Here is a 230,686-nt window from a genome sequence, read left to right on the forward strand (position 1 = left end):
AATTGCTACTTTAGCTCCATACTTATGAAAATATCTAGCAATTTCTCTTCCTATACCTTTTGAAGATCCTGTAACTAATACTACTTTATCTTTTATGTCTTCGAACATAGTAGATAGATATCAAAGATACCTAATAAGATTTTCTCTTTTATAAAAATTAAAAATGTATTAAGAGTATTAATCAAGATCAGATTTTTAATTAACGTTTCTAGCTAAGTAGTGTGAAATTAGGAATAGTATATAACAATTTTCTTGCGCCAAAATTTGCAGGCGGAGGATATGTTCATGCTTATGAAGTAGTAACTAGACTAAAGAAAGATTTTGATATCATTTACTATCCATCAAGTCCAGTATTTAATTGGGATAAAGACAAATTAGAAAATAAAGCAAAAGAATTAGAAAAACAAGGAATAAAAATAGTACCAGAATTTTATACACTATTAGAAGATATAAGCAAATATAGAGTTACTGGAATCAAAAAATTTTTATCTTCTGAAAAAATTGCAAAAGAAGTTTCAGAAAAATATAAAGTGAACGTAGATTTTTTGTACGAGCCAGATCATACTTCATTTGATATCTTTTATTTAGGTAAAAATATTAAATTCGGACTTACCATTCATTTACCATTATTTTATGCCAATTCCTCCAGATATTTAAGAAGATTAATAAGATTTTATGGTATAAATTTATCATCTGGCAAAGGATTTTACACTAGATTCCTATATAATGAACTTTATTCTAAACCTAGATATTCCAGATTATTGAAAGAACGTAAACCAACATTTATTGCTAGCGTAAGTAAGGGACCATTAGAAGAAAGTGGATTACAAGGAGAAGTAATTGTACCAGGTAACGCGTTTGATCCGGAACTTCTAAAATTTAGGAATAGAGGAAAAGAAGACTACATAGTTTTTTGGAGTAGGCTTAATCAAGACAAAGGTATTCATGAAATTCCAGATATAGTGAAAATGATTTATCCAAAACTCAATAGAAAAATTAAGCTCGTAGTAATGGGTAGATTTTTTGATAAATTCAATGAAAAAAGATTTTGGAAAAAGGTAAGAAAATATAATATAGATGTCGAATATTTGGGATTTGTTGAGAGAGAAAAATTATATGAAACTGTTTCCAAGGCTAAATTATTCATATATCCTACTCATGTTGATGGATTTTCGCTAGTAGTTTTAGAAGCTTTGGCTTTAGGTACTCCAGTTGTAGCATATGGAATACCTGCAATAAAGAGCATTTACAATAATTTAAATGCTGTAAAAATAGTAAATGAATTCGATAAAATAAGTATGGCAATAGAATCTACTAAAATTCTTTCAATGAAAGAAAAGGAAATAGAAGATCTTATGAATGAAGAGAACTTGTTATCATTCCTTAAATTGCACTCAAACTGGGATAATGTTGCAGAGTCAGTGAAGAAAATCATATTAAAATATATCTAAGAGAATCGCGTTGGATTCTTGTTAACTAATGAAGTTTATATGCTTTAAGCTATTATTTAACTCATATGAAATAAATGAGAAAATATATTATAGGAAATATATACCAATACTATGAAATTGGATTAATAATACAATTTATATATATACTGCTGAAGGAAATGAAGTATTTCAAGTAGATAACTTTAGTTAGGAAAGTATATATTACTAATTAAATGAATTAATACTCACTAACTAAAAGTTAAAATTTTGATTGTACATTTAATCACTATGGTTTTAGATCGAGAAGGGAAAAATTATATTTTAAAAGAATATATATTAAATTATCCTAAAAATTATACTTTTAAAATAAATCATTGCATATACGTACTTGAAGTTAGTGAAAACGGAATAAAAGGAAAAGCTGAAATACAATGTAACGGAAGTAATATAGAATTAGACGCTGTTCATTTTAATATTTACAATGTTAAGGTGGATGGAAATAAATCTGATTATTATTACGATGGTAAAAAATTAATAATAAAAAATGAGGTAAAAAGTAAAATTGAAATAGAATATGAGGTTAAGCCTACTCAAGGTATAAGAGTCATTAACTTAGGAGATCATTATGAAATCGCTACAACTGGAGAAGTGGATCAGGCTGGATACTGGATTCCAAGTGTAAATTATCCTGGCGTTAAATATACTACAGAATTCTTTGTTAAGGTTAAAAAACCATATATTGTGATATCTAACGGCGAATTAAAAGAAGTTAAAGATGAAGGAGAATATTCAGTATATCATTGGATTATGAATATTCCTCATTCCTCATATTTAAATAGTATAGCAGTTGGACTATTTTCTCAGTTTAAAGAGGACATTAATGGAATTTCTTTAGAATACTATTTACCTAAAGGATTTGATGACTATGTATGGAATCTTTCTGCAACTAAGGAAGCCATGAAATTCTTCACGTCATATATAGGAGAATATCCTTACAATAAGTATGCTCAAATAGTATTATTTTCAATGAATGGCGGAATGGAATACATTTCTTCAACGCATCTAACTTGGAGAATTATGCATGATAAAATTGCAGACGAAAACTATTCTGCAGATAGTCTAATAGCTCATGAGCTTGCTCATCAATGGTTCGGTGATTTAATAACGACAAAAGATTGGAGTAATATATGGCTTAATGAAGGATTTGCAAGTTATTTTGAAGCAATGTTTATAGAGTATTATAAGGGAAAAGAAGAGTTTATCTATAATTTATATTCTAAATTCAAAGGTTATTTAGAGGAAACAGAAAAATACACTAGACCGATAGTAACTAGATACTATAAGTGGGGAGACGAAGTTTTTGATAGACATACGTATAATAAGGGTGCATTAGTCCTTAATATGTTAAGAAACTACTTAGGTGATGAAATTTTTAAACAAGGAATAAGAGAATACATTGAAAGATTTAAGTTTAAGAACGCTGATACTGAAGATTTCAAAAAAGTTATGGAAGAAATATCAGGTAAAGACTTAACATGGCTATTTGACCAATTTATATATTCTGCAGGGCATCCAGTAGTTGAAGTAAATCAAGAAGGAGAAAAAATAAACGTAAATTTACAGGAATTTAAACTAAGTATAGAAATAAAGCAAAAAGTAAAAGAAAAAGAAGAAAATTTAACTATAATAGATTCTTCGACCTCTTTCGAAGGAGACTATATTTGTGTAGATCCCAAATTTAAGGTTTTAGTAGAGGTTAAAGATAATCAAAGTGAAGAAAATTTAATTTCAGAAAGTACGGACAAAGATATTATCTGTAGAATTAGAGCAGTAAATTCACTTTCTAAGTTTTCAGATATAAAAGCTATACAAGCGTTAAGAGAAAGGCTTAAGGATTTCTGGGGAGTAGCTTATGAGTCTGCTTTATCATTAGGAAAGATTCAAAATGATGATGCACTAAATGCGTTAATAGAAGAAAAGGTAGATAATCCTAAAGTTAGAGTAGGCATAATGAAAGCTTTAGGTAATTTCAAATTTAATCAAAAAGCTAAAGATTATTTAATTTCTTCACTTAGTGATAAGAATTATCATATTAAAGCCGAAGCTATTGTTAGTCTAGGAAAAATAGGTTTTATTGAAACTAAAGATGAAATAATAAAGCATTTCGAAGAAAAAAGTTATATTGATTTAATACCTTCAGCAGTTATTGAAGCACTATCATATTTTGGAGACGATGATTCATATAAATTCGTTTTAGAAAGAGGGGTAAGAAGTAAGAGTGAACCAATAAGAGCTTCTGCTGCTAGACATTTATGGAGATTTGGGAATAAGAGCTTAGAAATATTAAAATTCTTACTTAAGGATCCATCTCCTATAGTAAGAGGAAATGCGATAAGATCTATTGGAGATCTCAAGGCTTATTCTTATTTAAGAGAAGTTGTGGATAATGAGGACGAAACGTATATGAATAGATCATTAGCATTAAGGCTTTTAGGTAAGCTGAATCAATCATAAGTTAAATATTTCAATGTTTTTAATTATCTTATTTTATTTTTCCTTTTAATTAATGTTAAAGTGAGTAAAAGGAAGTTATTTATCATTATTGTAATTAAGGTTTATTAATTATATTAACAATATGTATACCATGGAAGAAAATATATTATTTCCAGATGGCAGAAGTGTAGATATTCATAAGGTTATTGGTTTTATGTATGGATTAACTGAAAGTGAGTTAAATATTTTACATTTATTAATGGAAACCAACGATAAACTTACAGTAGAAGAAATAGCTAAAAAACTAAATATAGCTCAGACTTCAATAAGTAAACCAATTAATATTCTTATAGATAAAGGATTAGTATATAAAGAGAAAAAAGTATATAACAAGATGAAGAAAGCAAGACTAGTTTATTACGTAGATAAAAATAAGTTGTATTCTAAATTAACTAAAGACTTAGAATACATTAAGAATTCCTTTGCTACTGAATATCATTCTCATTTATTAAATAAAGGTATAGAAGTATATAATAATTTTAAATAGAGAAAATAATAAATATTTTTTATTTATCTATAATTTAGAATTAACTTTCTCTTAAACTTTTTAAGCCTATTATACACTAATTCACTCATGGATTTCGAGAAATTGCCTGGAAGATTAAGAGCCTTCTTCCTTTCTTCCGGTGGATTTTTGTTAGATGGATACGATTTATCAGTAATATCTTTTGCAGTACCATTTATATCAAAGGGATTCAATTTAAATGCTTCTCAGACAGGATTAATAACTTCTTCCTCTTTAATCGGAATGCTTATAGGATCATTAATTTTTGGTTTCCTATCAGATAAAATAGGGAGAAAAAAACTTATGAGTATAGACTTAATTTTCTTTTCTGTCTTTGCTTTAACCTCTGGAATATCTTCTAATTTTTATGAATTATTTATTTCTAGACTTTTATTGGGAATTGGAATAGGAGGAGATTATCCAATAAGCAGTACATTAACTTCGGAGTATTCTCCATCTAATGATAGAGGAAAATATCTAGTAGGAACAGTTTCAATGTATTGGATTGGGACATTAGTATCAGCACTAGCTAATTTGTCATTTCTCCCATTAGGTGACGAATTTTGGAGATATTCTTTCATACTTGGTTCAATATTGTCATTACCAATAATTATAGGAAGAATTAGACTATCTGAGTCTCCAAGATGGTTAATATCTAAAGGATTACTTTCTGGAAATAAAATTCCTAGTAAAGAAGAAGAAAATAGAGACGTGAGAGGAATATTAGATTTATTTGAAAAGAAAAACCTACTTTATCTAGTAATTTCAACTTCGTTAGTGTGGTTCTTATTCGATGTTGCTTCTTATGGGATAGGTCTTTATTATCCATATATATTGCATGAATTCGCTTTTCCATCAAATTATGAAGTAATCTATGGAACAATAGCGATATCCATTGGAGCTATTATAGGTTATGCCATAGCTATTTCTATTATAGATTCTGCTGGAAGAAGAACAGTATTATTACTAGGATTAGCTTCGATGGGCATTATATTACTTTTAGGCGGATTAATAAAAATTTCAGGGTTTTCGTTAGTACCTTATTTTATGATATTCGTAGCTATGGAACAATGGGCAGGAGCAGTCACATTATTTTATCCTACAGAAATATTTCCGACTCCAGTAAGATCTACTGCCCAAGGGTTTGCTACAGCAGTGAGCAGAATAGGAGCAATATTAGGTGTATATTTCTTCCCAACATTAGTAGATATTCTAGGATTTTCATCATCACTTATATTCTTTAGTATTTCATCATTCATAGCATTAGGTATATCTTTTGTAATTGTGAAAGAAACTAAAAGAAAAAGCCTTGAGGAAATATCAGCTTCACAAAAAGTATAATATCAATCCTATCATTACATATGCTATTGCAACTGCTAGTAAGAATTTAAGATAAGGAAACTTTACGTCCTTTTTTGCTTCTTGTTGATTTATCTGTTGAGGATACGTTTGTTGATATTGTTGATACGGAGCATTTGCTGGAACAGGATTTACAAACTGTAATGGATATCCACAAGATGCGCAGTAATTAGCATTAGCATTATTAACAAAATGGCATCTTGGACATATCTTAACATATTGAATTTGCGGAGTATTTGGAATGTTTTGATTAGAACTTGGTTGCACAATAGGTTGTGAATTTTGCGGAAATGATTGAGTAGGATAATCGAAATTTAGTCTTACAGTATTTTGAGATTGATAAGTTGGAGGAAAATAGTATCTACATTTTTCGCAGAATTCAGCATTATCTGGATTATTGTATCCACATCTAGGACAAACTTTCATATTGGTCTATCTTAATTTAGGATAATAAAAATTTTTCATAACAGTACAAACGTTAGCTAAGATAAAAATATTTGTTTTAGTTTTTAGACTAAGGAAAATAATAAATGTTTTTATAGTGTTATTTTTACTTTCTTTTATACATGAGAAGTAGATTATATTCTATCTATAATGAGAAATCAGATGATACTATGCTTATCTCTTGGGATATTTTGGATGAATATTCTATTTATTCTGGATTTCTTATAGATGGATATCCAAATATTAGTGTAAGAAACGATTTTTACGATTTACCTGCATTTCGTAATGCTTTTTTCATAGCTAGCAATTCAACTAAAGTTTATACTCTTTCTATGAAACATTATTTTGAAGGAATAGTGCCAATTTACCAAATAACAAGAATAACTAATGAAAAAGATCTTTATGAATATATTTCGGAAATATTTAATGAAGATTTAAAAATCATGGGATTTGGGTTAATTTTTTCCTTACCAAGTTATTTTGAGTTATTGTCCGCAAATTTCGTTAAATTATTAGGTAGATGGGAATGAGAGAAGGATTTCTTATTCTAGATAATTATAAGATCCTTAAATTATCTTGCTATTCTGGAGAATGTGATTGGTTTGTATTAGATCAAAATACTTATCTATATGAAGAAAAAATTCTGAATTCTGGCAAGTTCAATATAGTAGGAAATGCTGAAGATCATAGAGTAATGAAACTTATTTTTAGCTTTATATTGGCTGGTATAAATCCAAATAATATTGTATGTAAAGAAAGAAACGGAAGAATTGATTGCATAAAAGATAATATAGGATTTGGCCTTGCGGAAGGTAAATGGTCGGGAAAAGTATTTTTTGATAGAGACGAAGTTAGAAAATTTTTAGCAACATTATCAACAAAATAATTAAAAAATAATCAATTAATATTAAGGATACTCTTACTCTAGTTAGGTAATACTTTTTTTGTCTAAAGATAAGTACTACTCGTGAAGATAGTAGAATCGTTATTTGATCCATCACTTAGTGAGCATGGAGTATACGCAAAGGACGTTATAGACGAAATAATACCTAAATTAATAAATAATTCACACTATTTCAAGACTAAAGGATCAATATTTTCTATAGCTCCAAGCAATAAATATATATGGACAATGAAAATTAATGTAAAACCATTCTATGTGATCCTTTGTAAATATAAATATAGTTATTGGATGCTACCTGACCTAGAAATGAAATTAATAGACTGTTTTAGACTCAAAGGAGAAGCTGAAAAGTATATGTATAATAAAATGTATTCTCACATAATGAAGCTAATAGTATAATCATATGTAAGAACTAACTACTTCTTTAAATAAGTTAAATAGTCCAATTACTCCTCTAAAATTTTTCTTCAATAAATATGTACCTTTTGTCTCTTTAGTTTTTAGAAGAATTTTATCTATAACTCTAGAAAATGGAATTTTTATTATCTTTTTATCATTTAACCATGCTTCGTATAATATATCATAATAGTTTTTATCATTTCCAGGAAGTGGAATTATTATCGCCTTATATTTAAATAATTCTTTAGCCTTCTCAGAATTTATATATATAGTAGGATAAATGAAGTTTTTATTTAATTCTTTTAATATTTCTACCTCAAAGTCTAAAGTACAAATTCCAGGCTTTCCACTTAAGACTGGTGATATCCAATTATTTTCGTTTAATCTAAGTATTTCTCTCATTTTAGAAAAATTAAAATTAAAAGACGAAATAACACTTATTTGCGATATTTTAACTTTACCAAAAGATGAACTAAGTCTTAGAAGATCTAATATCTCCTCTTCATTGCCGTAAGACAAAAAATCATTAGAAATTAAATTTACGTAACCATGAATAGACTGGATTTCTAGCTCTTTTTCAATTACATCTCTAGGTATTTTTCTATTACGTCTTTTGATTTCTACTTCTGCAAATGCTGATGGAGATTTTATAGGAAAGAACTTATCAGTGGGCTCTCCATATACTATTTTATCTGAATTACCTTCATAGAGAATTCTTGGTAAAGTTTTTTCTGCTTCTCCTATAAGTAAAACATCAATCCAATCTTCTTCTCTCAATTCCCAAGCTCCAGGCCCACCAACAATAATCTTTATTTTTTGTTCTTCTTTTATCCTCTTTATTTTTTCTCTGAAGTTTAGGAAAGAATAATAAAAGTATGGCTTATCAAAGAATATCTTTGAAATTCCCTTAGATACATCAGTTAATGCAAATGGATCATTAACGTAGATTCCTAGAATCTTATCATACTTGGTGTATTTAGCTACTTCATGAGGTTTGATAATCTTAGCACTAATTAATGCTTCAATTTTCCTTAAACCGTAGGGAGGATACTTATTTTTACGTAGTATAATAGGCATTAAGTTTGGAGGTAAGCTAGGTAAAGAGTAGAAAGTCGCCTCGTCAGAAGTTAGTAACATTTTATTTTACTATATCCTAAAAGATACTTATATTTTACTATATTTTATAATTGAGAAAAATCTTCTAATAGAAAATACAAATATGAAAGTATGATTAATAGCAAAAAGACTAATTTATTACTATTTTTCTATGACTTTTCTTATATTTTTATCATATGGAGGATATATTATACCTTTTTCAGTAATTATTCCAGAAACATATTTAGGAGGAGTCACATCAAATACAGGATTATAAACTTTTACACCTGGCGGAGCTATTGGAACACCTCTTACTGTTCTAACTTCATCTGGATCTCTTTCCTCAATAACAATATCATTTACTGTATTCTTCAAATCAAAAGTCGACATAGGAGCTAAGGCATAAAAAGGAATACCTAATTCATGAGCAATCACAGCTTCCTTGAATGTCCCTATTTTATTATATACATGACCGTCCGAAAGAATTCTATCTGCTCCTACCATTACGCTATTTACCATATTTTTATACATAACTAATCCTACTGTAGTATCTGAAATTAACGTGACTGGTATACCTTCTGTCATAAGTTCATATACTGTAAGCCTACTACCTTGTAACCAAGGCCTAGTTTCAGGAGCAATAACAGAAACTTTAATTCCTAAAGCTTGAGCAACCTTTACTGGAGCTAATGCAGTGCCTAATCCAGTACCTGTAGCTAATCCTCCAGCATTACATTGCGTTAAAACTGTATCTCCATCATTAATTTTTTCTAAACCATAAATTCCCATTTGCAACTCAGCATCTAATTCCTCATCAAATATTTTCTTTGCTTCAGACTTAAGTAAATCTATTAATTCCTTCACGTTCTTAACTTCACCATTATTTATTGCCTCATTGGCTTTAGTTAACATATTTGATGTTGCCCAAGATAGATTTACTGCCGTGGGTCTAGCTTTATCTAACACTTTCTTTGCATTATTTAAAGACTTTATTGCTTCGTCTAAGGTAGAAATAGAAGAAGAAGTTAATGCGGTAACCATACCGTAAGCGGCTGTAATTCCTATAGCAGGGGCTCCTCTTACTTTCATAAGTTTTATGGAAGAAGCAATTTCTTCAGGTGTTTTCAAGTTAACGTAAGTAGTTTCAAAAGGTAAAGCTGACTGATCAAGTAACGTTAAAACATTATTATCATTATCCCAGATAATTGGTTTTAATTTAGGCTTGTACATTTGCTTTAGCTCGGCAAGAGAAACTTTCATAGCATTTATTACTTAAAATAAAAATAAAAATCCTTTTGAACCTTACATACCTATATACAACTCTCATTAGATAACAAATGAAGTTAGCCTAGGAATATTTTAGATAATAATTGAGTACATTACTTTCTAATTAGATATTATAGGGAATTACAATTTTATAACATAATCAAAATTTTATATAAATAGTAACTCTTCCCTTAAGGCAAAGTTGATAAAGGACTTTTTCAGATTCTATTTAGTGCTAGTGATTTTTCTAAGAAAGAATAAATTCCAGTTATACAGGAATTTGTATAAACTATTTTAAAAAGTTAATATCATTTAAAACTTTTATTTAATATAATATCTGTTTTTTACTTTTGTCTTATTAAGCTCATAAGAAGTTAAATCTCTCCAAAATTGTTAAGGCTAATCCTAAAATTAATAATATAGCACCAATAATTTGTGTTATAGTTTTGTTTTCTACTATATTCATTTTATAAATGGTTAAATGAACATATACTGGATATGTTAAATTATGCGTAGTAATGTATGTAGTCTGATTTATAACTTTTTGAACAGTTACATTACCGCAGGGCAAAGTTTCTGTTTCATTCACAATTTTTCTAGTTTTTATAAAATATCCTTCTTCGTAAGTTTTAAACTTGTAACTTCCATGAGAAAGAATTAGTGTATATGGAGCTTTTACGATGTAATTATTTCCATCATGAGATATAATAACATATGCTGAAACATTAGTGGCGTTTTCGATTATATTAATGTATGCTCTTGCTGTAGTAGGTACATTAATTTCTAATGGTTTACTAGTTAAAGTGAAAGTATTGTCAACATGCGTATTAATACTAAGTATTCCTAAGGATAATATTGCTATGCCTATGGCTAAAATAAATCCTCCAATTTTCATACTTCTATCACCTTAAACCTTATATAGCTAATTATAACGAATATTAAACTTAAAATTCCATCTATTATGATTCCAGATAATATTTCTGGTGTAAAATTCTTTCCTAAAGAGTCCTCAATCCATAGTACATATGGATTAGCGAATGATGTAAAATAAGTCATAAAGTAATTATGGTATAGGATATCATAGTAACTTAATATTCCTCCAAATAAGAAAATTATACCTGAAGAAAATAATGATACTAGCGTAGCTATTCCTGAACTTTTTAGGATTAAGGTTAATAGCATAATGAAATTTTCGATGAAGAAGAATCCTGATACAAATGTTAGTATCAAAAGTGATGGTATTTTAATTCCAGAAAGAAATATATATATTTCTAGTGTAATTAACCAAAAAAGCAAAGGAAATATAATGTCTGAAATATAAATATAAATGAATAGTTTTTCTCTCTTTATAGGCATAGTTAAAAACGATATAATACTTCCTCTAGAAATATGATCGCCAGTTACAAAAATTATATTTCTTAATGATAATGCGAAAGCAAGAGTTTCAGATACGCTTATTATTGGTATAAAAGACAATACTAATCCTAATAATTGGAAATATCCTCTTTCATAAAATGCAGAAATGAATATATTTGAAATTAGCATTGTAGGTATAACTAGTTCTAATGTAGGTTCTCTATATCTTTCTTTAAATATCACATTAAAAATTTGAAAGTCTCTTGAACGCATCATCTAACGATGACCTCCTGATATTAAGTATTTCAATACCTTTATCATCTAGTTTGTCTACTATTTCTCTTAAATCTCCTATAGTTTTTATGTATCCTCCTTCTATCTTCCCATTACCTAGAATTTTTAGCGCTAATTCTGGCTTATCTACAAGAATATAAATTTCTTCATTTTTTGTCTCTAACGCTTCATTAATTCTCCCACTAAATGTTATTCTTCCATCATTGATAAAGACTACATGAGATATTATCTTTTCTAACTCAGAAAGTATATGAGAAGAAATAAAAAATGTTACTCCTCTTTTATTCAGTCTTTTTACTTCCTCATAAAATTCTAATCTAGCATTAGGGTCTAAATTTGCAGTAGGTTCGTCTGCTATTATTAACTCTGGCTCTTTAATTAACGCTGATATTAACTGTACTCTTTGCATTAATCCAGATGATAGCTGAGACAGTTTCTTTTTTAAATGGGGAGTAAGTTTAAATTCTTCTATCAAATCTCTAATATCTTTACCGTAAATTCTGGCTATATCATTCAAATACTCTTCAACAGTATTCTCTTGAGGATATGTTAATGTAGTAAATATTATTGACATTTTTTCATATACTTTCGGATTATTCCATGGATCTTCTCCGAATACTTTGACGTTTCCCGACGTTTTTCTTAATAAGCCAGAAATTATTTTTATTGTAGTAGTCTTTCCTGCACCGTTAGGTCCTATAAATCCAGTTATCGATTTATCAATTACCTCAAAGCTTACTCCTTTTAAGACTTGCTTTTTATTGAATTCTTTCGTCAAGTTTTCTATAAGAATCATTATTAATAAGAGATGTATAACTATTATTTTATCTTTTTTCATTACATATATTCTCATTAGTTTGAAAATATATTAGTTTTTATTCTTATATATAGAGAAAATGATGGCAAATTTTAAAGCTTATTTAATCGATTTTCCTTAATAATTATAATGGGTCTAATAGATCTAGAGAAAGAAAAGATAAATAATATTGCCTTCTTTTTAAAAGGCTTTATGACTGACCATGAAAGATTTGAAACAATAGAAGATATTTTTACATTTATAGATAGGATAAACAAAAAGAAAATAGAATCTATTGAAAATATAAAAAAATGGGAAAAATGGAAATTAAAACTCTTATTAAAGAGATTAAAATTTATTTCCAACTCATTTAGAAAAGAGAAAAAGTTGAAAAATAGCTTAGAATCTAAATTTAAGATAAAAATAACTCGTATTTTGGAATATGAGCAAGATAAGTACGTAATATTCTATGAACTTAATAACAAAAATCTAGTAGTTTCTGGTTCAGCTAGGCAAATAAAGGAGAAATTAAATGAAGAATTAAAGCGAAAAAGGAAAGAAAAGAATCTTATTAATAGCTAAAAGATAATATATAATAATGTCGTGGAATTTTAAGTCGAATAAAATAAACAAAAATTATAATAATATAATGTGCAGTATAGACGAGATAGTTTCATCCAATTCTGTTCAGAATATTAGGCAAAAATATAATATTTCACAGCAGAGTATACATAAATTTGTTACAGAATATTTAATAAAAATATATGTAGAAAAGAAACTAACTGAAGAAGAAGTTTTAACTAAATTTGAATTTCCAGAAGAAGCAAAAAGGGAACTTGCTAACGAAGTAAAAATGCAAATAAAAGAGAGAAATATTCAGAGCTAAACAAAATATTTTAGTAGATTTTATTTTGAAATTCTAAAATTTATGTCAGAGCTTTTAAATCTTAGTTTAACTATTTATTTATGAAAATAGCTAAGGATATCGAAGTTCTACCGGGTAGTCCTAATACACTAGTATACGATAATAGAGTAGTTATAGATCAAGGTGGGAAAAACAGTAGTGTCAATATAAACGCAGAAACGCAATTAGCTACTCATGGTCACATGGATCATATTGCAGGTTTATTTAAGCAGGCTAAAATAAAGTATTTACCAAAAGAAGACTATTGGAGTTTAAACATTATTGGGAGAAGAATGATGACATATGGCTTTAGTTCCAAGAATTCCAATTTATTTACTTATGATTTAATAAAAGATAATCTTACAGACTCGTTTAATGATTCAGAAATTGAAAAAATATCTTTACCTGGCCATACTCCAGGTCATACAGTGTATATTATTCAAGGAACAATATATTGTGGAGATGCATTTTTTGGTCAAAAAGTCTTAGAGCATTTTGTTTTTCCATTTTATGTAGATTTTTGGAATGCGATGGATAGTTTAGAAAAATTGAAAGAAATAGCTAAAGGTTTAGATAATATAATCATTTCACATGGTCCAGTTTTTCCAAAAAAGAAGATGCTTGAATTAATAGATTATAACTTATCATATGCACAAAAACTAGTCTCAGAAATAAAGGACTTAATAAAGGAAAAAGAGATGACTGCAGAAGAAATTGTCATTAGAATCATGGAAAATAGAGGCAAAGACGAAATAGATCCTACATCTGTTTTACTTAATGAAATAACTGCTAAATCAATATTATCTCAAATAGCAGAAGCTAAAATAAATAAAGAAAAAGGAATTGTGTTTACGACTTAGCTGGAATACCAGGTTTTACTAATCTTTCCAAGTTAAGTATTTTATCAATTTCTTCATCTTTAAATCCTAGCTCCTTTAAGGCATCTCGTATCGACATTCCTTTAACTAGCATCTTACCAATTTGAGAAGCTTTATCGTAGCCAACTATAGGTGAGATTACAGTAATTAATGAAGGACTACTTTCAGCGTACCTTTTCATCTTTTCTACATTTGGTTTCATTCCATTTATTACTAGTGCACTAAATTTATTTAATGCCTCAGATAATAATGATATTTGTGTAACTATATTATATCCTACTAAAGGAACTCCCATTGCTAATTCAAATTCTCCTAACATTGAAGCGAACTGATTAGCATGATCCAGCCCTACTACTTGAGCTGATATTAGTAAAGAAGATTCAACAGTTACAGGATTAGTTTTTCCAGGCATTATACTGCTTCCTGCAATTTCTTCCTGAGTAGGAATATCAATTTCGCCTATTGAAGTAAATGGACCAGAAAACATAAGTCTGAAATCTTGCCCAACTCTATATAATTCTACTGCAATGTTTCTTAAAACTCCACTTAGAAGTAATAAATCTGTTAAAAATCTCATTGATCTAAATTTATTTGAAGTTTTAAAACCTAGACCAGTTATTTCATTGATTTCAGTTATTACAGTATCAGAAAATCTAGGATCAGCATTCAATCCAGTGCCAACTGCAGTACCTCCTAATGGCAATTCCTTAACATACTCAATAACGTTATTAATCTCTTCACGTTCATGATAAAACGCATCGTAATATGCTGAAAGTTCTTGGCCTAAAGTAATGGGTAATGCGTCACGTAAATGGGTTCTTCCAGATTTTATTATATTCATATACTCATTAGATTTTGAATTAAGAGAAGATAAAATAGTGTCAATTGATGGGATTAATGATTCAAAAGTAGAGGACACGGCTGCGATTCTTATTGCTGTAGGAACAGTATCGTTAGAGGATTGTGACATATTTACGTGATCATTAGGATGTACTGTTTTTCCTAAAATTTGTGTAGCTCTTTCAGCTATTATTTCGTTAATATTCATGTTAAGACCAGTACCTGAACCTGTCTGGAATACATCTAGAACTACTTTATCATCATGATTCCCTAAAATGACTTCGTTTGCAGCTTGTTCTATTGCATTTTCTATATCTTTATCCAAAAGTCCTAGTTTCATATTTGCTCTTGCACATGCTAGTTTTACTACACCCATAGCCCAGATTAATTTCCTTGGAAATCTAGTTCCAGTATTCATAAACAGTTTTGGAGCAGTTTCTGTGTATTTCATAAAGATATTCTATAATGGAGATTTAAAAATCTACAAACTATCTCTATGGAGGGTATCAAATCGTATTAACTCTAGCATAGTTAGCAAAATGTATTAACTAATTCAAATTATCCTTTATGAAATTTATAAAAGTTCTTATTAACTTGAGATTTTTCACCAGAACGTACTTGATTATAAATGTATAAGAAGATTACTACACCTATGATGCTAGAAGATAAAACAAATAAGTTAGCTAACCTTTCGCCGTATAAGAATAGAATACTATACATGACACTACCTAAGAATCCAGATACTGCTTTTCCAGTATATAAAATTCCATTATTTACAGTTGAATATTTTGTTCCAAATACTATTCCAGAAACATTAAAATAGAGTGTTATTATAGATCCTCCTAATAAGCCTATCATAACTACAGATGGTATAATTAAATTCATAAAAAGAAGGAAAGAACTAAACGACAACAAAATATTTACAAGAAGAGTAGTTTTTATCACTCCTAACCTATCTGCTATATAACCGAAAAATGGTCTACCAGATCCGCTTAGAACAGGAAAGATAGAAATTAATGCGTATAATTCAGTAGTAGGTATTTCAGATTTTTTACCAATAACAAAAAGTGAAGATGAGATAACCAATAAAGGAAGAACTACTGTAACATAAGATGCATATATTAGCCAAAATTTTAATGAAATTATAGCTTCTTTGGGAGATTTTCCACTTTCCTGCATAGGATATTTAGCAAAACTCAAAAGAATAGGAAGAAGAATAAATTCCATTATTCCAATAATAAGAGTTATATCTCTAAAATTTCTAGACATAAGAATAAAAGGGTCAGCTACTGCAGAACCTAATCCAAAACCTAATGATACAAGCCCAGTAGCTAAAGCTGTTCCGCGTTTGAACCATTTTACAGCTAGATTTACTGCAATACCATAAAGTATGCCCTCTCCAATACTACCTAAAGACCAAAACACATAAAAGAATAATATGGATGGAGAAAAAGAAGTTCCTAAAAAACCTATTGCAGACAGAAAAGATGCTATAATTCCAATATTTCTAGGACCTAATTTGTCAGCAAAATTACCTCCTATTGGTTGAAAAGTTGATGAAAATATGTTAAATAATGTAAAGCCTATAGCAATTTCCACCAAACCTACTTTAAATCCTTCTTCAAAAAGTGGCTCAAAAGCGTTCCATGAGTATTGATAAAGAGAATTAAAGCACATCACTATAAAGCCTATAGCAACATAGCTCTCTTTTCGCATAATATAGAATAGCCTAATATATCATTTATTAATATTACTTTCAACTAAGTCATTCTTTATTTAAATCTCTTGCAAAAAATATGTATGCTTATCCAATAATGGAAACACATAAAGAAAAATTTGATAAATATCTATTTGCAATTGATAGTCAAGAAAATCCCTTAAATACTTATATAGTAATTGTAACAATAAGTGAAAAAAGAACAATAGCCACATGCAGCTGTAAAGGTTATGCGATTAGAGGATATTGTAAACACATAGACCTAGCGTTAAGAAAAATCAAACAATATAGACTAAGTAGAATACCTTCTCCAAATTGTAATATTACCCTTCTTAATTCTTAAAACTCTATGTAAAGGTATTATTGTCTCATTATATAAATAAATATAATTATTATCAACTCTCTGGATATCTTTAAATGGTATTTCAACCTCATTCACAAATCTATCCCTAATCACAAGTTGAAAATCTTCTTTCCTGTCCTTATACTTCCAAATAATCATATTAATCGCTTCCTTTATCTTCATTAGCACACCTTTTATATTCTGTTATTTTTATGAATTAGAATCATCTTAAAAAAAGTATTTAGATAATTATCTATGTCTGAATTTTTTCGTATATACAATAAACCCTATTATAATAAGGAATATAGCTAGAAGTAAATAGTCTAAAGGACTAATGGTTTCCTCTGATCTGATATCTATAGGCTTATTCACAGTTACAGTTTCGCCATTGAATACATGAACATTGCCTATCCATCTTACTAAGAAAAATGGTGTAGTAAATATTTCTATAGTAATTTTCTCACCTTTATCTACCCATTCAGTGTTACCATTTATTTTAACTAAATATTGAGTAATATATAGAGGTTTGATAATTTCACTAGAATTTACCAATATATTAGCAGTAGAATTTAAAATATACCTCTCATTATTTGATATCTGAATAATTGAAGGCAAAGTAATATATTCGCCATCTCTTACATATTTCTCAATTGAACCATTTGGAAGTATAATTTTTTCAAGATACTTTAATGAATATATTGGAGTATAATTAATAGATTTATCAACAATCAACATTAAAGGAGACTTTAAAGTAAATAATTCTTTTGTCAAATTAATTATTCTAGGCAATATTATCTTTGTGCCATTATTAAACCAACCAACAATAGTACCATTAGGCAAACTAAGAGAAACATAATACTGCAAAACATAAGGAACAACAAAACTAACCGATTTATGAATTATATAAATATTAGATATATTAATTAAATATCTATCAGTAGGGGAAATATTGATAATAGTAGGCAATATTATCTTTGTGCCATTATTAAACCAACCAACAATAGTACCATTAGGCAAACTAAGAGAAACATAATACTGCAAAACATAAGGAACAACAAAACTAACCGGACCTTTTATAATCAATTCCGATGAACCATTCAACACATACCTTTCAGCAGAAGAGACATTGATAAATTTAGGAAATGAAACTACAGAACCATTATTAAACCAATCTTGTATATGCTTATTTGGATAATATATACTTACAAGATACTGCAAAACATATCTAGGAGAAATTATCATTGGAGAAACTACCGCGACTAAAGAAGAACTATTCAACACATACCTTTCAGCAGAAGAAATATTGATAAATTTTGGTAAAACAATGCTAGTACTATTCCTAATCCATCCAGAAAATGTGCAATTAGGATAGTTAATAGTAACAAAATCATAAACTGAATAGTAAGGAACGATAGAAATAGTTTCAAACCAGAAATTATTTGGCTGAATTGTATAGCCATTATTAATTACCTTTGATATTCCATCCTCATTAAGTATTATATCATCAAGAGTATAATTTAATGTATTATTCTCTTTCATAATATATTTTGATATATTAACTGTGAAAGATGAAGTTGTATAAAATACCTTACCACTTTCGTTAACAAATGTAAATCCTGGTATAATTGGATTAAACTTATTTGTCAAGAATCCTTGAAGAGAATTGCCAGACTTAACAATAGCCTGGCCATTTTTAATTTCAGTATGAATATTTCCTGCAGTTTCTAGAGAATTTAACCCATATGACATTATACTTGGAAAAGCAACCCACTTATCGTTACTATCATACATCAAACTAAGTTTAGCATTAAGTGAAGTGAAAATTGCCTCACTATTAGGATAATATCCTCCAAAAACCAATTCAACATCATAAGGATTTAAACTGCCAGTAAAATTAGGCCTTACAACTATGTTAGCTGATTCAACTTCAGGACATTTCACAAACACAGTATCATAGTAATTTACTGTTGGAGGAACCAAATTACTTGATTGAATTATGATATAGCCAAACCTAATATAGACTCCTTTTCCGTGTACTATAGAAATGTTATCTACTAAATAACCAGCTAATGGAACAGAATACGGAGTATCGGAATAATAGGAAGGTTCATATGAATAATACGTTCTAGAGTTATAGGTATTAATATTTCCATTACCCGAAATACTAATGTTAGCTAAATATGAAGAAAAATTCCATATTTCATCAGTAGGAGAGTAATAATGCAAACCAGTGTTAAAAAGGATTACATTTTGAAGCCATAATTCCTCCTTTTCATATCCATTTATCTGCAAAACTGCATTCATCTGAAGTGACGCTAGATCACCCTTAACTTGCAAAGAAGATATATTAAAATATCCTAAAATTGCAGATGTCTTTATACTATAAGTAGAAAGATGATCAGAATAATTGTAAAATCCATATGATGCTATACCAGTAGAAACAGAACTTCTATCAGAATAGAAAAGTGAATAAAAATCTAAACTACCTATATATAATTTGATTTCACTTGAATTTATATTAACTGCGTGATTAATTGCAATTACATATTCACCTTTTGGTAAAGGAATATAATAAGTTCCAGTAGAAACAGGTATAACATATTCGGCATCGCACGAGCCACCTAACACCCAATAGTCAAACTGCGTAGGGGTAAATACTGAAAGAATATATGTAGAAGAAAAATTACTTTCTACAATTAACTGTTGGCTAGCGCCAATATTCACATATCTATAAAGAATAGGAAACCAAATGTAAGGAGCTTTAGTATAAGGATACGGAGCTAATGGTAATTGTCGTTGTAAAACATGATTTGAATTGAACCCATTATTAATAAATGCAATAGAAGGAAGAATGAGCAAAGTTATGAGCACTAGAATTCCTACTAACTTTAACATGAAAATATTAATATGTATAATAGTTAATTAGTTTTCATGCTGAAAAAACAATGGATTAATATAAGGTCTCAGTGATAAGTATATATTAATAAGCGTTAAAAAATAAAAAGATATCACTAGAAAGCAATAAATAGATAAATAGAAAATATAATATTTAGATGATATGACAAAAGAAATTAGTAATTCTGATTAAAATATAAATAATAAAATATTACTTCTAACAAGTAAAATATTAAATATAACATTTTCCGCTAATGCAAATTATTGATACATATAAAATTTTGATATAAATTACGTTAGATTTGATACTGATTCATAGGAAGAAATTTTTTAAGCAATTTCCGCTTAAAGAAGAGATAGTTGGGCCCGTAGCTCAGCCAGGTAGAGCGGCGGGCTTTTAACGCATACGGGTAGCGGAAGCCACCCGTAGGTCCCGGGTTCGAATCCCGGCGGGCCCGCCACACCCAAAATGATTTCTCTTGAAAAATATATTTTAAAACTGGTTTTTTGATTATATATTGCACTTGCTATTATTCTTAAACTTATACTATCTAACTATCAAAGACTAATACTAAACATTATAACATAATGCAGTCTTCCTAAGCCTATCCAATTTAGAAATATAGGAACTTTAGAGCTAAACATATTTTTGATACTATTCTATTATTTTTTACTTACCTATATTTAACCAGTAAGTCTAACAATATAATTCAGTAATATCTGATACAAAAATTAACATTATATGCGTATATATTGATAAGTTACTAGATTTACATTTTATGATACTTTTTCTAGAATTCTCAACAAAATAAAGCTTATACTAAAGTTTAAAAACTTTAAATCATATAGTCAGTTATGGGTTTAAGAACTGGTCAAGAATATCTAGACGCGATAAAAGTAAGGAATAAGGCTGAAATTTATGTGTTAGGAAAAGAAGTAAAAGATGTTACTACTAATCCTTTCCTAAAACCTTCTGTTTTAGCTTTTAAGGCAACTTTCGATGCTCCTTGGGAAGAAGATACTAAAGATTTAGCCAGAGCATGGAGTCCTTTCATAAATGAAGAAGTAAATAGGTTTAATCATATTCATAGATCTAGAGAAGATTTAGCAGCAAAGGTAAAATTATTAAGAAAGATAAGCCACAAAGTAGGAGCATGTTTTCAACGTTGTGTAGGATTTGATGCACTGAACACATTATACATAACTACTGAATTAATGGCACAACATGGTAAAACGGAACCAAAGGAAAAATTTGTAGAATATCTAAAGACTGTACAAAAGAAGGATTTAGCATTAGCAGGCGCTATGACTGACGCTAAAGGAGTTAGAACTTTAAAACCAAGCCAACAACCAAATAAGGATGCTTATGTTAGAATTACAGAAGTTACTAAAGATGGAATCTATGTTTCTGGAGCTAAGGCAAATATTACTGGAGTTGCAGCTAGCGAAGAAATAGTTGTTTTACCTACCAGAGCAATGGGACCTGAAGATCAAGATTATGCAGTAGCTTTTGCTGTACCCACAGATACTGAAGGAATAAAGATTGTAGTAGGAAGACAATTAAATGATGCTAGAAGACTAGAAGGAGGAGATATAGACTCGATACCGTACTTCTATAATCATGAGGGATTAGTAATTTTTGATAATGTTTTCATCCCAATGGAAAGAGTATTCCTGATGAGAGATTGGGAATATACTAATCAATTAGTTGAAATATTTGCAGCTTATCACAGACAAGGATATGGAGGATGTAAGGCAGGATTAGGAGATGTAATAATAGGTGCTTCTTACAATTTAGCTAAACAAATGGGTGTAGAAAAAGCTTCACATATTCAAGATAAAATTACTGAGGAAATATTCTTAACTGAAACTATGTATTCCGCAGGAATTGCAGCTAGTTTAAACGGTATAGAAGTATGCCCAGGATGTTTCTGGGTTAATCCTATGCATGCTAATGTTACAAAACATCTAGTTACTAGATTTCCATCTCAAATATCTCAATTAGCTATTGACATTGCAGGAGGTATTGTTGGGACAGCTCCGAGCGAATGGGATTTAAAGAATCCTAAACTGAAAGAGTATATAGCAAAGTATTTACAAGGAGTAGAAGGATATACAGCAGAAGATCGTATAAGAATGACTAGGCTTATAGAAAACGTAGCATTAGGCGTTGCATTTCAAATTGAATCAGTCCATGGAGCAGGAAGCCCAGCAGCCCAAAGAATTATGTTTAGTAGGCTGTATGATTTAAGTTATTCAGAAGAAGTAGCCAAAAGATTAGCAGGAATGAAGTCTGATGTTCATTTTAAGAATTCAGCTGAACCATGGAGGCTAAGTGAAACTGAAAAATTAGCTTCAAAAACGCAAAAAACAAAAGATAATAAGTAATTTTTACCTTCTTTCTTTTTAACTTTAGAATAAATACTTTCTACTTTCTTTATTAATTTATGGATATGGAAAGAGAAATAGCTTATTATAGGTGTCAAAATAAGCCTGTAATATTTATAGCTAAGACTTTGAATATTGATTGCAAAACAGTAAGATATATTATTAATAAGTGGAAGAAGGAGACGCATGATTATGTATTTGCATTAAAAAGCAATTCAATTTCTTTTTTCAATCCTGATATTACAGGATTATTGAAAAGATCGGATCTCTCTTTTTCTTATGCACAAAAATTGCTTTCAAATACGTACGTTATAAATTACATTATTCTAAATAGAAACGAAGCACATAATCGTTACATGGATTGCATAAGATATCATATTCATCTCTTATTAACTCATAACTTAATCTAGTCTTCTTAGTCTTTCGAAAAGTAACCATGAAGCATGAGATGCAGAATATAATGAATTTAGTGTAGGGTAAAGCTTCCATTCTACTTCTCCATGAGCTAATAGATTTCTTACATTTATAGATAACCTAAATGCTAGACTGGTTCTCTTGTCCATATACTTTTCTGCCCATGCAAGTAATGAACCTTGAGAGTAAGGAAATATTTGTCCATTTATTTTAACTTTATATTTGCTCCAGCCTTTTTTCTTAAGTAGAAGTTTTAGTTTTCTATAGTCTAATTCTTTTCCTTTAATTTTCACTTTTTTCTTCTTATATTCTATATAATCAGCTTTATTTAGCCATTCACTATATAATGATCTTAAAGCCATTTCCATAACTAAATAAATCTCTAGTGTGGCTATTTCGTTAAAGCCTCCAATTTCTAATAGTTTTAGAGCATCATTCTGAACCTTAGATACCTTATCAGGTAAGTCTGTATGAAGTTCGCCTTCTCCTAAAATAAGGTAAGGTATATTTGCTAAAAATACTCCTAAAGCGTCTTTCTTATTATCTACCTTAATTTTCTCAGTTTCATTAATTATAATGTACTTATCTTTATATTTTATTTTATCAATTGCTTCATTAAGTATTTCTTCATCTCCTTTTTTATCATACTGAAAGAAATCGTTTACTGCTTTTATGATTTTCTTGTTAAACACATAATGTCTTAAATTAATAAGTTATTAATTTTTACCTTATATTTTAGAATGAAAAATTCAGATAAGTGTAAAATATACTAACTTCTAATTCGACTCACAGATAGTCAATCCAAAAAACGTTTTTATCAAGCTTATCTAAACTCCAACATAACAATAGATTAAATTATTTTTTATGTTTTTAATAAGATACTATGCCAGGTGGTAGAGCTAGAATTGGTGTAATACTTCCTTCAAATAATGCTGCTATGGAATATGATTTATGGAAGATGGCGCCAGAAGGAGTAACAATACATGCGACTAGAATGAAACCAACTAAAGGATGCGAACCACAAAATGTAGAGGAATTTAGAAAGGAAATATATGATGCGTATTATTTGCTTCATGAAGTTTCTGATATAATTATTTACGGTAGAACTTATGGAACACATAAACATGGAAATATAATTAAAGAAATTATAAAGGACGTAGTTATACCAGAAGAAGCTGTTATTGAAATCTTAAGAAAATTGAAAGTTAAAAAGGTATGGGTAGGCACTCCATATATAAAAGAACGAACATTAGAGGAAGTCCAATGGATTAAAAATGAAGGCTTTGAAGTTACTGGTTATGATGGTTTAGGTAAAATAAGAGGAGTAGATATTTCTAATACTCCAATATTTACAATCTATAGACTAGTGAAAAGAAATCTGGAAGATGTTATGAAAGCTGATGCTGTTTATATAGCTTGTACTGCACTATCTACTTTTGAAGCTTCCAAATATCTTTACGAAGATCTTAATATTCCAGTAATTACTGAAAATACTGCAGCTATGTGGATGACACTTCAGAGACTAAAGATATCAAGCAATAATATCTTTGGATTCAAGTTATAACGTATTAGCCTATTATAAGAATAGAAAGATTTTATAATTATGAATAATGCATTTTAAAACGTGAAACGAATAATAGTTGGAATTTTTGTGCTGATATTAGCTATAGGAATTGCATTTTACGCTAGTGCCTCTAATTTTCATAATATATCTCTTTCTCCATATGACTCTAAAGAAATCAACTTAAACTCTCCAATTGATTTAATTTCTATTAAAAATGTGTCTGCTAGTATTAGTTTATCTGTAATAAATGGCAGTATAGACAAAATAATTAATGAATCTAATCAAGAAATCATAATAGTATCCTTAAATGCAAGTAGGGGCGAACTAATATTAATTAACAATTCTTCTAGCTTATTAAATATTAAATACAATATAGAAACATTAAATAGTACCAGAGTACTGCTATTCTTTGGATCAATAATTATTTTCATTAGCGGATCAGTACTAGTACTAACTGAAATAAAAAGAAAGAAATAAGATATGTTTTAACTATTAACTGATAATAAAAAATTTTATCTAGAGCAACTTTAATAATTTTAATGAAAGATTTAGGTAGGATAATAGGTATTATAGTTTTTATCGCTATTGTATTAATCTATTTGTTTGTATTTGATTATTATTCGTTTTTATCTTTAGGAATAAACCAGTTTCATAATATTATTAGTTATCAACCTAGCTTCAAATATTATATTTCAAGTAATAATCTGATATTATGCATTATAAATAATCAGAATTTTTCCATTATTATATATAATATATCTGGAAAATATATTTATTTGCCTAAATCACAGATTATATCTCCAATGTCTATAGATAATATCTCACTTATTATAACTAATACAACGAATTTTAATTCAAGTATAAATAATGCTAACTGTGTAATACACATTAAACTTGGATTTTTAAGTTCTAATATATCTATTAGTCAGGTGATATAAATTGAGAGTAAAAATCAATTATCCTTTAACATTAATATCTCTTGTTTTTAATATTCTTATATCTACTTTACCTGGTTATTGGTGGTATTATTCCATAGGAAAATTAGCAGTTATTCAAGATTCTCCTTTTCAAATTTATATTTCATTATTCAATCAAAGTTTAGTTATTACAAACTTTATTAATGTTTTTCTTTTTGCATTCAGATTTTATATCATTGGCATCTCTATTTATTATATTTTTTTATTGCTAAAAGGTAAAAAGAATACAATGCTGACAATTACATGGATAAGCTATCTCTATATTCTTGATCCAGTAATAATTTTTATTATATTTAATTTTATACTTAAATATTTTATTCCTATACATTATAATTTTTTTATTGTAGGTGAAGAAAACATATCTATTCATTCAGGAAATTATATTATAAATACGTACATACAAAGCTATCCAACTGAGGAATTTATTCTTGCAATAATTGTAGGATCAGTTAACTTAGCATCAAGAATAATAAAAAATTTATAATTCACTGAATCTAAAAAATTTTCAGCGTATTATCAGGAAATTTTAGATAGTCTAAATTTTCAGAAATTAGTGAAGACTGAATTTTGAGGTTAAAGTATACAGAAAATTTTTAATAAGAAACTATAGTGATGAGATTTGTGAGTTTGATATTAATTATTACTAATTATATAGGAATTGTGGCTTTTTCAGTTTCTGGATCTATAAAGGCTATAGAAAAAAGAATGGATCTTCTAGGAATTATCACACTTGGATTCTCTACATCTTTAGCAGGAGGTATTTTAGCTGATTTATTGCTTGGAATAACTCCACCTACTAACTTAATCTATTTACCTTATCCTACAGCTTCCTTTTTAACTAGTATAATGACATTTCTTTACTTTAGAAAATTTAACATTATTAATAAGATCTTGATTTATGCAGATGCGTTAGGATTAGGCGCTTTTACTGCTTCCGGCGCTTCTTTAGCTTATCATCTATCTCCATCACCTTTACTAGTTATAATGGTCGGAACTATAACTGCAGTTGGAGGGGGAGTATTAAGAGATATTCTAGCAAATGACATACCTCTAGTTCTTACAAAGGAATTTTATGCTACCTCAGCTATAATTGGATCGTCAGCGTATTATATTTTAGCTTACCTTAATATTCCAGCTTATACTAACTCTAGTATTGTTTTACTTTTGACGTTCTTTTTAAGGGTAATAGCTATAATGAAAAAATGGAAATTACCTTCTATTAATTAAACAAATCCATTTTCTACCATCTTTTCTTCTACTTTTTTCCAAAAACTTGAGGATATTAGGAATGGCAAACTAAGAACAAACATAACTAGACTTGATATTATTCCAGACATTAAGCCTATAATTATTGCAGGAATATATATTAAGATTAGTACTGGAAATGATAAGAATGTTATTAAGTATTGGATAGCTGTGTACCTATAATTTGGCATTGTATCTTCTTTTACTTGAAACGGATTTAGTCTAGCTTGTATAGACGCTAAATAAATATAAGAAAATGGTAACGTAATTATTGTAGATATTCCAAGGCCTAAAGTCACAGGATTTAACATAAAGACAATACCGATAGGCAAGAAAATTAGCATTATACTAAGAGCTTTACTTAGAAGATAATATCTGGCATACTTAATAGGTGGTAAAAGACCCATGCTTATCCAAAGAGGCTCAAATGAAAATGCTGAGAATGCAGTATAATATAAGAACATTATTTCTATAATGGGAATAAACGTAATAAATTGAAATAAAGGTATAATTTTGTTTATTATATAATATATTATAGATAGGATTATTGTTACGGCTAATATGTAAAAGACATTAATTCTAACTGATTTAAATGATGTATTACCCATATAGTTAAACCTAGCAAATATCTCAAAAAACGAGAAAGATCTAGTTACGATTGCCATAAAAGGAGATTTACCTGAGAAATTAATTGTTCTTTTCACTATTGGTTGATTTCCTTGTGTAAATACTTTAAATCTTATATTATCTAAATTTTGTAATGCAAAAAATACTGATAAACCAAGTAATAAAATAAGAAATATGTAATTATAATCTAGACCTAGAAATATAGCGGTAGGAGAATAGTAGAAATGAAAGAAAGGAGATATGTACCAGAGCGCTAATAAACCTCCTATAAGAGCTTTGTAAGTTATTTTAGCATTGGCTAATGCTACGGATAATCCTACTGCAATTAATGCGAAGATAAAAGTAATTAAAATACCTAGTAAACCCAATAGTTTTAAAGTAAAAATGCCGAAAAATAACGAAAAATATCCTGTTACTATAAAATTTCCAATAAATAATGCTAATGAAATTTGTTTCTGATCTATAGGTAATGTAAGAAGATAATATGCATCAGATTTCGTTAAAAGAACGCCAGAAGTGATCACATAAACTAAAAGCGTAAAAGCAAAAGTTGTAGTAACATAATAAAAGGAAAATGTAAAAGGAATAACATATACATATAAGCCTTCTAGAAATAATAAGAACAGATTTATGCCTAATACAGATCTATTTACTCTAGTTAAAATTATGAATTTAATTAATTTACCTAACATTAGCCATCATCCTGGCTACTATACTCTCTATTGGTTCATTTTCAGAGCCTAAATTTCTTAAATCTTGAATTGTACCAAACCATACTAATGTACCTCTGGCTATCATTATTACATGATCTGTTAATCTTTGAGCTATACTCATAATATGTGTTGAAACTAGAAAGGTTGATTGCATAGAATTCAATAAAGAAATAACCTTTTCTTGTGTAGGTATATCTAAATAGTTTAAAGGCTCATCTAAGAGAATAATTCTAGGCTCATGAATAATTGATAAAGCTAAGGCTAATTTTTGTAAGTTTCCTCTAGATAGCCTTCCAGCTTGTATTCGCTCATATTGCCTTAAATCTAAGAGATCCATTAACTTTTCTGCTCTCTCTTTAGCATCAACCAAACCTCTTAATGAAGCTACATATTCTAGGTTTTCTCTAACACTTAGAGTTCTATACGGTAGAGGATCTTCTGGTAAGTACCCCATAATATTTCTTGCTTCTTTACTATCTGGTGGATAACCTCCAATGTATACTTCTCCATAATCAGGTTTAAGTAATCCAGCGAGAATTTTCATCGTTGTTGACTTTCCTGCTCCATTAGGACCTAAAAGAGAATATCTACCACCACATGGTATAGTAAATGATAAATTTTTTAATGCAATAACGTTATTGTAAGACTTCGAAACATTATTAACAACTATACAATCCATAGGTTTCTAATTGTTGGACTTCAATATTAATCTTTATCATATACACATTTATATTGAGGATTTATTATATATAAGTAATAAAATAATAATTATATATATATATTAATATACTATAAATTTTCTAGATATTTTTAAGTTACTTTTTAGATAAACGGAAATTGATTTTAAATCATTGTTATTTATATCGCTATTTTACAGCAAAAATATGATAAAATCTTGAATTAAGAATAGAGTCCTAATTGACAATAACGAAATATTTTAAAGCAAAAGTATATATAATAATATTTAAAATGTCATTAGACCAGATTTTTAAGGATTACCAAAATGGTAATCTTAACTATGCATTAAAGCAATTAGAAGCTATTATAGCGTCTAATCCTTCTAAAGAAGCATACGAGTTAATGGGTAAGATACTTTTAGAGATGGGAAACGAAGATGAAGCACTACAGTTTTTCGATAAAGCAGGAGATGTAATTTCTAAAGCAAAAATACTCATTTTAAAAGGAAATTATACAGAAGCTTTAGAAGAATTAAGAAATGAAAGTTCAATAGAAGCTAAATTATTGAGGGGAATTATTTACGTGCGATTAGAAAAGTATTCTGAAGCTTTAGAAGAATTAAGGAACCTAGAGGATAAAGTAGAAGATAATCCAATATATTTTAAAATTAGGGGAATAGCAGAATATTATACTGGAAATTACTATGAATCAATAAGAAATTTAACTAGAGCTATGCAAAATTATCCTTTAGATGCAGAATTATTCTACTATAGAGCTTTAGCTAAATTAGCTTTAGAAAAAGATAAAGAAGCAGAAAAAGATATTGATATTGCAATAAATCTTAATCCATACTATGCTGAAGCTTATTTCAATAAAGGATTAATTAGGGAAAAGAAAGGAAAAATTGAAGAGGCAATCTCGTATTATAGTAGAAGTATAGAAATTAATCCAGAAATGATTAATGCGTATGTAAGAAGAGCTAAAGCCTACATGAAATCTGGAATGGAAGATGAAGCTATAAAAGATATAAAAGTAGTAAAAAAATTAGAAAAAGAAAAGAATAATACTGATAAAAATTACTGATTATTATTCAATTAAAATAAATTAATTCAAATGTATATATTAGCTTACACTTTTTATTATTGTGTTTAATTGTAAAATTACAGAATCTATATTTGGTCTTTTTAGCGGGTCAGGATTTGTCATAGATTTTATTAGATTTTCGAAAATAGAATCTGAAATTCTTAGACCTTGATAATATTTTAAATATTCTGTCTCTGCAGTTTGTAAGTACATTTTATAGCTTGAATTTCCAGATAAATAATACTCAACTGATTTATCTAAATAAGATATTAAAGAAGGCGAATTATATGGTTCTCTAGTTAATAATTTATAAATAGTCGCACCAAAGGCATATATATCCATATTCTTTGACGCACCTTTTCCTTCAAGCATATATTTTACTTGATCAACTCCACAATACTGAGGAGTATATTCCATAAATCTTTCTCCAACTTGTCTGGCAGAACCTAAATCTCCTAACTTAGCTACTACATTAAGGCTTAAGTTCTTCAAAACCTCTTCTCCAAATCTCCCTGGAGAGCTAGAAAAGAATATATTGCTAGGCTTAATATCCAGATGAACGTAATTTTGGTCGTGGATTGTTTTTATTGCTCTAGCTATTTGTAAGGAAATTATTGCTACTATCTTTTTCCAAGAAGAGGAAAGATATAATGCGTCATTTTGTAGTAAATCCTCTGCTGTTCCACCTGACATATATTCCATAACAATAGCAGGAGGATTCTGATAGTATAGTTGAACGTTCTTACTCATTGTTATTGACTTTATTAAATTCACATCAATAAATATTCCATATAGTTTTACAATATTTACTGATTTTTCTGATATTTCTTGTAACTTAGATGATTCCTTAGAGATATCAACAAATGTTGTAAAGCTTTCCTTACTATCTCTAGAAGAAGATAACTTAGGAATTTTTATGGCATATTTTTCACCATCCCTTTCTCCCAAAAGAACATATGACGTTCCTCCTATTCCTAAAACTTGTGTAATTTTATATCCATAAATCTCAGTATTAACCCATAATTCTGGTTTCCAACTTTCTAACGATGGAAGGGATATGTTTAGTTGCTGAGTATTCATTTGTAAACCTAAAATACTAGGTAATATTGCTTTAACTCTTTCTTTTAAATTCTTATCTTGTGTTTTACTAATTACGAATCCAGACAACCTCTCAGCTGACTCTTTGTCTCTCTGAGCTAAAGCTTTTATTAAGCCTATAACATCTTCTGGTATTTTTTCCTTAGAAATGATACAATCTGCTGCATTTTTTAAATTAGCACAATATAAATAATCTATTTTTCCCTTTGATGGCAACCATATTATTGCATCACATTCTTTTTTATTTATAGCATCGCAATAAATTCTTGATGTTGAATATCCTAACTTATTTAAACTCTTTAAATAGAGATTAGCCCTATTAATTCTTCCATCAGATATAGCCTCAAATAAACTTTTTTCTATTTTACTTGGATCTTCTATACTTTTTGGTATTACTGAACTTCCTGACATAAGAAATTCCAAAGATATTATTGGATTAATAAATATAAATGGTATAGAAATTATAGCTGAAATAATAGAAGCTATTAAAGATGCTAGTAAATCTTTCTTAAGATTAAATAATATACTAATGATTAGTACTAATAAATCAATAGCTATAACTGTAAGGAATATTAGAGTAAAATTCAAACCATTCAAAATAGATGAGATACTTAGTGCTGTGGATTTGTAAAATAACAAATAAAATAATCCTGGTATAAAGCTAACTAGAATATAAGGAAGGCCAACGTTCCTTATAGAACTAAAAACTGTAATATCCTTTTTGCTCCAACTTAATAACACATATCCTATGGTTGCCATAATTATAGAATATATAGCAAAAGTATTACCAAAATGTAATGTAATGTATGGAATATCATTAATTAATTGGCTAAAAGATGATATTTGAGATATTGAATATTGAAATAATACTCCAACTATTAACAATGAAAAGGCTACACCAGATATTTGTGATTTTATTCCATTTCCAAAATATGCGAACAGAGGAATACTAATAATTGTTATTGCAATAAGAATTATGTAAAAAAGTAGAGAAACAGAATATGGGAATATTTGATTATATAATACAGGAGGAAATAGTGTAGGCAATACTATAGACGACAATATAAATCCTATTCCTAATGATTTAGGAGTAGGTCTTATAGAAAGAACTAAGGAGAATATAATTAAACTTTCAATTATTATAAATTCAGCTGTTTTACCAAAAGAGTAAGTAGAAGTAAAATTGTTTGTAGTAAATAATGTAATATAATTATATTCTTTTATTAAAAGATAACTTACAAACAAAGTCAATACTATGTATAATATCCTTATACCAGTAAAAATTCCACTTTTGATTCTCATACATAAACTACAAATAGTAATGAATTAAAAATTTTCACTTAGTTTTATCTTGTAAATGACTATAATTAAAAAATAGTTATAAGTTAATTCAAAATACTACTCTAACGTCCACTGCAAATGCTCCTTTATCATTCACTATTAAAGGGTTTATATCCATTTCCTTTACATTAAGATCTACAATTAACCTAGATATTGTAATTATAGTTCTTATTAACGAACCTTCATCATAACCTCTTTTCCTTGCAGTAAGCATATCGTGAATCTTACTTTCTTTTAACATCTCTAATGCTTCGTCTTCATAAATTGGAGAAAGACCATAACTAACATTTTTTAGAACTTCGACATAAATCCCTCCACTTCCTACTAAAACTGTATGACCAAATACAGGATCTTTTAGACCTCCAACAAATACTTCTAAACCTGGTAACTGTTGTTGAATCATCACTCTTTTTGTGATTTGATATAACTCTTTAAATACACTTTTCACCATATCCTTCTCTACATTCATTACAACACCTTTCATATCCGTTTTATGTAATGGCTGATCAGATGAAATTTTCATAACTACTGGATATCCTATGTTATCAGCTATTCTTTCAGCTTCTTCTTCCGATTGAGCGATACCCCATGCTGGCGTTTTAATACCGTATATTTCCATTAGTTTTAGTGCTTCGTAGTCAGCTAAGTTTTGTTTTCCTTTAGCTAGTTCAACTGCTGACGAAATTGGTTGAGCAATTCTTATTTTCTTCCTAGGATTAGGCTTAGAAGTAAAATATCTTATAGCCCTAACAGCTGCCTCAGGGAAGTTAAAGGCTGGAATAGAAGCTGATTCTAAAATTCTAAGAGCTGATTCTTCATCAACCCCCATCATTACTCCTACCACGCCTTTTCCCTTAAAGTTAAGAAGAACCTTAGCCACTTCACTACAGCTTACTACTGGCAAAGATTGAACTATAACAAGCTTAGTACAATCTAAATCTTGAACAATCTTTAACGCATCTAAATACCTATCTCTTCCTGCATCACCTGATAAATCAAGAGGATTTTTAGGTAAACTAGTAGGTGGCAAAATTTTAGTTAGATCTCCTTTTATTCTTTCTGGGATCTCTATCATATTTAAATTATTCCTAGATATAGCGTCTGAAGTTAATACTCCATGCCCACCGGAATTTGTAACTACTAAGATATCGCTTTTTATTGGTTCTGGTGATGTTACAAATCTAGTTAAATTAAGAAAATCACTTAGATCCTCTACAAATATCCCACCTACAGTATTAATTGCGGCTTTAAATACCTCATAAGACCCTGCTAGACTCCCTGTGTGAGTTTTTACTGCTTCAGCTCCTCTAGCTGTAGCTCCTCCTTTGATAAAAACTACGGGTTTTCTAGCTGTATCATCTGGAATAGTTTCTAAGAATTTTTCTCCATCTGCAACTCCTTCTAGATAAACAAAGATACCCCTTGTTTCTGGATCTTTGGACAGATAATCAATCACCTCATATTCTTTTACATCTGCTTGATTACCCATACTAACTAGATAACTTATTCCAGTTCTAGTTCTCTGAGCCCAATCTAACATATAAGCTCCTATTCCACCACTTTGGACTACTAATGCTATTTCCCCTCTTTGAATATTTGCATAAGCAAAGGTTCCATTAAAATCGGGCGAAATTAAACCCATAGTGTTAGGCCCTAAAACTCTTATTCCTCCTTTTCTGGCTGTAGAAATTAAGTCTTCCTCAAGTTTAACTCCATCTCCTCCGATTTCTTTAAACCCAGAAGTGATTACTATAGCTGATTTCACACCTTTTTCTACTGCATCTTCCATTACTTGGACAGAAAATTGCCTAGGTACTGAAATTATAGCTAAATCAACGTCACCAGGTATATCTTTTAATGTCTTGTAAGATTTCATTCCTTCTATATCTTCTGCTTTATTGTTTACTGCATAAATTTTTCCTCTGTATGTAGAAAGTAAATTTCTAAGAATGATATTACCTATTTTTTCTCTATTTCTAGAAGCACCTACTACTGCAATAGATTTTGGTCTAAATAATGAATCTAACGACATAAAATATTGATCTTAACCATTATTAATATAAGCAGTTTTTGAAAACTATCTAATAATTAGATAACTATGTTAAAGAGAATTTACACTATTTTTAATATAATTTCTAAAAGTAGAATCTTTAAAAGCAGATAACTCTAAAAAGACTAAAAAATAATTATAGCAAATGCCTTGTACTGGAATTCACGCATTACCTTCTGGTCCAATAGAATTCCCAGAAGCAGTATATTCTTTCATAATTTGCGATGAGAAAGTAGTAATGATTGATGGAGGAGTAACAAATAGTATAATGGATGTAAATTTTTTAGATAAAATAGATTATTTAGTTATATCACATTTACACATAGATCATATAGGATTAGTCCCAGATATAGTAAACACGTACAAACCTAAAATACTAGTTTACCAAGGATACAAGAAATATTTAGAAGATCCTACAAAAATAAACGAAACTGCTAGAAAAGTACTAGGTGATTTAGTAGATATTTATGGGGAAGTCAAACCAATAAAAGGAGAAATCATAGAAGTATCGGGCGGAGAAGAGATAAACCTTGGAAAGAATATTATGAAGATATACTATACACCAGGTCATGCAAAACATCATATTTCAGTAATGATTGGAGATATACTATATACTGGCGACTCTGCCGGCGGTAGATATAACGGAATACCTTTCCCCACTACTCCTCCTCCATTAGATCTTAAACAATACTTGAAAAGCTTAGAATTTCAAATAAGTTTAGAACCTAGACTAGTTGGCTTGTCTCATGGGGGATTAGTTAATTCTATTCACCTTAAAGAGCATTACAAACAACTCACTGAAGGAACCTACAAAATAAATATAGAGTTAGGAGGAACAAAAGACGATATCTTAAAAAGACACTTAGAAATAAATTATAAAGGAATAGAATTAGCGAAAAATAAATAAAAAAGATCAATTAAGATTATGGCTCTTTTGTTTGTTCAATTATTTCCTCTATTGCATCAGTTCTAAATCCAGATTTTACCGCTGCATAATGGAATATAAGGAATATTACAGCAGCTATTATTACATCGTATGGAAATGCTATTATTGTATCTGGACCTAATGAACCAAAATATGATAAAATGAATATTGCAAATATTAAAGCTAATAGCCATAGACTAGATTTAATTTCTTTCTTTACATCAGCAGAAGTAAAATTCCATAGCATCGTTACATTAAATATAATTAGAGCAAGAATAATTAAAATATAAATTGCAAATGCAGTTAGATTATTAGTAAATGCCTTAGCAGAAATATTATATGCTGCAAAATAATACATGAAGGAAGATGCTAATACAACAGCAATATCAATTACACCTAGAATATATGAATATAATTTTGGCATTCCTAGTCTAGTAGCGTAATATCCAAAGAATATTGGAAGACCTATAAATATTGCTACTACTAAGTAAAATAGGGTCTCATAAGAAGACCAGTATACTATTAATCCAGCAGCTGCAGTGGCTATTGGTGCTATTATTTTTGCACCTGGAACTACAAATTTCCTCTTCAAATCGGGCGCAGTTTTTCTTAACGTCTCTAAACCAATTCCACCCATAACATAAGTAAAGACAGTAGCAGACGAGATAAAGCCCACTAAAGATTCCCAAGATGGAAAAGGTAACATGAATATAGCAGCTATAATTGTAGCAGCAATCAAGGAAAATACTGGTACCTTAGTTTTACCAACTTTCAAGAATAAACCAGGTAAATAGCCATTGCTTGCAAATCCATAAATTGTTCTTCCTGCTGTTCCAGTATATATCCAACCAGTACCACTTGGAGATATTACTGCGTCTATCAGCAAAATAATACTCCATACTGCAAATAAAGATAAGATTGCTCCAACTATAGGAGCAGATTTAAATATTTCGTAGAATGGACCTGACGTTAATGGAACTCCAGTTACACTTGAATTAGAATATTGTAAAGCAGTCCAATTACCTGGAACTACAGGTTTTCCATTATAAACTATATTAGACCAATCAATTCCTCCAGTATAGGCAACTTGTAATAATGTGTAAAGAGCAATTCCTATTAATAATGAACCTAATACTGCAAATGGAATATCTTTTTGTGGATTCTTTCCTTCTCCTCCATATTCTACTGCTTGTCTAAATCCTAGATATGAGAATATTACACCAGTTGTAGGTATAGCAAATAATACCGGACCAAATCCAGATAAACCAGAAGCATTCATAGAGGCCGCAGGGAAAAATCCACCTCCTAAAGTAAAATTACTAGGATGAAAGTAAAATGCTAATAATATTACGACAGTCAATGAAGGTATTATTAATTTCCACCAACCTACGAAGTGAGTAACTTTACCTGTCCAATTTACTCCAGCATATTGTAAAAGGAAGAATAACACTAATAAAATATAAGCAGAAATTATTCCTAAAGGTGTTAAAACACCATCTGGATATGCTAGAGCAGGAACTAAAGCAGACAAATAAGTTATTGCTGCAGTAGCTTCAATAGCAGGAACTGAAGCAGCAGAAAGAAAATATGTCCACGTTACAATATAACCTGTAACACCACCGTGAGTATAGTGAGGATATCTTACAATTCCGCCAGATTTAGGTATTGCTGCACCTATTTCAGCATACGCTAAGCCTATAAAAATTATAAGTATACCAGCTACTATCCATGATAATACTCCCGCACCTCCAGCATAAGCTGCTGTATATAATGATCCAAATAACCATCCGGAACCAATAACTCCACCTAGTGATAAAAATAATAATTCCCATTTGTTTAGTGCTCTTCTTAATTGTCTATCAGAAACTGTTCCATAATCTTTAATTCCTTTTACTCCTCCTTCTCCTTCTTTTGCCATAATTTTAATAGGTTGTTAAATAGTTTAAAAACTTATCTAATATTTGCATGCTAATTAATTCTAGATTCTATACAATAAGTATACATACTTTAACATAAGATGATGAGTAGTTATAAATATGATATAAACTTTAATTATTTAAATGAATTAAATACTTTAAATAGTACATTTAATAGAAGTAAAGATTATATAATTTGCAAATTATGAATCAGACAAGTCTATGTAATTATCTAAAATATTAGATTTAAAAATGGCAAAATTTTAAAATACTTTATAAATAATAAATATCTTCATTTATTATAAAATATTACTGTTTTGAAATTTCCTTCTTAAATTCTTCTGCTGCTTTCTTAATATCTTCCATAGATGCTTCGTCTTCCATTGTTGATATATCTCCAGTAGTAGAACCTTGCATTACTGCCTTTATTACTCTTCTCATTACTTTTCCAGATCTAGTCTTTGGTAATTTTTCAACAAAATGTATCTTAGGTGTAACTATTGGTCCCATAACTTTTCTTACATGCTCTTGAATGTCCTTAGCTAACTGATCTGAAGGAGAAACTCCTTCTTTCAGTACTATAAAAGCATGGACTTCTTCTCCTTTTACTGGATCTGGAAGACCTATTACCGCAGCTTCGGCAACTGATGGATGAGATGTAATAGCTGATTCTACTTCTCCTGCTCCTATCCTATGAGCTGCAACCTTTAATGTTTCATCTGCTCTACCTAATACCCATACATACCCATCCCCATCTATCATAGCGTAGTCTCCAGGATAATATAAGGAAGCAAACTTAGAGAAGTAAGTCTTCTTTAATCTTTCGTTTCCTGCATCATTCCACATACCTATCATCATATATGGCGGGAATGGTGGCCTCATAACTAGATATCCTCTTTCTCTAGCCTTTGTCTTATTTCCTTGATCATCTAATACTTCAATTATATTTCCAGGTAAAGGATATCCAGATGCTGGACCAGACTTCATTGGCATATAAACTAAACCTGGTAAATATCCTAAATTTGGAGCACCTGTTTCTGTTTGCCACCATTGATGTGACATAAATACTTTTCCGCTTCCTACTACTTCTAATCCCCATTTCCATGGAGAATAATTTAATACTTCGCCGTTAGTAACTATTATTCTTAAAGAAGATAAATCATGACTTTTTACGTAATCATCTCCATATTTCATAAATGACCTTAGGGCTGTGGCAGATGTACCAAAAGTCGTTGCTTTATATCTTTCAATCATTTCAGCCCATTTATCCGGATAAGGATAATATGGTGCACTTTCATAAATTATTACTGTTCTGCCCATAACTAATGGTGCATAAGTTATGTAAGAATGCCCAACAATCCATCCTATATCTGACGTATTAAATAGAACATCGTTTTCTTGACTTAAACCATAGCTCCATAGTAACATAGTAGAAGTCCCTACTAGATATCCGCCAGTTGAATGCACTATACCTTTTGGTTTTCCTGTTGTTCCAGAAGTATAAAGAATGAATAGAGGATCAGTAGCATCCATTGGTTCTGGCTCTATGTATTTATATTTACCAATCTGGTCAAAGTACACATCTCTCGTTTCTTTGAAAGAAATTTCAGTACCTAATCTTTTATATACTAAAACATGAGATACTGGTGATTTATCACCTAATTTATCCAGAGCCTCATCAACGATTTTTTTCAATTCTACTATCTTTCCAGTTCTAGGATAAGCATCTGCTGTTACTACTACTTTAGCTGATGAATCAGCTATTCTGTCAGCTAATGCCTGGGATCCAAAACCAGCAAATACTACGCTATGTATAGCACCTATTCTAGCACAAGCTAATTTTGCAAATATGCCTTCTGGCGTCAAAGGCATATAAATAACTACTCTATCTCCTTTCTGTACTCCTAATTGTTTTAATGCATTTGCCCATCTATTTACTTCATAGAATAAGTCTTGATATGTTATTATTTTTCTTTCTCCTCTTTCACTTTCCCATATTATTGCTGCCTTGAATTTCCTGCTAGAGTTTAAGTGCCTATCTGCAGCATTATAGGAGGCATTTAATTTTCCTCCTATAAACCATTTTGTTAATGGATCTTCTTGTTTGAACGTTTCTTTCCAAGGCTCAAACCATGTTATTAAATCTTGAGCTAGATCTCCCCAGAATTTAGCTGGGTCTTCTACACTCCTCTTGAAAAGATAATTGTAATATCTCATGTTATAATCTGCTTTTTCTTCTAAATTTTGTTCCTGCACTTCTTTAGCTTCAACCATAATATATCATATAAGTATGCTTATACATTATTAAAAAATATTATCTTATATTAATCGCTCCATTTTATTACTGATTTTATTTCTCCTTTTGGCTTCTTTTCAAGAATTGTATTCGCCTCCTCTGGAGAAACTACAGTAGTTATCATTCTGTTTAATAATTCTCCATATTTTTCTTTCCACATTGTTAAATAATTAACTGATTCTTTAAAATTCATTTTATTAGCATTTACGCTTCCTATTACTGCTATGTTATTTTCTACCATAAAACTAACTAAATCTGCATCAATAGGAGTTTTGTCTCCAGTTTCAGTTCCAAAAAGTACTAGTATTCCATTTTTGTTTATTTTACTGAGTAAGGGTATAAACGCTGATGGAAATCCGCTAGAGTCTACAATTATATCGGCTTTAGGTAATTTATTCATTTCTTCAGATTTTGTAGTATTAACGAATTGTGCATTTATCCTTTTTGATACGTACTCTTCTGCTGGTGAAGGATCTCTCCTATTTAGCATAAATACATTAAAACCGTATGTTCTTAATAAAATGGAATAAAATGTTCCTATAGGTCCAGTTCCTACAACGTAAGCATTTCTGCAATCGTATGCCCCATCTGGACAATTCCAAACCATTCTTCTTTGTACTTGCATTACCTCATCAATAGCTTTAACAACATTAGACAATGGTTCAGTTAATACTGCAATATCTTTTATGCTTTCTGGAACTCTAACTAAATACATTTCATCGTCAACGAATTCTTCTCTCATGAATCCATGCTTACCTCTTATTCCTGCTTCTACAAAATTTCCAGTTTCACAGAAGTCTTGTCTACCTATTTTACAGTTTAGACAAACGCCACAGCCTCTTCTAACAACTGGAACTACATAATCGCCTTTCTTAAACTCTGTAACATCCTCTCCTACTTCTTCAATTATGCCAAAGGCTTCATGACCTAAAATTAGTTCATCCCACCCTTCAGGAGCTCTTACAAATGATAATTTATTGTTAACTAATCCTCTATCAGTCCCGCATACTCCAGTATATAAAGTCTTTATTCTAACTTGGTTTTTACCTAATTTTTCCTCTAAATCAATATTTTTAACTTCCATTCCTATTACATGAGGTTTAATTACTATTGCTTTCATATTCATATTTTAGCTGTAAAGTTTAAAAACATTCCAGATTTTTCTAATATCAAATGCAGTAAATACAGATAATAAAAAAGAAATTACTGTAGAAATGAATTATTTATTATTTTCTCCTTAATATTATTAAGACTATAGCCAATATTATTATAACAATTATCGCAATATAATAATAATTTGATATTGGAGTAGATGAGGTAGACGATATTGAAGATGTGACGCTTTGAGGAGTAGATGAACTAGATGAAGATGAACTAGGAGATGTATATCCATATACTACTAGATACGTATTAGAAGGATCATCAAATACTACTATTTTACCATTAATTTCGAAATAGTTAGTAGAATTCAACTTAATATACGTATTATTAATAATTTTAAATACTGTAAATGCATTTCCTAATGCAGTAACATTAAATACAACATATCCAGATTGATTTATTTCTATTTTTTGTGCTAAATATGCCTTCCCAGAAATGTTTATATTGGTTTCTTTCACTATTGCATGAACTAATGCCACATTATGTACTTGATTATTAATAATTACAATATAGAATGAAGTTGAATTTATCCTAAGGTTAATAAGATTTGCATGCTCATTATTTACAATAACTTTATGGAATATTGTAATATTGGCAGACGATTCTACTGAGTTATTAAATTGCATAACTAATATTGGAACTCCATTATAGGTAAAATATACTTGGTTGTAAGGATGAGAAGTTACATAATCTGAAGAGACATAGACTATTATTGTCTCTCCACTCTCATAATTAACAATAAATCTTGAAAATAAGGAGATATTTGGGCTACTAAAATAAGAGTATACGTTATGAACATATCCTACTACACTACCATTTATTCCATAAAATTCTAGTGTAGTAAAATTAAAGTCTAAAGATCCTCTCATTTCCATTATATCTAAGTTATTTCCTATTCCTAATCCCTTCCATTCTATAGCTGGCAATATAGATCCATTAAAGTACGCCTTAGTAACTATATAGCCATTAGACTGCGAGGAAATATTAGTACCATTTACGTAAAAAGATTGTACTAATGGAGTGTATCTTCTAGGTAATTGAACATTTAAGTATTCAGTAGTTGAATAAATGATCTCATTACTTATTTTTACTTTGGCTAAATTAACCGATATCTGCTTTGTAAAAGTACCATATTTGCTAATATTAATGGATATATTGGTAAATGATGTTCCATTTAAAAATTGTAATATAATTTGACTTGAACTATTAGTATATGCAAAGGTATTTATTGTAGATGAGGATGTTGTTAATCCTGACCATGCTAATTCTGTTATTCCACTTGATTCAACAATAACTCTAGATAAATATGGTAATGAAGAGTAAATAGAAATGCTATTATTTCTTGAAATAGTTATATTTACTGTTCCAGAAATTTGTTCAACTCCAGTACTAGTAAGATAATATACTGTAGTGTATTTTTTGATTTCGACATGAGAAGAATTACCTATATAAGTCTCGTTACTTACTTTATACATTTCTGAATTAAATATACCCATTGAAGATTCACGTAAAAAGCTTGAATATTTATGATAATACACTAAAAAGGAATTATCAGTAGCATGTGCATAACTTTGTGGAACATATACAAAAACCATAGGTAAAAGCAAAACAAATAATAATATTGGTTTCCAATTCATTTGGATTAACTCTTTCTCAGAAATATTTAAATCTTGCTTTTAGTCTAATGAAAGTGTATTTGGTTAGATATGGTTAAATATATTAAATATCTATTATTTAAATAAATTGTTATCTAGATGCAAAATATTAATACCAAGCGATTATTTTAAAAATATAATTAATTAGTATGAAGTTATGAACGTAGTAACTGGAGGAGCTGGATATATAGGAGGACATTTGATTGATTCTCTGGTCTCAAATAATGAAGAAGTCATAAGTATAGATGACTTTTCTTATGGTAATTATATTAATCCTAAATCTAAAGTAGTTAAATTTGATTTAAGAAAAGGGTATCCAGAAATTCCTAAAGATAGTATAATATTCCACTTAGCAGCAAATCCTGACGTTAGAACTTCAATGATTGATATTAATGAACATTTTGAAAGAGATGTTAAAATTACCTTGAATGTATTAGAAATGGCTAGAAAGTATGATGCTAAAGAAGTAGTATTCTTCTCTTCATCAACAGTGTATGGAGAGAGCGATAAGTTTCCTACTAATGAGACAAGCGAAATAAAGCCTATTTCTAATTATGGATTATTTAAACAGTTAGGAGAAAATATGGTAGAGTTTTATGCTAAGAATTATGGAATTAGGGGAATTTCATTAAGACTTGCTAACATAACTGGAGGTAGAGTATCTCATGGAGTTGTAATAGATTTTATTAATAAGCTTAAGAAAAATAGTAATACGTTAGAAATTTTAGGAAACGGAAAACAAAGAAAAAGCTATATCTATATTACAGATTTAATAAATGCAACCTTACTCCTAGTAAATAACTTCAAAGGAATATATGATTATTTTAATGTTGGTAATGATGATTGGATAACAGTAGATGAAATAGCTAACATTGTGGAAGAGGAAATGAACTTAAAGCCTAAACATATTTATGCTGACGAAGGAGAAGGTAGAGGATGGAAAGGAGATGTAAGATTTATGCTATTAGATACGTCAAAGATTAAAGTTTTAGGATGGTTACCTAAATATTCTTCAAAGGACGCAATAAGATTAGCAGTGAGGGATATACTTGCTAAAGTATAAAATAATTGGTTTTTTACTTATCTTGTTAGCTATAGGAGTTATAGGAATTTCTTTTGGAATATTCTTTCTTGGTTTTCATATTTATTTAGGAAACTCAGATATATCCCCAATAATTATCAAAGTAATTAATTTCGCTATAATAACAATCTTTTTTGTTTATATAGCATATATGGGATATATAATGATATTTAGTTCAAGAGAAAAGTAGGGAAAATTTCTTTAATTCTTAACGTAAAAATTAACTTATGTCTAAACAACCAAGAATTAGTAGAAGAGAAGTAATTTATGCAGCAATATTTGCTGTTGCTTCTTATGCTGTAGCTGCAGGCTTAGCGTTAGGTATAGGGGCTTATGCAATTAGCGTATTTACTGACCCAATTGTAACTCTTACAATTCCACTTATAATAGCATCTATTGGATTACAAGCAATAAATCTGAAATATGGCCCATTACTTATTTTAGGTATAAGTGCGGTGTTATATGGGATTTCAGGACTGATTTTCCTTCTTCCAACATTTCTTGTTGCTGGAGTAGTTGTAGAAGGAGTATCTAGAATTATAGGATATAGAGGATTTAAAGCAGTTCTCATTAATACCACATTAGCTGGAGGGTTAGCTGGAGTTTTTAGTGTAGTATTTGGAGTTCTAATGGTGCCTGCTAATTTGTCTACATTTACTTATCCCTTATTAGGAGTATTTACTGTAATATATTTCGTAGAATCTGCAATAATGGGTGTTATTTCCTATTATATCGGATCATATTTAATAAAATCGGGGATATTAAAGTGAAGACTAGTTTTTTGTATTCTTTGATTTTTTCTAGTTTAATTTTATTATCTACTTATTTATCTTCTGGATTAATACCAATGGTTGTAAGTATTATTATGATAGCTAAAAGAAAGCTTATTTTTCTTGTAGAAATATTAATTTCTATTATATCATATTTCATCCTTTTTTATACGCATAGATTAGATTTATACATTTTTACAATTAGGGCTTTAGTTTTCATTAACTTATATTTTATTTTATCTGGAATTGTTGATAAATCTACTATACTTGATCTTTTTGGAGAAAAAGGAGTACCAATAGTAGTAGCATTAGCATATTATCCTTATTTTTATCAGCTTTCTACTGAAGTTGCTTTTTATGCAAGAGCAAGAAAAATTGGATTTAACATTATAAAGTTATCAAAACCGATTATTGTAGAACTAATAAGAGTAGCGGAAAACCTGTATATAGCGTATTCTGTAAAACTCTTTGGAAAGTATTCTGGAAAGAAAAATTATAGACCTAACAAAGAAGATTTATTTCTTGTTGGAATAGGTGTGATTACTCTATGCTTATCATTAACTCTTCATTTCCCATGGGTAATTTAGAGATAGAAAAAGATGAAATAGTGGGTTTACTTGGAAAAAACGGTAGTGGAAAAACTACTTTAATAAATTCAGTTTTATGCCAAAACTCCACTAAAATTTATATAGATAATCAAGATTTTTGCGAAGAAAAAGATTATAGTCTTTTATCAGTTGTTCTTCAAGATCCATATTCCCAAATTTTAGCTGAATCCGCTAAAGAAGAAGTTGAATTAATGAGAAAATTTCATAATATAAATGAGGAAACAGTTAAAAAAATAATGGGAAATTATTATACAACTGAATTCTTAAAATTATCTGATGGATATAAAAGAAGATTTGTTATTTCCACAATTTTAGCCTCTAATCCTAGATATATTTTATTGGATGAGCCTTTTGCTAATTTAGATTATCAGGCTATCAATGATGTAAAAGAAATTTTACCCAAAGGTTCACTAATAGCTGAACATAGGACTAAAGAAATAAGAGACATAATAGATAGAGCCTATTTAATTGACGAGGGAAAAATTAGAGAAATAGATAAAGACAAATTATATGACGAACATTTCTTAATTTCAAAAGGATTAAGGGGATTTAAGCTAGAAAAAGAACAAATTGAACTTGGAAATATTATATTTGAAGCTGAAACCAGTAAAGTTAGTATAAGAGTTAGGGAAAAGGAAATATTATGCCTAGTAGGGAAAAATGGATCAGGAAAAACGACCACTTTAAAACAATTAGTTGGAAAAATTTACGTAATATTTCAAAATCCTGATTTACAATTTTTCCATAATACAGTAGCAGAAGAAATAAAAGATGATAATGTTCTAGAGCTTTTTAAACTAAAAGATAAGGCAGATAAGAGCCCTTATGTATTAAGTTATGGTCAAAAGATGAGAGTATTAATAGCATCAGCTTTTGCATCAAAATATAAAGTAATTGCATTAGATGAACCTAGTGTAGGAATGGATGGAGAATCTTTAATCTCGTTCTACGAAATGATTAAATTGTTAAGACAAGAGAAGAGAGGGATAATAATTGCTACACATGATGAAGATCTGATTGGAATTTGCGATAAAATAATAAAATTAAATTGATTAGTCAATACTCTTATTTATACTACTCATTAAATAGGATTTATTGTGAATAAAAACATAGGTAGGAATGCAGAAAGAGAACTAGTTAAGATCCTAAAAAGTAAAGGATTTAACGCTGTAAGAATTCCAACTTCTAATACTTCACCTAATCCTTTACCAGACGTGTTCGCTACACAAAACAATATTCTTCTGTCTATTGAAGTTAAATCTACTTGGAATAGTAAAGTTAAAATAGAAAAAATTCAAATTTGTAAAATTATAGATTTTCTATTGATGTTTCCAATGAAAGGCATACCAATAATTGCTGTAAAATTTAAAGGAAAAGAAGGAGGTTGGATGGTGTACGAAGTAAATCCAGATAATAGAGAATCTATAGAAGTCAGAAAGGATAATTGCATACCATTAGATATGTTTATTGAAAAAATATTCCATAATAGATTAGTTTTTGAAACTCAAGCTACTTCATAGTTAGTAGCGATCATCAAATCCGCGTCTTCGTCGAATTCCCTAAATTTGTTATACATAGTTTTTACTTCTTCTAAATTATTTGCTACGTTAACAAATATTCCTGCGCTTTCATCACTTATTTCTCTAAACATAGTGGAGGAGAAGAATTTCTTTCCTATCTCAACTTTATTAGTAAATATAGCATACACAAATAATTCAGCTTTATTTAGATCAATTTCTGGAATTAGCCTTACATAATTTTTGTTAAATAAATACCTTAAATGCCTTCTAATCGTTTTAGTTGATACTTTCATTTTATCAGCTATGTCCATAACTTCTAGCATTGGATCTTCTTTTAAAATTGATACTAACTTATAGTCAAAATTAGACGGAGAATATAGTGTCTGCTTTGGTATGTACAACATTCTTGGAGTACCTAAAATTTTAGTCATTACATCAATTTTATTCTGTAAATCTTCAATATTATCTCCTTCTATTTCATAAATATTTGTATGCTCTAAGCAATTTATCTTAAAAATATATTCTCCATTCCAGTCCTTTAAATTCTTAAAAGCTACGTAAGCGTGATATTTCTGATAAAAATTAGGATTTATATAAAGAGAAACTTTCTTTATTACTTTATCAGTAAGCAATTTATCTACCCTATAGTTTATAGCTGGAGAAGATAATCCAAGATTCTTGGCTATAGTTCTTTGGGATATTCTATAATCTTTTAGCATGTAAAATAATATTTTTTTGTTTATTTCATCCATAGTTAATACTTATGATAATAAGTATATACACTTTAGTTAGAAAGTTTTTTAGCAACTTTCCTCAATTTTCCTCTAAAATTCAAATACTTAATGTATATGTTTTGACCATAAATGAATATATAATTACTTTTTAATTGCCTTTTTCGAAATTGATCTTGATAAAAAGTGACTTAGAGATATCTAAAGTAAATGCTTACTACTAACTAGTAATACTATGGATAATTACTTAATAGCATTTTCTTAGAAGTAGATAGATATGGCTAGGCATCATTGTCCTGTATGCAATAAAGTTGTAGAAGAGAAATTAACTAAAGAGGGAAATAAAGTAACAAAGAGTTGTCCTAATTGTGGTTATATTTTCGTATCTTATGAAATAGGAAAAGGTTATCTCGTAGTTAATAATGTTAAAAAATCCGAAAATCGAACCTTATAAAAATTAAAGTTTATTTTCTTCTACCTCTATGTAGAACTATGCCTCAAACACTTACCGAAAAAATCTTAAGCAGAGCAGCTGGTAAAGACGTATCGGCTGGAGATGTTGTAGAAATAAAAACCGATATCGTAGCATTTCATGACCTAACAGGATACCACGTAATAGAAGTAATGGAAAAAGCAGGAATGGAAAAAGTTTTTGATAAAAATAAAATAGTTATAGCATTTGATCATTTAGCTCCTCCACCAGATATAAGAAGCGCAGAAATACAAGGATATATAAGAAAATTTGTAAATAAACTAAATCTACCAAATTTCCATGATATAAATTTCGGAATATTACATGAAGTTCTAGTAGAAAAATATGCCTTACCTGGGCAAGTAATAGTAGCAGCAGATAGTCATACTACTACATCAGGTGCAGTAGGAGCATTTGCTCAAGGCATGGGAGCCTCAGATATTGCAGCAGCTGCAATAACTGGAAAAACTTGGATAGTAGTACCTTCATCATTTAAAGTAGAATTGAAAGGAACTCCAGCAAAATGGATTACAGGAAAAGATGTGGCATTAAAATTACTAGGAGACTTCAAAGCAGATTACTTTAATGGAATGTCTATAGAAGTTCACGTAGAAAATCCATCAGCATATCCTATGGATTATAGAGCAACTACGTCAAATATGGGAATAGAAATGAATGCTGATGCTCTAATGTTTGTTCCAGATTCAGAAACTAAAAATTATATAAAAACAATGAGAGGATACGAGCCACAACTAGTTACACCAGATCAAGGAGCAAAATACTCTGACGAATATACCATAGAATTAAATAAATTAGAACCATTAGTTGCAGCTCCATACAGTGTAGATAACGTAAAAGTCGTAAACGAAGTTGAAGGAACTCCAGTAGATCAAGTTTACATAGGTTCATGCACAAATGGAAGAATAAGTGATTTTGAAATTGCAGCAAAAATCTTGAAAGGAAAGAAAGTTAAAGCTAGATGCATAGCAATTCCAGCATCTTATGAAATGTTCAAAAAAGCTATGGACTTAGGTTATATAGAAACGTTAGTTAATGCTGGATGTATAGTTACATATGGTACATGCGGACCTTGTTTAGGAGGTCATTTTGGCGTAGCTGGCCCAGGAGAAACTATAGTATCTACTAGCTCAAGAAACTTTAGAGGTAGAATGGGAAGTAATGAATCTAAAGTATACTTGTCCGGTCCCGCAGTTGCTGCAGCATCAGCTTTAAATGGTAAAATAACAGACCCAAGAGGTGTTGAGCAATGATAGTAGAAGGCCCAGTAATGAAATTTGGAGATAAAATAGATACAGATATTATAATTCCAGCTAGATATTTAAAATACACTGACCCTCAATATTTAGCACAGCATGCTATGGAACCATTAGATCCTGAATTTTATAAGAAAGCGTCAAAAGGAATAGTGATTGTTGCAGGAAAAGTTTTTGGAATGGGATCATCTAGAGAGCAAGCAGCTATTGCGCTAAAAGCAGCTGGAGTAAAAGCAGTAATAGCAGAAAGTTTTGCCAGAATATTCTATAGAAACTGTATAAATAATGGTTTACCATTAATTACCTTACCCAAAGCTCCTGAAGAAATTAATGAAGGAGATACAGTAAAAATAAATGTAGAGACAGGAGAAATTGAAGTAAATGGTAAAAAGAAATTGCAAGGAAAAGGAATAAGTGGAATGGCTTTAGATATACTTAAAGCTGGAGGAATAATGGAATACTTAAATCAAATTAAATCTTAACTTCATCTAATTCTTTTTTCAGTTTATCATTAGGTTTGTTTCCCCATCTATTTTCAAATATAACTGATGATAACGGAAGTCTTTTATTCCATCCTCTTTCTTCTAATTCTGGTTTCTCTGGAAACGAAGTCACATAACCGAGAGCTAAATAAGCAATAAATTCTATATTGTCAGGAATAGATAATAAGTTCTTTACTACATTTTTATCTAAAAAACTTATCCAACCCACTCCGATATTTTCAGCTCTAGCTGCCAGCCATAAGTTTTCAATTGCAAGAACTGTACTGTATTGGCAAGTTTCTGGCATTGTTATTCTTCCTAAAACATGAGGACCGAATCTATTTGGATCACAAGTAACAACTATATTTACTGAAGATTCCATAATTCCTTCTATTTTTATTGTATCAAATAGTTTTCTTCTTTCTTCATCTAATAATTGTCTATATCTTTCTCTCTGTTTTTCAACTTCTTCTTTTATTTTCTTCTTTATTTCTATATCTTTAATAATAATAAAATTCCATGGTTGTGAATACCCTACTGATGGGCCTAAATGAGCAGCTAGCAAGATTTTAGCTAATACATTGTCTGGAATAGGATCTGGTCTAAAATAGCTTCTTATATCTCTTCTACCTTTTATTGCTTCATATAAGTCCATATGGATAGAGTGTCCAAAAGATAAAAAGACTAACTTGCTTTTTTCTGCAAATCAAAAAACGCTCTCCAGAATGGATCTTCGCTAGGTTTTTCTATCCTTTTTTCTCCTGTAGAAGTTTTTAATATTGCTTCTCCTTCTGAGCTTTCTTTTTCTACTTTTCCTATAATTTCTGCTTCAATACCAGCTTTATTTAACTCGTCTTTTACTGTTGGATTATCAGTTATAATAATCATCGTACCTTCGCTTATTGAAATAAACGGATCTATATTTACTAATGATGTAACTTCTTTTACTGCCTTGTTAATAAATAGTTTATCTTCAAAGATTACTAACCTTTTTCTACTAGCCTCAGCTACTTCTACTAACGCATTCCATAATCCTCCTTCTGTTGCATCGTGCATCATATGAATTCCTATATTACTTGCTATTAATCCATCTTTCCAACAAGACATTTTCCAATATGTATTATACGCTTCTTGGAATACTTCAGACGAAAGTTTTTGTTTAAAATATTCTGGATACAGATTTGTTAAAAGACCAGTAGCCTCTATTGCTGGACCTTTTGTTACTATCACTAAATCTCCTTCTTTTACCTTTTTTGGTGAACCTAATTTATTAAGATCTCCAATTCCTATCATAGAAAATCCTCCTAACATTGGATAGGATATTCCTTCATATCTTCCAGTATGACCTGCAGTAACCATTACGTCTATTTCTTTTAATGCTTTATCTATACCTATCCACATTTGACTAAATTCTTCATCAGTCATTTCTGGAGGCAAATTCAAATCAATCATAGCGTACTTTGGAGGTATTCCAGAAGTCATTACATCGCTAGCTAAAATATGTACTGCAAACCATGATGCTTTCTCAAAACCAAATTGAGGAACTATAAATACTGGATCTGTTTTAACTACCATAACTCTATTTTGATCTATTTGAATAGCTCCTGTATCTACTCCATTCATTGGAGGTATTATAACTTCTGAATGAATTTTCCCTAAATGAGGATATATTATTTCATCAAAAGTTTTCTTTCCTATCTTACCTAACATGTGTTTTATAGTTCTTTACTTCTTAATAATTTTATTATATCATTTATTTCTACATTAAATAAATGAGTATATACTGATTTATCATCTGTATTACCAAAGTTTTTTACACCAGGAAAACTAGCAAGTTGTTTAGCTATTTCTTTTTCTCCTTTAGGAAGTACAATAACAGATAAAGGTTGACACACTGTAGATAAGTAATCAATATGCCAATGTAATCTCTCTTTCTTATTAGAAAGATGCCTAGATACTCTTTTAGAACAATTCTTACTACAAGAACCTACATACGCATAATATCCCTTTTTTATAACAAATTTTTTTGATCTCATCATTATACTGTGGTCTTCGCAAAAAAAGAAGACCAGATAGCCTTTATATTTATTCACACTAAACATTTAAACATGAAAAGAATATTAAGAGTTCCTAGATTTCAGAAGAATGGTAAACCGAAAGCTCTAGAATTACTTATTGATGATGCTAGTATAAATGACAAGGGATTTCCTCAAGAAGCTAAATTCCTTTTAGTAATTGATGATGGAAACAATAGAGTAGGATTCCAACTATCGCAAGCTGAAGCTGCATTACTATATAATAGATTAGGTTATGCGTTAAACGAAGCGTCAAAAGAATATATAAGTATGGAAGAAAAATCAAGAAAAAGCTATGAAAGAAAAGCCTCCTCTTCTCCCTCATCTAGTGATAAAGGTGAAGAAGAACTTTCAGATGAATTATCAGATTTAGGTGAAGACGAAGAAGATAACAATATTTAAATAATATTCAATTTAAAAACTAATCATTTATCAATATATCTTGTAAATTTTAATATATATAAAAAAAGAATATAACTTAAAATCTAACAAAATAGCCTAAAGGAGCTCTCATTATTGTATACAATTTGTAATGATAAATATCGTGAATCTTCAATTTACTTATCGGCAGATTATTTATTAATAAAGATTGCTCAGTATTTGTATTTCTTGACATACTATGAGTTATGGGTGGATCTATTTTAGTAAAACTCTCTTTTATGTAAATATAGTAACCATTGAAATTCACAGTACTGTTCTGTAAGGCTCCTGCAGAGAATTTTTCCGTAAATCCTGAGCCATCAACTAGCCATGTTGCTTTTAAATTCTTAAATGTTTCTGCATTATTTGATGAAATGGAAACTAGTACAGCACCGCCATATCGATTAATTATTTCAAGTATTCCTGAAAATCCTCCAATGGAGTATAAGCTTTCATTAACGTTAACTTCATGAGAATAATTACCATAAATCCAATCAAAATTATAAGTTAATCCTAATGATATAGTGCCATTCTGCTCATAAGTCAGATTATAAGGAATTACATTAGGATTAGTTATTGGAAATGCAATAGCGTCTAAATACATTGTTATTGGATAATTTCCATGTATATCGAGTGAAGCATTATATATACCAGTATCTAAAGCCTTATCTGTAAAACTTTCGTCTAAATACGCATATTCAAATACATTATTAAATTCTTGTCTAGCTATAAAAGTACCAGATTGTGAAACGTTAGAAATCTCTGTTCCATATTTAAAGTTAAGTTGTGAGTCATACTGTATAGTATAATGTCCATTCTCAAGATAATATTCTCCTAAATAACTGGGTATATACATTGGCCCTGAGTCCATAAAATTAGTTTTTTGAATAATTAGATGCCCGCTTATTAGTGGATTACTTTGATTTACCCACAACATTAATACACCAGCTATATCCCAGGCTGATCCAGGTATCATATTAGTTACTGTCACCGTTATATTAGCTTGATTACCTAGTGCTAATAATGGAGTTAGTTCAGCAATATATGGTGCATGGAATGATAATGTATTAATTGAGGTTAATGGTTTCCAGTAGAATAAATTGATTCCTCCAGTATATATTGTCTCATAAGGATTTATCACACTAGCTAACTTTCCATTATAATACATGAGAATACTCCTAGTTGCAGGTTCATTAGCATACCAGAATTCATCTACTCCTCCCCCTTCCTCCCATATTAATGCGTCCATTCTATATGTTCCATTAGGTATTACATAGCTTCTAGTTATAGAAGATAAAGAAGGAGATAATATAACGTAAGAATAATTATAGTCTATTTTTTCAGTAGTACAGTTTACAAATAATGGTACGAACTCGTTAGGTAATCCTTCAGGTTTAGGTCCAGGATACAGATATAATGTTATATTTAGTTGATATAATCCTGTTATTCCTATTTTTGCATCATAATAATTCTGAATTACTGGTTCAAATGTAACATTACCTTGTAAAAGATTTTCAAACATAGTAACATCAACTTCTGCAGTAGAATTGTTAATTTCTTGCGTAGAACCCCAGAATATGGGTACTCCGTTAACAAATATGTAAGCTTGTCTATCATATTGTGTACCATTAAATTCCCTTATGCTTACATTCATTAGCTCTAAGCTATAGTTACCTTTCGGTATATTAACTTTCAAATAGAAAGGAGCAAGTCCGGTATCATTAAATAGCAGATTAGTAGCTACATGAACTACTACCGGAGTTTCATTTGGTGGAACTATATGATATGCTTCAAAACTATAGTATGAAGGATCTTGATTAAATGGAATATCAGAGCTTACAGTTATATTAGATAAAAATAATGGATGATGTACACTTTGCGCTATTGTAGTATTTTCTGAATTTCCTTTAGGAATATAACTAAATGAAATTATACTAATAGACATAAAAATTAAAAATAAAGCTATTACAATTTTTTTCATTTATTACCACCCCTTCTAAAGAATACGAGAAAAACTGCAATTAAACCTATAATTATACCTACTATTCCTAATATTTCACCATCTGAAGCTGTACCACTAATACTGGATAATGAATGAGACACAGAAGATAAATCAGACGATAAGGTGGAGTTAACAGAACTAACATCACTAGATAGTTTTACATCTTGATAAGAATTATATATAGCAGCAGACAATGTATATTGCAAGCCATCATTAACACTTATTGTGATAGTATAAGGACCTGGAGCCATAACAGACGAATTGAAAGGAATAGCTACCTCTATTCCAGTAGAAGTAGTAGTTACTGAATAAGTTACTGGAATATTATTTATACTTACACTAGTTACCCTTAGATTTTCACCAGCAATATTTACTGAAATTGAAGCAGATGAAGTAGTAATATTTTGCGGAGAATATGAAACTATAACTGGTTTAGGTAGAGTAGATTGATTTATTACATTCTGATATGATACTCCTTCTAATTTTATAATACTATTGCTTTGATTAAATGCATATTCTGAATCATATATCACGCTTGCCACTACACTTATATTACTATTATCTAAAGTTACTGCAGTTTTTGTATTACCTATGGTATCTTGAATTAAATTAGCATCAGAATTGACTAAAGTTATATTATTTATTTTAGAACCTTCTACAGTTATTATAGAATTACTTACTTGTAATGATTCTATTTGGGAATTCATTATAATTAATGGTGCGTCCATAGAGTCAACTTTTAATGAAGTCGCATATACTCCTTGTAATATGTATGCTGAACCGTTATACGAAACTAGTGGAACTTTAGTAATGTTATTCTGTGAAACAGTTATGCTCCCTATATACGTGTAAGGCATTACAGTAATGTAGTAAGGAGATATTATTACATTCTCGCCAGAAGCTGAAGTACCTACTACAAAAATATTCCAAGGACCTGCTAGCTCGTCCAATGGATCTCCTTGATATATACTGCCCTGCTCTGTTAATATTGATGGCATTTGATAAACTCCTATCCATTCTCCAAGAGTTGAATTATACTGAAGTGGAATTCCAGTATCAGACTCTATTTCTATGGCTTTGAAGTTTAATTCTGTAGGAACGAATCCTGCAATAAACTCGCCAAATTTGACTTCTGTACCATTCTGATATGTTATATTTGCCATAACTTTTACGTATTCTCCTTCCGGCACTGTAGTTATGCTTTTTACTTGATAATTAAGTGTTGAAGGTGATATGTATATAAATGTTGTAAAATTACCGTACATCGGCCCAGTAGATGTATTAAGCTCTCCTGCTATCACAATTTTGTAAAATCCTGGAGTTATATTAGTTGGAATGGTAATATTAGCCTCGTGGTATCCAAATAAATCGTATATACCAAATTGAGTAACATCTGGCGCTAATGTCATTGGTACTTTTTCTATTAAGGTTCCATTAGTAGTTAGAAGTTCTGCATAGTCACTTGATGTAAATATTCCTAATCCGTCAATATCATATGTAAAACCTAATACTGTTATATTTTCTCCAGGTGAAACTGAAGTAAAGCCGTCATTTATAGGAGAAAAAACAATTCCATAATCTATTAATCCGAAATAATTCCATGCATATGCTGAAGAGTAAGTATTACTAATAAACATTAGATACGTTCCTTGTGGTTGAGGATATATTAAACCTCCTATACCTTGATAACAGCCTGGTGTAGAACCTGGTAGTAATTTAGACACAAATATTGTTTTTCCATTATGTACAAATGATGCATTAAATGTCTGATGTATAACTGGGGTACCATTAGGATAATATATGCAAGCCTCTATTTCGAACTCACTATTTATCGGTATATAACTATCTTCTGGTCCTATTATATCTATAGATTCACCAACATCTATATCAGTTTGTGCTATTCCAGAATATTTTCCAGAAGTTCCATTAACTACTATGGTCCATACATTAGGAGTCTCTCCTGGCATAATAGTATAATTACCTACCCAATATGTTCCATTAAATGTTAATTTAACAGTTGATAAATATCCTGATAAAGTATAAATATAAGCGGAGAAGTTACCAGAAGTAACTGTACTACCATTAGGATAATTAATATTGGCTACAATTGTAAATGTTGTATTATACATATACCAAGGCATGGTTGTTTGAGGTTCGAACGTAGCTAAGGATATTTGTAACTCGGGGTGAGTTGATAAATATTTGGCAATTATATTCTCTAACATTCCCAAATTTGGAGATCCGATTCCGGTAACTAAATTATAACCTGAGTGAGCATAATATTTGCCATTAAATCCTAATGTTATTTCATGAAATGCCTCATAATATAATGTTGAATTCTTATATATAGAATATAATATTGGAGCAATAAGACCAAGTGAATGACCAATATAAGAATCTATATCAGCTATCATGCCTCCCCATAATTGAGTAGATAAACTAGTTCCTCCTATTATTTCCTGAGCTCCCTCAACTATAGTAACGAATCCAGTATATGGATTGGCATCAGCTGAAACATCAGGAGTAGTTCTAAAAATAGAATTTGTTATTGATCTTTGCCAGTATGGAGCAGGGAAGAAAGTACTATATCCCCCACCGGAAGCTACAGTAGATGTACCTAATTCCTCATATTGAGGTAATACACTCCAGGCTGTTTCATAACCATAAAAAGCCGATGAATTCTCAGTAGACACATATCCAGATGTTATGTTTGCATATAAAGATGTTCCTCCTACTGATAAAACAAATGGAGAGGAAGAAGGAAATACAACACCCCCATATGTAGTATATGTTCCCTCATAAGCCCCTTCGTCTCCGGAAGCTGCTACAAATGTAATTCCTTCTGCTGTACCCAAAGCAAAGTAATAATCTATTAATGGATAATTAGGATAAGATATGCCTTCAAAATAACCATATAAACCACTAGTAGTAAATTCATTTTCTGGAGCTCCAAAACTCATATCCACTATCTGAGCAGTATCTCCACTAACTATATAGATTATAGCTTGCAGTATTGCTGAAAAAGAATCAGAATATGGAACCACAAGCTGTATATTGGCATAGGGAGCCATACTATGTACTGCTTCTACATCTAATGCAGTCTCTCCATCCCATCCAAATAGAACTCCGAAAAGAGGATGATAAGGACCTATTGGGACTATAGTTAAGTTAACTGGAGGTAAATCGAATTGTTTATCAAACGTATTAATGTCTTGTTGAATTTCTGGATCTCCATATGCATCAATTATAGCAACAGTTACGTTTTTACCTTCTGGACCAGTTACGTTGTATGCTCCTTCTAAATCTTTAGGTGTATAGTAAGTATAAGCAAATTGTAAACTAGATAATGGCATAGCTTTACTAGAATTTACTGGTTCTAAAACTCCATTTACTAGCTTACCTAAAATTAAATATTGTGGTTGTACATCTGGGCTAATAGTCGTATAGTTAGTTAATCCAGTTATAATTACATTATGCAATTGAGATGGAATTACAGGATTGTTTTCTGGTTTATACGCAATTTCGTTATTAATTTTATATAAATATAGTGTAGTATTAAAAACGTTATTTACTATATATGCTGGAGCTTCTGCAATTATGGAAAATGGAGTTTTAGTAACTATTATGAATCCTTCTGATTGTAAGTAAGAGCTTATACTTTGTATTTCACTTTTAGGTGCAAATTCATTAATTATTTGTTGTCTGGTTAAATGTACTTGGCCATTTTGTATTTCTTGCGTTAGAAACAGAAGCGAATTCATATTCTTTGGCATAGCAAAAATATTAATATAGATAGGTGAATTTGGGTTTAGTTTTGTTATTGGCGTACCTTGAAGATTAGGCGAGATATAAGTTTGTTGAGTTTGTTGAGCAGTAGATAATATAGGAAGTATCCCTAATATAAAAAAGATTGAAATTATTATTGCAAACAACTTTTTCATAAGATACGATACAATAATGTACTTTATAAATATTACTTTATATTCTCATGATTATATTTTAAATATAATTTAGGAACTCACGAAAAGATAGCATATAGAAAGATCTTAATATACTAAAATAATAAACAATACTATAATGATATATATAAAAAATAAATTTAATCTATACTTCTTATGTTTTAAAAATATTTTTTCCTTATATAGACTTTATTATAGAAAAGAGATAACTCTATTAAGGAATTATGCGTAAATGTTATACACTATTCAAGAATAATATATAGCAACATTAGTAATTCTTTAAATATAAATTATTAGATAACTACAGAAAATTTCACAAATATATTGTTCAAATAATATTATTTTTGATAAGTTACTATAACTCACCTACTTGCTCAGTGAGTGAGGTTAAATTTTCTTTCACTACTAAAATTAGATCATGAAAATTATCTCTTGGAACGTGAATGGATTAAAAGCTATAATTAACAAAGGATTTGTGGATATAATAAAGGAATTTAATGCGGACGTTCTCATGTTTCAAGAAATTAAATCAAGTACTGTCCCGTTAGACTTACAAACTCTTGGTTATCAAATATACATTTTTCCTGCAAAGAAGAAAGGATATAGTGGAACTATGACGTTATCTAGAGTTAATCCGATTTCAGTAAAATATGGAATAGGTATTGACGCTTATGATGATGAAGGAAGAGTAATAACGTTAGAATTTCAGGATTTTTATGTGATAAATACTTATTTTCCTAATGCAGGAGAAGAACTAAAAAGATTAGATTTCAAATTAGCTTTTGATAAGGACTTTGAAAAATATGTTTTAAGCCTTAATAAGCCTTGTATAATTTGTGGAGACTTTAATGTTGCTCATGAAGAAATAGATATTGCAAGACCCAAAGATAATGTAAATCACGCTGGCTTTACTCCCCAAGAAAGAGAATGGATGACACATTTCCTTTCATTAGGATTTACTGATACATATAGAATATTCGTAAAGGAAGGAGGCCATTATAGTTGGTGGTCATATAGATTCCACGCTAGAGAAAAAAATATAGGATGGAGAATCGATTACTGCGTAGTTTCTAAATCTCTAGAAAAAAGAGTTAAAAGAGCTGATATTCTCGAAAAAGTAATGGGTTCAGATCATGCTCCTATATTATTGGAAATAGATTAATTTTTTATATCCGATATCGGATTAGATATTCAATGAAAGTAGCAGTACCAGTAACCAATGACAGGATTGAAGGACCAGGAGAGGCAGAAGAAGTTCATATATATGAAATAAATGGAAACGAAATAAAATTACTTGAAAAGTATGAAAATCCAGCATTAAAAGCAATGGCTGCTAGAGGCGTTCATATGTTAAAAAGTGCCTTAGATAGAGGAGTTAATGCTGTTATAGTAGCAGAAATAGGTTCACCAGGAGTTAGATTATTACAAGGTAAAGCAAAGATATACATTGCTGAAAATATGCAAGTAAATGAAGCTTTAGAAAAATTGATTAGAGGAGAATTAAAGGAAACTAATAAACCTACGCATGAAGAACATCATCACGAGTTTTAATAACTTTTCATAAGTTAAACTTTTTTTATATAAGGCAGAATTAACTGCATGGCAAAAATATTCGTCATTTCTACGGCAGGTAAAGATGATATAAATAGAGCAAATATGGCAATGAATTTCGCACTTGGTGCTAGAAAAAATGCTGGTGCTACAGTAGCTTTAATGTTTTTAGGAAGGGGTGTAGAAACTTTACTAAGATGCTCTGCTAATGCTCCTCAAATGAAAAAAACTATTGAGGAAATGATAAATGCTGGAATAGATGTTAGTTATTGCGGAATTTCATTGAAAAATTTGGGATTAAATAAAGATTTAATATTTGATGGAATAAGAGAAGTTATGGGAGGAGTAGAAACAGCAAAAAGAATTGACGAAGGATATTCAGTAGTAAGCTTCTGATGATGTACTCAGCTCACTCAGAAAGATGAAGAAATAAAAATAATCTGAGGCAATAAAAAATCAAGTATATTTTTTATATTTTCTCTATATCATGTATTTAATGACTAGAAAAATTCTTATGCATGTAGGACCTGAAACAATAGATTATGACGTATTATTAGCAGGCGTTAAAGGAGATATAGGATTTACTTCTAAAGATTTTGTCGACGCGATGAATTATTCTTTAAAATACTTAAGAAAATTAATGGGAGCTGATGAATCTTATCAGCCTTTTATTATACCAGGTGGTGGAACTTCTGCAATGGAAAGCGTTACTTCTCTACTTAAGAAAGGAGATAAAGTATTAGTGGTTTCAAATGGAGTTTTCGGAGATAGATGGACTAGCATATTTTCAAGATATCCAGTTGAAGTTAAAACAGTTAAAGCCAAAGCAGGATATTACGTTAAACCTGAAGAAATAGAGGATGAAATTAAAAAAGAAGGTGGTAAAGTAAAACTAGTTACTTTAACTCATGTAGAAACTAGTACTGGAATTAGAGAACCTATAGAAGAAGTTTCAAAAAGAATAAGAGATTACACAGATCTGATAGTAGTAGATGGAGTATCAAGTGTAGGAGCAGAAGTAGTAAAGGCAAAGGATTGGAATATAGATGTTTATTTAACTGCAAGTCAGAAAGCAATTGCTACTCCACCTGGAGCAGGATTATTAGTATTATCTCAAAATGCTCTGAAATATCTGGACGATAATGTTGCAGGATATTATCTTAATCTGAAAAATTGGATTAATGTTATGCAATCTATGGAAAACGGAAAAGCTTCTTATTTCTCTACCCTTCCAGTGCATTTAGTTCTAATGCTTAAGAAAGCTTTCGAGCTAATAGAAGCAGAAGGAATAGAAAATAGAATAAAGAGGCATGAATTAGTATCTTCTGCAATAAGAAAAGGATTAGAAGGCATGGGATTAGAAATCGTAGCCAAAGCACCAGATGCATATAGTAATACTGTTACTGGAGTAAAAGTATCTAAGGTAAATCCTAATGACGTACTTTCAGCAATAACTCAAGAAGGTATAGAGTTAGCTCCAGGAGTTCATCCAGATTTAGCTGGTAAATACTTCAGAATAGGACATATGGGATGGGTTAACTTAAACGATGCTATATCTACTATTTCTGCATTAGAAAGGGTAATGAAAAAGTTAGGTGAGCCTATAAACTATGGAGAAGGAGTAAAGGCTATTCAGGATTTCTTAAGCTAAATGGAAATTTTTCTAATTTATAAGCTGAATCCCAAAACATATACTCAAATATAGATGCTATTCTAAATTTTTCTATAGCACATTTTTCTTGTTCTTCTGTTAGCTTAAATGAATTAACAATTTCTAACACTTTTATAACTCCTTTTTCATATTCTTCTCCTCCATAAGTATTAATCCATCTATTATAAAGTGGATTAGGAGAGCCAATCTTTATTAATTCTTTACCTACGTTCATATAAATCCAATAACATGGAAGTACTGAAGCTACTCCTTCAAAATATGGTCTACTATATGCTGTAGAAATTAGAAATGAAGTATATAGCATATTTGTAGGAGATTGAACATAATCTTCTATATTAATTTTCCATTCCTTTAGAAAGAAATTGTGAAGTTCTTTTTCGACTCTCATTATACTATTAAGATGAGATGCAAAAAGTAGTGAATCTTCTTCTTTTTCTGCTTTTGATGATAACAAGGCTAAAACTTTTCCGAATTCTCTTAGGTATAAATGATCTTGAATAATATAATATTTGAACTTATCTTCGTGTAATGTACCTTTTGTTAATTCTATTATGAATGGATGAGATAAAATTCCTTCGTATACGTCTTTTATTTTATTCCACATTTTGTCTGTTAGCATTTTAGTTTCTTGTATACTACGGCAATAAAAATTTAGAGTTAAATTCATTACTTAACTTATTTAAAAAATTTATTATGATAGTTATTTCTAGTCCTATAGGTCCTGTTTCATATCCTTTAATAGCTTCTACTATGAAAAGAAATGACTTTAAGATAGAATTCAACACTGCTGGTGACGTTCGTTTAGATGCCATTCCTTTACTGGAAAAAACAAATTATGTGTTAGTAAGAAGAATGCTAATTATAACGCCAAAAATAGGTAACAAAATTGCTGTATGGAAAAAAGGGAGCGCAAATGACATTTTACTCAATCTAATTTTAAAATTATATGGGTATAAATCTGAAATTATTTATACTGATGAACCTTCTAAGGTATATATACTATATAAGGAAGGTAAAGCTGATTCAGCTTTAGTTACTACTGCTGTTTCGAAAGAAGGAGTATACGTAGAGGATCTATTAAGGGAAAAAGGATTTGATTTACCTGGAATATGTGGTGCTGATATTTTAAATGATAGTATTGAAAGCGATTTCGTTTCAATATATAATGAAGGAATCGATTTGTTTAAAGAAAATATTGAAGAAACAGCAGAATACGTTGCTGAATATTTAGCAGATAATTTGTCTGTATATAGGCCATCAATGTTTATCCAGAGTATTATAGAATCCTCAGAATTTCTAGTATCAAAGTTAAATTCTCCTTACACGTTCAGAAAAGTATTTTAATCAAATGTAAAAATGCTTAGCATGTGAAAATAGCATTAATATATTATGGAGGTCAATATAATCATCTTATTTTAAAGAATATAAAGTATTTAGGCGCAGATATTGAAGTAGTAGATCCTAAAAATGATGTAGAATATATGAAAAAATTTGATTGCGTTATATTTAGCGGAGGACCATATTCCGTAAAAGATGAAATAGGAAAAATGGGAAATTCTCCTTTATACGTAAAGGAACTACAAATCCCTAAATTAGGTATTTGTCTAGGACATCAGCTTTTAGCTTATGTTTTAGGAGGAAGTGTAGGAAAAGCTGAAAATCCAGAATTTGGATTAGCTAAAATAAAAGTTCATAATCACGATACTATTCTTCAAGGATTGAAAAATGAATTTGATGCATGGGAAAGTCATAATGATGAAGTAAAGGAAGTTCCACCTGGATTTACAGTACTAGCTAGTAGTAAGAATACTAAAATAGAAGCTATGGCTAATAAAGATAATTCAATTTATGGAGTTCAGTTTCATCCAGAAGTAAAAAATACTGAAAATGGAATAGAGATATTTAAGAACTTCTTATCAATATGTAAGAAATAATGATAGAGCAGATATACATTAATAAGTTACTAAATCTTTTAGAAGAAGATTATTTTCCGGAAGATATTACAAGCAAGATAGTTGAAGGATATAAGATAAGAGCTTACATTAGATCAAAAGATGAAGGAATACTAGCTGGAAATAAATTTATCATACCTTTTCTTCAATATTTAGGTTTTTCTATTAATGAAAGTATAAAAGACGGAAGTAGGATAGAAAAAGGTAATAATTTACTGATATTTGAAGGAAATGCAGATAGCGCTTTATCAGTTGAAAGAATTATTCTCAACATTTTAGGAAAACTTTCTGGAATATCTACAACTACTGACAAAATGGTGAAATTAGCTAAGGAGGTTAATCCAAGTATAAGAATAGCAGGGACTAGAAAAACTACTCCAGGATTAAGAGTTTTTGAGAAATATGCTATAGAAGTAGGAGGAGGAGATCCTCATAGATATAATTTAAGTAGTGCTATATTAATAAAAGATAATCATCTTGCTATAATTGGAAATCTAGAAAAGGCTATAAAAATGGCTAAACAAATAGCTAGTTTTACACAAAAAATAGAAGTAGAAGTATCCAGCTATGAAGACGCTATCAAAGCATATAAAATCGGTGTAGATGCTATACTTCTAGATAATATGAGCCCAAAGGAGATTTATCCTATAGTAAATGAGTTAAAAGATAAAGTTATACTTGAAGCGTCTGGAAAGATTACTCCAGATAATGTAAAAGATTATGCAAAAACTAATGTAGATATAATCTCGAGCGGATATATTACTCATAGTTCAAAGGCTTTAGATTTTTCAATGGATGTTGAAAAAATAATCTAATTAATATTTTTTATAAAAATTTACAAGCGACTTTCTATCAAATTTTGACTTAAAAAGAAATTTTTAACTTCATTATATTTCATTCTCATTCTTATTAGCTTCTTTTATCTTGTCTGTAACCTTTTTAGGTAATGCATAATCTTCTCTTCTTTCTTGTACTTTACCTTTAATAATAATGCCTTTCCCTTCTTGAATGTCTATTTCCCAAACGTATTTGTCATGATTTGTCTGTCTCATTTTTTCAATTAAAATATAACGATGTAACATTCCGTCCTTTATTACTCTTCTAAACCTTATTATGCCATCAGCAACATGTTCTATTCCAAAACCAAAAGCTTGCGAAGTAGTTATAGCATACTGAGAAGTGGCTAATATCGTAAATTTCCATTTATATAATACTCTTTTAAGATAATAGCTAATCTTCCTTGCCATTGCAGGTTTATCTAAGAAGAAAGCTGAGACTGAATCAATTACTAGCCTAGCCCTACCGTATCCTAATTTCTGTTTTGCTTGTATAACTTTTTTAACCATCTCTTCTGGCGTTACTTCTTCTAATGACCATTCATCTTCCTTTTCTTTCATTAATGCATCAATAATAATTAATTTTTTATCTAGGTATTTTTCTAGATCCCAGTTAAACTGCTTTGCTTGCCTAATAATTGAATCCCTACTTTCCTCAGTGGTTACATAAATGCAAATATCGCCTTCTTTTAATCCTTCAGCAATAAAACTCAAAGAGAATATTGTTTTACCAGTACCAGGTTCTCCAGTTAACGCTACAAAGAAGCCTTGAGGTATTCCACCTTCAATTAATTTATCGAAATCTGGAATTCCAGTAGATAATCTTTCCATAAGCTTAAATTTGAAAATAAAACTTATTAAATTAGATGAAGAACAGCGGATCTTCCTGAAAGTGATATTTATGTACTGGGTGAGGAAGAATATAATTGGCGGATCAGAATTACCTTATACTATAGATGAAATAAAAACTTGGAAAAATAAGGGAGTAAAAAAAGTTTTAGTCTTGCCAGAAGATTGGGAAATAGAAGAAGCTTGGGGAGATACTAAATATTATTTCTCTTTATTAGAAGAAAATAATTTAAAGTACCTACATATACCTATCCCAGATGGATATCCTCCTACTGAATCACAATTTGAAGAAATTATGCAATGGCTAGATGGAAAAGGAAATCTAGTACATTGCGTAGGTGGTATAGGAAGAACAGGAACAGTAATTGCTGCATACTTAATCATAAAGGAAGGATTTAATCCGATAGATGCAGTAGATGAAGTAAGAAATTACAGACCAGGAGCAGTACAAACTTTGCAACAACATGAATTTTTATTTAAAATAGGTAATAAATATGGAAGATTATCTACTTAATTTTCTAAAACTATTTCAAAAACTAGTGGCAAATAACATAAAGATTTCACATCTTGGAATAAAAAATGTAAATACTATTTGCGCAGTAGATGTAGCATATAGTAAGGAAGAAGGATATGCTATAGCTGTAAAACAGACTATAGAAATGGCAAAAAACGATAAATACGAATATAATTTTGTAAAAGGAAAAGTAGATTTTCCATATATCCCTGGCTTTCTGTTTATGAGAGAAGCACCTATAATGATAAAAAGTCTAGAAAAATATGAAAACGAATGCAACTTAATCTTAGTAGACGGTCATGGATTAGCACATCCTAGAAAAAGTGGAATAGCTACTGTTATAGGTGTTTTACTGGATATCCCCACAATAGGTGTTGCCAAATCTAGACTAGCTGGAGAAATTTTAGAAGAAAATGGAATAGAATATGTCACAATAAATGGAGAAAAAGTTGGAATAAAATCAGGAAGATATTTTTATAGTCCAGGAAATAAGACAGACTTGCAAGATTGTATTGATTTATCTACTCAAGGATATCCTAAAATACTAAAAATAGCAGATAAACTCTCTAAAGAGATGAAAAAGATAAAAACATGAGTTCGGGTAATATTTTTATGAAAATTGATGTACCAGATATTCCAGAAGAAAAGGAATTATCTTTCAATCCAAAAGATACTGCAATAATTATCGTTGATATGCAAAACGATTTTGTAAGAAAAAACGGTAAATTATACGTTCCAAAAGCAGAAGACACTATACAACCTATAAAGAATCTTCTGAATAAAGCTAGAGATGCATCAGCTATGGTTATTTATACTCAAGATTGGCATATGAAAGACGATCCAGAATTTAAGATTTGGGGAGAACACGCGTTAGCCGGAACATGGGGTGCAGAAATTATAGATGAATTAAAACCAGAAAAAGATGATTTTTTAATAAAAAAATACAGATACGATGCTTTCTTCGAAACTCCTTTAGATTATATTTTAAGAGTAAAGAATATAAAAAATGTTATATTAGCAGGAACTGTAGCTAACATTTGTGTACTTCATACTGCAGGAAGCGCAGCTTTAAGATGGTATAATGTTACAGTAGTCAAAGATGGCATATCAGCCATAACTGACTTTGATTATTATTCATCTCTGAGACAAGTAGATTTTCTTTATAAAGGGAAAGTGATAACTTCTGAAGGAATAAAGTTTATTATTAGTTAATAGAGAAGAGTAATTCAAATGGATTATTATTCAATAGTTCACAATGATTTTGACGGTACAGCTTCAGCAGCAGTATATGCAAGAGCTGTAAAGTCACTACCTAAGAACATCTGGTTTACAGAACCTACTAAAATTCATAATTTATTAGAGAAACTAGAGCTTAGAGGAGTTAAAAGCATAATGATAGCTGATATTGGAATGAATGAAAATACATTAAGTAAAGTTTTAGAAAATTGTAAAAGACTAATAAATGAAGGTGCAGAAATTCAATGGTTTGACCATCACGTATGGAAAGATGAATGGATAACTAAATTATCAGACACTGGAGTAAAAGTTTATCATGATGTATCTACTTGTGGAGCTGGAGTAGTACATAAAATAATGAATCCGGATGACGAATTCTCTTCAAAACTAGCATCTGCAGACTGTTCAGTAGATATTTGGTTACATAATGATCCTATGGGAGAAAAATTAAGAAGAATAGTAGAAAATAACAAGGATTATGAATGGAAAAAGAAATTAATAGAAATTTTTTATAATGGAACACTTTGGAATGATGAATTTCAAAAAATCTTAGAAGATCAGATGGATGCAGAACTTAAAGGATATCAAAAATTACCAAAATATTATAGAGTAATAGAAATTGACGGTAAAAAAGTCGTAGTAGCAATAAGATGGAAAGGACCACCCGATATAAGTTATGCCGCACAATATTTAATGACAAGAACAGGTGCCTCAGTTTTCGTTTCTGCTAACGGAAAGGCAATATCATTTAGAAGCGGATATATTGATGTAAGAAGATTTGCGAGCAAATTAGGTGGAGGAGGCCATCCACTAGCTGCCGGAGCAGGTCTTAAAATTCCATTAATATATAGAATTCTTAGAAAAATTGGATTTGTGTCGCCAGCTAATAGATGGGTTTCTAACGTTGTTAGGAATGTAATAACACAAGTTGGTTTTTATGAGTATAAACCAAAAGATATAACTACTCATTAGTATTAAAAAATCTTTATATACTAAACAAAGAAAGAAGCACTTTAAATCTATTCTAACTACTATTTTGTAGTGAATCTAAAATGGTAAAGGTATATCAAAAGTTTCCTGATACACAAGTTTTAACAACCAAAGGACCTTTTGACTTCTATAAAGACATATTTGGAAAAGGAAAATGGCTATTCTTATATGCACATCCAGCTGACTTCACACCGGTATGCACAACTGAATTCGTAGAGTTCGCTAAGGCACAACCAGAATTCGAAAAACTAGGAGTCCAACTAATGGGATTAAGTGTCGATAGCATATATTCTCACATCGCTTGGCTAAATGATATTGAACAAAGATACGGAGTAAAAATAAACTTCCCAGTAATAGCAGATCCAGATAAAAAACTAGCTAGAATGTTAGATTTAGTAGATGAGAGCACTGGACAAACAGTAAGAGGTGTATTCATTGTTGATCCAGAAGGAACAATAAGATTCTTGGCCCAATACCCAATAGAAGCTGGAAGAAAAATTGAAGAGATGTTAAGAATAACTAAGGCAGTTATGGTGGCATACAAAGCAAAAGTTGCTACTCCAGTAAACTGGGAACCAGGACAAGATGTAGTAATAGGAGCTCCTACAACCTTAGACGAAGCTGAAATGAGAATGAAATTACCAAATGCTAAAGCATGGTATCTACTATTTAAGAAATACGACGAAATACCTGCAAACCAAAGAGTCTAAAATACATTAATTACTACAAATTTTTTATTTGCTGGTAATGCTACATTATATATTTTTGTATTTTCTACTGTAACGAAAGTTCTTTTAGATAAATGTGCATGACCATGAATAGCTATGCTAGGCTTACATTCACTTTCTTCTATAAGTTCATCACCTAATCCAGGATATGCAAATTTTCTTTCTCCAAATACAGTTTTATAAGTTGGAGCGTAATGAGTTAACAAAATTACAAATTTTCCTTTTTCTGAGCATAATAACTCTTCCAGTTTCTTTTTTCTTTCTCTATAAAAATCTTCTGTTATTCCTTTTAGTTTTTGCCAAGGTGTAGGTTTTCTTATTACTCCTTCACTACCTATTATCACTATATCCTTATATTGATCTTTTGAATCTTCTAGCCAAGTTATTTTAGGAAAGCTTTTTTTGTATTGTTCTCTTTCTTCCACAAAATCCTCATTTCCAAAAACTGCAAAGATTTTATCAGCTCTATTCAAAAGACTATTGTAAACTGGATCAAAGTGAAGAAATTTTCCTCTATCTGCTAAGTCTCCAGCTAATAATATAAGGTCTACCTTTTCAGGCAAATATTTCAGAGCTAGGAAATACTCGTTCAAATATCTAGGAGAATGAATGTCTGAAGTTGCTGCTATTAGCATGATTTAAATATAATTTGAACTCTATATAAAATAAATGGAAATAGAAGGAATAGCTGATTTACCTTTACATACTGGACATGTTCCAGCCTGGTTAGTTCCTATAATGAAAAGGCTTTCAAAAAGCATTATTGATATCATGATTATTGAATGGGGGCAAGAAAAAGTTATAGAAAGATTATCTAACCCTCTTTGGTTTCAAGCATTTAATAATATAATAGGAATGGATTGGGATTCTTCAGGATCTACAACTGTTACGTTAGGTATTCTAAAGGACGTAATAAATCCTAAAGAAGAAGGTATTGCTATCTTAGGTGGTAAAGGAAAGAATGCATTAAAAGTACCAGAGGAAGTAAATGAACTTTCTAGAATTTTTAATATAGATCCTTTAAAAATGTCTAATATAAGTAAATTGGTAGCTAAAGTTGATACTACTCTCTTACAAGATGGACATCAATTATATCATCATTCAATGATTATTAGTGAAAATGGATATTGGGGAATCATCCAGCAAGGTATGAATGAAGAAACAAAATTTGCTAGAAGATATCACTGGAAAAATACTGATAATTTTATAGTTCAACCTCATGAAAGCATAGCAGGTATTAAAGGAAACGCAGTAAATATTATAGAAAAGGAAAAGGAAAATACAAGAAAACTAATATTAGATTTACTTAGAGAAAATCCTAGGAATATAATAAGTGAACTGCAATTAGCTAAAGCTAAACTTAAAGGACAATACACTTTAGATTCATGGATTAATGGAGCAACTTTTGTAAGTTTATCTAAAGAAGCAAGAATAGTTTATATGAAACCTTTAGATGAAAGAAAAATTAAACCAATATTAGACAAATTATATGAAATAAATCCGAGCAATTTAGAGGAGGCATTATTAGAAGGTTTAGGTCCGTCTACTGCAAAGGCACTTTATTTAATTTCAGATTTAATATATAATGAACCACCTTCCTATAATGATCCAGTCAATACTTCACTAGATCCTTTTAAATATGCTTATGCAATTGGAGGAAAAGATGGTATTCCATATCCGGTAAATAAAAAAGTTGCAGAAGAAGTAATAGTAACTCTAGAAGATATTCTTGCGAAAGCTAAATTAGGCTCAACTGATAAAGAATTTGCATTAAAAAAATTGAGGGATTTAAGCAATGGAGCTAAAAAAGGGTCTTGAAGATATTGCAATAAAAGAAACAGAAATAACTTATATAGATGGAAATCTAGGAAGGTTATACTATAGAGGATATTCAATTTTTGATCTAGCTGAATTCTCAAATTTTGAAGAAACAGCGTACTTAATATGGTTTGGAAAACTTCCAAATTCAAGAGAATTAAAGGATTTAAAAGAAAAATTAGCAGAGGAAAGAAACTTACCAGAATATGTAGTACAATTTATAAAAAATGTAAGGAAAGACGCTAATCCAATGGATGTATTAAGAACAGCAATAAGTATGTTAGGAATAGAAGATGAATCAAATAAAGAAGAATTGTGGGAAAAAGCAGTTAAAATAACCTCAAAAATTCCAACTATAATATCGTTCTTTGTACGCACGAGGAAAAATCTTGATATTATTGAACCTGATTCTTCCTTGAGTCATGCTGAAAATTTCCTTTATATGCTAAAAGGAGAAAAACCATCAAATTTAGAGTCAAAAGTAATGGACGTTAGCTTATTACTTCACATGGATCACGAGATGAACGCATCTACCTTTGCTTGTCTTGTTGTTGCTTCTACCTTATCTGATATATACTCATCTGTAGTTGCTGGGGTTTCCGCACTAAAAGGTCCTTTACATGGTGGAGCAAACTCAGAAGCATTAAAGCAATTTATGGAAATAGGAAATAAAGATAATGTAGAAGAGTATATAATGAAAAAACTAGAGTCTGGACATAGAATAATGGGATTTGGACATAGAATTTATAAAACATATGATCCTAGAGCAAAAATATTAAAAGAATACGCTAAAATGATAACAAAGGAAAAGGGGTTGTATAACCTTTACGAAGTTGCAGAGAAAGTAGATGAAATAGGAAGTAGAATATTAGGTAAAAAAGGAATTTATCCTAATGTTGACTTTTATGCTGGATTAGTATTTTATTCATTGGGATTTGAACCAGATCTCTTTCCTACTGTTTTTGCATCATCTAGAATTGTAGGATGGACTGCTCATATTATGGAGTATTTGAAAGATAATAAACTAATAAGACCTAAGGCTATATATAAAGGAGAAATAGGCAGAAAATATATAGGTATCCAAGAAAGGGAATAATTTCAAGTGTTCTGTTATATTTTATTTAAATGAATATATTATTAATGAAGAATAGTTTTATTTCAGTAAAAAAGAAGATAATATGCGAAAAATTTATAATCGTTTATCCTATTTCTATTTAGGGTAACCCTAAATGGAAGATTCGTGTTGCCATAATGAAAGGAAAAGAGCATCGGATTATCTTAATGCAAAATATGCAATAAAAGATAATAATGAATATAATGAAAAAATTATAAAAACACCAAAATTTAACATCAAAATATATTACAAGAATGAATCAGGAAAAGTAATATTTAGATACTATTCTCCATCTGCTTGTGTTACGACTAAGATAGCTTTAGAAGCAATAGCAGAATGGATAAACAATGGAGAAGTAAGCAATTCTAGTGAAGCTATAAGTAAACTTTCTGAAATTCAAGGATATAAAATTTCAGATGACATCAAAAATTTGGTAGAAGAAGTTTTTAAGGCGATATCATGAAAAGAGTAGCATATTTAGCTTTAACAAATTTAGCTCAATATATTCTAGTTAATATGATATTACCTCAAATAGAAGAAAATAGACATAATGCAGATGTTAAAGGGATTTTCTTTATCCATGATAACGTATATATGCTAACAAAAGGCACTGATACTGCAGAAAGACTAAGAAAAATAGCAGATAAAGTATATCTACAAGCGTGCGATCAGTGTACTTACATGAGGAATTTAGCTAACTCTCTAATAGAAGAAGCAAAAATAGGATGCTTTCCAGACTTTTACGAAAAAGTATTAGATAAAGTAGATTTGATAATAACTATATAATTTTTTAAATAAATCTTCAAATATTCCTTGAAATGAATTATATAATTATCTTATACAAATCTAGCTAAGCTTTTTATTATTACGTACTGATTAGTTAATCATGATAAAGTTTAGCGTTAACAAAGAAGAATTACTTTTTTCTAAATTAGTTGATATATCGGAAAATATAAAAATGTCTGTAGTAGAGCTTAATTCTCTTTATTCTAATATATTTGGAGGAAAATATCCTGATGCAGTAGCTAAGTCTATAAAAATTAAAGGAATATATGAAAGGATAGGCCTATCCAGAGAAGATATAGTTAATATGCTATTTGGCGAAGCTTTCTTACCAGATTTTAAAGAATCTATGCTTATGCTAACTCAAGCTCTTTATGATACAATGAAAGCTATAAAAGACGCTGCTAGAGCTATAACTTCAAGAAAAATAGATAGTAATTTATGTAAGAACCTTGAAAACAACTTCATAGAGTATTTATCTCTAATTCAAGAAGCTTCCGAAAAATTAGTCTCAATGATATCAAGTTTATCCAAAGATATAAAAGAATCATTGAAAATAGGAAAAGAAATACAATTAATTGAAAGAAATGGAGATGATATTAAAGACATGATGATTCAAAAAGTATATGAAGTAGAAAAAGATTCTGATATAATAAGTTTATTACAGATGAAAGATATAGTAACATTTTTAGACGATATCTTAGACAATATGGAAGAAGCAACATTGAGCGTAGAAACTCTGTATGCAACATTAAAGTCCTAAAATACTTTTCATTACTCCAAAAGCAGCTAACGATGCTATTACGGCTATAAAAGGAGATGTTAACCATCCTCTCGCAACTTGAGATAATTGCTTCTTAACATCATATCCAAAACTTCTAAAACTTAAACCTATCACTCCTCCCATACTGGTCTGAGTTATGGAAATTGGTACACCAAGCAATGTAAATACTTCAGAAATTATATCACTTCCTACTAATGCAGATACTGCACTAGCATATCCTAGCCTTGTTACTCTAAATCCTACAACTATAGAAGCATTTTTAGAACTTAAATAAACACCTAAGGCAGCAGCAATACCATAAAGCGGAGCAACTATATAGAATGGTTGATAAACTAAACCTGCAGAAACGATTATTCCAATAGCATTAGCTCCAGTAACAAAAGAAGTAAAGATTGAGGATAATATAATTAAATATTTATATAATTTTAGTTGTCTAAAAAGTAATTTCTGTTTGGATAAAATCTTTTTAAGTAAAAAATACAAAGTTAATGAAGATATAATAGCTAATAAAGGAGAGAAAAACCAAGATGATACTGTAAACCAAAATTTACTCCAATCAAATAAAAGTCCATGTGAAATCAAAACTAGAATGGCCAAAGACGGATAAATCATCTGGCTTAGTGATGAAGGTATACCAAATTTATTTAAATAATAAAAAGAAACTACAGAAGCAAAAATTACAGAAAATAATAAGGCTTCTAGAATTTCTTGCTCACCTTCAATGATTCCTGTTATACTCGACTTCATAGTAATACTTCCTATAGTTGTTCCCAAAAATAGGCTTAACGCACTAATTAAGTAAGAGTATTTTCTTTTTAAGGCATTCGTGGACAATAGTATTCCTAATGCGGTTGCAGTATTATTTCCTCCAACAACAAAAGAAGAAATAAATCCTGTAATAAAAATTAAAATAGCTAAAAATTCTAGCATTATTTTTTACCTAAATCTTGACTGTTCTTGTCTAAAAAAACCATGTACTCAGAAATAGCATCCCTTATTAGATCGCTTCTATTTCCATAGCCTAATGTTTTAACTGCCTCATCTATTTGATTAAGTAGTTCTTCTTCGATTTTAAATGAGATAGTTAAAGTTTCTTCTAATTCAATCTCGTATGATCCATCTTTGTCTTTCTTAATTATCTCCATAAGTATCACACAAATATTTGTATGTACCTATTGATAAAGCTTACTTGTTAACAAATATAGAACATGCTCTTATACTCTAAAAACATTTTATATATTATATGCAATTTCTGCCATTAGAGCAACTTAACATTGACGAAAAAATATTAAAAATACTTAAGGATAGAGGAATAGAAAAACTCAATCCTGTACAAACTGAGGCAATAAATAAAGGCTTATTAAAAGATGAAAGATTACTTGTAACATCTCCTACGGGATCAGGCAAAACACTAATAGCTGAGTTGGGTATTATTAGCCATTTGCTTAATAAAGGCGGGAAAGCAATATATATAACCCCATTAAGAGCACTAACTTCTGAAAAATTCTCTGAATTAAAGGTTTGGGAGAAACTAGGTTATAAAGTAGGTATGACTTCTGGAGATTATGATACTGATGATGCTTGGTTAAAAAATTATGATATAATAATATCAACTTATGAAAAAATTGATTCATTATGGAGAAGGAATCCATCATGGTTAAAAGAGGTAGATTACTTTGTTCTTGACGAGTTTCATTACTTAAATGATCCTCATAGGGGACCAGTTGTTGAAAGTGTAGCAGTTAGAATTAGATACAAAAATCTCTTAGCTTTAAGCGCTACAATACAAAATTACGAAGAAATTTCAAAATGGTTAAATGCTACGCCAGTAACTACTGACTGGAGACCAGTACCATTAAAGGAAGGCGTTATCATACCAGAGAAGAAAAGCTCTTACAAAGTCATATTTAGCAATAATGAATCAATCAATATCAAAGGTAATGACGCAATACTAGCTTACGTAAATTATGTTTTACAACATGGAGGACAAGTATTAGTTTTCAGAAATTCTAGAAAAATTGCTGAATCTACAGCTAGAAAGATAGCTAGCAATATGGGATTATTCAAAATGGATAAAGAATTAGAAAAAATAAGCAATGAAATAAAGGAAGTAGATGATGCAGGTACTACTGAAAAAGAAGATTTAGCTGAACTTGTTAGATCAGGCGTAGCGTATCATCATGCTGGTTTGTCAAAAGGATTGAGAGATATTATTGAAAAATATTTCATTCAAAGAAAAATAAAGGTAATTGTTGCTACACCTACTCTAGCTGCAGGAGTTAATTTGCCTGCAAGAAGCGTTATTGTAGGAGATATATATAGGTTTAATAGACAAATATTGGGATTTAATGAAGAAATACCAATAATGGAATATAAACAAATGGCTGGAAGAGCAGGAAGGCCCGGTTTTGATAAAGAAGGAGAGGCAATAATAGTTGTAAGAAATAAGAGTGAAGCTGATAGAGTATTTAAAAAATACATTTTGTCTCCTCCAGAACCTATCGAATCTAAACTGGGTAATGAAGCTTCTTTTTATACCTTTATTTTAGGTATTGTATCTTCTGAAGGAAGAGTTACAAGTGATGAAGTTGAGGACTATGCTATGGGAACATTACTTGATAAAGATATAGTAAAATCATATCTTAAAAAAGGATTAAATTGGTTAAGAGATAATGAGTTTATTGCAGGAGATGATGACTTAGTTCTAACAAAATTTGGAAAAAGAGTTGCAGACTTATATATTAATCCATTTACTGCAAAAACATTTAAAGATTACTTGACTAGAAATGAAAAATCTTGTAATGTAGCTTATTTACATTTATGCGCTTATACCCCAGACGGTCCAAGAGTTTCCGTAAGTAGAAATGAAATGTATGATCTTGTTGATTTATCTCCTTGCCCTCTATTTATAGAAGAACCAGATGACGAAGACGAATTCTATAATTACGTCTCAGCATTAAAAGTAGGAATGATAATTAATGACTGGATAGAAGAAGTAGATGAAGATATCATTTTAGGAAGATATGGAATAGGATCCGGAGATTTAAGAAGCATAATTGATACTATGGATTGGTTGACCTATAGTGGTTTTAATATTTCAAGAGTATTAGATTTGAAAGAACATGCTGAAGCTTTCTACATACTTAACCTAAGGGTTAAAGATGGAATTAAGGAGGAACTAATAGATCTTGTAAAAGTTCCTGGAATAGGAAGAAAAAGAGCTAGATTACTTTTTGAAAATAATATCAAAAAACCAGAAGACATAATTATGAATGTAGATAAGGTAAAATCATTACTAGGTTCAAGATTAGGTGAAAAGGTTGCAAAAGACGCTGCAAGAATTATTGCTGGAAATGCTTAATTCTAGTAAGGGAGAACTGATAGAAATAAATGCAGATGAAGAAACTATACGAAAATTTAAGAAAATCTTATTGTCATTAAATCAAAAAATTATATTGGAAGAAAACAATAAAATAGTCTATATCAGATCATAATGGTATATTCCCATGTTTCTTAGGATATCTATATTCTCTTTTGTTTCTCAACATTTCTAATGCATTAAGTATTACTTTCCTAGTATCTTTTGGTTCTATTACATCATCTATTAATCCTTTCTCAGCTGCCCAGTATGGGTTAGCAAATAATTTTCTGTATTCAGCTATTTTTTCTTTCAATAAATCATCTGCGTTACTAGCATTTTGTAAATCTCTCCTATATAATATCCTTACAGCACCTTCTGGTCCAGTTACTGCAATTTCTGCTGATGGCCATGCATAAACTAAATCTGCTCCTAGACTTTTGATGCTCATAGCTATGTGGGCACCACCATATGATTTCCTTAATATTACTGTTACTTTTGGAACAGTAGCTTCTGCAAATGCATACAACATTTTAGCTCCATGTCTTATAATTCCTTTATATTCTTGATCTGTTCCAGGTATGTATCCTGGAGTATCTACTAAGCTAACTAAAGGAATATTAAATGCGTCACAGAACCTAATGAATCTTGCAGCTTTATCCGCTGCGTCAATATCTATTGCAGCGCCCATATAGTTTGAATTATTAGCTACTATTCCTACTACATTGCCTGCTATTCTAGCAAATCCTACTGTAATATTTTGAGCCCAATGCTTATGCACTTCTAAGAATTCACCATTGTCTACAATCCTATAAATTACTTCTCTGATATCAAATGGTTTAGCAGAATCTGTTGGAACTATACTTTCAACTTCTTTAACTTCTCTATCAGCTGGATCACCTAAATCCATATATGGAGGTTCTTCCATATTATTTGACGGTAAGTATGACAATAATTTCTTAGTTATATTTATAGCATCTTGTTCATTTTCAGCTAAGAAATGAACAACACCGGATTTTGTAGCATGAATCACTGCTCCACCTAAATCTTGGAATGACACTTCTTCTCCTAAGACTACTTTAGTTATTTCTGGTCCTGTAACAAACATATAATAAGCGTCTCCTTTAATCATTATAATGAAATCCGTTAACGCAGGAGAATATACTGCACCTCCAGCTGCTGGTCCAGCCATAATAGTTATTTGTGGAACAACACCAGATGCCATAACATTCATCTTAAATACTTGTCCATATCCTTCTAGCGCTACTGCGCCTTCTTGTATTCTAGCTCCTCCAGAATCATTTATGCCTACAATTGGTGCTCCTACTTTTAACGCCAATTCGTAAACTTTGCCTATCTTATTTGCATGAGTTTCTCCTAACGTTCCGCCTAATTCAGTAAAGTCTTGCGAATAAGCAAATACTGTCCTGCCTTCTACTTTACCCCATCCTGTCACTACTCCATCTCCATACATTTTCATTTTATCTAAACCGAACTCTGTAGCCCTAGTCGTAGCAAAAGTCATCACTTCACTAAATGACCCTTCGTCAAATAGCAAAGCTAATCTTTCTCTTGCAGTTAATTTACCTTTAGCATGTTGTGTTTTTATTTTATCTTCTCCACCGCCTTGATATGCTTTTGCTTTCATATTCCTTAATTCTTCAATTAACTTATCCATTTCGGATTTTTGCTCTGACATATATCTCACCTATACATATGATGAAATGTTTATTAAATTTTTACTTTTTATACATTAGAATTTATCTCAAAAACATTTATTTTATAATAAGTAATACATCTCCTTTCTTTACTCCTTGGCCTTGTTTTACCATTATTTTTTCTACAATGCCTGCTATAGGAGCTGATATAATAGTTTCAGATTTCATAGCTTCTACAGAAAGTAATGGTTGACCTTTATTAACTGCATCTCCTTCTTTTACTCTTATCATTACTATTCTCCCTTGTAATGGCGAAATCACTTCTCCTTCTTTTCCTTTTATCATTTCCTCAACTGATTCTCCTTCTTGAGTTGGAAGTTCGGCTAGTCTTTCCAATTTAAATACACTATTATTATCTATTAGTAAATATCCATTGTCTATGAATACTTTATGAATTTCGCCATTTATCTTAAATAAATACTCATTCTCCCTAGTTCCTTTACCTATATATTCTATGTTAAATTCATTAGCTTCAGTTTTAATAGTGTCTTTATTATCTTTAGAATCCATTGCCATCAGATAGGTATCTCCAGTTTCTGAATAAACTCTGAATAATTTCATTACCACATCACCCTAGGAGAAGATTGGGACATTAAACCATACGTCTTCCATCCTGATTTATTCTGTGACTTCTGTTGATTATTTGTTTGTGTCATCCTCATTAATCCTCTGTTTTGCATTTCCAAAGCTAAAGCTGCTCTTAATTCCTCTTGGTATTTTAAGTACTTTACAAAAGCCTCAGTCTTCTCAGCTATATATGAAGTACTAAACTTACCTTCTTGGAAATCAGGTTCTCTCATTATCCATTTATATAATTCTATAGTAGTTTTTACTCCACCAATTTTGTAATCGTTTAATGCTCTAATTCCTGCTTGTATAGCGTAAGGTCTACTTTCTCCATATACTATTAATTTTGATACTAAGGAATCATAAAATGGTGGTACCCAGCTACCAGAAGTGATCCCACTATCTACTCTTACTCCTGGTCCTGTAGGTTCTTTATAATAAGTAATAAATCCTGAGCTTCCAGTAAAGTTATTTAGAGCATCTTCTGCATTTATTCTATATTCTATAGCTGCTCCTCTAACTCTTCTATTTAGCTCTTCCTGAGTAAATGGCAAATGCTCTCCAGCAGCTATATTTATTTGCAATTTAACTAGATCTATTCTAAATATTAGTTCTGTAGTAGGATGCTCTACTTGTAATCTTTTATTTAATTCTAAGAAGTAAAAGTCTCTTGTTGCATCTGAAAAGGCTGTCTCAAAAGTACCCATTGTGAAATAATTAATTAGTTGTCCATATTTCATTATAGGCTCAAACATTCTTTCTCTTTCTTCCATCTTTAATGCAGGAGAAGGAGCTTCTTCAATCAATTTTTGATTTCTTCTTTGTATAGTGCATTCTCTTTCCCATGCAACGACGTAATTACCATATTTATCTCCTATTAACTGAAATTCAATATGTCTTGGATTAACTGCATATTTCTCAATATATAGATCTGCTTTTCCAAATGCTTGATATGCTAATCTCTTATTTCTTTCCCATACATCAACTAATTGATCTGGAGTATCTACTCTAGTTATACCTACTCCTCCACCACCGCTAGCAGCTTTTACCATAATTGGATATCCTATTTTTTCTGCTAATTTCAAAGCCTCATCTAAAGATCCAACAGGACCGTCCGAACCTGGAGCTACTGGCACACCTGCTTGTTTAGCTACTCTTTTACCATCTAACTTATCTTTTATTTTGTTCATTACCTCTGAAGACGGACCTATAAACGTAATACCAGCTTTCTCTACAGCTGCTGCAAAATCAGCATTTTCTGATAGGAATCCATATCCTGGATGTATTGCATCTACATGTGCTTTTTCTGCTGCGTCTACTATATGATCTATGTTTAGATAACTATCTAAAGCTGGAGCTTTGCCTATATAATAGGCTTCATCTGCGTATTTAACGTGAAGTGCGTATTTATCTGCTTCTGAATATACTGCTATTGCTGTCATTCCCATTTCTTTTATTGCTTTCATTACTCTTACTGCAATTTCTCCTCTATTAGCAACTAAAACTCTACCAAATGGAGGCATTTATATCCCATATATTATAGTTTATATGGGTTTAAAAAGTTTTTATTTTAGTAAATTTAGACTATTAATAAGATAAAGATAGATTATAAAATATTACTAACTTTCCTTAAACATAAAATTGTCTTTATTTCAAAAAATTAAGAAAGAAAATAAAAATAGATCAGGGTTCGCGCTTGTCTTCACGGATCAGTTCCCGGATTCCACATCATTTTCATGCTGCATATACTCCTTCTTCTGCTACATATTTCTTCCTAGCTAGATCCATCATCCTTCTTGTAAATACAATGGAATAAATAACTACTATAATAGCAAATAATAAAGATAACCATCCTACTAACGCTAAGTTTCCTTGATTATCTGCTACTGCCAATGCTTTCATAAGTCCATGTTGAACTTCTAATGTTTTACCGTTTATAATATCTTGCCAATATTCACCAATTGCTAATCCTCCCCATGCACTATTTATAGTACTACTCATTCCAGCAATTATATAAGGAAACGTCGCTGGCAATATTACCTTTCTCATTTTTGTCCAGAAGCCTAATTTCATATTTTTCATAACTTCCCAATACTCACTGGGCAGATTCTTTATACCTAACCAGAAGCTATAGAATATATAATAAAATGTAGATAAAAATCCCAGAAGTAATACATAAAACTCACTTGTAAAAGGACCAAATATTGATGATATAGTAGAAAATGTTGCTAGGTATAATAATGGAAAATACGCCGGTGCAGGAAAAGATGCTATAGTTTGTATAATAGGAACAGCAATTCTGTCAGCTATTGGTTTAGTAGCAATATAATAGCCTAAAAATATTGATATTGCGAAAGATACTAAGGCTATAATAGCAACTCTAATATAATCATAACCTATTAAGATAAGATCATAACCAGTACCAGAAATTAGATTTTGCCAAACAGATAAAGGAACATGAGTTACTGTATTATAAATAGAATAACCTATTAATATTAATATCAGTGATCCAACTAGAGTTCCTATCAGTCTGGTTGGAAAATGATGCTTTCTCTCCTCCTCATCTTCTGTTTCTATTCTCCTTTTCATTAAATAAGGAGGTCTAGCAATATACTTCGAAAGTTTAGTAAATGTGGATTTTGCCGCATTAAGTCTGGCTGAATATCTTACTCTTGGTCTTCCTCTTCTAAAGAATGTAGATCTCTCTTCTGTATCTAATCCATATCTTGAGACAGAATATTCTGCGTACTCTCTTAATATTAATACTATAGCAGTTACGAAAATAGCTAATATACCTAAAGAAATTAAAGCGTCAGTATAGTCTCCTTCTGCAGTATAAATAGATATTAAAGTTCCAATTCCGAAAACTTGATAAACATGAGTTCCTACGCTAAATACTTCACTTACTGTTATGTAAAATAACGCATCTGCAAAGCTAGGTATTAAGTTAGCAGCTATTCTAGGTATTGAAAATGGAATATAAAGTCTAGACATTTTTGATAAAAAACCTAATCTATAGTTTTGTGTTACTTCCTGTAAATTTTCTGGAACGGTTTTAAAAGCTTGATATATTCCCATCCATATATTCCATACTACTGCTGTAAATACTAAGAATAATACAGCTGATTCTATTCCTATTTGTCCACCTACTGTAAATACAAAGAATATAAGAACAATAGGAAAGAAAGTTATTACTGGAACGGATTCTAAAACTTCTGCTATAGAAATATAAATATTTTCAAATGTTTTATTTTTTATTGCTACATATCCTAAGAACCAGCCAGTTACTATAGATATTATAATTGTAAGAAAAACTCTTCCTAATGTAGCTAAATTAGCTAGCAAAACTAAGCTAAGATTTATCGTTCTTATCACCAATGCTTTTCTTTTCAATCTGCTTAGTTTGAATAGGAGTAAGCATTGAATACAATTGATCTAAATATGCTTGAAATTTTTCCTCTTTTGGATTTCTAGGTCTTTCTAGATTAATTTTTATATCTCCTATCACGCTAGCAGGTCTACCATTTAATACGTAAACTCTATCTGCTAATTCTACTACTTCATTTAAATTATGTGAGACTAGAACAACTGAACGCAAAGGAGTGTCTTGCCTAAATAGAATAGAATATATTTCATGTCTTAATCCTTCTGCTGTTAATTCGTCTAAGTGTGCAAATGGTTCATCCATCAATAAAACTAAAGGATCTGCTGCCAATGATCTAGCTATTGCTATTCTTTGTCTCATTCCTCCACTCATTTGTTTAGGATAAAATTCTTCAAATCCTTGCAAACCTACGACTTCAAGCATTTTTCTAGCTATCTTATCTTCTTCTTCCTTTGGAAGCTTTTTGTATTTTAATCCAAGTTTTACATTTTCTAAAGCTGTTAACCAAGGAAATGTAGCTATTGATTGATGAATCAAAGAAATTTTAGGAGTTGGTTCTGTAATTTTTTTTCCTAATAATCTTACTTCTCCCTTTTCAGGCTTGATAAATCCACCAAGAATTCTTAACAGCGTAGATTTACCTATTCCAGACGGACCAACTATAGCTACAAACTCGCCATCCAAAGTAGCAATGTTTATATCTTCGAATACTCTATATCCTCCTTCGTAGCTAAACGCTATGTCTATCGCTTCTAGGATTCTTCCAACTCATCTCCCCGTTTAATCCTAAGATTAATTTCTTAAAAGCTTTTTTCTTAAAAATTGATATGAATGAAACTCTACAAAAGGAATTTGTAGTTAAACCTGAAAATTCTGCGTCTTACGTTTCTAGTGGTGCCGTAAATGTACTTTCAACTCCTTCCATGATAGCTTTTATGGAAGACGTATCGTTTAATTTGCTACAGAAGAAATTAAAAGAAGGATTAACTAGCGTTGGGTTTCACATAGATGTAAAGCATTTGGCTCCAGCACCAATAGGAAGTAAGATAATAGTCAAATCTAAGATTATTTCTGAAGAAGGAAAGAAAGTCACGTTTAAAGTAGAGGCATATTATAATGAGAAGAAGATAGGAGAGGGAATTCACGAGAGAGTAATAGTTAATGAAAAAGAATTTATGAAAAGGGTGGAATAAAGTAAATATACCCTTCTTTTTCATCTTTTCTTACTTTTACTGCATAACCTTCAGATATTAATCTTCTTATAACATCGCTTCTTTTGACTTGTCTTATTGAAAATTCTTTGTTATAATATTTTGCTATGATTCTTGCCATATCAAAAATCACTAGATCGTTAGAATATATATCCTTACATATGCTCTCTGGTAAGTATCCTTTTTCTTTTAGTATAGATTTTATTGGCATTGCACCTGCTTTTATACATAAATCTATATCGTCCTTTATTTTAAGACTTATTAATTTTTTAACAGTATCTCTATCTATTCCTAGTTTAGCTATTTTTACTCCTTCGAATGGTACGCCGTATTTTATTTGATAATGTAATTTCAGAGCTTCTTTACTTTCTTCTTTACCTAAAGCTTTTAATACTCTATATAGAGCGAATGATATCCACCTAGCGTTATTTATTACTTCATTAATATCTTTAGGAGTGAGTTTTTTACATAATTCTGATATATCTTCTCCATTAGCCCATTTTTTTATTAATTCATCTCCGCACTTACAGCCTCTTAAAGATTGTATTATAGCATTAGTTGAAGCTATGCTAGTGTATAAATCGTTAGAAATCTGAAATCCTTTTAATGCATCAATATCTATGTAACTTAGGGATACTGCTTCTCCTAAAGGTGTAAGATAAATTCTATTTTTCTTTTCTTCAACTAAATTAGTATTTACAAGAACATTTATTGAGTTTTGTAGATCATTTTCATTTATATTATTAAATTTTAAGCTATCTCTAGCTATAGCAAGAAGTTCTTTTTGAACTACACCTTTATTCCAACTTATAATTGCAAGAGATAAATCCTCTAACTTATATTGGGTTAATGATTTTCCATATGATTTAGTGAAATACTTTAATCTAAATTGTTCTGCGTTTCTGATTGATGTTGCTATTATTATTGACATACCTTCTTTGTCAAAACCAGGCCTTCCTGCTCTTCCAGCCATCTGTTTATATTCCATTAAGTTAAGGTCTCTCCATCCTTTCAGATTTCCTTTTTCATCTGAATCAGGCAATGAAGTATCATAAAATATTGAGGCGTATACTGGTAAGTTAACTCCTTGACCTAATGCCGTTGTTGATACTATTACATTAATTTCGCCATTCTTTAGCATTTCTACTATTTTTCTCCTTTCATCATAGGGTATTCCACTATGATATGATGACGATTTATATCCAAATTTTCTTAAAGTTTCAGCTAAATTTTCTGCTGATTTTCTACTTTTAACAAAAATTAATGCATTTTTACCCTGATCAATTATATATTTTAGGGTTGGCAATAAAATTTCTAGCTTGTCTGATCTTATTCCATTTAAAGGATTTAATGGAATACTTAGATCATTATCGTAACACCTTATAACGTATGGATATGCTATGCATTCATGTAATGGAACTGATCTTTTTGTGTATTCTATTACTTCTGCTTTTAGCCATTTCCCATATTCTTGAATATTAGGTAATGTAGCACTAAGGCCTACTATAGGTATTTCGTTATACTTAGCCCACAATACGATATTTTCTATAGCTAACCCTCTATCACTTTCCACATTATGTAATTCATCAATTATTATTACTCCTACATTTTTTAACCATGAGTAATTATGTCTTATTGCACTATCAAATTTCTCATAAGTAGCAAGTAATGAACTTGAAGAGAAATACCTTAAATCATCCTCATATACATCAGAATCTACATATTTTACATCTCTCTTATCTTTTATTGTATCATAAACTTCTCTAGACAATGCTTTAAGCGGAGAAACATAAACTGAAATTTTGTCGCTCTCTAAAAGGAGTTTCTTAGCTAAATGCGTTTTACCTGATCCTGTAGGAGCAGAAATCAGATAATTTTTACCTTGTACATATTTCTCTTCGAAGATTCTCTCAAGTTCGTTCAATGTTATAAAGAATTATGGAAAAGAAAAATTAAAGGCTTAGGTAAATCCAACCTTCGGATTGCTTACGTACTACTTCTCCAACTCCAGATTGAACTATTTTAATACCAGAAATTAAACTATTCGAATCAATATTTAACGAGTTAATACTATTCATACATCCTACTACAACTATTCCCTTGTTAATTAAATCCATTATACTGTTTTCTAATGGAGAATCTTTTACTAATGATCTTATTGCAGATTGATGAAATACAACTTCTATTTGCACATCTTTTAAGTCATTATATAAATTTATTACAGACTTTATAGACTGCGGTGCTTTATCTAAATCTTTAACTTGAACTATAACTCTATACATAATCTACTTTAATAATTAACACCATTTAATACTTAACCAATATTCCATAAATTAGACATTATTAAATATTTTATCAAAAATTTTAATTAATTCCTTCTATGTCAATTCCTAACTCTCTCGCTAGTTCCCTATATCTATTTCTTATTGTTACTTGTGTAACTCCAGATACTTCAGCAATTTCTCTCTGCGATCTTCTATCTCCATTTAGGTTTGAAGCTATGTAAACTGCAGCAGCTGCTATGCTTGCTGGATCTTTACCTGACGTTATACCTAGTTTTTTGGCTTTATCAACTATTTCTAAAGCAGCAGTCATGGATTTTCCTGCTAATCCTAGTAATGATGATATTTTCATTACTTGATATTTTGGATCACTAGCTGGTACTTCTGTTATATCCTCTCTTAATAATAATCTATAAGCTTTGCCTACATCTTTCTTACCTGCTGATGTATAGTTGGCTACATCATCTAATGTTACTGGAATATTTGATTTCCTACAAGCTGCATATATTGCTGCCGCTACTACTTCTTCTATGCTTCTTCCTTTTATGAGCTTTTTATCTAATGCTTTTCTATAGATTATTGATGCTTCTTCTCTTACTGATTTAGGTAACCTTAATTGATCTGATATTCTTTCTAGAATTGTCATTGCTTTAACTAAGTTTCTCTGTTCTGAACTGCCTATTCTTGATCTTAATTGCATTTTTCTTAATCTCATTGCTTTTATTCTATCCTTAGCTTTGATATCCATATCTGTTGATAATCCCATATCGTGAACTGTAAGACTTATAGTTCCTGCTCTACTTCTTTCTCTATTTTCTTCTTCAGTGTATGCTCTCCATTCTGGTCCTTGGTCAACTACTTTCTCTTCTAATACTTCTCCTGTTTCTGTGCAGATGTATTCTCCTCTGTCAGCGTCAAAGACTATTTTGTCTTTTGGGCATATTACTTCACTCATGCTTGTCACAGATCTATTAATATTGTAATTCACATTAATAAACTTTTCTTGATTTTGTTACAATAAACAAAATATATTTCATTTATTAAATTAAATTCGTTTTCACTTTTCTTAATATCTATAGATAATTCTGAATCTTCATTTAATTAATAAAGTTAACTATGTAAAATGATTGTTAAATACAGTTTCATTTATAATGCAAAGAGGCTAACATTACAAATATGATTCAAGATAAAATATACAATTTATATAGTACTAGGATTTAATTACTAGAATATAATCTAAGTGCTTAAATAACTTTTTATATGACGTATAAAGAAATCCTTTATATTTTTATAATCTCAAAATAATAGATGATACAGAAATGCGATACACAGTAGAATTTTCCACTTCTCACGAACCAGAAGCTCTTAATATAATTTTAGCAGATGCTACTTTTGTCATACCTCTTATATTCCAACCTATAAAAAATGTAAAAATTAATAATAGTTCATTTGAAGGATGCGGAAAATTTCTAGGTTTTAATTTTTGTTTGTCTGGAAATGTATACAAAACAACTAACACGGTAAAATATGTTTTTGTAATGAATAAAGGTGGTTCTGCTACACTTGAGTTTACGTTAGAGAAGGGTAAAGTTAACGTAGTATTTGATTATAATGGTTGGATGGAAAGACTATCCAAAATATATATTCCTAGATGGTTTAAGAGTTTTAAAGATAATTTCGAAGAAAAAGTAAGATTAAAAAGAATAGAGAGGAAAATCTAAATTTTCAATAATGCTATATATTTACAAAAAATGTATTTATTAAAAGTATTGTTATATCTTTTTAAAGCAGAATAAGAACAAATTCTTCTATATAAAAAATTTCTCATTTTTCCTGTATGATTGAAACTCTAAATATTTAATAAGCCTTCTACATGAATAAATAATATCATTGTTGATAATGCTATTAGAATTTTTTCATTAAAATCATTTATTACTAGCAGATCTTTTTCTTTAATTTTAATCCTTTTCTTTTTTCCAATTCTTAGTTCTCCTTTTCCTTTATGCACTATCAGAGATATATTATCTTCTTTTCTAAAAACTAATTTCTCTCCTGCATCTAAATTCATTGCAAAGTCGGCTGAATTATGTGAAAAATACACATATTTATTTTCTACTAATTTTTGCATAGGTTGAATTTAATGAACTAATATATTTACTTTTTCCTTATTTAGGTTTACAACTGTTTACAATTTTGCCAGATTTAACAATTAAAGATAAACATTTTTAACTTAGTAACATAAAATAAAAATAAATTTATCATACTAAGTAATAATGAATCTCATTAACAGTGTGAATTATAGTTAATAAAGATAAAGAGAGTTATTATTTATTATTCATCATTGTTCAAAATCTATTATGGTTAGATATTCTTGGATGATAGGTGGAGCACAAGGATTAGGTGTAGATACCTCTGCAACAATCTTCGGGAATGCAGTAGCAAGAGCAGGATATTATCTATATGGAAATAGAGAATACTATTCTAACATAAAGGGAAGACATAGCTATTTTCAAGTTGTATTTAGCGAAAAACCGATAAATAGTATTTCTTCTAATGTTAATGTTCTAGCTACCTTTGACGCAGAGACAATATTTCAACACTTTACTGAAGTAACAGATTTCATAATTTATGACAGGAACTTAGAAAATACCACAATAGATATGGTAAAGTCTATGGAACCAGAAATAGCTGAGAACGTTAAAAAAATTCTAGATCAAGAACATCTTGGATATACGATAAAGGATATTATTTCTTATCTAGAGAAGAAAGGAGTAAAAAATATTCCAATTGACTATTTAGAATCATTAAAGAAAATAGCAGGAGCTTACAAATTATCGTTATCAGTGGTTGAAAGATCAAAAAACATAATTGCTGTAGCAACATCAATGAGTTTATTTGGATTTAAGCTAGATTATTTAAAAGATGCAATAAAAAGCCTTTTTAAAAACGATTTATTCGTTAAATTTAACAGTATGGCTGCAGAAATTGGGTATTCTTTTGCATCAAACTCATACAAACTTCAAGAGCTAAAAGTAGATAAACCTAGAGTACAATTAGATGGAAATACCATCTCCGCAATAGGAAAATTAGCTGCAGGATTAAGATTTCAGTCTTATTATCCTATTACTCCTGCAAGTGATGAAAGTACATACATTGAAGCTAATCAAAACTTAGAAATGATAACAGAAGGTGGAGAATTAAGAAAAGGAGGAGCTATAGTAGTACAGGCAGAAGATGAATTAGCTGCAGTAAATATGGCAATAGGCGCAACATTAACTGGAACTAGAGCTGCTACAGCAACTTCTGGACCAGGATTTGCATTAATGGCAGAAGGAATTAGTTGGGCTGGAATGAACGAGGCTCCAGTAGTAATAACGTATTATATGAGAGGAGCTCCTTCTACAGGATTGCCTACCAGATCCGGGCAAGGAGATCTAAAATTTGCATTAAATGTAGGACATGGGGAGTTTCCTAGAATTGTAATAGCATCTGGAGATCATAAAGAAATATTCTGGGACGCAATTTGGGCTTTTAATTTAGCTGAAAAATATCAAACTCCAGTTATACACATTGTAGAAAAAACTTTAGCTAACGCATATTCAATATTTGATGAAGATGAGATTTTAGGTAAAAAAATTGAAATTGACAGAGGTAAAATAGTTAAACCAGAAGGAGAGTTCTTCAAGAGATTTCAAATAACAGAAGATGGAATATCTCCTAGAGCATTCTTAGGTGAAGCAAGTTTATACTATGCTGGAGATGAGCATAATGAAGATGGACATATAACAGAAGGCACATTAAATAGAATAGCTATGTATCAAAAAAGAATGAAAAAACTTGAGACTGCAGATAAGGAAATACCCGAAGAACAAAGGGTGAATATCTTTGGAAATGGCGATAATGTATTATTAACTTGGGGATCGCCAAAAGGAGCTATTTTAGATGCAATGGATGAATTAAAAGATTTTAACGTAATGATGGTGCAAATTAAAATGTTCAATCCGTATCCCAAAAGCTTAATGAGAAAAATTTTAGAAAATAAGAAAAAAATTATAGCTGTAGAAAATAATTATCAAGCTCAAGGTGCTCAAATATTAGCTGAAAATTGTGGTATTTTCCCTACTAATTATATTTTAAAATGGACAGGAAGAGCTATTACTAGAGAAGAAATAATCCAAGGAGTGAAATCAGTTATAGAAAAAGATGAGAAAAGGGTGGTGTTAAGTGCAGAAGCCTAAACCAGTATTTGTTGATTGGTGTCCTGGCTGTGGAGACTTTGGAATTTTAAGGGCAGAAGAAATGGCAATTAAAGAACTAGGTATTGACTCAAAGAGAGTTGTTGTAGTATCTGGAATAGGTTGTTCAGGTAAAATAACACATTTCATTCAAGAACCAATAGGAGGAGTACACACGTTACATGGAAGATCTATTGCTTATGCTACAGGAATAAAATTAGCTAATCCATCATTAGAAGTTATTGTAAATATTGGAGATGGAGATGGCTTAGGAATTGGTATGGGTCATTTTGTTAATGCTGGAAGAAGAAATATTGATATGACTGTAATAATTCATGATAATGGAGTTTACGGATTAACTAAAGGACAAGCTTCTCCTACTCTACATAGAGGAGAAAAAACAAAGAGCTTACCTAGACCTAATATTAATGATGCCGTAAATCCTTTAGCAGTAGCATTAGCATCAGGATATACTTTCGTTGCAAGAGGCTACGCTTATGACATTATGTACCTTAAAGACTTAATGGTGAAAGCAATAAAACATAAAGGATTAGCATTTATCGATGTACTTCAACCTTGTCCAACTTATAATGATATAAATACTAAAGAATGGTACGATAAAAGAATATATAAACTAGAAACTGACCCTTCATGGGATCCTATAGTTAAAAACGAAAATGATGAAAAAGCTAAGTTTGATAGAGCAATGCTAAAGACTTTGGAATGGGGTGATAAAATTCCTATAGGAATATTCTATCAAAATGAATTAGTGCCTACATTCGAAGAAAGGATAATACAAAATGTTCCAAATTATTTAGACTATTATCCTGCAAAACAAGAAATAGAAAATAAAGGTTTAGGAACAACTAAAATTGATGAATTAATAAAAGCAAAAAGGATTTAACATAGTTAAACAAGTTATCATCTTTTTTACTTAAGAAATTTTTTTTAAATAACTTTTCTAAGATAGTTGTATGTCTCAAATAAATATCCTCCAAATAGCTAAAATGGCAGATAAAGAAAGAGAGAATACAATGCAAGGATTGTTTCAACAACTACTAAAAATGTCAGATGATCAAAAGCTAAGTGCACTAAAGTCTCTAATTCAGGAAATGGCTACAAAAGCTTCAGATGATGAATATCTTAACTTATGTAATACTAATTTAAAATTAGCATCAGCGTTACCAGATAATACGTTAAAGGCGTTTCTAAAACTCAGATTACAAGCATCAGCTGAACTACCTAAAGATCTTCACGATAGAGACATACAATTTATTAATAAAGTATTACAGTCTGCTGAACCATCAATAAGAGATAAAATTATGAAAAACATGCCAAGCTAATTTATACATTTTTTAAATAAGTTTTACTACATATTAAAATTCTCATTATATGTCATTAAAATAAATTTGTCTAGATATAAGATAATACATTTATTAAAAATATAAATATAATAATGAAAAGCTTAATTATACTTTATATATCGTTTTTCTATTTTATACGTCAGAATATTGTCCTTGCAGCGTAGCTTATACTTTCATTTGTCATTGGATGCTGATCTGCATAATTTGCCATTTCTCTAGCAGTTAACCCATTAGCTACTGCAGTACCTATCTCATTAATTAAAGCAGGTGCATCAATTCCTATTATCCATCCTCCTATTATTCTAAGTGACCCTTTTTCAAAGAATAATCTTATTTCTCCTTCTGCTTCATCATACATTTGTGCTCTGGAGTCTTTTGTCAGAGGATAAGATGCTTCTATTATCTCTATTCCTCTTTTCTTAGCTTCTTCCGGCATAATACCAATATATGATACTGTAGGAATAGTGAAAATTGATATAGGGACGTTTTGAAAATCCATATAGTCAATGGGCGATCCTGCTAGTATATTATGGGCTGCCACTAATGATTGTCTAACTGCAGAATGGAAAAATGGCGAGATACCATTAATATCTCCTGGGGCATAAACATTTTTTACATTAGTTTGAATTGTTTCATCAACCATTATTCCCTTTCTCCCTATGGCAATTCCTAGTTTTTCTGTTCCTTTCGGATATACAGGTTTTCTCCCTGTAGCTAACATTACTAAATTAGTGTTTATTGTTTTCTTTTCTGATTTTTCTGAATATATTACTTGATACTCATTATCACTAATTTTCTTAACTTCAATTACTGGAGAATTGAACTTGATATCAATATTTTTATCTAACATTGAAAGTAAAGAATTTACTAATCTAGTATCTACTGATCTCAATACTCTATCTGACCTAACTAGTACATGAACTTTTGATCCTAATGCGTTAAGAATACTTGCAGTTTCTAATGCTATATATCCTCCACCAATTATCACAATATCTTGAGGAAGTTTTCTAATAGATGTCTTATATTTATACAGATCGTCACTAGTTATACAAAATTCTGTACCTGGCATTTTTGGTTTTAAAGGCTCACTTCCAGTTCCTAAGATTAAATACTTAAATTCTACTTGTCTTTGTTTTCCTTGCTCGTTTATTATTGCATGATGATTATCCATTATTTCTACTTCTCCTGTTATAAATTCAACAAAAGTTTCTGATAACTCTTCTTTATGTTGCTTAAATCTAGTTTCTTGTACTTGATCTTTATGATCTTGAATTTTCTCAAAGTTAACTAAATGATTTATTCCTAATAGTTTTGTTGCTCTTAAGTATAAATTTGCCATTTCTCTTATCGTCTTTGATGGAACACAACCTTGATATAAGCAATTACCTCCTAATTCTCCTTTAGGATCTGCCATTATTACGCTCATATATGATTTTGCTAATCTAAATGCTCCGGGATATCCTGCTCCTCCAGCTCCTGCAACTAAAATATCTACCATACACATATTTACGCTATAATATATAAAAAGATTTTATATATTATTAGATATTTATAATGTTTGCATTAAATACGATAAATGAGTTTGGTAAAGTTTTTATTTAACTAAATTAGGTATTATGTATGAATGTTAACCTATATATCCCAGATCCTACTTACGTTCTTTTAGAAAGATTAGCTAAGTCAAGGAATAAAAGTGTAGAAGAAACTATTTTAGATGCTATAGAATTTTACCTATCTTATAGTGAATACAGATAGGTGAACTACTCCACCCTTACGAACGGAGCACCTCACAATGAGGATTTCCTGCTTCTCTGAGGAAACTTGCTATATGCATAAGCGTATAGTAGAGGTCTCCCTCCATAGGCAGTCCCATCCCTCATCAGCCAGCTCTTTCAGCCCAGTAGAACCAAATGAAATTTTTTCGTTTTGTTGAATATAAAAACTTTCTATGAAGGCTATTCATCCAAACCTTACGGATGGAGACTTCCGCCCCCTTAACCTCCATTAATGTTAAATACAATTTAAAAACATAAATAACAATTTCTTCTTGTGATTACTGCATCAGATGCTATTAACATAGCTATTGATGTTTTGGAATTTCTATTCTTTCTAGTCCCTTTAATATTCTTTCTTATGGTTATTAGAGCTAATAGAATAGCGTCTAGCAAAATAAAAGGAAATAAAATAAAGAATAGAATTCCTTCAATATCTTTTGATCAGATTTTTGATCAGAAAAATGTTAAAAATAGGTTAAACGAAATAATAGAGGAAGTTAAAAATGGAAAAACTTATGGTATTATACTATTTGGCCCTCCAGGAACTGGAAAAACTTCCCTCAGTAAGGCGATAGCTAACAAATTAAAATGGAATTTCTTTGAACTAAAGACATCTGATGTGCTTAGTAAATGGTACGGAGAAAGTGAAGTTCTTATAACCACTTTCTTAGATGAAGTGGAAAATAATCAACCAGCTGTTCTTCTAATAGATGAAATTGATAGTTTTACTATGAGTAGAGATAATGATTTGCATGAAGTTACTCATAGATTAATAAATATCCTATTAAATAGAATTCAAGATTTTCATGATAAAAAAGATAAGATATTAATTATAGGAACAACTAATATACCACAGGGTATTGATGAAGCTTTCTTAAGACCAGGAAGGTTTGATGAAGTATTATATGTCCCTCTGCCAGACGAAGAAGGCAGAAAAGAAATTTGGAAGGGATATCTAAATGGTAAGAATATAGATTATGACTTATTAGCTAAGAAGAGTGCTAGATACTCTCCAGCTGATATAAAATTAATTGTAGATGAAGTTGAAGCTTATTGTAAAGAGAAAAATAAAGAATGTACCGATGAGGATTATCTTAAAGCATTAGATGAATATAAACCATCTGTTCAAATTTCTACTTTAATTAAATTTGAAAATATAGCAAAAAAATATTCCAGAAGGAAAGTTAGATCTACGCCTTTTGGAGTTCCAGAGGTAACTTGGGATAGCTTAGGTGACCTGGAGAACGTAAAGCAAATAATAAGAGATTCAATAGAGTTACCATTAAAGAATAAGGAATTTGCTGACAAATTAGGAATAAAACCTGTTAAAGGTATTTTACTCTATGGACCACCTGGAACTGGAAAAACTAGCGTAGCTAAAGCTTTAGCTAATGGATTAAGTGCGTCATTTATTATTTTATCTGGTGAAGAAATTGCTTCAGCTGGACTAAAAGCACCAGAAGTTATTTCTGAGAAATTTAATATAGCTAGGGATAATGCTCCTTCCATAATTTTTATTGATGAAATTGATGCAATAGCTAAAAATAGAATGCTAAACGAATGGAGAAGTGCGTTAACTGAACTTTTGAGTCAGATGGATGGAATTAGAGAGAGTGAAAATATAATAATAGTAGGAGCAACTAATAGGCCTTGGGATTTAGATCCTGCAATACTTAGACCAGGTAGATTTGATAAGTTAATTTATGTTCCTCCCCCAGATTTAAACGGAAGAATAAGCATTTTGAAAGTATTAACTAAAGGATTAGATATTGAAGATGAAATAATATATGAAATAGCAAGAAACACGGAAAATTTTACTCCGGCTGATCTTAAACTCCTTACAGATGAAGTAAAGAGAAACTTACTAAAAGAAGCCTCTCAAACTAAGATTTTAAGGACTAGAGTGGAATATAATGATTTCTATAATGTATTAAAGAATATGAAGCCTAGCGTTGATAGTAGTCTATTAAAAATGTACGAGAATTTTCATCCATGAAATGCAGTAGATAATGGGACGAGAATATACATTAATAATAATATAATACTTTCTCTTATTGAAATATTATTATGATTAAACAATAATAATACTGCTATGTTTGATATTAGTAATGCTATTAATGGATAGCTTAAATCTAAATATAATCCAGAGATATTTGATATCCCTATAATACCAAATACAAATGAACTTATTACTATACTCTCTACTAAGAAACTTAATGTCATTTGAGAACTTATATCTGGACTTTTTAAACTTCCTCTTATAGCTACAATGATATCTTGTATATTTAAAGCTATAGGTAATAAAAATATTGAAAATATCCATTGAGGAAATAATGTAGATGATGAAATAACGAAAGCTTCAGAAGATAACCAAAGTATTACCATACCTAAAGCAAAAAATCCAAAGTCTTTAAACGATAGATGAATATTATTAGAAATATTTCTAATTAAATAGTAGCCAAACACAAATAGCGAAAATATGCCTATAACTATATTTATTTCGTGAATTATAAATATTGAAGCTAAAACTCCTATTATGCTTACTATTATAGGTTTTTGTTGAATTTGAAAATTATTTATAGTTATTTGACTTTTCTTCCATTTTAAAAATACTGTAATACTAACTAAGCTAATTCCTATACTATATATTGTTAACGCAGTAGTGAAAACTGACGAAATAGCTAGGTAATATTCTCTAGAGATTAGAAGTGTAGAAATAACAAGTAGTTCTGGAAAGGCTGATACGATACCTACTATAAAACCATGACCCAAAATTTTTTTACCACTTCTTCCTAAAATATCTCCACCAAAGTAGAATCCAAAGACTGAAAGGATCAAAATAATTATGAGTTCGAAGTAATACACATATTATAAATATGTTTTAGTTCCCTATAAGCTTTAACTTTCAAGGAAAATGTTAAAAATATAATATATTTAGTTTATACGCCTTTAAAAAACAAACTATCAAGATTTACGAAAGATATAGTTAAACAGATGATACTATTTATTATTCTAAAGTAGACATCTATATTTATGAGCAAAGTTATCTCTATCAAAGATACTAATGATGGAACACTAATATATGGACTAGTACCGGCAAAATGTATTGTAGGATACTATAAAGTTAGTATAAAAGTTAAAAGAAGTAAATTAGTTGATAGTAATTGCTCTTGTGGTAGTTCATTATGTCCTCATGCCGTAAAGCTTTATTTATTCTATATGGCTCATTTTAAGAATATGAAAAAGACTGAGAAAAAATAGACTTTTATTGTATTATGATATATTATATTGCGTGGACTTAAAAGAGATCTCAGAGATTTTAGAAAAGTCTGGATTTCATATCTTATCAGTAAGCCCTATAGAAAGAGGATATAGAATATTATTAAAAGAGTCATTAAATATAGATATAGTATATTCTGACCTTATAGTGTACTATTTTAGAAAGATTAATTGCGAAGCGTTAGATGTATATCGAAAAATAGTCAAAAAGAATTCTAACGATATAGTTAGCAGAGGATATATATGTGGATTTTATATTGATAAAAATTATTGCTACTTGGTAGTTATAAAAAAATTAGAAACAACAAGATTGGATAATTTTTGGAATGAATATATAAATATAATAAAAATTGCCGACCTAAGCTTGAAAGAATAAAACGTTTAAAGCTTTAAAAAATTAACATACTATGTGAAAGTTATAGTAGTGAGATATGGAGAAATTGGAATAAAAAGCACAAACGTGCGAAAGAAAATGGAAAATGTACTGATAAGCAACCTACTTTATTCTGCTAAATATCATAATTGTGGAGAAACAAAAGTAGTAAAAGAACAAGGAAGAATATTTCTTTATGGTAATACTGATTGTCTTAAAGTATCATCACCTAAGGTCTTTGGAGTTAAAAGCATAAGTGAAGCAGAAGAAATATCTTTTACGTCAATTAATGAAATAGTTGATTATGCAGAGAAAATATGGAAAGACAAAATAGGAGGCAAGAGTTTTGCTATAAGAGTAAGGAGAATTGGAAATCATAATTTTACATCAATAGATGTAGAATCAAGAATAGGAGAAAAATTATATCAATACGGAAAGATAAATTTGAAAAATCCTGATCTAACTTTTTATATCGAAATAAGGCAAAATAAGGCCTTCTTCTTCGATAAAATTATAGAAGGACCAGGAGGATTACCTATAGGCGTGGAAGGAAGAGGTCTTGCTTTAGTTTCAGGCGGGATAGATTCTCCAGTAGCAGCATGGATGATAATGAAGAGAGGAGTAGCACTAGATATATTACATTGCGACATCTCTGGTCCATTAGCTTTATCTTCTATCTCCTTAATTTTCGAAAAAATTAAAGAATGGTCATTAGGATATACACCAAAAGTTTACATCATAGATTGTGGAAAACTAATTTATACAATAATGAAAAAAATTGATAGAAGATTTTGGAGCATAGCATTTAAAAGAGGATTATATTTACTAGCTAACGAAATAGCCCAAAAATATGGTTATAAAGCAATAGTAACTGGAGAATCATTAGGACAAGTATCTTCGCAAACACTTTCTGTTCTAAGTTCGCTAGAATATAAGATAGATACCTTATTTTTGAGACCTTTAATAGGATTTGATAAAGATGAAATAACAAAATTAGCCCAAAAAATTGGTACTTTTGATCTATCAACTAAAGTTCCAGAGTACTGTGCATTATTTTCTCATAAGCCTAGAACTAAAGCTTCAATTAAAGATATAGAATATATTGATAAGGAATTAGATGGAATTATACAAGAGATTTTGTCCCAAAATGAAACAATTAAAACTGAAAATGTTTTTATAGATAAGATACCAGAAAATGCAATAGTAATAGATTTAAGAAATGAAAATGACTATAAAAAATCTCATATTCCGAACTCAATTAGAATTGACCCTAAAGATGTCTTTGAATATATTATAAAAACTAGAGATAAAAATTCTACTTATGTCTTATACTGTTATAATGGAGTAATGAGTGGAGATTTGGCATATAGACTAAGAAAAATGGGATATAATGCTTATGCATTCTTAAATAAGACTATTGTAAAAGCTTAACCATATACGGACCCTCTTTATAATATCCTCTTTTTCTATAATATTCTCTAACGCCTATACCAGATAGTACTGCAATTTTTTTAGCATCAAATTCTTCTTTTGATATTCTTTCTGCCTCCTCTAATAATTTTGAACCATAACCTTTATGTTGAAATGCTTTCTCGTTCTTTTCACCTATAGGAACTTCTTCTCCATAAACGTGTAATTCTCTAACTATAGTAGTTTTTTCATCTATTTCTTTCCTATGAGAATTAGATGGTTTCCTTAATCTTAGATAGCCTATAATTAAATTATTTTCTGACTCAAAGGATATGAAGGTTTCTGTACCTCCACTTGCTTCATATTCTACTTTTTGAAGCCTTATATTTGAGGGAGATTCTCTCCTATGAATCCATGCAATTCCTACTTCTCTATATCTAATCTCATTTATTTGAATGCCTTTCTCTACTGCTCTCTTTTCAGCAAGTTCCCTCAAATTACCTTTCCTATTACCAGCTAATATTATAGTGGCTGGAATATCTCTTTGTATTCTCATTATTCTTACCCATTTAGGAATGTATCTATAAGCCTCTGAAATTATATCAATTAATGTATCTGTATCATACGGAGTATACATTCCTTTTTTCCATATTTCCGCTAAAGGTGCTGTCTCAACTACTAAAGTAGGATATATCTTTAGCATGTCTGGCATATAGTCTGGATTAGAAAATATTTCTCTAATTGTATTTAAATCCTTATCTGGGTCAGAATAAGGTAAACCAAGCATTATATGATATACAATTTTAAATCCAGAATTTTTCAATATACGTGTAGCTTCGATAGAATCTTTAACTGTATGCCCTCTATTAGTTTTTTTCAATATATCGTCATATATTGTTTGAACTCCCAACTCTACTTTTGTTGTACCAAGCTTAAGCATTTGATCTGCATGCCATTCTTTAGCCCAATCTGGTTTAGTTTCTATCGTAATTCCAACGCATCTAATTTCTGCTGTTTCATTTCTAAGCTGTGCATCTTCTAGATAAACAAAGTTATTACTTTTATCTCCAGGAAAATTATTCATTGCTTCTAATGCATTTGTTACGAACCAATCTTGATAGTCAATTGAAGTAGAAAGAAATGTCCCACCCATTATTATTAATTCTACCTTATCTGGAATATGACCATTTATCATATACTGATTGAGTCTAGATTTAACTTGGTAGTATGGATGATAATTATTCTCTATTGCTCTCATAAGTGTTGGTTCTTTGCCATAATAACTTTGTGGAGTACCATAATCTACACCTCCTGGACAAAAAATACATTTTCCATGAGGACATCTATGAGGGTGAGTCATTACTGATACTGGAGCAACTCCAGAAATTGTTCTTACAGGTTTTTTTAACATTTAAATAGATTCTAAAAATGCATAAATATAACCTTAACCTATCTTCATTTTAAGATTTAAATATAATATAAAAAATAAAAATCCACTTATCTTAATTAATAGTTAAGTTTATAATATTTCTTCTTCCAGCTTTGTTTTTTAGGTTTAGTTGGTAATTTTTGCATTGAATCTTTTAACATTTCATACTCTTTTATTCTACTAACTGCTTCTTTTGGATCTTCAACTCCTTTTAATATCTCAGCTAAGCCTTTTTCTCCTATGTAATTTAACCATGCTACTACATGACCTTCTTTTAGATGATATTTTATTGCTTCTTGATCTAAATGTTCAATTCCTTCTTGTAATTCCTTTACGTTATGTGCTACTCCTATCGTCTTATTATAAGATTTAAAATAGAATGGCTCCATTTAATTGTTATAATTAATTTGATAATGCTTTTAAGTATTTTTGCTACTACTAGATCTTAATGCTATATACTCTAATTCCTTACCCTTTGTCTCTGGAATAAGGAAAAGCGTAACTAAGCTGGAAATTAATGCTATAGCAGAATATATACCAATCATTAATGGAAATCCATAATCAGACAAAAGCAATGGAAATGCAGTACTAGCTAAAGCCGCTGATAATCTATCTATACTTACGCTAATTGCTTGACCTGTTCCTCTAACCTTAGTAGGTACTAGTTCTGGAGTTACCATTGCAGAACCTATTATTGATGCAGGACCTATAGCAGAAAACAAATAATTCAAAAGATAAAATGAAAATCCTAACATTGCTGCAATTCCAGTTAACGCTTCTGAAGCATCAATAGGATTCTTTGGTACAGAAAAATGTAAACCAAACACTGAAGGATAACTTAGCAATACAAAGTACATAAAAAGCCAAAAAGCTACTCCTGCATATCCAACAACTATTAATGGCTTTCTACCTATTTTGTCTATTAAGAATAAACAGACTAATTGCCCTGGTATACCTGCTGCAAATTGAGCTACATAAGTAAACTCTATAGGTGATATTCCTAAATTGCCAGCTACTGCTATTGGTCCATATACAGAAAAAGTTGATGAATAAATATCATATAATAACCAAAGAATTGAAGCTACAACTATTAGAAACGCAGAAGATTTCAATCTTTGCTTAAATGGTAAGTTATCCCTATTTATTGTCAATTTTTTTCCTATTTCTTTTTCTATTCCTCGTATATCTTGTTCTTTAGGCTTTATTCTACTTACGTAAAGCATTGTTTCATATATTTTTCTTCTTAGGAGTATTACTGAGAAAGCTGGAATTGCACCAGCTCCTAATACTATCCTCCAAATTAAAGCAGAACTTAAACCAAATACTATAGTTAACTGTTCTGCAAACGCAGCTGCTACTGCGCCAAGCCCCCACATAAGAGCAAATGTTATAACCATTAATTTCCCCCTATTTTTAGCGTTAGCATTCTCCGCTACTATTATCGGAGATAAAACATAATCTGCTCCAATTCCTGCTCCTAGAAGCAATCTAAATAGGAATAGTTCTGGTATATTTTGGACAAACGCTTGACCTAATGCCCCAATACTCATCATTAGAGCATCGATCCCATACATAGCTTTTCTTCCAATTCTGTCAGCTAATACTCCGAAAATTAGTGCTGTAATAGCTGCGCCATAATAAGACGAAGCTATAATTAATCCTAAACTCAAATTAGAAAAATGAAAAGATGAAGAAATAAAGTAGTAAGTTAAAGATATTGAATATAAGTTATATCCATCAGTAAATACTCCCATTCCAGATACTATGACATTCTTCCAAGTTAGTCGTGACATATTTATAAGTAAATACTAAATGTTAATAAATTTGAGTATCTACTAACAGTATATCACAGGATATTATTATTTATCCAGTTTTGAATAATTTCGTATATTTCTTTTTCTTTACTTTTAGGTGGAGAATGCTTCATGTCAATAATTTTTAGTTCGCACTTACCTCCATATTTAATTATTTCGTTGCATAAATTGATGCTTTGCTCTTTTTCAACCATTTCGTCTTTACTTCCATGTAATAATAGCACGTTATTTAATTTTCTAGCATATGTAATAGCAGAATATTCTTTTAATTCATCATCAGAAATTTTTAGTAAATCTTGATAATTCTTATATTGAATTGTACCTTCAGGAAATTTTGAAAGATATTGTTTTTGTCTTAGCCTATCAGCTGGAGCACTTACTGCAATTGCACAGGTTCCCTTTATTGCTGCAGCAATAAGAGCAATAACTCCACCTCTAGAATGTCCTGCAATACAATCAAAATCAAAACTTAAAGCCTTCTCTATTCCTTCCTTAACTTCCATATCAAAATCTGGAACTTGCACATCTCCATATTTCCTTAATGGGTTTGCTAGCCATTCTACTTTTCCTGGTGATGAACCTTTACCATGTATTACTAAAGATTTCATGAAATACGACCTTAACAGATTTCATGTGTAGCGTATTGCTTGGAACTTATTTTGTGTAGAGCCGAAAGTATCACTAAATTTGAATATAGTATATAAACCTGCATTTCTTACTAAGTATACTGCATTTATGAAATCATTAGGCGTCAAATCTTCAGCTAAAAGCATTCTAGAAATCTGAATAGCTTGTGGTATTTCTCCTTCTAAAGGCATAAAAGCAAAGTCAACTCCCATTTTAAGTAGATCATATTTTAATTCTGTTAGAAACTTTTTTCTATCTTCTTGTTTCATTCCTCTCAAACCGTCTTGATGAGCTTGATGTATTCCTATTCCCATTACAACTAGATATATATTTTGATTTGGTGGCCTTACTATCTCTAATGCTGGTCCAGCATTTTGTGGAGGAATAGCAACTATATGAAATGGTTCCCTAGCTTGTGGAGGAGTATTTGTAGTTAATCCTAACTCTTTTACCCATTCAAGAATTTTATTATCATTTGATTTGCTATTCATAAAAATAGTATGCGTGACCTATATATTATATTTTAGGGAATTTGAATTTCATAAAATATTTAAAAATCTTCTATAGATCTTGTTCTATGACTAGAGAAACTGATATCTTCATCTACAAGAGAGTTTGAAGATATGCAAATCTGGAGAAACTTTATATTAAGCATATAGGTAAAAACTTTCATGCGAAAATATTGGATGCTATTATTAATTTTCGTTATTTTTTCTGTTTATATTAAAATTGTAGGAGAACCAAATGTTATTCTCAATGCATATTTCTTCAAATTAATTAATTATAATCAAATATCTGCTTTAAATCCTATTATGGTATTTTTTACTAAATATGGAAGAGAATACGTATGGATTCCATTAACTGCTATTCTCCTTATATTTAAACAGACTAGAAAGGTAGCTATTACTTTAGCAGCGTCATTTATAGTAGCAATAATACTAGGTGAAGCAGCTAAATATATAATGGCTGAACCTAGGCCATTCTATTTTATTCATCCTGATTATCTTCTAATTCCTAAACCTACTGACTATAGTTATCCTTCTGGTCACGCACTAATAGTATCTGATGGCGCAATAGTACTGAGTCTGACTACTTATAAGTGGTTATGGATTGTTATGATGATTGAAGCTATTATAGTATCTTACTCTAGGGTTTATGTTGGAGTTCACTGGCCTGCAGATATTCTAGGTGGATGGTTACTGGGAGCGTGGATAGCATTTTTTACAGTAGATATGGAAAAGAGAGGAGTTTTATCTAGAGTTGAAAGGTTTTTTAGAGCCTAAATACATAACATTGTTTGGAAAAATAGATTTAACTCTAAATAAACTACATTTTTCAGTTTTAAATCCATTTAATTCACAATATTTTCTTAGTTCCCAAGAAGAATAAAATCTATAAAACCTCTGTAAATCTTTACCGTTAAGTTTAGTTTTCAAATAAACTTTTTTTCTAAATAGAAATTTTGGTTGTCTCCCCCAAACTGTAATAAATATCTTTCCATTAACTTTCAGCACTCTATTAGCTTCTTTTAATGCTAAATCTGGATCAGATAAGTGATGAAGTGACGCTATATAGAGCAGGTATCCAAAGCTAAAATTTCTAAAAGGTAAATATTCCATATCGGCTTGAACTAAGTATTCGCATCCTTTTTTCTTAGCAATTTCTAGCTGTCTAACTGCTATATCTAGACATATGGTAAAACTTTTTATTACACTACAGTTCTGTCCTGATCCACAACCTATATCTCCTACAGGAAATTCAGTAATATTAATATTGAGTGGCCTTCGTCTATAAACTATATTTTCATATGCTTCTTTAGTTAATTTTTTTTCTAAAAAATTGTTAGCCATTTTAATCATAAATTAAATATGAGAGTTATATTATTTTTACTGATATAGTTTTTTTACCTTCGACTCTAATTTTGTCTCCTTTAGATATTTTTACAGGACCTATAAATGCTCCTAATGCTACATATCCTTCCATAAAACTCTTAACTACTTCTGATGGAGTATAGGAAGGAGCGCCTGCTGAAATAAATTTTTCATTAATAAATAACTTAAAAGATCCGTAAGGTGGTTCAATTTCTTTTCCTACGTATAGTCTTCCAGCAAAGGCATCATCAGCAATAACGTAATGCGGTGGTAAATCCCATTTATTAAACCTAGTAGCAGGAATTTCAAGTCCAATATATGTTCTTTCTATTTTACCATTTTTTACTAAAGCGATAATTTCTACTTCTAATTTATTTATTTTAAACCATAATTCAATATCGCTGAACGTTATCATAGGCTTTGTTAATACTCCCACTGCACCATTTTTTGTTATTTTATACCCCCCTAATCCTTCGTAATCTATTAACATTTTAGAAAATTCTTGCCCTACTTTTTGTGCTTCTTCTTCAGATAAAGGAAACGGATCTATCTCTTTTCTAGATTTATAAGCCTCAAACAATTGAGTTGCTTTATCCATATATAAAAAATTAAAAGGCAAATTATTAAAAGTCACCACATAGACTAATTTATGGTAATTAGTTGTACTAGAGATTGTTATGATACTTGTATATTCGATGAAAGTTATAAACCATTAAAAATTTTCCCCATAAATGGATTTACTTGTTCCAGAGGTATAGCTGATTTAAAAAGAAATAGTATTAATAGAATTTCTTCTGCTTATTACAATGGAAAAGAAATAAGTATCAATGAAGGAATTCAATTGTTAGCCAAGAAAATACGCGAAGCAAAACCAGAAGAAATACTTCACATAGATTATGATGGAAACCAAGGTTTACTTACTTGGTATTATCCTGCTAGAATCTGGAATTTTTTAGGATCTGCTAGTACTGACTATTCAATTTGTAGTAGTGAGGGACATGCTGCAATAAAGTCTCATTATGGTAATAGTATAGGAGCCTTACCAGAAGATTTTGAGAAATTTTCAGCAGCAGTTTTTTGGGGAAGCGAAGCTTCAATAAGTTTCATACATGGATGGAGAATACTAAAGGATAAATATAAAATTACTATAGATGTAAGAAAAAGTGAAACAGCAAAAAAGAGCGAAAAATATTTCATTGTAAAGCCTGGTTCTGATGCATACCTAGCTATAGGTATAATGAAATTTCTTATTTGGAAGGAATACATACAAAATGACGAACTAAAGAATAAAGTCAAAGCCTTTGATATGGATACAATTATTAAAGCAACTGGATTAAAGGAAGAAGAAATAGAGGAATTAGCTGACCTTTATTACTATTATAAACCTCTAACAATTATAGGCTTCGCGTTGGGTAGAAGTATAAATGGAGGATATTCGATAGGCTTAATTTCAATAATTCCAAAACTTCTAGGAATAGAAAAAGGATTCTTCTATGCAAATAGTCAAGGATTAGGAATAGATTTTGATTATTTAAGAGGATTACATAAGTACAAACCAAGAAAGATCATAGGCATGGGAGAAGTTGGAGACAGAATAAATGAATTTAAGATAATTTTTGTATGGAATTCGAATCCTATACACTCCTTACCTGGGAGCAATAAGATAATAGAAGCAGTAAATGATGGAAGAATATTTCTAGTAGTCCACGATCCTTTTTGGTCTGAAACAGCAAAAATAGCTAACTTGGTTTTTCCAGCACCTACTTTCTTAGAAAAGAATGATATAGTATACAGCTATTGGCATAATTATCTTATATATAATGAACCAATAATTCGTAACAATAATGCAATAACAGAAGTAGAGCTTATGCAAAGGCTAGCTAATAGTCTAGAATTGAATGACCCTTTATTATTTGAGGAACCAATGAAAGCTGTAAATTTCGCTTTAAGAAATACAAATGTAAATATTTCTGATTTACTTTCCAGAAAGATTGTAAAAATAGAACCAAAATATTCTAATACTTTTTCCTTAGATCCATTTCCTACTCCGACAGATTTAGAATTTCCTAATGGAGAATTTATGATATATTCTGCTCATCCAAACTATACTAATAGTCAATTTAAAGAAATTTATGGAAATAAGATTCCAGTTGTATATAATTCGAAATTAGATGGAGAAGGAGCAATAGAATCTGAAATTGGAAAGGTTAAAGTGATTTTTAAAAAGTCTTCAGATATTCCTGATGGAATTTATTTTCTGTTCAAATCCAACCTATTCGATTTGCAAAATATGCCAATAAACTCTATTATAAAACCTAGTAAAGGAAAATTCGGTGGTACGCCTAACTTAAATATCAAAATAAAATCGGCTAGTAGATTGCTTTATTAACTTTACTAAGATTGCTTATACTGAATTTCATTTGATAAAAACAAAAGACAGCAAATGGATGATTTCTCCATTACTATTCAATATCTCCTTAGGTCCATTATCAACTTTAATCACTCTAGAGATATTAAATTTAGGAGGAAATTCTCTTGATGTAGCCTATGCTATAACAGTATCTAATGTTATGTTAATTCCAGCGTCAATATTCTGGGGAATGTTATCAGATAGAATGGACATAAGAAAAATAATTTTGGCTGGATTTCTAGCATCATTTATGTTATTATTTGCAGCATTCTTCATTAGTAGTATTCCATTACTTATTTCTGACTATGGTGCTTTGACTTTCTTTTCTACATCTTACACAACTCCAATGAATTTACTAGTTATGGAAAGTAGTGAAAAAACTAAATGGGCATCAAATTTCTCAAAACTATCTATGTTTTCGTCAATAGGTACGCTGATAGGATTGATTATTTCAACGTTTTTAGTTCTCTTTATAAGAATATATGTGCTTTATCTTATTTTGTCAATAATTGCATTTTCAGCATTTTTTGTAGCATATAAATATACACCAAGAGCGTTTATAGGAATTGAAAGAAAATCAATCGTTCACAGTAAAGAATCATTTCTAACTAGACTTAAGATGCTTCCATTAATCTTTCTGCATATACCTAATATTCATAGTTTTAAGATGTTTAGATTATCTAGGTTAACTAAAAAACCAATAAATTATTTGCCATTGCTATATTTAGCTATATTTATTTTTTATATCTCAAGTGGATTATTTAATACATTATACCCGGCAAGTTTATACGAAAAAGGATTAGACAAGTCTATTGTACTTGGAATAATAACAGAAGGAATGCTTGTCCAAATATTGACATTCCATGGAATAGGCAAATATTTAGAAAGTAGAGATGAAAAAGAGGTAAGTTTTAGAGCGTTATTACTTAGAGGTTCAGGATATATTCTAATGGGTATATCACTAATTTTTAGTGCATTTATTACTGAATTATTTGGATTTATATTTTATCCTTTATCAGCTGGACTAGCTTATTCCGCTTACTATTCGTCATCTAATACATTAATATTTAAAGCAGTAGGAGGAAGAAGACAAGGAACTACTTTAGGAGTTTACAGCACATTAGTAGGAATAGCTATGTTTATTGGATCTTTAGCTTCAGGATATATAAGTAGCATAAGTTTTACTGTAAATTTTGCAATAGCAGGGATATTATTATTTATATCCGCATTTATCTTTAAATATATAGAAGAAGGATAAAAAATTATAATCTAAATGATACTACAGCTTTTTTCTTTTCTGCCTTCCAATCTACATTAACAGGAGGCAATCCTTGCTTGTTCCTCAAATAATTATATGCAGATAATGCTGCCTTTACACCATCAGCTGCGGCAATAATTGCTTGCTTATATGGCACTTGAGTAATATCACCTGCTGCAAATACTCCTTCCATTGAAGTTCTAGCCAAATCGTCAACTATAATTTCTCCATTCTGATTTAGCCTAATTAGACCTTTTAAGAAGTTTGTATTTAAAATATATCCCATCTCTATAATTACTCCTTCTATCTCAAGTTCTTTTATTTCTCCAGTTTTTAGATTTTTTATTACGATTGAGTTAATTTTTGAGTTACCTCTTATTTCTACTACGCTATATCCTAACATTGTAACAATATTTTTATTTGAAGTTACTGCTTTAACTAGTTCTGGTTCTCCAACAAGTTGAGGAGTCTTAGAAATATAATATGCTGGTTTTGCGTATCTACCTAGAAGTTCTATTGCTTCTAAACCTGGTTCTCCTTCTCCTACTACAGCCGCTGGCACATCTTTAAAAAACGCAGCATCACAAATCGCACAATACGATACTCCTTTACCTTTTAATTCTTTTTCACCTGGTACATTTAGTTCTCTTGGAGATTTACCAAAAGCAAGAATTACAGTCTTAGCTTTATACTCTTTATTTAATCCCTTTAGAATAAATATATCTCCTTCTTTTCTTAATCCTGAAATTTCTTCGCCATAAATAAATTTAGCTCCAAATTTCTTAGCTTGAGATTCTACTTTTGTAACTAATCCTAATCCCGTATCTGCTGAAATTACTGGATAGTTCTCTACTAACTGAGTAAGATTTAATTGGCCTCCTAAATCTTTTGAAACTACTAACGTGTTCATTCTTTGTCTAGCTGTGTATAATGCTGCACTTACTCCTGCTATTCCTGCTCCTACAATTATAACATCATATAATTCGTCTTGCATAGTCACTTTTTTATCTATATAAGTAAAAAATCTTTCTACATTATTTAGTTATAAAGAGATAAAATAGTATTTATTATGACTATAGTAATTCCGATTTTTGTAGTCTTATTCTATTTAACTTTATAAACAATGTAAGTTATCAGTTCTAGAAACGTTAATAAGTAAGGAATTATAAAATAATAGAATAAAGGACTAATGCCTAACCTAAAATTGATCATATAATATTCTTACATAGGTAGATAAATTGATGACATTAATTATTTTTATAAATCATCATAAAATTCTTGTTCCTAGACTATCTTTTATTTTTTCAAAGTTTTCCTTAGAAGTTATAATTACAGTAACAAAAAACTCTTCTCCATGCTTATATATTTCGTCTAACACTTTATCTATTATTTTTGATTTTTCTGCACAAGAAGTTTCTTTTATACCTACTAAGTAATATTCTTCGTCTTCTCCTTTGAACAAGTAAACTTCTTTGCTATCTATAATTTCTTTTAACTTAGAGTATCCAGCTTTTATAGCTTCCATAAATATTTAATGTTATTTAACGTTTTTATAATCAACTTAATAACAGAAAATATAACTTATAAAATAAGCAGATTAATAAAATTTTCTTTTGTTGTAAATATAACAAAATATAGTATAAGATCACATTTACGAAACTTGACATAAGACTTCTTGGTAAATAAATGGAAAATTATAATAGTTACAAAAAGATACTTAGAATAATTTTATTGAATAAAATTTCTATCTCATAAAAATACGTCTAACTTAATAAAGAGCAAGTTATAGAACTGGAAAACTTAAGATGATTACTCTCTAACTACCTAAGTTAATAGTTTCTGTATAGGATTCATTAAGTTTGTAAATTATTCAAAACTTCTAACCTCTTCTCTAAATAGTAGAACTAATTTGCTCAAATACGAGTGTTTAAATGAACATTTCTAGTTGTATAAATCGTTAGATATAAAAATGCAATACTCTTCTAGGTTTATTGTAGGAGTGCGCCCACAGTTGTCAGTTATAAATTTTATGTAACATAGAATTATTTGTATTAAGATTAACGTGGATTCAAGTTTATGAGAACCTTGTTGACTTCTAAAACATTATAAATACCTATACAACGCTATGAATAAACTCAACGGATAATGATTAATAGTTTGCGTATCGCAGTATACAATAATGGAAAAGAAGCTGATTACTATTGTTCATCATAATCTTTCCTACAAAAGCGGGGAGGGAAAAGTAGTTTTTACTGCAATAGATGTTATTAAAGACCATAAAATAGATTTTACTATAGCTACTTTTTCTAAACCAGAGAACGAATATGGATTACCTATAAAATATTTCCTTCCTTTTCATTTTTCTAAGTTTGATAGGTATCAAAGAATCTTTGTCTATTTTGTTGCATCTAAAATTTATTCCAGAATATATCTAAATTTAGCTGGTTCTCCTATCCCTTTATCTAAGAAAGGAATACACATAATTTATACTGGTTCATCACCATTTAGCGTAACTAAATATTCTAGATCATTATTCTGGAAAGTCTACAGAATGCCATATAAGCTCTTTTTAGGTCTTATGAAAGATGAGTATAAGAGGGCTAAAATTATAGCTAATTCTTACTATTCTGCTAAAGTATTGGCTGATCAATATGGAATTCAGCCCAAAGTCATATATCCTCCAGTAGAATACGAAAAATTTAACAAAGCTTTTCATGAGAATAATGATGGTTATATACTTACTATAGCTAGAATTGAGAGAGGTAAATTCCTAGAACGGGTAATAGAAGTATCATCTAAAACTAAATTACCTGCTGTGATAGTAGGTTATCTTAATGATAAAAAATATTTAATAGAATTGGAAAAAATAGCTAAACAGAAAAATGCAAAGATTTTGATACTAACAAATAAAACTGAGGATGAACTCATAGAGATAATGTCAAAAGCTTGTTGTTATTTTCATCCAACTGAAGGAGAGCATTTTGGAATACCAGTAGTAGAAGCTATGAGTGCTGGATTAGTGCCAATAGTTCCTAGAGAGAGCGGAGCATCTGAATTAGTGCCAGAATTTTCTTATACTACAATTGATGAAGCATCACAGAAAATCTTAGAAATTAAAAATATTCCTTTATCAAAAAGAAAGGAACTATCAGAAAAGAGCAAATTTTTCTCTACGGAGAGATTTAAGAGGGAATTATGGGAATATATATCAAATTTTCTTAATTAGTTTAATTCTATATTTACATTCTATAAATCCAGTTTTTGCAAACGATTTTTTGCTAGTTGATTTGCATTATAAATATTTTAAAATTAGTTATCTTTTAAGGAAAAGTATAAATTAAGTTCCTCTATTATATAGACTGGAGTTCATGTTATTGAATTGCAATTAGAATACAATGTATTAAAATTTTCTCATTTTATATTATAATGGTTATATGACATACAAACTAACATAGCATTATTATTTGAAACGTCTGAGTTGTGCTCACAATTTCACTTGAGGATAATTATAAATTTTTATTGATAGATATTACTGCTAGATGCTTATTTCAGTAGTTATTATCGCTCATGATAGAAAAAAATATTTAAACGACGCCATAACCTCAGTGTTAAATCAATCATTAAGGAGAAATTATTATGAGATTGTATTAGTTAAAAATTTTTATGATGATAAGATTGATAAAATATGTAAAGAAAATGGAATAAAAGAAGTATTTGTATCAGAAAGAGCTGTAGGTTATAAGGCTTCAAAGGGTGTTGAGAATTCTTCAGGTGATGTTATTTGTTTTCTAGATGATGATGATATGTTCACAGAAGATAAACTTTCTATAATATATGAGGAATTTAGTAAAGATCAAGAATTAGTATATATACATAATAATATTAATAAAATTGATGATGATGGAAAAATACTGAAAAATCAGCATGAATCAACTATCGTTAGAAATAAAATATTTATTACAGAAAAAACAATGAATTCAGCAAAATTAGCTTTTAGAAACTTTGCTGAATTTAATAGTAGCTCAATATGCATAAAGAAAAATATACTTGATACAAAAGTTCTAGGAAAGTTGTATAGGTCAGTTGATTACTTCTATCTAATTTCAGCTATGTATAAATTAGGTAAAATTCAAATAGATTTTAGACCGTTAACGCTGTATAGAGTTCATCATAGTGCAATGCATTTTACTGATTTAGATCTTGCATGTAAGTATTATTCTGAGACAACAGAAGCTAAGAAGTTAATAGCAGAATACGTAAAAAATGATAGAATATTACATAAAATAGTAAATTATGACGTGTACACGTTTGGCTTATTGTCAAATATTTTATGTAAGAAAAAACTAAGTATTTTAACTACTCTTAAAATTTTAAATGCCCCTATCTATCCTTTAAAATTTAGGCTAAAAATATTCTTAGCTTCTATTATGTATAAGGTATTTCCAGATTATACAAGGAAGCTGTATATGTCTGAATATCAAAAAAGGTGGAATATTTGAGATTTTCAATTATTATAACTGCTTATAATAGGAAAAAATATGTATTACAAGCTATCAAATCAGTTCCAAAGGAAGCAGAAATTGTTTTAGTAAATAATTTTAGTTATACAAATTTAGATGAAAATAATAATATCAAAGTAATAAATCTAGATAATAATATCAGAAATATAGGAGAATTTATGGCCAAAGGTGTTGAGAATTCTTCAGGTGATGTTATTTGTTTTCTAGATGATGATGATATGTTCACAGAAGATAAACTTTCTATAATATCTAAATATTTTAGTAATAACGATATCGTAATGACATATAATTCTAGGATATTGATAGACGAAAAAGGAAATATAATAGGTGAAGAAGTTCTCCCTACAAAAACTATTAAGCCAGATTTATATGGAACAAAATATCTTTTTTTAAATAGAATTTTTTTCAATAGTAGTTCAATGTGTATAAGAAGAGATCTATTAGAGGATAAAGTAGTAATTATGCCCAAAATAATAAGACTAATGGATAATTTTATTCTTTTATCTGCAATAGAATCGCAAGGGTATATTCAAATTTTATCTGATAAGCTTACATATTATAGAGTACATCCTAGTTCATCAAGGCCTATATATGATAATTATCATAAATTTCTAGAAGATAGGAAAAAGTATTTTGAGGATGCTATAGAAGATAATGATAATATGCTCAGAATTTTTTCTAGAGAAGAAACTAGATATGCAATAGAGTGTAGTAAAAAAATGGCATTTATTCAAAAGAAATTTTTTAGCATAGAAAGGAATACAACTATAATTAATTGTAAAATTTTCAATTTTAAAACACTTATGTTTATAAATATATTGTCACTAATAAGTATTTTATTTCCATCTCTTCCATCAAAAATATACTTTAGGAAATATAGGAATGCACACTAACATAGTTTGTATCATAACGAACACATGAAAAGATATAAATATTATATAATGATAATTTCAAAAATATCATGAAAAGATTTCTCACTTTCTTTAATACATGTATTAATTTGTCCTTAATCCGTAAGAGAGAAATAAAAATAGATCTACTAATATTAACTTGTAATAGCAATAAACGTATAATTAAGATAAGGAGAAATATATAATACACTTGAAAACTATTTAAATTGAATTATAGTATGATATAGTTTAGTCTTTAACTAGTGTCTTCATACTCTACTGGATCTTTGAGACCGTTTATCTTAAATGCAGTTTTTCTCATATAGCATGGACCGCATTTTCCGCAATGTTTTTCTCCTCCTTCGTAACAGCTCCAGGTTAAATGAAGTGGTGCTCCTATTTCTATACCTAATTTTACTATTTCATGCTTAACAAGATTTCCAATAGGCATTAAAACTTCGACCTTCTTATTTGGACCAGTAGCATATGGAGATAACTGAGAAAACATTCTGACAAATTCCATTTCATTGTCTGGATATGCTCCTGCTTCTTCTAAATTTATTCCAGAAGCTATCGCATCAAATCCTTTACTCTCTGCTATAGCTAATGCTACTGTAAAAAATATAGCGTTTCTAGCTGGCACCCATTCATGAGCAAATTCTGCGCCTTCTTCTCCTTTCCTATCTTTTACTATTTCTCCTCCATTTTTTAGTAATGTAGTTCCGCCTATGATCTTAAATAAATCCGTATTAACTTCCATTAATGGAACGTTTAGATATTCTGAGATTTTTCTAATGGCTTCTCTTTCTTTCTCTTCTGCTTTATGATGATAATTGAAATGGAGTAATGTTACGTCATAACCATCTCTAATTAGTTTAGTTGCTACAACTGTAGAATCTAATCCTCCACTTGCAATAACTAATGCTTTCCTGTTATTTTTGGATAGTAAAGGATATTCATTATATTGCAGATCTTTCGTTATTTCTACTACTGAATATGGGTTGATTTTCCTTACATTAGCAGTATCGAATGGTTTTACGTCAAAATATGTATCTAAGGATGTAAAGAATATTGCTTTTAGTGAATACTCATACATCATGTAAATTGGTTTAAAATTCTGGGCTAAAATTATTCTATTAGGATTTTTCTTATCTCCTATAATAAAAGCAAAACTTCCTTTTACTTCTTCTAGAACTCTAGGCAAATTTTCTGCTTTTCCGTCCCATCTTTTGTCAAGGAAGTTTGGAATTACTGATGAATCTACTTTTGTTAATCTCTTTATTCCGTATTTTTTCTCTATTTCTATGTCATTTGCTATAATTCCATTATGAGTTACAATATATCTTTCTCCTTCAAAAGGCTGTATATCTTTCTCTTCCTTTTTATTTACATATTCTGTAGTTGGTTCTGCTCTATTGTTTGCTATTGCGATTGAAGTATTTTCGTCAAAAAGATCGTGCAGTTTTTCTTCATTTTCTGATGGCTTTCCAATCGATTTTATCGATCTAGTAGAACCATCCTTATTAATTATAATTATTCCAAAACTATCTCTTCCTCTGTCTTCTGCATTCTTTAAGATCTGTATAAACTTTCTTTCAATTTCATCTTTTTTGTTATTATCTAATATTAGAACTCCACTAACACTGCACATGTGGATTCCTCTAATTAAGTGAGTAAATTATATAAAATTTATTTTATTTTAATTTCTCTTTTCTATATTCTAAAGTTAATTTAAAATAGCCATTAGGTAAATCTTCTCCATCAATTATTGAATAACCGTATTTTCCTACTATTTCTGGAGATGATTCTAGGACACTAGATGATATTATTACCTCAATTTTTTCCTTTCCTAAATTTTCTTGAATAAAATTCCTCAAATCTCCTTTATTTTCTAAGATATTAACCATATTTTTTAGTTATGAAGCTGAGTTATTAAAAGTATGGAAGTTCTAGAGAAACTTGAGGAAGGATTAAAATTATTCTCTGCTGAGATCGTTCATGTTCGTACTGAATCTGAACTTGAACCAGAAATGGGAGACTATGTGAAAGATCTGAATATTCATAATAAATTAAAAGAAGCTTTATTAGGAATTGGTATTTCTAGGTTATATAAATATCAAGAAGAATCTTTAAAAGTAATAGAAAATGGAAAAAATGTTCTCATCATTTCAGGCACAGGAACAGGTAAAACTGAAGCGTTTCTAATTCCGATTCTAGATTTAACACTTAAAAATCATGATAAAAGTACAATAATTTATCCGACTAAAGCTCTAGCTAGAGATCAACTAGAAAGAGTAGAGAGACTAACAAAAAACTTACCCATAAGCGTAGGAATATTAGATGGAGATACTCCTAAAACGGAAAGAGATAGACTATACGCTAATCCTCCAGATATTCTAATAACTAATCCTGATATGATACATGTAGGTTTGCCTTTAAGTCCTAATATCAGAAAACTAATTAGATCTTCTGATCACTTTGTTTTCGATGAAATTCATGTCTACGAGGGAGTATTAGGTTCGCACATAAGAATGATAAGTGATAGGCTTAAGGAATTTTCTAACGATATTCATGTTATAGCTTCTAGTGCTACCATTGGAGCTACCCCTTTTATGTTTAATGAATTATTTGATGAGCCAGGAGATATAATTGAAGGTACAAAAAGAAGGAAAGGAATGGGAATTCATATCTTAGTAAATTCAAAAGGCGTTAGTAGATGGACTCTTGCAGCATATACTGCAGCTCTTTTAATAAAAATGGGAATGAAAGTATTAGTTTTTACTGATTCCCAACAGATGGCTGAAGTTACTGCAAAGATAGGGGATAGGTTTGGCGTCAATTTAGCAGTACATAGAGCCGGATTATTACCTTCTGAAAGGATTAAAATTGAAGAAGATTTAAAGAAAGGCAGAACAATGGGTGTAGTAGCTACTCCTACATTGGAGTTAGGAATCGATATTGGAGACCTTGATGCTGTTATAATGGCGGAAAATCCTCCAAGTTTTCCAAAGTATCTACAAAGAGCTGGAAGAGCGGGAAGGAAAAATAATATAGGTTATATTATAACTATTCTTGGAGAAGATCCTATTGATTCGTATTTTGTTAGAAAGCCTGAAGAGTTTTTCTCTCGTAAACTAAATCCGTTACCTTTTGATACTAGTAATTTGGAGGTAATTAAAATTCATGCTGCTTCCTATTTGCTAGAGAAAAAAATGATCAAAATAGACCATTTACCTCCATTATGGATAAAAGCTCTAAAAATTCTAGAAAATGAAGGAAAATTGAGTATAGTCAATGGTGTTGCTTATGCTACAAGAGAGACTAAAAGATATGTAGCTAGCACCTCATTAAGAAGTACTGGACCAATTATAAGAATTTACGATAAGGATAAAAAGAAAATAGGAGAAAGAGAATTACCAATAGCATTATATGACCTTTATCCAAATGCAGTTTATCTAGTTTCAAAAAGAACTTATATAGTTGATGAAATAGATCTCAATACTTTTACTGCTAAAGTTGAAAAAGTAGATAAAGAATTACCATATTATACTAAGCCACTTTATGATGTGGAATTATTAGATTTCAAAGAATATGAAAATAGAAATGTATATGGATTACCAGTAAAATATGGAGAAGTGGAAGTTAAAGTTTCAGTTCACGGATTTGTAATCCATGATTTTTATTCTAAAAAAGAAGATAAAGGAAAAGATTATGAATATAAAATACCGTTAACGTATTCTTATAAGACTAAAGGATTAATAATAAAGCATCCAATTCTTCAAGATTTTTCATTAATTGATGGAATGGAAGCGTATCACGCTACTGAGCATGTACTTATTTCTGCAGGAAGAGTTACAGCAGGAGCTTCGCTAACTGATTTATCAGGCATAAGCTATCCTAGTGGACATGTTGTGATTTATGATTCTATTGTAGGTGGAAGCGGAGTTTCAAAACTCCTTTATGATAGACTAGAAGATGCTTACGAAGTAGCACTAGACATAGTAGGTAAATGCGATTGTGAAGATGGATGTCCAAAATGCGTTTATAGTCCATATTGTGGTAATAATAATAGAATGTTATCAAGAAGAAAATCCTTTAGATTAATATCTGAAGTAATAAAAGGAGAGAACAAAATTGACGATACTAAAGTATGGGGAGATAGTGTTAGCTAGTATTTTATACATAACTGATGAATACTGAATGAACTCCTCTTTATAAAGAGGAAAATTCAGATTATATAATTTATATAGAAAATATTATAAGCTTTAGCATCTTTGTGCTTAGTAAACATAAAGTATAAATATAGAATATTTTAGTTACTGAAATATGGGATTACTGGAAGACTTCTTTTCTACTTTAACTAATTATAATGTTAAGAAAGTTATTACAGTAAAATCTGAGGATGACGTAAAAAATAACTTTGTAAATAGTGCTCCAATTTACGATTTCTTTAGAGCAAGTAAAGTCCAAGGTGAAACAATTCTAGATTTTACTTCTCTTAAAGGAGTTGATGACTTAGGTAATTCAATTAGAGTATTAGCTGGCACTAGTTGGAAAGATGTAATTAAGTATAATCCAGAAATTTATTTACCATTTGATTTTTCAGTAGGAGGAAGTATATATTTTAACGAAAGTGGTTTTGGTTTTAATGAATTTGGTGATTTTTCATCAAGAGTAGAAGTTGATGCTTATCTCAATGGAGAGAAATATACTGGAAAATATAAGGGAGGAATAATATATTCAGTATATATAAAGAAAGAAAATAAACCTTTCAAAATTATGAAAATTTCAGGAGACTCAAAGTTCGTAATATCTAGAACTAAGAGTTTGCTAAGTAATTCCCCGTTGCCTTTTAGAGATATATCTATTGTAAAAAATGAAGATAAAACTTCGTTAGTTGTATCATATCCAGAAATAAGAGAAATCCTAGTAAAACGTTACTTACAAGGATTTAGCACAGGAGATCAAATCTTTTTTACAGCAAAAAAGTATAAATATATATACATTGGAAAAACTAAATTAGATTCACTAAACTCAGACGAATTAGAAAAAGCTAATTATGCATACATATCGCTAAGAAATAATGATGCGTTCTACGTTATTCTTAGCGATATTGAATTAAGAGTTGAAAGCGTTTTTCCTCATCTTAATTTTAACGGATGCATAGCATGTGGTAATTGCGTTGAAGTCTGCCCTCATTCAAGTCAAAACAATTCATTAATGTTTTCTCCTATTGGTTTTTATGTATTATCAAATAAAAGCGAAGAAAATATAGTTGCTAACTGTCATATGTGCGAATTATGTGAAGAAGTATGCGTAGCAGATTTAAATATAGTAAATGCTTTAAAAAACAAAGCTAAATTAAAGTCTGTTTCGCCTAGTCTAAATATTAACATTCCTCAAAGTAAATCGATAGTAATAACTGCTATTTCAGAATCTTTTATAAAAGAAATATTCGAGCTAATTAAGTTTTTATCTCTTAAAGGACTAAAGCTTGGAATAATAACTATAGATGAACCATTAGATAAATTAATTAAAGGAGATATAGATAAGGAAAAAATGAAAAAAATACTGGAAGGAGTAGATGAAATTATAACACTTACGCCTGAAGAATCTTATTATCTTCAGATTTTAAAGTCAGTTAAAATTATTGAGATTACTTTTGCATATTACCTTTTAAACAATATTTTAAACGAATCAATAAAAAATATGAAAATACATTATCCTTGTTTTTACTCTGGAAGTAAATATTCTGGTTGTAGTTATGAGCTCCTTAATATTATAAATGGTGAAGGATATGGAAATGTATTACCTAAGGCTGATATTAGCCTTTGCCCACTAGCTAGTAAAAAATTAGGAATTAAAAGTTATGTAGATTTACTAGGAGTTAATATTGATACTACAATATCAGACAAAATATATAGTGAAGTATTAAAGAATCTAGATTCTCTCAATCAGATTATTGATGATCTATCATGGTATAAGGAAGTTAACCCAAATGTTTTTGACGAGGTTATAGTTAGGGCTATAATGTCTGCTTTAGAGGATAAGGAGTATTTCGATTTATTATTCTTTTATATGAACCTAAACAAGTACAGCTTTAATGAAGAAATAAAAAATAAGGTTACAAATATAGTTCAAGGACTATTATTTGGATCTGGCAATGAAGACAAGATGTGAAACCTCTGGAAGTATTAATTTTTCTAATGCTAATTTTACAGCATCTGGAGATCCAGGTAATATATAAATTACTTTATCATTTACAATTCCGGCTGTAGCTTTACTAAGATAAGCAGCGGACTTAACGGCTTCTTCTTGATAGCTTAAATAACGAAATACTTGACCAAATCCTTCTACTTCTCTATCTAAAATTCCTCTTATTACTTCAACTGTCATATCTGATTTCGAATATCCCGTACCTCCAGATGAAACTATAACATCGACTTCTGGATTATCTATAGCTGAGATAAAAGCTTTAAGAATTTTTATTTTATTATCAGAAACTAAATCGTACCCTATTAACTTATGACCAGAAGAAATTATTTTTTCTTTTATTAAATCCCCAGATTCATCAACTACTGGCTCTTTTTTTATAAGTTTCTCATATCTGGACGTACTTATCGTTATCACATAAAAATTTAGTACTTTTGGAGCAAGTTCTCTATGCGCTTTATGCCCACTCATACGTAATATGAGTTAATATGCTAAATAATTTTTACTTTTTCAGCTATATCTAAATCTAAATCGTCAAAATTTTCTCTACGCAAAATATAGCCCTTAACATATAATTTAGTCCCTAATGATAATTCGGTAAATCTAGTCCTAAAACTAGTAATAACTAATCCTTCTCTTGTTATATATTTTACAGGGATACTAAAATATTTTTTAGCCTCTACTATTTCTACAATGCCTTCAAATGAAGTAATAGATTTAACTGCAGTAAAATTCTCACACTGCACTATCTTAAAAGTATAAGGAATCCCCTTATATGTACCTTCAAGGAGGCGATTCTGTTTTAATTTTTTAAAATCATTGTAATCTAAAATTTCTAATTCGTTTCTATTTACCATGGTTAAGGGAGAAGTTAGTTTTTCTTCTCTCAATTTCTTCAGTACATCATAATTTTTTGGATTAAATGTTATAATATCTATATCATGGCCTTTTCCTTCATATAATAAACTACCCGTAATACCTACTTCAGAAAATAAGGAAAGAAAATCATTAATGTCCTTATTATTAGATCTAACTGAAAAAGGATCAAATATTTTACTTTCCTTTAGTGGAATTAGAGGCACTTCAAAGCCTATTTCTTTTACATAATGTAAAAGGAAAGGAAATTTTTCTTTTATTAACTTCATTCCTTCTGAAAATTTTTTTATCTTATAATCTCCTATTTTTCTAGGAATAGCAACTACATACCCTTCAGGATGTGTACAGCCTTTTACTGCCCATATTATATTCCTATATTCGATAAAATATCCTTCAGTAATCATCTAGAAAACTATTTATAGCATTTTTATTTATCGTTTATTTCGTTGAAGATCGCAATAATAGGTTCTGGAATAGCTGGAAGTTCACTATATCATTTATTTAAAAAAAGTAACGATGAGGTAATAGTAATAGATCCTAGAAAAAGAAGAATTTTCCCAAGCCTTATACACTCATTATTACTAGTTGATGACGATGTATTATTAGCTAAAAAAAGTTTAGAATTTTATAGAGAATTTAATATTCCTTTAAAAGAGTATCCATCATTTACAATTGGAAAGATTGATAAAAGATTATTAGACGAGTGGACAGAAGCTGGAGCAAGAATTGAAGAGAAATATATTAATTGGCTTAATACAGAAGGAATATATGCTGAAAATGGGGATAGATTAGTATACATTAATACAATGATAAATAATGTACCAATAATAAAAATGCCTGCTAAAATAACTGAAAAAGAAAATAAAGCAATAGTAACTGTAAATGGCAAAGAAATATCAGCTGACCTATTTATTTTATCGGCTGGACCATGGAATAATGAGTTATTTAACGTAAAAACAAAGAGTTATTATTGTTGGGCATCGTTAAGTATTACTGAACATGCAAAACTAGATAAAATGTTCATATACGATTATGAATTGAATTTCTATTCTAGACCATTTTTAGGATTAGGAATTAACACAGCAATTATTGGAGATGGAGCTATAATTGAAGCTAAACCAGGCACTAAGTTGAAAGTTGATCCCTACGAAGTTCTTAATAGAGCTAAAAAGAGATTAGGAAATGTCACTCCAATATATACTTCAGGCGAGTTCTGTGAAGGAACTCCAGATATGAGGCCTATGTATGGTAGAATTCTAGATAACTTATATTTCGTAGGTGGATTTAATGGTTATGGAGCCGAGGTTGGACCCGGTGTTGCTAAACTTTTATATGAATTTATAAAAAGTGGAAAAGAAAATAGGAAATATATGCTAGATAGATTCAAAAATGTTAAAGACTTCAGTCTTGGAAAAGAGCCTCATGAATTATGACTTATGTTAAAAATATTTTATTCAAAAATAAAAAAAATAGGGAAATAACTTGTTTATTTAATATACAAATACGTTTACTCTTCAAAAATCTTCATGTGTTCCTTTATTGAATCAAGACTATCATCTAAACGTAAATGTTTCATTTGTTTCTGTTCGCATTTTTCTCCTTCGCAATCATAAATTATCCAACCTCCCTTAAAAGTATCACCGCAATAATATTCCATAGCCCTCCATTTTTCAAATTGCACAAAGTATCTTATTAATTCCAAATTAAATGACGGAAAAGCTACATATTTTTTTAGCTTAAGGTAATACACTTTTAGTTTATTTAAATATGAAGGATCTAGTAGTACAGATGTAGGAAGAAAGAAGTCATTAACATCACTTACTTTTATTATTTCTATTTTATTATCTTTGTCTACATATACTGCTACGTTACTGTATTCTTCGAATATATCTTTTAAATCATACCAAGATGGAGCAGGAGAACCTATTAGAAAGCTTAACATAAACATAATTTATTATCTAGAATTGTTAAAGTTAAGCTAATGATGATGTGACGGTTTACTGAGGTTAATGAAGAGCGTTTCCCCAACCTGAGAGGTAGTTAAAAGTGAAAGTAGATACGTTTGTTAAAGATATCTCAAATTTAAAAAAGAAGATAGTTACATACTACGGTAATTCAGATCAGTTAGAAAATATTTATGAAAGATTAATAGAATTTCATAAATTAGGTCTAGTTAATATTAACCATTCATCTTTAGAATTAATAACAGCTTCATACTTAATAAAGGAAGGATTTAAAGTTCATGTAGAACACGAAATAGAGGGTAAGATAATAGATATATATAGTATAAAAGGTTTAGATATTGGAATTGAAGTAGAGACTGGATATGTTCCACCAAATTTTATTTCAAATCAGGAAGAATTTTTACGAAGCAGAATGGCCTTAAAAATATCTAGGTATAGTAATTTAGCCTCACAATTTTTTATTGCTGTTCCATCATATTACATTCCTCCAATTCCTTATCCTTTACTTAAACATCAAGAAGAAAGGAGTGAAAATGAAATAAGAGAACTACTCAGGCTAATAAGAAAATACCACAATAGTTTAGATATAACTTTATCATCAATAAAATCAGCCAAAATAGATGGAGTTATTATAATAAACACGCATGATCTAAAATTAAAGATATTTAACCATGAAATGTTTATGAAATTAGAAAAATTTTACAGTGACTAATAGGAAAACAAATGGAACAAATGGAACTAGAATATTATCATCTATCTTGCCTATTCTTTCTACAATAGTTGCTAAAATTCCGGATATTAGTCCATAAATAGACAATAGGAAATAGCCTAAAACTGTACATACAACTAACATTCCTAGAGAGCCCCATAATCCCTTTATCCTTTTTTTATACACATAATTCCTTATAATACCCGTAACTCCATCTCCAAATGCCATATAAAATAATGGCAATAACGCTATATACAAATATTTTATGCCAGGGTCCCAAAAGTTGGGCATAATTAACCAACTAAGAAGTAATATAGTTCCAAACGAAAAAGTAAAATACACTTCCCCTTGGTTTTCTGTGTCTTGAAACCAATTAAGCATCTTACCTTCTTTTCTATGAAAAATCAAGTAACCTGATAAAATATATGATAATATTATCGGTAAAAGAGGAGAAGAAAACAGATAAGGAGAAATAACTGCTACTACACCGCCTCCTAGCATATGGATAGATTTTCTAGCAACATATACAGTTGTCTTTTTTGCTATTATCTTAGATAAATATAAAGTAACAAACATTACCCAAAGAGTAAGTATTACACCCCATAATATGTCATTGATAGTTAATAGCACAGTCTTTAAGATATTGTAATACGTTAATAAGTTTGTCCATGAAGATATTTAGATATACTGAGAAAAATAACTTACTTTATCCTGATGAAAATGGAAAAATAATAGTTATAATAGATAATTCTATAGTTAGAGCATATAACGAGAATAAAGAAGAAATTATTAACCCAAATTTTTGGCTAGATAAAGAAGATCAAGAAATTATAAGAAGAATAAGATTAATAGAAAGCAAAATACAAAATGATCACATAAGCATAGATCAATGCATAGCCTATTATCCAAAAGAAAGGAAAATCAGACTATATAACCTTCTAGGAAAAATATTCGAGGATTACATCTTTCAATTGCTTCAGAATAGGTATAATGTTGAAAGAAATAGAGAAATTTTCATAAGTAGTAAATTATTTCCCAATTCTCATAATAGACCAGATTTTATTATAGAAAATAAGCTAGCAATAGAAGCTAAAATTAAGGAAAATGGATATCAGCAAACTTTAGAATATTCCAAATATTTCAAATTTGGAGCAATAGTATTTCCATTTTCTGGAATTTGCAAACCACCATTATTCTGGTCATGCATATATAATACTGTTATAGATCCAAAAAGATTGTTTTCTTGGATAGATATTTACTTAAAGAAGTAAATATATTAGACATAATAGACGAATTTTTTAACTTCACTAAGTAATATGGAGTATGGAAATAGGAACACCATTATTGGGAGACGCAAAAAAAATTCTACTTTTAGGAAGTGGGGAGCTAGGAAAAGAAATGGCAATAGAAGCTCAAAGAATGGGATTAGAAGTAATAGCTGTAGATAGATATGATATGGCTCCTGCTATGCATGTAGCAAGCAGAAAATACGTAGTAGATATGATGGACGGACCAGCAATATCATCAATAATAAAAAGAGAAAATCCTGATGCAGTAATAGCAGAAATAGAAGCTATAAACACTGATGCCTTAGTTGACTTAGAAGATAGCGGATATAGAATAATTCCCAATGCTAATGCAGTAAAAACTTGCATGAACAGAATAGAACTAAGAAGGCTAGCTGCAGAAAAAGTAAAAGTCCCCACAAGCAATTACGCTTTCGCTGAAAGTGCTGAAGAAGTAAAAGAAGCATGCAAAGACATAGGCTATCCATGTCTGATAAAGCCAGAAATGAGTTCTAGCGGCCATGGCCATGTTCTCATTAATAACGAAAATGAAGTAGAAAATGCATATAAAGAATCTATATCTCACGCTAGAGGAAAAGGAAAAAGGGTTATTGTAGAGGAATACCTAAAAATAGATACTGAACTAACTATTCTAACTTACAGATATAGTACTGGAAATGGAATTACTACTTCTACATTTCAACCGGTAGAGCATCAGAGACCAAGTTATTACTATGTAGAGTCTTGGCAACCGTCCTCATTGCCAGACGATGTAATAAGTAAAGCAAAGGAATATGCTATTAGAGTAGTAGAAGAATTAGGAGGATTAGGAATTTTTGGAGTAGAAATAATAAAATCAGGTAACAGAATATTATTTAGTGAAGTGTCTCCAAGACCTCATGACACTGGAATGGTAACTATGGCTAGCCAAGATATAAGTGAGTTCCAGGTTCACATAAGAAGTGCTATAGGTTTACCAACGCCAGAAGTTAAATTAGTAAGTCCTGCTGCATCTCATGTGATTTTAGCTGAAAGAGAAATGTGGAATCCAAAATATATTAATATTGATAAGGCGTTACAGATTCCAGGAGTTCAAATAAGACTTTTTGGAAAGCCATATGCATATGAGAAGAGAAGGATGGGAGTAGTATTAGCCACTGGAAATACAATAGAAGAGGCAAAGGAGAAAGTAAGAAAAGCATCCTCTCTAATTTTAATATCTCAATAATATTTAATTCAAATTATGGATTTGTTTTATTTTTTCTACTACATCTCTTACTTTATTCATTACAAAATTTGTTGATGATGTGTAGCAACAATCGTGAAGTATATCAATATCAGAAGAGTAAATTCCAGAAATTTCTGCTGTGGAAATCGTCCAAATTCGTGCTGTAGAATCATAATTATATCCACCGCCTCCCAGTAGTATTATTTTAGAATTTTGTATAGCATTTAGAATTTCTTGAATTACATTATAGTATCCTTTTGTACTTAGTTTTAATTCTACTAGTGGATCTCCGAAATGTGAATCTCCTCCGTCTACAATAATAGTTAGTTCTGGTTTAAACTTTAATAATTTTTTCACTGCAGTTTCTTTAAAAGCATAGATATATGCGTCATCAGCAGTACCTGGAGGTAATGGAACATTAAGTGTTAGTCCCTTGCCATTACCTTCTCCTATTTCATCATAATTACCTGTACCTGGGAAGAAATTTTTATGGTACATATGTAGTGAAATCTTCAATACTCTATTATCGTCATATAATATCTCTTGAGTACCGTCTGCGTGATGACCATCTATATCTACTATTGCTATTTTGTATTTCTTTTCTGCTAACTTTGCTATAAGTGCTACATCATTAAAAACGCAAAAACCTTCAGCTGATGATCTTTTCGCATGATGAAATCCCCCACCTATATTTATAGCAACATCGTACCCAGATTCTATCATTTCTAGCGCTTTAACACTTCCTCCTACTCTAATTTTTGCAGCTTCATAAATTCCCTTAAATGCAGGAGTATCGCCATCGTCTAGATATCCAGTACCTTTTTGGCTCATTTCTTTTACAAATTTTATATATTTTTTATCATGAATTTTTTCTAATTCTTCATCTTCTATAGGTTTAGGAGTTACTATGTCTATATAATGGAAAAATCCTCTTTCTTCCATTAACTTTTTAGCCATGCTTTCTCTTAAAGATTTAAAAGGATGATCGGCAGGAAATGAGTAATCCAAGTAATTGTCATGCCAGATAAATACGGATTTCTTAGCCAATAGTTATCCATAGAAGTTTTATTTTTCTCATTATAAAAGATTATACGTGAGAACTTGAGTACAGAAGAAATCGCGATAGAACCAAAAGTTATAGCTAATCCAGATTCTAGACTGGGTGAAATATTAGCTAAAATGAAAGAAGAGAATCAATGGGTAGTACCAGTTGTATTACATAAAAAAGTAGTTGGACTTTTATCATATAAGGATTTACTAAAAAGACGCGTTAGTCCAGATTCTAAAGTACTTAGCTTATCTTCTCCATCAATTTCCATCCAAGAAGGGGAAGATTTTGGAAAGGTTATTGCAAAATTCTATACTACTAAAGCTAGAGCTATACCATTAGTAAACAAAAATAAGGAATTAATTGGATTAATAACTAGAGAAACAGTATTAAAATATCTATTAGACACTAATCAACTTGGAGATAATAAGGCTAGAGAATACATGAGCTCTCCAGTAATATCAGTAGGACCTGAAGAATCTATAGCTAGAGTTAGATGGCTAATGATAAGAGATAATATTAGTAGAATACCTATTATTGACAACAAGAAACTTGAAGGAATAATAAGTTCTAGAGATATAGTTAATGCATTATATTCAATTAACGAGAGAAAAAGATCTTCAATACTTACCGAAGAAGAGAGAATAATGGCTATGCCAGTGAAGGAATTAATGTCTAGTCCAGTGATTTCTGTTAATGGTTCAGATAATGTAAAATCAGTTGCTCAATTATTGTTAAAGAAAGGTATTTCAGGTGCTCCAGTAATTGAAGGTGACTACGTAGCGGGCATAATTAGTGGAATAGACATTATAAAATCTTTAGAAAGCAAATACAATTTAACAATGCCAATAGAGGCAAAATTAACATCTGATCTTAAAAAAGAAGAAATAAAAGCTGAAATAGATGCTGTCTTAGAAAGATATTTGGGTAAGCTCCAAAAAATAACTGATATTATAGATTTTAAGGTATCGTTTAAGGAGACGGCAAAGAGTAGTGAAGGAAAAACTCTATATAAGACAACAATTACCGCATCAACTAAACAAGGAAATTTTGTAGCGAGTGAAACTGATTGGGATCCAATAGTAGCAGTAAAGAAGGCAGTAGAAAAAATAGAGAATAATATTATAAAAAAGGTAAAAAAGCTTGAAAATAAGAAAGTGAGTAAGGAAGAAGAATGAAAATAGCGATAGTACAGCCGTCTAATGCAAAAAAAGCTTTAGAGTTGACTGAAAAATCTCTAAAGGAAGGTGCACAATTAGTATTATTACCTGAAAAATGGATTAATTCGCTAGATGAAATGCCATTACAAGAATTTCAGCGATTAGCAATAAGGTACACTAGTTACATAATTCCAGGAGCTGTTGAGGATGGTGTTTCTATAGTTTCTCCCATAATAGATTCTAAAGGAAATGTTAAGGGAATAGCTAAGAAAATACATCTTTTTGGAAAGGAAAAAGGAAAATACTTACCCGGAGATAAAGCAGTTCTTTTTTCTTTTGGAGGCATAAAATTTGGTATATCAATTTGTTATGACGCAGATTTTCCTGAAGTAGTAAGAAGTATGGCAATTAAGGGAATGGAAATTTTGCTAGTTCCATCAAAAATAAATTTTAAAGGAATAAATTTATGGAAAGAATATTTAAGAGTAAGAAGCCTTGAGAATAGAATAGCTGTAATAAATGCTAATGCTTACAATCCTCCAAATTATTTAGGTAATAGTATAGCAATTGTTCCAGTTAAAAATGGAGAGATAGTAGATTTAATGAATGTAGCGGAACTAGGAGAAGAAGAAAATTATGCTATAGCAGAAATTAATCCTTTAGATTATTTTAACTTAAGATTAGAACGCCTTAAGGAAATAATTAACTTTAATGTAGAAGAAATCTGAAGCAAAATTTTATTAAGATAAGACATAGAAAAAATTGAATGAACCCAGTATCGTTATCTATCCTTAGAAAAGTACCTTCAATAACAAAAATCGTTGAAGAAGCAGAAAAATTTTCAGAAGAAAATAAACTCGTTCCACTTCTCACGTTTTATCTTGAAGATGAATTATTAAATAACTTAGTTAAAACTCTAGACAATAAATTTTCTAATACATTTAAAGAATACGGTTATGATAAAACTGTCTTCATAAAAAAACTTTACAACAATTAAACGATTCTAGCCCAAGCGTTCAAGAATTCCCCTATTATCTCATCCCAATAGGAAATATAAATAGAATAAAAATAACAGATAATGATAAAGTACCTCCTAAGGCAATGCCAATTGAAGGTATTTTTAGAGTTTCTTTTGTACCTTATCATTCATTAAAAGAATTAGATAATGCAATAAGCAAACAAGGAGAAGACGATATCTTGATTGAATATAAAAATGGAAAACAAATCAGTTTTGAGAAAAAAAGAAATATATTTATGGATTCTAGGTCTGTAGAGAAGATTCAAGACTCCATATTTTCTGCAAATCTAGTTCCAAGTATTGATTTGATGCTATTAGTTTCAATATTAGCAAATAATGTTAAACCATTTGAAAACGAAATAATTATTAGTAGAAGCGAAAATAAAGATAGTTTTAATTTTGAGATAATAAAAGGGAAAGCTACAGAAGATGATGTAATTTCAGGCAATACACTACTGTTAAAAGAAAAAGCAAGTATATATTACGATTATAAAAAGAAAGCTATACCGAAAAACGAAATAATAAAAGGAATAACTTGGAAAATATCTCAATAACCAAATAGATGAAATATAGCTCCTATTCCATGTGTTACTAATGCAGCACCTATTGCTAAAGCTGTCATAATTAATCCCTTTTTTAATGGATTGTAATTACTTAATAGACCAATAATACTACCGACTATTAAGGTAGAAATTCCAGTAATTACATATGATGTTATTAATCCAAATATTCCTCCAATTCCTATTAGAAAAGGAAGTATAGGAATTATAGCACCAAGAATATAGGAAATCGCTGTAATTTTAACGCTTTCTCCGCTCTCATTTTTTTCTTCGTTTATACTACTTATATTATTTTTAATTTTATTCTTTTTAATATCCTCTTCAGAACTAGAAGATAGATAAGCTCCAATACTCATTGAAATCATACCTGATATTCCAATAATTAATCCACCTAATGCGACAAGGAAAGGAGTATTTAATACGCTATCCAAACCTGAGACACCAGCTAATACTTCTATTAATCCATCACTTACAGCATATATTGCATCCCTAATTCTTTCTGCATTTATTTGACTTTGAGTTAAAACTTCCTCGTGAACTAGTTCTTGGTTCATAATATCTAATAATTTTTGCTTTTCTGTATCGTTAAATTCTTCATTTTTAGATAATTCATAATATTTCTGAGCATCATTTATTTCTCCTAGTTCTGCTAACTTTATTGTTAGCGGAAGACCTAATATTTTTCTAAATATCTTTAAAAAGAATAGCTTAATCTTATCAAAAAATCCTAAATTATCTAGCAAAATGCCCCTAGATTCAGCTACATTCTTCCAAAATTCTGCGTGAGATCTTTCTCCTTCTGCTAATTCAATTAACACTTCTTTTACTTTTTGGTTCCTTTCCATTTTAGCTAAATCTGAATATAGAGAATAATCGAAAATCTCAGATTTATAATTCTTTCTAATAATATCACTCATAATATCATCTTATACTTCTTCCTATTTAAAAGTTATTCTAAATTAGATAATCTTACTTTTTGAAACGTTGAAGGCAGATTATCTAAATCTTTAGTTGACGCTATTAATACACAACACCATTTTTCGTAACTCCAAGGATCTTGATCTTTTAGGATATAATACTTAAAACGATTAGGAGATGCATTTTCTAACATAGCATAATCTTTTTCGTTATTAATTACTACATAGACATTATCTGAATGTATTTCTTTCCCATTTATATACCATATCACATCTCTTTTCTTAATGGAATCCCAATTTTCCTTTGGATCAACAAGCTTCATACCTGATGGGGTAGATCCATATATCTCTTTAATTTCCTTTATGATCATTTCTCCAGAATTTTTTACTATAAAAACTACATCTCCTTTTGGATAATAAAAATAAGTTTTATCTCCTGCCTGACCTAATAATATAACAAAAATTTCATCTCCTAAATATTTCAAAAAGTACTCTTCTGACATATTTCATAATTATAAGCCAACTTTTATATTTCTACTCTATCGAGATATATTATTGTCTCTATTGACTTATAAATAGTCTTCATTGAATACTCTAGACATGATAATAACAGTAATTAATCAGAAAGGTGGTGTAGGAAAAACCACCACAGCAGTTAATCTGGCTTATGTATTATCAAAAACTAAAAATACTGCCTTACTTGACCTAGATCCAGAAGGAGGAACTACAACATCTTTTGGTATGAAAAGAGATAAAAAGGAATATCCATTAGGAGGAAAAAGTGTAAATATATTCAACGTTGAAGTATTTCCTGCTCATTTAGGTTTACTAAAATTAGAATTAAACGGAGAAGTAGATGAAGTAGTAAAGTCAATAAAAGATGTTTCTAATAATTTTGACATTTTAGTTATCGATACACCTCCAAATTTAGGAACTTTAGCAGTATCATCAATGATAGCAGCAGATAAAATAATATCCCCAGTAACCCCACAACCACTAGCTATAGAAGCAGCTAAAAATCTAGATGGTAGACTACAAAGTATAGGGAAAAAAGCAATAGGATTTACTAATCTTTCTAATAAATCAATTTCCATAGATCTTTCGTCAGTAAGTTTTACAAATATTCATATTCCTCAGTCTAGACTATTTGTAGAAGCTTCTAGACTAGGAGTTCCAGCGATTAGATATGAAGAGATTAGACTGAAGAAACCAAAGTTATCACGCTTCTTTGAAGAGTTAGCAAAGGTGACTCTAGAGTGAGTGAACTAGACTTCTTACTTAACAGAAAGAAGAATCTAGAAAAGAAAGATAAGAAGGAGGAGTCTAGAGAAGAGACTAAAACGAATACAGAAGAAAAAATACAGAATACCCAAGAACAAATAGAAAAGAGTGAAGAAAGAAAGACTGAAGAAACCAAAATTCAGAATATAGATAGCATAGAGAATAGTTCAAACTCCATAGTTATGAAAGAAGAAAGCGCAGAGAATAATCAATATTCTAGAGAAGAGAAGACAGAAAACAGTAGAGTAGAGAATGCAGAGGATAGAGAAGATAATGTAGAAAGTATAATGAAGACTTTTCTAAATAAAGATCCTAAGATAGGAGTATGGAGTTATCCTTCATTTTTAGTACTTCAGTACTTATATAACACTAAACCCGGCTTCAAAATGAGTAAGGTTGCAAAAGATGCTCTAGAGTATGGACTGAAGCGTATGTATCCAGAACTTTTTGATAAAGCTGAAAAAATATCTCAATCTAAAATCAGGTAATATCCTAATAAGACTTTCTTGCATAACTTTTGACAAAGTATATAGTTTCTCATAAGATTTTACCAAGTAGAGTTTGCCAGTAGAGATTACCAAATATTTTCTTTGTAGTAAAGAATATTGATGAAGGACCTAAAGCGAAACTTTTAGAATAGTTCATATAGATAAATGAACCTATGTCGAATCCGTTATATACTGCACACATTGCATCACCTTTAAATTTTAATTTCTCATATCCAAAGATGGAATTAATTATTGTTTTAGTAACATAGTTTGCTTCAAAGTGAGCTAGACTTCCGGTCTTAGGTGGTATTAATATATTAGTTATGTCACCTATTGCAAATACATTATCATAATTATTATAGCGTAAAGTTTCTTTATCTACTGAAATTAAATTCGTCTTATTATCTACTAAGTTGGAAAACTCTTCTCCTGCAAATATAGGAGTGTCTATTAACCCTAGATCGTAGTTTATTTTGTCTCCAGCCTCTGATTCTATTATCTTATTTTTATTATCTATGTTAGTTATTTTAAATCCTCTAATTACTTTTACACCTAATTCTTTGGCCCTTTTGCCTAAGATTTCTGCCATAGGTTTTTGAATCTCTGGAGGTTGAGAGACTGGATTGACTAAAGTTACTTCAGCAGTAGGATATTTCTGTTTCAACAGAAAACTTAACTCAAATGGAGCTGCAGGACATTTTATAGTCCCAAAGTATCCTACTACTATTCTTTTCCCATTAAAGTTCGAAACTAAATTTCTCATTTCCTTAGCTCCTTCAATATTGTGCCAAGATGGAAATCCTTCAATTTTTTTATTTTTTACTCCTGCAGCTATTACTAGATAATCATACTCTATTTTATTACCATTATTTAAAAATACTTGATGATTTTCTACATCAACTTTAGATACAGAAGCTTTTATCCACTTATCATCTAATAATTCTGAATTATGTTTTACAAACTTATTTTCCTCATCTAAGCCTACTGCTATATCTATTGTAGCTGGCTGATAATAGTGATATTCCGATGGCTCAATAACTTTTACTTCGACTTCTTTATATTTGGACAATTTATTAGCTACTATTGTTCCAGCATTGCCTCCGCCTATTATAATAACTTTGTTAGTCATAGCTAAAGATCTATTTTTCCACTATTTAAGGGTGACCCAAAAAATTTTTCTTAATTAAATAAAGTTTATTATAAAAATAGATTGATGTCTTGCTAACAAGAATTAAAATTATAAATAACGTTGCTTTTTCTTAAATTATGAAGATTAATTTAGAAAGGCTTAGAAAAGGAACATTAAAAATGCTAATCCTTGAGGCTCTTGATAAAAAGCCTATGTACGCTTATGAAATTATAAAAAGTATAGAAGCAAAGTTTAATGGCATTTATAAGCCATCGCCTGGTTCTATTTACCCAGTACTTAAACAATTAGTAACAAATAATTTAGTTTCTATTGAAGAGAAAGATAATAAAAAAATATATTGTATAACTGATAAGGGAAAGGATACGCTCAAAAATATGAAAACTGAGGTAAAAACTATTTTTAGCAGTAAAAATCATTATAGAAAACTCGTTTCTGAGCTCTTTGATTTAGGTCTAATATTATATAGCTATAAGGATAGTTTAAATGAAGAAAATTTTAATAAAATTCAGTCTATACTCGAGAGATGCAGGAGTGAAATAGAGAAGACTCTAGATGAAGCTAAGCAGTCCTAGAGAAATCTTTGCCACTTCCATTGGTTCTTTAGCTAAAACAAATATAGTAGGTTCTTTTCCATAATCACCTAAATCAACTATAAATGTAGGAATCTTACCTAATTTTCTATAGGCAGACTCTACCATAAAATTCATAGTATGCCTTTCTTTTTCTCTAGACTCTTCTGGCTCTAGTTTCCTATTAAATATATAGATATTATTTGGGTCAATTTTATTTAGCGTATTTACTATTTTTTCATAATATTTTATATCTATTGCACTACGTATATCTTGATTATATTTCATTGCTGTCAAAATTACTCTAGAAATATGATCTGACGCTCCAAACGCTGGAGGAAAGCAATATACTACTTTATTAAATGCTACAGTTAATCTACCAGGTATTGCAGCAACATCATTTTGAGATTCTGCATTAGGTAAAGCATAACCAAAATTTGTTCTTATTTCTGGAATAAGCAGATAAGATCTATCATTTGAAACAAAATAATCCGTAGCTTCCTTCAATTTAACTAAAATTTCGCTTCTTTCTTCCATAGTTACTTGTAATATCAGAAAATGATATAAATTTACAGCTTATCACTTATGCAGCTAACGGCAAGGCATTCAGTCTTCACTTTTAATAAGATTTACATTGTATAGAACAAGAAATATCTAGAATATAGAGTATAGAATGAAGAATAATAGTTCATATTATTATAGTTAATATGACTATTCATACTAATCTAAGGACATAGTAGTAATTTGTTAGTAAATAATTAGATGTTAACTCTAGTAAAATTAAAAGCAATATTTCTTACTTAAGATTATAAAAGTGCTATTATTAATTCTCCAAATACTATAGAGAAAAGACCGGAAAGAAATATACCATCAAAACTTCCCATTCCTCCTATACTAACTATTTGGGGAGATGCTTTTATGATATTATTTAAATTTAAAATATCCGCTCCCACTAGAGTACCTATTACACTGCTTATATATGCAGCAACTGGTACTAGTTGAGGGTAATGGAAAAAGAGTATGTAACTAAAAATTACTGCAAAAATTGGAGGAATAAACGGATGCATAACAACTCCAACTCCGTCCACAACTCTAGAGAATAACTTAGAAATCAGTATAAGCAATATTATATCTACTATTGTAAGAAAAATATACTTAAAAGTCAAAAATAATAATGTAATAGAAAGTAATAATGGAATAATAGCTCCTCCAAAGTTTATAGCTATAAGGGTAGTAAGATAATCTTGAGAGAGTTTAGGTACATAAAAAGGAATACCGAAAACATAGATTACATCATATCTAGGAACTAAAGCTTCTCTCTTAATTTCTTTTACAACTAAATTTACTGGACTTAAAGCAAAACTAAGAATAGATATTTCAAAAGCTAAAATGTAACTAAGTTTTCTACTTATTCCTATAAAAAGTAAAACGTCTTTAAAATAACCTATAGAGATGATCATTAGAAATAGAGCTAATAGGACATATATTGGAAACATTATACCCCTATATTGGGAGAGTATTACTATTCTTTTCAAAATTTCCCCTCTTACATTGATTTATAGCAGTTATTATATCCTCTTCTGTGTTAACATTTATTATTTCTTTTCTAGACTCTATATTTGAATAGTCATTAATATTTAATGACTGCCAAAAACTAATTCCTACATATTTTGATTTAGTAATAAGATTACATATTGCTGATTTACATGAAAAAATAAGATAAAGCAAATCCTCTAAAGAAACAAAAGGAGTATCTGAAGGTAATACTATTACAGGAAATCCCACTCTTCTAACAGCTTCTAAAATATCATACTCATAACCGATACCTGATGTAAATACGAAATTTCTTTCACTAAAGAATTTGTACAAAATAGGGAGCAAATTATGAATTCTTAATGTTGCAATATAAATATTCCGCTCATATACTATTTGTCTGATCGTATCATATATCCATAAAATCATAGGTTTACCGCATATATTTATTACTGGCTTATAGGATGTGCCTAGCCTACTTCCTTTACCTCCAGCCATTATAATTGCTCTCAAATTCAACAAGTTCTTCCCTAAAGTCATCCCTATATGTTCCAACTCCTTCAACTTGCAATTCTGGTTCCCCTTTTATTAATCTTCCTACAACACGCGCCTCATTAACTCTCTTTAATATTTCTTCTGGATGTCTAGTTATAACTACAAAAGAACCTGAAGAAACTAAGGTGAATGGATTTATCTTAAGCCTTCTAGTAATGATTTCTGTTTCCTCTCTTATTGGAAATAAATTAGGATTAACCTTAGCCTTTAATCCAGATAACTTAGAAATTTCTAATATCGCTTGATAAACCCCACCTTCTGTAGCATCGTGCATTCCTATCGCAAAATCTGAAACTAATAATGCTTTATCTTGGATTATTATATCATTTTTAAATTTTTGTGCATTTTCAATCATATTCTTTTCAATTCCTTCTTTTAGCAATAAATCTGAAAATTCAGAAGCTAATATCCATGTTCCTTCAATACCTATACTGCCTACTACTACTATATAATCTCCATCGTTAGCATTTTTAGCTGAGATTACTTTATTTGTAGTGGAAAAAGCAGTAGTAACTACAATATCTCTTGGTAGATCTTTTACTACTTCAGTATGACCTCCAATTACTGAACAGCCTATTCTTTCACATGCATAGTTAATTCCTGAGATAATTTTATCTAGACTATTCTTTGAAGACAGAAGAAGAGTACTTAAAATCCATTTACACTTAACTCCTTTCATATTGATATCGTTACAAGCAACAGCAACTGATAAAAATCCAGGATCTATTGATGATTCGGTTATAGGATCTGAATGAGTTACAATATATTGATCATTTGTCTTAACTATTCCTGCATCTTCGCCTATTGAAGGACATATCTCACAATTGCCAGATTTTATTTTATATAAAAAATCTCTTATTGGAATCTTACCAAAAGACACATTAACCAATTCTTCTCAAAGTAAATAAATTATGATTACGATTAAAGTTAAAGACTTATGGAAATCTTACGGAAAAAAGGATATATTGAAAGGCATATCTTTTGAAGTAAATGAAGGAGAAATCTTTTCCTTACTTGGACCTAACGGAGCAGGAAAAACTACAACTGTAAAAGTATTATCATGCATGATATCTCCTAGTAAAGGAGAAGTAGAAGTTTTAGGATATAAAATTCCAAAAGAATGTTCTAACGTAAGAAAAATCGTAGGAATAGTCCCTCAAGAATTTCAAGGTTTCTCTGATTTAACAGTAAGAGACAATATAGCATATTTTTCCAAACTATATGGAGGAAATGAAAACCAAATTGATGAGATAATAGAAAAATTAGATTTAAAAAATTATGAAAAAGTCAGATACAAAAATTTATCAGGAGGATACAAAAGAAGAGTAGCAATAGCTATAGCTTTAGTAGGTAATCCTAAGATAATATATCTTGACGAACCTACAGTAGGATTAGATCCTAAGTCTAGAAGAAATATATGGGAAATAATGAAAGATTTGAAAAATAAAAATCTCACTGTTTTACTTACAACTCACTATTTAGATGAAGCACAAAAATTATCTGACAAGATAGCAATAGTATATGATGGAAAAATCTTAAGATTAACAACACCAGATGGTTTAATGAAAGAATTTGAAAAATCAAGTCTTGAAGAGGCTTACCTTGCATTATTAGAGACCTTAGGTGAGCAGTAATGCTTAAAAACATATTAGCTACAGCTAAAGCGATAACTAAGGACAATCTAAGTAGTAAAACTACACTATTTTTCGTAATAATCTTTCCTATATTTCTAACGCTCATATTTGCAATAGGTTTCGGAGGAATAAATCACGTGAGTCAAATAGTAATTACTAACCAATATTCATTAGCTAAATATCTAAATTCTTCAGATCTATTTATAGGAATACAAAGCAATATGAGTATTCATGATGCATTACTTCATAATTATATTTATGTAAAAATAACAAATAGATCGACATTTGATATATATTATCCTTCAGGAGAAAGTTATTTGATTCCTTCATTAAAAGCATTAATTAGCTCCTATAATGATAGTAATACATCATACAAATTCAACCTTAATGAAGGAACAGGATTCACATATGTCGAATATATAATATCTGGAATGATAGGAGTTATTGCACTTTCTAATGGAGTATTTGGAGTAACTGGTGTTGCAGCAGGATATTATAGAGATAAATTAGTTGAAAGGCTGGCAGCATCACCATTAAAAAGTTATGAATGGGTAACATCATTAATGATTTATGAAATCATAATAACACTTATATCTATTGCCCCATTATTGCTTTTAGCAGTACTATTTGGATTTATACCAGCAATAGGTGTAGCATTTATTTTATTTCTCATACTAGGTACTTTAATGTTCTCTGGATTAGGGGCTATAATATTTGGTCTAACTCCTAAGGATAAATTGTTTGTAGCTAACGTAGCTGCTAATATATTAGTATTTCCACTAATGTTCTTAAGTAATTCTTTCTTCTATACAAGCTCATTTCCTCCACTAATAAGATCAATTATAGAATATCAGCCAGTATCAGTATTAAATAATGTGATTAGACAAACAATAGTTTATCAACAATTACCACAAATGTGGGAAATAATATATGTGTTAATTTTTATGGTAATAACAATATATTTAGGATCAAAACTACTTAGATTGAGAGAGATTGAGTAGCCAGCTAGGCTGAATTTTCGATAGAAATGCATTAATTCCTTCTCTAGAATCATCACTAGTAACTTGGATACTTAATGTTTTAAATACGTTATCTAATTCCCTTTCTAAATATTTAGAAATATGTCTCTTCATAAGAGCTAATGATGAAGGAGCCATATAATGCATTCTCTCAATTATTTTTTCAGTTTCAAGATCTAATTCATCAGTAGACTTAGTTATCAAACCAATTTTTTCTGCTTCATCAGCACTAATTTCCTCACCTAACATTGCTAGTCTTCTAGTATTTTGTATTCCTATTAGATATGGGCCTAATGTGATTAACACTGGTGGAAATACACCAATTTTACCACCTGGAGCAGCAAATTTCGCATCTCTCTTAGATATTATAAAATCCATAACTAATAACAATTCTAAATGTGCACCATAGGCTATACCTTCAACTTGTGCTATAGTAATTTTATCCAAATTAATTAATCGATTATATATCTCTTTCATATAATTAAAGAAGGAAACTGCAAACTCTCTATCTTTTGATGCTATATTGAGTTCCTTTATATCTGCTCCAGACCCAAAATTAGTCTGACCTTTGATTATAAGAAATCTACAATTCTTCTCTTTTTCTATATCAGCCAAAGTATCTAAAAATTCAGTCATAAACTTTATGTTCATTACATTATATTTTGTATTAGTATTTATAACTAATTTAGCTGTATCTTTTCTAGTAAATTCTACATTAATATACATTAAGCTAATTATATGAATAAGCTTAAAAACAATTATGTTTCTAGCTATTACAGTTCTATATGTATTTTAATAAAAATAGAATATAATTATAGTATAATTAAGTTAAGTAACTTATGCTGATATATCTCAAAAATTTTTAAGTAAGTTTTTATAAATCTTTATAATTCTTCAAAAGAAAATGGTAAATATGTTAATTTAACATACTTAACCATGAGTTCTAAGTCTAATCCTCTTGTAACGCTGGTCAATGCTGTATTTCAACTTGATAAAGATTGGGTAAGCAGAATAACTATGGCTATGATTGTAATGAGCCTAATATGGGGAATACTAGGAATTATAGATGCATTAATGGCAAGAATTCAAGAAGCTTCCTGGGGTTTATCTCAAACTCTAGTAATAACAAGTCAAGAATATTATGGATCAATAACTTTACATGGAGTAAGAGACCTATTTGGATTTGCAGTGCAATTAGAAGTAGCAATATTTATTTTCCTCTCATATAAACTACTTAATTTCCAACCAAGAGCTAAATGGTTCTTAAATATTGGATTCATATTATTTAACATCGCATTTATGCTAATGGAAGGACCAATAGTAGCATTTCCTTCATTTAATGACAACTACTTTGGAGCAACTGGTTGGTACTACATGAATCCGTTGGGAATACCTAACTACTCACAATATGTAGTTAGTCCTTTATGGTTCTTTGGATATGAATTCATGGATATTGGTACTTACATATTTGTAATATGGTTAATTTATCATTACTACTTGGCAACTAAGGGAATGAAAGAAAAATTGCCAATATTTGCAGTATTTGCTTTAATGACTTCATTAATGATAGCATTAGGATGGAGCGGAGAAACTGCAGCAAATACTTGGGATATTCTGGCTTATTACGGATTAGTTGGATTAGATCCAATAGCAAACCAAATAGCATTCTGGATATTAGGACACTCTATAGTATACATAGTATGGATGCCAGCAGTAGCCTCAATGTACTATTTAATTCCTTTACTAGCTGGAAGACCACTATATAGCGATAAAATGGCTAGAATAGCTGCTCTATTATACTTAATATTCTCAAACAACGTACCAATACATCATTTATACATGGTAGATTTACCAGTTTCAGTAAAGATTCTTCAAGAAGTTTTAACATATGCTGTAGTTGTTCCATCAATGTTAACTTTCTTTAATTTATGGGCTACAGTAAAAGGAGCACAATTCAAACCTAATTTAATATCTGTTTGGATTGCTATAAGTTTTGCTGGGGCAATAGGTGCAGGTGTTACTGGAATAGCTAATGCTGATATAGCATTTGATTCGATAATACACAATACTATGTGGGTCCCAGCTCATTTCCATGCTATGATATTCTGGAGTATTGTACCAGCTGGATTTGCTACATTATATTACATGGTTCCAATGTTGACTGGAAGAATGTGGTATTCGACAAAATTAGGATGGATTCATATGATAGGCTACATGATAGGAACAGCTATGGTAGACATCGGATTTATGAATATTGGATTAGCGGGATTAGTAAGAAGAGCTGAAATTTATCCATTAACGCCAACCTATATATCTGGTGAGGTAGTATCAGCTATAGGTGCTGTAATTGCTGATTTTGCTACATTATTGTGGGCTGGTGATCTTGTCTTAACATTATTAAAAGGAAGATCTGCTAACTTAGAAGGAATGTCAGTAAGTAATGTAGTTAGCACAATAGCAATGCAGTTAGGATATGAGGGATTATCTATAGGATCTAGCTTGGAAAAAATACCAAATAGAATATTGAAAATATTAAGGCAACAATAAGTTTTTAATTTATTTATTAAAATTTTTTCCTATTTCTTTAAGTATTTCATTTTCTTCTGGGAATCTTTTAGCTTCATATCTAGAAAAAATTAAATTATCCTCAATATAAACATCAAATATACCATTTTTCCCTTGCACTAACTCTACGCTAATTCCGTCAAAATATGTTAATATAGATCTAGCTAATTCTATTGCTCTATCTAAATAACCACATGGTCTACAATATACTATTTTAATTGATGCCATAAGTGTAAATTGATTTCTAACTTTAATTGATAGTTTATGAAGATTTATTAGCAAATAATATTTAAGTGCAAAATAACAGTATATTGCCATGAAAATAGTCGTAACATACGATAAATCTCAAAATCTTAAGCCATTAGATGAAGCAGAAATTATAGGAGTGATTGACGAAGAGAAAAAGGTAGTAGAACAGTATGAAAACCCAGCATCAGGTGTAAGTAAAGAAGCTACTATGGGTGTGATTCTAGATTTAGGTGCTGATGCTATAGTAGTTAAGAAGCAATTTTTATGCCCTGGATCTTATATGATGTCATACGGAAGAATAAAATATATACCAACTGAATATAATACACTTAGTGAAGTATTAGAGCATTTAGAAGATCTTAAGACTAAAATAGCAGAAGATTTAGACGAAGAAATGTATGCTGAAGCATATCCTGAAGAATAATTTACCTTGAATGTGGATTAAACTAAAATTATTTTATTTAATATTTAAAAATATGATTTTTCTAACTGCAAATGGTTTATTACGCTGTATAAAACTATTTTAAGCATATTTATGTAATACTTATTTATGGATCTAGATTCGAAAGGAAAAGGTATTCCATTTAAGTTCTACGCTGCATATTATCCGCCTGTCTACACTAAATTTAAGGCTAATAATATAACAGAACTCATTAGAGGTATTGCTAATGTTGATAAATTTTCAATATTTTATCACGTATTTCATCCAATGTTATCTTCCCATGTAGTTCCAGAAGATTTACCGAATGACTTTGCTTTCTGGCTTAGAGAATCTTTACATGACGAATATTTAGCAGAAGTAGTTGCTGATGTAGAAGGAGGAGAGCCATTACAGATTGAAGATATAAGAAAAGAGATTATAGAATTATTAAATACGTCAACTACAGAAAAAGTAGCAGACTATCCTTTTGTCTTCATATCTTGTCAACCAATAATATACCCCTTGAATATCGAGGCACGTACGCTAGCTGAATTTATCGATGCTATTGGAAGAGTTCCAGCTAGATCGTTATTCTATCATTTTGTATACAGAAGAGTAATGGGGGAAAGTAAAAGAAATGAATTCACTTTGTGGTTAGAAGAAAATTTTGGCTTAATAGATCTAGGAGAAAAATTAAGCACTATAGATCCACAAAGTTATACTGATGAAGAAAAATTCAGAACTGATTTATTAAACTTGTTTGAAGAGGAGTTGTTAAGATGATAGAAAAATATACTGAAATAATAGGTGAAGATGAGCTAGACGGAATAATAAAGATAGCTGAGAGATTAAAAGACTTCTCAATTTTGCACGTCAATTCTACTAGAGCTGGAGGCGGAGTAGCTGAAATCTTGAATAGAATGGTACCATTAATGAGGGAATTAGGCCTAAACGTAGATTGGAAAGTCATTAGAGGAGAAAATGATTTCTTTAAAGTAACTAAGTCGTTTCATAATTCTCTTCAAAATGGAGTAGGAAACTTACCAGATAATGCTTTTGAAACTTATAATAAATGGCAAGAAATTAACGCTAATGAGTTACCATTAGACTACGATATAATAATGATACATGATCCACAGCCATTAGGATTAATAAATTTCAAAAAGAAGGGTAAGTGGATATGGAGATGCCACATAGATATTTCTAATCCATATCAGCCAGTATGGAATTTCCTTAAGGAAAAAATAGAAAAATATAATGCTATGATTGTGTCAACCCCGATCTTTGCTAGGGATGATGTAGAAATACCTCAATTTATAATACCTCCTTCAATTGACCCTTTAAGTATTAAAAATATTAAACTTCCAGATATTACGGTAAAAAGAGTATTGTACAAGTATGGGATAGATCTCAAAAAGCCTTTATTAGTACAGATATCAAGATTTGATTATGCCAAAGACCCAGTAGGAGTTATAAAGGCTTATAAATTAGCTAAAAAGCATATACCAAACTTACAATTAGCATATGTTGGAAGTCCGGCAACAGATGACCCAGAAGGACAAGAAGTATACGATAAGACTGTTAAAGAAGCAGAAGGCGATAAAGATATTCACTTATTAATGTTACCACCATATAGTGATCTCGAAATTAACGCATTTCAAACTGGAGCCTCCGTAGTGATGCAGAAATCCTTAAAGGAGGGATTTGGATTAACAGTAAGCGAAGCTATGTGGAAGAAAAAAGTTGTTATAGGTGGAAGAACTGGAGGAATACCATTACAAATAATTCACGGAATAACTGGATTTCTAGTTGATAATATAGATGGAGCAGCACATTATATTATACACAGTTTAAAAAACCCAGATTTAGTAGAAAAAATTGGTGAAAATGCCAGAGAACATGTGAGAAATAACTTCCTAATTACTAGGCATATGAGGGAATATATGAGTGTCATGCTATACGTTACAGGGAGAACTATTCCTGAAAGTTTGAAAAATCCAGTTTTGCAATAAAAAACCCTTCTGAAAAATCTTTATGAGGATATGTTCTATATACACGTAACCATACTTTACTTTTCTTATATCCCTCATGTCCTTTATTTGGAATTTTTATAAGATATTTTTCAAAATCTTCTATAACTTTTTCTCCTTCTTCTGGAAACAAAGAACACGTAGTATATACCACAATTGTTTTTAATTTAGAAGCTTCTCTCAATATGCCTTTTTGTAAACGAGATAGCTTAATTATATCCTTTTTTGCTAATCGAATAAATACTGATGGATCTACATTTATTGTACCACTGTTGCTGCATGGTGCATCTATAAATATTTTATCTGCTTTTCTTATTGGTAAATGCAAACCATCAGATATTATTAGGTCAACATTATTTACTTCAAGTTTTTTCATCAGCTGTTTCTGCATTAATACTCTTTTTGTTGAAACATCTATTGCTACAACGTAGGATCTATTTTTTGTAATCTGCTGTATTAAGGAAGTTTTTATGCCTGGAGCAGAGCCTATTTCTAAAATTCTTTCATTAGGCTTAGGATCAAGAAACAAAATTGAGAGTATACTAGCTTTATCTTGTAAGATAATATAGCCTTCCTCGAATTCTTTTGTTTTAGTTATTGAATTATCTGAGTTTAATTCAAAAAGATATGGAATTTCAGTAGGAATTAATGTATAACCTTTTTCTCTCAATGAGGTTACTATTTGATTTAAATCTGATTTTAAAGTGTTAACTCTAATCCACTTTTTTCTGTTATATATTCCTTTTAATCCTTCTCTACCTAGAAGAGGGTAGAGTCTATAGTATGCCCAGACTGGAATAGTAAATTCTGGATCAATGTTTTTCACTTCCAAATTATAGATCTGATTTATACTATATCCCGGATACACGTTTCTTGAATAAAGATATTTTATTATGAATTTTTTAAATTCTTCAAATAATATTTTCCTGTTTCCTTTACCATAAAGTTTAAATGAAGAATCAAAGGCTTTCTCTAGGGAAACATTTTTCGAAAGTATCAAAATTAGTGCTTTAGTGAATAATTTCTTATAACCCACTGTAGTGAATAAGAAATTACGTTAAAAAGATTATCTTCAGATGGACTAGGAATCCTCATTTTTTCAGGTAAACTTATTTCATCATATTTTTGCTTTTGCAACCATAAGTAATTTAGCATAAGCTTCTGCTTCTTCTTTTTTTATTCCTGATATTTCATCTGCTAGTCTATTTAAAATAGTAATCTCTTCTATTGATGGATAACTCCATGATTTTATATAAGATAATAAACTTAAATCTTGATTATTTATCACGTCTATTCTGGAAATGGGTGAGATAGCATTATACTGATAATAACCAGAAAATATTTTTATACCATTCTTAGCATAAATTTCATACGATTTTAATAGACCTTTAAGGTCTTCTAATGGTTGTATTATGTTGTCCCAACTTATCCATCCTAGAAATCTTGGATTATTGTAGTCTTGATATTTATCTCTTAAATTTTTAAATATAGTTTTTATTACTGAACTTTCTCTTGCATCTTTAAGTTGTAAATATCCATTATTTATAAAATAATTAATAATAAATCTTTGACTGAATCTTTTTACTATTCCTATGATATTCTTTTTTATAGACTTTATACTATTCACTCTATAGTTTACAAAGTCTTTTAGCTGACAATCATTTTCATCATAAGTAGGTGGATCTATTATTGGCCCATCAATAAAAACTATATCACAATCTTCGCAAGATTTTATCATATTAGTTTCTAGAGTCAACATAGAAATAATTGCATCTTTATTTACTTTATCAATACCATAATAGTCACTAACTAACTTTAAATCTTCTAATATCTCAGGTGGAATTTCTTTTACTTCTCCATAAATTCCTTTTATTTTGACTGCCCTAGTAATTACAAGGGTTGTATCATCAATATCTACTTTATACATACTTCCATCTATTGCGCAAGCAGTATGTTTTCTAGGTAATTCACTTATGTTATAGAACGTAAAATCAGTATTCTGATAATAAATATCGTCTGATATTATTGATAATAATGTATCTATTTTTCTTTTTCTCTGCTCTTCATCTTCTGCTATCTTCGATATCTTCTCTATTATTTTTTCAGGATTCAAATTTTCACCGTCAAAATTATCCCTTTTTGAGATAGAAATTTCAGTAGATTTATTACAGTATCCGCATTTTTACGATTAATAACTATATTACCAGTTTTAAGTAATTCAATTAGCAGATTTAGTTGTTCATCAGTCATTTGTAATGCTTTTAATTCGTCTTTAAGATTCTCATATGTCTTTTCTACAAGTATCTCAGATTCTTTAGCGGTTTTTTCTAATTTTGAAATATCATTACATATTTGAAAAGATTGAATTTGAATATCACTTTTCCCTAGTATTGTAATATATATTCTTGAGTATAGCTTTAGTTTTTCATTATTTGCTTCTATAATTTCTTTGTATTTTTTTATCTTTTCGTTAATTATATCGCTTAGTTCCTTTTTACATTTCTCTACTTGAATGTATTGTTCATTTATTATATTAATTATTGAATAAGGATCGTCAGTTTCGTCTATTTTCTTTAATGCGTCTGAAATAGTTGTTACGTATTTACTTGTAAATTCATTAGAGCAATTTTGAAGTTCATCCTTGATTTTCTTTAATCTAAGTTTTGCTTGGCTTAATTCGTCTATTAATTTACCTTGTCTTGAATACTCCTCTTTAAGTTGAGCCCAATCTAAGGAATTCTTCTCTTTTTGTAGCATCAAAAGAATATCAACTAAGTTCATTTTATTTCACCTTTTATTTCAGAAATTAATTGTTTCATTTTTTCTTTTTGATTTTGAACTTCTGCTTTAAGTTTATTTATTTCTGGATTTATTTTTTCTATTGATTCTAATTCTGTTTCTAATCTAGAAATATTTGAACCGATTTCTCTTAGCCTTAGACTATTTCTGTATAGTCTAGAGTTCTTAATTTCATCAAAAAAGGGAATCATGTTTCCTTCTATACTATACTTATATATTTCCCAAATAATCAAGTATAAGTTATTATTATCGACACCAGATATATTTTGTATAGAATCAATAAAATCCTTTAAGCTTTCTGTTTTCTTATTTTTATTAAGATTATTAATAATTTCTTGAAATTCGTCAATATATTTATTATAGTCTTCGTTTAATATTTCATTTATTTCTTTTTCTTCTTCTAGTTCTTCATGAATATTTAGAAATCTCTTTGCCTTTACGATAGCGTCAGTTTTATTTAATATGTCAGATTTGATTTTTGTTATTAAATTTTGCGCATCTATAGTTTTGTTTTCAAATTCAATAAATAGGGTATATAATATTAATATTGTAATTCCAAGTCTTACGAAGTTTTTATAATCGCTATTCTTTATTGCAGTTTCTAAAGATTTATAGTAATCTAAGATTGATGTTTGCATATCTTTTAAACTTCTAATTCCTGCATCACGTTTTTTAGCTGTTATAAAGTAACCTAAATCTATATTTATGTTTCTTAGTTGCAATATATATTCATCAATTTTATCTTTTAATTTTTTATAAATAGTATCTGAATTAAGATATTGGATTATCTCTCCAGTGAAGAGTGAAGAGTATATAAAGAAATCTAGTGAAGGGGATTTATCAAATATTTTATATACTATTTGATTTAATCGTGGTTTTACATCTTTTATTCCAGTTACAGAATAAATATATTCTAAAACAATATCTTCTGGATTATCAACTTTTTGTTTAAGATAACCTGCTAACGTTTTACTGAATTTCTTTACTGCAGGACCTGCTAGATCATCATAATATATTACGTCATTTTTAATATTTATAATGCCATTATCGTAAAAATACGATAATATGTCTTCCTTTAAAGATTCTGAAGTTTCTATATCTTCCAAATGAAACTGTTTAGAACCGAAAATTCTGAATTTATCATTAACTATGTCATTAACTTCTATAAACGTTTTTTCGTAGTTTTGAGGAAATATTGAGGGTGAAAATAGTATCCAATTGATTGATTGTATAGGCCTTTTATTTCCTTTAGCTAAGGGCAATTGCGGAATAGTTAAGTTTTCAGTTATTTTATCTAGTAAGTCTGAGATGTTTTTTACTACTTCGCCTAGTCTTATTTGTATAGTATCATATTTTATTTTTGTAGATTCTTGATGTAGATAATGGAAAAGTAAGTATAGTAATTGTCTCCTAATGGGAGTAGATAAATTAAGCTCTAATACTGGAATTGAAAAACTATCCAAGTTTATATCTATTTTACCTAAAATTATAGCTCCATGTATTATTTCATTTCCTATAATTTCATACAGCTTTTGCAAATCGTTATTTGGCTTATATATAATGATATTATACTCTTTATTGGATTTTAATTTTATTAATTTTAAATTCTTGGAAAATGACTTCTCTTCGATTTCTAAATTCATTGATTTTAGTAAGGCTTCTATTGAATCTACTTCAGCAGAAATTTCCAGTAAACTTTCATTAACGAATTTTAATGCTTTTTCCTTTATTTCTCTATTCTTAAATTCTACTACTAATCCACTAATATTTGTATTTACTATTGATTCAAAGAAATTCCAGTCTAAAGCGTATGCTTCGATTTTTGAATAAAGTTTTGCTTTTTCATAAATTTCTTGGTAATTACCTAAGTTTACTCCTTCATAGATTATCTTATTTAAATTATCTGAAATAAAAATATAGAGACTTTTATCGAAGTCCTTAGATGGAGTATAATAAATTAGAAAATCTTCTACCTCTTGAGGAATCTTATAATCCTTTGATATTTCCATCCATGTAGGATAATCTATTAAAAATCCTTTAACAATGTTACCGTTTATGCTGTTTATAGAAATTTTATCATCAATAGTAAATATTCTACTTAACAATAATTTATGAAATTGTTTTACTTCTTTAGAATCCATCTTATTTTCGATTTTATAAATCTCTTGTTTTATTGTCTCTCCTTCGTCGTTTAGATCTTTTGAAGCTTCTACTTCCTTAAAAATTTGTTCTGGTATATCTCCAGATTCTAGACTTTTACATATTATATCATTGAATAATCTAGCATATTTTCTTCTCTCTTGGGAAATAGTCCAATATGGTAAATCAAGATATTTAATGATGCTCTTATCTATAGAATTTAATTCAAATAAACAATCAAAAAGAGATAGATATTCCAATTTAGTTGGAGGATATATCTGTATTACTTTAATTCTTTGAATAAGAGAATAATAAGTCTCTGGAAATAGTAAACTTAGTTGTCCTCCTACTCCAAATACTTTAGAATATGCGCTAGGAGTCATAGACAAATAAATAATATTGTTTCCTTTTGAATTAGCTAATTCTTTAATTGAAATCCAGAAATCTCTAATATTATCTTGATATCTAGAGAATATCGCATAGTCAACACTTGACTCAACTTCATCAATTAAATAAACTGGACTATCTTTTATTATGCTAAAATCATTCTTTTTTACTAAGTCTATAAATGAAATTTTTCCTATAGGAATTTTTCTTTCTTTTAACGCTTCTTCAACGATATCAAAGAAACTACTTTTTCCTTGTCCCCAATCAGCTAAAACTGTGATTATTTCTGGAGATTCTCTATTACTATCTATTCTTTTAATTTCCCATCCGATTTGGTTAAAGAATCTTAATTTTTGTAAATATCTAGTTTTAGTAGTGATACATTGATATAATTTGTACAAAGTAGAAGAATCTGCTGCAGTTTCACTAATCCTATAATTGCAAGTCATTTTATTGAATCTTCAATTAGAACCCTATCAATTCTTTCCACAGCACCTGCGTATAACCCTAACCTAGGATCCCATGGTATTTTAACTAATGCTGGAACTTTTAATGCACTCATAACTCCGGAGACTATTACATATCCTGTTTCTAGGGAAGTTAATCTCTTAGCTAACGATTCTGGTAATCCACCTGAGGCTGACATAACGTATCTTAGATCTTCATGATAAATTCTATGAAAGAAGAAAGTATTAAGCATAGATAGTACATACTTATCTATAAATGCTGGCCTTTGACTGACTAGGAATAGTGAGACTCCGAATTTTCTGCCTTGTGTAGCTAAAGTTACTAAAGCTTCTTTAGTAAGGTTTGCTGAAATAGGATAATCATTTGAAGGAATATAATTTTGTGCTTCTTCTATTATAAATGATAGAAGTTTTTGAGAACCAGAATATTTAGCTTTAGTTAAGTAATTTAATAATAGTCTAGATATATAACTAACAATTAACTGTTTTGTTGATATATCAACGCCTGGAGAACCATCAGCTGAAAAGTCTATAATTAATAATCCTTTATTTTCCCAGATTATATCCAAAGTAGATTCATTAACTGAAGAGGAATTACTTACTAGTTTAAATCTTTTTACTATTCTATCTTTAAAAATTTCTAGAGCACTAATAACTGCTCTGCCTGTACTGGGGCTAAACCCTACTTCTTTCAAATTTTCACTTTGAATTTCTTGTTGGAGTAGAGATATTCCTTCTTCTTTTCCTAAGAGAGTATTATATTCTTTATTATCGTGTTTAGAAAGAACATAATCTAATAAATTACTTTGCAATGAATTTATATCATTTCCACCATATTTTAATGAAATAATAAATTCAGACAAATCTTTAGGTGAAAATAAGCTCAAATCTATAGTTAACTTTGTTTCTAGATCTGATTTAGGCTCTCTTATTACATATTTTTTTATCCATTTTCTTCCACCTGATACTAAATCTATATTTATAGATGAAAAATCGGTATAATCTCCATTAGCGTCTATTATAATCATAGGTAAAGCAGTAGTTTTACCTGAAATTTTAATATTTGAAAGTAAACTAATTAAATATCTCATGTCATAGCTCTTTCCACTTCCCGTTTCTCCAAAAATTCCTAAATGCATAGTTATAGAATTCAAATCAAGTAAAAGCGGTATATCTGAACCGGCAAAACTTCCATACTTAATAAAGGATTTAGGATCTACTCCATAAAATTCTTTTAAAAAATCTTCATTTTTGTTTTCTGGTAACATCTTAACATAAGAACCAGGTAACGGAGACGAATTATGATTATATTTTTTTATTATACTAAGTTCAGCCTTAATTGCAGTATTCATGTTTAATATGTCAAATGTTTTATCTTCTGTAAGTAATCCTTTAACTATTGGAATTTTCTCGTCATAAAATTCGTTTATATATTGATAGTTATCAAGTCTAGCCAAAGATAATTTATTATTATCTTTTATAATAAATAATTGACCAGAATTTATCTCAACTTCTGGTGATATTAAAGCTTGAACTTCATTAGATTCGCCTTTTTGTAATACAATCCCTATGGTCTTTCCTTCATCTAACATAAGTTATGAATAGATATAATTTAGCTTTTAAGGAGTATTACTAATCTTTTCTAAACTGGTTAAATTAGTATCTTCTATAATTATTTCATTTAAAGTATTGCTTATTGTCTTAAATGCTAGCCTTCCATAAGGATGAAATTCAATATTTACATTAGATATTTCGCTAGCTTTTTGTGTAATTTCTAGGTGATGTTTTGGTAAAACTGCTATTATCTTTTCATGCATTGGAAAAATATGCTTTAATGCCCTAGCTAAAAGATTGATAAATTCTTCTTTTTCTTCTTTTGTCATCATTGAAGGTGGATAATCGTAGGAATTGAAAGGATAGCAATTCTCGTACTCTCTGGGAACTAGTAACATTGGTTCAGATACAGAATAAAATTGAATATAATCAATGTTTTTAGCTATGGAATAGGCAAGCTTATGTGTAGCTGACCTATTATAAGGTTTTATTGAGGTACATGGAAGAAGAAACGCTATTCTTTTGTTTGAAAACCAGTTTTCTAGAAAATACTCATGCCACTTTTGGACTACTGGATGCTTAAAAGGATCTTCTCCTTCTCTTTTAACTACTCTTTCACCTTGCAATGGCGGACATTGCATTATTTCTCACCTTTTTACACATCTCCTCAATTTCTTGTCTTAAACTATCGTTTCCCATTTTTTCTACTTCCTTAGAATATCTTATATTATAATCTTTAGAAGAATATTCACTATATAATAGGACCCATGCATTTATTAACGCTCTTTTTTCCCATTTCGTAATATCAATCTCAAAAGGAAAATGAGTCCTCTCTAAAAAATCAAATAAAAAATCTATTTCATCTTTTGTAGCTCTTTTTGCTTTCCATACTACTTTTCTGTTTCCTACGTACCTTTCTCCTTTACCTGGAATCAAAAGTAATCCATTAGCTCCCTTTATCCTATATGTAGCTGTATCAACGCTATCAGCATTAAAAAATATGCTTCTCATATATGGCGAACCAGCTCCTAGAACGTGTATATAATTAATTTTTCTTCTTAAATAATGATAAATTAATGTCACTATTTTTTTACTACCTTTCAAAGATGGTGGAACTATACCACCATACGCTATCTTATCAGTGTATTGCTTATAGAAATCTATACTCTTATCTATAGAGTCTGGAGTATATGCGTGAATTATAGGTATTGTACTAACATATGGATAGAGGAATTCAAAATTCTTAAAATTCATCTCGTTTACTTCAGAGCAAAATGATGGATAGTCTAAACTCATAAAATTTGAAGCCTGTAGCGACATGTATTTCTTCAAAACTTCTTCTACTGTTATTTTCTTTCCTTTAGTCATAATCTGATATCCACCACTATCAACCCAAGTTTCATTATTCCAAGGTATTTTATTCCATGATAGTTGATTGATCATCAAAGGAGTACCTAATTCCCATACTGGAATCCGAGAATCAGGCAAACCAAGTATTACTTTCATAATTAAAGTAATACCAGGGTATTTTTACATTATGTTAACAATAATACGGCAAATATTTACATCAGGCGGAACAACTCTTCATCATATAAATTCAGGTAAGGTTGAGGTCTTCATTCAATGGTATAATATGCAAAAAAGTATTTAAGCTTAGCAAGAAGAGAGTGCAGAACAAAAATATATTAAGGATATTAATAGTGACTAATTGTATATTTTCTTTTATATTAAATATAATTTATAGACTCAAAACTTCTAGACTTCATATAAGGATAATGAAGCATTTGGAGATTCTTAATTAATACTTAATCAATGAAATGATTTCCCTAATAATCATTAAATTTAGGATATTTTCAATTATTTGTTAAATCTACACAGAAATAAAGACCATATTTGATTAATTAATAATTGAAAGTATAAGTAAATTTTCCTTAATATTGTCAGAAGACTAAGATAACTAAAGGAGTTTAAGTTATTGCTTAAATTATTTAAATTCAGTTAAGGCTCTCAACTATATTTACCTATACTGAATAGTATGAAAATAAAGGCGTTAATACTTTTAACATTAGTAATATTAGTATTTAGTCTAAAAATTCAAGCGTATAATGTAAATATATCGATTTATGAACATAATATGTCTAGTAATGGAATTCTAGTTTTTGTGGAATATAACGGTACTATATCAACAATAAAGGAAAACTCAACAATAAATTTACCTAACACTAGTGTTACTATAATAGTCTATAATACTCAAATTGGCTATAAAGTACTAATAAATGGAAATGCTACAAATGAATATACTTTCTTTCCCTACAAAATAAATAATATAAATATAACTATAATACCAAATTATATAGATATTCATCTTTTTATCAATGGTAGTGGTAAAATTGAAATACGTTATCCTAATAGTAGTAGCATAATTATCAATAAAACTACTACTTTAAAGGTATTATGTGGGAGTTTACTAACTTTATATGCTAAACCAGATCATGATTCATTTATCAGCTGGAATAACTCATCGACTTATCCTACATTATTTATAATAGCTCAAAATTCAACTACGATTACGGCGATTTTTGGTCATAGTAAAGACCCTAATAATGTAGGAATTAATTCATCACAAGATTTAGTATATCTAGGAATACTTATAGTTTTAGGTGGTTTTTATCTTTTTATTAAAAGAAAGAAAAATATCTAACTAATTTTTTAGTCTTATAATATCATATAATATTTAATGAACTCTTTAGCTAACTCTGAAAGTGAATATTTAAGAGAAGCTTCTAATCAGCCTATTAATTGGTTTACGTGGTCAGATGAAGCTTTCGCTAAAGCAAAAAAGGAAAACAAGCTTATCTTAGTTGATGTAGGAGCTTCATGGTGCCATTGGTGTCATGTAATGGATGATGAAACATATTCTAATATAGATATCGCAAATATAATTAATAATAATTTTGTAGCAATAAAAGTAGATAGGGACGAAATGCCTGAAATAGATAGAAAACTTCAGTTATTAGTTAGCCAAATCTCTGGCGAATCAGGTTGGCCTTTGACAGTATTCATGACACCAGATGCTAAAGTATTTTTCGGAGGAACTTTTTTCCCTCCAGAAGATTCTTATGGAAGAATAGGATTTAAGAAATTATTAAATGAAATTATAAGATTATGGAATACAGAAAAGGAAAAGATACTTAATGCTTCTGTGTCTATAGATTTTAAGGAAAACTTACAAGTAAAATCCAACTCTCTTAATTTTAATCTAATTGAATCTGCCTTTTCGATCTTAACTTCGGCTTATGATTTTGAATATGGTGGTCTAGGAAATTCTATGAAATTTCCTCATCCTAAAGTAGATGAATTTATGCGGGCTTACTCTTATTGGACAAAAGATGACATAGGAGAAAAATTAAGCCAATTCACTTTAAAAAAGATGTTTTATGGAGGAATATTTGACCAAGTAGGAGGAGGTTTTCATAGATACACAGTAGATAGAGAATGGAAAGTACCTCATTTCGAAAAATTACTAATAGATAATGCTGAACTATTAGAGGATTATTATAATGCATATTTGCAAAGTAACGATATAGAATATTTAGAAGCATTCAATTTAACACTTGATTTCTTAAATAGAGATCTAAAAAATCCAGATGGATATAGCAATAGTATAGATGCAGACAGTGAAGGTATAGAAGGAGGATATTATACATGGACTGAGGACGAACTTAAAGATGCACTTGGAGACAATTTTAATCTAGGTATAAAAATATTCAACATACCAGAATGTGAAGAAGTAGAAGGAAGAAAAGTCCTAATGTTAAAAGACCTTAATGATTTAACTAAGATAGTGAATAAAAATAAGACAGAACTAATCAGTTATATTAGATCTCTAAGGAAAATATTATTACAGTATAGACAAAAAAATAGAAAATTACCAAACATAGATAAAAATACATACTCATATCCTAATTACAAGTTAGCTGAAGTATTACTATTCTCTAAAACTAACGTCCAGGACGCTTTATCTATTGTAAATAATATCAATAATAATATAATTACTAGAAGATTAAAAGGAGGTAAAGAAGGAATTTTAGAAGATTATGCTACTGCATTATTAGCTAGCATTGCCGCTTATGAAGTAACTTCCTCAGAAAAATACTATAATATGTCTATTGAGTTAGGAGAAAAAATAATGAAAGATTTCCTTACTGCCGACGGTTTTATAGAAAGTAAAGATAATAAGGATCTCTCAGTTTTTGATATGCCAAATGAATCTCCTAATTCACTAGCCATAAAAGGATTGTTAAAGCTTTCAAATATATCTGATATCAAAATAGACGAAAATATAATTTCTAAATTTTCTAACCTTGATCCTTCTTCAGTTTCAGGAATTTTAATTTCTGCTGGAAGTTTAATAAAAGGAATAGCCCATATAGTAATAATCGATGAGAAAGACGGAAATGCAGAAAGATTACACGATTATTCGCTTAAAACGTATTATCCTTTAAAGGTAGTGGAAAAAATTTCTGATGATGTAAAAGATAGACTTACTTCTACTTTAAGAAGCATGATTACTTACGGTAAAGGTAAAAGTAGAGCTTTCATATGCATAGGAACTACATGTAGTATGCCGATCTATGAAGGAGAAAAAATAAACTCATTCCTTAAATCTAAGGAAATCTAAATATGAAGTATGAGGCTAAAAGATAAAAAAGTATTAATTGTAGGAGTAAGTGAAGGCTTAGGATATGCATTAGCATATTTTCTATTGAAGGAAGGAGCAGAAGTAATAATATCTGCACGAAATTCGGAAAAATTAGAAAGAATAAAGAAAAATCTGGAAAAATTTGGTAAAATTAATTACATATCAGAAGAAATAAAGGATATAGATTCTGCAAGTAAATTAATAAAAAATGCTTATACTATATTTGGAGGGAAAATAGATGGATTATACATACTAATAGGTGGATATATAGAAGATGATATCTATAATTTAAAAGGTCTTGACGAGATGATAAATAATCATATTAAATATCCTCTATATGTTATTTCTTCTGCATTAAACTACTTAAATCAAGGATCTACTATAGTATTAATATCTGCTCTTAGAGGAATAGATAAAGCATTACCTAATCAATTATCATATTCTATAGCAAAAGCAGGAATAGCAAAAGCTACAGAAGTAATAGCTAGTGAACTATTAGATAAAGGAATAAGAGTAGTTAGCATTGCTCCTAGCTGGATTTATGGAAATTTTGAACCAGAAAGAAATTGGAAATCAGAAAGAAAATTAGGAGATGTAAAAGCACCGCCAGAGGACTTTGCCAGAATACTAGTTTGGTTAATAAGTGATGAAGCGGAATGGATAAATGGCGTAGTTATTCCAGTAGATGGAGGTGCTAGATTAAAATGAAAACAAGCGAAATTTTAAAAGAAAGCGCAGGCGATTTGTGGAACAAATATACCAGGCATGAATTTTTACAAAAAATGAAAGATGGAAGTTTAGATATTAATACTTTTAGATATTATTTAATACAAGATTCAAAATATGTTGAAATAATGTTAAAAAGTTTATTAACAGCGTCAAATAAAGGACCTATTGACAAAGTAAGTAATATTCTAAGTATTATATTTGAGACTAGAGATAAAGGAATGGAAGTGCATTCTTGGTTATTATCTAAAATAGGCATTACACACGAAGAAATCTCTAAAACAGGATTTTCAGTTTCTAACTATGCATACACTAGACACCTATATTATTATGCTACATTAGGTTGGGATTACTTTCTAGCATCATGGAGTCCATGTATGTGGGGCTACTATGAAATAGGAACGTATGTTAAAGATTCGCCAAATGAACTATATTCAAAATGGGCCGAATTTTATGCATCTGATGAATACAAAAAAAGAGTAGATGCTATTCTTGATGCTTTAGACTCTATACAGTACAGAGAAGAATTAAAAATACCATTCATTGATAGTGTAAAATTTGAAATAAAATTCTGGGAATCGGCACTAAATAGAGTAGAGACTGATATACAATGACAGAATGGATAAAAGAATTTAACATTAAATTAATCTGTGATCTAAAAAACCTAGATTTCTACTGTAATAGTAAAGGTCATGTCATTGAAGTTCATTTAAATGATAATAACTGCAATGTAAGATTATTTTCTAGCAATTATAGGCTATCGTTCTCTAATGATAGGTTATTTGATTTTAACAATTTAGATGTAAAAAAAGGTAATGATGCAAGAAACGAACTAGTAAATTTATTATCTCCTTTAAAAAATGATATTTTAGAAGAATTGGAAACTACAAAGCTAAGATATGATATACCCACATCTGTAACGGAAGATTTTGTTAACATGTTTAATGGTGACGCTATAGATTTAAGGAAAATTTTAGACTTTAACGTGAATTATCTAGAATACGATCTCGGTAGAGATTTTGTTAAAAATGATCCAAAATTTGCAACTGAAAAAAGATTGAAACTGGCTTTAGGAATACAAAATAAATATATAAAAACGATCAATTGGATTGATTCCAAAAAAATCGACATATTATTTTCAACAGATAATGAAAGCTGGACAGAAAATTTAAATGAAACAAAAAATTTAATCACAAATTTTCATACATTAGATAGAAAATATACTGATATTAAGAAATATCTTGAAAATCTTATTAACAGCCTCTAACAGAATAATTAGAAACTGTATGCTGGCGAATATTATAATATATGTTATTGATTTTATATCAATATTATTAGATCTTGGTCTAATATTTCAGATATATCAGGAGAATAAAAAATTTTTTATAGAGCCTAAAGGAAACTTTTCTGGAAAAGTAAGTGTAATAATACCAGTTAGAGGTATTGATATAAATATAGAAGAAAATATCGAATCTATTTTAGATCAAGAATTTACTCCATACGAAGTAATTTATGTAATAGATCCAGATGATCCAAATAAAAGAGAACTCATACAAATTTTAAAAAAGTTTAATGTCAAAGTTATTGAAAGTTATTATCAATGTGATAAATGTAGCGGAAAAATAAAAGCTCAAATTTCTGGTTTATTACAAAGCAAAGGAGATATTATAGTTTTTGGAGATTCAGATACTTTTTATCATAAGAAATGGTTGAAAGAGCTTATAGCCCCATTAAGTATGTATACAGCCACTACAACGTTCTCGTTTGCGCATCCTATTAAACTTTCGTTATCTAATTTAATAAGAGCAGGCTTTTGGACTCTAGGATTTGAATCCCAAGCACTTCAAGGAACATTCTTATGGGGTGGATCTATGGCTTTTAGAAGAGATTTTTTAGATAATAATGTAATAACAGAATTAAGTAAAGAATGGTGTGATGACTGTACTTTGACAAGAATAGTAAAAGAGCGTAATGGCACAATAGGATTTATAGGGAAAGCAGTGCCGCTAAATATCTATGACGAACATAGTTTAGTCAAATGGGCATCAAGGCAAGTATTAACTGTGAAAATTTATTCATATAGAGGAGCGAAAGCATTTCTAGTTATAGGATTTATAATGCTATTACTATTTATTATAGCTATTATAAACCTTAATGTCATTTTATTTATTCCGTTTATATTATGGATAGTTAAAAATCTGAATAGAGGAAAATACTTAGGCAAAAATGCTATACTACCATCTTTGATGTCTATATTAGGAATATTTTTTGCTTGGTTTATACTAGTTATAAGTTGGAATAGAAACAAAATAACGTGGCGCGATAAAATATACGTAATAAAGTGATGAAGTTCCACCCCATTGATAGATGAAATAATTTTTAACATATACTGATTAAATATAATAGAAAGTGATGAGGTCGAGCACTACATGAATTATGATGAAAGGACCACAACTGAAGCTACAGTAGAAATTCACTTTAATTTATACGAGCTAAGGGAGTCTGTAGCTTCTTATCGAATATTAGATGAAGGAGATTGGACTATAATATCAAATAAAGATGAAAACTACTTACTTAAAGAGTTCGATACATATGGAATATTAATATATCCAATTACTGTAAAAGAAGAAATAAAAGAGGCATTTAGCCAGAGATTGGAAAAAATAGATAAATTCAGAGAAGTATTATATAAACCACAGTATTGGAGAGAAAATATTACTATTTGTATAGATAAAGATAGACTATATACTGCAGATGATCTTAACCTAGAATTTTTCAATGGGATAGATTTAGTTAACGATATATTAAAATCTAAAGGGATAGAATTTTATAATGATGAATATTCTGTAAGAATTGTAATAAAAATATCTAGACCATTAAATAATAATATACTAAATCAAGCTATGGAAAACCTTTCTAGAGCTTTATCACTTTACTTTAGGATAAAAGAAGCACAAGAAGATATAGCAGAAAAATTAGCAATGAAATTCTAACCTTTAATTCTTTTATACATTAAAACTATGGTTCCTATAATAAATAAAATTCCACCTATAAACAAAATAGGAAATATGAATAAAAACAAAGTAGTAGGAATATTAATTATATTTTCAAAAACTGATACTTGCTTGCTATTATTATTTCCTATAGTCAATGTGTCATTATTGTTCGGAAGTTGAATATAGGTATTATGTATATTGACTATTGCAGGACCATAAAATACAACTCCAGATGCAGAAAATACTATAACTTTAGATCCTGGGTTAATTGTTGTAGTAAGAGTAGATGAAGAAGGAATAGTAAAACTTGAAGACTGAGAATTAATTTGTAAAATTAAATCTGCAACTAATATACTGCTTAACAATAATACTATACCTACAATAGTTAATATTTTATATATTCTGACTTCCATCTAAATTACATATCTGCTTTTCAGAAAAAAATCTTTTCTAGAAAAACATGATATATAAAATATAATAATACTAGGCTTTTTATTGATTCAAATTTTTATAATCATAATGTATATCTACTTATGTGCTATGGTTAATATTTACTTCGGGTAAATGCAATCTAGTTTGCGACTATTGTGGAGGATCATTTCCAAAAGATATAATACCATGGAAAATAAATTACGATCTAAAAAATATAAAAAAATTAGTTGAATCAGATAAAAACTCTACAGTAATTTTCTATGGTGGAGAACCTCTTTCTAACCCAAAATTCATAATGGAATTTATGGATAATGTAAAAGCTAATAGATATGGAATACAAACTAATGGAACTTTAGTAAAATTACTCCCTGAAGAATATTGGAAAAGAATGAATTTAGCTCTTTTATCAATTGATGGAAGAAGAGAAATTACGAACAAGCATAGAGGCAAGAATATTTATGATGTAGTAGTAAAAAATGCTAAATATCTTAAGTCGCTAGGAATTGAAACAATAGCTAGGATGACAGTAACCCAAGATTCAGATATATATCAAGATGTAATGCATCTAATTAATCTTGGTATATTTGATAAGATACATTGGCAACTTAATGTCATATGGACAGAGAAATGGGATGTGCAATCTTGGTCAGAAAAATATCTTGAAGGAATTAAGCTTCTTACACAGTATTTTTTGGAAAAGCTAAAGGAAGGGAAGGTAATTAAGATAATTCCTATTTTAGGATTAATAAGTGCTCATTATTTTGAAGCTTATAAAGGATCTCCTTGTGGAGCAGGTTATAAATCAGTTTCAGTAACTACAGATGGGAGAATTTTATCATGCCCAATAGCAGTTAGAGAAGAATGGGCAGTACTAGGAAATGTAAAATCTGGATATAAATTACTTGAAGATCCTTTGCCAGATATTTGTAAAAAATGTGAAGTAAAAAATTACTGTGGTGGAAGATGTTTATATTCAATGAAAGAAAAATACTGGGGAGAAGAAGGCTTTTTACAAGTTGATGAAATAACTAAAAAATATATAAAAATTGTTATCTCAATTATTCCAGAAATAGATAAATTGATACGAGATGGAATAATTAGACTAAGCCAACTCAAATACGATCCAACTTTAGATTCAACAGAAGTTATACCTTAAGAGGTAAAAGTAATGATAATAGAATCATGTAATATTATAATGAATAAAATTACATCAATGTTACTATCTGCTACAAATTCAATATTTTTAGTTAGTGGAAAACTAAATGAAGATATAGTGAACGAAATATACCGAAAAGCTGCTAGCGGAATAAAAGTCACAGTAATAACTTCAGATAAAAATTGGTCTAGATATCTAGAAAATTTAAAGAAAGGATATGGCAAGGAAAATCAAAATAAACTCCAAGAATCTGTAAGAAATCTTAATTTAAAATCAAATATTTATGATAGATTAAGATATATAATTTTAGCTATAACTATTTCTCTTTCTATAGTAATTTTTTTCAGACTCAACCTAGATATTATTACTATAATTTTGTATATAGTTTTTGTTATTATAGATATATCAACTTTTATATATTTTACAAAAAAAGAGAAAGATATAATTAATCAGTTAAGTATAGAAAATGAGAATTTGCAAAGAGAAATTAACGATATAAAAACAATTAGAGAAAAATTGGAAAAGAACCTTCATATAATTGAAAGTATAGAACTAAGCTTTACAATACTTATTGCCGATGATAAAGCAGTTATAACAAGTTATACTCCAAATTATAACAAAAATAGTTTCCATTATTTCCAAGAAATAAATAAAAGCGAAGCATTAAAAATTATATCTTATATATTAAATTTAAGTAAGTCTTGATAATATTTTAAGCATTTCTAGACCTTGTTGTATGCCCTTTTTAGCCTCCGGAATACTATGCTCATTAAAGAAATTAACTACATCATTAACGTTATCTAGACCTAAAATAGGTAATGTATCTGATAGAATCCTACCCAATATTCCAGTGCCTTGATAGGCTTTTCTAACCTCATCGATATATGTTTTTAGCCATACCCATACTGCTCTTCTACTCTCTAGATTACGAGCAGCAAGTGGTAAGATTCTTAATATATCTTGTTTTTTAATTAGTCCAATAAGACTTAAGCTTAATGTGTTATTTACTAAATACGATTCTTTAAATGATAGTAGCGCCTTTAAATATCTCTGCTTTTCTTCATCAAACTTTTCTTTTTTGTAGGACTCTAACAATTTTTCATAAGCGTTCTCTTCATAAGTTCTAGCATATGCCATAAGCACAGCGTCCTTTATTTCAGTATCTATATTTTCATTAATTTTTTTAGATAATTCTATTGCAAATTCATTATCCATAAGTACTAAATTCTCTAGAATATTTGCATATGTTATCTTACCTAGTTCGTCTTTTTTCTGTGACCATATTTTTTCTTGCGATTTATGAAAGTCAACAGCTATTTTTCCATATTTCTGTTTATTTATGAGATATAAAGTCATTAATTGAGATGAAAGTTCTAAAACAGGTAAATAATTATCTTCGTTCATCATAGTTAGCACAATTTTCTTATACTGATCAAAATTTATCTTTCCAGAAAGTAAAAACGCAAAGTAGTCATTTACTAAGCCAAATTTTTCCAATGAATTTAGATTAGCGATTTTATCTATATTATCGTAGTATACTCTATAAAATCCTGACTTATCTAAATTAACCTTTATTGAATTTACTGATTCATTTATTTTAAACTCCTGCTTCTGCGAATCTAATAACATATTATATTTTTTGCCATTAATCTCAAATGTCAATGGAACTAAGTAAATTTTATTATCTTCGCTACCATCTTGGAAAAATCTTTTTTGTGTAAAAATAACAGTATTACCATCAATTTTAACATCGATTTCTGGATATCCTTCTTGAGTTATCCAGGATTCCATAATTTTAGATACTGGTTTTCCTGAAGCCTTTTCTAAGCTTATCCACAAATCTTTTCCTTCAGCGTTAGAGAACTTATGGGATTCTAAATATGATGAAATTCCTTTTCTGAAATCTTCATTTCCTAGATAATATTCGATCATTCTTAGAATACTAGCACCTTTACCGTAACTTATATCATCAAATATTTCCTCTATTTCCTCTACATTTTTTACATTAGCTTCTATAGGATGAGTTATATGTAATGAATCTTTTATCATAGCTCCACTAGTTTCCTCATAGATGAAATTACCCCAGAAATCCCATTCTGGTTTTAACCAATTTACTGCCTTATAGCTCATAAATGTCGCAAAACTTTCATTTAACCATAAGTCATTCCACCACTTCATTGTAACTAAATCTCCAAACCATTGATGCGCTAACTCATGAGCTATAACTTCTGCCACTCTTCTTAACTGTCTTATGCTAGAATTTTTATCTGCTAAAAGTGCAGTTTCTCTAAATGTTATTGCACCCCAATTCTCCATCGCTCCAAATGCAAATTCTGGTACAGCAATTAAATGCTCCTTCGGTAAGGGATACTTTATGCCGAAATACTCCTCATAAAATTTAATGAAATTCCTACCATAGCTAGCAGGAATCTCTCCTCTAGATATTTTGCCTGGTACTGTAGCTACTATTACTGTAGGCTCTGCTGAATAATCATAATACTCTTCAAATTTGCCTATTCCTAAGTAAATTAAGTACGTAGACATTCTTGGTGTTTTCAAAAATTCTACTATTTTTTTATCGTTTTCATATTCTATTCTTTGTATAGGCATGTTAGAAATAACATCTAAATCTTTATCCACCTTTATTGTGAACTTAAATTCTGCCTTATATGCTGGATTATCAACACATGGAATGAATTTTCTAGCGTGAGAAGACTCAAATTGAGTAGTAACAATATATGAACTATCATAAGGAGCAACATAAATTCCTACTAGATCATCCCTTACTTTTCCTTCAAAATCAATTTCTAATTCTCCAGAAAAATTTCCAGTATTTATAGTTACACTCTTTTCGCCAATAACAAAAGGAATATTATTCCCGTTACTAGAAACTTTCTTTACTTCAATACCATCAGCGTCTAATACTAATTTATCATCAGTTTGAAGTTGAATTTTTTCATGACCATAATATTTTAGACCCTTAAAATCAAAATCTATAAAAACATCGTAATAGTTTATTTGCATATTACAACATAATTGTATCTATTTAAAAAATTGCTGTACTATTTTTCTAGATAACTTACCATAAAGATTATCATGTTTCATATAACTAAAATATACAGATAAAATACTATTATATAAAAAATATAAATAAGACGTGTATTATAACTAAAATACAAATTCTAGTGCATATATTAACTAAACGATTTATTTTAAAAAATAAAGATCATAATTATAAGAAAAAGTTAAAAAAGTTAAATTATTATCTATATTGTAACGATAATAATTGAAGTTTATTAAGTGCTAGATTATGATTATAATTATGAATAGCCTACAATTGGTAATCATCGTATATATCGTTGGAATGATGATAGCAGATTTTACTATTCTGTACTACTTACTTAGAAGTTCTATTGTATCAAGAAGAGCAGTACTATTCGTAAGCTCAATATTATTATATATGGCTACAGAAGCTGCTGATATAGGATATATATTATTTTATCACGGTTCAATATTGATAGAACCAATTACCTTAATTATAGCATCATTACCTATACTACTTTCACTACTCGTGAAAGACTATAAAACTCACTGGAGAGAAGACAAAACATCATCTATTACATTATCTATAACTATTGTTTTAGACGAACTAGCTATGGGGTATTCGTTCTCATCAGCTTTCGGACCACATATTAATCCGTTATTATCATCTGTAAGTAATATAGCGTTTGGCATAATGATGATGGCAGATGCAATATTTTTCCTTGCTTTAGCACCAGTAAAGAAAATTGAAGAAATCTCATTATTTACTTTTGCTGTATCTATGGCTTTTATGCCAAATATATTCATTCAATTTTCCGCGTATGCAGAACTTATGGCTTCTCTATTAGCTTCTATAATAATGATAATAAATATTATTACTTTATATTTAATACAATCTAAAAAACTTACTTTTAATGCTCAATTGACTTCCATATCCCTTGGATTATTAGATTTCTTAATGATGTTAGGTCTATCAATATACGCTACTTCTAAAGACCTATACATGATCTCATTAGCAATGATTATTTCTATGTTCTGGTACTTTATTCTAATATTATATAGTTTTAATCGGAAGAAAATTCAAATGTCCCTAAAATATCCGCTGACTTTTGTTATATTAATAAACTTAGCAGAATTAACCATGGGATTTGGAGAAAGCACCATGGGCTTCGAGATAACAAACGGATTATGGGCTCCAATGGGAGTGAAAATAATGCACCACATGATGATTATGTCAGGAATTCATATGCTCATATGGAGTCCACTATCAAATTCATTCTGGTGGATCTTCCCAACAAATCCGTGGACAATGACTACTATCGCATTTAAACAAGCTATTATGAAGTCTCATAACATAATTTTTGCAAGCTTCTGGGGAAGTTATATGCTAATAATGATGACGACAATGATGCCTTTCTATGTAGTAATGATGGGAGCAGAAATGAGTTATCTTGTATATGAAAGATTTAAGAGCAGTAAACAATTAAAAGTTAGAGCTTGGAGTTTAGCAATACTAGTAGGAATACCAATATTTGTCTGGATATTACCATACTATACTCCAACATATATATTTGGAATGAGCGATATGCTCTCTGATATAAATCCTTCTTTCTCAGTAAGCTTATTGAGTTTTGGGATTTCTATTATAGCAATAGTAATAGCTTCATCATTATTTGGGAGAAGAGCATATTGTAATTTAGTTTGCATGTCAGCCCATATGTGGATAAATACTTATTACGATCAATTTAAGCCCAAAAAAAGTACCAAAATATGGGAATCTTTAAGATGGATAATATTAGGCATAATGATTCTAGTATTCATATATTCATCACTTATCTTTCTAGGCATTGAGAAAAATCCAGTTATAGAAGGAATACAAATATCATTACTTGATTTTTACGGAATGTTTACTCTAAGTTATATTTGGTGGTTCTTCTTCTTTTTAACGCCAATATTTGGAACATATTCTTGCGCAAGACAAGGATGGTGCGGTTTTGGAACATTTACTGGATTATTTAACAAAATATTATTTAAAATAGAAGCTAATTCAATAGATACTTGCAAAGAATGTACTACAGTTAACTGCGAAAAAAGTTGTCCAATAAAAATTCCAATAAAAGCCGATATCTTATCTAATGGATACAGTAATAGAATAGCATGTGTTGGATGCGGTGATTGCGTAGAAGCTTGCCCATATAATAATCTAAAAATTATAGATATAACTAGCTACTTTAGAAGATCAGGGAAAGCATTTACATCATGAAATCAGCCCTTGTAAGGTTCATCACATTTTTATTTTTTATATACTATACTTTTTATTATGATTTACTTTGATGTAGACTCTGCTAATTCATTATTACCATGGATAAAAGAAAAACTAAAAGAAATGAAAGAATTAAAATATAATACAGAAAAAGCTCTAATGGAAGGAAACAAAGATGCATTATCTGCTTATGTATCCAGAATTGATCAGATAATAAAAGAAATTACTGAAAAAGGAATAATATTAAGGGATTTAGATCTAGGGATTTTGGATTTTCCAGCTATAATAAATGATAGACCAGCATATTTATGTTGGAGAGAAGGAGAAGATAAAATATTATATTGGCATTATTTGGAAGAAGGATATAAAGGAAGAAAGAGAATTAGCGGGGAAGAAAATATCTTAAGTTATACTTAGTTTATTCTATCACAATCTTTATATTCAAATAATATAAAATATAATAAAGTTATATTTTTACACAAATTTTAGGAACATATAATAAAAATATTACTTTATTTTCACTGTGAATAAGCATACATTATTAAATATTCTTCTAAATCCATTTCCATCTTACATCATATAATACTTAGCAGATAACTTTAAAAACTCTTGGATATTGAAGAAATAGACATTTGTCTATATTTATTTGATAAAGAGACTCTTCTTGATTAAATCTTATCTAGCCATTCTTCCCATTTTCTTCCATTTTCATCCATCCCATAATCAGTTTCATATCCCATTGACATCCACCCTACCATTCCATATTGCATATGAATAGCTTTTCTCTTCCATATATGTGGCAAACCATAAGTAGCATACATGGCTCTATTTCCATGCTCGCAAATTACTGCTACATCCTTATCTGAAGGTAAAAATTTAGATAGAGCTTCTAAATAATCTAGCGGTAATAAGATAGATCCAGGTATATGATGATCTTCATATTCTTGAGGAGTTCTAACATCTATAAGAATTATCTCATTTTTCTTCCATAGTTTTCTAACTGATGATGGAGGAAGACTTATAATATGCTTGTAGTAAGGGCTTGTATATTCTTGAATGAGTTGCATAGATTAACAATGTTAAAGTAAGTTAAAAATCTTTTCTTTTGAAATTATTGTAGAAAGTTTTTATTCTAAAAAAATATAAAAATCTTTCGTAAACTTCTAAACTAATTAACATATCTAATATTCAATAATAGAAAATTTTATTCTAAAAATAAAACTAATATATAAAAAGCTTTAATACCATTTAATCAGATATTTTCCAAATAAGATTTTCATATATTAGTTTTCTTATTTAACTTTATTTTTAAGATTGAGGGTTTATCCTTTGTCTTAAATACTCTCCTGCTGAGGTAGCTAAAGATATAGTAGGATATAATTCTTGGCCTGCAGGTACTACTATAATTAAGCCTCCTTTTTGAGAAATATCAGTTAACGTCTCTAAAAACCTTAATTGTAGAGCTTGAGGATTATCTTTATACTGTTTTGATGCTTCAGCTAATATACTAGATGCCTGCCTTTCGCCTTCACTTACTATTACTCTTGCCCTTCTTTGTCTCTCTGCCTCAGCTTGCTTGGCCATAGCTGATAGCAAATCTGGAGAGATTTTGATATCCCTAACAGTTACTGATGTGACTTTTACTCCCCAACCTTCAGTATAAGAATCTAATATTTCTTGCAATTTTTTATTGATTTCGTCTCTTTTTGTCAGTACTTCGTCCAATTCCATCTGACCTACAATATCCCTTAGTGAAGTTTGAGCTATATTAATAACAGCTTGATTATAATTATATACCATTGAAACAGCCTTTATAGCATCTACCACCTTATAATAAACTACAGCGTCTATAGAAACTGTAACATTATCTCTAGTAATTATAGTTTGAGGAGGAATATCTACAGTTCGTATTCTTAGATCCACGATTACTGGTCTATCTACAAAAGGTATCAAAAATATTATACCAGGACCCTTAATTCCTAATACTCTTCCTAATCTTAAAACTACAGCTCTCTCCCATTCTTTTACCTGCCTTAAAGACATCCCTATAAATACTAAGATAATTATTAGCAGTAGTACTAATCCGATAATTAAACTTACTAACATAATATATGTTTGTCTTTAAAGTTTTTAAAACTTATATTTTATTAATATTGCAGAAATTATAACTCCTATCGCAAAAGCACCAATATATTCTAAAAGTATATAATTTACACTTACTCCAGAAGATTTGTATTTTATTTTATTAAAAGCTGAAGATAAAGATTTCTTAAAATTATAAGTTTTTAGAAAATTAACCAATTTGGTATAAGCAGATGTAAAGCTTGAAACTATTTTAGATAATACTGGTGAAGAGATAATATAAGTAGGAGCCAAACTAAAATTTCCAGGATAATATACTATAAATAGACTTTGATTAGAAATATTAAATTGTGCCACTCCATTTACAGTATAATTACTTGCAATCACAGAAGTAAGTGGTATAGGAGATGAAGACGAACTTAAAGACGGAACTAGAATTTCTACTTCTTGATAGCTTAATTTATGACCATTAATACTCATATTCACATACTTTACGTTTTTATTTACAGTAATGGAAATAGTAGGCTGTACTGGCCACATTACTGAAGGAGAATTAACACCATTACTTATCACATCATTAGGATGAAGTATACTAGTAATGTTTCCATAAGATGCTATACCGTAAGCACTTTCTGCAGTATCTAAACCTACTGAAATAGCATCATAGGGAACTACCAGTGAATCTCCATTAAGATAATAAAGCTCTTCATTCATATTTCCTGACATATACACTATACTACCTCCTCCAGGACCTCCCCAAACTAATTCTAGATCGTTTGGTATTCCTGCAAGAGAAATACTACCTAATTCGAAGTTTCCAAAATAAGGCAAACTTAGATATACAATACGAGATCCATTTATCGAATACCCAAACTTTAATCCATTTGAAGTATTCATAAATAATGAAATATGAGCAGGCAGAGTAATATTAAATGTAGGACCTTGATAGCAAAATACTCCTAAACCATCATAGGTAGTAACATTTGCTTTTAATACAGTAAAAGGTCCAGTCAAGTTCCAGAAGTTGACTACCATAGTTACTTCAAACTCACTAGAATTTATTTCATGAAATAATGCAACATCTTGAGCCCAATAGGCCCCATCAATCATTACGTTAAGTTGCAATGACGCATTGCCTGAAGTGAAATATTGCCCATTAGGAAGATAAGATTTTCCTATGCTTAGATTCTGTATTGATACTGTTCCTTTTACAAAAGTAGTATAGAAAGGCGAAGATAAAGGATAGAAAGTAATTCCTGTAGGATATGCTGACGAGGGTAACACTGAAGAATACATTAGAGTAGCTGAGAATAAAGGTAAAGGCAAAACAATAAGTAGTATTAGAAATGCTTTGATAACTGACATGTAAGTTTATATCTGTAAAATCTATTATAAAAATGTGGTTGCTCACATAGTAATTCCTATAGTAGTTATTATAGTATTAATTATTGTCTTAGTTGTGACCGGATATATTTCAGATCCTATAATAGACATACCTTCTCTAGCTATTATAGGATTTCTTTCATATAGGATGTTTTATGTAATAATAAAAACCAGAAAAAGAAATCTATATAGTTATGTAGGTAAGTCAGGAAAAGCAGTAGATGATATTAAAGCTGGACATACTGGATATGTAATAGTAGAAGGTGAATATTGGAAAGCTATAGCTAAAGAAGATATAGCATCAGGAGACGAAGTTACAGTAATAGGCATGCAAGATTTAAATCTTATAGTAAAAAAGAAAAGTAATGAAGTTATCATTTAACTCATTGGAGAAAATAAGGAATTTACCTAATTATTCTGTTATAGAAGATGGAGAAAATGTTATAATAACTTATTTTACCCCATCTATTTCCCAAGCCTCAGGTAATGAAGAGGATGAAGAGACTTCAAGGATAATAGTTATTACTGGAAGAAAGAGTAATGATCATATAGATATAGAAAAAGCTGAAATTAAAACAGAAGACAATAAGTTAATAAGAAAAATGAATCTAGACGAATTAGAATTCTGGATAGAATCTCTGGAGTGATACCTATGTATTTGCTAGCTTATGGAAGCTTAAGATATGGATTTGAACTACATCATTTTCTAAAAAGTTGTAGATTTGTAGGTATAGCCTTTGCAGAAGGTTACAAAATGTATGATATAGGAAATTATCCTGGAGTAATTAAAGGAGATGGAATAATATGGGGAGAAGTATATGAAGTAGATGAAAATCTAATAAGATTATTAGATGAAGTAGAAGATTTCAAGGGTAGACCAGATGATTTATATGTAAGAGAAACTACTACAGTATTTTTTGATCAAAAAAGAAAATATAGGCTAAATAACGTTTATTTATATAGATATAATCAAATTATAGATGATAAACATGAGATAGAAGATGGAGATTATAGTAGATGGGCAGGTATGCCTAGTATAGTAAACTATTTTGCTTATGCAGAAAACACAAATGAAGAAGTATTAAAGGAAAGAAAAGTAAAAACAATATTAAAGGAAATTGAAGCATACGCAGAAGATTATGAAATAATATTCAATATAAAATGCAAATACGGATATTGTGCAAATATGAAAGAGCATAAAGGAGGTAAAGTATTAGGCTATATCTATGTTATTTATGAAGACGAATTGAATGCGCTAGACAAAGCAGAAGAACATCTAATTAAATATGTTAGGGAAGTTATAAAAGTTAAGGATAAAAATGGAAAAGAATATTATGCCCAAGCTTATGTTTCTGATTATAAAGAAAATGAACAAAAACCTTCAGAAGAATATCTTAATATAATTAAAAAAGGATTAAGTAGAAAATGGAAAAACTCTACATCAACTGGATTACAGTGATGAGTGAACCCTGGGTTGAAATGTGATGAGATTGAACCAGACTGATTTATATTTAACAGTGTTAAAACTTACTTTATGAAAAAACTTTCAGAAAACGAAATAACAGAGAGACTTTCTAAGCTAAATAACTGGAAATATGAAAACAATAAAATTATAAAAGAATTTAAATTTTCTAATTTCGATGATTCAGTAAGCTTCCTAAAGTTAATACAGCCAGTAGCAGATGGATTAGACCATCATCCAGACGTATGTGTATATTACAATAGAGTAATTATTGAACTAACTACTCACGATGTAGGTGGAATATCTGATTTAGACTTTCAATTAGCAGAAAAGATTGATGAACTATCGACGCACGTTAAGTCATAACTCCAAAGTAGTTTTAATTCTTTCTAAAATTTTTTGTAACCTTTTTTCTTCTTCTCTAAGTAATGAAACTCTTTTTCTAAGATCTATTGAATATTCAGTCTTTTGTTTTATTTCATATGCATCTTTTCCTAAATATTTACTTTTTAGTTTACCTTCTTCCCAATATCGTAAATAATAATAAGTATTCTTTCCAATCTTTTTAGCATCCACATGCCCGGAAGGAAGATTTTTCAATTCATCTTCTAGTTTCTGCCTCTCTTTTTGCACTTCTAAGTATTTTTCTTCTATTTCCTTAACTTTCTCCCATATCATACGACATCACTGTATAAATGCAGAGTATTTCTAATATTCATACCCCATTTCTTCAGATAAATTTTCGTCTAATGCTTTTAAGATTCTTTCCTTATCAGAGACCTCTATATATTTTCTTATACCCCCTGCTCTTCCTTTATTTAATATTTTTATTTTTATAATACCAAACATATCTAATTCTGATATAATATCAGAAAATCTTCTATAGGATAAAGGCCTTTGCTTTAATTTATCACATAAATCAGTATATATCTTATGCGCAGTAACTACATCTTCAGCCTCAACAACTGATCTTAAAGCTAACTTATAATGAAATGGCAAAGATTTTATTGCCTCTACTAACCTTTCTTGTTCATATTCAACTATAGCTCTATCAACATGATCTTTTCTCAAAATTCCTTCCCCAGAAGCTAACTGAGCTGCTCTAAATAGTAGATTAACAGCTTTTCTAGCATCGCCATGTTCTTTAGCTGAAATAGCAGCAATATAAGCTAGCACTTCCTCATTATATGTTCCTCTAAATAATCCATATTCTGCATATTTACTTAAGATCTCTCTAAGTTGATCTGCATCATAAGGCTTAAAAATTACTGAAGGACCTAAAGAAGAAAGCACTCTAGGTTCCATGTAGTCTCTAATATTAATATCGTTACTAATCATAATTACGGAAATTTTAGCATCAGCTCTAAGCATTTGATATAATACTATATCTCCATCTCTTCTTTTAACTAAAGTATCAACTTCATCTAAGTAGACTATAACTTTCTTTTCTTTTACTGCATGCTTAATCTTTTCAATATATTCACCTAAGTTTATCCCATGCTTAGGTACTATACCGTTAGTTAGCTTTTCAGTTAATACCGATAATACAGCTTGAGGCGTACCTCCAACTTCTCGACAATTAATATAAGCTTGTTTAACATTAGCGTAATCTTCATCTTCGTTCTTTACAGCTTCTATCTCGCTTAAAATATATCTTATAACAAACGTCTTTCCAGTACCAGTTAAACCAAGAAATAAATTTGAAAATCTAACATCATTCTTAACAAAATACCTAATAGAGATAGCAGTCTCCTTTATTATATCTTCTCTATATGGAATTTCAGTAAATACAGATATAGGGTCAATAAACACTTTAGGATTCTTTATTACTTCTCCTTTACCGCCTTTAAGAGTCTCTCTAATCACAGTTGTTTCATATGTTTCTCTAGTTATATGTTGTTTCCTTTATTACTTATCGTAGTACCAGGTATTAGCCTGGTAACGTATTACACACTATTAAACTCCCCAGTTTTACAGTATGTATTCTTAGTTTCCATCATCTATATTCAGTAATACTTACATTTTATAAGAAATATCTATTAGTATATGAATTATGTTTAAAAATTATTATCATAAATAATACCTTCAAGTTTAGTATTAATATATAATAAGGAGAGACACTGTAAATCTGCAGTGTTTCTCAAGGTTAATAATAGCAACTAAATATAACAGTTTGTATAATAAATTCTTTTAAAAGATACATCTCAATTAGATTAAGCGTTACATGATTAAAATTAACGAAAGAAATTTGCTGTCTCTCAGTCTATGTATACGGAATTTATCTTTATGAAATAACGTAAATATACTGTAAAACCGGGGAGTTATCATCGTCTTAGGAATTAATATAAATAAAAAATCTAAGAATATACATTTTAGTAAAAATATACTATATTTATGGAATAAAAAGCTATAACGTATCTATTATGGATATTAATACATCTGTAAACTCTTTAGTTCCTAATGCCTGTACATTCATGAATCTTGCTATATCTTGTGTTACCTTTTTCTGCTTTATTGCTTCGTTAATCGAATTCTCTATTAGGTCAGCTGCTTTGTCCCAGCCCATAAATCTTAACATTAATTCGCCTCCTTTAATAATTCCAGTAGGATTTGCTATGTTTTTCCCAGCGTATTTTGGAGCAGTTCCATGTACGGCTTCAAACATTCCTCCATTATCCCCTACGTTAGCTCCCCCCAAAAGGCCAATATTGCCTATAAGTGCTCCGGCTGCATCCGATATGTAGTCACCATTAACATTAGGTGCAAGTATAATATCATAATCTTCTGGTTTTATTATTATTTGTTGGAACATATTATCTGCTATTCTATCATTTAGTAGAATTTTTCCATCAGGTATTTTTCCATTGTATTTAGTATTCAACTCTTCTTCAGTTACTATGCTTTCCTTATATTCGTTAAGAGCTGTTTCATAAGCCCAATCTCTGAAAGCTCCTTCAGTGTACTTCATAACGTTTCCTTTATGCATTATTGTTATTCTTTTCCTTGAATTTTGTAATGCATATTTTATTGCTAATCTTGTTATTCTTTGAGTCTTGTATTTACTTATTATCTTTATGCCAATACCTGTGTCATTTTCAATGTCTATATTAAGTTCTCTCCTTATGAAATCTCTAATTTTTGTTGCTTCGGTAGAATCATATGGATATTCTATACCTCTATATAGATCATCTGTGTTTTCTCTAAAAATTATCATATTTACCTTTTTTGGATCTTTTAGTGGACTTTCTATTCCTTCAATATATTTTACTGGTCTTATATTTGCATAAAGGTCTAACATTAATCTTATTGCAACATTTACTGATTTCCATCCTTTACCTATTGGTGTCTCCATTGGTCCCTTAAGTACTACTCTATAGTTAAGTAATGCTTCTTGTGTTTCTTTAGGAAATCTATCTCCTACAGTATTAACTGCCTTGTTTCCAGCTAATACTTCTACCCATTTAATCTCTTTTTTTGATCCATAAGCTTTTTCAACTGCCTTATTTATTACTTGAATTGCAGAATGCGTTATTTCTGGGCCAATACCATCTCCTTCTATATAGAGAATTATAGGCTTATCAGGAACTATCCACTTGCCGTCTTTAAATTCTATTTTCTCTCCATCTTCAGGAAAATGATACATATAAACTTCAATTTTCACAACTTAATTTTATTCCTTTTTTCTCAATAAGAACTTACTTCTTCCTTTTAAATCACTTAATGATCCAATTTGCTTAACTAAAGTTCCATCTATAAAAATGAGTTTTATAGACGTATCTCCCTTACTTATTATTAATTCTATTTCATTTTCTTTGCTTTCTAGTATAGCTTTTGAGATTACGGTGTCAATATTCTGAATATCAATTGTGCCAGATAAAATTGTTTTCATTTGTGTTTTCTCCTCGTTAAATTCTTTTTCTTCCAATTTAAGATTAGAATAATTATTAACTGAAAATTGTTTTTGAATTGAATTATATAACTTTCTGGCTTGAAGTTTTACAATTATCTCAAATGGTCCACTATAATAAAAAATTATATTAATTTCAGTTAAGTTTTGTTGTCCTTGCTTTGGTTCTAAAATATGATCTAATTTTCCTACAATACTAGGAAAGGACTTATGCTCTACTATATATGTTATTCTGTTTTTATTTGAAATTTTAAATACTTTTAAATCAATGTTAAATATCCATCCAATTTTAACTAAAAACGTATTCTCATCTATATTTATGATGTCATTAAACATAGGTATATATTTCATAATATTTCTAGGATTGTTGAAATATTCAAGTAACTCAGAATAAGGAGAAGCTGAAGTAAGCTTAAATATTTCTTCCATATTTACATTTCTAGTTTTGTAAAATTTAAATTGTATTATTATTGACTAAAGACCTATTTTTCATCAGTATGAGGTTATATCGAAAAGATTTATCTTATAGACAAAATCAAGTATAACCATGTTTAAAACTTTAATGATATTAGCGTTATTACTAACTCAAGTTATTCCATTTATCTCTAGTGTAAATTTAACCAATAACCACCAGGATATTAGCTTACAGAGTATAAATCCTAATTCTTTTGTTACAATAGCAATAGTAGAGACTCCTAAAAATTTAGCATTATTGCAAATGTACGTAGAAAATCATATTATTCTAAATAGTACAGAGGTATACAACTTATTCATCCCTAACAATACAATAAACAATATAGTAGACTATTTACATAGATATAATATTAATACTACGACTTACTATAATGTAGTTCTTGCCTCTGGGCCTGCAAAATCGCTTGAAAAAGCACTTAATGGTACAATATATGTAAATAATTTTAATAGCATAAGATTTTATCAGTTTTTAGGAGATCCACCATCTATAATAGGTAATGCAGAAATATTTGGAACTAATATAACTGCTGCACTTCTTGCTAAGCCTAATACAATATATAATGTTAGTCAAGCAGTAGCATATAACTATGTCTTACCTAGCCAATTACAAGAAGCTTATAATACAACATGGTTATATAATCATGGAATTACAGGTAATGGTACTACTATTGGTATTTTGGATTTCTGCGGTGATCCTTATATCATTCAACAATTAGATGAATTTGATAACGAATTTAATATAAGTAATCCTCCCTTTTTACAAATTCAACCTATAGGTTGTTATAATCCTAATAATGGAATAGAAACAGGATGGGCTCTAGAAATCTCATTAGATGTTGAATACTCTCATGAAATAGCTCCAAATGCTGGCATTATTTTATATGTAGCTAACGAGCAAGTTCCTTTACCAGCTGCTATAGCTTTCATTGATCAGCAAGATAAAGTAAACGTTGTTTCGCAAAGTTTTGGAATACCTGAAATCTATGTTGATCTAGGTTTAATACCATTATCTTACGTTCAATCATTAACTTACGAGTATTGGTTAGGTGAGGTTGAAGGAATTACCTTTATAGCAGCCTCAGGAGATGAGGGAGGAAATGGAAATAATTTCTATTTATTTCCAGAAGGTAATGATATATTGCCTTCTTCTGACCCCTATGTATTAGCAGCTGGAGGTGCTACATTATATTCTTCTGGCTCTTCGTCTGTACAGACAGCGTGGAGCGGAGAAAGTGTTTATGGAGCTACTACTGGAGGATATAGTAGTATATTTCCATCTCCATGGTACCAAGGATTAAATGGATTTAGAAGTGTACCCGATGTAGTAGCAGACGCAAATCCTTATTCTGGAGTTCCAGTAGTTTATTATCATAACGAAGTATGCTTAGTAGGAGGAACATCAGTAGCGTCACCAACAATAGCTGGAATAATAGATCTAGCTAGCGAAGTACATGGAAAATTAGGTTTTATAAATCCAATGATATATGCATTAAACGGTACTAAAGCTTTAGTTCCAATAGATTTTGGATATAATACGCCTTATATTGTTAATAGTACTCCTAATCCAGTTACTGGTTTAGGATACATTAATGCAGGATATTTTGTTATGTTAGTACATAATGTTTCTACAATTTCAGTAGCTACTACTAATTCAACATATTTAGATGGTGAAATAGCTAAAGTTATTGTAAAGGCTTCTCCTCTAGTTCCTGTTCAAGGATATGTATATAACGGATCTACAATAATAGAAAGGTTTCCTCTAGTATATAATGGTAGTTATTGGATAGGAGAATTTTCCGTTACTGGTAGCGGAATAGAAGAGATAGTGATAAAGCAAGGTAATGAGTATACAGGTACATATATTACAGTAGGATTACAAGCAGAATATATATTACCTGAGGTTGGAGTTTATACTTCACCTGGATCTATGCCAATATTAGCAGAGTTAATATATCCTAATGGTACTGGAGCGATAGCACCTAATAATCTAGAAGCTACAGTATACAAATACATACCATCAGATAACTCATTTTCTGTATATGCTACTACTGAGTTATCTGTTCCTTCAATAATATTATTATCATCTCTTAATATTATAATTATAAATAATGGATCATTTGTGTATGGAACATTTAATGATTTTCCAAATTTTGGTGGAATATATATGGTCAAGATAAGCGGTATATTTGGATTTGATGAATATGTAGAAGGTGCATATGTCCTTCCTTATATTGTTCCTTCAGCTTTTACTGAACCTACTGTTATTTCTCCTGGTTCTAACATAACTATAGGAGTATCAGTAGAAGCAGAAGTTTATCCAAATATAACTTTTGAATTAGTAAGTACAGATGGGAAAATAGTATATTCTACTACTATCAATTCTGTAGATGTAAATGGCCAAATTTTCTATGTTAAACAGATAACTTTACCAAAAAATATAGAGGCAGGATATTACTATATTATAGCTAAGGCAATATACGAAGGTAGCAATTATAGTGTAAATAGCTATGGCTATACTCAAATCTATGTTTCGCCATATTCTTTAAATGTAAAACTTCTGTCACCTACTAGTTCAGCATTATATGAGAATCAAAGTTTTATATTGAGAGCACTAATAACTTATCCTAATGGTACTCCAGTTAAATTTGGCATATTTAATGCAGTTATAATTCCGTCATATTTAGCAGGAGATTTTGACTCATTAGATATAACGTTTTCCACACCATTAATATATCATAATGGATACTGGATAGCCAATATAACTACACCTTCAGGTAATAGCAATCCTCTTGGATATTCTACCGAAGGCTTAGCTGGTAATTGGTATATTTATATTTATGGTGTTTCTTCATCTGGAGTTCCTATATCTTTTCCTGCATCATTGGATTATTCATCATTAGCTATTGTTCCTAGCACTCCAAATAAGATTTTTTCATTACTGCCATACATTTATACTTCATTTTTTAATGGTACTATAGCAGTTAATATGTATATTCAAAATGCTGTAATAATTAATCATGATGCAACTTTTATAGATACTATAATTCAGAATTTAGAAGCTAAAAATAGTACAATAACTCTTATCAATAGCCAAGTTATTCATGAAAAAATAGATAATTCCAAAATAATATCTAATGAAAATATAACATCTGACGAAATTACTACTAATACATCTTCAACTATTTCACCTAATACGACTATTAATGGTAATAATGTGAGTAATAGTAAGTTATATGTTCTAGTATCTATATTAGTAGTTGTGTTAGCGATATTTTTTGTACTTATTAAAAAGTTAAAGTAATTTTTTATTTTATTTCTGTTATTAGTCCTATCCACTCATTATTATCGAACATTATGTATTGTACGTTTACTTTTAATCTTTTGATGTTGAATTTAGTCTTTATCTTTAAATTATAATTAAAGTAGTATATATTTCCATCAACTTCTATTTCAGCTTTCTTGGGAAATTCTATCTGATATCCGTAATCTTCTGCTAATTCTTGAATTTTAGTAGTTAATCGAGCTATAATATCTTTAATTGAATCTCCATAAATTGGTTCGAATTCTAAGGCTGATAATTCCTCTTTAAATGCTGATATGCTTTCGTTTTTATTTGCATGAAGTTTTTGCCTTTTTGTCTGTTTTGCTTTCACAAAAGAGGTTTCATATTTCTCATTAAAAAATACTTCTTTTTGTTTTCTGTTCCCTTCAATTTTAGAGAAAATTAGGTTTATTAGGAATTATCTACGTGATATGAGATTATGAAAGATAGTTTGATGAATCCTTTAATTGAGTTATTATTTTATTTATTTCATTTTCATATTCATTTTTTGGATTGCTTGAGATAGATTTTTTCCCTTCATCTAATATTTTTTGGATAGAGGATGAAATGTTATTTTCAAGGATATTTCTATCAAAATAGAAAGTTCTTTCAGATGCTAATAAAAATATATAATCTTGTATATAGTTTATAAAATCGTCTAATGCGTTAGATAATGATAAGGCCTTAAGAATATTTTGTTTGCTTACTGCCTTGATCCAAGGATTTTTTCTTTTTAATTCATCAGTAAAATTACTTTCATATGCTATATCCTGGAATACATCTAGAATGTTAGTATCATTATCATTTTTTCTTTTTTGTGTTATGTCTTCAATAAATGGTGTAAAATCAAACCTGAAATCTATTTCAGTCTCTGTAGGATAGTTGCTAATGGAGTTAGATATGCTATTTTCTTCAATATATTTGTATATAAATTGAGTTTCAGAATAGACCTTATCCAATGGTAAAGGTAATCCTAATAGCCTTGAAGAGCTTCCAACTACACTTAGAACATCTAGTGTAATTAGAAGTTGAAATGCTTCATTATATCCAGGTAAACTTAGTTTTGGATATTTGAATATTTTTTTCGTATAATGTTCTGGCCAATCTTTAATAGCAGTAAGAATTGGAGTTTTAGCGTAATATAATTTCATATAATATCCTCCATCTAGCCTTCTATACACGTATATGGCTTTTTCTCTTTCTAGACCTACTTTTTCTGACACTTCTATATAATCCATTTTTACATAACCCTATCTATTATTGTGAGTAAAGTCTTACTCTATAGTTTAAAGTCAACTATGAAATTTACATGTTAAATTAACTCTTAATAAACTAAAAAGTTATTTGATTAGAAATCTTTCGCACTTTATGAGGAAAGCTTGGATAATTTCATTATTCCATATACTATTTCCTATCTGAATAATTTAATATAGAGGTATCAATGAATTATCGCGATATATTCAATAAAATTATTTACTCTATATTTTTATTTAGACAATATAAAAATTAAAATATTTTATTGTTCTATATATCCTTTTTCTACAAGTAGTTCTGCAGTTAAAATACCGCCTCCTGCAGCTCCTCTAACTGTATTGTGTATTAATGATACCATTCTTATTGATTTCTTACTTGTTTGTTTTAACCTTCCTACTACGATACTCATTCCAGGTGGATTTCCTGACCATCTATCGAAATATACTTGCGGTCTATTATCTGCATCAGTGATTATTATTGGTTTTTCTGGTGCTGTAGGTAGTTTAAGATCTTGTGGCTCTCCTCTAAAGTTATCTAGTGCTTCTCTTACTTTACTTATATCAACGTCTTCTTTAAATGTAACATATGATACCTCATAATGACCCTGAATTGTGGCTATTCTATGAGTTGTCGCGTCTAATGACACTTCATCTAATTGTGGTTCATTTACGTTTCTTTTTGTTTCGCTTAATAATCTAGTTATTTCTTTTATTGTTTTTGCGTCATATTTATCACCTAATGGTAATATATTATCAACGATATCTAAAGATGGTATTCCAGGATATCCAGCTCCTGACAAAGACTGTATTGTAGTAATGTACGCTCCAGTCATTTTGAAATTCATAAATATTGGAGCTAATGGAATTGCAGCACCTTGAGCAGTACATAAAGGTGTTGTAACTATAAATCCCTTCCAATCTCTGTTCTTTTTTTGTTCATCAATTAGGGATATTGTATGCGAATTTATCTCTGGAACAATCATTGGAACATCAGGATCAAATCTATGATCAGGAGAATTACTTATTACTGGGAATCCTTCTTTCGCAAATTGTTCTTCTACCGGTCCTGCCGCTCCTTGAGGTAAGGGAGAAAATACTATATCTACGTCATCCATTAATTTAGGATCTGTAGGTTTTACTTCAATATCTGCAACTTCTTTCGGAACTTGTCCGATTGTTTGCCATCTTACTATTTCTCCATATGGCTTCCCTACTGATCCTTTTCCAGCTAGGTATGCTGGTTTTATGTACGGATGTTGTGTTAACATTCTCACGTATTCAATTCCTACTAGTCCAGTTGCACCCAATATAGCCGCTTTTAGGGTTCTTTTCATATGTATCATATAACATTTGTATATTCTGGAATATAAACTTGCTTTAAAAATATAAGTTCTACAGTTTGTCTTTTATTAATAAAAAATATAAACATTTTACAGTTAGTATGGAATAAGTACTGCTCCTTTAGAAGAAGATGATACTAATTTAGCATATTGTGCTAATAATCCAGATTTATATTTAGGCTCTAATGGTTTCCAATTTTCTAGTCTATCTTTTATTTCCTTTTCGGTTAGTTCAACATTTAATTTTCCATTATCTATGTCTATTGTTATTATATCTCCATCTTGTAGAATGCCTATTGTTCCGCCAACAGCAGCCTCTGGAGCCACATGACCTACCATAATACCTCTAGTTGCTCCTGAGAATCTACCATCTGTAATTAATGCGACGCTCTCTCCTAATCCTTGACCTACTATTGCGCTTGTAACAGCTAGCATTTCTCTCATTCCTGGACCTCCTTTTGGTCCCTCATAGCGTATAACAACAACTTCCTTTTCCTTTATTTTTCCATCTAATACTGCAGAGAAAGCTTCTTGCTCCGAGTTAAATACTCTAGCAGGACCTTTATGATATCTAACTTTTGTTGCGGATGCTTTTATTACTGCTCCTTCTGTAGCTAAATTTCCTTTAAGAATTCTTATTCCTCCATATGAATTAAATGGTGCATTAATATCTCTTATAATATGTGAAGAGTCGACGTTAGGTAACTTAAATTCTTTTAGATTTTTCTCCATAGTTTTTCCTGTTACGGTAATAGAATCACCGTGAAGTAATCCTGCATCAAGAAGTTTCTTTAAAAGTAGTGGAACGCCTCCTACTTTATGTAGATCTGCCATTACAAACTCTCCACCTGGTTTCATGTTTACAATTTCTGGCACTTTCTTACTTATTCTATCAAAATCATCTAAAGTTAGATTTACACCAGCTTCGTAAGCTATAGCTAAAATATGTAATACAGCATTAGTAGATCCACCTGAAGCCATTAGTGCAGTTATTGCATTTTCAAAAGCTTCAAAAGTTAGGATATCTCTAGGTTTTAATCCTATTTCAAGAAGATTCATTACAGCTTTACTTGTTTCCCTAGTATATCTTACTCTTTCTGCGTCTACTGCCGGAGGAGAAGCACTTCCAGGCAATGCTAGGCCTAGTGCTTCTGATATCATTCCCATTGTATTGGCTGTATAAAGTCCACCACATGTTCCAGGCCCTGGTATAGCGAAATCTTCCATTAATCTTAAATCATCTGAAGTAATTTTTTTAGCTGAATATGCTCCTACGGCTTCATATACATCTCCTATTGCTATTGGTTTTCCTTTATAATTTCCCGGTAATGTAGTTCCACCATACATATATATTGAAGGTATATTTAACCTAGCCATAGCCATCATTAAACCTGGTCCTGTTTTATCGCACCCTCCTAAAGCTACGAAAGCATCATAACCATGTGCATTTACTGTAGATTCTACTACGTTAGCTATTAATTCTCTGCTAACTAGAGAATATTTCATACCTTCACTTCCCATTGCTATACCATCTATTACTACTGGTGTTGTGAAGATTCTAGGCGTTCCTCCTGCTTCTCTTACTCCTTCTTTTGCTACACTAGCTAATCCTAATACATGTATATTACATGGTCCTGCTTCGTTCCATGCTGCAGCTATACCTACCAGTGGTTTAGATATATCATTATCAGTTAGTCCCATAGCTTTTAGAAAAGCTCTATTTGGAGCTTTTTCATACCCTCCATATACAGAGTTTGATCTAGACTTAACAGATGACATATCAATAAAGATAGAATGTAAAGTTTTAAGCTTTGAATATTATATTTATAAATTACTTTTATTATATCTTGAAAAGTATTACATAAAAATTATTACGTGCATTAACATTTTTCATCTTAGAAATACAGTTGAATTTCTATTTATTGTCTATCATAGTTATGAAGATTTTTCTTTGCTGTTTTCATCTACTATTTGTTGTAAATAATCTATTATTTCTTGAATGCTTTTGTTTGCTCTCTTCAAAACATCTAAGTGAAAGAATAAAAATTCTTTTCCTCCTTCTGTAAGTTTATAATATTTTTTCCCATCTTTTTCATAAATTTCCAATATATTTCCATTAACCATTCTTTTTAATGTCACATATAATAAACCATGAGGTATTTTTTACCGTGTATCTCCTCTACTTTTTTCTTTATTTCATAACCATACATATCACCATATCGATAAATTACATAGGCTATGAAAATTTGTAATAAGCCTCTTATAACCATCATTTTAGGCATTTCTTTAAACTTCATTCATGAGAAATATGTAAAAATAAATTATAAATTTTTCAGAGTGATTCTAAAATCTTTATTACCTTTAGATAAATTAAGATTTTATAGAGAATTAATATATTAGAATTTTCTTGATTTTATTAATTTTTATATTGTCATCCTGACGTGCAATCATCATTTTTCTCAGTAATTATAATCTAATCATCTTTGCTATTATTTTATACTCCAGCTATTATAGTCATTTGAGGATCTGTAACCTCAAACTTTTTCCAAGAATATCCAGAAACTACATCAAGAATCTTAAAACCAGCTTTATTTATCATTTTTACTATCTCGTGTAGACTATAAAATCTTTGACTGTATTCTATTTTTCCTAGTTCGTTTCCTTTTTGGTCTTTGTAGATTCTTTTTATTCTTAATCTTGATGTCATTGGATCGAAGTTTGTATTATCTTCTACTAAATAGTTGGGTGGTATAAAAGTATAGTATTTTTCTGGTCTATTATATATAATATAATCTCTATTATCCATATTTATTACTGCTATTTTATTTGTAACTTCTCTGAGTGATTTCAGTATTTCAAAGTCTTCTTCATCGGAAAAATATCCTAAGCTATTAAAAATATTTATTACTAGATCAAATTTTTCTTTTTCCAATATTTCGCTTATATATCTCATATCTGCTCTGTAAAATTTTCCACTAGGTATATTGTTTTTGGCCATTTTAATCATTTTTTCTGAAATATCTACTCCTGTTATATCATACCCTAACTTACTTAGAAAGTATGATATTCTGCCGATTCCACAAGGTACATCTAACACCTTTTTATTTAAATTATATTTTTTTGATACTTCATCTAGCCATTGAGCCCATTTATTTCCTTCATCCCATATCTTTATCATTTCATTAATATAGAAATCTGATTCAAATATACTTGGAAATATTTCGCTCATTTTTTTAACCTCAATAATAAATCATAGATATATGACACCTTTATTATTACTTGTTTTTATTGGCATGGTTTCTCCTCATACGTTTTACTTATATAATGTTCAAGTAGATGTTAATAATACTATTTACACATATACTTATAATTTTAGCATCTTAGATGTATCTAACAATTATGTAGATTTTAATTTAACTATATCTAGTCAAAATTTTATCCAAACAAATAGCTATAATGTTAGTTGCGCTCATCCATATCCATTACCTTTTAATTACAATGCCTTTAATACAACAAATTTAGCTTTTGTTAAAAATGTGTCTATTAATGGAATATCGATGGAGGAATATAGTGGCATATTTAATGCATTAGGTAAGTATAAGATTCCAGTTAATGCGTATTTTGATAATGGAATGCTTTATACTTTAAATGGTACGTATAATGGTATTTCAGTTTACGTAAAATCTCAAAATATTACTATTCCAAGTACGACAACTTCATCTTCCTCTTCATCTATATCAAATTATATTATTCCAATTATTTTTGGAGTAGTATTTGTTATAGCTATAGTTTTATTACTAAAACTAGGCAAAATATAAATTATAAAAAATCAAATTTTATTTAAAATAAATTTTACATTATTATTAGCTCTATACATGTATTTGTTATTTTTCTCTTTTCTTACTGATATTAATCCTGTCCTTTCCATAAGTTCTAAATGATACTTTACTGTAGAGTAATTTAGATCTAATTTCTTTGATAATTGATATGCAGTCATTTCTTTTTCTGATAATTCCTCTAGTATTTTCTTTCTTGTTTCCCATCCTTTATTTTCAAGTACTTCATCTAGTTTTACTATCATATGCTATTTCTTAGTTACTATTTAATATAGCTCTACACGTTTGAAAAGACGTTAAAATTGTTTTAAACTAGGTAAAATCATGTAAAATAGTTTTTATTGTTGAGAAGTTCTCTAAATATAATGGTTATATACCATAATGCTTATTAATATTTTTAATAAAGTAAAAAAGAATATATGTAATTAATATTAGAATACTTATAGTATATAAAAATCCATGCAGATCAATTAATAACAGTAATAGTAAGGTCAAAGGAATATAAAATTTATTTGTATATATTTTTACAAATGTTAATCCTATTGCGCCAATAAGAAATAATGGACTTATAAGCGATAATAAGAGTAAAACTATAAATATTAGTACTAGTATAAAATTTAAATTAATACGTCTTTGGGATATCATTGTTAATAACTAATAGTTTGGGAATATATTTAAAGATTTAATAGTATTTTATGAAAGTCTCTGTTAAAATCTCTGAAGCTATTAAAATATCTAGATTTTCTAACATCATCAATGTTTATTTTTGTTTTTACTCTATCCTCTTCAAATTTTTTTCCTTTTGCAGTAATGGTTCCATAAGGTGATGATACCATCGATCCTCCCCAAAAATACTCTTCTTCCTGACTACCTACAGAATTTATGAATACTGTCCAAATTCCATTCATGAGAGAGTGCGATTTTAGTAATGCTTCCCAGTTATCTTCTATTAAGAGATTTTCTTGTAGTTTTCTTATTGGTGACGAAGATGGAATAAATATTGCATCTGCACCTTTAAGCGCTAGGGCTTGTATTGGTTCTGGATGCCATGCATCTTCACAAATTACTACTCCAAAAGTGAAATCCTTATACTTAAAAATTTTAATATCATGTAATGGATCTCCGGGCTGAAAATATCTTTTCTCTTCAAATAAACCATAAGTAGGTAAAAAGAATTTATATACATAATCTATTTTTTTATCAATAATTATGGCTGCAGAATTTCTCAGAATCCCATATCTATATTCTTTGACTGTTCCTACTATACTGCACTTTGATATTTCAGCTATTTTTTCTATAGCTTTTTCAGTTTTCTTATGAATTTCGTACACCATATCTCTTAGTAAGTATCCAGTTAATGATAACTCTGGGAAAATTACACAATCAGCTGACGATGTTTCTAAAATTTCAATATGCTTTTTTAAGTTATAATCTATATCTCCTAGTTTTGGATTTATTTGAGCTAATTCTATGTCCATTGTCTAGGATATCTCCAGTCTGAGTTTATAGCTCTTCCACTCAATCTAAAAATTTCTGGTGGTAATCTTTTATGTTGTGATTGCCTTATCATGGTATCTATTTTACTTACTATGTTTATATCTAAGTTAAGTTCGCTTGAAATTTCTTCTACTGTCATTAGTTGTTCAACTCTTAAATAAAGTATTGCGTCAATAGTCTCATATGATAATCCTATTTCGTTTTCTGCTGTCTGTCCTTCCCATAATGCTGGAGAGCTAGGTTTATAAGCTATATAATCTGGTAAATTTAGATATTTTGCTAGTTCTCGTACTTGAGTTTTGTATAAGTCTCCTATTGGCAAAACATCAACTCCGCCATCTCCATATTTTGTAAAGTATCCTAAAAGTAGCTCACTCTTGTCGCCAGTCCCTATAACTAAATAATTAAGTTTTTGTGCATATGCATATAATAACGTCATTCTTATTCTTGCTTTTATATTTCCTATAATCAATTTGTCATTTGTTGATATATCATATGATATTTTTTCTACTATATCATCTATATTTATTATAGTATATTTATTTTCTGCATTAATTTTTCTTATTATCTCTAAAGAGTCCTCGATATCCTTTTTAGGGGTTGTAGAGGATGGCATTAATAAGATATAGAAATTCTTAGTAGCGTTAGCTAGCAACATTGTAGTTACTGCAGAGTCTACTCCTCCACTTAATCCTATTATTCCTCCCTTTTTATTGCTCAATTCAATGTAGTTTTTAATTCTATTACTTAAATAAGAGGAAACTATACTATAATCAAGGTTTTTTATGTTATTAAGTAGTTGTTGTATTTTCGTATTTGATATAAGTTGAGTTTGTTTCATTATATAATGTAACTTTATATGAAGCTATAAAGTAATTAGAATAAACTTGAACAGTAAAAGATGAAGCGTTTATATACAATTTTGGATTGCTAGTATATGCGCATATTTTACCTACAGCATCAGGTGGTATTGTTCCATTACTAAAATTCCATACCATATTAAGTGAATTTGGAATTGAAACTCTAACTAAAGTAACATTTACTGTCTCATTTTTAGTATTTTTAACTAATATAAATAATTTGTTTATATGTACTGTAGCATTAGTTATATGGCTAGGTACTTCGATCTTTATTACTTCTATTGGATTTTGAGAAACATATTGAATATGGGAGACTAATCCTACTGCACTTATTGAAATAAAGAAGATTCCTAGAACTCCAAGTACCTCAATTTTTATAGATTTATTAAAATGTATTTCTCTTCTATTCATTTTAATATTACTACTGATATTAAAGATTGATAGAAAAGCTAATTCTGGCCACATAAGAAAATAACTAGTTAGTGTTCTCCATTCAAACCAAAGGATTAGCATGGGATAAATCCATAAAGTTTCTTTTAGCTTATCGAAGAATCTTATATAGATATACATTAAAACTACTGAAGTAACTGCAAGAGTAAAAGTGAAAAACCATGGTTCAACGCTAAATAATGTAGTCATATTGAATATCGTAAATCCAGTTACAGCTACTTCGATAGTATGAGAATCCAAAGTAAAGATATTCATGAATGCTGTAGGGTTCCATAATAAGAAAGGCAAATTTATTATTGAAAGTGTGATTATATAACTATATAATATATCTAAAAAGTTACTTTTTCTCTTATAAATTAATAGGAATGGAGTTATTATCCACGAGATCTGATTAAATGAATTAGCTAGAGCTAGAAAAATACCAGATTTTTTATCATCATAAATATAGCTTAAGGCTATAAATGCAGCCCATATAGTACTATTTACACCTGCAAAGGAAGGAGCTAATATTCCTGCTGTTATAAATCCAAAAATTACGGGTAATGTAGCTATGGGATCTTTTAGAGTTTTTCCCTTTGAGTATATTATTATGCTTAAAATATCCTGAAATAGTATATTTATAATATTTATATAGTATAATTGCAAATGAAATATAGATAATATGGTGTAAAATGGTAGGTATATCATAAAACTTAATGGCGGATATATATAATTTGAGGCGATTTTACCAGAAATAAGATAAGTAGGGCTTACATTATATGGATGATAAATGACTGTATATGGATTTATCCCAGATAGTATATTTTTTATAGCTTCAGCTATATATTCCATATCATCGGTTCCATATCCATTAATTAAAGATATACCAACAATTGTATATGTTAAAATTGCTATTATAACTATTATATCATCTATTTTTCCTATTTTTCTATCTGGATTTAGAATATCTGGATATAAGCTTATTAGTAATATAGCCACTGCAGAGAAGAAACCTACGGCTATTATTGCAGCTGATATTGGGTTATTAAGAATATTTATTCTATAAGCTAATAGAAATAGTACTGATAGTATGGTTATACTAATTATGGCATATATTACTTGCCTTCTTTCTTCGGTCATCTAAAATTATTTACAACGAAATATCTTAAAGCTTTTCCTAATTTAACTAGTAAGATAGCTAGATTTATGAACTAAAATTATTAATTTTTTGAGGTAAAAAAGATGATCTGCACACTGAAGAATTGCTAAAACGTACTTAAGAAATTTTCTCAACACGATAAAGGAAACATTATAAATTATGTAACATTTTGGTTTGAATCCTATATTGATTTATAAGCAGAATTTATTAATGATATATAGAAAATCTGTATTCTAAGTTTTTGAAAGGCATTAGGAATCTAAATGTTAACTAAATATTGTGATAAGGTTTTTGTATTAAATTTGTAGAAATAGATATGAAGGCTGATAAATTTGGCTATACTAAAAGTTTATTCACATCCTAATGAAGCTATGGTATCTTGTTTACTTATTGATGAAAAAGGAAATGAGAAAGATATAATGACTATATCTTTAGAAGATAATGGAGTTCATGTACATAAGTTATTAGGAGAAGAAAATTACTATATATTACCTCCTATAGCTCAAATAGATACGCTAGTTAGGGAAGTTATCGAGGAAGTTGCTGAAGAGCTTAATATAGATACTATAGTATTCAAATTTGGAGACTATAATGAAGATACAGATGATTTAATATTAAGTGATGCGTGGTATAATATAGAAAGATTAGCTTTAGCAGCATCTAAACATACGGCTCTAAGTAGTGATGTTGAAAGTAAAATAGTTATCGGAATTGTCAAATTCTCTGCCTATTTATATGCTTCTACTATAATAAGAAAGGAAGATACGTTTCCTTTACTTCAGATAATATATGATAGATCTTCTAATCCATCTATAATTAAAATATATAACGAGCTAGGACAAGTGGTTGAGGAGAGAAGAGAGAATATAGAGAACTTTGAGGAATATGTAAAATCTATGTTATCTTCAAACGATGACGTTGCTATAGTCTATAGAGAATCATTAGATGAAATTCCTTCTCCTAAAGAAGTAACTAATAATAATGGAGAAAAATACTTTGTCGGAATTATATTTAAATATTTAGCTGGTTTTGTTCCTTCCATATCAGATAGTCACTTAAATTTAAATAAAAAAGAGAGAATTATAATAAAAAATAAGAAAAAATTTGTAAGGCTTTTAAGAGCAATACTTTATCTGGATAGATTTTCCAAAGATGGAGGTGTAGAAGTTATAATTCCTAGTTATACGGTACCACTGCATATGCTTCCATTAGAGATTAGCAAATTAAAGGGTAAGGCAGAAAAATTTCTTTCAAATAAATTGGGGTTAAAAGGAGATAATTATTTTGGGGCTAATGAAGAAATATTAAAGGAGTTGTCTAATGAAAAAAATTTTATTAGTGATAATTTCTATTTAGATTTAAGAATTCTACCCATTCCCTTCATAATAGTAGCTAGTACGAAACAGCAATTTGATGAATATGCTAAGAGGATAATGAATGGTCCTACATCAGATGGATATGAGATCCTAGATGAATTAATAAAGGAAAATCTTTCTACATTTTTTATAGGATATTTAATGAGTTTAGAAGAAGCATTAATAATTTACAGTGATATATTTAATGAGTTGAGCAAAGATGAAAAATAATCCTAATAGTATTTACATGTTAGTATTTTCTTTAAGATTTAATAGAGATTGGTGGAGGCTTCAGTCTCTAGATAGAAAAGATATTTCAAGCAAAATGAAAGAAATAGAGGATAAGTTTTCTAATCAATTTATTTCATTAAAAAAATACGCTTCTCTATCTAAAGATTCTCATTTAATATATTGGATTTCTTCTGATAACACGCTAAAACTAATAGACTTTAGATTTAGTATTATTTCAAATCTTAGAGGTTATGCTGAAGAAAATGATATATTTCTCTCAGTATTTAGGCCATCTCCATATATGAAGAAAAACTCCAATATAGATTATAAATCCATTTTAAATCTTCCTCCATTAAAATATTTTGTAGCTTATCCAATGAAAAAAGATCCAGAATGGTATCTTCTTCCATTTGAAGATAGAGAGAATATAATGAAAGAACACATATCTATGGCAATAAATAATCCTGATAATAATGGTATAAGATCATATACTACGTATTCTTTCGGAATAGGTGACTATGAATTTGTGGTAATTTATGAAATACCAGACTTGAGAAATTGGGTTAATGTTGTAGAAAAATTAAGAGAGGCAAAAGCTAGGAAATGGATAACCAAAGAAGAGCCTTTACTTGTTGGAGAAGTTAGAGATTTTGATTTTCTAATTTAAAATATAAGATACCTAAAATCGTTTTTGCGTCGCATATTTCCTTATTTTTTATCATTTGTAATGCATCTTCAATAGAAATTTCCTTAACTTCTATAACTTCGTATTCTTCAGGGTGAGCTCCTACAAATTTTAAGTTAGTAGCAATATATAAATGCATTAATTCGTTGCTTACGCCTGGAGATGGATAAAAATCGATTAAGTGACTAATATTATTTGCCTCATATCCAGTTTCTTCAATTAGTTCTCTTTTTGCTGTTTCTAGTGGATCTTCTCCCTCTTCAACTGTACCTGCAGGTAGTTCATAAATCCATTTTTGAATCACTGGTCTGTATTGCCTTATCATTATTATCCTATTTTTGTCTAAGAATGGTAATATGACTGCTGATCCTCTATGTTTTATAAATTCGGTTTCTCTTACCTTTCCATTAGGTAAGTTAAATTTTTCTATATATACTTCGAATTTTTTCCCAGAATATATCTTCATCGTTCTTTTAAATGGTAACGAGCCTTAATATAATTTTCAACTCTATTATATAGGTCTTCCCAATTTAATTTAAACATTATTATCGCTAATATTACAAGAACTATTGTAGAAATAATTCCTGTTTCAACTGGTTTTAAACCAATCGCTTCACTTATTTGTAATATACCAAATACTTCAATTGGTATTTCTATTAGACTCTTTATAATTTTAGCTCCATAAGATATTTCTAGCATTCTTATTAAAGGAGCTTTCTCAACTCCACCTAAAAGGTATACTAAATCGTCTAATGGAAGAAAAGGTATAATAGAAAAAATAAATAGAATAATATAAAAGTATTTAGTTTTGATAAACTTACTAAAGAATTTAATATTTTTATTGTCTTTCAATCCTCTTCTAGTTCCTACACCTAAAATATACATGACTGATTTGGACGTAGCAGCTCCTAATGCTGTAAATATTACTACTTCAATAAAATTTAATGTATTTACGCCGCATTTTATTAAGATTGTAGAGGCAATTATTGTATATGGAGCCCCAAAAAAAGGCGTAGCATTAGTTGCAAATGATATAGCGAATATAAATAATAGCAAATATATTCTCATTAAGCTATGCAACTATGAATACTTTAAATTAAATTTTTTCCGTATTTTTGGCTCTTAATAATCGTTATAAACTTAAGTTAGATATGTTAGTGAGTAACCATGTGTTTATTTTGTAATATAATAAAAGGAGAAGAACATGCCTTTATAGTATACGAAGATAAAAACACTATGGCATTTTTAGATAAATATCCATTATCTCCAGGTCATACATTAGTTGTTACTAAAACTCATTTTGATAATTTTCTACAATTAGATAAGGAGCATTTGTCGCAGTTATCATTAGCTACTAATATTGTAGCTAATGCTATAAGTAAATCAATAAATGCGTCTGGAATGAGAATCTTAACAAATATTGGAAAAAGCGCAGGTCAAGTAATATTTCATGTTCATGTACACATTATACCTACATGGGATAGTGATTTACCAAAGGAATTTAATGAATTTGAACCAAGAAAAGAGCAAACAAAGGAATATTATGAAACATTAAAAAGAGTTATTAGTCAGAATATAAAAACTATTATAGCAGATATAGATAAATATAGGTGACACTTCTTGATTAAAGAAGAATTAGAAGATAGGTTTGGTGATAATTTTTCAGATAGCCTAGTAGAAAGGCTTTCTCATACTGTAGATATGGGATTCGTACCAGAATTAATTTGGTCTGGCATAAAAATAAATATTATACCAGATTATGTGGTTTATCCTAAATCAACTGAAGATGTGATAGATCTTGTAAAAATTGCTCTTAAATATAAGATTCCTCTCACCCCATATGGAAGAGGAACAAATAGGTATGGAAACGCAATACCTGCTGATGGAGGTATACTTATAGATTTTTCAAAAATGCAAAAAATAGAAATAGATGATATAAACAGAGTAGCAATAGTAGAGCCTGGAGCTACATGGAAATTAGTTGATATTGCAGCTCAATCTAAAGGACTTCAACTTAGGACCTTTCCTTCATCATATGATTCTACAGTAGGAGGAGGTATCGCTGGAGACGCTTTGGGAGTAGGGAGTTATGAGTATGGATTTATTTCAGATAATGTACAATTTGTAGATATAGTAAATCCTAAAGGTGAACTAGTACATTTGGAAGGAAAAGATTTAGCATTAGTGTGTGGTGCAGAAGGTACTACGGGAATTATTGTTAAAGCAGGAATAAAATTAAGGCAATTTTCAGCTACTGAAGCTATGGTTATTTCATTTGACAATTTTGAGAATACATATAATGCAATAGGAGAATTTTACAGAGAGGTTATACCAGCATGGCATATACAAGTTAGAGGTCCAGCAATTTCATCTTATATAGCAGAGAAATTTAAAGCTTCTCTAGATCCCGCAAAATGGAATATGGTAGTATTATATCCATCAACTAGGTCTACTATCGTAGAACCAAAATTATATAGAATAGCACAAACTTATTCTGGGAGAATATTTGAAGGAGAATGGACTGGATGGTGGAGTTTTAATCATGGAGTGAATGCAGCTCTTAGAACTAAAGGATTATTAATTCATCAACATGGTCTTATTCATTATACTAAAATTAAGGAATTAATAGAAGGACTAGAGAAAAATATAGGAAAACTAGGCAAAATAGATGTAAATGAAGGTTTTGATTTAGATATTGATTTAGAAAGAAGAGAAGTATTATTAGTCAATGCATTTACTCAATCTTCTTTAAGACCTGTTGATAAAAAGATCTTGTTTGATTTAGCTAAAAATACGTTAATGATGGAAGAATATGTGAAAGTAGGAGGCTCAATGCTGTCAGTAGGAATTTTTGTCCATAAATACGCTAAAAATAGGCTTTCAGCAATGGGTAAGACTTTCCAAGAATTTGGAGTTGATAGATATGACGTTATGAAGAAATATAAAGAAGAAACTGATGCAGACGAGTTATTTAATCCTGGCAAAGTCTTTGAACCGAAGAAGAGAGCAACAGTAGTACTAGATATAGTTAAAAAGCAAGAAGAAGCTCTTAGGTTTAGATTTGGAATAGGATTTGCAAAATCTTTAGTTCCAGGAGGAGATGTAGAAGGATATAAAGTTGCTAAAAGATATTTAGATATTTTCACTGATTATGCATTAACATGTATAGATTGTGCTATGTGTGTTACTGTATGTCCGCAATATAAATTAATTCCTCAGTGACCATATGCTCCAAAAGGTATGTTTGATTTTACTAGAGGTGTTATAAGTTATTTTGAGCTTCACGATACTGTAGACGTTCCTGATAGTGCTATTGCAGAAATCTCAGGTTGTCATAAGTGTGGATTATGTGATGGTGTATGCCCAGCTAAAATTCCTATTTCTACACTATTAATAAAACTAAATAGTCTAGTAGCTAAGAAGATACCAGAAGAAAAATCTTCAGATTTGCCAATTCCAGAAAATTATAAAGATATTATTGACGATAATAGCGAAATAGGATTATGGATAGGTAAATATATAATAGATAATCCTGGTGTAGGTTATGTTGCACTAGAATTAATAAAGAAATTAGGATTAAAAGTGAAGTTGTTTAATACATCAAACGATAGTGGATTCTTAGATTACATTAGTGGAAATGGAAATATGCTAATGGAAAAGATGAAGGATAATTTAGGTTCTATGTCTAGAGTTGTTGAACTTCTTACTATAACACCAGAAGATTATAAGACAATAGCAGAAGCATATAGAGAATATTCTAAACTAGCTGGTCTGTCGGTTGCTATAGAACCTACTCCTTTAGAATTAAGATTACTAAAATCTATTCAATTTGATGGAAATAATGAAGAAATAAATTTCCACACTGCTTGCTTCTCTACAGTATATTCTGATGAAATTATAAAGAGACTAAGAGAAAAAGGATTTAGAGTAAAGAAAATAGAAGGATGTTCTGGTGCTATATTAGAGAAGAATTTAGGCAAAAGATCAGATATGATGGCTAAAGCGTTAGGAGAAAAATATCCTAGTATAGTGACTACATGTCCATTAGCTGCTGCGAAGTTCAGAGCTGTTGGAATAAATGCTAAGACACTGCTAGAATTTATAGGAGAAAAAGTGGGAGTAGCAATTTCTGTAAAATCATTTACATATGCAGTTGCTGACGAAGATAAGAAACTATTAGTTGATGTTATAAATGAAGCTATTTTATCTTCTCTAAAGAAGAGATTACAGATAATTGCAGATACAGTATCATTTGTTTCTTCGGGAGAAGTGGAATATAAGAAAATCATAGAACCAGTAATTTCTGATGCAATGCAAGAAGCATCTAATGTAGTTGTTAACTCATTAAAAAGTATAGTAGATGCTAGATCTAAAGATAGAAATGATAGTGAAAAAGCGATAATTAAGAATGCATTTGTTAGGGAAGTTTCAGCATTGATAATGTCTACTAGTTTTGATAAAATTATATCTGAATTAGTTTCAGATGTAAAGTCAGCATCTAGCGAAGAGTTCGATGAAAAAATAATGTTAAATACATTACTAGATCTTTTAAGGGAAAAGCTACAGTTGGTAACTAACTCGTTATCTTCAATTTAAGTATTTTGTATATTTTTAATTGTTTACTATTAGATGTGATTATATAATTTTTATACTTGAATTTTGCGATTATAATAGTTTTATTTCATTGTGGATGTTATCGGAAATATCTCTCTTTAACATTAGTGGGGGTTGGGGGGCGGAAGTCTCCATACGTGAGGTTGAGGATGGATAGTTTAGGGAGAGGAGGAGGTCAGTTAAAATTGGAAGCGTATCTGATCATATGCTGAGGAAAATGTGCACTTATTTTTGAGCTAGAATTTATGACGAATTAAACTTATTCGCTAATTTCTCATAAAACCTATCTATAAGGATCTATATTGAAATTAATAGTATGAAGAGCTTTTAATTATTTTTAATATTATGTTTCCTATGAAACTAAAATTACCCCCTAGAATAAAAGTGTTAGAGGCATTAGGAGCAATAGCAGATGGAAGAGTAAAGAAAGTTGATGATCATTATGAAGTAACGTCTTCAGAAGGAGATAGAAAATATATTGTTAAAATTACTGATAAGGGAGTATATAGTGATGATAATGGTACTAAATTTAGGAATTATATAGGTTATCCTATTATTTCTGCTCTTATGCTTGAAGGAAAAATTCCATTTAATAAGGAAATTTCTGAAGCATTAAAAGGTATAGATTGGAAAAAGCTTAATGAAACATATAAAAAATATTCATTAGTAGAAAACTTGGTAAAGCAAATATGTAAGGAAAAAGGAATAGATGAAGAAGATATAAATAAGTTTATAGAAATAGTTCTTCATGAACTACGTAGATATTCTTTCGACAAAATTACCTAAGCCATTGGTGTATATAAATGAAGATGACGTTAGAAGAATTAAATACAATATACAATGCATTCATAACAATTAAACAAATTCAATATAAGGAAAAAGGAGATCTAGAAGGATTAAAATTTGGAATAAAAGATATTATCATGACTAAAGGAGTAAAAACTACCGCAGGTTCAAAAATTCTAAAAGATTACATTCCAACCGAAAACGCATGGATAGTAGATAGAATTTTAGAAAAAGGCGGTACTATCATAGGTAAAACTAATACGCACGAATTCGCTATAGGCGCTACTAATACATCCTCTATAGCAGGTCCAGCTAGGAATCCAATAGATAAGGAAAGAATCACAGGAGGTTCAAGCGGAGGCTCTGCGCTTGCTGTTGCATTAGATATGGTAGATGTTGGAATAGGTACTGATACTGGAGGGTCTATAAGAATCCCAGCGTCTCTATGTGGTGTAATAGGGTTTAAGCCTACTACTGGGATATTCCCTATGGATGGAATTATACCTTTTAGTTGGACTTTAGATTCTTTAGGTTTTATAACTAAAGATTTTGAAACACTTAAAAAAGTATTATATGCTACTATTCCAATAGAAAATAAAAAAGTATTATTATCTACTGCTAAGACTAAACCTAAACTTGGTGTATTTCTATTTAGTGACGATCCTGCATCAAAATCTTTAAAAAGTGTTTTAAATAAACTATCTTCATATTTTGATTTAGTTCAAATTAATTTGAATTTTATGCTAGCTTTTGGAAGTAATGTAAGATCTACTATAGCTGTTGCTGAAGGTGCATCGTATCATAGGGATTGGATTGAATCTACTCCAGGTATGTATTTTCCAGATGTTAAAGATATTCTTCTGAGTGGATTAAAAATAAGGGCTATAGATTATTTAGACGCGTTAAGAGCTAGGAGAGTAATTTTTGAAGAATATATAAAGGCATTTAAAGATATAGATGTTATAATATCTCCAACTACTAAGATACCTGCGCCTAAAATATCTGATGTTGTAGGAAAGGAGAAAGAATTTAGAAATCTTCTAATAGCTAATACGGAATTATTTAGTCTTGTAAATGCGCCTTCAATTTCTATTCCAGCTACTAAAATAGATAATTTACCTATAGGATTAATGATAAGTGGTATTCCATTTGAAGATGGAAAAATTCTTGATATAGCAGAAAAAATATTTCAGATATTATCCAATTGACCTTCTTATTAATGCCATTTCTTTTAGGTAATCCTTTAATTCATCCATTTTTTTCTCTTTACATGCTAATAATGCTAGAGATGATAATAAATTATGTTTTTTAGATTCATAATCATTTCCTCCCGCTTTTATATTAAATTGAGATTCTAGAAAATCAATATCGCTCTTAATATTCTTGATAATTCCTTCATCTATATTCCAAATTTCCTTTATTATTTCTAAGCCATCAGCATTAATGAATTTAGCGCTTTGTTGCAAGTCAAATCTTAAACCTCTATAATTTTCATTTAAGAAATCCCATTCCTCGTTCTTAAGATCAGATAATGACGATATGCCTATTATTTCTGGTGGTATCCCTAGAGAATACATGGCACCAACAAAGCTTATCGCTCTAGGTAAAGTTACTTTCCCTGTACTTCTAGCATATCCAAATAAACTGATGTGCAATTTTCTTGCTCTTCTTTTAGGCAAGTTAAGTGCTATGAAATTAATTGCAGGTGCTAATGCTTCAATTATTGGTTGATATGCTATTACGTATTTGTTAATTATATTTCTAATTATATTTTCTTCGTTTTCTGTATATTCTCTTGGTTCTTGTACTTTATTTTCATTTATTCTTTTTGTGGCTTCTTTTACTGTTCTTTCGTCATAATCATATTTAAATGCAGACTGTAACGTAAATGTGTAGACTCCCTTATATTCTTCCATTGCTTTCTCGTAGTTTAATGGGCTTAAATGACCTCTAAACGGTAATGATCCTACTCCTATAATTGGAAAAATTCCTATTCCTAGTTCATCCCTTAGCTTATAGAGTGTACTTAAGGCAAACTTTGCTAATAGTACTGCAGTTAACATTCCGTAATTCATTGCAGGATCGGATCTAGCTATAAATACTCTCATATAGCTTGGTTTAATAGCCTTATAATATCCTGTAACAATTTCCCTTATTTTAAGTAATGAATCTTTATCTTCTATTAAAGGAATTACCTCAACCTTTTTAGGATAAATTTCTCCTACTAAGTCTTTGACTTGAATTCCATCAAATAACTCTATTTCTTCTTCTCCAGCAACTGCTTTCTCATAATATTTCGCTACTGATACTAATTCTTGATAATCGGTAGTAAATGGTAATATAACTTCAAAAACTGGTACTTTTCCTTGACCATAGAATTTTTCTGCTAAATCATATGCTATTGGAATGCTTTCCATAGTTTCAGCAAATACTTTTCTTTCTGCTCCTTCTATCCTTGGATTTGGTAATCTATATGTTAAGAAAATATCTTCTCCTAATATATTTTTCTTGAAATAATCTGAATAAGTTGAAAATAGCTTTCTAACTACATGTGTATCTACATCTTTGCCTTCAGCATCCCACATAACTTCATGAATTCCTAAATCCAGATAAGCATAATATGCTTCTATTACTTCATCGTCACCTTCTATAACCTCGCTTTTAGTCCATTCCGGAGTTTTTGCGTTATCAGGATGCTGAGTTGACATAGTTTTAGGTATTTTTCTCATTTGCTCTATTTCTGGGCCCAAAATTTTTAAACTTTAATTAGATTACTAAAAACTTATGTTACAAGTAGGGCAAGAAGCTCCAGATTTTGAAGCTGAGTCTAGCCAAGGTAAAATCAAACTTTCAGATTTTAAGGGAAAGAAATCAGTAATATTATATTTCTATCCGAAGGCTTTTACACCAGGATGTAGTAGAGAATTACAAAGATTTACAGAACTTTACGATGAATTCAAGGAGCATAATGTTGAAATTATTGGAGTTAGTGTAGATTCACTTTCATCAGTAAAGAAATTTTCAGAAAAATATAATGCCAAATTTCCTCTTATTTCAGATAAGGAAAAGAAAATAGTTACTGCATATGGAGTATTAAATGAGAAAGGTACAAGTGCTCAAAGGGTAACATTTATTATTGATGAAAATGGAAAAATAATAAATATTTTAGACAAGCTTAAAAAAGCTGAAGAGCATGCAGATAGAGCATTAGAGGTTATAAAATCCAAAAAGTAAGATATGTATTTTAATAAAACAATTCTTCGTAAAGTCTATTAAATTATGATCATTAATAGAAGGTATAGCTATAATATTAGAAAGTAATTAGTACAATACCTTGTCATATACTCTTTTCTTAAAGTTTTCTAGGGGATCATTTATTACATTAGGTATTTCATTAATTAAATCTGTAGGAACAATATGGTTACCATATTTTTGATAAGCTAATGATCCTGCTAGGCCATTTATAAATGCTCCTATACTTGCAGAATCTAATGGAGTTAATTTTTGAGCTAATAATGTAGCTATTATTCCTGTAAGTGTATCTCCAGTTCCGCCTACTGTCATACCAGGATTTCCAGATTTATTTAATTTAAATTGAACGCCGTCGCTTATAATGTCAAAATATCCTTTAAGTAATACTACGCATTTAGCTTGCTTAGCCTTTTCTATAACTTGTTGTATTCTTTCTTTATTGTCAGTTTTTGGTTCTTCGTTAAAGAAAATCTTGAATTCTCCTGCATGAGGAGTTATAACTGCATTAGGATATAACTCATAACCGCTTATAGACTTCAATGCGTCTGCATCAATAACACTAGGTTTATTAGTTTCTTTAAGATAGTTCACGATCAGTTTTGATGCTTCTTTAGTCTCTGGATTTAATCCCATACCAGGACCTATAACTACAGAATTTACTCTGTCAATCCAAGGCTTTAACTCTTCAAAATTGGCAGGATTTATATTATCACCAGAAAGTTTTATTGCAATAAGATCTGGTGAGTATGAAGCTATGGTAAAGGATGTTTTATCTGGAGAAGCTACATAAACTAAATCTGCTCCAGTTCTTAAAGCTGCTAATCCAGATAATGCTGGAGCGCCACTAAATGTATAGCTTCCACCTATTACTAGTACTCTTCCACCTGCTCCTTTTTTACTTTTCATATCTCTTTTCTTTATATTCATTAGAACGTCTCCAGGTCCAACATAAATTTCTGCTTCTATTGGTATTCCAATTTTGTATACTTTTACATTATTAAATTTACTTAGACCTTGTTTTAATTCATGAAAAGTGACTATTATGTCTGGGATAACATATTCTCCCGGCGCTTCACCAGTATCACTATCTATACCTGAAGGAACATCAATAGATACCTTAAAACCTTTGCTCCTATTAAATACGTTAATTGCAGTTCTAAAGGGTTCTCTGGGCTTTCCTGAAAATCCCGTACCTAACATAGCATCTATTAATATGTCGCATTCTAAAGGGCTTAATTCTTCAACATCCTTTATGGCCTTTAAATAAATAGTATAATCTAAGTTTTGTACAGCTAAAAGGTTACTTATTGCATCTTTATGCTTGTTTTCACCTAATAATAAGACGTTTACTTTAGCTCCTTCTGATGCTAGATGCCTTGCAGCTACTAAGCCATCGCCACCCTTACCTCCATGTCCAGCAAATATGCACACTGTTTTATCTTTTATATCTTTTAATTCCTTTAAAATCTCATCTTTTACTGATCTTCCTGCATTTTCCATTAATAATAATGTAGGTACTCCAAAAGCTTCTGAGTTTATTTCTAGAATTCTCATTCTTTTAGAAGTTATCATAAATAAATAAAATCCAAATTTCTAAATAAGGTTTTCAGATTCGGGTTACTTCTTCATAATTCCAGTATTGAAGTCAGTCATCATCATTTAAATATGAGTTTATCTTAATAATTAATGTTACTAATTTTTAGTTCTCTTTCTTAATATGAAATATTAGTACGATTGTATTATTATGTATCTTTAATTAAAGTTTATAAACTAATAACTTTACTATTATATAGTGGGCTAACATGGCCTTAGGAAAAGAAACCGAAATGGGGTTAAAGGAATTATTTAAGGCAAATGCAGAAGACTACTTAACTCTAAGTTTTCTCGCAGATAAATTAGATAAGTTAGGCAAGAAAGAAGAAGCAAAGATGCTAAGAGAAAAAGCCAGAGTAGAATATGGTCATGCAATGGGAATTTTTGAAAAATTGTTAGCAAATAAAGATGTAACTGGATTAGTAGAAGATTTTGCTAAGGAGGAAGATGAGGAGCACATAGCTGAGTACAATAATGTTGCTATGAAGGCTAAAGAAGAAGGGCATGTAGACGTAGAGAAGATGTTATGCGCTTATGCAGAGCAAGAAAAAGACATTGCAACAACTTCACAAAAAGTTTTAGCTATGTTGAAGGATTTTGCTAAGGAGGAAGATGAGGAGCACATAGCTGAGTACAATAATGTTGCTATGAAGGCTAAAGAAGAAGGATACGTCGATATAGAAACAATGCTCTGTGCCTATGCAGACCAAGAGAAAGGAATAGCTGAAACATCTGCTAGAGTTTTAGCTATGTTGAAGGATTTTGCTAAGGAGGAAGATGAGGAGCACATAGCTGAGTACAATAATGTTGCTATGAAGGCTAAAGAAGAAGGGCATGTAGACGTAGAGAAGATGTTATGCGCTTATGCAGAGCAAGAAAAAGACATTGCAGAGACTACTAAGAAAGTAATTAGAAACCTATAAGCTATATTTAATTTTTTGTATTACCTATTTCAGCTTAGTATAGTTTTTATATTGTTGTCTCCTATTTTATTTTTAATGATTATAGGTTATGTTATTGGGGATGCTAGTCCTCAGCAAGCTACAATTTTAGCAGAAAAACCAATTAGGCTTGGATTATATACAATTATTGAATATGATGGTGAGAAAGTTCTAGGTATGATAACTGATGTCACTAGAGGAAGTCCAATGATTGATGGGAACACTATAGATATAAAGCTGATAGAACGACTAAATAAAATAGATTCTACAATTCCTCACTATATTAAAGGCGTAGTGAAACTGCTTTATGATTTGAATACTGATTCTCAACCTGATTTACCACCTATTGCAGGTTCTCCAGTAAGACTGGCGGAAGAAGAGGAATTAAATAAAATTTTTTCTGAGGGTGACTTATCTTTGGGAAGACTAATAGGAGCTAATGTTCCAGTAAAAGTTAAAGTAAGTGCATTATCAAGACATTTAGCAATACTTGCAGCTACTGGTAGTGGAAAATCTAATACTGTAGCTGTATTATCTCAAAGGATAGCTAACTTAAAGGGATCAGTACTTATATTTGATTATCATGGAGAATACTCTAGGAGTGATTTAAATCCATTAAATGTTATAGAGCCACGATTAAATCCCCTATATTTAACAGCAAGGGAATTTGCAACTCTTCTAGAGATTAAGGGTAATGCCCCAATACAATATAGAATTCTAAGGAGAGCATTTGTACAGTATCAAAATGAGATTAAGAAAAAAATACAAGATGGACAAATCGATTATGAAGAATTGAATGATAATTTTGTGTCAGATTTAGAAAGTATTATTGATAGCGAGCAAGAAAAAGGCAATAAGAAAGATTCCTTGGATGAAGTAAAGAATAAGTTAGAAGAATTTGCAGATAAATATTCTGGGATAATTGATTTAACTTCTAAAGATATTATATCAAATTTAAAGACGCATAATGTAAATGTGGTAGATATTAGTCCATTAGACGAAGATACGATGGATGCTATCGTTTCTCATTATCTAAGAAGAATTTTAGATGCAAGAAAAGAATATAAGAGAAAAGGAAATGGATTAAAGTTTCCAGTGATTACAGTCATAGAGGAAGCTCATGTATTCTTATCTAAAACTGATGATACTTTAACAAAATTCTGGGCTTCTAGGATTGCAAGAGAAGGAAGAAAATTTGGTGTTGGTCTTATAATAGTAAGTCAAAGACCTAAGGGGCTTGATGAGAATATTCTAAGTCAAATGACTAATAAGATTATTTTAAGAATTGTTGAGCCTTCTGATAAAAAGTATGTTTTAGAAGCAAGCGATAATTTAAGCGAAGATTTAGTTAACCAGTTATCTTCCCTAGGGGTTGGTGAAGCATTAGTTATAGGTAACTTGGTTAAAATTCCTGCAGTATTAAAAATTGATAAATTTGCAGGATTATTAGGTGGTTCAGATCCAAATATGATTGAAGAATGGGAAAAAGCTGACGAAGAGTATTCTATTAATAAAGGATTTGCAGATTTTGGGTGAGAATTGATGCAAGTTCTTCATATTTCTGATACTCATTTAGGAGCTAGAAAGTATAATTTAGACTCTAGAGAAGAGGACATTTATGAGGTTTTTTCTCAACTTATAGATATAGCAATAAAGGAGCATGTAAAGGCAATTATTCATACAGGAGACTTATTTGATACTTATCATCCTCCAGTTAAATCCTTGAAGGTTGCGGTTGATAATCTTAAGAAACTAGGTGATAAAAGTATTCCTTTCATTGGAATACCTGGAGATCATGATACGCCAAAGAAACGAAATGCTATATATCCACAAAAATTCCTTGCCGACTCTTTAAACTTCCTAAAATTATTAACCGGTGATAATACTGAACACTTTGATATAAATGACGATGGTCTTACTTTACAGATTTTTGGTATAAAGCATATTCCTACCATCTCAAAAGATAGACTACTAAACACTTTACAACAATTAAAACCAACAGGAAATAGAAATATATTAATGTTGCATCAAGGGTTAAGAAATATTCTTCCTTATGATAATGCATGGCAAATTGAAGAAGGAGATTTACCAAAAGGATTTAATTATTATGCTTTAGGTCATTTTCATACTAGAAAAATAGAAAAACTAGGATGCGGCATACTTTCTATTGCAGGTTCTCCTGATATAATAAGAGATGATGAAATTGAGGGATATAAGAAATTTGGAAAAGGTGCATTTTTAGTAGATTTAAGTAAAAAAGATGTTGAAATTCATCCTATAAATTTGGACATTAGACCACAAGATTTTGTAACAATAAATACGAATGATATAGATAAAAACATAGAAAGCGTAATTCAAAAATATTCTAACTGTAAAAAGAAACCAATTCTTCATATTATACTAGAAGGAAGTTCCGTAAGTAAAACAGTTATTTTCAAAAAGTTATCTAAATTGGAATATTATACAGAATATTATAGAGTAGCTAAAGATAATACTGCGATGGGTAAGGAAGAAAAAATAAATTTACCATCAAGTGGTACTATATCAGAAATAATTTCCGCATTTTTAAAATCTAGAGGATATACTGATGATGAAATAAAAACTATCTTAGAAATTATAAATAAATACGATTCTGAAGATATTAATCAACTAATTAAAAAATTTATAGGTGTAGAGAATGAAAATTGAACAGATTACTCTAAAAAATTTTTTAAGTCATGAATCATCACAAGTTAGTTTTAAAGGAAATATAAATGCAATAGTAGGAGTTAATGGTGCTGGAAAAAGTTCTATAATTGACGGTATAGTATTTTCTCTATTTCGTGAACCATCTAGAGGAAATATGAATAACTTGATAAGAAAAGGTAAGAAAACATCAACGGTTGAAATAGTTCTATCTGACAATAGTAAAGGAAAAATATATACAATTAGGAGAAATATTCCAGCAAGTACTGAAGATTCAATTCTAGAAAACAGCAAGCCTTTAGCATATAGAAGTTCAGAAGTATCTCAAAAAGTTCAAGAAATTTTACACTTAGATAAAGACATATTATTATCTACAGTTATAGTAAGACAAGGAGACATAGAAAGTATATTCAAAGATCTTGCAGATGTAATGAAAAAAGTTATGAAATTAGAGAATTTAGAGAAGCTTACTGACAGTAATGGTCCTATTTTTTCAGTTAAGAAAGAATTAGAGATGAAATTAGAGAATTTGCAAAAAGATAAAGAAATGTATGAGTCTAAAATAGCTCAAAAGAAAGATCTTGAAAAAGAGATAGATAACCTAAATAACAATCTTAAAAGTTTAGAAGCTCAAAAGGAGGAAAAAACATTACAACTAAATCAATTACAAAAAAATAAGGAAGAAGAAGATAAAAAAAGAGAAAGATATATTGAGCTAAAAGCTAAATTAGAAAATGCAAATACTCAATTAAATAAAATAAAGGAAGATGTAAAGGATCTAGAAGAAAAAATGAAAATTGAACAAGAGCTTGATACGGAATTAAAGCAATTACAAGAAGAGAAGGAAAACTTACAGAGACTTAATGATATTATAAATCAATTAAAATTAATTAGCCAGAGTATTAAGGATAATAATAATCAGTTACAAAAATTATCTAGGGAAATTGATGAATATAAAGAAAATCTTCATACTAAAAAAGAGTTAGAAGATAAGGCTAAAAAATACGAAGAAAATAAACAGATCTTAGAGCAATTAAAAAGAAAGTATTTAGAATATAATAAAATTAAAAGTGTGTATGACTCTGATAGGGAAAAAGAAAATAATTTAGAAAATGAATTACAAAGATTTTTAATATTTATTGATATAAATAAGTTGCAAAATGATCTAGATAAAATATCAGAAAGAATACAAAATCTGAATACTGAAAAAGGTCAGAAAGAAGAAAGCGTAAATCAATTATTAAAAATTATTAAAAATCTTAATGATGTCCATGGTAATATATGTCCAGTCTGCGGACGAGAATTAGATGAGGAACACAAGAAAAAGATAAGGGAAGAAAGTGAAACTAAAATTAAAGACATTAAAATAGAAATTCAAAAAATTGAAAAAGAATTAAGAGATCTTAATGAAGAGAAGCGTAATATTGAAACTAAAATAAAGAAAGCATTAGAGTTAAAAGCAAAAAAAGAGAGTAAAGAGAAAGAATTAAATGATCTTAAAGAAAAAATCATAGAAGAAGAAAAAACATTAAATCAACTAAAAGATAGTCATGATAAATATGAAAGTATAGAGAAGGAACTTGAGGAATTAGAGCAATATTATAAAAAATATCTTCAATTACAAAGATATACTCAGAACGAATTAGAGGAGAAAGAAAAAAATAAGCAGGAAATATTACAACGTTTGGATGAGCTAAACTCTAAATACTCCCAGTTGAGATCTCAATTAACAATACCAGATGAAGAGATCTCAAGAATATCTTTTAAAATATCTCAAATAGAAAAGGAATACAACAATAAACAAGGGATTTTGATAAGAATAAAAGCAGAAATAGAAAGAAAGAAAAAGGAACTTGATGATATTAAAGAGATAGATAATGAAATTCAAACTATTAATGCCGAGATTTTAAGGCTTGATTTTGATGAAGCAAAATATAATGAGCTTATCAATTCCATTAATACTCTAAATCAAGAAGTAAATTCTATGAGTCAAGAGATATCGAGAATTTTGGGCAAGCTTGAAGCTGACAAAAAGTCTTTAGAACAGATCAATTCTGAATTAGAGAAATTAAAGACCAGTATAGATAAAATACCACAGATAGAAAAAGGATTATCAAAATTAGAAAAATTAAGAAATGATTTGAGTGGTAGTGGATTACAAAATTTTATAATTTCTAATGTAAAACCAAAAATAGAGAATAACCTTAATGATATACTAAGTATGTTCAATTTATCATTTTCTAGAGTTTCTGTAGATTTTGAAATTGGAGGAAAGAGTAAGAAAGGGAAAACAAAAATAACAGCTTTCAATACAGCCGGATATGATTTAGATATTGAAATGCTAAGTGGAGGAGAAAGAATTTCTATAGCTTTAGCCTTAAGATTAGCTATAGCTAGAGCGTTATTAGACGAGATAGGATTTATGATATTGGATGAGCCAACTATTCATTTAGACGAAGAAAGAAGAAGAGAATTGCTTAATATAATAAGAAGTGCTATGAGTATAGTTCCTCAGATCATTATAGTTACTCATGATGACGAAGTTAAGGAGATATCAGATTATATTATTAATGTATATAAAAAGGGAGATTCTAGTGCTGTAAAAGAAGGTGTTTCTGATGATCAATAAAGTGTATGAGGAAATTGCTAAAAATCATGATAAAATACAAGATAAAATGCAATTTTTTAAGGATACATTTAAAGATAAAATTAAAGATAAGATAGAAGAAGTTTGGATAAATTATGAACCTTCCCCAATCCAGAAGTCGTTTATTGCTATAGATGGTGGAGAATTTGTTAAAGAAACAAGATTTAGCACTATTTATGTTTCTAATGCAGAGGCAATTTTAGCAAAAGGAATAGAAGAATATTCTTCGATAGATAGTGAAGTAAAAGTTGGAGTTTTTAGCCCAGGTAATTTAGGTAAAGAAAGGGTTTCAGAGTTAATGAACATTCTGGAATTAAGTCTAGCATTAAGAAATGGATGTAAGTCGGATATAATATTAATGGATGGTAGTATTATCAAAAAGTTAGGTAAAGGAAATGGCATTTCAGGAAATGAAATACAAAATATAGATGATATTTTGAATTCTGATGATGAAGAAGAATCTTATAAAAATTTAGTCTTAAATAAGCAGATAATATTGAGCAAATTAGTTCAAAAATATGGAGATAAGACATTATGGATATCAAAAAACAGTAGGGGCAAAGACATTTTTATGCAACAAGTTTCAGATATAGCTATTTTAGAATCTTTAACAGAAAATCCTGGATACACTAAACCAAGAATACATCAAATAAAATCTGATACTCTAGCTGAGAATAATGAAATAGAAGTTCTAAAAGGGCTAGAAATTTCCTCATTTTTGATGAGATTAGAGAAAGGTCAAAAAGTTCTGAAAGTTGATATAGTTGGCAGAATAGATGAGTCATTTATAAAAAATATAATGGACTATCTATTTGCAGTTTCTGTTAATGGATATCCATACCCCTTACTAAAGGTTCATTTTGAAGTAAAGGCCAATAGAGAAGATAGACTTAGGATTTTGGCGCTATTTAATTTAATTAGAAGACAAGGGAATACTTGGATTCCTAATCAGTTTTTTTAGTCTCAAACTGAACTGTGACGTGATTTATATTAAAATTTTCAGAAAGTAGTTTTTCAATATATTTTCTTTTTTTATCCATTTCAAGAAGTGTAGTATTAGGATCTTCAGTTATATGGAGAGTTGCTACTTTAATATGTGGACATATGCTCCATACATGAATATGATGTACAGTCGGGAAAATTGGTGTTAAAAGTTTTTCTATATTATACGTATCTATAGGAGATTTTTCCATTAGTACATCAATATATGATTTAATCTGTGAAGAATTTTTTAGCACTATAATACCTAAGATTCCTAATGACGAAATAGGATCTAAAATATAATACTTTGTAAAAAATATTGCTAAACCTGCTATTATTCCCAGAATGTAAGATAACGTATCAAGTATTGCATGAAGTTTAACACTTTTTTTAATTTCATCTTTTTCTTCTTCAGAAGAAGCTATAAGTCCAAAAATGGTAGCTATTGATGATGCGATTATAACTATAAATGGATTATCTTCTATTCTGAGAATGATAAAGAGAATTGAAATAATTATACCTATTATTGCACCTATAATTACTATTAGAATGTTTAATAAAGAGAATAATATTTCCATTCTATGCATACCATATGTGTAAACTGAGTTAATATTATCTAATTTTTTTATTGCATAGATTGAAATTGTGACTACTAGTGCATCAAAAAATGCATGAAACGCTTCTGAGGCTAATAACGCGCTTTTTCCATAAATGCTAAATATTGTGAGAATAATAAATATTAACCAGAAGCTAATTACACTTCTCATTAATCTAATTTTTTATTTTGGTTTTTTATATATTTCTAAGGTTATCCCTAAAAATATGATTGCTTAATCTAAAGGTATTGTTTTTATACATATATATGAACCTTCTAAATTTTTACTTGGATCTTCAATTTTTTCTTCTTCATTTGGGGAATATGTTAATGTGGAGATTTCATCTATCACTTTAAAGTATTTTTGTAATACATTTAGTAATTCATTTTTAGAGATGAAATGTGCTTGTGAATAATATTTATGGCCTTTCTTGCCTAGATTTTCATAATATATTCCCCAAGGTGATTCTTTAGGGATGAAGCAAACTGAGAAAACTGATTTAGTAATCCTTTTTATTTCTTTTATTAGACTTTCGATATCATTGATAAAGCATATAGTAACTGAAATAAAAGTACAAGGAATAGATTTATCCCTAAAAGGTAAATATAACGCATGAGCTTGTACTTTATCTTCAGAATTTTCTACGTTTTTTAACATAAATTCTGAGATATCTAATGATATTTTTCTTCCATCTATAACTTCATGAAATATTGAAGGACCAGCTCCTATATCTAAACAGTTACGTAGATTTAATGCTTTAACAGCTTTAGCTTCGCTTTGGTAAATTTTCCAGTTCTTTTTATACCATGCTGAGTATCCTTCTGGATCATTAAATATTTCCATGTTATTATATCTGTTCTGATAGTTTAATAAGTTCTAAAGTAAGTTTTATCTTGTCGTTTATATCGTTGAGTAGTAGAATTAACTCCTCTTTTCTTCTTTTTATCGATGAATATGCATACATTATATTATTCATTTTAGACTCTATATATTCGATTTCTCTTTCTATACTATCTTTCATTTTTATATAATATAGATAAATATCTATTAAACTTGATTTTGGAGCTATGTCATTATATCTTATTGAAAAGTAAGGGCAAATATAGCATAAAATAGGGTGAGGTTTAATTTTTCCTTTTGATGTCCATGAGCTAATTATTTTTTCTTCAAAAAATATTTTGCAAAAATTTCCATCATAATATATGCATGAATTACGTTTTTTTATTCCATCATTCTCTATCTCATTGAAGTTACTAAACTTTTTGGACAATATGGAATCAATAATAAGCTCTCTAAAGTTTTCCATAAGTAATATATTGTTTTAGTCATTTATTAACTTCAATAGACTTTTTAAGGTTGTACTAATATTTCAAATTATGGGAATTATTAGGAGTTCTATCCTTCTTAGGCCATACGATACATTGCTATATATTATCAAAATCATGACTATGGAATACATACCTAAAGCTATCGTAACAGATGAAAAAGGTTATCCTTTAGGAATTATTACTCAAAAAGATATAGTTAAATTTGTTTATTCTGCAGGAGAAGATATAGATTTCAACAATGTATATATATCAGAAGTTATGAGGAAGGATTTCTTATGTGTTAATGAGAATATTGATCCATTAGAAGCTGCACAAATAATGATAGATAAAAAGCAGCCGTTATTAATAGCTTGTTCTGAAGAAGGTAAAGCATTAGGTATGATTATAAAAAGTGATTTGACACAATATTATGCTTCTCAAATTAGGAGTCTTCAAAAAGTAGGAGAATTTATTACTAGTCCAGCTGTTACATGTAATAAAAATGATAACTTGGCAGAATCTATAAAAATATTACTAGATAGAGACTTAAGTAGGCTAATTGTTATGGACCAAGGGAAAATAGCAGGGATATTAACTACTACTGATCTTTTATATATAGCTCCAGTTCTAAAATACAAATCTTGTAATATAAAAATTGGTGACGTTATGAGTCCTAACATTATAGTAATTTCTTCTAATGAAGATTTAGCTAATGCGGCAAAGTTGATGGCAAATAGGAAAATTAAAGGTATACCGGTAGTAAAAGAATCTGGAGACTTAGTTGGTGTAATTACTACGACAGATGTTACAAGAGCGTTGCTTGATGATAGAGTAAGAAAATACTTATACGAATTAAAAATGTATACTTCTACATTTTAATTACATCTAATTTATGATCTATTGAATTTTCTTTATCTCTTCTATCGTCAATTTTTAATATGCTTACTATTCTTTTTACTCCTTCTTTAGCTAGTGTATCATCAATATCTTTTATTATATATCCTAGTTGTGTTATATCATCTAATTCAAGAGTAGTCATAGAAGGAGCTGGATAGAATTTTATATTTTTGGATTTTAGTACTTGATATACTATTTTTACATATTTAGATAAGCTGGTGGAATTTGTGCCTATAGGTTCTACACTTATATCTACTAAATATTTCATAATTAATCACATTACAGATGTTATATTTAAGCATGATTGGGATAAAGTTTTAATTACTTTAAAATAATAGTAGTTTTACTATGGAAATAACTCCAGTAGAGATTCTAAGAAAAAAGGGTCTAAAAGTGACTCCTCAAAGGCTCGCAGTATTATCTCTGCTAAGTAAAGGCGGACATTATAGCGGAGAACAAATATTTGAAGAATTAAAAAAGAATGAACCAAGTATAAGCCTATCTACGGTATATAATGCTCTAGAAGTTTTAGAAAAATCTGGTATAATAAATTCTTTCGAAGCTAATGGCATAACATGGTATGAGATGAGAAGACAACCACATGTAAATGTTATATGCGAAGAAAATAATGAAATTATTGATGTAGATATAAGTTTGGAAGAAATAATAGATCAACTAAAGAAAAAAGGAATAAACGTAATAAACCTTAGTGTTGTAGCTTATGCAGAATGCTCTAAATTAGAAAGTAAATAATTAATAAATTTCTGTTTATCTACTTTCAAAACTATTTTAGCATTAGTAGTTTTTGTAATATTATACCAATCTACTAACATTGCGCCTCTAGCTGTAGAACAAGTTTCTACTGTGACATTAAACTCCTTTTCTTCTAATATCATTGAAGGATCATAAGCTAAAGTAACTGTTAGAGAGTCTGTATGAATACTTCCATGTCCTTCATACTTTTTCGAATATTCGCGTAAGGTTTTATTTACATTAATGAAAAAAGTGGAAGCTTTATTTTTTATTGATTCTATTTTTTTCCATATATCATCATTTATTTCAGCATATTCTTCTGTAACTTCCCATGGAACTATTGTAATATCAAATCCAGCATTTAGTACGATTTCTGCTGCTTCTGGATCAACCCAAAAATTGTATTCTGCTATTTGTGTAGTATTACCCCTACTAAATGCCCCTCCCATAATCCAGACTTTTTTGATTCTTTTTACAATATTATGATCTTTTAGATAAGCTAATGCCAAATTAGTTAGTGGAGATACAGCTAGTATTTCTAATTCTCCTTCATATTCCTTTGAAAGTCTTATTATTGCATCTATAGCATGTTCTGTACTAGGTTTTAAGTTAGGCTCTGGTATGTTCCAATCTCCTATTCCGTTATTTCCGTGTACTTCTTCTACTGTTTTCCACTTTCCCATTATTGGCCTATTTGTTCCCACAAAAACTGGTATTCCTAAATTAAAATATTCTACAGTAAATAGTGCATTTCTTATTTGATTTTCAAATTTCACGTTTCCGGCAACTATGGTTATTCCTACTAACTTAAAGAATTTAGATGCAAGATAAATTGCTATTGTATCATCACTTGCAGTATCCGAATCAATTATAGCATATCTTTTTTCCATATAAACACTAAAGTTAACTCACTATAAAATCTGTAACATTATAACTGATTTTTTTATCTATATTTTAGATTAGAAGTCTAAAAATTTAATATATTTTTATAATTATTTAATGGAAATTACCTTTTATACGAAGTAATGGTATACTTATATTACTTGAGCTATGAAAAGATTTTTTAATAATAATATAATATTACTATTAGATGAAGGTATCAGTATATAATATAGGCGGTATTATTACTCCTTTAGATTATCAAGTAGATAAAGGAGTCAATATATATAAAGCACCTAATGCATACGGAAAGACATCACTAGCTAAAGCTATGATATCGTTGCTAACATCAGCTATAAGACCTGATGATCTTTTAAATGTTTTTGCTGATGAAGGATATATAGAGTTAGAATATGAAGGTAGGTCATATTATAGAAGAATTAGAAGAATTAAAAACAAGATAATAGAAAATTCTAAGCTATTAATGGACGATGATAGAGCATTATTACTATCATATTTCTCTCCTGAAAATAAATTATTAACGCAGATAATGTCTGGAGACGAAAATGTAGAATGGTTCATATCTGCTACATCTAAAGTTCAAGAAATAAAATCGAAAAAGAATGAGATGGATATTAAATTGCAACAACTTAAATCTGAATTAGAGGATCTAAATAGTAAATATAAAGAAGCTATAGATCTTCAAAATAAGATTAAGTTAATAGAAAATGATATAGAAAGACTTGAAAAAGAAAAAGAGAGTGATAAAGTACTAAATAGAACTTCTCATACTATTAATCTTACTAGAGAGAATAAAATGACAGAATTAAGAGACAAAATAGAAGTTAAAAAGAGAGAATTAAACGAATTACAGAATAGATTAAACAAGTTAGAACAAGATATAGCACAAAAACAGTCAATGGTTTCACCTGAAATAAGAAAATCTTATGAAGATCAGCTAAACGACATTATTAAACAGCTTCAGACAAAATCTTCTTTAAGGAATGAAAAAGAAATAGAAATAAGATTATTAGAAAGAGTTTTAGATGAGATAAAAGATTCTGAAAAGAAACAGTTATCTACATGTTATGTATGCGGAAGCCATGTTGATCCATCAGCATGGAAACTTAGAGCTGATATAATAACTAAAGAATTAAAAGAAAAAACAAATGCATTTGAAAATATAAAGAAAGAAACAGACGAATTGCTTAGCAAAAAAGCAGAAATAGAAAGAAGACTAAAGGATTTAGATTCACTACAAAATGAAATAAATAGATTGATGCTAAATAAAAACGATCTTCAAAATAAAATAGAAACTGTTAAGTCACAAATAGATGATCTAGAAAGGCAAAGAAGAGAAATGGAAGAGAGGTTTAATAGAAGTAATGATGTAATAAGAGTAGTAGACATAAATGATTATACAACAAAGAGATTAGAAGAATTAAATAAAAAGAAAGAAGAGTTAGAGTATGAGTTATACCAGACTGGAGTTCCATCTCAAATACTAGAAAAGATATCTGAAAAGAAGAAAGAATTGGAAGAATTACAGAAAATTATAGATGATCTAGATAAAGAATATATAAGAAGATTAACTGTAGCTAGAGAAGAGTTCGTTAGCATAGCAAATTCTTTAATGAAGGAACTAGAGTTTGATATCAGAGCAGAAATAGACGAGAATTATAAGCTTATAGTAAAAAGGCACGATGCTATGTTAGAACTAAAGAAACTATCGTCTTCTGAGAGAACATCGTTAGCATTAATTCTGGTTATCACTGCATTAAAATCATATTTCAAAACGCCATTCTTCATAGTTGATGAGTCATTTATGACATTTGATCAGAAAAGATTTGAAAAAATAGTAAAATATCTAAAAGGAATAACTGATTACATCATAATAACAAAGAGCGATGAAAACTTAGAAGTAGTTAGGGAGCCCATGGAATCTCTAGTCTCTTCATAAGTATTTTGTTTAGATCTGTTTTTATCGCATCTTCAACTTGTGGTGGTAATGTAGTAATAGGAGTAAACCAACCAACTGATGTAGTCATTCCCAATTCTTCTGCTCTAGCTTTTAACCACATTGCGACAGCTAAGCCAGCCATAGTTGGTTTGAATATCACTATTGAAGGTCCTATAGAAGAACTAGAGATTTTTATTGCATGTTTAGATATTGTTTTCCATCTGGTCTTTGTTATTATCCTGACTAATTCTTTTGCTCTCTCTTTTTCTCCTATTGCATAAAATATTATCATATGTAGAAAACAGCTTTAACCTACTAAAAAAATTAACCCGAACCTGTACCGCATCCACAATATCCGTACTCATCAATCTCCATACCGCAGACTGGACATACTATGCCTGTACCTTTTACTTCATCTGCACTTTTTCCAAATTGCATATAGTGTACATCTAATATTGCTCTAGACAAGTCTCTTATTGAGACAATACCATATAATTTGCCATCCTTTGTTATGATAGGTAAGTGTCTAAAACCATTTTCCAGCATAATGTTCAATGCATCAGTTACAGGTGTGTCTACTAATACTCCTTTAACTTCTTTTGTCATATATTTTTCTATTTCACTTTCTAGATCATTATTAGCAGCTGCTTTAACTATATCTCTTTCTGTAATTATTCCTATTAACTTATATTGGCTATCTACTATTACAAGCGAGCCTAAATTGTTTTCTTTCATTAGTTTTGCTGCATCTATTATTTTCTCTGATGGCTTAGTAACTAGAACTTTTTTTGTTGCTATTTGAGAAACCTTATAGCTCATACATGTATAATAGTGTTAGAAAATAAAAACTTTTATAATGATAAATAGTTATTTTAAATCTAAGCTTAGTTCATTAAATAACATGTAAATTGTCAAATATATCATATCAAATTAATATTTAGCTAATATTAATTAGTGATATACAATATTAGTTTTTAAGTTTTATATGTGATTTTTTATATAATTATATATAGATTTTCGTAAGTATTATTAAATATTTTAATAATGTGAATTGTGGCTTTAGCCTAATAAAAACTGATGTGCTTTTACTTTATCTCCTTCTAAAACTACTATAGCAGCATGTAATATACCTTCACCATATTCACTACCTGGGTTCAATACTATTGTTCTTCCTATTTTATCAAATCCCCTAGATTCGTGGATATGACCATGTAGGCCTAGCAATGGTTGAGTTTCTTCTATTACTTTTCTTACAGAAGTGGAGCCTACGTGAGTAAATACTAATTCTCCTCCTTTTACCACTGGTTTAAGATTGTTATCGAGTAAAGGTGCATTATCTAAATTAGAGCCATAAGGAGGAGCGTGAAAATTATATATAGCCATGGACGTGTCAGACAACTTAGATACTTCTTTTTTCAATGCTTCGTAAAGTTTTTCTTCTGGCATTTCTCTAGGCGTATTCCAAGGGGTTGGATTTACATATCCAAAGGATATCATTTCATATTTTTCTATCTGTAAAACTTTTCCTTCTGCTTTTGTCATTATATCGCTTTCTTCTATAACATCAAACAAGTATTCCGGGTCATCATTTCCTAGATTTACATAGATTGGTATTTTATTATCTTTATATTTCTCCTCTGCTATTTTTATCCAGTTTCTTACTACATCAGTCATAGCAGTTTTGAATTTTTCATCTACTTTTCTTTTATCATTTAACATGTCTTCGTATTCTTCTTTACTTACTATTGTGTAATAATTTCCATGATCTCTTATTTCTTTTATCGCTGAATTTAAATCTGAGGACTCAATAGTTTTTCCTTCTATTTCATATTTTCCATTTCCTAACTCTATTATTGGTACTAATGCTTTTCCTGCCAGGTCTCCCCCTATTATTAATGCATCTGCTTTATACATTTTCCCTGCATTAAGAAATTTCTTGAATACTATGTCTGAACCATGCAAATCAGAAGTAAATAGTAGCTTAACTTGTTTCATGTCAGTATTTTTCTTTCTGTTAAATAGGCCCACGTTTAACTATCGTTATATATCATATTTAAAACTGATTATAAAACTACTAATACGAACTATATATATTCATAATTATGAGTTTCTATTACAGAGTATTTCTAGCTATATTTTAAGCTTTACAATAGTTAACACTATAGGAATTAATTAAACCTATTATAATTTATATGGGAGGGAGTTTTCCGAGTATCTCGACTGTCTCTCAGAGTAGAGATGTATCTTCGAATCGATGAAAGGAATCCTCACCTTTAGGCGGAGAGGGGGTCAGTATAGAAGATTTAACTTGTATGACGGTTAGATTAAGTTTAAATCTATGGTAAAATAAATAGGGATAACTAAAGAGTAGAGTGGAAGATCAAGATGGTTTTAATACTTTTTATACGACATGGATTTGCAATTTCAAATCAGCAAAAAATATTATCGCATGATAATAACGTGTTTCCTCTTACAGAAGAAGGTGAAAAACAAGCTAAATCGGTTGCTAAAGAATTAAAAAATTTAAATATATCAAAAATATATACAAGTCCAGTTCTTAGAGCATATCAAACTGCAAGAATAATAGGTAATGAACTAGGACTTATACCTATAGTTGACGATAGATTAAGAGAAAGATATCTGGGAGAGTTAAACAATAAAAAATTTGATCCAAACGATCATTGGAAACTGAAAATGATAAAAGGTCAGATAGAAATAAAAGGATTAGAAAATTGGATTTCAATGCAAAAAAGAATGATTGAGTTTGTGAATTCTGTAAAAGATGATAAAGATGTAATAGTTGCAGTTAGTCATTATGATCCTATTAGAGCATTAATAGGTTATATCTTAGATCTAGACGATATTTCGGCTTTTGGAATATCTTTGCATAATGCTAGTATAACTACTATAGAAGCTGATGAGTCTGGAAAAATGAAAATATATAGTATTGGTTCTCCTGTTATTTCTCAAAATCTATTAAATAGACTTAATAGATATTTTATTACTATTAACAAATGACAAAATTTTTTCTCTAGTCTTCTTGTTGATACTATCGAAAAGTATAGTATCTGGTTTGTCAATACTTTTTTCTAAAATCTGATCTATGATGTTCGAGTTTATTTCAGAAATATAATGTTTAGAAATTATATGTGAAATACATGAAGCTAAAGCAAATTTAGATATTCTATGCTCATAATGAGGTCCTCCTATTCCTGCAATAACATTTTCACAATTAGTACTATTTATATTTTCTATCCCTTTTAAAACGGCTTCAACTAAGTTTCTTACTAAATTTTCATTACTCCAAAAACTTTTATCACTGCCTACTTCAGCAAAAACAACAGGTATTTTAAGTGATGTAGGGCCGTGATGTGTAGCCTCAAAAGTTTTGTCTATATTAATTGGTATTTTTATTATCTCTCTATATATGGAAGTTATCAGTCTTGGAAATGCTATACCTAGAGTGAAAGGATCTCCACCCATTGTCTCTTTTCCAGGATTACCTGGATGATGTACAGTTAGCGATGGCATTTTAGCTGAACTTTCATGTCTACAGATTACTACTATTGCATCTCCAGAATTATATTTAAAATCTATTACATCTTCATTAATATCTTCAAACTTATATCCTAATTTTTTCACTGTCTTTCCTACTTCGTCTTGATTAGATATTATAACCTTTATGTCCATTATCTTACAACTTTCTTGTTAGTTCTTTAACTTTTTTCGCTAATATTGGAGCTAAGGCAAATCCAAATTTGTATCCTCCTACTATTATGAGGTTTTTATACGGATTTAATAATACTGGTTCACCAGTACTATTTACTGATCTAAATCCTACTCTTATTTCTAAATTGCTAGTAGAAAAATCTATAATGTTTTTAAATGTATTTATTGTTTTTGAAATTTGATTGTAGTCAATATCTAATGACTGGGTATTAGTAGAATCTCCGTTCATATATAATTTTTTTCCTTGTACAGCTATTCTATCATTTACTATTAATATTCCATTTAGTGTATTTTTGGTATTAGCAAGAATTAAGTGTCCTTTGTATGGCTGTAGTGTGATAAAATTTTGTAAGAGATTTTGTAATAAATAGCTTGCAGTTATTATATAGAAATCTCCTTTAAGCCTTTCATTATTGTCCAAAACTATACTCTCAACAAAATTATTAGTTATGTTTATTTTTGTAACTCGTGTATTTTTTAAATTTACCCCTAGTGATAAACTATTAATTAAATCTTCTCCTTCTACGAAAAAACCATTATCAAAGTATTCTGCTTCTTCCAAATTTACTTCTGGTTCAATACTTTTTATTTCATCTTTATATAATAATTTACCTCCTATTCTATTCTCTGCATGTCTTAAAATATGAGTCTTTTTATAGAATATATTATGTTCTTTGCAGATTTTGGAATATTCTTCTTCTGCTTTTATACATTCATCATAATGATTACCACATAAAGGAGGAAAAATACTCCATAAACTAGCTTGTGAATTTCTATATTTTTCTCTTTTTTCTTCTATTACAATAGAATCATCAAATTGCATTGCGGTAAATAATCCTGTTATTCCTCCTCCAACGATAACAGTAGTCATATGATTCCTTTTACTTTATCCAATATAAACTTTTTAAATTACCAAGTAAAAGATTATCATATGAGTGTAGATAATGATCCTGAACTAAATAAGTTATTACAGAAAAAAATTAAAGAGATAATGAAGGATAGTAAAGTTATGCAAGAAAATCAAAAAGCAGGAGAAGTAGCACATTTAGATAGCAATACTTTTGACCAGTTTATTAAATCTCATAAAGTAGCTGTAGTTGATTTTTGGGCTGAGTGGTGCGCTCCATGTATAATGTTATCACCTATTATTGAAGAATTAGCTAAAGATTATCCTGATGTTGGGTTTGGAAAAGTAAACTCTGATGAGAACCAGGACATAGCAGGTAGATATGGTGTAATGAGTTTACCTACAGTATTGTTCTTTAAGAATGGTGAACCAGTAGACGAAGTTATAGGTGCAGTTCCAAGAGAAGAAATAGAAATGAGAATAAAACAACTAATAGAGTGAAATTATAATGAAGCCTTTGCTACTTGGCATAGATGGGTTAAGTTATACTAGTTTTATGAAATGTAATCCTAGATTTCTTTTAACACTCTTTAGTACTACATTTAGAGGAGTGGTAGTAAATAGAAAGCCTCAGCATCCAGCATCTTCCTGGCTATCAGTTTTAGAAATGACGGAAATAAAAGATAATAAATTCATAAAAGTTGATGAAACACCTAAGTTACTTAAAGACACAAATGCTGTAGCTATAAATCTACCTATATCTAATCCTACTTACGGCGAAGTAAGTATACCTTATAATGATGGTGTCTCAGCTAAAGATGAGATAGATAAGGTTGTGAATTCAATTCTGGAAGAGTTAGAAGATAGGCCAGTAATAGCAGACATATCAGCATTAGATAGACTATTACATAATTCTCAGACGAATAAGTGTGAATTATATAAGGAAATTGATGATGCAGTAAAGAAAATTTTACATAAAGCTGATGAATTTATATTGTTCTCGCCTTATGGAGAACCCAAATCAGATCAACTTTGTGATCATGAAGATTATGGAGTTTATATCTCAACTGTTCCTAGACCAAATGAGCATGATGTAGTAAAATTACCAGAAATAGGGTTGTTATTCAAAAGGGTTGTTACTCAAAGTTAATTTCTTTGTTATAGAAAGGATATAATGCTAATATAACTGGTTCAACATAAAGCTTTTTTCTATCTATATACTTTGTTAAAATTCCTACAGCTCCTTCATTATGCTTGGAGTCATGTCTTGAATATTCTATATCTATCGCATGACCTAATTCCATTCCTTGTATAATATGTCTAATTACATTTTTAGGCAAAACGAAGGATGCAGATTTAGAGAAGTTCTCATTTCCATACTTATCTATAACATACACTACAGCATATGCTAACATCTTGTAATTTTCTATGCATAATCCTCCCTCTATTCCTATGCCAATATCAGCATTGGTTATTTTTATTGAATTTAATGCTCTGTTTCTAGCTCCAATTAATGTCTCTTTACAAAAAGGTTGATTTGAGACACCAGATGAAACTTCTACATCTATCACTTGTGCTTCTAAATTAATAATATCTAATGCTTCCTTTACTGCTTCTATTTTAGTCTTGTTCTTACTACCTATACTAACTAACATTTTTAACCAATTATCAAAATTAGTGTATATGGTAACAATAAAAGTTGGTGCTCTAGCTGATTCAGGCGATTTATATCCATTTATTCCGTTAATAGAAGGGAAAATAAAACCAGAAGGGTTTAACTTAGAGATCGAGGTAATACCTACTGTTCAGTGTGTTAATGAAAAAGTATTAAAAAGAGAAGTAGATGTATCTGTTCCTTCAGCAGCAATGTATCCCTATATTCAAGATTATTATTATATCATGAGTAATGCTGTTGCTTCTGCAGTTGATGGGATAACTGGAATGCCTTTACTATCAATAAAAGAGATGAGCCTAGAAGATGCAAAAAAATCTAGACTTATTGTTCATGGTCCAAATACTACAGCTTTCACTCTGTATAAGTTATTAGTAGGTAGATATGGAAAACTCGTAATTATAGAAAGAGTTCTAGATGAGATAAAAGGCTTAGGTAAAGAAGGAGATCTACTTGTAGCAGTGCATGAGATAAAAATGATGTATGCATTACGTAAATTAGGAATTAAAACTAATGTGATCACAAGCATGTGGGATATGTGGAAAAAGATTTCTAACAATGTACCTATGCCTATGGGTATGGTAGTTGTTTCAAAAGACCTTGGAAAAGATATAGCAATTAAATTCAAAGAAGTATATGAGAAAAGCAAGAAATATGCTGAAAAGAATTTACAAGAAATTATACCTAAAGATGTAGAGATAATGAGCGAAGTTCAAAAAGCAGATTTAGATAAAGAAATTGTAGAGAAAACAATTTGGGCTGATATTCAAGAATACAACGTACCTGAAGATAATGTTATAAAAGGCCTTCAAACTTTCTATAAATTGACTGAAGAAAGAGGTATATTGCCTAGAGTAAATACTTTAGATATTATTTAAATAATTCTACTTACATATGGTTTTTTATTAAGTGTAAAGAGGAAATTACATTCAGTTTTTATTTCACTAAGTATCTCTGAAATACTCCTAAAATATTTGTAAGGAATAGATAGTTCTGTAATATATAGTAAATCATTTTCAATTTCTGTTGATATAGTAAATCTTATGAAAGGAATAAATTCTAGTATATCTTGTACTTTTTCGGAGTATGTAAATACATCTACTATGAGATCTCTTGTACCATAATCAATTAGAAAGCTTTCTATTAATAGATTATTATACATTCCTTTAAGTACTTCATTAAATGACTTGAAAGATTTCAATGAGGAAAAATCTAATATTGGATAATTCTCTTCAAATTTTGTTGTAACAACTAATCCTTCAGACTTTTTATCAAATGTTAACTTCCAAGAGTCAAATTTAGGGTCATATAATTCTGGTATTCCAGAATAGTTGATAAATTTTTTTATTTTTAATCCTTCTTTTTTAGATAATGAAAAAAAGAAATTTGACTTCAAATTTATTCTAACAGGAAATGATTCAAAATTTATTTTTAATAAACTAGAACTTGCTATAGGTGTAAAATTTAGATTCTTAATGCTTAACAGCTGTTTCATTAATGTCTCTTGAGGTGTTTTTAATATTTGCGATAGGAGTGGGATATTCGGACCTAATTTTTTCATCAGACTTATTGTCAATGCTAGTTTTTTGTACATTAATATTATTAGTTGTTTTTACTTTTTTACTTTTTTCTGGTATTACTTTAACTTCTACATTAACTACTCCATCAAATGTTTTCGCTATTCTTTTTACAATTTTTCTTAATTTATATATCTCTGCTAGCGTAGTTTTAGGTTCCAATCCTATAATAACGTATAAGGAATAAAATGAACCGATTTTTCTAATGTAAATATTTTTAACATTTAGTCCAAAACTTTCTAGCATTATTTTTAATCTTTCTTTTATTGGTGAATTATAATTGAATCCGATTAGAGAATATATAGCTTCCTTGAACTGTCTTATAGTGTCAAATAATACAAAGGCTGAAATTCCAATGATTATGGTTATGGTTAAATAATAATTGTTCACAATTATACCTATTCCACTAAATATTTCTAGAAATGTATCTAATTTAGTATGTGTAATATCAGTCTTAACTAAATTTATCCACGAATATTTCTTTTCTATTTTATAGATTAGTAGAGATATTAATGAACTTATATAAATTAATATTGCTAACCAAGTAGGTCCACCACTTATTGAATTATGTAATGCTGTTGTTATATAATTTATAGCTAAATACACTATAAATATGCTTACAAATAGAACGGAAATACTTTCCAAATTATATAATCCCCAAGGAAATTTGCTAGATCGTTTATAAATTACTCCTAATAAAATTGAAAATAGTATTGCTGACGTAGCGTCTATAAATCCATGAAAAGAATCCACAATTAAGATAGACGAGTTATAATATTCTCCATAATAAAACTCAATTATTGATAAGGGAACTATCAAAATACCTGAAAGTAAAAATAACTTTGATAACTCTCTCAATTTTTGAAGATCTATCAAACATAATCACCTTTTCTGATCCCCAGTATATTATATACCTAGGCTATACTTAAATCCATCTTGAAATTTATTAGTAAATTTTTATGGAAAAAAATTGATAAACTATGTTAAAAATCTCTTAGCATAATTCATGAAAGAAAATTTTTAAAATAAAAACTACACAAAGATGCATATGAGCGAGAAAAAAGAAGAAATAAATAGCTTTTCGGATTTGATAAAAGCATTGTTTAAGTATGACAATTGGTATCTAGGAGGATTTGTAGTAGCATTAATTTTGTTTATAATATTCGATTTAGTAGTATATAAATAGGTAAATATTTTTTTCTATAAACAAAACAGTAATAAAGAAGTTTTATAAAGCAGTTAAATATAAACAAATGTGGGATTAATTTGGCAAGAGTCAATATAGCTGCAGATGCAGAGTTAATGAAAGAATTAGAAAAAGAAGCTAAAAGTAAAGGATATACAATATACTCTCTTACTAATATAGCACTAAAGGCCATGTTAGATTTAATTCAAAGTGGTGAAGATTCTACTACTTTAACTAATTTAGTAGACTTCTATAAAATTACAAAAGATTTAGATATAATACCTGTAACATCTTGGTATATTGAAAGTCTAGTTAAATTAGCTTATGAAAAAGACGCTAAAACTCTTGAAGAAATTTGTGAAGAGGCAGGACAGCAACTTTCTTCTTATCTTAAATCAAGAGCATCCACATTTGATGAAATAATAGAAATGTATAACAATGTTAGATCTGTATTACCAATAAAAGATATTAAAGTAAAGCAAGGCTCTGATTCATCTTTGGAGATCCGTGTAACTGGCAGTGGATTTAGCAAAGAATCAACATTTTGTACTTCTAGAGTATTCAAAAAAATTTTGGAAGCATATAATTTTGAAATTCTAGAAATAAGTTATTCTGCAGGCGGAATAATATTTGCAAAAGCCAAAATAGGAAAATTAGATTGAATTGCAAAAACTTATAAGTCTACAAACTACCTGTTGCGTTTCCAAAATTTTTTCACTTATTGAAAATGACTTTGTAAATACATCTTTAACTTCTTCGGAAAAATCCCCATGTTGAAATCCTCCTACTCCTATTAAGAATTTATCATTACATAATGACGTTATTTTAGTTTTTTCTCCGTGCTCTGATAATAAAATAGGAACATATTCTTTCGTCAAATCTTTTAATTTTATATTAAGTATTTCCATTAGCGGTTCTGCAGAATTAGGAGGTACTTTTCCAATTTTTAATAGTTGTTCCATAAGAGGAACGAATCTATTATAATTCTTTGGGGGTCGCATTTTTGTGTTTACTTTTATTATTTTAGAATTTATTGTATGAATATATAAATTCTTTATAAGATCTCTTTCTGATAATAACATTATTAAAGCCATATGTATTATGTCTGGTCTTCCTCTTTTTTGCCAATAATCTAATTTTTTCATTGCATGAAAATGAATTGATATGTCTAACAGTGTTTCTTCTGGATTTTTACCCCTCTTTTTTGCGTTCTGTATAACTGATTTTTCATTGATAATTTCTTTAGGGACTAATTCAAGGCCAGAATCTAGTAAAATTACATTAAGCATAAATATAGTGAAAAACAAAGCCAATAAAGGATTATGGTAAACAAGAGGCAACTTAAAAGAAGAGCTATAGAATTAATAGACTTAGCTATTGAAGAGGCAAAAAATGGAGACCTAGATCTTGCCAAAAAATATGTTAAACTTGCCAGAGATTATGCAAAATATGGTCGATTTAAATTACCTTTAGAGTATAGAAGAAAATATTGCAGAAAATGCAATGTTCCTCTTATTCCAGGCAAAACTCTTAGAGTAAGAATTAAATCAAAGATTTTAATTAGAAGTTGCTTAGAATGTGGGTGGATAAGAAGATATGAACTCAGAAATAAACGATGTAAAACAACAACATGCAACAATTAGAATAGGTAAAAATGGATTAACTGATGGTATTTTAAATGAAATAAAAAGACAATTAAAACAGAAAAAGATAATTAAAATAAAAATTGCGTCAGAAATAAACGAAGATAGAAGAGACTTTGCTAAAAGAGTAGCTGAAATTACAGAATCAGAACTTATAGAAGTTAGAGGATATACATTTATCCTGAGGAAAAATGATTAGTTACGATTCATTTACAATATATGGTCACCATAATGTTCTAGCTTTACATGAAACAACATTAGAATTTACAAAAGAGAATTTTCTAACGCCAAGAGGCGATTGTATAATTGGAATAAACTCAACTAAAGCTATAAAAGATCTTGATAATAAAGTGAAAGAAATTCTAAAAAATAATGGATATGGTTATGTAATATTAAAAGTAGGAAATTATTTAGACATAATAAAAGGTAGAGGGGATGAAAAACTCACATTTTCTAACGAAATTAAAATGATTATTAGGAAATCTACGTTTATCTCAGATTCAACTTTATTAATTAAAGCAGATAAGTCGGCTAAAGATATAAATAGGGACATAATTAATTTACTAAAACAAGGTAACAAAGGTTTAGTTACTGTTATCGCATCTGATATACCCCTTAAAGATGAAGAGGTCCTTAGAATATTCGTTAATTTTAACCCATCTATCTGAATTTATATTATGTAAATTCTCTTCTTTATCCAAAATATAGATAATTAAAATATGTTTTGTTATTCTACACAATTCAGAAATAAAATTCCTTATCATTGTAGGATTATCTGCATATACTTTATCAAAAGATTTATCCCTAAAAGGCAAAAATGTTGCATCATACTGTACAATATCAATTTCTCTTATACACTTCTTATTTAGTTCTATAGATTTTTTTAGCATATATAAGCCATCTATATTAAGATCTCCAGCTACTAGGTAGTTACTAACTAATGATACATTTAATGCTATTCCTCCATATGCAGTAAACGCATCCAGAATTCTCTCATTTTTTTCTACTTCGTTCCTTATATTTAATCTTTCAGATCCTAGTGAAGGATTAACGTAAACTTTAGAAATATCTATATAAAATCTTAAGTTATTTTCCTTGAAAACCGTTTCTGTAATATGTTGTCCTCCAGCAAATTCTAATTCGCTTATTCTGAAGTTTCCTTTAACTCTTCTTTTTATATATACTGCCTTTACTCTTGGAGAAATTGTCATAATTGCTTTAGCTAATTCTTCTTTATCTACTTCAGTTCTTGGAGAAACTATTGCTATATTTCCTATGACGTAGAAACTTCTTACTCCTTTTATTATATCCCTTAGTTTAGGAGTTTTATTCAACACAGAATTAGCCTTATATTAAAGGTAAAAAATTTTCTAAGAATTTTATTCTAAATAATTCTCTCTTATTCTTTCTTGAATTTATCCATCTCCGAACTATGTCCAGCGAATAATGATGCTGAAGGATCTATATATTTCTTAGCTACACTAGTAGCAATAGCTACTTGTCCAAAACCCACAGCTATTAATGCCAATTTTGGAGTCCCTTCTTGTAATGCAATATCTCCTGCAGCGTAAACTCCGGGTAAATTAGTTTCCATTCTTGAATTTACTATAACATCTCTTCCTTTCATTTGTATTCCCCATTTCGGTAAGTTTCCTAAATCTCCTTTATAGCCTATACTTATAATTATAGAGTCAACATCTAGGGTTTTATCTTCTTTAGTTCTATTGTCGAAAATTATAGCTTGTGTTACTTTACTTCCATCTCCCTTAACTTCTTTCAATTCATGCCATGTATATACTGTAGCTACTTGAAATAATTGTTTTACACTTCTTTCATGAGCCCTAAACTGATCTCTTCTGTGAATTAGAGTTACTGATTTAGCTATAGGTGCTAATGTTAATGCCCAGTCTACTGCAGCATCTCCTCCTCCTACTATCAGTATTCTCTTTCCTTCGAAGTCTTTCTTTCTCCTTACTGCATAGTATAATCCTTTATTTTCATATTCTATTTCACCTTTAGCACCTAATCTTGAAGGCATTATTTTTCCTATACCGATAGCTATTAGAACTGTTTTAGTTTTTACTTGAGTTCCTTTATCAGTCTTTACTATCCACATTCCATCATCTGTTCTCTGTAAATCGTTAACAAATTCTTTAGTTCTTAATTCTGGAGAGAACATTTTGGCCTGTTCAACTAGTTTTTGGGCTAAATCATAGCCTAAGATACCTGGGTATCCTCCTACATCGTATACCATTTTTTCTGGATATAGTGATACTAGTTGTCCTCCTAATTCGTCTTGAGAATCTATAACTATAGTTTTTAAGTCTCTTAATGTAGCATAAAAAGCCCCAAATAAGCCTACAGGGCCTCCTCCAATTATTGTCATGTCGTATTCTGACATATGTTTTCACAAATTCTAATTCACTTATACTATTTAAACGTTACTAATTAGTTGAACATATAAAAAGATAAACAGTAAAATATATTAGATCTTCCATTTTATTATCTAGCAAATGGTAATGATAGAATTCTTTATTTTACTTTTAATTCCATATTTGATTTTATGGACTTTATGGAATGTCTATTTTAGAAAAATTATTAAAGCAGGATTAGAATATGTCGGAAACAATTACCAGGAAACCATATATAAAATACCACCTTCTAATTCTATTAAATTAAAGATTAACGGTAAATGCGTATTACTAATCAGTGGAGGTACAAATTGGGTGACATTAAGAGTGAATCATGGTCCAAGACAAAAAGTCTTTAAAATACGTTTGCTAAATGATCCTGGAGAAGTAGAGATAATAAATGATAGTAAATTATTTTCTATTAATGTAATAATTAGGCGTTCAACTTAATTTTTGCTAATAAGAACAATGGAAATACGGAAATTATACTTTCTAATATCCAAACATTGTATCCTAATAAGCTAGATAATGGTTCAAATAGACTTCCTAATAATATATTAATTGAATTAACTTCAGCTAGTGTGATTCCAGCATTTATACTCTTTTTACTTGACACTATCGTATAAGTTACTGAAATAGCAAGTTCATTAAAAATTCCTAAAATTATGATTCCTATTAAATAATAACGTGTATATAAAAATAATGAAGGAAATATTCCAAGTAATGACGAAATTACAAGAAGTTTAATTTTATCAAATCTATCACTTAAAAACCCTAATAAGCCTCCAATCATAGCTGAAATAAGTAATACTGCGGTAAATTCACTACCTTGAATAACTTGGAGATGAAGATAAATTTTACTAAAGTTTGGAAATAATTCTCCTATAACATAATATATTCCCCAAACTCCTGACGTGGAAATACCTACAAATAAGCTGACCTTATCTTTAATAAAATTCCAGTTAGGCTTATAGTTAGGTTTATCTATATTCAAAAATGCTACGATCAAAGTAATAATAGAGAGTAGTATTGTAGATAATTGAAATCCTATTCTATCATATAAGAAAATCCAATTTAATCCTATTATTCCTCCTATGCTAAACGCAGCGTTATATATACCAAGTACTTTTCCAACATTTTTTTCATTCAATAAAGTTAGAATTGCTGCGCCAGTAGAGAAAAACATTGAAGCGCCAACTCCACCTATAAAATAAGATATTAAAAGTTCGTAAAAATTTCCTGATATACCTACCAGTGCTGAAGATATTGACATTATAATTAGACCTAGGACTAGAGCTCTTTTAACCCCTATCTTTGATGAAAGAAAAGCTGACGGTAATTGCATAATACCTGAGCCTAAAAAGAACGAAAAAGGGATAAATCCAGATAAATATTCGGGAATTTGAAATTTGCTTATAAGCATGGGAATTGCAGGGGCTAAATAAAACCAGCTTATTGAATATATTATTCTAGCAATGATTATGCTATATCCTTTCAACGTAAGTTAAAATGTAAGATAAGATTATTATAACTAGTGCTCTTTAAGTCAATAGATGAAAGTAAAAATCGTAAGTAAGCCTTCACAACAAGTTCAACAAATAACACAAAAAATAGTAGAGATTTCCAGACAATTAGGTTTTACTATAGTTAATAATGAAGAGCCAGATGTGATAATAGCAGTAGGAGGAGATGGAACTTTATTAAAAGCTATCAAACTAGGTAAGCCAGTAATTACAGTTAAAGCTGGAAGGAGAGGATTCTTAATGGATATAGAACCAAATTCTATAGAAGATGCACTAAAAAGATTAAAGGCATCAAATTATACTATTGAAGAATATCCATTACTAGAAGTAAAGGGCGATGGATTTTCCTCTTTATCATTTAATGAAATAGGAATATTAGCAGATCAACCAGAAACTATAGTTCTAGATTTATCTTTTTTAGAAACAGAGTTAACGGTTGAAGGTGATGGAGTTCTAATATCTACTCCACAAGGTTCTTCTGGTTGGAGTTTATCTGCAACAGGTAGCGTAATTTATGGTTTAAAAGGTTTAGAAATAGCGCTAGTGAATCCTGTTTTAAGCCCTTTAAGATCAATTATAATACCATTTACAGAAATTTACGTTACAATTAAGTCAAAGGGTTATCCTCAAAAAATTAGAATAACTGCAGATGGCGATATTATAGAAACATTACCTACGAATTCTAAGATAGTGATAAAAGAAAGCAATAAAAAAGGCATAATTTATAGATTCTATAAAACAAATCTATTGAGAGGAATCTTGTGTGGTTCAAATTGTGTTTGATACTGCAGGTTTTTTAGCAGGATTAGAAAATTCATTCAATAAAGTATATACTACAATTGAAGTTATAAGCGAAGTTAAAGATTATGATTCATCTAAAATGCTAGATTATGCTATGTCTTCAGGTAAGGTAGTCGTACTAGCGCCTTCAATAAACAGTTTAAAAAAAGTTAGAGTAATACTTAAAGACATTAATGAGAAAACACTATCTAAAGCTGATATTTCTGTAATAGGTTTAGCTATAGATTTATCTCCTTCCATAGTTTTTACCGACGATTTATCTGTGCAAAATGTACTATATAAATTAAATATAGAATTTAAGTCAGTAAAGCTAGGTTATCATATTACCAAAACTAGAAAATTTAAATATAAATGTATTAATTGTAATAAAACATTTTCTAATTATATTTCTGAATGTCCTTATTGTGGTGGTAAAATCATCAAAAATTTATAGAAAAAAGGAAGAAAAGTTTAATTTAGAATCTGCATAAGTATCTTATGGAATTTAAAAGCATTATTAATGCTATCATAGCAAGAGGTACTAATTTAAATGCGCTAGCAAACTTATTGTCTCAGCCTTCATCTAAGATTAGGCAAATGTTAAAGATTTTATTTGAAAAATATTCTTTATCAGTTTTTACCACATTTAACTCAGAAAGCTTTGGGCTAAAGAAAATAGCACTAATATGTAATAATTCTAAGTTACAAATTGAAACTGAGAAAAAACTATTTATACCCTTATTAAACTTATTTAGATCAGATTTTGAAGAAAATAAATTCATTAACATCTTGTATTATACAGACTACTCATCATTACAATCTATTTATAGAGCAGTTGAAACTTTGAAAAGCAACGATTTAGTTAATTGTGAAATACAAGAGATAAAAAATGTCGTAAAATACAATAGAG

At 29.6% G+C, this 230,686-nt stretch carries 239 protein-coding genes, 1 tRNA gene and 2 pseudogenes (2 of these 242 running past the window's edge); 127 read left to right on the top strand and 115 right to left on the bottom strand.

Annotation, left to right across the window (positions count from 1 at the left end; all coding sequences use genetic code 11):
* On the bottom strand, positions 1-108 hold the 5' portion of the coding sequence (locus tag B6F84_RS01440; RefSeq protein ID WP_148690569.1) for a glucose 1-dehydrogenase. It extends 663 nt beyond the left edge of the window; only the first 108 of its 771 coding nucleotides appear in the window; the start codon lies at positions 106-108; its stop codon lies off the left edge, out of view.
* 113 nt (positions 109-221) lie between these two features.
* On the opposite strand from B6F84_RS01440, the gene B6F84_RS01445 reads away from it, so the two are divergent.
* The 4 genes from B6F84_RS01445 (at position 222) to B6F84_RS01460 (ending at position 5,829) form a co-directional block, all read left to right on the top strand.
* Positions 222-1,451, top strand: a complete 1,230-nt coding sequence (locus tag B6F84_RS01445; protein WP_148690570.1) for a glycosyltransferase — start codon at positions 222-224, stop codon at positions 1,449-1,451.
* 267 nt (positions 1,452-1,718) lie between these two features.
* Positions 1,719-3,944, top strand: a complete 2,226-nt coding sequence (locus tag B6F84_RS01450; RefSeq protein WP_148690571.1) for a M1 family metallopeptidase — start codon at positions 1,719-1,721, stop codon at positions 3,942-3,944.
* Between the two features lie 130 nt (positions 3,945-4,074).
* Positions 4,075-4,470: a Sta1 family transcriptional regulator gene (gene sta1, locus B6F84_RS01455; protein WP_148690572.1), complete on the top strand. Its 396-nt coding sequence runs from the start codon at positions 4,075-4,077 to the stop codon at positions 4,468-4,470.
* Between the two features lie 87 nt (positions 4,471-4,557).
* Positions 4,558-5,829, top strand: a complete 1,272-nt coding sequence (locus tag B6F84_RS01460) for an MFS transporter (RefSeq protein WP_148690573.1) — start codon at positions 4,558-4,560, stop codon at positions 5,827-5,829.
* Here the strand turns inward: B6F84_RS01460 and B6F84_RS01465 are convergent.
* Positions 5,815-6,273, bottom strand: a complete 459-nt coding sequence (locus B6F84_RS01465; RefSeq protein WP_148690574.1) for a zinc-ribbon domain-containing protein — start codon at positions 6,271-6,273, stop codon at positions 5,815-5,817. The two genes, B6F84_RS01460 and B6F84_RS01465, sit on opposite strands and share 15 nt — an antisense overlap.
* 140 nt (positions 6,274-6,413) lie before the next feature.
* Between B6F84_RS01465 and B6F84_RS01470 the strand changes: the two genes are divergently transcribed.
* The 3 genes from B6F84_RS01470 to B6F84_RS01480 all read left to right on the top strand — a co-directional run bounded on the left by B6F84_RS01470 (position 6,414) and on the right by B6F84_RS01480 (position 7,594).
* On the top strand, positions 6,414-6,821 hold the full coding sequence (locus B6F84_RS01470) for a hypothetical protein (protein ID WP_148690575.1): 408 nt from the start codon (positions 6,414-6,416) through the stop codon (positions 6,819-6,821).
* Entirely contained in the window at positions 6,818-7,177 is a 360-nt protein-coding gene (locus tag B6F84_RS01475; RefSeq protein WP_148690576.1) for a hypothetical protein, read from the top strand. Before B6F84_RS01470 ends, B6F84_RS01475 begins: the two co-directional genes overlap by 4 nt.
* 81 nt (positions 7,178-7,258) lie before the next feature.
* The gene (locus B6F84_RS01480) at positions 7,259-7,594 is read left to right on the top strand and encodes a hypothetical protein (protein WP_148690577.1); all 336 of its coding nucleotides are present in this window, start codon (positions 7,259-7,261) and stop codon (positions 7,592-7,594) included.
* Here B6F84_RS01480 and B6F84_RS01485 read toward each other — a convergent pair whose 3' ends face one another.
* The 5 genes from B6F84_RS01485 to B6F84_RS01505 form a co-directional block, all read right to left on the bottom strand.
* Positions 7,595-8,731 carry a radical SAM protein gene (locus B6F84_RS01485; RefSeq protein ID WP_148690578.1) on the bottom strand — a complete coding sequence of 379 codons (1,137 nt, stop codon included), beginning with the start codon at positions 8,729-8,731 and terminating at the stop codon, positions 7,595-7,597.
* A gap of 120 nt (positions 8,732-8,851) precedes the next feature.
* Positions 8,852-9,949 (bottom strand): S-methyl-5-thioribose-1-phosphate isomerase, encoded by a 1,098-nt coding sequence (locus B6F84_RS01490; RefSeq protein WP_148690579.1) that lies wholly within the window; start codon positions 9,947-9,949, stop codon positions 8,852-8,854.
* A gap of 370 nt (positions 9,950-10,319) precedes the next feature.
* Positions 10,320-10,850, bottom strand: a complete 531-nt coding sequence (locus tag B6F84_RS01495; protein ID WP_148690580.1) for a hypothetical protein — start codon at positions 10,848-10,850, stop codon at positions 10,320-10,322.
* Positions 10,847-11,587, bottom strand: coding sequence for a hypothetical protein (locus B6F84_RS01500; protein ID WP_148690581.1), 741 nt, complete (start codon positions 11,585-11,587; stop codon positions 10,847-10,849). Before B6F84_RS01500 ends, B6F84_RS01495 begins: the two co-directional genes overlap by 4 nt.
* The gene (locus B6F84_RS01505) at positions 11,556-12,404 is read right to left on the bottom strand and encodes an ABC transporter ATP-binding protein (RefSeq protein WP_148692798.1); all 849 of its coding nucleotides are present in this window, start codon (positions 12,402-12,404) and stop codon (positions 11,556-11,558) included. Before B6F84_RS01505 ends, B6F84_RS01500 begins: the two co-directional genes overlap by 32 nt.
* A gap of 147 nt (positions 12,405-12,551) precedes the next feature.
* On the opposite strand from B6F84_RS01505, the gene B6F84_RS01510 reads away from it, so the two are divergent.
* The 3 genes from B6F84_RS01510 to B6F84_RS01520 all read left to right on the top strand — a co-directional run bounded on the left by B6F84_RS01510 (position 12,552) and on the right by B6F84_RS01520 (position 14,165).
* Positions 12,552-12,983, top strand: coding sequence for a hypothetical protein (locus B6F84_RS01510; RefSeq protein ID WP_148690582.1), 432 nt, complete (start codon positions 12,552-12,554; stop codon positions 12,981-12,983).
* Between the two features lie 16 nt (positions 12,984-12,999).
* The gene (locus B6F84_RS01515; protein ID WP_148690583.1) at positions 13,000-13,287 is read left to right on the top strand and encodes a glycoside hydrolase family 38 C-terminal domain-containing protein; all 288 of its coding nucleotides are present in this window, start codon (positions 13,000-13,002) and stop codon (positions 13,285-13,287) included.
* Between the two features lie 80 nt (positions 13,288-13,367).
* A complete protein-coding gene (locus B6F84_RS01520) occupies positions 13,368-14,165 on the top strand; it encodes an MBL fold metallo-hydrolase (protein ID WP_148690584.1) in 798 nt (265 codons plus the stop codon).
* Here the strand turns inward: B6F84_RS01520 and B6F84_RS01525 are convergent.
* The 4 genes from B6F84_RS01525 to B6F84_RS01540 form a co-directional block, all read right to left on the bottom strand.
* Positions 14,155-15,474 (bottom strand): class II fumarate hydratase, encoded by a 1,320-nt coding sequence (locus B6F84_RS01525; protein ID WP_148690585.1) that lies wholly within the window; start codon positions 15,472-15,474, stop codon positions 14,155-14,157. The two genes, B6F84_RS01520 and B6F84_RS01525, sit on opposite strands and share 11 nt — an antisense overlap.
* 107 nt (positions 15,475-15,581) lie before the next feature.
* Positions 15,582-16,739 (bottom strand): MFS transporter, encoded by a 1,158-nt coding sequence (locus tag B6F84_RS01530; protein ID WP_148690586.1) that lies wholly within the window; start codon positions 16,737-16,739, stop codon positions 15,582-15,584.
* 293 nt (positions 16,740-17,032) lie between these two features.
* Positions 17,033-17,266 carry a DUF504 domain-containing protein gene (locus B6F84_RS01535; RefSeq protein WP_148690587.1) on the bottom strand — a complete coding sequence of 78 codons (234 nt, stop codon included), beginning with the start codon at positions 17,264-17,266 and terminating at the stop codon, positions 17,033-17,035.
* A 66-nt stretch (positions 17,267-17,332) separates the two neighbouring features.
* On the bottom strand, positions 17,333-19,978 hold the full coding sequence (locus B6F84_RS01540; protein ID WP_148690588.1) for a thermopsin family protease: 2,646 nt from the start codon (positions 19,976-19,978) through the stop codon (positions 17,333-17,335).
* Positions 19,979-20,340: 362 nt separating this feature from the next.
* Here B6F84_RS01540 and B6F84_RS01545 point away from each other — a divergent pair.
* From B6F84_RS01545 to B6F84_RS01555, 3 genes are all read left to right on the top strand, one after another.
* Positions 20,341-20,439 (top strand) — tRNA-Lys (locus tag B6F84_RS01545).
* A gap of 394 nt (positions 20,440-20,833) precedes the next feature.
* On the top strand, positions 20,834-22,366 hold the full coding sequence (locus B6F84_RS01550) for a 4-hydroxyphenylacetate 3-hydroxylase family protein (RefSeq protein ID WP_148690589.1): 1,533 nt from the start codon (positions 20,834-20,836) through the stop codon (positions 22,364-22,366).
* A gap of 65 nt (positions 22,367-22,431) precedes the next feature.
* Positions 22,432-22,776: a hypothetical protein gene (locus B6F84_RS01555; RefSeq protein WP_148690590.1), complete on the top strand. Its 345-nt coding sequence runs from the start codon at positions 22,432-22,434 to the stop codon at positions 22,774-22,776.
* Here the strand turns inward: B6F84_RS01555 and B6F84_RS01560 are convergent.
* Positions 22,768-23,472, bottom strand: coding sequence for a hypothetical protein (locus B6F84_RS01560; protein WP_148690591.1), 705 nt, complete (start codon positions 23,470-23,472; stop codon positions 22,768-22,770). The genes B6F84_RS01555 and B6F84_RS01560 overlap by 9 nt on opposite strands.
* A gap of 191 nt (positions 23,473-23,663) precedes the next feature.
* On the opposite strand from B6F84_RS01560, the gene B6F84_RS01565 reads away from it, so the two are divergent.
* The 4 genes from B6F84_RS01565 (at position 23,664) to B6F84_RS01580 (ending at position 26,548) form a co-directional block, all read left to right on the top strand.
* Positions 23,664-24,344 carry a maleate cis-trans isomerase family protein gene (locus B6F84_RS01565; protein ID WP_148690592.1) on the top strand — a complete coding sequence of 227 codons (681 nt, stop codon included), beginning with the start codon at positions 23,664-23,666 and terminating at the stop codon, positions 24,342-24,344.
* 60 nt (positions 24,345-24,404) lie between these two features.
* Positions 24,405-24,821 carry a hypothetical protein gene (locus B6F84_RS01570; RefSeq protein WP_148690593.1) on the top strand — a complete coding sequence of 139 codons (417 nt, stop codon included), beginning with the start codon at positions 24,405-24,407 and terminating at the stop codon, positions 24,819-24,821.
* Between the two features lie 462 nt (positions 24,822-25,283).
* Positions 25,284-25,805, top strand: coding sequence for a hypothetical protein (locus B6F84_RS01575; protein ID WP_148690594.1), 522 nt, complete (start codon positions 25,284-25,286; stop codon positions 25,803-25,805).
* A gap of 137 nt (positions 25,806-25,942) precedes the next feature.
* Positions 25,943-26,548 (top strand): trimeric intracellular cation channel family protein, encoded by a 606-nt coding sequence (locus B6F84_RS01580; protein WP_187152730.1) that lies wholly within the window; start codon positions 25,943-25,945, stop codon positions 26,546-26,548.
* On the opposite strand, the gene B6F84_RS01585 is transcribed toward B6F84_RS01580, so the two are convergent.
* Complete coding sequence (locus B6F84_RS01585) at positions 26,545-27,885, bottom strand: hypothetical protein (RefSeq protein ID WP_148690596.1); 1,341 nt, start codon at positions 27,883-27,885, stop codon at positions 26,545-26,547. The genes B6F84_RS01580 and B6F84_RS01585 overlap by 4 nt on opposite strands.
* Positions 27,875-28,585: an ABC transporter ATP-binding protein gene (locus tag B6F84_RS01590; protein WP_148690597.1), complete on the bottom strand. Its 711-nt coding sequence runs from the start codon at positions 28,583-28,585 to the stop codon at positions 27,875-27,877. The genes B6F84_RS01585 and B6F84_RS01590 overlap by 11 nt, the downstream gene beginning before the upstream one ends.
* A 290-nt stretch (positions 28,586-28,875) precedes the next feature.
* Here B6F84_RS01590 and B6F84_RS01595 point away from each other — a divergent pair, with 290 nt between their 5' ends.
* Positions 28,876-29,667 (top strand): tetratricopeptide repeat protein, encoded by a 792-nt coding sequence (locus B6F84_RS01595; protein WP_148690598.1) that lies wholly within the window; start codon positions 28,876-28,878, stop codon positions 29,665-29,667.
* A 39-nt stretch (positions 29,668-29,706) separates the two neighbouring features.
* Here B6F84_RS01595 and B6F84_RS01600 read toward each other — a convergent pair whose 3' ends face one another.
* Both B6F84_RS01600 and B6F84_RS01605 read right to left on the bottom strand, forming a co-directional pair.
* Complete coding sequence (locus B6F84_RS01600; RefSeq protein ID WP_148690599.1) at positions 29,707-32,067, bottom strand: protein kinase domain-containing protein; 2,361 nt, start codon at positions 32,065-32,067, stop codon at positions 29,707-29,709.
* 88 nt (positions 32,068-32,155) lie between these two features.
* Positions 32,156-34,138, bottom strand: coding sequence for an acetate--CoA ligase family protein (locus B6F84_RS01605; protein WP_148690600.1), 1,983 nt, complete (start codon positions 34,136-34,138; stop codon positions 32,156-32,158).
* A 163-nt stretch (positions 34,139-34,301) separates the two neighbouring features.
* Here B6F84_RS01605 and B6F84_RS01610 point away from each other — a divergent pair, with 163 nt between their 5' ends.
* On the top strand, positions 34,302-35,063 hold the full coding sequence (locus B6F84_RS01610) for an MBL fold metallo-hydrolase (RefSeq protein WP_148690601.1): 762 nt from the start codon (positions 34,302-34,304) through the stop codon (positions 35,061-35,063).
* Between the two features lie 16 nt (positions 35,064-35,079).
* On the opposite strand, the gene B6F84_RS01615 is transcribed toward B6F84_RS01610, so the two are convergent.
* From B6F84_RS01615 to B6F84_RS01630, 4 genes are all read right to left on the bottom strand, one after another.
* Entirely contained in the window at positions 35,080-36,999 is a 1,920-nt protein-coding gene (locus B6F84_RS01615) for an APC family permease (RefSeq protein WP_148690602.1), read from the bottom strand.
* A gap of 307 nt (positions 37,000-37,306) precedes the next feature.
* The gene (gene acs / locus B6F84_RS01620) at positions 37,307-39,271 is read right to left on the bottom strand and encodes an acetate--CoA ligase (RefSeq protein ID WP_148690603.1); all 1,965 of its coding nucleotides are present in this window, start codon (positions 39,269-39,271) and stop codon (positions 37,307-37,309) included.
* A gap of 50 nt (positions 39,272-39,321) precedes the next feature.
* Positions 39,322-40,413, bottom strand: a complete 1,092-nt coding sequence (locus B6F84_RS01625; protein ID WP_148690604.1) for a glucose 1-dehydrogenase — start codon at positions 40,411-40,413, stop codon at positions 39,322-39,324.
* Between the two features lie 106 nt (positions 40,414-40,519).
* Complete coding sequence (locus B6F84_RS01630) at positions 40,520-42,091, bottom strand: hypothetical protein (RefSeq protein WP_148690605.1); 1,572 nt, start codon at positions 42,089-42,091, stop codon at positions 40,520-40,522.
* Between the two features lie 175 nt (positions 42,092-42,266).
* Between B6F84_RS01630 and B6F84_RS01635 the strand changes: the two genes are divergently transcribed.
* The 6 genes from B6F84_RS01635 to hjc are packed head-to-tail and all read left to right on the top strand — an operon-like array spanning position 42,267 to position 46,088.
* Entirely contained in the window at positions 42,267-43,172 is a 906-nt protein-coding gene (locus tag B6F84_RS01635) for an NAD-dependent epimerase/dehydratase family protein (RefSeq protein ID WP_148690606.1), read from the top strand.
* A complete protein-coding gene (locus tag B6F84_RS01640; RefSeq protein WP_148690607.1) occupies positions 43,159-43,380 on the top strand; it encodes a hypothetical protein in 222 nt (73 codons plus the stop codon). The genes B6F84_RS01635 and B6F84_RS01640 overlap by 14 nt, the downstream gene beginning before the upstream one ends.
* A gap of 37 nt (positions 43,381-43,417) precedes the next feature.
* The gene (locus tag B6F84_RS01645) at positions 43,418-43,960 is read left to right on the top strand and encodes a hypothetical protein (protein WP_148690608.1); all 543 of its coding nucleotides are present in this window, start codon (positions 43,418-43,420) and stop codon (positions 43,958-43,960) included.
* Positions 43,957-44,547 (top strand): hypothetical protein, encoded by a 591-nt coding sequence (locus B6F84_RS01650; protein WP_236749005.1) that lies wholly within the window; start codon positions 43,957-43,959, stop codon positions 44,545-44,547. Before B6F84_RS01645 ends, B6F84_RS01650 begins: the two co-directional genes overlap by 4 nt.
* On the top strand, positions 44,508-45,620 hold the full coding sequence (locus B6F84_RS01655) for an ATP-binding cassette domain-containing protein (RefSeq protein ID WP_148690609.1): 1,113 nt from the start codon (positions 44,508-44,510) through the stop codon (positions 45,618-45,620). Before B6F84_RS01650 ends, B6F84_RS01655 begins: the two co-directional genes overlap by 40 nt.
* Before the next feature lie 45 nt (positions 45,621-45,665).
* The gene (hjc, locus tag B6F84_RS01660; protein WP_148690610.1) at positions 45,666-46,088 is read left to right on the top strand and encodes a Holliday junction resolvase Hjc; all 423 of its coding nucleotides are present in this window, start codon (positions 45,666-45,668) and stop codon (positions 46,086-46,088) included.
* On the opposite strand, the gene B6F84_RS01665 is transcribed toward hjc, so the two are convergent.
* A complete protein-coding gene (locus B6F84_RS01665; RefSeq protein WP_148690611.1) occupies positions 46,073-46,840 on the bottom strand; it encodes a winged helix-turn-helix transcriptional regulator in 768 nt (255 codons plus the stop codon). The two genes, hjc and B6F84_RS01665, sit on opposite strands and share 16 nt — an antisense overlap.
* Positions 46,841-47,096: 256 nt before the next feature.
* On the opposite strand from B6F84_RS01665, the gene B6F84_RS13795 reads away from it, so the two are divergent.
* From B6F84_RS13795 to B6F84_RS01675, 3 genes are read left to right on the top strand one after another with little or no spacing between them, the layout of a single operon-like run.
* Entirely contained in the window at positions 47,097-47,273 is a 177-nt protein-coding gene (locus B6F84_RS13795; protein ID WP_187152731.1) for a hypothetical protein, read from the top strand.
* Between the two features lie 38 nt (positions 47,274-47,311).
* Positions 47,312-48,562 carry a 3-isopropylmalate dehydratase large subunit gene (locus B6F84_RS01670; protein WP_148690612.1) on the top strand — a complete coding sequence of 417 codons (1,251 nt, stop codon included), beginning with the start codon at positions 47,312-47,314 and terminating at the stop codon, positions 48,560-48,562.
* Positions 48,559-49,047, top strand: a complete 489-nt coding sequence (locus tag B6F84_RS01675; RefSeq protein WP_148690613.1) for a 3-isopropylmalate dehydratase small subunit — start codon at positions 48,559-48,561, stop codon at positions 49,045-49,047. The genes B6F84_RS01670 and B6F84_RS01675 overlap by 4 nt, the downstream gene beginning before the upstream one ends.
* Here B6F84_RS01675 and bluB read toward each other — a convergent pair.
* From bluB to B6F84_RS01690, 3 genes are read right to left on the bottom strand one after another with little or no spacing between them, the layout of a single operon-like run.
* Positions 49,037-49,702, bottom strand: a complete 666-nt coding sequence (bluB, locus tag B6F84_RS01680; RefSeq protein WP_148690614.1) for a 5,6-dimethylbenzimidazole synthase — start codon at positions 49,700-49,702, stop codon at positions 49,037-49,039. The two genes, B6F84_RS01675 and bluB, sit on opposite strands and share 11 nt — an antisense overlap.
* 29 nt (positions 49,703-49,731) lie before the next feature.
* Entirely contained in the window at positions 49,732-50,757 is a 1,026-nt protein-coding gene (locus tag B6F84_RS01685; RefSeq protein WP_148690615.1) for an AIR synthase family protein, read from the bottom strand.
* A gap of 5 nt (positions 50,758-50,762) precedes the next feature.
* Positions 50,763-51,140, bottom strand: coding sequence for a GIY-YIG nuclease family protein (locus B6F84_RS01690; RefSeq protein WP_148690616.1), 378 nt, complete (start codon positions 51,138-51,140; stop codon positions 50,763-50,765).
* Positions 51,141-51,155: 15 nt separating this feature from the next.
* Here B6F84_RS01690 and B6F84_RS01695 point away from each other — a divergent pair, with 15 nt between their 5' ends.
* Positions 51,156-51,524, top strand: a complete 369-nt coding sequence (locus tag B6F84_RS01695) for a hypothetical protein (RefSeq protein ID WP_148690617.1) — start codon at positions 51,156-51,158, stop codon at positions 51,522-51,524.
* A gap of 76 nt (positions 51,525-51,600) precedes the next feature.
* Here B6F84_RS01695 and B6F84_RS01700 read toward each other — a convergent pair whose 3' ends face one another.
* Together B6F84_RS01700 and B6F84_RS01705 are read right to left on the bottom strand one after the other, a co-directional pair.
* Positions 51,601-53,523: a peptide-N4-asparagine amidase gene (locus tag B6F84_RS01700; RefSeq protein ID WP_148690618.1), complete on the bottom strand. Its 1,923-nt coding sequence runs from the start codon at positions 53,521-53,523 to the stop codon at positions 51,601-51,603.
* Positions 53,520-57,485: a S53 family peptidase gene (locus B6F84_RS01705; protein ID WP_148690619.1), complete on the bottom strand. Its 3,966-nt coding sequence runs from the start codon at positions 57,483-57,485 to the stop codon at positions 53,520-53,522. The genes B6F84_RS01700 and B6F84_RS01705 overlap by 4 nt, the downstream gene beginning before the upstream one ends.
* Positions 57,486-57,921: 436 nt before the next feature.
* Here B6F84_RS01705 and B6F84_RS01710 point away from each other — a divergent pair, with 436 nt between their 5' ends.
* From B6F84_RS01710 to B6F84_RS01725, 4 genes are all read left to right on the top strand, one after another.
* Complete coding sequence (locus B6F84_RS01710; RefSeq protein ID WP_148690620.1) at positions 57,922-58,665, top strand: exodeoxyribonuclease III; 744 nt, start codon at positions 57,922-57,924, stop codon at positions 58,663-58,665.
* A 32-nt stretch (positions 58,666-58,697) separates the two neighbouring features.
* Positions 58,698-59,054 carry a NifB/NifX family molybdenum-iron cluster-binding protein gene (locus B6F84_RS01715; RefSeq protein ID WP_148690621.1) on the top strand — a complete coding sequence of 119 codons (357 nt, stop codon included), beginning with the start codon at positions 58,698-58,700 and terminating at the stop codon, positions 59,052-59,054.
* 48 nt (positions 59,055-59,102) lie between these two features.
* Complete coding sequence (locus B6F84_RS01720) at positions 59,103-59,450, top strand: DsrE family protein (protein WP_148690622.1); 348 nt, start codon at positions 59,103-59,105, stop codon at positions 59,448-59,450.
* Between the two features lie 100 nt (positions 59,451-59,550).
* Complete coding sequence (locus B6F84_RS01725; RefSeq protein WP_187152733.1) at positions 59,551-60,705, top strand: pyridoxal-phosphate-dependent aminotransferase family protein; 1,155 nt, start codon at positions 59,551-59,553, stop codon at positions 60,703-60,705.
* On the opposite strand, the gene tenA is transcribed toward B6F84_RS01725, so the two are convergent.
* Entirely contained in the window at positions 60,683-61,345 is a 663-nt protein-coding gene (gene tenA / locus B6F84_RS01730; protein WP_148690623.1) for a thiaminase II, read from the bottom strand. The two genes, B6F84_RS01725 and tenA, sit on opposite strands and share 23 nt — an antisense overlap.
* A gap of 74 nt (positions 61,346-61,419) precedes the next feature.
* Between tenA and B6F84_RS01735 the strand changes: the two genes are divergently transcribed.
* From B6F84_RS01735 to nadC, 3 genes are read left to right on the top strand one after another with little or no spacing between them, the layout of a single operon-like run.
* A complete protein-coding gene (locus tag B6F84_RS01735) occupies positions 61,420-62,070 on the top strand; it encodes a DUF3834 domain-containing protein (protein WP_148690624.1) in 651 nt (216 codons plus the stop codon).
* Between the two features lie 23 nt (positions 62,071-62,093).
* Entirely contained in the window at positions 62,094-62,660 is a 567-nt protein-coding gene (locus tag B6F84_RS01740; protein ID WP_148690625.1) for a GMP synthase subunit A, read from the top strand.
* Positions 62,660-63,493 (top strand): carboxylating nicotinate-nucleotide diphosphorylase, encoded by an 834-nt coding sequence (gene nadC, locus B6F84_RS01745; protein ID WP_148690626.1) that lies wholly within the window; start codon positions 62,660-62,662, stop codon positions 63,491-63,493. Before B6F84_RS01740 ends, nadC begins: the two co-directional genes overlap by 1 nt.
* A 72-nt stretch (positions 63,494-63,565) precedes the next feature.
* On the opposite strand, the gene B6F84_RS01750 is transcribed toward nadC, so the two are convergent.
* A complete protein-coding gene (locus B6F84_RS01750; protein ID WP_148690627.1) occupies positions 63,566-64,345 on the bottom strand; it encodes a KaiC domain-containing protein in 780 nt (259 codons plus the stop codon).
* Positions 64,346-64,415: 70 nt separating this feature from the next.
* Here B6F84_RS01750 and B6F84_RS01755 point away from each other — a divergent pair, with 70 nt between their 5' ends.
* From B6F84_RS01755 to B6F84_RS01775, 5 genes are all read left to right on the top strand, one after another.
* Entirely contained in the window at positions 64,416-64,877 is a 462-nt protein-coding gene (locus B6F84_RS01755) for a protein-tyrosine phosphatase family protein (RefSeq protein ID WP_148690628.1), read from the top strand.
* The gene (locus B6F84_RS01760) at positions 64,858-65,472 is read left to right on the top strand and encodes an endonuclease V (RefSeq protein WP_148690629.1); all 615 of its coding nucleotides are present in this window, start codon (positions 64,858-64,860) and stop codon (positions 65,470-65,472) included. The genes B6F84_RS01755 and B6F84_RS01760 overlap by 20 nt, the downstream gene beginning before the upstream one ends.
* A complete protein-coding gene (locus tag B6F84_RS01765; protein WP_148690630.1) occupies positions 65,469-66,089 on the top strand; it encodes a cysteine hydrolase family protein in 621 nt (206 codons plus the stop codon). Before B6F84_RS01760 ends, B6F84_RS01765 begins: the two co-directional genes overlap by 4 nt.
* An 18-nt stretch (positions 66,090-66,107) precedes the next feature.
* On the top strand, positions 66,108-67,085 hold the full coding sequence (locus tag B6F84_RS01770; protein WP_148690631.1) for a DHH family phosphoesterase: 978 nt from the start codon (positions 66,108-66,110) through the stop codon (positions 67,083-67,085).
* An 80-nt stretch (positions 67,086-67,165) separates the two neighbouring features.
* Positions 67,166-67,813, top strand: a complete 648-nt coding sequence (locus B6F84_RS01775; RefSeq protein WP_148690632.1) for a peroxiredoxin — start codon at positions 67,166-67,168, stop codon at positions 67,811-67,813.
* Here B6F84_RS01775 and B6F84_RS01780 read toward each other — a convergent pair.
* Positions 67,810-68,466 (bottom strand): metallophosphoesterase family protein, encoded by a 657-nt coding sequence (locus B6F84_RS01780; protein WP_148690633.1) that lies wholly within the window; start codon positions 68,464-68,466, stop codon positions 67,810-67,812. The genes B6F84_RS01775 and B6F84_RS01780 overlap by 4 nt on opposite strands.
* A gap of 34 nt (positions 68,467-68,500) precedes the next feature.
* On the opposite strand from B6F84_RS01780, the gene B6F84_RS01785 reads away from it, so the two are divergent.
* The 5 genes from B6F84_RS01785 to B6F84_RS01805 all read left to right on the top strand — a co-directional run bounded on the left by B6F84_RS01785 (position 68,501) and on the right by B6F84_RS01805 (position 72,309).
* Positions 68,501-69,649, top strand: a complete 1,149-nt coding sequence (locus tag B6F84_RS01785; protein ID WP_148690634.1) for a DUF763 domain-containing protein — start codon at positions 68,501-68,503, stop codon at positions 69,647-69,649.
* A complete protein-coding gene (locus B6F84_RS01790) occupies positions 69,627-70,745 on the top strand; it encodes a citrate synthase/methylcitrate synthase (protein ID WP_148690635.1) in 1,119 nt (372 codons plus the stop codon). Before B6F84_RS01785 ends, B6F84_RS01790 begins: the two co-directional genes overlap by 23 nt.
* Before the next feature lie 133 nt (positions 70,746-70,878).
* A complete protein-coding gene (locus tag B6F84_RS01795) occupies positions 70,879-71,226 on the top strand; it encodes a hypothetical protein (RefSeq protein WP_148690636.1) in 348 nt (115 codons plus the stop codon).
* A complete protein-coding gene (locus B6F84_RS01800) occupies positions 71,223-71,549 on the top strand; it encodes a DsrE family protein (protein WP_148690637.1) in 327 nt (108 codons plus the stop codon). The genes B6F84_RS01795 and B6F84_RS01800 overlap by 4 nt, the downstream gene beginning before the upstream one ends.
* A gap of 100 nt (positions 71,550-71,649) precedes the next feature.
* Positions 71,650-72,309 (top strand): DUF47 domain-containing protein, encoded by a 660-nt coding sequence (locus B6F84_RS01805; protein ID WP_148690638.1) that lies wholly within the window; start codon positions 71,650-71,652, stop codon positions 72,307-72,309.
* Here the strand turns inward: B6F84_RS01805 and B6F84_RS01810 are convergent.
* Positions 72,298-73,260 (bottom strand): inorganic phosphate transporter, encoded by a 963-nt coding sequence (locus B6F84_RS01810; protein ID WP_148690639.1) that lies wholly within the window; start codon positions 73,258-73,260, stop codon positions 72,298-72,300. The genes B6F84_RS01805 and B6F84_RS01810 overlap by 12 nt on opposite strands.
* On the bottom strand, positions 73,260-73,475 hold the full coding sequence (locus B6F84_RS01815) for a ribbon-helix-helix domain-containing protein (RefSeq protein WP_148690640.1): 216 nt from the start codon (positions 73,473-73,475) through the stop codon (positions 73,260-73,262). The genes B6F84_RS01810 and B6F84_RS01815 overlap by 1 nt, the downstream gene beginning before the upstream one ends.
* A gap of 98 nt (positions 73,476-73,573) precedes the next feature.
* Here B6F84_RS01815 and hel308 point away from each other — a divergent pair, with 98 nt between their 5' ends.
* Positions 73,574-75,691 (top strand): ATP-dependent DNA helicase Hel308, encoded by a 2,118-nt coding sequence (hel308, locus tag B6F84_RS01820; protein ID WP_148690641.1) that lies wholly within the window; start codon positions 73,574-73,576, stop codon positions 75,689-75,691.
* 127 nt (positions 75,692-75,818) lie between these two features.
* Here hel308 and B6F84_RS01825 read toward each other — a convergent pair whose 3' ends face one another.
* The 5 genes from B6F84_RS01825 to B6F84_RS01845 all read right to left on the bottom strand — a co-directional run bounded on the left by B6F84_RS01825 (position 75,819) and on the right by B6F84_RS01845 (position 82,051).
* The gene (locus tag B6F84_RS01825) at positions 75,819-77,387 is read right to left on the bottom strand and encodes an acyl-CoA carboxylase subunit beta (protein ID WP_148690642.1); all 1,569 of its coding nucleotides are present in this window, start codon (positions 77,385-77,387) and stop codon (positions 75,819-75,821) included.
* A 76-nt stretch (positions 77,388-77,463) separates the two neighbouring features.
* Positions 77,464-77,967, bottom strand: coding sequence for a biotin/lipoyl-containing protein (locus tag B6F84_RS01830; RefSeq protein WP_148690643.1), 504 nt, complete (start codon positions 77,965-77,967; stop codon positions 77,464-77,466).
* Complete coding sequence (locus B6F84_RS01835) at positions 77,967-79,496, bottom strand: acetyl-CoA carboxylase biotin carboxylase subunit (RefSeq protein WP_148690644.1); 1,530 nt, start codon at positions 79,494-79,496, stop codon at positions 77,967-77,969. Before B6F84_RS01835 ends, B6F84_RS01830 begins: the two co-directional genes overlap by 1 nt.
* 211 nt (positions 79,497-79,707) lie before the next feature.
* On the bottom strand, positions 79,708-81,348 hold the full coding sequence (locus B6F84_RS01840; protein ID WP_236749104.1) for an ABC transporter permease subunit: 1,641 nt from the start codon (positions 81,346-81,348) through the stop codon (positions 79,708-79,710).
* On the bottom strand, positions 81,326-82,051 hold the full coding sequence (locus B6F84_RS01845; RefSeq protein WP_148690645.1) for an ABC transporter ATP-binding protein: 726 nt from the start codon (positions 82,049-82,051) through the stop codon (positions 81,326-81,328). The genes B6F84_RS01840 and B6F84_RS01845 overlap by 23 nt, the downstream gene beginning before the upstream one ends.
* Before the next feature lie 134 nt (positions 82,052-82,185).
* On the opposite strand from B6F84_RS01845, the gene B6F84_RS01850 reads away from it, so the two are divergent.
* The gene (locus B6F84_RS01850; protein ID WP_148690646.1) at positions 82,186-82,551 is read left to right on the top strand and encodes a thioesterase family protein; all 366 of its coding nucleotides are present in this window, start codon (positions 82,186-82,188) and stop codon (positions 82,549-82,551) included.
* Here the strand turns inward: B6F84_RS01850 and B6F84_RS01855 are convergent.
* The 3 genes from B6F84_RS01855 to B6F84_RS01865 form a co-directional block, all read right to left on the bottom strand.
* A complete protein-coding gene (locus B6F84_RS01855) occupies positions 82,532-84,493 on the bottom strand; it encodes a DEAD/DEAH box helicase (protein WP_236749007.1) in 1,962 nt (653 codons plus the stop codon). The genes B6F84_RS01850 and B6F84_RS01855 overlap by 20 nt on opposite strands.
* A 28-nt stretch (positions 84,494-84,521) precedes the next feature.
* Positions 84,522-84,851: a DsrE family protein gene (locus B6F84_RS01860; protein WP_148690647.1), complete on the bottom strand. Its 330-nt coding sequence runs from the start codon at positions 84,849-84,851 to the stop codon at positions 84,522-84,524.
* 82 nt (positions 84,852-84,933) lie between these two features.
* Positions 84,934-85,806 carry a transcription initiation factor IIB gene (locus B6F84_RS01865; protein WP_148692803.1) on the bottom strand — a complete coding sequence of 291 codons (873 nt, stop codon included), beginning with the start codon at positions 85,804-85,806 and terminating at the stop codon, positions 84,934-84,936.
* 364 nt (positions 85,807-86,170) lie between these two features.
* Between B6F84_RS01865 and B6F84_RS01870 the strand changes: the two genes are divergently transcribed.
* Entirely contained in the window at positions 86,171-86,572 is a 402-nt protein-coding gene (locus tag B6F84_RS01870) for a DUF3211 domain-containing protein (protein WP_148690648.1), read from the top strand.
* Between the two features lie 128 nt (positions 86,573-86,700).
* On the opposite strand, the gene B6F84_RS01875 is transcribed toward B6F84_RS01870, so the two are convergent.
* Positions 86,701-86,979, bottom strand: a complete 279-nt coding sequence (locus tag B6F84_RS01875) for a hypothetical protein (RefSeq protein ID WP_148690649.1) — start codon at positions 86,977-86,979, stop codon at positions 86,701-86,703.
* Between the two features lie 229 nt (positions 86,980-87,208).
* On the opposite strand from B6F84_RS01875, the gene B6F84_RS01880 reads away from it, so the two are divergent.
* The 3 genes from B6F84_RS01880 to B6F84_RS01890 all read left to right on the top strand — a co-directional run bounded on the left by B6F84_RS01880 (position 87,209) and on the right by B6F84_RS01890 (position 90,429).
* Positions 87,209-89,089 (top strand): 2-oxoacid:ferredoxin oxidoreductase subunit alpha, encoded by a 1,881-nt coding sequence (locus tag B6F84_RS01880; RefSeq protein WP_236749009.1) that lies wholly within the window; start codon positions 87,209-87,211, stop codon positions 89,087-89,089.
* Positions 89,076-89,990, top strand: coding sequence for a 2-oxoacid:ferredoxin oxidoreductase subunit beta (locus B6F84_RS01885; protein ID WP_148690650.1), 915 nt, complete (start codon positions 89,076-89,078; stop codon positions 89,988-89,990). The genes B6F84_RS01880 and B6F84_RS01885 overlap by 14 nt, the downstream gene beginning before the upstream one ends.
* Before the next feature lie 70 nt (positions 89,991-90,060).
* Positions 90,061-90,429, top strand: coding sequence for a dehydrogenase (locus B6F84_RS01890; RefSeq protein ID WP_148690651.1), 369 nt, complete (start codon positions 90,061-90,063; stop codon positions 90,427-90,429).
* 160 nt (positions 90,430-90,589) lie between these two features.
* On the opposite strand, the gene B6F84_RS01895 is transcribed toward B6F84_RS01890, so the two are convergent.
* Positions 90,590-91,948: a dihydrolipoyl dehydrogenase gene (locus tag B6F84_RS01895; protein ID WP_148690652.1), complete on the bottom strand. Its 1,359-nt coding sequence runs from the start codon at positions 91,946-91,948 to the stop codon at positions 90,590-90,592.
* A gap of 122 nt (positions 91,949-92,070) precedes the next feature.
* Here B6F84_RS01895 and B6F84_RS01900 point away from each other — a divergent pair, with 122 nt between their 5' ends.
* The gene (locus B6F84_RS01900) at positions 92,071-92,205 is read left to right on the top strand and encodes a ribbon-helix-helix domain-containing protein (RefSeq protein WP_148690653.1); all 135 of its coding nucleotides are present in this window, start codon (positions 92,071-92,073) and stop codon (positions 92,203-92,205) included.
* A gap of 378 nt (positions 92,206-92,583) precedes the next feature.
* Complete coding sequence (locus tag B6F84_RS01905) at positions 92,584-94,221, top strand: AAA family ATPase (RefSeq protein ID WP_148692805.1); 1,638 nt, start codon at positions 92,584-92,586, stop codon at positions 94,219-94,221.
* On the opposite strand, the gene B6F84_RS01910 is transcribed toward B6F84_RS01905, so the two are convergent.
* Complete coding sequence (locus tag B6F84_RS01910) at positions 94,212-95,090, bottom strand: hypothetical protein (protein WP_148690654.1); 879 nt, start codon at positions 95,088-95,090, stop codon at positions 94,212-94,214. The two genes, B6F84_RS01905 and B6F84_RS01910, sit on opposite strands and share 10 nt — an antisense overlap.
* A gap of 168 nt (positions 95,091-95,258) precedes the next feature.
* Between B6F84_RS01910 and B6F84_RS01915 the strand changes: the two genes are divergently transcribed.
* From B6F84_RS01915 to thiI, 3 genes are read left to right on the top strand one after another with little or no spacing between them, the layout of a single operon-like run.
* On the top strand, positions 95,259-95,486 hold the full coding sequence (locus B6F84_RS01915) for an SWIM zinc finger family protein (RefSeq protein ID WP_148690655.1): 228 nt from the start codon (positions 95,259-95,261) through the stop codon (positions 95,484-95,486).
* A 31-nt stretch (positions 95,487-95,517) separates the two neighbouring features.
* Positions 95,518-95,880: a hypothetical protein gene (locus B6F84_RS01920; RefSeq protein ID WP_148690656.1), complete on the top strand. Its 363-nt coding sequence runs from the start codon at positions 95,518-95,520 to the stop codon at positions 95,878-95,880.
* A 33-nt stretch (positions 95,881-95,913) separates the two neighbouring features.
* On the top strand, positions 95,914-97,308 hold the full coding sequence (gene thiI, locus B6F84_RS01925; RefSeq protein ID WP_148690657.1) for a tRNA uracil 4-sulfurtransferase ThiI: 1,395 nt from the start codon (positions 95,914-95,916) through the stop codon (positions 97,306-97,308).
* On the opposite strand, the gene B6F84_RS01930 is transcribed toward thiI, so the two are convergent.
* The 5 genes from B6F84_RS01930 to B6F84_RS01950 all read right to left on the bottom strand — a co-directional run bounded on the left by B6F84_RS01930 (position 97,292) and on the right by B6F84_RS01950 (position 101,648).
* Complete coding sequence (locus B6F84_RS01930; RefSeq protein ID WP_148690658.1) at positions 97,292-98,698, bottom strand: tRNA uridine(34) 5-carboxymethylaminomethyl modification radical SAM/GNAT enzyme Elp3; 1,407 nt, start codon at positions 98,696-98,698, stop codon at positions 97,292-97,294. The two genes, thiI and B6F84_RS01930, sit on opposite strands and share 17 nt — an antisense overlap.
* 95 nt (positions 98,699-98,793) lie before the next feature.
* Entirely contained in the window at positions 98,794-99,105 is a 312-nt protein-coding gene (locus B6F84_RS01935; RefSeq protein ID WP_148690659.1) for a hypothetical protein, read from the bottom strand.
* Positions 99,106-99,135: 30 nt separating this feature from the next.
* The gene (locus B6F84_RS01940) at positions 99,136-100,509 is read right to left on the bottom strand and encodes an MFS transporter (protein ID WP_148690660.1); all 1,374 of its coding nucleotides are present in this window, start codon (positions 100,507-100,509) and stop codon (positions 99,136-99,138) included.
* A gap of 53 nt (positions 100,510-100,562) precedes the next feature.
* Positions 100,563-101,138, bottom strand: a complete 576-nt coding sequence (locus B6F84_RS01945; RefSeq protein WP_148690661.1) for an alpha/beta hydrolase family protein — start codon at positions 101,136-101,138, stop codon at positions 100,563-100,565.
* A 21-nt stretch (positions 101,139-101,159) separates the two neighbouring features.
* A complete protein-coding gene (locus B6F84_RS01950) occupies positions 101,160-101,648 on the bottom strand; it encodes a DUF2299 domain-containing protein (protein WP_148690662.1) in 489 nt (162 codons plus the stop codon).
* A 180-nt stretch (positions 101,649-101,828) separates the two neighbouring features.
* Here B6F84_RS01950 and sepP point away from each other — a divergent pair, with 180 nt between their 5' ends.
* The gene (gene sepP, locus B6F84_RS01955) at positions 101,829-102,440 is read left to right on the top strand and encodes an undecaprenyl-diphosphatase SepP (protein ID WP_148690663.1); all 612 of its coding nucleotides are present in this window, start codon (positions 101,829-101,831) and stop codon (positions 102,438-102,440) included.
* On the opposite strand, the gene B6F84_RS01960 is transcribed toward sepP, so the two are convergent.
* Both B6F84_RS01960 and B6F84_RS01965 read right to left on the bottom strand, forming a co-directional pair.
* Positions 102,408-103,007 (bottom strand): class I SAM-dependent methyltransferase, encoded by a 600-nt coding sequence (locus tag B6F84_RS01960; protein ID WP_148690664.1) that lies wholly within the window; start codon positions 103,005-103,007, stop codon positions 102,408-102,410. The two genes, sepP and B6F84_RS01960, sit on opposite strands and share 33 nt — an antisense overlap.
* A gap of 25 nt (positions 103,008-103,032) precedes the next feature.
* Positions 103,033-103,626 carry a 2-keto-4-pentenoate hydratase gene (locus B6F84_RS01965; RefSeq protein WP_148690665.1) on the bottom strand — a complete coding sequence of 198 codons (594 nt, stop codon included), beginning with the start codon at positions 103,624-103,626 and terminating at the stop codon, positions 103,033-103,035.
* A 51-nt stretch (positions 103,627-103,677) separates the two neighbouring features.
* Between B6F84_RS01965 and B6F84_RS01970 the strand changes: the two genes are divergently transcribed.
* Together B6F84_RS01970 and B6F84_RS01975 are read left to right on the top strand one after the other, a co-directional pair.
* Entirely contained in the window at positions 103,678-105,417 is a 1,740-nt protein-coding gene (locus tag B6F84_RS01970) for a molybdopterin-dependent oxidoreductase (protein WP_148690666.1), read from the top strand.
* A gap of 31 nt (positions 105,418-105,448) precedes the next feature.
* Positions 105,449-106,696: an MFS transporter gene (locus B6F84_RS01975; protein ID WP_148690667.1), complete on the top strand. Its 1,248-nt coding sequence runs from the start codon at positions 105,449-105,451 to the stop codon at positions 106,694-106,696.
* A 4-nt stretch (positions 106,697-106,700) separates the two neighbouring features.
* Here the strand turns inward: B6F84_RS01975 and B6F84_RS01980 are convergent, their stop codons facing one another.
* Together B6F84_RS01980 and B6F84_RS01985 are read right to left on the bottom strand one after the other, a co-directional pair.
* Entirely contained in the window at positions 106,701-107,690 is a 990-nt protein-coding gene (locus tag B6F84_RS01980; RefSeq protein ID WP_148690668.1) for an NAD(P)/FAD-dependent oxidoreductase, read from the bottom strand.
* A 273-nt stretch (positions 107,691-107,963) separates the two neighbouring features.
* Positions 107,964-108,221, bottom strand: coding sequence for a hypothetical protein (locus tag B6F84_RS01985; RefSeq protein ID WP_148690669.1), 258 nt, complete (start codon positions 108,219-108,221; stop codon positions 107,964-107,966).
* Positions 108,222-108,875: 654 nt separating this feature from the next.
* On the opposite strand from B6F84_RS01985, the gene B6F84_RS01990 reads away from it, so the two are divergent.
* The 3 genes from B6F84_RS01990 to B6F84_RS02000 all read left to right on the top strand — a co-directional run bounded on the left by B6F84_RS01990 (position 108,876) and on the right by B6F84_RS02000 (position 112,109).
* On the top strand, positions 108,876-109,922 hold the full coding sequence (locus B6F84_RS01990) for a glycosyltransferase family 4 protein (RefSeq protein ID WP_148690670.1): 1,047 nt from the start codon (positions 108,876-108,878) through the stop codon (positions 109,920-109,922).
* Positions 109,923-110,235: 313 nt separating this feature from the next.
* Positions 110,236-111,195, top strand: coding sequence for a glycosyltransferase family 2 protein (locus B6F84_RS01995; RefSeq protein ID WP_148690671.1), 960 nt, complete (start codon positions 110,236-110,238; stop codon positions 111,193-111,195).
* Positions 111,192-112,109 carry a glycosyltransferase family 2 protein gene (locus B6F84_RS02000; RefSeq protein WP_187152734.1) on the top strand — a complete coding sequence of 306 codons (918 nt, stop codon included), beginning with the start codon at positions 111,192-111,194 and terminating at the stop codon, positions 112,107-112,109. Before B6F84_RS01995 ends, B6F84_RS02000 begins: the two co-directional genes overlap by 4 nt.
* A 253-nt stretch (positions 112,110-112,362) precedes the next feature.
* On the opposite strand, the gene queC is transcribed toward B6F84_RS02000, so the two are convergent.
* Positions 112,363-113,757, bottom strand: a complete 1,395-nt coding sequence (queC, locus tag B6F84_RS02005; RefSeq protein WP_148690673.1) for a 7-cyano-7-deazaguanine synthase QueC — start codon at positions 113,755-113,757, stop codon at positions 112,363-112,365.
* Between the two features lie 43 nt (positions 113,758-113,800).
* The gene (locus B6F84_RS02010; RefSeq protein ID WP_148690674.1) at positions 113,801-114,013 is read right to left on the bottom strand and encodes a hypothetical protein; all 213 of its coding nucleotides are present in this window, start codon (positions 114,011-114,013) and stop codon (positions 113,801-113,803) included.
* Positions 114,014-114,046: 33 nt separating this feature from the next.
* Between B6F84_RS02010 and B6F84_RS02015 the strand changes: the two genes are divergently transcribed.
* Positions 114,047-116,278 (top strand): DEAD/DEAH box helicase, encoded by a 2,232-nt coding sequence (locus B6F84_RS02015; protein WP_148690675.1) that lies wholly within the window; start codon positions 114,047-114,049, stop codon positions 116,276-116,278.
* A 154-nt stretch (positions 116,279-116,432) separates the two neighbouring features.
* Positions 116,433-118,286: a 4Fe-4S dicluster domain-containing protein gene (locus B6F84_RS02020; protein ID WP_148690676.1), complete on the top strand. Its 1,854-nt coding sequence runs from the start codon at positions 116,433-116,435 to the stop codon at positions 118,284-118,286.
* Here B6F84_RS02020 and B6F84_RS02025 read toward each other — a convergent pair.
* Positions 118,254-118,790, bottom strand: coding sequence for a MogA/MoaB family molybdenum cofactor biosynthesis protein (locus tag B6F84_RS02025; protein ID WP_148690677.1), 537 nt, complete (start codon positions 118,788-118,790; stop codon positions 118,254-118,256). The genes B6F84_RS02020 and B6F84_RS02025 overlap by 33 nt on opposite strands.
* 20 nt (positions 118,791-118,810) lie before the next feature.
* Entirely contained in the window at positions 118,811-119,599 is a 789-nt protein-coding gene (locus B6F84_RS02030; RefSeq protein ID WP_148690678.1) for a hypothetical protein, read from the bottom strand.
* 42 nt (positions 119,600-119,641) lie between these two features.
* On the opposite strand from B6F84_RS02030, the gene B6F84_RS02035 reads away from it, so the two are divergent.
* On the top strand, positions 119,642-120,628 hold the full coding sequence (locus B6F84_RS02035) for an FAD-dependent oxidoreductase (protein ID WP_148690679.1): 987 nt from the start codon (positions 119,642-119,644) through the stop codon (positions 120,626-120,628).
* 74 nt (positions 120,629-120,702) lie between these two features.
* On the opposite strand, the gene B6F84_RS02040 is transcribed toward B6F84_RS02035, so the two are convergent.
* Positions 120,703-121,137 carry a hypothetical protein gene (locus B6F84_RS02040; RefSeq protein ID WP_148690680.1) on the bottom strand — a complete coding sequence of 145 codons (435 nt, stop codon included), beginning with the start codon at positions 121,135-121,137 and terminating at the stop codon, positions 120,703-120,705.
* 104 nt (positions 121,138-121,241) lie between these two features.
* On the opposite strand from B6F84_RS02040, the gene B6F84_RS02045 reads away from it, so the two are divergent.
* Positions 121,242-121,871 carry a hypothetical protein gene (locus B6F84_RS02045; protein ID WP_148690681.1) on the top strand — a complete coding sequence of 210 codons (630 nt, stop codon included), beginning with the start codon at positions 121,242-121,244 and terminating at the stop codon, positions 121,869-121,871.
* Here the strand turns inward: B6F84_RS02045 and B6F84_RS02050 are convergent.
* Positions 121,848-122,498 carry a phosphatidate cytidylyltransferase gene (locus B6F84_RS02050; RefSeq protein ID WP_148690682.1) on the bottom strand — a complete coding sequence of 217 codons (651 nt, stop codon included), beginning with the start codon at positions 122,496-122,498 and terminating at the stop codon, positions 121,848-121,850. The two genes, B6F84_RS02045 and B6F84_RS02050, sit on opposite strands and share 24 nt — an antisense overlap.
* A 38-nt stretch (positions 122,499-122,536) precedes the next feature.
* Between B6F84_RS02050 and B6F84_RS02055 the strand changes: the two genes are divergently transcribed.
* Both B6F84_RS02055 and purT read left to right on the top strand, forming a co-directional pair.
* The gene (locus tag B6F84_RS02055; RefSeq protein ID WP_148690683.1) at positions 122,537-123,139 is read left to right on the top strand and encodes a hypothetical protein; all 603 of its coding nucleotides are present in this window, start codon (positions 122,537-122,539) and stop codon (positions 123,137-123,139) included.
* Positions 123,140-123,191: 52 nt separating this feature from the next.
* A complete protein-coding gene (gene purT / locus B6F84_RS02060; protein WP_148690684.1) occupies positions 123,192-124,382 on the top strand; it encodes a formate-dependent phosphoribosylglycinamide formyltransferase in 1,191 nt (396 codons plus the stop codon).
* Between the two features lie 3 nt (positions 124,383-124,385).
* Here the strand turns inward: purT and B6F84_RS02065 are convergent, their stop codons facing one another.
* Positions 124,386-125,429 (bottom strand): acetoin utilization protein AcuC, encoded by a 1,044-nt coding sequence (locus B6F84_RS02065; RefSeq protein ID WP_257788608.1) that lies wholly within the window; start codon positions 125,427-125,429, stop codon positions 124,386-124,388.
* 54 nt (positions 125,430-125,483) lie between these two features.
* Here B6F84_RS02065 and B6F84_RS02070 point away from each other — a divergent pair, with 54 nt between their 5' ends.
* The 4 genes from B6F84_RS02070 to B6F84_RS02085 all read left to right on the top strand — a co-directional run bounded on the left by B6F84_RS02070 (position 125,484) and on the right by B6F84_RS02085 (position 128,162).
* Positions 125,484-126,608: a CBS domain-containing protein gene (locus B6F84_RS02070; RefSeq protein WP_148690686.1), complete on the top strand. Its 1,125-nt coding sequence runs from the start codon at positions 125,484-125,486 to the stop codon at positions 126,606-126,608.
* Complete coding sequence (locus B6F84_RS02075) at positions 126,605-127,318, top strand: carbon-nitrogen hydrolase family protein (protein WP_148690687.1); 714 nt, start codon at positions 126,605-126,607, stop codon at positions 127,316-127,318. The genes B6F84_RS02070 and B6F84_RS02075 overlap by 4 nt, the downstream gene beginning before the upstream one ends.
* Before the next feature lie 38 nt (positions 127,319-127,356).
* Entirely contained in the window at positions 127,357-127,587 is a 231-nt protein-coding gene (locus B6F84_RS02080) for a hypothetical protein (protein WP_148690688.1), read from the top strand.
* 104 nt (positions 127,588-127,691) lie between these two features.
* Positions 127,692-128,162 carry a hypothetical protein gene (locus B6F84_RS02085; RefSeq protein WP_148690689.1) on the top strand — a complete coding sequence of 157 codons (471 nt, stop codon included), beginning with the start codon at positions 127,692-127,694 and terminating at the stop codon, positions 128,160-128,162.
* Here the strand turns inward: B6F84_RS02085 and B6F84_RS02090 are convergent.
* Both B6F84_RS02090 and B6F84_RS02095 read right to left on the bottom strand, forming a co-directional pair.
* Positions 128,156-129,085, bottom strand: a complete 930-nt coding sequence (locus B6F84_RS02090; protein WP_148690690.1) for a VIT1/CCC1 transporter family protein — start codon at positions 129,083-129,085, stop codon at positions 128,156-128,158. The two genes, B6F84_RS02085 and B6F84_RS02090, sit on opposite strands and share 7 nt — an antisense overlap.
* Positions 129,086-129,117: 32 nt before the next feature.
* On the bottom strand, positions 129,118-129,588 hold the full coding sequence (locus tag B6F84_RS02095) for a hypothetical protein (protein ID WP_148690691.1): 471 nt from the start codon (positions 129,586-129,588) through the stop codon (positions 129,118-129,120).
* A gap of 97 nt (positions 129,589-129,685) precedes the next feature.
* Between B6F84_RS02095 and B6F84_RS02100 the strand changes: the two genes are divergently transcribed.
* Positions 129,686-130,345, top strand: a complete 660-nt coding sequence (locus tag B6F84_RS02100) for a ParA family protein (protein WP_148690692.1) — start codon at positions 129,686-129,688, stop codon at positions 130,343-130,345.
* Positions 130,342-130,854, top strand: a complete 513-nt coding sequence (locus B6F84_RS02105) for a hypothetical protein (RefSeq protein ID WP_148690693.1) — start codon at positions 130,342-130,344, stop codon at positions 130,852-130,854. The genes B6F84_RS02100 and B6F84_RS02105 overlap by 4 nt, the downstream gene beginning before the upstream one ends.
* A gap of 49 nt (positions 130,855-130,903) precedes the next feature.
* Here the strand turns inward: B6F84_RS02105 and B6F84_RS02110 are convergent, their stop codons facing one another.
* Entirely contained in the window at positions 130,904-131,983 is a 1,080-nt protein-coding gene (locus tag B6F84_RS02110; RefSeq protein WP_148690694.1) for an NAD(P)/FAD-dependent oxidoreductase, read from the bottom strand.
* Positions 131,984-132,120: 137 nt separating this feature from the next.
* Between B6F84_RS02110 and B6F84_RS02115 the strand changes: the two genes are divergently transcribed.
* On the top strand, positions 132,121-132,576 hold the full coding sequence (locus B6F84_RS02115) for a PadR family transcriptional regulator (protein ID WP_148690695.1): 456 nt from the start codon (positions 132,121-132,123) through the stop codon (positions 132,574-132,576).
* Here the strand turns inward: B6F84_RS02115 and B6F84_RS02120 are convergent.
* From B6F84_RS02120 to B6F84_RS02135, 4 genes are all read right to left on the bottom strand, one after another.
* Complete coding sequence (locus tag B6F84_RS02120; protein WP_148690696.1) at positions 132,553-133,110, bottom strand: thiamine-phosphate synthase family protein; 558 nt, start codon at positions 133,108-133,110, stop codon at positions 132,553-132,555. The genes B6F84_RS02115 and B6F84_RS02120 overlap by 24 nt on opposite strands.
* A 269-nt stretch (positions 133,111-133,379) precedes the next feature.
* Positions 133,380-134,108: a DUF1614 domain-containing protein gene (locus B6F84_RS02125; RefSeq protein WP_338025986.1), complete on the bottom strand. Its 729-nt coding sequence runs from the start codon at positions 134,106-134,108 to the stop codon at positions 133,380-133,382.
* Entirely contained in the window at positions 134,077-134,625 is a 549-nt protein-coding gene (locus tag B6F84_RS02130; protein ID WP_236749011.1) for an NTP transferase domain-containing protein, read from the bottom strand. Before B6F84_RS02130 ends, B6F84_RS02125 begins: the two co-directional genes overlap by 32 nt.
* The gene (locus B6F84_RS02135) at positions 134,591-135,541 is read right to left on the bottom strand and encodes an AIR synthase related protein (RefSeq protein ID WP_148690698.1); all 951 of its coding nucleotides are present in this window, start codon (positions 135,539-135,541) and stop codon (positions 134,591-134,593) included. Before B6F84_RS02135 ends, B6F84_RS02130 begins: the two co-directional genes overlap by 35 nt.
* Positions 135,542-135,572: 31 nt before the next feature.
* Here B6F84_RS02135 and B6F84_RS02140 point away from each other — a divergent pair, with 31 nt between their 5' ends.
* Entirely contained in the window at positions 135,573-136,295 is a 723-nt protein-coding gene (locus tag B6F84_RS02140) for an ABC transporter ATP-binding protein (RefSeq protein WP_148690699.1), read from the top strand.
* The gene (locus B6F84_RS02145; RefSeq protein WP_148690700.1) at positions 136,295-137,296 is read left to right on the top strand and encodes an ABC transporter permease; all 1,002 of its coding nucleotides are present in this window, start codon (positions 136,295-136,297) and stop codon (positions 137,294-137,296) included. The genes B6F84_RS02140 and B6F84_RS02145 overlap by 1 nt, the downstream gene beginning before the upstream one ends.
* On the opposite strand, the gene B6F84_RS02150 is transcribed toward B6F84_RS02145, so the two are convergent.
* Positions 137,270-138,040, bottom strand: a complete 771-nt coding sequence (locus tag B6F84_RS02150; RefSeq protein ID WP_148690701.1) for an enoyl-CoA hydratase/isomerase family protein — start codon at positions 138,038-138,040, stop codon at positions 137,270-137,272. The genes B6F84_RS02145 and B6F84_RS02150 overlap by 27 nt on opposite strands.
* Positions 138,041-138,250: 210 nt before the next feature.
* Between B6F84_RS02150 and B6F84_RS02155 the strand changes: the two genes are divergently transcribed.
* The gene (locus B6F84_RS02155) at positions 138,251-139,861 is read left to right on the top strand and encodes a cbb3-type cytochrome c oxidase subunit I (protein ID WP_148690702.1); all 1,611 of its coding nucleotides are present in this window, start codon (positions 138,251-138,253) and stop codon (positions 139,859-139,861) included.
* Between the two features lie 9 nt (positions 139,862-139,870).
* Here the strand turns inward: B6F84_RS02155 and B6F84_RS02160 are convergent, their stop codons facing one another.
* Entirely contained in the window at positions 139,871-140,107 is a 237-nt protein-coding gene (locus B6F84_RS02160; protein WP_148690703.1) for an Rdx family protein, read from the bottom strand.
* A gap of 88 nt (positions 140,108-140,195) precedes the next feature.
* On the opposite strand from B6F84_RS02160, the gene B6F84_RS02165 reads away from it, so the two are divergent.
* From B6F84_RS02165 to B6F84_RS02175, 3 genes are all read left to right on the top strand, one after another.
* Positions 140,196-140,552 (top strand): NifB/NifX family molybdenum-iron cluster-binding protein, encoded by a 357-nt coding sequence (locus tag B6F84_RS02165; RefSeq protein ID WP_148690704.1) that lies wholly within the window; start codon positions 140,196-140,198, stop codon positions 140,550-140,552.
* 126 nt (positions 140,553-140,678) lie between these two features.
* Positions 140,679-141,332, top strand: coding sequence for a DUF5752 family protein (locus tag B6F84_RS02170; protein WP_148690705.1), 654 nt, complete (start codon positions 140,679-140,681; stop codon positions 141,330-141,332).
* The gene (locus B6F84_RS02175) at positions 141,329-142,561 is read left to right on the top strand and encodes a glycosyltransferase (protein WP_148690706.1); all 1,233 of its coding nucleotides are present in this window, start codon (positions 141,329-141,331) and stop codon (positions 142,559-142,561) included. The genes B6F84_RS02170 and B6F84_RS02175 overlap by 4 nt, the downstream gene beginning before the upstream one ends.
* Here B6F84_RS02175 and B6F84_RS02180 read toward each other — a convergent pair.
* The 7 genes from B6F84_RS02180 to B6F84_RS02210 form a co-directional block, all read right to left on the bottom strand.
* Positions 142,524-143,615 carry an RsmB/NOP family class I SAM-dependent RNA methyltransferase gene (locus B6F84_RS02180; RefSeq protein WP_148690707.1) on the bottom strand — a complete coding sequence of 364 codons (1,092 nt, stop codon included), beginning with the start codon at positions 143,613-143,615 and terminating at the stop codon, positions 142,524-142,526. The genes B6F84_RS02175 and B6F84_RS02180 overlap by 38 nt on opposite strands.
* An 81-nt stretch (positions 143,616-143,696) precedes the next feature.
* Positions 143,697-144,692: a DNA double-strand break repair nuclease NurA gene (locus B6F84_RS02185; protein WP_148690708.1), complete on the bottom strand. Its 996-nt coding sequence runs from the start codon at positions 144,690-144,692 to the stop codon at positions 143,697-143,699.
* Positions 144,689-145,360, bottom strand: coding sequence for a hypothetical protein (locus B6F84_RS02190; RefSeq protein ID WP_148690709.1), 672 nt, complete (start codon positions 145,358-145,360; stop codon positions 144,689-144,691). Before B6F84_RS02190 ends, B6F84_RS02185 begins: the two co-directional genes overlap by 4 nt.
* Positions 145,357-148,353, bottom strand: coding sequence for a hypothetical protein (locus tag B6F84_RS02195; protein ID WP_148690710.1), 2,997 nt, complete (start codon positions 148,351-148,353; stop codon positions 145,357-145,359). Before B6F84_RS02195 ends, B6F84_RS02190 begins: the two co-directional genes overlap by 4 nt.
* A complete protein-coding gene (locus tag B6F84_RS02200) occupies positions 148,350-149,963 on the bottom strand; it encodes an ATP-binding protein (protein WP_148690711.1) in 1,614 nt (537 codons plus the stop codon). Before B6F84_RS02200 ends, B6F84_RS02195 begins: the two co-directional genes overlap by 4 nt.
* A gap of 27 nt (positions 149,964-149,990) precedes the next feature.
* Positions 149,991-150,566: a DUF5591 domain-containing protein gene (locus B6F84_RS02205; protein WP_148690712.1), complete on the bottom strand. Its 576-nt coding sequence runs from the start codon at positions 150,564-150,566 to the stop codon at positions 149,991-149,993.
* A complete protein-coding gene (locus B6F84_RS02210) occupies positions 150,541-151,431 on the bottom strand; it encodes a tRNA guanosine transglycosylase family protein (RefSeq protein ID WP_148690713.1) in 891 nt (296 codons plus the stop codon). The genes B6F84_RS02205 and B6F84_RS02210 overlap by 26 nt, the downstream gene beginning before the upstream one ends.
* A 529-nt stretch (positions 151,432-151,960) precedes the next feature.
* Here B6F84_RS02210 and B6F84_RS02215 point away from each other — a divergent pair.
* The 7 genes from B6F84_RS02215 (at position 151,961) to B6F84_RS02245 (ending at position 158,346) form a co-directional block, all read left to right on the top strand.
* The gene (locus B6F84_RS02215; protein ID WP_148690714.1) at positions 151,961-152,626 is read left to right on the top strand and encodes an LPXTG cell wall anchor domain-containing protein; all 666 of its coding nucleotides are present in this window, start codon (positions 151,961-151,963) and stop codon (positions 152,624-152,626) included.
* A gap of 36 nt (positions 152,627-152,662) precedes the next feature.
* The gene (locus tag B6F84_RS02220; protein ID WP_148690715.1) at positions 152,663-154,606 is read left to right on the top strand and encodes a thioredoxin domain-containing protein; all 1,944 of its coding nucleotides are present in this window, start codon (positions 152,663-152,665) and stop codon (positions 154,604-154,606) included.
* 9 nt (positions 154,607-154,615) lie between these two features.
* Positions 154,616-155,335, top strand: coding sequence for an SDR family NAD(P)-dependent oxidoreductase (locus B6F84_RS02225; protein ID WP_148690716.1), 720 nt, complete (start codon positions 154,616-154,618; stop codon positions 155,333-155,335).
* The gene (locus tag B6F84_RS02230) at positions 155,332-155,967 is read left to right on the top strand and encodes a thiaminase II/PqqC family protein (RefSeq protein WP_148690717.1); all 636 of its coding nucleotides are present in this window, start codon (positions 155,332-155,334) and stop codon (positions 155,965-155,967) included. The genes B6F84_RS02225 and B6F84_RS02230 overlap by 4 nt, the downstream gene beginning before the upstream one ends.
* Positions 155,964-156,620: a hypothetical protein gene (locus B6F84_RS02235; RefSeq protein ID WP_148690718.1), complete on the top strand. Its 657-nt coding sequence runs from the start codon at positions 155,964-155,966 to the stop codon at positions 156,618-156,620. The genes B6F84_RS02230 and B6F84_RS02235 overlap by 4 nt, the downstream gene beginning before the upstream one ends.
* A gap of 19 nt (positions 156,621-156,639) precedes the next feature.
* Positions 156,640-157,698: a glycosyltransferase family 2 protein gene (locus B6F84_RS02240; protein WP_148692807.1), complete on the top strand. Its 1,059-nt coding sequence runs from the start codon at positions 156,640-156,642 to the stop codon at positions 157,696-157,698.
* 84 nt (positions 157,699-157,782) lie between these two features.
* Positions 157,783-158,346 (top strand): hypothetical protein, encoded by a 564-nt coding sequence (locus B6F84_RS02245; RefSeq protein ID WP_148690719.1) that lies wholly within the window; start codon positions 157,783-157,785, stop codon positions 158,344-158,346.
* Here B6F84_RS02245 and B6F84_RS02250 read toward each other — a convergent pair.
* Entirely contained in the window at positions 158,343-158,762 is a 420-nt protein-coding gene (locus B6F84_RS02250; protein WP_148690720.1) for a hypothetical protein, read from the bottom strand. The two genes, B6F84_RS02245 and B6F84_RS02250, sit on opposite strands and share 4 nt — an antisense overlap.
* 122 nt (positions 158,763-158,884) lie before the next feature.
* On the opposite strand from B6F84_RS02250, the gene B6F84_RS02255 reads away from it, so the two are divergent.
* Positions 158,885-159,937 (top strand): TIGR04084 family radical SAM/SPASM domain-containing protein, encoded by a 1,053-nt coding sequence (locus B6F84_RS02255; RefSeq protein WP_148690721.1) that lies wholly within the window; start codon positions 158,885-158,887, stop codon positions 159,935-159,937.
* A gap of 12 nt (positions 159,938-159,949) precedes the next feature.
* Positions 159,950-160,642, top strand: a complete 693-nt coding sequence (locus B6F84_RS02260) for a hypothetical protein (protein ID WP_148690722.1) — start codon at positions 159,950-159,952, stop codon at positions 160,640-160,642.
* Here the strand turns inward: B6F84_RS02260 and B6F84_RS02265 are convergent.
* Positions 160,628-162,961, bottom strand: coding sequence for a M1 family metallopeptidase (locus B6F84_RS02265; protein ID WP_148690723.1), 2,334 nt, complete (start codon positions 162,959-162,961; stop codon positions 160,628-160,630). The genes B6F84_RS02260 and B6F84_RS02265 overlap by 15 nt on opposite strands.
* A 298-nt stretch (positions 162,962-163,259) precedes the next feature.
* Between B6F84_RS02265 and B6F84_RS02270 the strand changes: the two genes are divergently transcribed.
* Together B6F84_RS02270 and B6F84_RS02275 are read left to right on the top strand one after the other, a co-directional pair.
* Entirely contained in the window at positions 163,260-165,242 is a 1,983-nt protein-coding gene (locus tag B6F84_RS02270; protein ID WP_148690724.1) for a 4Fe-4S binding protein, read from the top strand.
* Positions 165,243-165,299: 57 nt separating this feature from the next.
* A complete protein-coding gene (locus B6F84_RS02275) occupies positions 165,300-165,659 on the top strand; it encodes a DUF2203 domain-containing protein (RefSeq protein WP_148690725.1) in 360 nt (119 codons plus the stop codon).
* Positions 165,660-165,910: 251 nt separating this feature from the next.
* On the opposite strand, the gene B6F84_RS02280 is transcribed toward B6F84_RS02275, so the two are convergent.
* The 3 genes from B6F84_RS02280 to B6F84_RS02290 form a co-directional block, all read right to left on the bottom strand.
* Entirely contained in the window at positions 165,911-166,309 is a 399-nt protein-coding gene (locus tag B6F84_RS02280; protein ID WP_148690726.1) for a rhodanese-like domain-containing protein, read from the bottom strand.
* Positions 166,310-166,550: 241 nt separating this feature from the next.
* On the bottom strand, positions 166,551-167,348 hold the full coding sequence (locus B6F84_RS02285) for a slipin family protein (protein WP_148690727.1): 798 nt from the start codon (positions 167,346-167,348) through the stop codon (positions 166,551-166,553).
* 24 nt (positions 167,349-167,372) lie between these two features.
* Positions 167,373-168,689 (bottom strand): thermopsin family protease, encoded by a 1,317-nt coding sequence (locus B6F84_RS02290; RefSeq protein WP_148690728.1) that lies wholly within the window; start codon positions 168,687-168,689, stop codon positions 167,373-167,375.
* Between the two features lie 34 nt (positions 168,690-168,723).
* Between B6F84_RS02290 and B6F84_RS02295 the strand changes: the two genes are divergently transcribed.
* From B6F84_RS02295 to B6F84_RS02310, 4 genes are all read left to right on the top strand, one after another.
* The gene (locus B6F84_RS02295) at positions 168,724-169,089 is read left to right on the top strand and encodes an NfeD family protein (protein WP_148690729.1); all 366 of its coding nucleotides are present in this window, start codon (positions 168,724-168,726) and stop codon (positions 169,087-169,089) included.
* Positions 169,073-169,354, top strand: coding sequence for a hypothetical protein (locus tag B6F84_RS02300; RefSeq protein WP_148690730.1), 282 nt, complete (start codon positions 169,073-169,075; stop codon positions 169,352-169,354). Before B6F84_RS02295 ends, B6F84_RS02300 begins: the two co-directional genes overlap by 17 nt.
* Before the next feature lie 5 nt (positions 169,355-169,359).
* Positions 169,360-170,166, top strand: a complete 807-nt coding sequence (locus B6F84_RS02305) for a gamma-glutamylcyclotransferase family protein (protein ID WP_148690731.1) — start codon at positions 169,360-169,362, stop codon at positions 170,164-170,166.
* Between the two features lie 75 nt (positions 170,167-170,241).
* Positions 170,242-170,535 (top strand): 4a-hydroxytetrahydrobiopterin dehydratase, encoded by a 294-nt coding sequence (locus tag B6F84_RS02310; RefSeq protein WP_148690732.1) that lies wholly within the window; start codon positions 170,242-170,244, stop codon positions 170,533-170,535.
* Here the strand turns inward: B6F84_RS02310 and B6F84_RS02315 are convergent.
* The 4 genes from B6F84_RS02315 to B6F84_RS02330 form a co-directional block, all read right to left on the bottom strand.
* Positions 170,530-170,847, bottom strand: coding sequence for a DUF6788 family protein (locus B6F84_RS02315; RefSeq protein ID WP_148690733.1), 318 nt, complete (start codon positions 170,845-170,847; stop codon positions 170,530-170,532). The genes B6F84_RS02310 and B6F84_RS02315 overlap by 6 nt on opposite strands.
* Positions 170,848-170,877: 30 nt before the next feature.
* The gene (locus tag B6F84_RS02320; RefSeq protein WP_148690734.1) at positions 170,878-172,035 is read right to left on the bottom strand and encodes a Cdc6/Cdc18 family protein; all 1,158 of its coding nucleotides are present in this window, start codon (positions 172,033-172,035) and stop codon (positions 170,878-170,880) included.
* 541 nt (positions 172,036-172,576) lie between these two features.
* Positions 172,577-173,812: an NADP-dependent isocitrate dehydrogenase gene (locus B6F84_RS02325; protein ID WP_148692808.1), complete on the bottom strand. Its 1,236-nt coding sequence runs from the start codon at positions 173,810-173,812 to the stop codon at positions 172,577-172,579.
* Between the two features lie 27 nt (positions 173,813-173,839).
* On the bottom strand, positions 173,840-174,505 hold the full coding sequence (locus B6F84_RS02330) for a hypothetical protein (RefSeq protein ID WP_148690735.1): 666 nt from the start codon (positions 174,503-174,505) through the stop codon (positions 173,840-173,842).
* 118 nt (positions 174,506-174,623) lie between these two features.
* On the opposite strand from B6F84_RS02330, the gene B6F84_RS02335 reads away from it, so the two are divergent.
* Entirely contained in the window at positions 174,624-177,851 is a 3,228-nt protein-coding gene (locus B6F84_RS02335) for a S53 family peptidase (RefSeq protein WP_148690736.1), read from the top strand.
* A gap of 4 nt (positions 177,852-177,855) precedes the next feature.
* Here B6F84_RS02335 and B6F84_RS02340 read toward each other — a convergent pair whose 3' ends face one another.
* The 7 genes from B6F84_RS02340 to B6F84_RS02365 all read right to left on the bottom strand — a co-directional run bounded on the left by B6F84_RS02340 (position 177,856) and on the right by B6F84_RS02365 (position 183,694).
* Positions 177,856-178,203 (bottom strand): hypothetical protein, encoded by a 348-nt coding sequence (locus B6F84_RS02340; protein ID WP_148690737.1) that lies wholly within the window; start codon positions 178,201-178,203, stop codon positions 177,856-177,858.
* 106 nt (positions 178,204-178,309) lie between these two features.
* Complete coding sequence (locus tag B6F84_RS02345) at positions 178,310-179,110, bottom strand: hypothetical protein (RefSeq protein ID WP_148690738.1); 801 nt, start codon at positions 179,108-179,110, stop codon at positions 178,310-178,312.
* Positions 179,111-179,388: 278 nt separating this feature from the next.
* Positions 179,389-180,459: an aspartate-semialdehyde dehydrogenase gene (gene asd, locus B6F84_RS02350; protein WP_148692809.1), complete on the bottom strand. Its 1,071-nt coding sequence runs from the start codon at positions 180,457-180,459 to the stop codon at positions 179,389-179,391.
* Between the two features lie 102 nt (positions 180,460-180,561).
* Complete coding sequence (gene ilvD / locus B6F84_RS02355) at positions 180,562-182,244, bottom strand: dihydroxy-acid dehydratase (RefSeq protein WP_148690739.1); 1,683 nt, start codon at positions 182,242-182,244, stop codon at positions 180,562-180,564.
* A gap of 156 nt (positions 182,245-182,400) precedes the next feature.
* Complete coding sequence (locus B6F84_RS14030; RefSeq protein ID WP_236749012.1) at positions 182,401-182,604, bottom strand: hypothetical protein; 204 nt, start codon at positions 182,602-182,604, stop codon at positions 182,401-182,403.
* Positions 182,601-182,762, bottom strand: a complete 162-nt coding sequence (locus B6F84_RS14035) for a hypothetical protein (RefSeq protein ID WP_236749014.1) — start codon at positions 182,760-182,762, stop codon at positions 182,601-182,603. The genes B6F84_RS14030 and B6F84_RS14035 overlap by 4 nt, the downstream gene beginning before the upstream one ends.
* A gap of 197 nt (positions 182,763-182,959) precedes the next feature.
* Positions 182,960-183,694: a class I SAM-dependent methyltransferase gene (locus B6F84_RS02365; RefSeq protein ID WP_148690740.1), complete on the bottom strand. Its 735-nt coding sequence runs from the start codon at positions 183,692-183,694 to the stop codon at positions 182,960-182,962.
* A 31-nt stretch (positions 183,695-183,725) separates the two neighbouring features.
* Here B6F84_RS02365 and B6F84_RS02370 point away from each other — a divergent pair, with 31 nt between their 5' ends.
* The gene (locus B6F84_RS02370; protein ID WP_148690741.1) at positions 183,726-184,283 is read left to right on the top strand and encodes a hypothetical protein; all 558 of its coding nucleotides are present in this window, start codon (positions 183,726-183,728) and stop codon (positions 184,281-184,283) included.
* A gap of 11 nt (positions 184,284-184,294) precedes the next feature.
* Here B6F84_RS02370 and B6F84_RS02375 read toward each other — a convergent pair whose 3' ends face one another.
* The 4 genes from B6F84_RS02375 to B6F84_RS02390 form a co-directional block, all read right to left on the bottom strand.
* A complete protein-coding gene (locus B6F84_RS02375) occupies positions 184,295-184,546 on the bottom strand; it encodes an ArsR/SmtB family transcription factor (protein ID WP_148690742.1) in 252 nt (83 codons plus the stop codon).
* Between the two features lie 429 nt (positions 184,547-184,975).
* Positions 184,976-185,779, bottom strand: a complete 804-nt coding sequence (locus B6F84_RS02380) for a nitrilase-related carbon-nitrogen hydrolase (protein WP_148690743.1) — start codon at positions 185,777-185,779, stop codon at positions 184,976-184,978.
* Complete coding sequence (locus B6F84_RS02385) at positions 185,770-186,606, bottom strand: NAD+ synthase (RefSeq protein ID WP_420807168.1); 837 nt, start codon at positions 186,604-186,606, stop codon at positions 185,770-185,772. Before B6F84_RS02385 ends, B6F84_RS02380 begins: the two co-directional genes overlap by 10 nt.
* Entirely contained in the window at positions 186,590-188,227 is a 1,638-nt protein-coding gene (locus tag B6F84_RS02390; protein ID WP_148690745.1) for a hypothetical protein, read from the bottom strand. The genes B6F84_RS02385 and B6F84_RS02390 overlap by 17 nt, the downstream gene beginning before the upstream one ends.
* Positions 188,228-188,578: 351 nt before the next feature.
* On the opposite strand from B6F84_RS02390, the gene B6F84_RS02395 reads away from it, so the two are divergent.
* The gene (locus tag B6F84_RS02395; RefSeq protein ID WP_148690746.1) at positions 188,579-189,832 is read left to right on the top strand and encodes a hypothetical protein; all 1,254 of its coding nucleotides are present in this window, start codon (positions 188,579-188,581) and stop codon (positions 189,830-189,832) included.
* Complete coding sequence (locus tag B6F84_RS02400; RefSeq protein ID WP_236749016.1) at positions 189,822-190,499, top strand: chlorite dismutase family protein; 678 nt, start codon at positions 189,822-189,824, stop codon at positions 190,497-190,499. The genes B6F84_RS02395 and B6F84_RS02400 overlap by 11 nt, the downstream gene beginning before the upstream one ends.
* On the opposite strand, the gene B6F84_RS02405 is transcribed toward B6F84_RS02400, so the two are convergent.
* Together B6F84_RS02405 and B6F84_RS02410 are read right to left on the bottom strand one after the other, a co-directional pair.
* A complete protein-coding gene (locus B6F84_RS02405; protein WP_148690747.1) occupies positions 190,474-190,983 on the bottom strand; it encodes an NUDIX hydrolase in 510 nt (169 codons plus the stop codon). The genes B6F84_RS02400 and B6F84_RS02405 overlap by 26 nt on opposite strands.
* Positions 190,980-191,585, bottom strand: a complete 606-nt coding sequence (locus tag B6F84_RS02410; protein WP_148690748.1) for a hypothetical protein — start codon at positions 191,583-191,585, stop codon at positions 190,980-190,982. The genes B6F84_RS02405 and B6F84_RS02410 overlap by 4 nt, the downstream gene beginning before the upstream one ends.
* Positions 191,586-191,684: 99 nt before the next feature.
* Here B6F84_RS02410 and B6F84_RS02415 point away from each other — a divergent pair, with 99 nt between their 5' ends.
* The 4 genes and pseudogenes from B6F84_RS02415 to B6F84_RS02430 all read left to right on the top strand — a co-directional run bounded on the left by B6F84_RS02415 (position 191,685) and on the right by B6F84_RS02430 (position 197,125).
* Positions 191,685-192,131 (top strand): HIT family protein, encoded by a 447-nt coding sequence (locus B6F84_RS02415; RefSeq protein ID WP_148690749.1) that lies wholly within the window; start codon positions 191,685-191,687, stop codon positions 192,129-192,131.
* Positions 192,132-192,137: 6 nt separating this feature from the next.
* Positions 192,138-195,113 (top strand): annotated as a pseudogene (locus tag B6F84_RS02420) (FAD-binding protein).
* A gap of 372 nt (positions 195,114-195,485) precedes the next feature.
* Entirely contained in the window at positions 195,486-195,917 is a 432-nt protein-coding gene (locus tag B6F84_RS02425; protein ID WP_148690750.1) for a hypothetical protein, read from the top strand.
* 23 nt (positions 195,918-195,940) lie between these two features.
* Complete coding sequence (locus B6F84_RS02430; RefSeq protein WP_148692811.1) at positions 195,941-197,125, top strand: amidase; 1,185 nt, start codon at positions 195,941-195,943, stop codon at positions 197,123-197,125.
* On the opposite strand, the gene ppcA is transcribed toward B6F84_RS02430, so the two are convergent.
* Positions 197,114-198,646 carry a phosphoenolpyruvate carboxylase gene (gene ppcA, locus B6F84_RS02435; protein ID WP_148690751.1) on the bottom strand — a complete coding sequence of 511 codons (1,533 nt, stop codon included), beginning with the start codon at positions 198,644-198,646 and terminating at the stop codon, positions 197,114-197,116. The two genes, B6F84_RS02430 and ppcA, sit on opposite strands and share 12 nt — an antisense overlap.
* Before the next feature lie 55 nt (positions 198,647-198,701).
* On the opposite strand from ppcA, the gene B6F84_RS02440 reads away from it, so the two are divergent.
* Positions 198,702-199,151, top strand: coding sequence for a peroxiredoxin (locus B6F84_RS02440; RefSeq protein WP_148690752.1), 450 nt, complete (start codon positions 198,702-198,704; stop codon positions 199,149-199,151).
* 87 nt (positions 199,152-199,238) lie between these two features.
* On the opposite strand, the gene B6F84_RS02445 is transcribed toward B6F84_RS02440, so the two are convergent.
* Positions 199,239-200,741, bottom strand: a complete 1,503-nt coding sequence (locus B6F84_RS02445) for an NAD(P)H-hydrate dehydratase (protein WP_148690753.1) — start codon at positions 200,739-200,741, stop codon at positions 199,239-199,241.
* A 230-nt stretch (positions 200,742-200,971) separates the two neighbouring features.
* On the opposite strand from B6F84_RS02445, the pseudogene B6F84_RS02450 reads away from it, so the two are divergent.
* The 5 genes and pseudogenes from B6F84_RS02450 to nurA all read left to right on the top strand — a co-directional run.
* Positions 200,972-201,517: pseudogene (locus tag B6F84_RS02450) on the top strand (rubrerythrin); the annotation flags it as partial.
* 243 nt (positions 201,518-201,760) lie between these two features.
* Complete coding sequence (gene herA / locus B6F84_RS02455; protein ID WP_148690755.1) at positions 201,761-203,239, top strand: DNA double-strand break repair helicase HerA; 1,479 nt, start codon at positions 201,761-201,763, stop codon at positions 203,237-203,239.
* 6 nt (positions 203,240-203,245) lie between these two features.
* Positions 203,246-204,391 (top strand): DNA double-strand break repair protein Mre11, encoded by a 1,146-nt coding sequence (gene mre11 / locus B6F84_RS02460; RefSeq protein ID WP_148690756.1) that lies wholly within the window; start codon positions 203,246-203,248, stop codon positions 204,389-204,391.
* Entirely contained in the window at positions 204,381-207,017 is a 2,637-nt protein-coding gene (gene rad50, locus B6F84_RS02465; protein ID WP_148690757.1) for a DNA double-strand break repair ATPase Rad50, read from the top strand. The genes mre11 and rad50 overlap by 11 nt, the downstream gene beginning before the upstream one ends.
* Entirely contained in the window at positions 207,007-207,996 is a 990-nt protein-coding gene (nurA, locus tag B6F84_RS02470) for a DNA double-strand break repair nuclease NurA (RefSeq protein ID WP_148690758.1), read from the top strand. Before rad50 ends, nurA begins: the two co-directional genes overlap by 11 nt.
* Here the strand turns inward: nurA and B6F84_RS02475 are convergent.
* From B6F84_RS02475 to B6F84_RS02485, 3 genes are all read right to left on the bottom strand, one after another.
* On the bottom strand, positions 207,980-208,783 hold the full coding sequence (locus B6F84_RS02475) for a cation diffusion facilitator family transporter (protein WP_148690759.1): 804 nt from the start codon (positions 208,781-208,783) through the stop codon (positions 207,980-207,982). The genes nurA and B6F84_RS02475 overlap by 17 nt on opposite strands.
* Positions 208,784-208,846: 63 nt before the next feature.
* Complete coding sequence (locus tag B6F84_RS02480) at positions 208,847-209,455, bottom strand: methyltransferase domain-containing protein (protein WP_148690760.1); 609 nt, start codon at positions 209,453-209,455, stop codon at positions 208,847-208,849.
* A 4-nt stretch (positions 209,456-209,459) separates the two neighbouring features.
* Positions 209,460-209,918: a hypothetical protein gene (locus B6F84_RS02485; RefSeq protein ID WP_148690761.1), complete on the bottom strand. Its 459-nt coding sequence runs from the start codon at positions 209,916-209,918 to the stop codon at positions 209,460-209,462.
* A 70-nt stretch (positions 209,919-209,988) separates the two neighbouring features.
* Between B6F84_RS02485 and B6F84_RS02490 the strand changes: the two genes are divergently transcribed.
* Complete coding sequence (locus tag B6F84_RS02490) at positions 209,989-210,798, top strand: CBS domain-containing protein (protein ID WP_148690762.1); 810 nt, start codon at positions 209,989-209,991, stop codon at positions 210,796-210,798.
* Here B6F84_RS02490 and B6F84_RS02495 read toward each other — a convergent pair.
* A complete protein-coding gene (locus tag B6F84_RS02495; RefSeq protein ID WP_148690763.1) occupies positions 210,788-211,084 on the bottom strand; it encodes an MTH1187 family thiamine-binding protein in 297 nt (98 codons plus the stop codon). The two genes, B6F84_RS02490 and B6F84_RS02495, sit on opposite strands and share 11 nt — an antisense overlap.
* Before the next feature lie 80 nt (positions 211,085-211,164).
* Between B6F84_RS02495 and B6F84_RS02500 the strand changes: the two genes are divergently transcribed.
* The gene (locus tag B6F84_RS02500) at positions 211,165-211,569 is read left to right on the top strand and encodes a Fur family transcriptional regulator (RefSeq protein ID WP_148690764.1); all 405 of its coding nucleotides are present in this window, start codon (positions 211,165-211,167) and stop codon (positions 211,567-211,569) included.
* Here B6F84_RS02500 and B6F84_RS02505 read toward each other — a convergent pair.
* Positions 211,536-212,459 carry a nucleoside hydrolase gene (locus tag B6F84_RS02505; RefSeq protein WP_148690765.1) on the bottom strand — a complete coding sequence of 308 codons (924 nt, stop codon included), beginning with the start codon at positions 212,457-212,459 and terminating at the stop codon, positions 211,536-211,538. The genes B6F84_RS02500 and B6F84_RS02505 overlap by 34 nt on opposite strands.
* Before the next feature lie 200 nt (positions 212,460-212,659).
* On the opposite strand from B6F84_RS02505, the gene B6F84_RS02510 reads away from it, so the two are divergent.
* Positions 212,660-214,408, top strand: coding sequence for an archaea-specific SMC-related protein (locus B6F84_RS02510; RefSeq protein WP_148690766.1), 1,749 nt, complete (start codon positions 212,660-212,662; stop codon positions 214,406-214,408).
* Here the strand turns inward: B6F84_RS02510 and B6F84_RS02515 are convergent.
* The 3 genes from B6F84_RS02515 to B6F84_RS02525 form a co-directional block, all read right to left on the bottom strand.
* Positions 214,374-214,700: a hypothetical protein gene (locus B6F84_RS02515; protein ID WP_148690767.1), complete on the bottom strand. Its 327-nt coding sequence runs from the start codon at positions 214,698-214,700 to the stop codon at positions 214,374-214,376. The two genes, B6F84_RS02510 and B6F84_RS02515, sit on opposite strands and share 35 nt — an antisense overlap.
* A gap of 32 nt (positions 214,701-214,732) precedes the next feature.
* Positions 214,733-215,227, bottom strand: coding sequence for a CBS domain-containing protein (locus B6F84_RS02520; RefSeq protein ID WP_148690768.1), 495 nt, complete (start codon positions 215,225-215,227; stop codon positions 214,733-214,735).
* Positions 215,228-215,467: 240 nt separating this feature from the next.
* Positions 215,468-216,436 carry a metallophosphoesterase family protein gene (locus B6F84_RS02525; protein ID WP_338025988.1) on the bottom strand — a complete coding sequence of 323 codons (969 nt, stop codon included), beginning with the start codon at positions 216,434-216,436 and terminating at the stop codon, positions 215,468-215,470.
* Between the two features lie 357 nt (positions 216,437-216,793).
* Here B6F84_RS02525 and B6F84_RS02530 point away from each other — a divergent pair, with 357 nt between their 5' ends.
* The gene (locus tag B6F84_RS02530; protein WP_148690769.1) at positions 216,794-217,426 is read left to right on the top strand and encodes a 2,3-diphosphoglycerate-dependent phosphoglycerate mutase; all 633 of its coding nucleotides are present in this window, start codon (positions 216,794-216,796) and stop codon (positions 217,424-217,426) included.
* Here B6F84_RS02530 and B6F84_RS02535 read toward each other — a convergent pair.
* Complete coding sequence (locus B6F84_RS02535; protein ID WP_148690770.1) at positions 217,385-218,098, bottom strand: D-aminoacyl-tRNA deacylase; 714 nt, start codon at positions 218,096-218,098, stop codon at positions 217,385-217,387. The genes B6F84_RS02530 and B6F84_RS02535 overlap by 42 nt on opposite strands.
* 4 nt (positions 218,099-218,102) lie before the next feature.
* The gene (locus tag B6F84_RS02540) at positions 218,103-219,008 is read right to left on the bottom strand and encodes an FAD-dependent oxidoreductase (protein ID WP_148690771.1); all 906 of its coding nucleotides are present in this window, start codon (positions 219,006-219,008) and stop codon (positions 218,103-218,105) included.
* Here B6F84_RS02540 and trxA point away from each other — a divergent pair, their 5' ends adjacent.
* Positions 219,009-219,485, top strand: coding sequence for a thioredoxin (gene trxA, locus B6F84_RS02545; protein WP_148690772.1), 477 nt, complete (start codon positions 219,009-219,011; stop codon positions 219,483-219,485).
* A 7-nt stretch (positions 219,486-219,492) separates the two neighbouring features.
* Positions 219,493-220,134 carry a hypothetical protein gene (locus tag B6F84_RS02550; protein WP_148690773.1) on the top strand — a complete coding sequence of 214 codons (642 nt, stop codon included), beginning with the start codon at positions 219,493-219,495 and terminating at the stop codon, positions 220,132-220,134.
* Here B6F84_RS02550 and B6F84_RS02555 read toward each other — a convergent pair.
* Positions 220,121-220,639, bottom strand: a complete 519-nt coding sequence (locus B6F84_RS02555; RefSeq protein ID WP_148690774.1) for a DUF84 family protein — start codon at positions 220,637-220,639, stop codon at positions 220,121-220,123. The two genes, B6F84_RS02550 and B6F84_RS02555, sit on opposite strands and share 14 nt — an antisense overlap.
* A gap of 28 nt (positions 220,640-220,667) precedes the next feature.
* On the opposite strand from B6F84_RS02555, the gene B6F84_RS02560 reads away from it, so the two are divergent.
* Complete coding sequence (locus B6F84_RS02560; protein ID WP_148690775.1) at positions 220,668-221,534, top strand: menaquinone biosynthesis family protein; 867 nt, start codon at positions 220,668-220,670, stop codon at positions 221,532-221,534.
* Here B6F84_RS02560 and B6F84_RS02565 read toward each other — a convergent pair.
* Together B6F84_RS02565 and B6F84_RS02570 are read right to left on the bottom strand one after the other, a co-directional pair.
* On the bottom strand, positions 221,531-222,151 hold the full coding sequence (locus tag B6F84_RS02565; protein ID WP_148690776.1) for a hypothetical protein: 621 nt from the start codon (positions 222,149-222,151) through the stop codon (positions 221,531-221,533). The two genes, B6F84_RS02560 and B6F84_RS02565, sit on opposite strands and share 4 nt — an antisense overlap.
* Entirely contained in the window at positions 222,129-223,109 is a 981-nt protein-coding gene (locus B6F84_RS02570; RefSeq protein ID WP_148690777.1) for a cation transporter, read from the bottom strand. The genes B6F84_RS02565 and B6F84_RS02570 overlap by 23 nt, the downstream gene beginning before the upstream one ends.
* Positions 223,110-223,281: 172 nt before the next feature.
* Between B6F84_RS02570 and B6F84_RS13800 the strand changes: the two genes are divergently transcribed.
* Both B6F84_RS13800 and B6F84_RS02575 read left to right on the top strand, forming a co-directional pair.
* The gene (locus B6F84_RS13800) at positions 223,282-223,419 is read left to right on the top strand and encodes a hypothetical protein (RefSeq protein WP_187152735.1); all 138 of its coding nucleotides are present in this window, start codon (positions 223,282-223,284) and stop codon (positions 223,417-223,419) included.
* Positions 223,420-223,499: 80 nt separating this feature from the next.
* Entirely contained in the window at positions 223,500-224,081 is a 582-nt protein-coding gene (locus B6F84_RS02575) for a hypothetical protein (protein ID WP_148690778.1), read from the top strand.
* Here B6F84_RS02575 and B6F84_RS02580 read toward each other — a convergent pair.
* The gene (locus B6F84_RS02580) at positions 224,073-224,708 is read right to left on the bottom strand and encodes a 16S rRNA methyltransferase (protein ID WP_148690779.1); all 636 of its coding nucleotides are present in this window, start codon (positions 224,706-224,708) and stop codon (positions 224,073-224,075) included. The genes B6F84_RS02575 and B6F84_RS02580 overlap by 9 nt on opposite strands.
* 33 nt (positions 224,709-224,741) lie before the next feature.
* Here B6F84_RS02580 and B6F84_RS02585 point away from each other — a divergent pair, with 33 nt between their 5' ends.
* The 3 genes from B6F84_RS02585 to B6F84_RS02595 are packed head-to-tail and all read left to right on the top strand — an operon-like array spanning position 224,742 to position 225,730.
* The gene (locus B6F84_RS02585; protein WP_148690780.1) at positions 224,742-225,062 is read left to right on the top strand and encodes a ribonuclease P protein component 4; all 321 of its coding nucleotides are present in this window, start codon (positions 224,742-224,744) and stop codon (positions 225,060-225,062) included.
* Positions 225,016-225,261 (top strand): YhbY family RNA-binding protein, encoded by a 246-nt coding sequence (locus B6F84_RS02590; RefSeq protein WP_148690781.1) that lies wholly within the window; start codon positions 225,016-225,018, stop codon positions 225,259-225,261. The genes B6F84_RS02585 and B6F84_RS02590 overlap by 47 nt, the downstream gene beginning before the upstream one ends.
* Positions 225,254-225,730: a DUF371 domain-containing protein gene (locus tag B6F84_RS02595; RefSeq protein WP_148690782.1), complete on the top strand. Its 477-nt coding sequence runs from the start codon at positions 225,254-225,256 to the stop codon at positions 225,728-225,730. The genes B6F84_RS02590 and B6F84_RS02595 overlap by 8 nt, the downstream gene beginning before the upstream one ends.
* Here B6F84_RS02595 and B6F84_RS02600 read toward each other — a convergent pair.
* A complete protein-coding gene (locus tag B6F84_RS02600) occupies positions 225,647-226,399 on the bottom strand; it encodes a class I SAM-dependent methyltransferase family protein (RefSeq protein WP_148690783.1) in 753 nt (250 codons plus the stop codon). The genes B6F84_RS02595 and B6F84_RS02600 overlap by 84 nt on opposite strands.
* A gap of 62 nt (positions 226,400-226,461) precedes the next feature.
* A complete protein-coding gene (locus tag B6F84_RS02605; protein WP_148690784.1) occupies positions 226,462-227,463 on the bottom strand; it encodes an NAD(P)/FAD-dependent oxidoreductase in 1,002 nt (333 codons plus the stop codon).
* 112 nt (positions 227,464-227,575) lie between these two features.
* Here B6F84_RS02605 and B6F84_RS02610 point away from each other — a divergent pair, with 112 nt between their 5' ends.
* On the top strand, positions 227,576-227,923 hold the full coding sequence (locus B6F84_RS02610; protein WP_236749021.1) for a hypothetical protein: 348 nt from the start codon (positions 227,576-227,578) through the stop codon (positions 227,921-227,923).
* Here the strand turns inward: B6F84_RS02610 and B6F84_RS02615 are convergent.
* The gene (locus B6F84_RS02615; RefSeq protein ID WP_148690785.1) at positions 227,907-228,971 is read right to left on the bottom strand and encodes an MFS transporter; all 1,065 of its coding nucleotides are present in this window, start codon (positions 228,969-228,971) and stop codon (positions 227,907-227,909) included. The genes B6F84_RS02610 and B6F84_RS02615 overlap by 17 nt on opposite strands.
* A gap of 55 nt (positions 228,972-229,026) precedes the next feature.
* On the opposite strand from B6F84_RS02615, the gene B6F84_RS02620 reads away from it, so the two are divergent.
* The 3 genes in view from B6F84_RS02620 to B6F84_RS02630 are tightly spaced (at most 44 nt apart) and all read left to right on the top strand, a layout consistent with a single transcriptional unit that may run on beyond the window.
* Positions 229,027-229,779, top strand: coding sequence for an NAD(+)/NADH kinase (locus B6F84_RS02620; protein ID WP_148690786.1), 753 nt, complete (start codon positions 229,027-229,029; stop codon positions 229,777-229,779).
* The gene (locus B6F84_RS02625) at positions 229,760-230,230 is read left to right on the top strand and encodes an NOB1 family endonuclease (protein WP_148690787.1); all 471 of its coding nucleotides are present in this window, start codon (positions 229,760-229,762) and stop codon (positions 230,228-230,230) included. Before B6F84_RS02620 ends, B6F84_RS02625 begins: the two co-directional genes overlap by 20 nt.
* Positions 230,231-230,274: 44 nt before the next feature.
* Positions 230,275-230,686, top strand: partial view of a hypothetical protein gene (locus B6F84_RS02630; protein WP_148690788.1) — the 5' portion only. Its footprint extends 476 nt past the window's final position; only the first 412 of its 888 coding nucleotides appear in the window; it begins with the start codon at positions 230,275-230,277; its stop codon lies beyond the right edge, outside the window.

Source organism: Acidianus manzaensis (assembly GCF_002116695.1).
Lineage (GTDB): Archaea > Thermoproteota > Thermoprotei_A > Sulfolobales > Sulfolobaceae > Acidianus > Acidianus manzaensis.

Bases quoted from the DNA above. Each gene is read 5' to 3' on its own strand.
- B6F84_RS02170 (WP_148690705.1), top strand. From the start codon at position 140,679: ATGGATCTAGATTCGAAAGGAAAAGGTATTCCATTTAAGTTCTACGCT.
- B6F84_RS01810 (WP_148690639.1), bottom strand. From the start codon at position 73,260: ATGCTAGAATTTTTAGCTATTTTAATTTTTATTACAGGATTTATTTCT.
- B6F84_RS01980 (WP_148690668.1), bottom strand. From the start codon at position 107,690: ATGCAAGACGAATTATATGATGTTATAATTGTAGGAGCAGGAATAGCA.
- B6F84_RS02610 (WP_236749021.1), top strand. From the start codon at position 227,576: ATGGTAATGATAGAATTCTTTATTTTACTTTTAATTCCATATTTGATT.
- B6F84_RS02175 (WP_148690706.1), top strand. From the start codon at position 141,329: ATGATAGAAAAATATACTGAAATAATAGGTGAAGATGAGCTAGACGGA.
- B6F84_RS01710 (WP_148690620.1), top strand. From the start codon at position 57,922: ATGAAAATTATCTCTTGGAACGTGAATGGATTAAAAGCTATAATTAAC.
- B6F84_RS02300 (WP_148690730.1), top strand. From the start codon at position 169,073: ATGAAGTTATCATTTAACTCATTGGAGAAAATAAGGAATTTACCTAAT.
- B6F84_RS14035 (WP_236749014.1), bottom strand. From the start codon at position 182,762: ATGAAGTTTAAAGAAATGCCTAAAATGATGGTTATAAGAGGCTTATTA.
- B6F84_RS02265 (WP_148690723.1), bottom strand. From the start codon at position 162,961: ATGCAAATAAACTATTACGATGTTTTTATAGATTTTGATTTTAAGGGT.
- B6F84_RS02200 (WP_148690711.1), bottom strand. From the start codon at position 149,963: ATGTTAGATGAAGGAAAGACCATAGGGATTGTATTACAAAAAGGCGAA.
- B6F84_RS01490 (WP_148690579.1), bottom strand. From the start codon at position 9,949: ATGAAAGTTTCTCTTGCCGAGCTAAAGCAAATGTACAAGCCTAAATTA.
- B6F84_RS01900 (WP_148690653.1), top strand. From the start codon at position 92,071: ATGAATGTTAACCTATATATCCCAGATCCTACTTACGTTCTTTTAGAA.
- B6F84_RS01965 (WP_148690665.1), bottom strand. From the start codon at position 103,626: ATGGATAAAGCAACTCAATTGTTTGAGGCTTATAAATCTAGAAAAGAG.
- B6F84_RS01605 (WP_148690600.1), bottom strand. From the start codon at position 34,138: ATGTCGTTAGATTCATTATTTAGACCAAAATCTATTGCAGTAGTAGGT.
- B6F84_RS01890 (WP_148690651.1), top strand. From the start codon at position 90,061: ATGTCTCAAATAAATATCCTCCAAATAGCTAAAATGGCAGATAAAGAA.
- B6F84_RS02505 (WP_148690765.1), bottom strand. From the start codon at position 212,459: ATGGAAAAAAGATATGCTATAATTGATTCGGATACTGCAAGTGATGAT.
- B6F84_RS02330 (WP_148690735.1), bottom strand. From the start codon at position 174,505: ATGGAAGAAATATTTAAGCTTACTTCAGCTTCTCCTTATTCTGAGTTA.
- B6F84_RS02410 (WP_148690748.1), bottom strand. From the start codon at position 191,585: ATGAGAATATATTTGCTATTATTTATATTCGCTATATCATTTGCAACT.
- B6F84_RS01520 (WP_148690584.1), top strand. From the start codon at position 13,368: ATGAAAATAGCTAAGGATATCGAAGTTCTACCGGGTAGTCCTAATACA.
- B6F84_RS01760 (WP_148690629.1), top strand. From the start codon at position 64,858: ATGGAAGATTATCTACTTAATTTTCTAAAACTATTTCAAAAACTAGTG.
- B6F84_RS01485 (WP_148690578.1), bottom strand. From the start codon at position 8,731: ATGTTACTAACTTCTGACGAGGCGACTTTCTACTCTTTACCTAGCTTA.
- B6F84_RS02580 (WP_148690779.1), bottom strand. From the start codon at position 224,708: ATGCTTAATGTAATTTTACTAGATTCTGGCCTTGAATTAGTCCCTAAA.
- B6F84_RS01865 (WP_148692803.1), bottom strand. From the start codon at position 85,806: ATGAGTGAAGTAATATGCCCAAAAGACAAAATAGTCTTTGACGCTGAC.
- B6F84_RS13800 (WP_187152735.1), top strand. From the start codon at position 223,282: ATGAGCGAGAAAAAAGAAGAAATAAATAGCTTTTCGGATTTGATAAAA.
- B6F84_RS01475 (WP_148690576.1), top strand. From the start codon at position 6,818: ATGAGAGAAGGATTTCTTATTCTAGATAATTATAAGATCCTTAAATTA.
- B6F84_RS02390 (WP_148690745.1), bottom strand. From the start codon at position 188,227: ATGACCGAAGAAAGAAGGCAAGTAATATATGCCATAATTAGTATAACC.
- B6F84_RS01830 (WP_148690643.1), bottom strand. From the start codon at position 77,967: ATGAAATTATTCAGAGTTTATTCAGAAACTGGAGATACCTATCTGATG.
- hel308 (WP_148690641.1), top strand. From the start codon at position 73,574: ATGCAATTTCTGCCATTAGAGCAACTTAACATTGACGAAAAAATATTA.
- B6F84_RS01645 (WP_148690608.1), top strand. From the start codon at position 43,418: ATGTCTAAACAACCAAGAATTAGTAGAAGAGAAGTAATTTATGCAGCA.
- B6F84_RS02030 (WP_148690678.1), bottom strand. From the start codon at position 119,599: ATGATTACTGAAGGATATTTTATCGAATATAGGAATATAATATGGGCA.
- B6F84_RS02110 (WP_148690694.1), bottom strand. From the start codon at position 131,983: ATGACTAACAAAGTTATTATAATAGGCGGAGGCAATGCTGGAACAATA.
- B6F84_RS02555 (WP_148690774.1), bottom strand. From the start codon at position 220,639: ATGTTAGTTAGTATAGGTAGTAAGAACAAGACTAAAATAGAAGCAGTA.
- B6F84_RS01700 (WP_148690618.1), bottom strand. From the start codon at position 53,523: ATGAAAAAAATTGTAATAGCTTTATTTTTAATTTTTATGTCTATTAGT.
- B6F84_RS01795 (WP_148690636.1), top strand. From the start codon at position 70,879: ATGGAAGATTCGTGTTGCCATAATGAAAGGAAAAGAGCATCGGATTAT.
- B6F84_RS01595 (WP_148690598.1), top strand. From the start codon at position 28,876: ATGTCATTAGACCAGATTTTTAAGGATTACCAAAATGGTAATCTTAAC.
- B6F84_RS01695 (WP_148690617.1), top strand. From the start codon at position 51,156: ATGAAAAGAATATTAAGAGTTCCTAGATTTCAGAAGAATGGTAAACCG.
- B6F84_RS01460 (WP_148690573.1), top strand. From the start codon at position 4,558: ATGGATTTCGAGAAATTGCCTGGAAGATTAAGAGCCTTCTTCCTTTCT.
- B6F84_RS02475 (WP_148690759.1), bottom strand. From the start codon at position 208,783: ATGAGAAGTGTAATTAGCTTCTGGTTAATATTTATTATTCTCACAATA.
- bluB (WP_148690614.1), bottom strand. From the start codon at position 49,702: ATGGACTTATATGAAGCAATAAAAGGTAGAAGAGATATAAGAAGCTAT.
- rad50 (WP_148690757.1), top strand. From the start codon at position 204,381: ATGAAAATTGAACAGATTACTCTAAAAAATTTTTTAAGTCATGAATCA.
- B6F84_RS02335 (WP_148690736.1), top strand. From the start codon at position 174,624: ATGTTTAAAACTTTAATGATATTAGCGTTATTACTAACTCAAGTTATT.
- B6F84_RS02540 (WP_148690771.1), bottom strand. From the start codon at position 219,008: ATGACTACTGTTATCGTTGGAGGAGGAATAACAGGATTATTTACCGCA.
- B6F84_RS01685 (WP_148690615.1), bottom strand. From the start codon at position 50,757: ATGTTAGGTAAGATAGGAAAGAAAACTTTTGATGAAATAATATATCCT.
- B6F84_RS01590 (WP_148690597.1), bottom strand. From the start codon at position 28,585: ATGGATTGTATAGTTGTTAATAATGTTTCGAAGTCTTACAATAACGTT.
- B6F84_RS02585 (WP_148690780.1), top strand. From the start codon at position 224,742: ATGGTAAACAAGAGGCAACTTAAAAGAAGAGCTATAGAATTAATAGAC.
- B6F84_RS02325 (WP_148692808.1), bottom strand. From the start codon at position 173,812: ATGTATCATTTTCCTGAAGATGGAGAGAAAATAGAATTTAAAGACGGC.
- B6F84_RS02595 (WP_148690782.1), top strand. From the start codon at position 225,254: ATGATTAGTTACGATTCATTTACAATATATGGTCACCATAATGTTCTA.
- B6F84_RS02160 (WP_148690703.1), bottom strand. From the start codon at position 140,107: ATGGCATCAATTAAAATAGTATATTGTAGACCATGTGGTTATTTAGAT.
- B6F84_RS01535 (WP_148690587.1), bottom strand. From the start codon at position 17,266: ATGAAGATAAAGGAAGCGATTAATATGATTATTTGGAAGTATAAGGAC.
- B6F84_RS01755 (WP_148690628.1), top strand. From the start codon at position 64,416: ATGTACTGGGTGAGGAAGAATATAATTGGCGGATCAGAATTACCTTAT.
- B6F84_RS02550 (WP_148690773.1), top strand. From the start codon at position 219,493: ATGAAGCCTTTGCTACTTGGCATAGATGGGTTAAGTTATACTAGTTTT.
- B6F84_RS01615 (WP_148690602.1), bottom strand. From the start codon at position 36,999: ATGGCAAAAGAAGGAGAAGGAGGAGTAAAAGGAATTAAAGATTATGGA.
- B6F84_RS02440 (WP_148690752.1), top strand. From the start codon at position 198,702: ATGTTACAAGTAGGGCAAGAAGCTCCAGATTTTGAAGCTGAGTCTAGC.
- B6F84_RS01765 (WP_148690630.1), top strand. From the start codon at position 65,469: ATGAGTTCGGGTAATATTTTTATGAAAATTGATGTACCAGATATTCCA.
- B6F84_RS02080 (WP_148690688.1), top strand. From the start codon at position 127,357: ATGAACCCAGTATCGTTATCTATCCTTAGAAAAGTACCTTCAATAACA.
- B6F84_RS01525 (WP_148690585.1), bottom strand. From the start codon at position 15,474: ATGAAATACACAGAAACTGCTCCAAAACTGTTTATGAATACTGGAACT.
- B6F84_RS02445 (WP_148690753.1), bottom strand. From the start codon at position 200,741: ATGATAACTTCTAAAAGAATGAGAATTCTAGAAATAAACTCAGAAGCT.
- B6F84_RS02290 (WP_148690728.1), bottom strand. From the start codon at position 168,689: ATGTCAGTTATCAAAGCATTTCTAATACTACTTATTGTTTTGCCTTTA.
- B6F84_RS01720 (WP_148690622.1), top strand. From the start codon at position 59,103: ATGGCAAAAATATTCGTCATTTCTACGGCAGGTAAAGATGATATAAAT.
- B6F84_RS01735 (WP_148690624.1), top strand. From the start codon at position 61,420: ATGATAGTTATTTCTAGTCCTATAGGTCCTGTTTCATATCCTTTAATA.
- B6F84_RS01915 (WP_148690655.1), top strand. From the start codon at position 95,259: ATGAGCAAAGTTATCTCTATCAAAGATACTAATGATGGAACACTAATA.
- B6F84_RS01860 (WP_148690647.1), bottom strand. From the start codon at position 84,851: ATGTATAGAGTTATAGTTCAAGTTAAAGATTTAGATAAAGCACCGCAG.
- B6F84_RS01675 (WP_148690613.1), top strand. From the start codon at position 48,559: ATGATAGTAGAAGGCCCAGTAATGAAATTTGGAGATAAAATAGATACA.
- ppcA (WP_148690751.1), bottom strand. From the start codon at position 198,646: ATGAGAAAAATACCTAAAACTATGTCAACTCAGCATCCTGATAACGCA.
- B6F84_RS01825 (WP_148690642.1), bottom strand. From the start codon at position 77,387: ATGTCAGAGCAAAAATCCGAAATGGATAAGTTAATTGAAGAATTAAGG.
- B6F84_RS01770 (WP_148690631.1), top strand. From the start codon at position 66,108: ATGGATTATTATTCAATAGTTCACAATGATTTTGACGGTACAGCTTCA.
- B6F84_RS02400 (WP_236749016.1), top strand. From the start codon at position 189,822: ATGAAAAATAATCCTAATAGTATTTACATGTTAGTATTTTCTTTAAGA.
- B6F84_RS01635 (WP_148690606.1), top strand. From the start codon at position 42,267: ATGAACGTAGTAACTGGAGGAGCTGGATATATAGGAGGACATTTGATT.
- B6F84_RS01985 (WP_148690669.1), bottom strand. From the start codon at position 108,221: ATGGAAGCTATAAAAGCTGGATACTCTAAGTTAAAAGAAATTATAGAT.
- B6F84_RS01995 (WP_148690671.1), top strand. From the start codon at position 110,236: ATGCTTATTTCAGTAGTTATTATCGCTCATGATAGAAAAAAATATTTA.
- B6F84_RS02345 (WP_148690738.1), bottom strand. From the start codon at position 179,110: ATGGATTATATAGAAGTGTCAGAAAAAGTAGGTCTAGAAAGAGAAAAA.
- B6F84_RS02025 (WP_148690677.1), bottom strand. From the start codon at position 118,790: ATGAGTGGGCATAAAGCGCATAGAGAACTTGCTCCAAAAGTACTAAAT.
- B6F84_RS01625 (WP_148690604.1), bottom strand. From the start codon at position 40,413: ATGAAAGCAATAGTAATTAAACCTCATGTAATAGGAATGGAAGTTAAA.
- B6F84_RS02275 (WP_148690725.1), top strand. From the start codon at position 165,300: ATGATTTACTTTGATGTAGACTCTGCTAATTCATTATTACCATGGATA.
- B6F84_RS02280 (WP_148690726.1), bottom strand. From the start codon at position 166,309: ATGCAACTCATTCAAGAATATACAAGCCCTTACTACAAGCATATTATA.
- B6F84_RS01905 (WP_148692805.1), top strand. From the start codon at position 92,584: ATGGTTATTAGAGCTAATAGAATAGCGTCTAGCAAAATAAAAGGAAAT.
- B6F84_RS01470 (WP_148690575.1), top strand. From the start codon at position 6,414: ATGAGAAGTAGATTATATTCTATCTATAATGAGAAATCAGATGATACT.
- B6F84_RS13795 (WP_187152731.1), top strand. From the start codon at position 47,097: ATGGCTAGGCATCATTGTCCTGTATGCAATAAAGTTGTAGAAGAGAAA.
- B6F84_RS01835 (WP_148690644.1), bottom strand. From the start codon at position 79,496: ATGCCTCCATTTGGTAGAGTTTTAGTTGCTAATAGAGGAGAAATTGCA.
- B6F84_RS02520 (WP_148690768.1), bottom strand. From the start codon at position 215,227: ATGAGCTATAAGGTTTCTCAAATAGCAACAAAAAAAGTTCTAGTTACT.
- B6F84_RS02375 (WP_148690742.1), bottom strand. From the start codon at position 184,546: ATGATAGTAAAACTAGATGAAGTACTTGAAAATAAAGGATGGGAAACA.
- B6F84_RS01600 (WP_148690599.1), bottom strand. From the start codon at position 32,067: ATGAGAATCAAAAGTGGAATTTTTACTGGTATAAGGATATTATACATA.
- B6F84_RS02055 (WP_148690683.1), top strand. From the start codon at position 122,537: ATGAAGATATTTAGATATACTGAGAAAAATAACTTACTTTATCCTGAT.
- B6F84_RS02155 (WP_148690702.1), top strand. From the start codon at position 138,251: ATGAGTTCTAAGTCTAATCCTCTTGTAACGCTGGTCAATGCTGTATTT.
- acs (WP_148690603.1), bottom strand. From the start codon at position 39,271: ATGGTTGAAGCTAAAGAAGTGCAGGAACAAAATTTAGAAGAAAAAGCA.
- B6F84_RS01550 (WP_148690589.1), top strand. From the start codon at position 20,834: ATGGGTTTAAGAACTGGTCAAGAATATCTAGACGCGATAAAAGTAAGG.
- B6F84_RS02515 (WP_148690767.1), bottom strand. From the start codon at position 214,700: ATGATAATATTTTATGCAATAGGAGAAAAAGAGAGAGCAAAAGAATTA.
- B6F84_RS02500 (WP_148690764.1), top strand. From the start codon at position 211,165: ATGGAAATAACTCCAGTAGAGATTCTAAGAAAAAAGGGTCTAAAAGTG.
- B6F84_RS02380 (WP_148690743.1), bottom strand. From the start codon at position 185,779: ATGGACATAGAATTAGCTCAAATAAATCCAAAACTAGGAGATATAGAT.
- B6F84_RS01655 (WP_148690609.1), top strand. From the start codon at position 44,508: ATGCTTATCATTAACTCTTCATTTCCCATGGGTAATTTAGAGATAGAA.
- B6F84_RS02015 (WP_148690675.1), top strand. From the start codon at position 114,047: ATGGAAGTTCTAGAGAAACTTGAGGAAGGATTAAAATTATTCTCTGCT.
- B6F84_RS01790 (WP_148690635.1), top strand. From the start codon at position 69,627: ATGGAGCTAAAAAAGGGTCTTGAAGATATTGCAATAAAAGAAACAGAA.
- B6F84_RS01775 (WP_148690632.1), top strand. From the start codon at position 67,166: ATGGTAAAGGTATATCAAAAGTTTCCTGATACACAAGTTTTAACAACC.
- B6F84_RS01555 (WP_148690590.1), top strand. From the start codon at position 22,432: ATGGAAAGAGAAATAGCTTATTATAGGTGTCAAAATAAGCCTGTAATA.
- B6F84_RS02260 (WP_148690722.1), top strand. From the start codon at position 159,950: ATGATAATAGAATCATGTAATATTATAATGAATAAAATTACATCAATG.
- B6F84_RS01990 (WP_148690670.1), top strand. From the start codon at position 108,876: ATGGAAAAGAAGCTGATTACTATTGTTCATCATAATCTTTCCTACAAA.
- B6F84_RS01870 (WP_148690648.1), top strand. From the start codon at position 86,171: ATGCGATACACAGTAGAATTTTCCACTTCTCACGAACCAGAAGCTCTT.
- B6F84_RS01565 (WP_148690592.1), top strand. From the start codon at position 23,664: ATGCCAGGTGGTAGAGCTAGAATTGGTGTAATACTTCCTTCAAATAAT.
- B6F84_RS01960 (WP_148690664.1), bottom strand. From the start codon at position 103,007: ATGGCTAACAATTTTTTAGAAAAAAAATTAACTAAAGAAGCATATGAA.
- queC (WP_148690673.1), bottom strand. From the start codon at position 113,757: ATGTGCAGTGTTAGTGGAGTTCTAATATTAGATAATAACAAAAAAGAT.
- B6F84_RS01945 (WP_148690661.1), bottom strand. From the start codon at position 101,138: ATGAAATCTTTAGTAATACATGGTAAAGGTTCATCACCAGGAAAAGTA.
- B6F84_RS01930 (WP_148690658.1), bottom strand. From the start codon at position 98,698: ATGTTAAAAAAACCTGTAAGAACAATTTCTGGAGTTGCTCCAGTATCA.
- B6F84_RS01465 (WP_148690574.1), bottom strand. From the start codon at position 6,273: ATGAAAGTTTGTCCTAGATGTGGATACAATAATCCAGATAATGCTGAA.
- B6F84_RS02165 (WP_148690704.1), top strand. From the start codon at position 140,196: ATGAAAATAGTCGTAACATACGATAAATCTCAAAATCTTAAGCCATTA.
- B6F84_RS01750 (WP_148690627.1), bottom strand. From the start codon at position 64,345: ATGGAAAGATTATCTACTGGAATTCCAGATTTCGATAAATTAATTGAA.
- B6F84_RS02530 (WP_148690769.1), top strand. From the start codon at position 216,794: ATGGTTTTAATACTTTTTATACGACATGGATTTGCAATTTCAAATCAG.
- B6F84_RS02250 (WP_148690720.1), bottom strand. From the start codon at position 158,762: ATGGAAGTCAGAATATATAAAATATTAACTATTGTAGGTATAGTATTA.
- B6F84_RS01800 (WP_148690637.1), top strand. From the start codon at position 71,223: ATGAAAAGAGTAGCATATTTAGCTTTAACAAATTTAGCTCAATATATT.
- ilvD (WP_148690739.1), bottom strand. From the start codon at position 182,244: ATGTCATCTGTTAAGTCTAGATCAAACTCTGTATATGGAGGGTATGAA.
- B6F84_RS01935 (WP_148690659.1), bottom strand. From the start codon at position 99,105: ATGGAGCCATTCTATTTTAAATCTTATAATAAGACGATAGGAGTAGCA.
- B6F84_RS01715 (WP_148690621.1), top strand. From the start codon at position 58,698: ATGAAAGTAGCAGTACCAGTAACCAATGACAGGATTGAAGGACCAGGA.
- purT (WP_148690684.1), top strand. From the start codon at position 123,192: ATGGAAATAGGAACACCATTATTGGGAGACGCAAAAAAAATTCTACTT.
- trxA (WP_148690772.1), top strand. From the start codon at position 219,009: ATGATTCCTTTTACTTTATCCAATATAAACTTTTTAAATTACCAAGTA.
- B6F84_RS02150 (WP_148690701.1), bottom strand. From the start codon at position 138,040: ATGTATATTAATGTAGAATTTACTAGAAAAGATACAGCTAAATTAGTT.
- B6F84_RS01500 (WP_148690581.1), bottom strand. From the start codon at position 11,587: ATGATGCGTTCAAGAGACTTTCAAATTTTTAATGTGATATTTAAAGAA.
- sta1 (WP_148690572.1), top strand. From the start codon at position 4,075: ATGGAAGAAAATATATTATTTCCAGATGGCAGAAGTGTAGATATTCAT.
- sepP (WP_148690663.1), top strand. From the start codon at position 101,829: ATGCGAAAATATTGGATGCTATTATTAATTTTCGTTATTTTTTCTGTT.
- B6F84_RS02405 (WP_148690747.1), bottom strand. From the start codon at position 190,983: ATGAAGATATATTCTGGGAAAAAATTCGAAGTATATATAGAAAAATTT.
- B6F84_RS01670 (WP_148690612.1), top strand. From the start codon at position 47,312: ATGCCTCAAACACTTACCGAAAAAATCTTAAGCAGAGCAGCTGGTAAA.
- B6F84_RS02535 (WP_148690770.1), bottom strand. From the start codon at position 218,098: ATGGACATAAAGGTTATAATATCTAATCAAGACGAAGTAGGAAAGACA.
- B6F84_RS02075 (WP_148690687.1), top strand. From the start codon at position 126,605: ATGAAAATAGCGATAGTACAGCCGTCTAATGCAAAAAAAGCTTTAGAG.
- B6F84_RS02205 (WP_148690712.1), bottom strand. From the start codon at position 150,566: ATGCAATGTCCGCCATTGCAAGGTGAAAGAGTAGTTAAAAGAGAAGGA.
- B6F84_RS02495 (WP_148690763.1), bottom strand. From the start codon at position 211,084: ATGAAATATTTAGTAGATATAAGTGTAGAACCTATAGGCACAAATTCC.
- herA (WP_148690755.1), top strand. From the start codon at position 201,761: ATGATTATAGGTTATGTTATTGGGGATGCTAGTCCTCAGCAAGCTACA.
- B6F84_RS02510 (WP_148690766.1), top strand. From the start codon at position 212,660: ATGAAGGTATCAGTATATAATATAGGCGGTATTATTACTCCTTTAGAT.
- B6F84_RS02365 (WP_148690740.1), bottom strand. From the start codon at position 183,694: ATGAGCGAAATATTTCCAAGTATATTTGAATCAGATTTCTATATTAAT.
- B6F84_RS01515 (WP_148690583.1), top strand. From the start codon at position 13,000: ATGTCGTGGAATTTTAAGTCGAATAAAATAAACAAAAATTATAATAAT.
- B6F84_RS01880 (WP_236749009.1), top strand. From the start codon at position 87,209: ATGGTTAGATATTCTTGGATGATAGGTGGAGCACAAGGATTAGGTGTA.
- B6F84_RS02230 (WP_148690717.1), top strand. From the start codon at position 155,332: ATGAAAACAAGCGAAATTTTAAAAGAAAGCGCAGGCGATTTGTGGAAC.
- B6F84_RS01785 (WP_148690634.1), top strand. From the start codon at position 68,501: ATGGAAATAGAAGGAATAGCTGATTTACCTTTACATACTGGACATGTT.
- B6F84_RS02225 (WP_148690716.1), top strand. From the start codon at position 154,616: ATGAGGCTAAAAGATAAAAAAGTATTAATTGTAGGAGTAAGTGAAGGC.
- B6F84_RS02605 (WP_148690784.1), bottom strand. From the start codon at position 227,463: ATGTCAGAATACGACATGACAATAATTGGAGGAGGCCCTGTAGGCTTA.
- B6F84_RS01540 (WP_148690588.1), bottom strand. From the start codon at position 19,978: ATGTTAAAGTTAGTAGGAATTCTAGTGCTCATAACTTTGCTCATTCTT.
- B6F84_RS02040 (WP_148690680.1), bottom strand. From the start codon at position 121,137: ATGTTAAGCTTTCTAATAGGTTCTCCTGCTCCATCTTGGTATGATTTA.
- B6F84_RS01585 (WP_148690596.1), bottom strand. From the start codon at position 27,885: ATGTTAGGTAAATTAATTAAATTCATAATTTTAACTAGAGTAAATAGA.
- B6F84_RS02590 (WP_148690781.1), top strand. From the start codon at position 225,016: ATGAACTCAGAAATAAACGATGTAAAACAACAACATGCAACAATTAGA.
- B6F84_RS02370 (WP_148690741.1), top strand. From the start codon at position 183,726: ATGACACCTTTATTATTACTTGTTTTTATTGGCATGGTTTCTCCTCAT.
- B6F84_RS02095 (WP_148690691.1), bottom strand. From the start codon at position 129,588: ATGTCAGAAGAGTACTTTTTGAAATATTTAGGAGATGAAATTTTTGTT.
- B6F84_RS02115 (WP_148690695.1), top strand. From the start codon at position 132,121: ATGAAGATTAATTTAGAAAGGCTTAGAAAAGGAACATTAAAAATGCTA.
- B6F84_RS02215 (WP_148690714.1), top strand. From the start codon at position 151,961: ATGAAAATAAAGGCGTTAATACTTTTAACATTAGTAATATTAGTATTT.
- B6F84_RS02210 (WP_148690713.1), bottom strand. From the start codon at position 151,431: ATGAAAGTAATACTTGGTTTGCCTGATTCTCGGATTCCAGTATGGGAA.
- B6F84_RS01940 (WP_148690660.1), bottom strand. From the start codon at position 100,509: ATGTCACGACTAACTTGGAAGAATGTCATAGTATCTGGAATGGGAGTA.
- B6F84_RS02240 (WP_148692807.1), top strand. From the start codon at position 156,640: ATGCTGGCGAATATTATAATATATGTTATTGATTTTATATCAATATTA.
- B6F84_RS01875 (WP_148690649.1), bottom strand. From the start codon at position 86,979: ATGCAAAAATTAGTAGAAAATAAATATGTGTATTTTTCACATAATTCA.
- B6F84_RS02565 (WP_148690776.1), bottom strand. From the start codon at position 222,151: ATGAAACAGCTGTTAAGCATTAAGAATCTAAATTTTACACCTATAGCA.
- B6F84_RS02425 (WP_148690750.1), top strand. From the start codon at position 195,486: ATGAAACTAAAATTACCCCCTAGAATAAAAGTGTTAGAGGCATTAGGA.
- nadC (WP_148690626.1), top strand. From the start codon at position 62,660: ATGATAGAGCAGATATACATTAATAAGTTACTAAATCTTTTAGAAGAA.
- B6F84_RS01705 (WP_148690619.1), bottom strand. From the start codon at position 57,485: ATGAAAAAGTTGTTTGCAATAATAATTTCAATCTTTTTTATATTAGGG.
- B6F84_RS01895 (WP_148690652.1), bottom strand. From the start codon at position 91,948: ATGGTAGATATTTTAGTTGCAGGAGCTGGAGGAGCAGGATATCCCGGA.
- B6F84_RS02305 (WP_148690731.1), top strand. From the start codon at position 169,360: ATGTATTTGCTAGCTTATGGAAGCTTAAGATATGGATTTGAACTACAT.
- B6F84_RS01805 (WP_148690638.1), top strand. From the start codon at position 71,650: ATGATAAAGTTTAGCGTTAACAAAGAAGAATTACTTTTTTCTAAATTA.
- B6F84_RS02220 (WP_148690715.1), top strand. From the start codon at position 152,663: ATGAACTCTTTAGCTAACTCTGAAAGTGAATATTTAAGAGAAGCTTCT.
- B6F84_RS02010 (WP_148690674.1), bottom strand. From the start codon at position 114,013: ATGGTTAATATCTTAGAAAATAAAGGAGATTTGAGGAATTTTATTCAA.
- B6F84_RS02120 (WP_148690696.1), bottom strand. From the start codon at position 133,110: ATGGAAGAAAGAAGCGAAATTTTAGTTAAATTGAAGGAAGCTACGGAT.
- B6F84_RS01780 (WP_148690633.1), bottom strand. From the start codon at position 68,466: ATGCTAATAGCAGCAACTTCAGACATTCATTCTCCTAGATATTTGAAC.
- B6F84_RS01530 (WP_148690586.1), bottom strand. From the start codon at position 16,739: ATGCGAAAAGAGAGCTATGTTGCTATAGGCTTTATAGTGATGTGCTTT.
- asd (WP_148692809.1), bottom strand. From the start codon at position 180,459: ATGAAAAGAACCCTAAAAGCGGCTATATTGGGTGCAACTGGACTAGTA.
- B6F84_RS02085 (WP_148690689.1), top strand. From the start codon at position 127,692: ATGCCAATTGAAGGTATTTTTAGAGTTTCTTTTGTACCTTATCATTCA.
- B6F84_RS02485 (WP_148690761.1), bottom strand. From the start codon at position 209,918: ATGGAAAACTTTAGAGAGCTTATTATTGATTCCATATTGTCCAAAAAG.
- B6F84_RS02145 (WP_148690700.1), top strand. From the start codon at position 136,295: ATGCTTAAAAACATATTAGCTACAGCTAAAGCGATAACTAAGGACAAT.
- mre11 (WP_148690756.1), top strand. From the start codon at position 203,246: ATGCAAGTTCTTCATATTTCTGATACTCATTTAGGAGCTAGAAAGTAT.
- B6F84_RS02315 (WP_148690733.1), bottom strand. From the start codon at position 170,847: ATGATATGGGAGAAAGTTAAGGAAATAGAAGAAAAATACTTAGAAGTG.
- B6F84_RS01970 (WP_148690666.1), top strand. From the start codon at position 103,678: ATGGTAATTAGTTGTACTAGAGATTGTTATGATACTTGTATATTCGAT.
- B6F84_RS02285 (WP_148690727.1), bottom strand. From the start codon at position 167,348: ATGTTAGTAAGTTTAATTATCGGATTAGTACTACTGCTAATAATTATC.
- B6F84_RS02190 (WP_148690709.1), bottom strand. From the start codon at position 145,360: ATGAACTTAGTTGATATTCTTTTGATGCTACAAAAAGAGAAGAATTCC.
- B6F84_RS01725 (WP_187152733.1), top strand. From the start codon at position 59,551: ATGACTAGAAAAATTCTTATGCATGTAGGACCTGAAACAATAGATTAT.
- B6F84_RS02480 (WP_148690760.1), bottom strand. From the start codon at position 209,455: ATGGAAATATTTAATGATCCAGAAGGATACTCAGCATGGTATAAAAAG.
- B6F84_RS02020 (WP_148690676.1), top strand. From the start codon at position 116,433: ATGGGATTACTGGAAGACTTCTTTTCTACTTTAACTAATTATAATGTT.
- B6F84_RS01815 (WP_148690640.1), bottom strand. From the start codon at position 73,475: ATGGAGATAATTAAGAAAGACAAAGATGGATCATACGAGATTGAATTA.
- B6F84_RS02195 (WP_148690710.1), bottom strand. From the start codon at position 148,353: ATGACTTGCAATTATAGGATTAGTGAAACTGCAGCAGATTCTTCTACT.
- B6F84_RS02100 (WP_148690692.1), top strand. From the start codon at position 129,686: ATGATAATAACAGTAATTAATCAGAAAGGTGGTGTAGGAAAAACCACC.
- nurA (WP_148690758.1), top strand. From the start codon at position 207,007: ATGATCAATAAAGTGTATGAGGAAATTGCTAAAAATCATGATAAAATA.
- B6F84_RS01510 (WP_148690582.1), top strand. From the start codon at position 12,552: ATGGGTCTAATAGATCTAGAGAAAGAAAAGATAAATAATATTGCCTTC.
- B6F84_RS02490 (WP_148690762.1), top strand. From the start codon at position 209,989: ATGGGAATTATTAGGAGTTCTATCCTTCTTAGGCCATACGATACATTG.
- B6F84_RS01850 (WP_148690646.1), top strand. From the start codon at position 82,186: ATGAATGAAACTCTACAAAAGGAATTTGTAGTTAAACCTGAAAATTCT.
- B6F84_RS02620 (WP_148690786.1), top strand. From the start codon at position 229,027: ATGAAAGTAAAAATCGTAAGTAAGCCTTCACAACAAGTTCAACAAATA.
- B6F84_RS01610 (WP_148690601.1), top strand. From the start codon at position 34,302: ATGCCTTGTACTGGAATTCACGCATTACCTTCTGGTCCAATAGAATTC.
- B6F84_RS02310 (WP_148690732.1), top strand. From the start codon at position 170,242: ATGAAAAAACTTTCAGAAAACGAAATAACAGAGAGACTTTCTAAGCTA.
- B6F84_RS01450 (WP_148690571.1), top strand. From the start codon at position 1,719: ATGGTTTTAGATCGAGAAGGGAAAAATTATATTTTAAAAGAATATATA.
- B6F84_RS02235 (WP_148690718.1), top strand. From the start codon at position 155,964: ATGACAGAATGGATAAAAGAATTTAACATTAAATTAATCTGTGATCTA.
- B6F84_RS02430 (WP_148692811.1), top strand. From the start codon at position 195,941: ATGACGTTAGAAGAATTAAATACAATATACAATGCATTCATAACAATT.
- B6F84_RS01495 (WP_148690580.1), bottom strand. From the start codon at position 10,850: ATGAAAATTGGAGGATTTATTTTAGCCATAGGCATAGCAATATTATCC.
- B6F84_RS02245 (WP_148690719.1), top strand. From the start codon at position 157,783: ATGAATTATGATGAAAGGACCACAACTGAAGCTACAGTAGAAATTCAC.
- B6F84_RS02140 (WP_148690699.1), top strand. From the start codon at position 135,573: ATGATTACGATTAAAGTTAAAGACTTATGGAAATCTTACGGAAAAAAG.
- B6F84_RS02560 (WP_148690775.1), top strand. From the start codon at position 220,668: ATGGTAACAATAAAAGTTGGTGCTCTAGCTGATTCAGGCGATTTATAT.
- B6F84_RS02270 (WP_148690724.1), top strand. From the start codon at position 163,260: ATGAATAGCCTACAATTGGTAATCATCGTATATATCGTTGGAATGATG.
- B6F84_RS02090 (WP_148690690.1), bottom strand. From the start codon at position 129,085: ATGAGTGATATTATTAGAAAGAATTATAAATCTGAGATTTTCGATTAT.
- B6F84_RS01630 (WP_148690605.1), bottom strand. From the start codon at position 42,091: ATGAATTGGAAACCAATATTATTATTTGTTTTGCTTTTACCTATGGTT.
- B6F84_RS01950 (WP_148690662.1), bottom strand. From the start codon at position 101,648: ATGAATAGCAAATCAAATGATAATAAAATTCTTGAATGGGTAAAAGAG.
- B6F84_RS01665 (WP_148690611.1), bottom strand. From the start codon at position 46,840: ATGGATGAAATAAACAAAAAAATATTATTTTACATGCTAAAAGATTAT.
- tenA (WP_148690623.1), bottom strand. From the start codon at position 61,345: ATGCTAACAGACAAAATGTGGAATAAAATAAAAGACGTATACGAAGGA.
- B6F84_RS02415 (WP_148690749.1), top strand. From the start codon at position 191,685: ATGTGTTTATTTTGTAATATAATAAAAGGAGAAGAACATGCCTTTATA.